The sequence below is a fragment of the Saccharothrix sp. CB00851 genome, assembly GCF_001905065.1.
Lineage (GTDB): Bacteria > Actinomycetota > Actinomycetes > Mycobacteriales > Pseudonocardiaceae > Actinosynnema.
Map to the genome: position 1 here is coordinate 67613 of NZ_LWLC01000064.1, position 196659 is coordinate 264271.

At 71.5% G+C, this 196659-nt stretch carries 173 protein-coding genes and 2 pseudogenes (1 of these 175 running past the window's edge); 84 read left to right on the forward strand and 91 right to left on the reverse strand.

Features of this window, described 5'->3' with window-relative positions:
• Together A6A25_RS38830 and A6A25_RS38835 are read right to left on the reverse strand one after the other, a co-directional pair.
• A protein-coding gene (locus A6A25_RS38830) for a pirin family protein (protein WP_073899072.1) crosses the window boundary here: on the reverse strand, positions 1-93 show its start. 879 nt of this gene lie to the left of the window's left edge; the window shows 93 of its 972 coding nt (coding positions 1-93); the start codon lies at positions 91-93; its stop codon lies beyond the left edge, outside the window.
• Between the two features lie 99 nt (positions 94-192).
• Positions 193-1026, reverse strand: a complete 834-nt coding sequence (locus A6A25_RS38835) for a peptidoglycan-binding domain-containing protein (RefSeq protein ID WP_380733532.1) — start codon at positions 1024-1026, stop codon at positions 193-195.
• 339 nt (positions 1027-1365) lie between these two features.
• On the opposite strand from A6A25_RS38835, the gene A6A25_RS38840 reads away from it, so the two are divergent.
• On the forward strand, positions 1366-1647 hold the full coding sequence (locus tag A6A25_RS38840) for a hypothetical protein (protein ID WP_143193699.1): 282 nt from the start codon (positions 1366-1368) through the stop codon (positions 1645-1647).
• Here the strand turns inward: A6A25_RS38840 and A6A25_RS38845 are convergent, their stop codons facing one another.
• From A6A25_RS38845 to A6A25_RS38870, 6 genes are all read right to left on the reverse strand, one after another.
• Positions 1648-2340, reverse strand: coding sequence for a dTMP kinase (locus A6A25_RS38845; RefSeq protein WP_073899076.1), 693 nt, complete (start codon positions 2338-2340; stop codon positions 1648-1650). It lies immediately after the preceding gene.
• Positions 2337-2972 (reverse strand): AIR synthase related protein, encoded by a 636-nt coding sequence (locus tag A6A25_RS38850; RefSeq protein WP_143193700.1) that lies wholly within the window; start codon positions 2970-2972, stop codon positions 2337-2339. Before A6A25_RS38850 ends, A6A25_RS38845 begins: the two co-directional genes overlap by 4 nt.
• Positions 2965-3687 (reverse strand): hypothetical protein, encoded by a 723-nt coding sequence (locus A6A25_RS38855; RefSeq protein ID WP_073899080.1) that lies wholly within the window; start codon positions 3685-3687, stop codon positions 2965-2967. The genes A6A25_RS38850 and A6A25_RS38855 overlap by 8 nt, the downstream gene beginning before the upstream one ends.
• A complete protein-coding gene (locus A6A25_RS38860) occupies positions 3684-5432 on the reverse strand; it encodes an asparagine synthetase B family protein (protein WP_073899082.1) in 1749 nt (582 codons plus the stop codon). The genes A6A25_RS38855 and A6A25_RS38860 overlap by 4 nt, the downstream gene beginning before the upstream one ends.
• Before the next feature lie 5 nt (positions 5433-5437).
• A complete protein-coding gene (locus A6A25_RS38865; protein WP_073899084.1) occupies positions 5438-5869 on the reverse strand; it encodes a hypothetical protein in 432 nt (143 codons plus the stop codon).
• A 206-nt stretch (positions 5870-6075) separates the two neighbouring features.
• Positions 6076-7086 (reverse strand): diiron oxygenase, encoded by a 1011-nt coding sequence (locus tag A6A25_RS38870; protein ID WP_073899086.1) that lies wholly within the window; start codon positions 7084-7086, stop codon positions 6076-6078.
• A gap of 243 nt (positions 7087-7329) precedes the next feature.
• Here A6A25_RS38870 and A6A25_RS38875 point away from each other — a divergent pair, with 243 nt between their 5' ends.
• Together A6A25_RS38875 and A6A25_RS38880 are read left to right on the forward strand one after the other, a co-directional pair.
• Positions 7330-8592 carry an MFS transporter gene (locus tag A6A25_RS38875; RefSeq protein ID WP_073899088.1) on the forward strand — a complete coding sequence of 421 codons (1263 nt, stop codon included), beginning with the start codon at positions 7330-7332 and terminating at the stop codon, positions 8590-8592.
• Between the two features lie 93 nt (positions 8593-8685).
• On the forward strand, positions 8686-8886 hold the full coding sequence (locus tag A6A25_RS38880) for an antitoxin (RefSeq protein ID WP_073899090.1): 201 nt from the start codon (positions 8686-8688) through the stop codon (positions 8884-8886).
• Positions 8887-8940: 54 nt separating this feature from the next.
• Here the strand turns inward: A6A25_RS38880 and A6A25_RS38885 are convergent, their stop codons facing one another.
• Together A6A25_RS38885 and A6A25_RS38890 are read right to left on the reverse strand one after the other, a co-directional pair.
• Positions 8941-9177 (reverse strand): hypothetical protein, encoded by a 237-nt coding sequence (locus A6A25_RS38885; RefSeq protein WP_073899092.1) that lies wholly within the window; start codon positions 9175-9177, stop codon positions 8941-8943.
• Positions 9178-9337: 160 nt separating this feature from the next.
• Entirely contained in the window at positions 9338-9724 is a 387-nt protein-coding gene (locus tag A6A25_RS38890) for an ATP-binding protein (protein WP_073899094.1), read from the reverse strand.
• 132 nt (positions 9725-9856) lie between these two features.
• On the opposite strand from A6A25_RS38890, the gene A6A25_RS38895 reads away from it, so the two are divergent.
• Positions 9857-10180 (forward strand): STAS domain-containing protein, encoded by a 324-nt coding sequence (locus tag A6A25_RS38895; RefSeq protein WP_073899096.1) that lies wholly within the window; start codon positions 9857-9859, stop codon positions 10178-10180.
• A 147-nt stretch (positions 10181-10327) separates the two neighbouring features.
• Positions 10328-10933, forward strand: coding sequence for an aminoglycoside phosphotransferase family protein (locus tag A6A25_RS38900; protein ID WP_274534391.1), 606 nt, complete (start codon positions 10328-10330; stop codon positions 10931-10933).
• Between the two features lie 194 nt (positions 10934-11127).
• On the opposite strand, the gene A6A25_RS38905 is transcribed toward A6A25_RS38900, so the two are convergent.
• Positions 11128-15588, reverse strand: coding sequence for a hybrid sensor histidine kinase/response regulator (locus A6A25_RS38905; protein WP_143193701.1), 4461 nt, complete (start codon positions 15586-15588; stop codon positions 11128-11130).
• 95 nt (positions 15589-15683) lie between these two features.
• On the opposite strand from A6A25_RS38905, the gene A6A25_RS38910 reads away from it, so the two are divergent.
• Positions 15684-17084 (forward strand): PP2C family protein-serine/threonine phosphatase, encoded by a 1401-nt coding sequence (locus A6A25_RS38910; RefSeq protein WP_073899100.1) that lies wholly within the window; start codon positions 15684-15686, stop codon positions 17082-17084.
• On the opposite strand, the gene A6A25_RS38915 is transcribed toward A6A25_RS38910, so the two are convergent.
• Positions 17081-17914 carry a septum formation family protein gene (locus A6A25_RS38915; RefSeq protein ID WP_158073900.1) on the reverse strand — a complete coding sequence of 278 codons (834 nt, stop codon included), beginning with the start codon at positions 17912-17914 and terminating at the stop codon, positions 17081-17083. The two genes, A6A25_RS38910 and A6A25_RS38915, sit on opposite strands and share 4 nt — an antisense overlap.
• A 103-nt stretch (positions 17915-18017) precedes the next feature.
• On the opposite strand from A6A25_RS38915, the gene A6A25_RS38920 reads away from it, so the two are divergent.
• Positions 18018-18698, forward strand: a complete 681-nt coding sequence (locus tag A6A25_RS38920) for a maleylpyruvate isomerase family mycothiol-dependent enzyme (protein ID WP_073899104.1) — start codon at positions 18018-18020, stop codon at positions 18696-18698.
• Here the strand turns inward: A6A25_RS38920 and A6A25_RS38925 are convergent.
• Positions 18680-19045, reverse strand: a complete 366-nt coding sequence (locus A6A25_RS38925; protein ID WP_073899106.1) for a hypothetical protein — start codon at positions 19043-19045, stop codon at positions 18680-18682. The two genes, A6A25_RS38920 and A6A25_RS38925, sit on opposite strands and share 19 nt — an antisense overlap.
• Before the next feature lie 325 nt (positions 19046-19370).
• Here A6A25_RS38925 and A6A25_RS38930 point away from each other — a divergent pair, with 325 nt between their 5' ends.
• Genes A6A25_RS38930 through pcaC form a run of 7 tightly spaced genes read left to right on the forward strand, consistent with a single transcriptional unit; the run spans position 19371 to position 24728 of the window.
• Positions 19371-20168, forward strand: coding sequence for a CoA transferase subunit A (locus A6A25_RS38930; protein ID WP_073899108.1), 798 nt, complete (start codon positions 19371-19373; stop codon positions 20166-20168).
• Between the two features lie 17 nt (positions 20169-20185).
• Entirely contained in the window at positions 20186-20908 is a 723-nt protein-coding gene (locus A6A25_RS38935) for a CoA-transferase subunit beta (protein WP_073899364.1), read from the forward strand.
• A gap of 37 nt (positions 20909-20945) precedes the next feature.
• On the forward strand, positions 20946-21653 hold the full coding sequence (pcaH, locus tag A6A25_RS38940) for a protocatechuate 3,4-dioxygenase subunit beta (RefSeq protein WP_073899110.1): 708 nt from the start codon (positions 20946-20948) through the stop codon (positions 21651-21653).
• Positions 21646-22269, forward strand: a complete 624-nt coding sequence (gene pcaG, locus A6A25_RS38945) for a protocatechuate 3,4-dioxygenase subunit alpha (RefSeq protein WP_073899112.1) — start codon at positions 21646-21648, stop codon at positions 22267-22269. The genes pcaH and pcaG overlap by 8 nt, the downstream gene beginning before the upstream one ends.
• Positions 22244-23617, forward strand: a complete 1374-nt coding sequence (pcaB, locus tag A6A25_RS38950) for a 3-carboxy-cis,cis-muconate cycloisomerase (protein ID WP_198933020.1) — start codon at positions 22244-22246, stop codon at positions 23615-23617. Before pcaG ends, pcaB begins: the two co-directional genes overlap by 26 nt.
• Entirely contained in the window at positions 23614-24363 is a 750-nt protein-coding gene (gene pcaD / locus A6A25_RS38955) for a 3-oxoadipate enol-lactonase (protein ID WP_073899114.1), read from the forward strand. Before pcaB ends, pcaD begins: the two co-directional genes overlap by 4 nt.
• Entirely contained in the window at positions 24360-24728 is a 369-nt protein-coding gene (gene pcaC / locus A6A25_RS38960; RefSeq protein ID WP_274534388.1) for a 4-carboxymuconolactone decarboxylase, read from the forward strand. The genes pcaD and pcaC overlap by 4 nt, the downstream gene beginning before the upstream one ends.
• Before the next feature lie 49 nt (positions 24729-24777).
• On the opposite strand, the gene A6A25_RS38965 is transcribed toward pcaC, so the two are convergent.
• Together A6A25_RS38965 and A6A25_RS38970 are read right to left on the reverse strand one after the other, a co-directional pair.
• Positions 24778-25404, reverse strand: a complete 627-nt coding sequence (locus A6A25_RS38965) for a 2'-5' RNA ligase family protein (RefSeq protein WP_073899116.1) — start codon at positions 25402-25404, stop codon at positions 24778-24780.
• Positions 25401-26654 carry a hypothetical protein gene (locus tag A6A25_RS38970; RefSeq protein ID WP_073899118.1) on the reverse strand — a complete coding sequence of 418 codons (1254 nt, stop codon included), beginning with the start codon at positions 26652-26654 and terminating at the stop codon, positions 25401-25403. Before A6A25_RS38970 ends, A6A25_RS38965 begins: the two co-directional genes overlap by 4 nt.
• A gap of 469 nt (positions 26655-27123) precedes the next feature.
• Here A6A25_RS38970 and A6A25_RS38975 point away from each other — a divergent pair, with 469 nt between their 5' ends.
• Both A6A25_RS38975 and A6A25_RS38980 read left to right on the forward strand, forming a co-directional pair.
• On the forward strand, positions 27124-27516 hold the full coding sequence (locus A6A25_RS38975; protein WP_073899120.1) for a hypothetical protein: 393 nt from the start codon (positions 27124-27126) through the stop codon (positions 27514-27516).
• A complete protein-coding gene (locus tag A6A25_RS38980) occupies positions 27513-27806 on the forward strand; it encodes a hypothetical protein (RefSeq protein WP_073899122.1) in 294 nt (97 codons plus the stop codon). The genes A6A25_RS38975 and A6A25_RS38980 overlap by 4 nt, the downstream gene beginning before the upstream one ends.
• A 51-nt stretch (positions 27807-27857) precedes the next feature.
• Here A6A25_RS38980 and A6A25_RS38985 read toward each other — a convergent pair whose 3' ends face one another.
• The 8 genes from A6A25_RS38985 to A6A25_RS39020 all read right to left on the reverse strand — a co-directional run bounded on the left by A6A25_RS38985 (position 27858) and on the right by A6A25_RS39020 (position 34408).
• Positions 27858-28556, reverse strand: coding sequence for a DUF3618 domain-containing protein (locus A6A25_RS38985; RefSeq protein ID WP_073899124.1), 699 nt, complete (start codon positions 28554-28556; stop codon positions 27858-27860).
• Positions 28532-29017 carry a phage holin family protein gene (locus A6A25_RS38990; protein ID WP_083669022.1) on the reverse strand — a complete coding sequence of 162 codons (486 nt, stop codon included), beginning with the start codon at positions 29015-29017 and terminating at the stop codon, positions 28532-28534. Before A6A25_RS38990 ends, A6A25_RS38985 begins: the two co-directional genes overlap by 25 nt.
• Positions 29004-29690 carry a hypothetical protein gene (locus A6A25_RS38995; protein WP_073899126.1) on the reverse strand — a complete coding sequence of 229 codons (687 nt, stop codon included), beginning with the start codon at positions 29688-29690 and terminating at the stop codon, positions 29004-29006. Before A6A25_RS38995 ends, A6A25_RS38990 begins: the two co-directional genes overlap by 14 nt.
• Before the next feature lie 191 nt (positions 29691-29881).
• The gene (locus A6A25_RS39000) at positions 29882-30256 is read right to left on the reverse strand and encodes an SSI family serine proteinase inhibitor (protein WP_073899128.1); all 375 of its coding nucleotides are present in this window, start codon (positions 30254-30256) and stop codon (positions 29882-29884) included.
• Positions 30257-30380: 124 nt separating this feature from the next.
• On the reverse strand, positions 30381-31109 hold the full coding sequence (locus tag A6A25_RS43690; protein ID WP_073899130.1) for an SDR family NAD(P)-dependent oxidoreductase: 729 nt from the start codon (positions 31107-31109) through the stop codon (positions 30381-30383).
• 48 nt (positions 31110-31157) lie between these two features.
• The gene (locus A6A25_RS42685) at positions 31158-32768 is read right to left on the reverse strand and encodes a vWA domain-containing protein (protein ID WP_241829154.1); all 1611 of its coding nucleotides are present in this window, start codon (positions 32766-32768) and stop codon (positions 31158-31160) included.
• Positions 32769-32776: 8 nt separating this feature from the next.
• The gene (locus tag A6A25_RS39015) at positions 32777-33838 is read right to left on the reverse strand and encodes an AAA family ATPase (RefSeq protein WP_073899134.1); all 1062 of its coding nucleotides are present in this window, start codon (positions 33836-33838) and stop codon (positions 32777-32779) included.
• A gap of 48 nt (positions 33839-33886) precedes the next feature.
• Positions 33887-34408 carry an MOSC domain-containing protein gene (locus tag A6A25_RS39020; RefSeq protein ID WP_241829155.1) on the reverse strand — a complete coding sequence of 174 codons (522 nt, stop codon included), beginning with the start codon at positions 34406-34408 and terminating at the stop codon, positions 33887-33889.
• A gap of 103 nt (positions 34409-34511) precedes the next feature.
• Here A6A25_RS39020 and A6A25_RS39025 point away from each other — a divergent pair, with 103 nt between their 5' ends.
• The 6 genes from A6A25_RS39025 (at position 34512) to A6A25_RS39045 (ending at position 38562) form a co-directional block, all read left to right on the forward strand.
• Positions 34512-34748: a hypothetical protein gene (locus tag A6A25_RS39025; RefSeq protein ID WP_073899136.1), complete on the forward strand. Its 237-nt coding sequence runs from the start codon at positions 34512-34514 to the stop codon at positions 34746-34748.
• A 180-nt stretch (positions 34749-34928) separates the two neighbouring features.
• On the forward strand, positions 34929-35915 hold the full coding sequence (locus tag A6A25_RS39030; protein WP_073899138.1) for a LacI family DNA-binding transcriptional regulator: 987 nt from the start codon (positions 34929-34931) through the stop codon (positions 35913-35915).
• 201 nt (positions 35916-36116) lie between these two features.
• Positions 36117-36266: a hypothetical protein gene (locus tag A6A25_RS45120; RefSeq protein ID WP_198933022.1), complete on the forward strand. Its 150-nt coding sequence runs from the start codon at positions 36117-36119 to the stop codon at positions 36264-36266.
• A gap of 67 nt (positions 36267-36333) precedes the next feature.
• Entirely contained in the window at positions 36334-36996 is a 663-nt protein-coding gene (locus A6A25_RS39035; protein ID WP_073899139.1) for a response regulator transcription factor, read from the forward strand.
• Complete coding sequence (locus tag A6A25_RS39040) at positions 36996-38114, forward strand: HAMP domain-containing protein (protein WP_073899141.1); 1119 nt, start codon at positions 36996-36998, stop codon at positions 38112-38114. The genes A6A25_RS39035 and A6A25_RS39040 overlap by 1 nt, the downstream gene beginning before the upstream one ends.
• A gap of 25 nt (positions 38115-38139) precedes the next feature.
• A complete protein-coding gene (locus A6A25_RS39045) occupies positions 38140-38562 on the forward strand; it encodes a hypothetical protein (RefSeq protein ID WP_073899143.1) in 423 nt (140 codons plus the stop codon).
• Between the two features lie 69 nt (positions 38563-38631).
• Here the strand turns inward: A6A25_RS39045 and A6A25_RS39050 are convergent, their stop codons facing one another.
• Together A6A25_RS39050 and A6A25_RS39055 are read right to left on the reverse strand one after the other, a co-directional pair.
• The gene (locus A6A25_RS39050) at positions 38632-40359 is read right to left on the reverse strand and encodes an ABC transporter ATP-binding protein (protein WP_143193702.1); all 1728 of its coding nucleotides are present in this window, start codon (positions 40357-40359) and stop codon (positions 38632-38634) included.
• Complete coding sequence (locus tag A6A25_RS39055) at positions 40356-41972, reverse strand: ABC transporter ATP-binding protein (protein WP_241829156.1); 1617 nt, start codon at positions 41970-41972, stop codon at positions 40356-40358. Before A6A25_RS39055 ends, A6A25_RS39050 begins: the two co-directional genes overlap by 4 nt.
• A gap of 198 nt (positions 41973-42170) precedes the next feature.
• On the opposite strand from A6A25_RS39055, the gene A6A25_RS39060 reads away from it, so the two are divergent.
• The 4 genes from A6A25_RS39060 to A6A25_RS39075 all read left to right on the forward strand — a co-directional run bounded on the left by A6A25_RS39060 (position 42171) and on the right by A6A25_RS39075 (position 58286).
• Positions 42171-43511 (forward strand): lysine N(6)-hydroxylase/L-ornithine N(5)-oxygenase family protein, encoded by a 1341-nt coding sequence (locus tag A6A25_RS39060; RefSeq protein WP_073899150.1) that lies wholly within the window; start codon positions 42171-42173, stop codon positions 43509-43511.
• Positions 43512-43591: 80 nt separating this feature from the next.
• Entirely contained in the window at positions 43592-44605 is a 1014-nt protein-coding gene (locus A6A25_RS39065; RefSeq protein WP_073899152.1) for an iron-siderophore ABC transporter substrate-binding protein, read from the forward strand.
• Positions 44606-44787: 182 nt separating this feature from the next.
• A complete protein-coding gene (locus A6A25_RS39070) occupies positions 44788-58095 on the forward strand; it encodes a non-ribosomal peptide synthetase (RefSeq protein ID WP_198933023.1) in 13308 nt (4435 codons plus the stop codon).
• Positions 58092-58286 carry an MbtH family protein gene (locus A6A25_RS39075; protein WP_073899154.1) on the forward strand — a complete coding sequence of 65 codons (195 nt, stop codon included), beginning with the start codon at positions 58092-58094 and terminating at the stop codon, positions 58284-58286. Before A6A25_RS39070 ends, A6A25_RS39075 begins: the two co-directional genes overlap by 4 nt.
• Before the next feature lie 4 nt (positions 58287-58290).
• On the opposite strand, the gene A6A25_RS39080 is transcribed toward A6A25_RS39075, so the two are convergent.
• Both A6A25_RS39080 and A6A25_RS39085 read right to left on the reverse strand, forming a co-directional pair.
• Positions 58291-59631, reverse strand: coding sequence for a hypothetical protein (locus A6A25_RS39080; RefSeq protein WP_143193703.1), 1341 nt, complete (start codon positions 59629-59631; stop codon positions 58291-58293).
• 241 nt (positions 59632-59872) lie between these two features.
• Positions 59873-63625 carry an NACHT domain-containing protein gene (locus A6A25_RS39085; protein WP_073899158.1) on the reverse strand — a complete coding sequence of 1251 codons (3753 nt, stop codon included), beginning with the start codon at positions 63623-63625 and terminating at the stop codon, positions 59873-59875.
• 121 nt (positions 63626-63746) lie between these two features.
• Here A6A25_RS39085 and A6A25_RS39090 point away from each other — a divergent pair, with 121 nt between their 5' ends.
• A complete protein-coding gene (locus A6A25_RS39090; protein ID WP_073899160.1) occupies positions 63747-63932 on the forward strand; it encodes a hypothetical protein in 186 nt (61 codons plus the stop codon).
• 116 nt (positions 63933-64048) lie between these two features.
• On the opposite strand, the gene A6A25_RS46130 is transcribed toward A6A25_RS39090, so the two are convergent.
• Positions 64049-65530: a hypothetical protein gene (locus A6A25_RS46130; protein WP_073899162.1), complete on the reverse strand. Its 1482-nt coding sequence runs from the start codon at positions 65528-65530 to the stop codon at positions 64049-64051.
• 76 nt (positions 65531-65606) lie between these two features.
• Positions 65607-66152: pseudogene (locus A6A25_RS47040) on the reverse strand (S8 family serine peptidase); the annotation flags it as partial.
• Between A6A25_RS47040 and A6A25_RS45125 the strand changes: the two are divergent.
• The gene (locus A6A25_RS45125; protein WP_198933038.1) at positions 66153-66311 is read left to right on the forward strand and encodes a hypothetical protein; all 159 of its coding nucleotides are present in this window, start codon (positions 66153-66155) and stop codon (positions 66309-66311) included.
• Between the two features lie 266 nt (positions 66312-66577).
• Complete coding sequence (locus A6A25_RS39105; protein ID WP_073899164.1) at positions 66578-69436, forward strand: ATP-binding cassette domain-containing protein; 2859 nt, start codon at positions 66578-66580, stop codon at positions 69434-69436.
• 47 nt (positions 69437-69483) lie between these two features.
• On the opposite strand, the gene A6A25_RS39110 is transcribed toward A6A25_RS39105, so the two are convergent.
• Positions 69484-70056, reverse strand: a complete 573-nt coding sequence (locus A6A25_RS39110) for a snapalysin family zinc-dependent metalloprotease (protein WP_073899166.1) — start codon at positions 70054-70056, stop codon at positions 69484-69486.
• A 263-nt stretch (positions 70057-70319) separates the two neighbouring features.
• Here A6A25_RS39110 and A6A25_RS39115 point away from each other — a divergent pair, with 263 nt between their 5' ends.
• From A6A25_RS39115 to A6A25_RS39125, 3 genes are all read left to right on the forward strand, one after another.
• On the forward strand, positions 70320-73400 hold the full coding sequence (locus A6A25_RS39115; protein WP_073899168.1) for a hypothetical protein: 3081 nt from the start codon (positions 70320-70322) through the stop codon (positions 73398-73400).
• A 105-nt stretch (positions 73401-73505) separates the two neighbouring features.
• The gene (locus A6A25_RS39120) at positions 73506-74087 is read left to right on the forward strand and encodes a PadR family transcriptional regulator (RefSeq protein ID WP_073899372.1); all 582 of its coding nucleotides are present in this window, start codon (positions 73506-73508) and stop codon (positions 74085-74087) included.
• Positions 74084-75259, forward strand: a complete 1176-nt coding sequence (locus A6A25_RS39125; RefSeq protein ID WP_073899170.1) for an FAD-dependent oxidoreductase — start codon at positions 74084-74086, stop codon at positions 75257-75259. The genes A6A25_RS39120 and A6A25_RS39125 overlap by 4 nt, the downstream gene beginning before the upstream one ends.
• On the opposite strand, the gene A6A25_RS39130 is transcribed toward A6A25_RS39125, so the two are convergent.
• From A6A25_RS39130 to A6A25_RS39150, 5 genes are all read right to left on the reverse strand, one after another.
• Entirely contained in the window at positions 75246-76214 is a 969-nt protein-coding gene (locus tag A6A25_RS39130) for an RNA polymerase sigma-70 factor (RefSeq protein WP_241829157.1), read from the reverse strand. The genes A6A25_RS39125 and A6A25_RS39130 overlap by 14 nt on opposite strands.
• Positions 76208-76960 carry an SDR family NAD(P)-dependent oxidoreductase gene (locus A6A25_RS39135; protein ID WP_143193717.1) on the reverse strand — a complete coding sequence of 251 codons (753 nt, stop codon included), beginning with the start codon at positions 76958-76960 and terminating at the stop codon, positions 76208-76210. Before A6A25_RS39135 ends, A6A25_RS39130 begins: the two co-directional genes overlap by 7 nt.
• 122 nt (positions 76961-77082) lie before the next feature.
• Positions 77083-77961, reverse strand: a complete 879-nt coding sequence (locus A6A25_RS39140; RefSeq protein ID WP_143193704.1) for a class I SAM-dependent methyltransferase — start codon at positions 77959-77961, stop codon at positions 77083-77085.
• Between the two features lie 37 nt (positions 77962-77998).
• On the reverse strand, positions 77999-79486 hold the full coding sequence (locus A6A25_RS39145) for a hypothetical protein (RefSeq protein ID WP_073899176.1): 1488 nt from the start codon (positions 79484-79486) through the stop codon (positions 77999-78001).
• Positions 79487-79593: 107 nt separating this feature from the next.
• Positions 79594-80499 carry an NADP-dependent oxidoreductase gene (locus A6A25_RS39150; RefSeq protein WP_073899376.1) on the reverse strand — a complete coding sequence of 302 codons (906 nt, stop codon included), beginning with the start codon at positions 80497-80499 and terminating at the stop codon, positions 79594-79596.
• Between the two features lie 70 nt (positions 80500-80569).
• Here A6A25_RS39150 and A6A25_RS39155 point away from each other — a divergent pair, with 70 nt between their 5' ends.
• A complete protein-coding gene (locus A6A25_RS39155) occupies positions 80570-81196 on the forward strand; it encodes a TetR/AcrR family transcriptional regulator (RefSeq protein ID WP_073899178.1) in 627 nt (208 codons plus the stop codon).
• 1066 nt (positions 81197-82262) lie between these two features.
• A complete protein-coding gene (locus tag A6A25_RS39165; RefSeq protein ID WP_073899180.1) occupies positions 82263-82445 on the forward strand; it encodes a hypothetical protein in 183 nt (60 codons plus the stop codon).
• Positions 82446-82487: 42 nt separating this feature from the next.
• On the opposite strand, the gene A6A25_RS39170 is transcribed toward A6A25_RS39165, so the two are convergent.
• Complete coding sequence (locus A6A25_RS39170; protein ID WP_073899182.1) at positions 82488-83516, reverse strand: helix-turn-helix transcriptional regulator; 1029 nt, start codon at positions 83514-83516, stop codon at positions 82488-82490.
• Between the two features lie 87 nt (positions 83517-83603).
• On the opposite strand from A6A25_RS39170, the gene A6A25_RS39175 reads away from it, so the two are divergent.
• The 6 genes from A6A25_RS39175 to A6A25_RS39200 all read left to right on the forward strand — a co-directional run bounded on the left by A6A25_RS39175 (position 83604) and on the right by A6A25_RS39200 (position 87841).
• Positions 83604-84056 (forward strand): cupin domain-containing protein, encoded by a 453-nt coding sequence (locus A6A25_RS39175; RefSeq protein WP_073899184.1) that lies wholly within the window; start codon positions 83604-83606, stop codon positions 84054-84056.
• On the forward strand, positions 84044-84457 hold the full coding sequence (locus A6A25_RS39180; RefSeq protein WP_241829159.1) for a DUF1304 domain-containing protein: 414 nt from the start codon (positions 84044-84046) through the stop codon (positions 84455-84457). The genes A6A25_RS39175 and A6A25_RS39180 overlap by 13 nt, the downstream gene beginning before the upstream one ends.
• A 17-nt stretch (positions 84458-84474) precedes the next feature.
• The gene (locus A6A25_RS39185; protein WP_073899380.1) at positions 84475-84918 is read left to right on the forward strand and encodes a GNAT family N-acetyltransferase; all 444 of its coding nucleotides are present in this window, start codon (positions 84475-84477) and stop codon (positions 84916-84918) included.
• A gap of 102 nt (positions 84919-85020) precedes the next feature.
• Positions 85021-86022 (forward strand): FecCD family ABC transporter permease, encoded by a 1002-nt coding sequence (locus tag A6A25_RS39190; protein WP_073899186.1) that lies wholly within the window; start codon positions 85021-85023, stop codon positions 86020-86022.
• Entirely contained in the window at positions 86019-87047 is a 1029-nt protein-coding gene (locus tag A6A25_RS39195) for a FecCD family ABC transporter permease (protein ID WP_073899188.1), read from the forward strand. The genes A6A25_RS39190 and A6A25_RS39195 overlap by 4 nt, the downstream gene beginning before the upstream one ends.
• Complete coding sequence (locus A6A25_RS39200; protein WP_083669048.1) at positions 87044-87841, forward strand: ABC transporter ATP-binding protein; 798 nt, start codon at positions 87044-87046, stop codon at positions 87839-87841. The genes A6A25_RS39195 and A6A25_RS39200 overlap by 4 nt, the downstream gene beginning before the upstream one ends.
• Positions 87842-87844: 3 nt before the next feature.
• Here the strand turns inward: A6A25_RS39200 and A6A25_RS46140 are convergent, their stop codons facing one another.
• From A6A25_RS46140 to A6A25_RS39215, 3 genes are all read right to left on the reverse strand, one after another.
• Positions 87845-88216, reverse strand: coding sequence for a hypothetical protein (locus A6A25_RS46140; protein ID WP_073899192.1), 372 nt, complete (start codon positions 88214-88216; stop codon positions 87845-87847).
• 76 nt (positions 88217-88292) lie between these two features.
• A complete protein-coding gene (locus tag A6A25_RS39210) occupies positions 88293-88568 on the reverse strand; it encodes a hypothetical protein (protein ID WP_083669024.1) in 276 nt (91 codons plus the stop codon).
• Positions 88565-89146, reverse strand: a complete 582-nt coding sequence (locus A6A25_RS39215) for a bifunctional DNA primase/polymerase (RefSeq protein WP_073899194.1) — start codon at positions 89144-89146, stop codon at positions 88565-88567. The genes A6A25_RS39210 and A6A25_RS39215 overlap by 4 nt, the downstream gene beginning before the upstream one ends.
• Before the next feature lie 162 nt (positions 89147-89308).
• Here A6A25_RS39215 and A6A25_RS39220 point away from each other — a divergent pair, with 162 nt between their 5' ends.
• Complete coding sequence (locus A6A25_RS39220; protein ID WP_073899196.1) at positions 89309-90565, forward strand: helix-turn-helix domain-containing protein; 1257 nt, start codon at positions 89309-89311, stop codon at positions 90563-90565.
• Here the strand turns inward: A6A25_RS39220 and A6A25_RS39225 are convergent.
• The 4 genes from A6A25_RS39225 to A6A25_RS46730 form a co-directional block, all read right to left on the reverse strand.
• Complete coding sequence (locus A6A25_RS39225; protein WP_241829160.1) at positions 90555-91262, reverse strand: peptidase E; 708 nt, start codon at positions 91260-91262, stop codon at positions 90555-90557. The two genes, A6A25_RS39220 and A6A25_RS39225, sit on opposite strands and share 11 nt — an antisense overlap.
• Positions 91263-91284: 22 nt before the next feature.
• The gene (locus A6A25_RS39230) at positions 91285-92112 is read right to left on the reverse strand and encodes an SDR family NAD(P)-dependent oxidoreductase (RefSeq protein WP_073899198.1); all 828 of its coding nucleotides are present in this window, start codon (positions 92110-92112) and stop codon (positions 91285-91287) included.
• Between the two features lie 2 nt (positions 92113-92114).
• On the reverse strand, positions 92115-92885 hold the full coding sequence (locus tag A6A25_RS39235) for a carbon-nitrogen hydrolase family protein (protein WP_198933025.1): 771 nt from the start codon (positions 92883-92885) through the stop codon (positions 92115-92117).
• 123 nt (positions 92886-93008) lie between these two features.
• Complete coding sequence (locus A6A25_RS46730) at positions 93009-93425, reverse strand: hypothetical protein (RefSeq protein WP_241829161.1); 417 nt, start codon at positions 93423-93425, stop codon at positions 93009-93011.
• Positions 93426-93462: 37 nt separating this feature from the next.
• On the opposite strand from A6A25_RS46730, the gene A6A25_RS39240 reads away from it, so the two are divergent.
• A complete protein-coding gene (locus A6A25_RS39240) occupies positions 93463-94677 on the forward strand; it encodes a hypothetical protein (protein WP_241829162.1) in 1215 nt (404 codons plus the stop codon).
• Between the two features lie 172 nt (positions 94678-94849).
• Here A6A25_RS39240 and A6A25_RS39245 read toward each other — a convergent pair whose 3' ends face one another.
• The 5 genes from A6A25_RS39245 to A6A25_RS39265 all read right to left on the reverse strand — a co-directional run bounded on the left by A6A25_RS39245 (position 94850) and on the right by A6A25_RS39265 (position 104558).
• Entirely contained in the window at positions 94850-96448 is a 1599-nt protein-coding gene (locus A6A25_RS39245) for a serine/threonine-protein kinase (protein ID WP_143193705.1), read from the reverse strand.
• Between the two features lie 36 nt (positions 96449-96484).
• Positions 96485-99625 carry a type I restriction endonuclease subunit R gene (locus A6A25_RS39250; protein WP_073899201.1) on the reverse strand — a complete coding sequence of 1047 codons (3141 nt, stop codon included), beginning with the start codon at positions 99623-99625 and terminating at the stop codon, positions 96485-96487.
• Complete coding sequence (locus A6A25_RS39255) at positions 99622-100857, reverse strand: restriction endonuclease subunit S (RefSeq protein WP_073899202.1); 1236 nt, start codon at positions 100855-100857, stop codon at positions 99622-99624. The genes A6A25_RS39250 and A6A25_RS39255 overlap by 4 nt, the downstream gene beginning before the upstream one ends.
• The gene (locus A6A25_RS39260) at positions 100854-102800 is read right to left on the reverse strand and encodes a type I restriction-modification system subunit M (RefSeq protein WP_073899203.1); all 1947 of its coding nucleotides are present in this window, start codon (positions 102798-102800) and stop codon (positions 100854-100856) included. The genes A6A25_RS39255 and A6A25_RS39260 overlap by 4 nt, the downstream gene beginning before the upstream one ends.
• A gap of 84 nt (positions 102801-102884) precedes the next feature.
• Positions 102885-104558, reverse strand: a complete 1674-nt coding sequence (locus tag A6A25_RS39265) for an N-6 DNA methylase (RefSeq protein ID WP_198933026.1) — start codon at positions 104556-104558, stop codon at positions 102885-102887.
• Positions 104559-104600: 42 nt separating this feature from the next.
• Between A6A25_RS39265 and A6A25_RS39270 the strand changes: the two genes are divergently transcribed.
• Positions 104601-106421, forward strand: a complete 1821-nt coding sequence (locus A6A25_RS39270) for a DUF6119 family protein (RefSeq protein WP_198933027.1) — start codon at positions 104601-104603, stop codon at positions 106419-106421.
• Positions 106422-106788: 367 nt separating this feature from the next.
• Here A6A25_RS39270 and A6A25_RS39275 read toward each other — a convergent pair whose 3' ends face one another.
• Entirely contained in the window at positions 106789-107811 is a 1023-nt protein-coding gene (locus A6A25_RS39275; protein ID WP_073899205.1) for an LLM class flavin-dependent oxidoreductase, read from the reverse strand.
• A gap of 61 nt (positions 107812-107872) precedes the next feature.
• On the opposite strand from A6A25_RS39275, the gene A6A25_RS39280 reads away from it, so the two are divergent.
• The 5 genes from A6A25_RS39280 to A6A25_RS39300 all read left to right on the forward strand — a co-directional run bounded on the left by A6A25_RS39280 (position 107873) and on the right by A6A25_RS39300 (position 113678).
• Positions 107873-108136, forward strand: coding sequence for a GNAT family N-acetyltransferase (locus A6A25_RS39280; RefSeq protein ID WP_073899207.1), 264 nt, complete (start codon positions 107873-107875; stop codon positions 108134-108136).
• Positions 108137-108417: 281 nt separating this feature from the next.
• Positions 108418-110190 (forward strand): polyprenol phosphomannose-dependent alpha 1,6 mannosyltransferase MptB, encoded by a 1773-nt coding sequence (gene mptB, locus A6A25_RS39285; RefSeq protein WP_073899209.1) that lies wholly within the window; start codon positions 108418-108420, stop codon positions 110188-110190.
• A complete protein-coding gene (locus A6A25_RS39290; protein ID WP_241829163.1) occupies positions 110183-111412 on the forward strand; it encodes a glycosyltransferase 87 family protein in 1230 nt (409 codons plus the stop codon). Before mptB ends, A6A25_RS39290 begins: the two co-directional genes overlap by 8 nt.
• Positions 111413-111431: 19 nt before the next feature.
• On the forward strand, positions 111432-112670 hold the full coding sequence (locus A6A25_RS39295; RefSeq protein ID WP_073899390.1) for a glycosyltransferase 87 family protein: 1239 nt from the start codon (positions 111432-111434) through the stop codon (positions 112668-112670).
• A 9-nt stretch (positions 112671-112679) separates the two neighbouring features.
• Entirely contained in the window at positions 112680-113678 is a 999-nt protein-coding gene (locus A6A25_RS39300) for an MBL fold metallo-hydrolase (RefSeq protein ID WP_073899213.1), read from the forward strand.
• Here the strand turns inward: A6A25_RS39300 and A6A25_RS39305 are convergent.
• From A6A25_RS39305 to A6A25_RS39320, 4 genes are read right to left on the reverse strand one after another with little or no spacing between them, the layout of a single operon-like run.
• Positions 113671-114426 carry an alpha/beta fold hydrolase gene (locus tag A6A25_RS39305; RefSeq protein WP_073899215.1) on the reverse strand — a complete coding sequence of 252 codons (756 nt, stop codon included), beginning with the start codon at positions 114424-114426 and terminating at the stop codon, positions 113671-113673. The genes A6A25_RS39300 and A6A25_RS39305 overlap by 8 nt on opposite strands.
• A gap of 10 nt (positions 114427-114436) precedes the next feature.
• A complete protein-coding gene (locus A6A25_RS39310; RefSeq protein WP_073899217.1) occupies positions 114437-114874 on the reverse strand; it encodes a response regulator in 438 nt (145 codons plus the stop codon).
• Positions 114871-116364 carry a sensor histidine kinase gene (locus A6A25_RS39315; protein ID WP_073899219.1) on the reverse strand — a complete coding sequence of 498 codons (1494 nt, stop codon included), beginning with the start codon at positions 116362-116364 and terminating at the stop codon, positions 114871-114873. Before A6A25_RS39315 ends, A6A25_RS39310 begins: the two co-directional genes overlap by 4 nt.
• Positions 116364-117554, reverse strand: a complete 1191-nt coding sequence (locus tag A6A25_RS39320; RefSeq protein ID WP_073899221.1) for a PP2C family protein-serine/threonine phosphatase — start codon at positions 117552-117554, stop codon at positions 116364-116366. The genes A6A25_RS39315 and A6A25_RS39320 overlap by 1 nt, the downstream gene beginning before the upstream one ends.
• Before the next feature lie 109 nt (positions 117555-117663).
• Between A6A25_RS39320 and A6A25_RS39325 the strand changes: the two genes are divergently transcribed.
• Positions 117664-118365, forward strand: coding sequence for a lysophospholipid acyltransferase family protein (locus A6A25_RS39325; protein ID WP_083669050.1), 702 nt, complete (start codon positions 117664-117666; stop codon positions 118363-118365).
• A 26-nt stretch (positions 118366-118391) separates the two neighbouring features.
• Here A6A25_RS39325 and A6A25_RS39330 read toward each other — a convergent pair whose 3' ends face one another.
• Complete coding sequence (locus tag A6A25_RS39330; RefSeq protein ID WP_073899223.1) at positions 118392-118871, reverse strand: YkvA family protein; 480 nt, start codon at positions 118869-118871, stop codon at positions 118392-118394.
• Between the two features lie 118 nt (positions 118872-118989).
• Between A6A25_RS39330 and A6A25_RS44460 the strand changes: the two genes are divergently transcribed.
• Genes A6A25_RS44460 through A6A25_RS39345 form a run of 3 tightly spaced genes read left to right on the forward strand, consistent with a single transcriptional unit; the run spans position 118990 to position 121295 of the window.
• Positions 118990-119625, forward strand: a complete 636-nt coding sequence (locus tag A6A25_RS44460) for a hypothetical protein (protein WP_158073902.1) — start codon at positions 118990-118992, stop codon at positions 119623-119625.
• The gene (locus tag A6A25_RS44465) at positions 119625-120995 is read left to right on the forward strand and encodes a S1 family peptidase (RefSeq protein WP_073899227.1); all 1371 of its coding nucleotides are present in this window, start codon (positions 119625-119627) and stop codon (positions 120993-120995) included. Before A6A25_RS44460 ends, A6A25_RS44465 begins: the two co-directional genes overlap by 1 nt.
• Positions 120996-121022: 27 nt before the next feature.
• Positions 121023-121295 (forward strand): pentapeptide repeat-containing protein, encoded by a 273-nt coding sequence (locus A6A25_RS39345; RefSeq protein ID WP_073899229.1) that lies wholly within the window; start codon positions 121023-121025, stop codon positions 121293-121295.
• Here the strand turns inward: A6A25_RS39345 and A6A25_RS39350 are convergent.
• From A6A25_RS39350 to A6A25_RS39380, 7 genes are all read right to left on the reverse strand, one after another.
• On the reverse strand, positions 121272-122117 hold the full coding sequence (locus tag A6A25_RS39350; RefSeq protein WP_241829164.1) for a hypothetical protein: 846 nt from the start codon (positions 122115-122117) through the stop codon (positions 121272-121274). The two genes, A6A25_RS39345 and A6A25_RS39350, sit on opposite strands and share 24 nt — an antisense overlap.
• Before the next feature lie 4 nt (positions 122118-122121).
• A complete protein-coding gene (locus tag A6A25_RS39355) occupies positions 122122-126531 on the reverse strand; it encodes a serine/threonine-protein kinase (RefSeq protein WP_073899231.1) in 4410 nt (1469 codons plus the stop codon).
• Positions 126532-126737: 206 nt separating this feature from the next.
• Positions 126738-127460, reverse strand: a complete 723-nt coding sequence (locus A6A25_RS39360; protein WP_198933028.1) for a D-Ala-D-Ala carboxypeptidase family metallohydrolase — start codon at positions 127458-127460, stop codon at positions 126738-126740.
• A 196-nt stretch (positions 127461-127656) separates the two neighbouring features.
• Complete coding sequence (locus A6A25_RS39365) at positions 127657-129357, reverse strand: FAD-dependent oxidoreductase (protein WP_073899233.1); 1701 nt, start codon at positions 129355-129357, stop codon at positions 127657-127659.
• Positions 129354-130193 carry a ferredoxin gene (locus A6A25_RS39370; RefSeq protein WP_143193708.1) on the reverse strand — a complete coding sequence of 280 codons (840 nt, stop codon included), beginning with the start codon at positions 130191-130193 and terminating at the stop codon, positions 129354-129356. The genes A6A25_RS39365 and A6A25_RS39370 overlap by 4 nt, the downstream gene beginning before the upstream one ends.
• Positions 130194-130360: 167 nt before the next feature.
• On the reverse strand, positions 130361-131113 hold the full coding sequence (locus A6A25_RS39375; RefSeq protein ID WP_073899235.1) for a DUF4142 domain-containing protein: 753 nt from the start codon (positions 131111-131113) through the stop codon (positions 130361-130363).
• Between the two features lie 12 nt (positions 131114-131125).
• Positions 131126-131710 carry a hypothetical protein gene (locus A6A25_RS39380; RefSeq protein WP_158073903.1) on the reverse strand — a complete coding sequence of 195 codons (585 nt, stop codon included), beginning with the start codon at positions 131708-131710 and terminating at the stop codon, positions 131126-131128.
• Positions 131711-131879: 169 nt separating this feature from the next.
• Between A6A25_RS39380 and A6A25_RS39385 the strand changes: the two genes are divergently transcribed.
• From A6A25_RS39385 to A6A25_RS39395, 3 genes are all read left to right on the forward strand, one after another.
• The gene (locus A6A25_RS39385; protein WP_083669030.1) at positions 131880-132443 is read left to right on the forward strand and encodes a sigma-70 family RNA polymerase sigma factor; all 564 of its coding nucleotides are present in this window, start codon (positions 131880-131882) and stop codon (positions 132441-132443) included.
• A gap of 4 nt (positions 132444-132447) precedes the next feature.
• On the forward strand, positions 132448-133179 hold the full coding sequence (locus tag A6A25_RS39390; RefSeq protein ID WP_073899239.1) for an anti-sigma factor family protein: 732 nt from the start codon (positions 132448-132450) through the stop codon (positions 133177-133179).
• A 160-nt stretch (positions 133180-133339) separates the two neighbouring features.
• Positions 133340-134248, forward strand: a complete 909-nt coding sequence (locus tag A6A25_RS39395; protein ID WP_073899399.1) for an NAD(P)-dependent oxidoreductase — start codon at positions 133340-133342, stop codon at positions 134246-134248.
• Here the strand turns inward: A6A25_RS39395 and A6A25_RS39400 are convergent.
• Positions 134201-134545, reverse strand: a complete 345-nt coding sequence (locus A6A25_RS39400; protein WP_073899241.1) for a DUF742 domain-containing protein — start codon at positions 134543-134545, stop codon at positions 134201-134203. The two genes, A6A25_RS39395 and A6A25_RS39400, sit on opposite strands and share 48 nt — an antisense overlap.
• Positions 134546-134944: 399 nt before the next feature.
• Here A6A25_RS39400 and A6A25_RS39405 point away from each other — a divergent pair, with 399 nt between their 5' ends.
• Positions 134945-135703, forward strand: a complete 759-nt coding sequence (locus A6A25_RS39405) for an ABC transporter ATP-binding protein (RefSeq protein WP_073899243.1) — start codon at positions 134945-134947, stop codon at positions 135701-135703.
• Positions 135703-138240, forward strand: a complete 2538-nt coding sequence (locus tag A6A25_RS39410; RefSeq protein ID WP_073899401.1) for an ABC transporter permease — start codon at positions 135703-135705, stop codon at positions 138238-138240. The genes A6A25_RS39405 and A6A25_RS39410 overlap by 1 nt, the downstream gene beginning before the upstream one ends.
• Before the next feature lie 143 nt (positions 138241-138383).
• Here A6A25_RS39410 and ispH read toward each other — a convergent pair whose 3' ends face one another.
• The 5 genes from ispH to bdeA all read right to left on the reverse strand — a co-directional run bounded on the left by ispH (position 138384) and on the right by bdeA (position 145491).
• The gene (gene ispH / locus A6A25_RS39415; RefSeq protein WP_083669031.1) at positions 138384-139388 is read right to left on the reverse strand and encodes a 4-hydroxy-3-methylbut-2-enyl diphosphate reductase; all 1005 of its coding nucleotides are present in this window, start codon (positions 139386-139388) and stop codon (positions 138384-138386) included.
• Positions 139389-140092: 704 nt separating this feature from the next.
• Positions 140093-141133, reverse strand: coding sequence for a family 2 encapsulin nanocompartment cargo protein polyprenyl transferase (locus tag A6A25_RS39425; protein ID WP_073899402.1), 1041 nt, complete (start codon positions 141131-141133; stop codon positions 140093-140095).
• A 212-nt stretch (positions 141134-141345) separates the two neighbouring features.
• A complete protein-coding gene (locus tag A6A25_RS39430) occupies positions 141346-142755 on the reverse strand; it encodes a family 2B encapsulin nanocompartment shell protein (protein ID WP_073899247.1) in 1410 nt (469 codons plus the stop codon).
• A gap of 31 nt (positions 142756-142786) precedes the next feature.
• On the reverse strand, positions 142787-144193 hold the full coding sequence (locus tag A6A25_RS39435) for a family 2B encapsulin nanocompartment shell protein (RefSeq protein WP_073899249.1): 1407 nt from the start codon (positions 144191-144193) through the stop codon (positions 142787-142789).
• A 431-nt stretch (positions 144194-144624) separates the two neighbouring features.
• Positions 144625-145491: a bis(hydroxyethyl) terephthalate hydrolase gene (gene bdeA, locus A6A25_RS39440; RefSeq protein ID WP_380733466.1), complete on the reverse strand. Its 867-nt coding sequence runs from the start codon at positions 145489-145491 to the stop codon at positions 144625-144627.
• Positions 145492-145660: 169 nt separating this feature from the next.
• Here bdeA and A6A25_RS39445 point away from each other — a divergent pair, with 169 nt between their 5' ends.
• The 4 genes from A6A25_RS39445 to A6A25_RS39460 all read left to right on the forward strand — a co-directional run bounded on the left by A6A25_RS39445 (position 145661) and on the right by A6A25_RS39460 (position 150567).
• The gene (locus A6A25_RS39445) at positions 145661-148153 is read left to right on the forward strand and encodes a helix-turn-helix transcriptional regulator (RefSeq protein ID WP_073899251.1); all 2493 of its coding nucleotides are present in this window, start codon (positions 145661-145663) and stop codon (positions 148151-148153) included.
• 13 nt (positions 148154-148166) lie between these two features.
• Positions 148167-148583, forward strand: a complete 417-nt coding sequence (locus A6A25_RS39450) for an acyl-CoA thioesterase (RefSeq protein ID WP_073899253.1) — start codon at positions 148167-148169, stop codon at positions 148581-148583.
• Complete coding sequence (locus A6A25_RS39455) at positions 148580-149680, forward strand: zinc-binding dehydrogenase (protein ID WP_073899255.1); 1101 nt, start codon at positions 148580-148582, stop codon at positions 149678-149680. Before A6A25_RS39450 ends, A6A25_RS39455 begins: the two co-directional genes overlap by 4 nt.
• Positions 149681-149766: 86 nt before the next feature.
• Entirely contained in the window at positions 149767-150567 is an 801-nt protein-coding gene (locus A6A25_RS39460; RefSeq protein ID WP_241829165.1) for a cyclase family protein, read from the forward strand.
• Here the strand turns inward: A6A25_RS39460 and A6A25_RS39465 are convergent.
• Together A6A25_RS39465 and A6A25_RS39470 are read right to left on the reverse strand one after the other, a co-directional pair.
• Complete coding sequence (locus A6A25_RS39465) at positions 150564-151229, reverse strand: response regulator transcription factor (RefSeq protein ID WP_073899259.1); 666 nt, start codon at positions 151227-151229, stop codon at positions 150564-150566. The two genes, A6A25_RS39460 and A6A25_RS39465, sit on opposite strands and share 4 nt — an antisense overlap.
• Positions 151226-152449, reverse strand: a complete 1224-nt coding sequence (locus A6A25_RS39470; protein WP_083669034.1) for a sensor histidine kinase — start codon at positions 152447-152449, stop codon at positions 151226-151228. Before A6A25_RS39470 ends, A6A25_RS39465 begins: the two co-directional genes overlap by 4 nt.
• 174 nt (positions 152450-152623) lie before the next feature.
• On the opposite strand from A6A25_RS39470, the gene A6A25_RS39475 reads away from it, so the two are divergent.
• Positions 152624-153763 carry a UDP-N-acetylglucosamine 2-epimerase gene (locus A6A25_RS39475; protein WP_083669035.1) on the forward strand — a complete coding sequence of 380 codons (1140 nt, stop codon included), beginning with the start codon at positions 152624-152626 and terminating at the stop codon, positions 153761-153763.
• Here the strand turns inward: A6A25_RS39475 and A6A25_RS39480 are convergent.
• The 3 genes and pseudogenes from A6A25_RS39480 to A6A25_RS39490 all read right to left on the reverse strand — a co-directional run bounded on the left by A6A25_RS39480 (position 153739) and on the right by A6A25_RS39490 (position 157766).
• Positions 153739-155085: a protein adenylyltransferase SelO family protein gene (locus A6A25_RS39480; protein WP_198933037.1), complete on the reverse strand. Its 1347-nt coding sequence runs from the start codon at positions 155083-155085 to the stop codon at positions 153739-153741. The two genes, A6A25_RS39475 and A6A25_RS39480, sit on opposite strands and share 25 nt — an antisense overlap.
• A gap of 256 nt (positions 155086-155341) precedes the next feature.
• Positions 155342-155761 (reverse strand): annotated as a pseudogene (locus A6A25_RS46735) (SMI1/KNR4 family protein); the annotation flags it as partial.
• An 88-nt stretch (positions 155762-155849) separates the two neighbouring features.
• Positions 155850-157766, reverse strand: coding sequence for a discoidin domain-containing protein (locus tag A6A25_RS39490; RefSeq protein WP_073899263.1), 1917 nt, complete (start codon positions 157764-157766; stop codon positions 155850-155852).
• 106 nt (positions 157767-157872) lie between these two features.
• On the opposite strand from A6A25_RS39490, the gene A6A25_RS39495 reads away from it, so the two are divergent.
• From A6A25_RS39495 to ppk2, 4 genes are all read left to right on the forward strand, one after another.
• Positions 157873-158868, forward strand: coding sequence for a LacI family DNA-binding transcriptional regulator (locus A6A25_RS39495; RefSeq protein ID WP_073899265.1), 996 nt, complete (start codon positions 157873-157875; stop codon positions 158866-158868).
• Between the two features lie 155 nt (positions 158869-159023).
• Positions 159024-159233, forward strand: a complete 210-nt coding sequence (locus A6A25_RS44470; protein WP_073899267.1) for a hypothetical protein — start codon at positions 159024-159026, stop codon at positions 159231-159233.
• A gap of 86 nt (positions 159234-159319) precedes the next feature.
• Complete coding sequence (locus tag A6A25_RS44475; protein WP_073899269.1) at positions 159320-159529, forward strand: DUF2795 domain-containing protein; 210 nt, start codon at positions 159320-159322, stop codon at positions 159527-159529.
• Positions 159530-159588: 59 nt separating this feature from the next.
• Positions 159589-160602, forward strand: coding sequence for a polyphosphate kinase 2 (gene ppk2, locus A6A25_RS39510; RefSeq protein WP_083669036.1), 1014 nt, complete (start codon positions 159589-159591; stop codon positions 160600-160602).
• Positions 160603-160629: 27 nt separating this feature from the next.
• Here ppk2 and A6A25_RS39515 read toward each other — a convergent pair whose 3' ends face one another.
• Positions 160630-161673, reverse strand: a complete 1044-nt coding sequence (locus A6A25_RS39515) for a methyltransferase (RefSeq protein WP_198933029.1) — start codon at positions 161671-161673, stop codon at positions 160630-160632.
• Between the two features lie 30 nt (positions 161674-161703).
• Positions 161704-162981 carry a serine/threonine-protein kinase gene (locus tag A6A25_RS39520; protein WP_073899271.1) on the reverse strand — a complete coding sequence of 426 codons (1278 nt, stop codon included), beginning with the start codon at positions 162979-162981 and terminating at the stop codon, positions 161704-161706.
• A gap of 324 nt (positions 162982-163305) precedes the next feature.
• On the opposite strand from A6A25_RS39520, the gene A6A25_RS39525 reads away from it, so the two are divergent.
• Both A6A25_RS39525 and A6A25_RS39530 read left to right on the forward strand, forming a co-directional pair.
• Complete coding sequence (locus A6A25_RS39525) at positions 163306-163506, forward strand: hypothetical protein (RefSeq protein ID WP_073899273.1); 201 nt, start codon at positions 163306-163308, stop codon at positions 163504-163506.
• 138 nt (positions 163507-163644) lie between these two features.
• Positions 163645-164286 (forward strand): hypothetical protein, encoded by a 642-nt coding sequence (locus tag A6A25_RS39530; RefSeq protein WP_073899275.1) that lies wholly within the window; start codon positions 163645-163647, stop codon positions 164284-164286.
• Positions 164287-164734: 448 nt separating this feature from the next.
• Here A6A25_RS39530 and A6A25_RS39535 read toward each other — a convergent pair whose 3' ends face one another.
• A complete protein-coding gene (locus A6A25_RS39535) occupies positions 164735-166252 on the reverse strand; it encodes a GGDEF domain-containing protein (RefSeq protein ID WP_073899277.1) in 1518 nt (505 codons plus the stop codon).
• Between the two features lie 59 nt (positions 166253-166311).
• On the opposite strand from A6A25_RS39535, the gene A6A25_RS39540 reads away from it, so the two are divergent.
• The 3 genes from A6A25_RS39540 (at position 166312) to A6A25_RS39550 (ending at position 168433) form a co-directional block, all read left to right on the forward strand.
• The gene (locus A6A25_RS39540; RefSeq protein WP_073899279.1) at positions 166312-166830 is read left to right on the forward strand and encodes a MarR family winged helix-turn-helix transcriptional regulator; all 519 of its coding nucleotides are present in this window, start codon (positions 166312-166314) and stop codon (positions 166828-166830) included.
• Between the two features lie 268 nt (positions 166831-167098).
• Positions 167099-167716, forward strand: coding sequence for a DUF4360 domain-containing protein (locus tag A6A25_RS39545; protein ID WP_073899281.1), 618 nt, complete (start codon positions 167099-167101; stop codon positions 167714-167716).
• Positions 167717-167827: 111 nt separating this feature from the next.
• On the forward strand, positions 167828-168433 hold the full coding sequence (locus A6A25_RS39550; RefSeq protein WP_380733505.1) for a DUF4360 domain-containing protein: 606 nt from the start codon (positions 167828-167830) through the stop codon (positions 168431-168433).
• 183 nt (positions 168434-168616) lie between these two features.
• On the opposite strand, the gene A6A25_RS39555 is transcribed toward A6A25_RS39550, so the two are convergent.
• The 6 genes from A6A25_RS39555 to A6A25_RS39580 form a co-directional block, all read right to left on the reverse strand.
• Positions 168617-170068, reverse strand: coding sequence for a glutamate synthase subunit beta (locus A6A25_RS39555; protein ID WP_073899285.1), 1452 nt, complete (start codon positions 170066-170068; stop codon positions 168617-168619).
• Positions 170061-174554 (reverse strand): glutamate synthase large subunit, encoded by a 4494-nt coding sequence (gene gltB, locus A6A25_RS39560; protein WP_073899287.1) that lies wholly within the window; start codon positions 174552-174554, stop codon positions 170061-170063. The genes A6A25_RS39555 and gltB overlap by 8 nt, the downstream gene beginning before the upstream one ends.
• Positions 174555-174938: 384 nt before the next feature.
• Positions 174939-175151 carry a hypothetical protein gene (locus A6A25_RS39565; protein ID WP_073899289.1) on the reverse strand — a complete coding sequence of 71 codons (213 nt, stop codon included), beginning with the start codon at positions 175149-175151 and terminating at the stop codon, positions 174939-174941.
• Positions 175152-175291: 140 nt separating this feature from the next.
• Positions 175292-175996 carry a VIT1/CCC1 transporter family protein gene (locus A6A25_RS39570; RefSeq protein ID WP_073899291.1) on the reverse strand — a complete coding sequence of 235 codons (705 nt, stop codon included), beginning with the start codon at positions 175994-175996 and terminating at the stop codon, positions 175292-175294.
• Between the two features lie 512 nt (positions 175997-176508).
• The gene (locus tag A6A25_RS39575; protein WP_073899293.1) at positions 176509-177051 is read right to left on the reverse strand and encodes a hypothetical protein; all 543 of its coding nucleotides are present in this window, start codon (positions 177049-177051) and stop codon (positions 176509-176511) included.
• Between the two features lie 34 nt (positions 177052-177085).
• Complete coding sequence (locus A6A25_RS39580; RefSeq protein WP_241829166.1) at positions 177086-177439, reverse strand: ArsR/SmtB family transcription factor; 354 nt, start codon at positions 177437-177439, stop codon at positions 177086-177088.
• Positions 177440-177520: 81 nt separating this feature from the next.
• Between A6A25_RS39580 and A6A25_RS39585 the strand changes: the two genes are divergently transcribed.
• Complete coding sequence (locus A6A25_RS39585; RefSeq protein WP_198933030.1) at positions 177521-177958, forward strand: SDR family NAD(P)-dependent oxidoreductase; 438 nt, start codon at positions 177521-177523, stop codon at positions 177956-177958.
• A gap of 153 nt (positions 177959-178111) precedes the next feature.
• Here A6A25_RS39585 and A6A25_RS39590 read toward each other — a convergent pair whose 3' ends face one another.
• A complete protein-coding gene (locus A6A25_RS39590) occupies positions 178112-178894 on the reverse strand; it encodes an SGNH/GDSL hydrolase family protein (protein ID WP_073899412.1) in 783 nt (260 codons plus the stop codon).
• A 138-nt stretch (positions 178895-179032) separates the two neighbouring features.
• Here A6A25_RS39590 and A6A25_RS39595 point away from each other — a divergent pair, with 138 nt between their 5' ends.
• From A6A25_RS39595 to A6A25_RS39610, 4 genes are all read left to right on the forward strand, one after another.
• Positions 179033-179590 carry a TetR/AcrR family transcriptional regulator gene (locus A6A25_RS39595; protein ID WP_073899414.1) on the forward strand — a complete coding sequence of 186 codons (558 nt, stop codon included), beginning with the start codon at positions 179033-179035 and terminating at the stop codon, positions 179588-179590.
• 36 nt (positions 179591-179626) lie between these two features.
• The gene (locus tag A6A25_RS39600) at positions 179627-180307 is read left to right on the forward strand and encodes a response regulator transcription factor (RefSeq protein ID WP_073899299.1); all 681 of its coding nucleotides are present in this window, start codon (positions 179627-179629) and stop codon (positions 180305-180307) included.
• On the forward strand, positions 180304-181584 hold the full coding sequence (locus A6A25_RS39605; protein WP_073899301.1) for a HAMP domain-containing sensor histidine kinase: 1281 nt from the start codon (positions 180304-180306) through the stop codon (positions 181582-181584). The genes A6A25_RS39600 and A6A25_RS39605 overlap by 4 nt, the downstream gene beginning before the upstream one ends.
• A gap of 250 nt (positions 181585-181834) precedes the next feature.
• The gene (locus A6A25_RS39610) at positions 181835-182536 is read left to right on the forward strand and encodes a CAP domain-containing protein (RefSeq protein WP_241829167.1); all 702 of its coding nucleotides are present in this window, start codon (positions 181835-181837) and stop codon (positions 182534-182536) included.
• Here A6A25_RS39610 and A6A25_RS39615 read toward each other — a convergent pair.
• Positions 182509-183009, reverse strand: a complete 501-nt coding sequence (locus A6A25_RS39615; RefSeq protein WP_073899416.1) for an Lrp/AsnC family transcriptional regulator — start codon at positions 183007-183009, stop codon at positions 182509-182511. The genes A6A25_RS39610 and A6A25_RS39615 overlap by 28 nt on opposite strands.
• Positions 183010-183140: 131 nt before the next feature.
• On the opposite strand from A6A25_RS39615, the gene pdhA reads away from it, so the two are divergent.
• The 7 genes from pdhA to A6A25_RS39650 are packed head-to-tail and all read left to right on the forward strand — an operon-like array spanning position 183141 to position 188409.
• On the forward strand, positions 183141-184214 hold the full coding sequence (gene pdhA, locus A6A25_RS39620; protein WP_073899305.1) for a pyruvate dehydrogenase (acetyl-transferring) E1 component subunit alpha: 1074 nt from the start codon (positions 183141-183143) through the stop codon (positions 184212-184214).
• Entirely contained in the window at positions 184211-185209 is a 999-nt protein-coding gene (locus tag A6A25_RS39625) for an alpha-ketoacid dehydrogenase subunit beta (protein ID WP_073899307.1), read from the forward strand. The genes pdhA and A6A25_RS39625 overlap by 4 nt, the downstream gene beginning before the upstream one ends.
• The gene (locus tag A6A25_RS39630) at positions 185202-186419 is read left to right on the forward strand and encodes a dihydrolipoamide acetyltransferase family protein (protein WP_073899309.1); all 1218 of its coding nucleotides are present in this window, start codon (positions 185202-185204) and stop codon (positions 186417-186419) included. Before A6A25_RS39625 ends, A6A25_RS39630 begins: the two co-directional genes overlap by 8 nt.
• 9 nt (positions 186420-186428) lie before the next feature.
• Positions 186429-186926, forward strand: coding sequence for an HIT family protein (locus A6A25_RS39635; protein WP_073899311.1), 498 nt, complete (start codon positions 186429-186431; stop codon positions 186924-186926).
• A 5-nt stretch (positions 186927-186931) separates the two neighbouring features.
• Positions 186932-187513, forward strand: coding sequence for a GNAT family N-acetyltransferase (locus A6A25_RS39640; protein WP_073899418.1), 582 nt, complete (start codon positions 186932-186934; stop codon positions 187511-187513).
• Positions 187514-187520: 7 nt separating this feature from the next.
• On the forward strand, positions 187521-187772 hold the full coding sequence (locus tag A6A25_RS39645) for a hypothetical protein (protein ID WP_073899313.1): 252 nt from the start codon (positions 187521-187523) through the stop codon (positions 187770-187772).
• Between the two features lie 10 nt (positions 187773-187782).
• On the forward strand, positions 187783-188409 hold the full coding sequence (locus A6A25_RS39650; protein WP_073899315.1) for a histone deacetylase: 627 nt from the start codon (positions 187783-187785) through the stop codon (positions 188407-188409).
• On the opposite strand, the gene A6A25_RS39655 is transcribed toward A6A25_RS39650, so the two are convergent.
• The 6 genes from A6A25_RS39655 to A6A25_RS39680 all read right to left on the reverse strand — a co-directional run bounded on the left by A6A25_RS39655 (position 188384) and on the right by A6A25_RS39680 (position 193847).
• On the reverse strand, positions 188384-189427 hold the full coding sequence (locus A6A25_RS39655) for a GDSL-type esterase/lipase family protein (protein WP_073899317.1): 1044 nt from the start codon (positions 189425-189427) through the stop codon (positions 188384-188386). The two genes, A6A25_RS39650 and A6A25_RS39655, sit on opposite strands and share 26 nt — an antisense overlap.
• A gap of 6 nt (positions 189428-189433) precedes the next feature.
• Positions 189434-190078: an ABC transporter ATP-binding protein gene (locus A6A25_RS39660; RefSeq protein ID WP_073899420.1), complete on the reverse strand. Its 645-nt coding sequence runs from the start codon at positions 190076-190078 to the stop codon at positions 189434-189436.
• A 50-nt stretch (positions 190079-190128) separates the two neighbouring features.
• Positions 190129-190794: an ABC transporter ATP-binding protein gene (locus A6A25_RS39665; RefSeq protein ID WP_083669041.1), complete on the reverse strand. Its 666-nt coding sequence runs from the start codon at positions 190792-190794 to the stop codon at positions 190129-190131.
• The gene (locus A6A25_RS39670; protein WP_073899319.1) at positions 190787-193249 is read right to left on the reverse strand and encodes a hypothetical protein; all 2463 of its coding nucleotides are present in this window, start codon (positions 193247-193249) and stop codon (positions 190787-190789) included. Before A6A25_RS39670 ends, A6A25_RS39665 begins: the two co-directional genes overlap by 8 nt.
• Positions 193250-193419: 170 nt before the next feature.
• Entirely contained in the window at positions 193420-193587 is a 168-nt protein-coding gene (locus A6A25_RS44480) for a hypothetical protein (protein ID WP_158073904.1), read from the reverse strand.
• A 71-nt stretch (positions 193588-193658) separates the two neighbouring features.
• The gene (locus tag A6A25_RS39680; protein WP_073899323.1) at positions 193659-193847 is read right to left on the reverse strand and encodes a DUF3072 domain-containing protein; all 189 of its coding nucleotides are present in this window, start codon (positions 193845-193847) and stop codon (positions 193659-193661) included.
• Between the two features lie 140 nt (positions 193848-193987).
• Between A6A25_RS39680 and A6A25_RS39685 the strand changes: the two genes are divergently transcribed.
• A complete protein-coding gene (locus A6A25_RS39685; RefSeq protein WP_073899325.1) occupies positions 193988-195499 on the forward strand; it encodes a chitinase in 1512 nt (503 codons plus the stop codon).
• Between the two features lie 45 nt (positions 195500-195544).
• Here A6A25_RS39685 and A6A25_RS46150 read toward each other — a convergent pair whose 3' ends face one another.
• Together A6A25_RS46150 and A6A25_RS39695 are read right to left on the reverse strand one after the other, a co-directional pair.
• Entirely contained in the window at positions 195545-195760 is a 216-nt protein-coding gene (locus tag A6A25_RS46150; RefSeq protein ID WP_073899333.1) for a hypothetical protein, read from the reverse strand.
• Entirely contained in the window at positions 195673-196431 is a 759-nt protein-coding gene (locus A6A25_RS39695) for a class I tRNA ligase family protein (protein ID WP_073899334.1), read from the reverse strand. Before A6A25_RS39695 ends, A6A25_RS46150 begins: the two co-directional genes overlap by 88 nt.
• Positions 196432-196659: the final 228 nt, after the last annotated feature.

The window sequence follows — 196659 nt, forward strand, 5'->3', positions numbered from 1 at the left end:
CGGGACGTCACGGGGTTCGAGCACCTCGACCGCGGCGGCGCCGGAGGTGCTCTCGCAGATCAGCTCGGACGGGTGGGTCTCCACGTTGCTCATCGCGACCCCAAGCGGACGACGGCCATCACCCCATCCTAGAGCCGCGACCGGCAGCCTCCGCCGCGTCGTCCGGCGCTCGGTGGGGCGCCTGTCCCGGCTCTAGAGCCGCGAGTACTCCTCCCAAGTCCGCTTGGGGGTCACGACCGGTCCGTCGTCCGGTCCCCGGTTGGCCAGGCCGTTGAAGCCGAGGTAGTAGTCGCCGGCCTGGTTGCGGGCGCCGGTGGACAGGTCCGGGTCGCCCAGGGCGATCGCGTGGATGTGGTAGTCGAAGCCCTGCGCCGGTGTGCGGATCCAGGCCGCGAACCCGACCTGGCGCAGTACCCGGGCCACGGTCGTGCGGGTGGTGGCGGTCATGCCCGACACCGAGATGTCCAGCGCTCCGCCACCGTCGTGGGTGCCCGCCGAGCCGGGCACGCCGCCGGGGTTGTACGAGCCCTGGGTGATGCCCAGCGACCGGCCCAGCAGCCGTTCCGCCTCGACCAGCATGGCCTTGGTCCGGGTGTTCATCAGGGCGCTGTGGTAGGTCACCCGGCTGCCCGCCGACACCACGCGGGTCACGGTGTAGGTCGTCTCGCCGAGCAGCCGCAACGACGTCGGCCCGGGCATGCCGGACGCGTCGAGCCCGGTGTAGCCGAGCGAGCGCTGGTAGGCCGCGTAGGCGTCGATCGTGCGGGTGCCGAAGTGACCGTCGACGTAGGTCGAGGCCAGGTGCCCCTTCGCGGCGAGCCGACGCTCCACCAGCCGCACGCTGTCGCCGCTGCCCGGCGTGATCGCCGAGTCGGCCCGGCGCGGGTCGATCTGCGCGGCCTTGAGCACGGCTTCCATGTCGACCACGGGCAGTGCCACGGCCTGTGGCGCGGCGGCGGCGGGAACGCCGAGGCCCGCCAACCCGATCAGCACACCGGCCACTGCGGCGACTCTGACGTTGACCACGTCCACCTCCGGTCGACACCCGACGAACCGGGCCAGTCAAGCGCGAACCGGTGGTTCTTGGCAACAGGTGTCTGTAGTTGGTTGAACATTTACAGAAGTGGTGTGCTTCGACCGGCGAAGGAGCGTGGAGTAGAGTCCCTCGGGTTGGGGCACGAGCTGTCGGCACTCGGTCGACGCGGTCCCCGGCCCAGTCCGGCCGCACTCCGGGGCCGGGGACGGGAGCACCGGCTTGTCGCCGGACCATCCGTTCACATCATCTACCCCCACGGCTCGCGGGCACGCCGGTCCGATCCACCCAGCGCGTGGTGCGGCCCTGCCGGCAGGGGAGGCGGGGTCGTCATGACGCAGACCAGACCTGGTCGATCACCGGGCGCCGCGGTGGGTTTCGCCGACGCGCGGGCTGCGGCCGACAGGGCCGAGACCATCCAGCGCCACCAGGCCGCGCGCACCGTCCTGGACAACTCGGTCGACGCGAACGACTGCGCCGAACTGCTGTCCATGCTGGGCCTGGCCGCCCCGCAGGAGGACGACGCGCCGGTGCGCACCGGCGACGAACGGGCGCGGGACCAGCGTGCCGACGATCACGCGTACCAGGACACCTCCTACCCGGCCCGTGAGTGATCACGCGTACCGGTGCAGGGCCTTCCGCAACGCGGTCCGCGCGTAGTCGGCGGTCTCCGGCACGGTCTCGCCCGCGGTGACGGTCAGGGTCGTCCAGCCCAGGCCGCGCGCCATCTCGCGCAGCACGGTCAACCCGCGGCCCTGGTAGTCGATGAAGCTGTCCCGGTCCAGGCCGCGGTAACCGGCGTGCAGGCCCAGTTCGGTGGGCCGGAAGTCGGCGCGGCGGTCGAACACGGCGGCCACGTCGGCGTCCAGCAGGATCACGCGGTCCGGCTCGCGCACGCCCGCGAACACCGTCTCCAGGTCGTCCCGCCGGAAACCCTGGCCGAGCAGCTTCGACCAGAACTTGTAGTACCAGCCGTCCACCACCACGTCGTGCCCGGAGTCCAGCACCGGTCCGATGACGCACGTCGAGTGCGCGGTGAACCAGGACGCCTGCAACGTCACCCAGAACGCCGGTTCCAGGTCACGCGAATCACCGCTGTGCCACAGCATCTGCGCCAGGTGCTCCATCAGCGTGGCCGCGAACGGCGACGTGCCCGACCTGGCCCGGCGCGACACGAACACCACGCCGGGCGGCTCACGCCCCTCACCCGCCAGCCACTGCTCGTAGGTCAGGTCGGCGACCCGGCCGGCGAGCGTCGTCTTGCCGACGCCGTCGATGCCCTCCAAGGCCACGAACCTGCCCGTCACGGCACCGCTTCCCGGTGCACCCGGTCCGACCGACCCACACCCCACGCCGAACCGGCCAGCTCCAACGGCCCGGTGCGCACGCTGCCCTCGGCCAGGCTCACCCCGTGCGCCTCCAGCCCGGTCCGCAGACCGTGCCGGATCCACGCCACGGCCTCCGGCGGCGCGTCTTCCGGCAGCGTCAGGTCCACGACGCACCCCGTCGGCCGCACGCCGGCCGCCACGACGTCCGCGCACACCACGTCCGCCCCGCGCCGCCCGTAGTCCTCGAACTCCTCCCGCGTGCGCGGCACCACGCCCTCCGGCGCCCTCGCCACCGCGAGCACGACCGCCGAACCGGCGACGTTCACCACCACGCGCCGCGCGTCGGCCTCCTCAGGCGGTGACTCGACCCGCTCCACCACCCCGGCGTCCACCATCTCCCGGAACGCGGTCGTCACCCGCTCGACCGGCACGCCGACCCGGTCGCACAGCCCGGTGAAGGTGCTGCGGCCGTCCAGCTCGGTCCACAGCCACGTCGACCCGGACGGCACGGTCACCGTGCCCGACGGGCTCTTGAGCGCGAGCTTCCCGGCCACCCGCCGCACCCGCACGTCGAGCCGCCGCCGCCACACCGAGGCCAGCACGTCAGGCATACAGATCGACCTCCGCCATCACGGCCCGGGTGTCGGTTACCGTCCGGTGCACCCAGCGCCGAGCACCCAGCGCGGGCAGGTCCGCCATGGTCTGCACCTCCCAGTACCGCTCGTAGTCCAGCTCGACGGGTTTCGCGTCGCGCAGCGCGCGGGCACGCCACTTCGGGTTCCGGCTGAAGCACCGCCTGCCCGCCAGCAGCCCGTCCACCGTCCGCAGGAACGACTCCTGCGCCGAGATCACCGCGCTGTCGACGTCACCGACCGCCAGCTGACCCAGGCAGTCCTCGGCGAACGAGTCGGCGTAGGTGAAGTGCTCCTGGATCGTCATGAACCGGTGCGCCGAGCGGTCCAGCCGCTCCTGCACCTCGCGCAACCTCGGCTCACCGGTCACCACCAGGGCGTGCGCGATGCGTTCCAGCAGCAGCCACTCGCGGATCGGCACCGAGTCGATGAAGTCGCCGCCCTTGGCCACGTCCCACGACACCTTGTCGAACAGCTTTTCCAGCTTGTCGTCGGAGATGGCGTGGATGTCGACCATCGGACGGTCCCCGGTCGCCTTCACCACGACCGTCGCGTCCCGTGGCGCGCCCAGCACGTAGGCGTCCACGTCGCTGCCCGGGTTGCTCCAGCCCCGCGCGATCGACCCGCCGATGAAGACGCAGTACCCGGCCAGCTCCTCCGCGCGGACGACGTCCGCCACCCACTCCCGGCTCACGACGCCGCCCCGACCAGGCTCGGCCGCAGCACCAGGTACCCGGTCTCCACGCACAGGTACAGGTACTCCGCCACCTCGTCCAACTCGATCCCGGCGACCTCGACCAGCTCCGCCACCGACCGCGTGCCGTCGACCGCGCGCAGGAACCGCACCCAGCCCGGCGCGAGCGCCTCGTCCACGGTGTGCGTCACCGCCAAGTCCTTGATCAGCAACCAGGTGCCGTCGGCCTCGTCGCGGGCGAACCGCGAGCCGGGCCCGAACGCGAGCACCGACGTCGGCCGGACCTCGACCCCGCCCAGCGCCTCGTCCACCGCGTCCCGGTCGGCGTCCACGGACTTCGCCGGCAACGTCACCCGCTCGGGCCGGAACGGCTCCCGCTCACCCCGCGCCAGCACGTCCAGCAGCCCCAGGTTCACCACCCGCAACGGGATCTGCGGGTGCAACGGCGACCGACCCGCCTTCAACGCGGCCACCGTGCGCCGCAACGCGTCACCCTCGACGTAGTCGGCCATCCTCGGCCCCGCCAACGCCTCCTCGACCAGCGCCATCCCGTTCCGGTTCAGCGCGTCCACCACGAGCCGGTGCGCGAAGTGGGCCGTGCGGCCGTTGAAGAACGGCTTCTTCTCCCGCCGGGTCACCGGGTCCGGCAGCACGTCCCGCACCGCGTCACGGGCCATCCGCTTGTCCCACAACAACTCCTCGCGCAGCGACAGCGGCACGCTGGTGGACAGGTCGACCAGCCTGCGGTCCAGGAACGGCACCCGCGCCTCGACCCCGCTGCCCGCCGCGTTGCGGTCCTCGTGCCAGCAGTTGTACTGCTGCACGTCACGCCACTTCCACTTCAGGAAGTCCGCGTAGGAGTCGACACCGCGCGGGTCGTCGGCCAACGCGGGCAGCGTGAGCAGCAGCGGCGCCTTCTGCGTCAACCACGGCGCGAACTCCGGCCGCACCACCCGGGCCACGGCGAGCCGGTCGATGTTCGCCTCGAACCGCCGCCAGCCGCCGCCCATCGACAACAGGTCCGAGTAGCCGCCGTTGAACTCGTCCGCGCCCGACCCGAGCAGGGTCGCCTTCATCCCCGGCCGCAGCTGCTTGGCCACCCGGTAGAGGCTGAACTTGTAGTACTGCTCCGGACCCGTCAGCGGCGTCTCCATCAGCCACAGCAGGTGCTTCCAGTCCGCCGGGGACGGCACGGCGTCGGACGGCAGCGCGGCGACCGTGTTCGGGATGCCCAGGAACTCGGCGACCTGCCGGGCGTGCCCGACGTCGCCGTTGAGGACGGTGGCCTGGGCGGCGACGGTGAACGTGTGCATCGGCTGGCCGAGCTTCGCCGCGATGGCCGCGATGGCGGCCGAGTCGACGCCACCGCTGAGGAACAGCCCCAGCTCCACCTCGGCCATCAACGAGTCCTCGACCGAGGACCACAGCAGCTCGCGGTACCGGGTGACGTACTCGGCGGCGCTCGGCGCGTCGGCGTCGGCCAGCGGGCCACCGGGCTGCCAGTAGCGGTGCACGTCCGTGCGACCGGTGGCCAGGTCGATCGTGACCACGGTGCCGCCGGCGACCTTGTGCACGCCGCGGAACCACGTGTTGACCGGGCCGGTGCTCATCGCGGAGAAGTTGCTCAGGCCCTGCTCGGCCAGGCCGCCGACCCAGTCGACCTCGCGCGGCACGTCCGGGTGGTCGAACAGCACCTTGATCTCGGAGCCGAACACCACGGTGTCACCCGCGAACGCGTAGAACATCGGCTTCAGGCGAACGGGTCCGTGGCCAGCACCAGCCGGTTGCGGCGCTTGTCGTGCAGCGCCAACGCGAAGATTCCGCGCACGCCGTCCACGAAGTCCAGCCCGTGCTCCTCGTACAGTCCGATCAGGACTTCGCAGTCGGACCTGGTGCGCGGCCGGAACCCGGACAGCGTCCGCTCCAGCTCCTCGTGGTTGTACACCTCGCCGTTGGCGATCAGCACGACCTGTTCGTCCGGGCTGCTCAGCGGCTGGTTGCCGCTGTCCACGCCGACCAGCGACAGCCGGGTGAACGCCAGGGACACCGTGTCGTCCAGGCGTAGGTTCACGTCGTCGGGGCCACGGTGCTCCACCGTGGCGAGCATGCGTTCCAGCAACGGCCGGGTCGTGCGCGGCAGGGTGGAACCACCCAGCGCGGCGACGCCACCCAGTCCACACATGGCGGAATCCTCTCCGGAGGGTGTCGGTGGGCGGCACCGGCGCGAGAGACCGGTGCCGCCCGATGGGTCACGCGACGACGGCGAAGAGCGCCTCGACGTCGACGACCTCCTCGGTCTTGGTCGGCTGCATGTGGTTCACCCCCTTCTCGGGTTCGGCTGCTCCCGGCCGTCGTGCACGCGGCCGGCGGTTCTCGGCCGCCCGTGGTTCAGGCGGCGTGCAGGCCCGCGTCCTCGAACGCGTGCCGCACGCGGGTGTCGGCCAGCGCTCCGGCGGCCTCGAACGCCCGCACGGCGGACTCCGCGACCCGTGCCCGCTGCGCCGCCACCCGGTCGTCACCCATGGTCTCGGCCACGACGAGCGCGGCGTCGTCCTCGGTCAGCCCGGCCTCGACCAGGTCCCGCACGACGGGGTTCAGGTCGGGGCGCAGGAAGATGTCGATCAGCGTCGGCACCAGCGCGCCCACCTCGACGCGCTCGTCGGTCGACAGCGCCGACCACACCTCGGCCAGCACGGCGGAGAAGTACCGGTGGTGCCTGGCCTCGTCCGACGCGTGGTCCCGCACCGCGTCCCGCAGGCCGGGCGGTGCCCCACGGGCCCGCGGCAACTGCGACAGCGTGCCGGTGATCAGCGTTTCGGAGACACCGACGAACACCAGCTCCAGCAACGCGGTCCGGCGCGGATCGGCCGCCGCGACCAACTCCGCGAACGCGACCGCGAAACCCGGCGGCTCACGGCGTTCCGGCACCCCCGACCGCGCCTCGGACTGCATCAGCAGGTCGGTCGCCACCAGGGCGTGGTAGGCCTCGTCGGTGTAGACGCGCATCGCGTCCAGCCGCATCGGCGGCGGCAGGTCCAGCCCGTACCCGTGCGACGCGAGCGCCAGGACCACCGGGTTGACGTACTTCGTCTCCAACTCGACGGTGAAGCGCAGGTACCGGTGCAAGTGTCGCAATTGGACGGTCGTGAAGTCGTCCGGCGGCAACGCCCGCACCAGCGGGTGCTCGGCCACCGCGATCAGTTCGCTCGGGAAGTACTGCCCTTCCCCGGTCGCGACGAACCGGCGCGGCGTGCGGCGCGCGGAAGCCCGGTCATCCCACCGGTCGAACGGGGATCGGTAGTCCGCGGCGGCTTCTCCGTCGTCGCGCCGCAGCAACTCGGCCAGCGGGCACGTGCTCAACGCCGTGCAGCCGAGGAACATGCCGACCGAGCCGCACATGTCAGGTTCTCGGCGCGGCGGAGGCGGTGATGTGACGGGAAGTCCTCAAAGCACTGTTCATGCGATCCCCCTGTCGGCGAGGCGTCCCCAAGCGCCCGCCGGCTCACGGTGCCACACGAACCCGTCCCGGGCGACGACTTCGGTCGACTGCGTTGGGGCACTTCGGTATTCCACACCGCGTGTCACGGATTGATTCGCAATGCATTGAAGATTCCGCCGCCGTAGGGTCTATGGTCCGACGGTATGCGCGTGCACGAGCCGGAGGGGAAGCGGGAGGCGTCCCGCCGGTTCTGGCGTTGGTGGAGCGCGCTGACCGTCAGCTCGGCGGGTGACGCGGTCACCACCGTCGCGTTGCCGGTCGTCGCGGTCACCGCGCTGGGCGCGTCCACGTTCGAGGTGAGCCTCGTCGTGGCGGCCCGGTTCGCCGCGTGGGCGTTGATCGGCCTGCCCGCCGGTGTGGTGGTCGAGCGCTTCCCGTTGCGGCAGACGCAGATCGTGATGGACCTGGTCCGGGCGGCGGTGCTGGCGTCCGTCCCGATCGCCGCCCTGTTGGACGTGCTGACGTTGACGCACGTGGTGCTGGTGTCGGCCGCGGTCGGGTTCGCGGGCGTGTTCTTCGACATCGCCAACGCGTCGTTCCTGCCGTCGATCGTGCCCGAAGCCGAGCTGACCGCCCGCAACAGCGTCACGTCCAGCTCGATCGCGGCGACGCAGCTCGGCGGGCCGGCCGCGGGTGGACTCCTGATCCAGGCCGTCGGCGCGGTGACCGCCGTCGTGGTCGACGTCGTCAGCTACCTGGTCTCGGCGATCCTGCTGACCGGCCTGCCCTCACCGCCGCCGCGGCCACGTCCGGACGACGGCCGCGGCTCGCTCTGGCGGATGATCGCCGTCGGCCTGCGTTACGTGGCGGGTCATCCGGTGATGCGGCCCTCGGTCCTCGCCGCCACGATCGTCAACCTCGGCGCGGGCGGCATCCTCGCGCTCACCGCGCCGTACCTGGTGAACACGCTGGGGTTCGGTCCCGAGTGGGTCGGCTTCGCCCTCGCCGCCGAGGGCGCGGGCAGCCTGGCCGGTGCGGCGCTGGCCCCCGTGACGGCCCGGTGGTGGGGCAGCGCGCGGACCACGGTGATCGTCGCCCTGTTCGGTGCGGTGACCGTGCTGCTGATGCCGTTGGCGGCCGGTGGTTGGCGGGTGGCGCTGTTCCTCGTGGGTAACGGGCTGTTCGCGGGAGCCGTGGTGCTGCTGAGCGTGCTGTGGCGGACGCACCGCCAGACCGTGACGCCGCCCGACCTCCTGCCGCGCGTGCTCGCGACTGTCCGTTTTGTCTCGTGGAGTGCGTTTCCGGTCGGTTCCCTGGCCGCCGGCGGCGTGGCGACCCTGGTCGGCAACCACACCGCGCTGTGGCTGTCGTGCGCCGTGGTGTGCGTGATGCCGGTGGTCCTCATCTCGAGCCGGGTCAGGGGCCTGCGCGACCTCGTTGACGATCGACCTAACTCGTCCGGGTGAGTTGTCGGCCGGCACGCATCAAGCGCGCCGCGCCACGGGTAGCCCACTCCTTGGAGTGTCCACGGGGGACACCCGGAGGAGGTTCGAGCGCAGATGGGCATTGGCGACAAGTTCGACGAGCTGAAGGACAAGGCCAAGGACGCTCTCGGCCAGCACGGCGACAAGGCGGACCAGGGCATCGACAGGGCCGGCCAGTTCGCCGACGAGCGGACCGGTGGTCAGCACTCCGAGCACATCCAGACCGGGACGGACAAGGCCAAGGAGGGTCTGGACCGATTCCGCGAAGGGCAGTAGAGCGCCACAGCGACCAAGGGCCGCCCTCCGACGAGGGCGGCCCTTCCGCGCGTGCTACGACCTGCCCAGGCGCGACGCGAGCAGCTCCTTGCCCTGCTCGGCGCCCTTGCGGCTCTCGCCCTGCGCGCGGCGGAAGAAGTCCGCCAGCTCGCGGTCGCCCGCCCGTTCGGCGTCGGCGATGTAGGCCTCCAGCCGCAGCGCGTTGCTCAGGCACGCTTCGACGAACCAGATGATGTTGTAGTCCTTGTCCTGCGTTCCGGTCACCTGACCGGTTTCCGTCGTGGTGGACACATGACCTCCTCGTTAGTCGGCGCTCCCGGGATACCCGTTTTGCCCCGCCTGAACGCAAGTGCCGTACCGCTACGGATCGAATCCCGGATTGTTCCCGACCGGCCGTCACCCGAAAGTGGAACGGCGCGCCTCGGCCGGTCCCTGCCCGGTCGGGGCGCGCTCAGCTGTCGAGCTCGGCCCACACGACCTTGCCGTCGGCGGTCGGGTCGGAGCCCCAGGCCCGGCTCAGGGCCGCCACGATGATCAACCCGCGCCCCCGTGCCGAATCGACCTGCACCGGTCTGGGCTGGGGTGGCGTGGACGACTGGTCGGCCACCTCGATCCGCAGGCCGGACTCCGTCCGCGAGACGGTCAGCCCCACCGGGCCGGTCGCGTGGTCCACGGCGTTGGACACCAGTTCGGTCACCACCAGGGCGGCGTCGTCGGCGGCGTCGGCCGACAGGCCCCACGCCTCCGCCGCGTCCGCCACCACCTGTCGGGCACGCGCCGATGAGCCCGCTGAGGCGGGCAGCGTCACGGCCACCGGCGCCGCTGGCTCGTTGCGCACATCCGCTCCCGTTGATCGGCCGTTACCGCATCGTCGCACATCCTCCGGTCGTGGCACCGAGCGGCGTCCGGCGGAACCTCGAGGTGACTCGGTCTCGGCATCCGGGCCGTCCGGTGGCTAGGCTCGGGCCTCATGGAGTTGCAGGTGCGCAGTGAGGTCCGGGGCGACTGGACGGTCGTCGCGGTGTCGGGCGAGCTGGACGCGGACACCGTCCCCGTGCTGTCCGACCGCCTCGAAGAGAGCGTGGGCGCCCACGTGGTGGTGGACCTGAGCGGTGTGCCGTTCATGGACACCACGGGCCTGTCCCTGATGCTCGACTGGCACCGCAGACTGGACGGCGAGGGTGGGCAGTTCCGGATGGCGTCCATGCAGCCGTCCGTGCACAAGCTGTTCCGGCTGACCGAGTTGACCGAGGTCATGCACATCCACGACACCGTCGAGTCCGCCACGACGTGATCCCGGAGACCTTCCGCAACTCACCCATACCGCGTGACCCGGGCTGGCTGGCCACCCTGCCCGCCGCCATCGAGCACCAGTTGGCAACCTGGCACCTCCGCCCGGACGGCCCGGCGACGCACGGCTCGCACGCCCTGGTGATCCCACCTGGTCGATGCCGACCCCGCCGCCGGCGCCATGCTGCTCGAACGCCTGGACATGCACCACAGCGCCCTCGACCTGCCGTCGGAAGAAGCCATGGCGGTACTGGGCGTGATGGCCCGACGACTGGCCGTACCCGCCCCACCGACCGCCCGTTCCACGGCCGACCTCGCCCGCGCCCGGGCGGCCACCCTGGAAGCCGACTGGCTACACCAAGCCCACCCCTTCGACCGCGTCTTCCTCCGTGCGGGGGAGGAGGCCGTGGAGACCTTGGTCACCACCACGTCCACGCTCGCCGTCAACGGCGACCTGCACTCGGCCCAGGTGCTGCGCGGCCACCGCGAACCCTGGCTGACCGTCGACCCGATCCTGCTGCGCGGCGACATCGCCTACGACCTGGCCAGAACCCTCTGGACCAGACTCGACGAAATGCGAACCCCCACCGCCATCGCGGCCCACCTGGCCATCTTCGCCGAATCCTCGACCATCCCCCTCACCCACGCCCGCGACTGGGCCGTCTTCCGCGCCGTCGACTACTGGCTGTGGGGCCTGGCCGCCGGCCTGACCGAAGACCCCCTCCGCTGCCACCGCCTGATCACCGCCCTGACCTGAAGGCAGAACTCGGCAGACCTGAACGCAGAACTCAGGCGCCCTGAACGTTGAACTCACCTATCCCCAACGTAGGACTCTCGCGCCCCGAACGTTGGACTCTCGCGCCCCGAACGTTGGACTCTCGCGTTCTGAGCGTTCAACTCGGGGGTCCTGGACGTAGGACACGCGCGACGTGAATGTAGGACACGCGGGGTTTAGTCCTGTTCGACGCCCAGGTAGAAGGCGATCAGGCGGAGCAGGTGCTCGGTGTCCACCGGCTTGGTCACGTAATCCGTCGCCCCCGAAGCCAGCGACTTCTCCCGATCACCCTTCATCGCCTTCGCCGTCACCGCGATCACCGGCAAGTCCGCATAACGCGACATAGCCCGAATCGCCGCCATGGTCGCGTTGCCGTCCAGCTCCGGCATCATGATGTCCATCAACACCAGCGTCACGTCGTCGTACTGCTCCAACGCCCGCACACCGGTGATCCCGTTGTCCGCGTAGATCACCTGCAGCCCGTGCAGCTCCAACACGCTGGTCAACGCGAACACGTTGCGCAGGTCGTCGTCGACGATCAGCACCTTCTCGCCGTGGAACCGCATCGGCGCCGGCGGCAGGTCGGACGGCGCCACCACCGACTGCGCCGACTCGTCCGACAGCGCCGACTCGTCCGACAGCGTCAGCAGCTCGGGCACGGCCTCCGGCTCCACCACGACCGGCGGGACGAGTCCTTGCTCGCCCAGCGGCAGGTACAGCGTGAACGTCGAACCGATGCCCGGCTCGGAACGCACGTCCAACCGGCCGTCCAGCAACGCCGCCAGCTCACGGCTGATCGACAGCCCCAGCCCCGTCCCGCCGTACTTCCGCGACGTCGTGCCGTCCGCCTGCTGGAACGCCTCGAAGATCACCGACAGCTTGTCGGACGGGATGCCGATCCCGGTGTCCTGCACGTCGAACGCGACCGAGCCCTCGACCACCCGGATCCGCAGCTTGATCTCGCCGTCGTGGGTGAACTTGACCGCGTTCGACAGCAGGTTGCGCAGGATCTGCTGCAACCGGTGCTCGTCGGTGTGCAGGGTGGACGGCACGTCCGGCTCCACCACGACCTCGAACGCCAGCCCCTTCTCCGCGGCCAGCGGCGTGGTCATCGCCTCCACGTACGCGACCACGTCCGACACGTGCACCGGGTCCGTCTGCACCTGCATGTGCCCGGCCTCGACCTTCGTCAGGTCCAGGATGTCGTCGATCAGCTGCAGCAGGTCCGTGCCCGACGAGTGGATCGTCTTGGCGAACTCCACCTGCTTCGGGTTGAGGTTGCCGTCCAGGTTGTCGGCCAGCAGCTTCGCCAGGATCAGCAGGCTGTTCAACGGCGTGCGCAGCTCGTGCGACATGTTCGCCATGAACTCCGACTTGTACTTCGACGCCGACGACAGCTGCCGCGCCCGTGCCTCCAGCTCCACCGAACCGGCCCGCAGCTCCTCGGTCAGCCGCTGCGACTCCACCAGCAGGCTGTCCGTCCGCGCGTTGGCCAGCATCGTGTTCAGGTTGACGCCGATGTTCTCCTTCAGCTGGTCCAGCAGGTCCAGGTGCACCTCGGTGAACTCGCCGAACGACCCCAGCTCGATCACGCCGAGGATCTCGCCCTGGAAGACGATCGGCAGGATCACCAGGTTCGCGGGCGGCGCCGACCCGAGCCCCGAGCCGATCTCGATGTACCCCGGCGGCACGTCGGTGACCAGCAGCGTCTTCTTCTCCACCGCGACCTGCCCGATCAACGACTCGCCGCGCATGAACCGGGTGGGCCGCCCGCCGCGCGGCGCGTACCCGTAGGACGCGGTCAGGTCCAGGGCGTTGGACTCGGGGTCCACCAGGAAGAACGCGCCGTGCTGCGCCGACACCAGCGGCGTCAGCTCGCTGATCACCAGCGACGCCATGGCGTTGAGGTCGCGGTGCCCCTGCATCTGGCCGGACAGCCTGGCCAGGTTCGTCTTCAACCAGTCCTGCTCCTGGTTGGCGCGGGTGGACGCCCTCAGGTTGCCGATCATCCGGTTGATGTTGTCCTTGAGCTCGGCGACCTCGCCGGACGCCTCCACGGTGATCTGCCGGGTCAGGTCGCCCGCCGTCACCGCCGTCGCCACCACGGCGATCGCGCGCACCTGCCGGGTCAGGTTCCCGGCCAGCTCGTTCACGTTCTCGGTCAGCCGCTTCCAGGTGCCCGAGACGCCTTCCACCTCGGCCTGGCCGCCGAGCTTGCCCTCGGTGCCGACCTCCCGCGCGACGCGCGTGACCTCCTGGGCGAAGGACGACAGCTGGTCGACCATCGTGTTGATCGTGGTCTTCAGCTCCAGGATCTCGCCGCGCGCGTCGACGTCGATCTTCTTCGACAGGTCGCCCAAAGCCACCGCCGTGGTCACCTGGGCGATGTTGCGGACCTGCGACGTGAGGTTGTTCGCCATGAAGTTGACGTTCTCGGTGAGGTCCTTCCAGGTGCCCGCCACGTTCGGCACGCGGGCCTGACCACCGAGGATGCCCTCCGTGCCGACCTCGCGGGACACGCGGGTGACCTCGTCGGCGAACGCGCGCAGCGTGTCCACCATGCCGTTGATGGTGTCGGCCAGCGCCGCGACCTCGCCCTTGGCCTCGACCGCGATCTTCTTGGACAGGTCACCGCCCGCGACCGCCGTCGCCACCGCCGCGATCGACCTGACCTGCGTGGACAGGTTGTCGGCCATCACGTTGACGTTGTCCGTGAGGTCCTTCCACGTCCCGGCCACCCCGGGCACGCGCGCCTGACCACCCAGCCGCCCGTCGGTGCCGACCTCGCGCGCCACGCGCGTCACTTCGTCGGCGAACGAGGACAGCTGGTCGACCATCGTGTTGATGGTCGACTTCAGCTCCAGGATCTCCCCGCGTGCGTCGACCGTGATCTTCTGCGACAGGTCACCACCCGCCACCGCCGTCGTGACCTGCGCGATCGACCGCACCTGGGCCGTCAGGTTGTTGGCCATGAAGTTGACGGAATCAGTCAAATCCCGCCAAGTCCCCGCCACCCCCGGCACTTGCGCCTGACCACCCAGCCGCCCGTCGGTGCCGACCTCGCGCGCCACGCGCGTGACTTCGTCGGCGAACGAGGACAGCTGGTCGACCATCGTGTTGATGGTGTCCTTCAACTCCAGGATCTCGCCCCGCGCGTTCACCGTGATCTTCTGCGACAGGTCGCCCCGCGCCACCGCCGTCGCCACCTGCGCGATGTTGCGGACCTGGGACGTGAGGTTGCCTGCCATGAAGTTCACCGAGTCGGTCAGGTCCCGCCAGGTCCCCGCCACCCCCGGCACCTGGGCCTGACCACCCAACCGTCCATCGCTGCCCACCTCGCGCGCCACCCGCGTGACCTCGGCCGCGAACGACGACAGCTGGTCGACCATCGTGTTGATCGTCGTCTTGAGCTGGAGGATCTCGCCCCGCGCGTCCACGTCGATCTTCTGCGACAGGTCGCCTTGGGCCACCGCCGTCGTGACCTGCGCGATGTTGCGGACCTGGGACGTGAGGTTGCCTGCCATGAAGTTCACCGAGTCGGTCAGGTCGCGCCAGGTGCCGGCGACGCCCGGTACCTGCGCCTGCCCGCCCAATCGCCCGTCGGTGCCGACCTCGCGCGCCACGCGCGTGACCTCGTCGGCGAACGAGGACAGCTGGTCGACCATCGTGTTGATGGTCGACTTCAGCTCCAGGATCTCGCCCCGCGCGTCGACCGTGATCTTCTGCGACAGGTCGCCCTGGGCCACCGCCGTCGCCACCTGCGCGATGTTGCGGACCTGCGAGGTCAGGTTGTTCGCCATGAAGTTGACGTTGTCGGTCAGGTCGCGCCACGTCCCGGCCACCCCGGGCACCTGCGCCTGACCACCCAGCCGCCCGTCCGTACCCACCTCGCGCGCCACGCGCGTGACTTCGTCGGCGAACGAGGACAGCTGGTCGACCATCGTGTTGACGGTGTCCTTCAGCTCCAACATCTCGCCCGCCACCGTCACGGTGATCTTCTGCGACAGGTCGCCCTGGGCCACCGCCGTCGCCACCTGCGCGATGTCACGCACCTGCTTGGTCAGGTTGTCGGACATGAAGTTGACCGAGTCGGTCAGGTCCTTCCACGTGCCGGCCACCCCGGGCACGACCGCCGTGCCGCCCAGCCGGCCGTCCGTGCCGATCTCGCGCGCCACCCGGGTGACCTCGCCCGCGAACGTGCGCAGCGTCGCCGTCATCGAGTTGAAGCTCTCGACCAGCGTGGCGACCTCACCGCGCCCGTCGACCACGATCTCCTGCGACAGGTCACCCTCGGCGACCGCGGCGAGCACGCGGCTCAGCTCGGCGGTCGGCCGGGTCAGGTCCTCGATCAGCCCGTTCACCGCGTCCGCGGCCGTCGCCCAGCCACCGGTGGCGGTGCTCGGTGCCAGCCGCTCGCCCAGCCTGCCCTCCTGGCCGACCGACTGGCGCACCCGCACCAGCTCGCCGACCAGCCACTGGTTGCGCTCCGCGATCTCGTTGAACGCCTCGGCCAACTCGGCGGCCACGCCTTCGCGGGGAACGACGAGGCGACGGCGGAAGTTGCCGTCCTTCATCTCCCGCATCGCGGTCAGCAGTCGGGCCAGGGTCACGTCCGTGTCGTCCTGGGCGGTCGTCACACGAGCCTCCGATGTCAGCGGAACTGCGCCAAGCCTGCCACTGTTGGAGGCAACTTGTCCGATAGGTTGGGTCGACCCGACACACAGGAGCCGTGATGGCCCAGGGCTACCGGCAAGGCGCCGACACGGGCCTCGACCTCGACGCGTGGCGTCGCGTGGTCGACGGCTTCCACGAGGCCGTCGTCGTGCTGGACCCGGAAGGTGTCGTCCGGTTGGTCAACTCTCTCGCATCCGTGCTGTTCCCGCGGGCGCGGACGGGTTCCGCGCTGCCGGACGACGACGGCCGCGGCGCCCGTCGGCAGGACCTCGGCGGCGGGTGGGTCGCCTGGTTCCGGGGCGTGGACGACTACCTCGACGAGGCCGCGCACCGCCTGGGGTCGATCACGGAACGTGCGGAGGTCCTACGCGCCGTGGTCGAGTTGGCGCCCGCCGAGCACACCGTCGTCGTGCTGCCGGGCATCCGGGGCCGGCTGGAGTGGTGGCGGCGCACCCCGGCCGGCGACGTCGCTGTGGCGCGCACCACACGTCAGGTCGCGGGCACCGCGCCCGGCTTCACCGCCGTGCTGGAACGGCTGGTCGAACACGCCGTGCTCACCGAGCTGGGAGACGGCCCGTGGGGCGCGTCCGGCGTGGGCGTGGCCGTGCCGCTGACCGAGGGCGGCGCGCTGGTGTGCTTCGGCAGCACGTGGCACGTCGACCTGCTCAAGCGGTACGCGGCACGGGCCGCGGCGGCGGTCGAGGTGAGCACCCGGTTCGGCGAGCAGCAGGTGACCGTGGAGGCGCTGCGGGCCAACCTGCTGCCCACCCCGCTGCCCGAGGTGCCGGGGGTGCGCCTGGCCGGCGTCTACGAGCCCGCGCACCGGCGGGTGCTGGTGGGCGGCGACTTCTACGACGTGCACCCGCGTGAGGACGGCAGCGCGGCGTTCGTGCTCGGCGACGTGGCGGGCAACGGGCTGGAAGCGGCGGCGCACAGCGGCCGGGTGCGGCAGAGCCTGCACACCCTGCTCGTGGTCGAGCAGCGGCCCGCGCAGTTGTTGCACCTGCTCAACGCCGCCCTGCGGGCCGCGGGCAGCCGGCTGTTCACCACGCTCGTGGTCGGCACGATGATGCCCGTGCAGGCCGGTGGGCTGCGGTTGACCCTGGCCGCCGGCGGCCACCCCGCACCGCTGGTGCTGCGTGCCGACGGGCGGGTGGACGAGGTGGCCGTGCACGGCGGGATCGTCGGCGTGCTGCCGGAGGTGCGGTTCAACCAGACGACCGTCGCGCTCGCGCCGGGTGAGACGTTGCTGCTCTACAGCGACGGGCTGACCGAGGCGCGCAAGCACGACGACCGGCAAGAGCTGTTCGGCGACGTGCGGCTGAAGGCGGCGCTGGCCGACTGCACCGGGCTGTCGGCCGACGCGGTGTCCGACCACCTGCGGCGCGTGGTGTTCGACTGGCTGGGTTCGGCGGAGCACGACGACCTGACCCTCTTGGTGCTCCAAGCGGCGCCTTAGCGACTTCCGAGGGTGCCGGTCACCGGTTCGGTGGTGATGGCGTAGCAGACCGCCTTGGTGGCCCCGGAGGACCAGTACTCCCGCGCCGGCATCAGCGACCTCGCCGTGACACCGGGCCGCGACCCGCCCAGGTACTCCTCGACCGCACGGACGCAGCGGTCGAGGGATCGGTCCATCATCGTCCCGTAGTCGGGTGCGGGGTCGGTGTGGGAGCCCAGTTCGACCACCCCGGGCACGGCTTCGCTGCGGTGCGGCTGGTCGCAGGGCACGACCCGGGTCGGCTCGTCCAGCGGCTCGCCCGCGTAGCACCGGCGCAGCTCGCCGAGACCGTCCGCCAGCGCGCCCCGCACGCTCCCGGTCCGGCGCGCCGCCTTGTTGTCCGGCCCGCGTTCCAGCAGTGCGCACGCGAACCACCGCTCGCCGGCGGTCCACTGCTCCCGCGTCGGCCACAGGACCCGGTGTTCCAGGCGGGTGGCCTCGGCGTCCGGACCGCCCAGGTACGTGCCCATCGCGTCACGGCAGGTCGGCGAGACCGTGGTGGGCACGGGCGGGAAGTCCGCCGGGAACCCGGGCGGCAGGTGGTCGGCCAGCACCACCTCGGCCTCGTGGGCGTGCTCGCAGCCGACCGGCTGGAAGGCGTTGTCCACGATGGCCAGGCAGTCGCCCGCCGCGTAGGTGCCCACCCGCGGCGGCGGTGGCTCGGTGGAGGTCGTGGTGACCACCGACGACAACGCTCTCGGCGTGCCGGGGACGACGGTGCTGCCGCAAGCGCTCAGCAGCACGAGCGCGAGCACCCCGGCCACGCCGCGACACCACAGGGAATCCGCCACCGGGCCAACGTAAAGTCCCGTGGCCGGCACTGGTGGCGCGTTGGCAGCAACCTGCCCGCGGTCCGCACCACCGGACGTCTGCCGATCCCTAGGATCAGGTGACGTGAAGCCACCTCTGGACGCGGTCGCGCACGCCCACCGCCGGTTGCTCGACGTGATCGCCGACCTGACCGACGACCAGGTCACGGAGCCGTCGCTGCTGCCGGGGTGGACGCGGGGGCACGTGCTGGCACACCTCGCCGACGCGGCCCGTGCCCGCAGTCGGGTGGTTGAGCACGCGTCACGGGGCGTGCGGGTCGAGATGTGGGGGCCCGGTGAGCGGGACGCGATCATCGAGGCCACCGCGTCTCGCGACGCGGACGGGCACCGGGCCGCGACCGCCGAGCACAACGAGCGCCTGGAACGGGCGTGGGCGGGGATCCGGGACTGGTCGGAGCCCGTCGGCGCGCCCGATCCCGTGGCGCCGGTGTTCACCCGGTGGCGCGAGGTCTGGATCCACCTGCTCGACCTGGACCTCGGCGTCCGGCCGGGGGAGTGGAGCGCGGAGTTCGCGGTCCACACCATCGGCGTGCTGCGGCCGCGGTTGCCCGACGGCGTCGCGCTGCGGGCGACGGACGTGCCGCGGACGTGGGGCACGGGCACGGAGGTGGTCGGCGGGGTGCGCGACCTCGCCGCCTGGCTCGTCGGGCGGGTGCCCGACGAACCTCCCACCTCCGCCGTGCCGCTGCCCGAACTGGGGCCGTGGCCGTCGTACCCGGCGAGCCGTCAGGACTTGGTGGGCTGATCCAGCGACAGCGGCACCCAGTGCAGGGCATCGCGCCAGTCCTCGCGGCCGAACGCCCAGTCCGCGAGCACCGCCGCGATCGGTCCGACGCCGATCACGTCGGGCTGGCGGGGTACCTGTGCCTGGAACTGGCGTTCCCCGTCGCGGTACTCCACGAGGTGGCTGAGGTCGTCGTTCAGGTGTACCCGCATGAAGTGCTGCCCGGCGGGCTCCAGGTCGAGCCGCTCCACGACCAGGTCTCGGTGGGTCAGGTCCAGGTTGGTGAGCAGGTCGTGCAGGGCTGTCTCGGACGGGCCGTCCCACGACTTGCCCGACCACTCGATCACGCGTACCACCGGCGTCGTCACAGTGCGCAACTTACTCACCACCCCAGGACCGCGCGCAAGGCCAGTCCTGTTCCGACGATCGGCACGAGGGCCGCGGTGATGGTGGCAGCGCGGTGAAGCGGTCGCGCAGCCGAAGTCCCCGCAACCGAAGTCCCCGCAACCGAAGTCCCGCAACCGAAGTCCCGCAACCGAAGTCCCGCAACCGAAGTCCCCGCGGTCGAACACCGAAGGCAGGGGTTCACGGCTTCCGGTGAGTGGAAGATCCCGTTGACCCCCTCCGGACGGCCTACCTAGCGTTCGCCGCACGTCAGAGCCGGTTCACGGCCGGTCGGAACGGGAGGTCGGATTGGCTGCCATCGCACCCCTCGCGGAGGCTGTCGCGGAGGTCGTGCGCGACGGTGACACCGTGGCCTTCGAGGGGTTCACGCACCTGATCCCGTTCGCCGCGGGGCACGAGGTGATCCGGCAGGGCAGGCGGGACCTGACCCTGGTCCGGATGACGCCCGACGTGCTGTACGACCAGCTCATCGGCGCGGGCTGCGCGCGCAAGCTGGTGTTCTCGTGGGGCGGCAACCCCGGTGTCGGCTCGCTGCACCGGTTCCGCGACGCCGTGCAGAACAGCTGGCCGCGGCCGCTGGAGCTGGAGGAGCACAGCCACGCGGGCATGGCCAACCGGTACGTCGCGGCGGCGTCCGGGCTGCCGTTCGCCGTGCTGCGCGGCTACACCGGCACCGACCTGCCCGCCCAGACGGCCAACATCGCGGCGGTGACGTGCCCGTTCACCGGCGAGGTGCTGACCGCCGTGGCCGCGCTGCGGCTGGACGCCGCCGTCGTGCACGCCCAGCGCGCCGACCGGCACGGCAACGTGCAGCTGTGGGGGATCACGGGCGTGCAGAAGGAGGCGGTGCTGGCCGCGACCCGCTCGCTGGTCACCGTCGAGGAGGTCGTGGACGAGCTGGAGCCGCGGCCGGGCGCGGTGGTGTTGCCGTCCTGGGTGGTCGACTACGTCGCCGAGGTGCCGGGCGGGGCGCACCCGTCCTACGCGCACGACTACTCGGTGCGCGACAACGACTTCTACGTCGCGTGGGACGCGATCAGCCGGGACCGGGACAAGTTCACCCAGTGGTTGGAGAGCGTGGCGTGAACTACACGTCCGACGAGATGATGACGGTCGCGGCGGCACGGGCGTTGCGCGACGGCGCGGTGTGCTTCGTCGGCATCGGGCTGCCCAGCACCGCGGCCAACCTCGCCCGCCGCACGCACGCGCCCGACCTCGTGCTGGTCTACGAGTCCGGCACGATCGGCGCGAAACCGGACCGGCTGCCGCTGTCGATCGGCGACGGCGTGCTGGCCGACACGGCGGTCAGCGTGGTGGGCGTGCCGGAGATCTTCAACTACTGGTTGCAGCCCGGCCGGATCGATGTCGGCTTCCTCGGGGCGGCCCAGCTGGACCGGTTCGGCAACATCAACACCACCGTGATCGGCGGCGACTACCGCAACCCCGGCGTGCGGCTGCCCGGTGCGGGCGGCGCGCCCGAGATCGCCGCGTCGTGCCGCGAGGTGGTCGTGGTGGTGCGGCAGACCAGGCGGGCGTTCGTGGAGCGGGTCGACTTCGTCACCTCGTTCGGCTTCGGGTCCGGGCCGGGTGAGCGGGAGGAGCTGGGGCTGACCGGCGCCGGGCCGCGGTTGGTGATCACCGACCTGGGCGTGCTGCGGCCCGACCCGGACACCCGTGAGCTGGTGCTGACCGCGTTGCACCCCGGCGTGGACCTGGCGACCGCGCGCGAGCGCACCGGCTGGGATCTGAAGGTCGCCGACGACCTGGGCCGCGGCGAGCCGCCGACCGAGCGCGAACTCGCCGTCCTGCGCGAGCTGACCCGCTAGCCACTTCCGACTCGGCACGACGAACAGGAGACCTCCGGTGCCGACCTACCGTTCCGACACGCAGTCGCACCCGCCCGTGAGCTTCCCCGAGTACCGGTCCAACGTGCTTCGGGCGCCGCACCGGCCGTTCGTGCTGCTCCCGCAGCGGCTGGGCGAGATCACCGGGCCGCTGCTCGGCGAGGGCCGCGTCGGTCCGCACGACAGCGACCTCACCCTCGGCCACGACGGCGAGCCGCAGGGCCAGCGGATCATCGTGTCCGGGCGCGTGGTCGACGGCGACGGACGCCCGGTCGCGGGCGCCCTGCTGGAGGTGTGGCAGGCCAACGCGGGCGGCCGGTACCGGCACGACGCCGACCGCCACCCCGCGCCGCTGGACCCCAACTTCACCGGCGTGGGCCGCACCATCACCGATGCCGAGGGCCGCTACTCGTTCACCACGATCCACCCCGGCGCGTACCCGTGGCGCAACCACGACAACGCCTGGCGGCCCGCGCACATCCACTTCTCGCTGTTCGGCACCGCGTTCACCCAGCGGTTGATCACCCAGATGTACTTCCCGGGCGACCCGCTGTTCGATCAGGACCCGATCTTCAACTCGGTCCGCGACCCGAAGGCCCGCGCGGCGATGGTGGCCCGGTTCGACCTGGGCACGACCGTGCCCGAGTGGGCGTTGGGCTACCAGTGGGACATCGTGCTGCGGGGCAAGAACCCCACGCCGCTGGAAAAGGAGGACGACGATGAGTGAACTCCCGACGACGGGTGAGCTCCAGACGACGCCGTCGCAGACAGTCGGTCCCTTCTTCTCGTTCGGGATCGTGTGGGAAGACGGGCCGTTCGTGGTGCCCGAGGGCACGCCCGGCGCGTTCCGGATCGGCGGCACGGTGTACGACGGCGCGGGCGTGCCGGTGCCCGACGCGGTGATCGAGACGTGGCAGGCCGACCCCGAAGGCCGGTTCGACCACCCCGACGACCCGCGCGGTGCGGTGCGGTGGAAGGATTTCCGCGGCTTCGGCCGCAGCGCCACGGACCCCGAGGGCCGGTACTCGCTGCTGACCGTCAAGCCCGGTCCGCTGCCCGCGGTCGGAGGCCGTGGGGCTGGGGACGGCGGCGGGGACAGCGCGAACAGCGGGAACGGCACGGAGGCACCCCACCTGAACGTGTCGGTGTTCTGCCGGGGCATGCTGGTGCGGCTGGTCACCCGGATCTACTTCCCCGACGAGGAGGCCAACGCCGAGGACCCGGTGCTCACCTCGATCGACCCGGCCAGGCGCGCCACGCTCATCGCCCGGAGCGAGCCGCCGGGCTACCGCTTCGACATCCACCTGCAAGGGGAGCATGAAACCGTCTTCTTCGACCTCTGAGCACGGCGGCCGGTCCGGCGCGCCGCGCTCGCTGTGGGGCACGCTGTTCACAGACCCGGACGTGGACGACGAGACGTGCGACCGGGCGTGGCTGCGGGCCATGCTGGACTTCGAGCGCGCCCTGGCGATCGTGCAGGCGAGGGCGGGCCTGGTGTCCGAGGAGGCCGCCCGGATGGTGGTCACGGCCATCGACGTCGGCAACTACGACCCGGTGGTCCTCGGTGAAGGCGCGCTCACCTCGGGCACACCGGTCGTGCCGCTGGTCCGGGCGATCGGGGCCCACGTCACCGCCGAGGGACGCGCGGCCGTGCACAACGGCGCCACCAGCCAGGACGTGCTGGACACGGCGTTGTCGCTGGTCGCGTTCCGCGCGCTCGGGCCGATCCTGGCCGGGCTGCGCGGCGTGGCCGACGAGTGCGAACGGCTCGCCGAGCGGCACCGGGACACGCTGATCGCCGGCCGCACGCTGACCCAGCACGCGCTGCCGACGACGTTCGGGCTCAAGTGCGCGGGCTGGCTGGTCGCGGTGGACGAGGCCGAGGACGCGCTGACCCGCGTGCGCACCCAGCGGCTGGCGGTGCAGTTCGGCGGTGCGGCGGGCACGCAGGCCGCGGTGCGCTCGGGCGGTGACCTGACCGGGCAGCTGGCCGCCCAGCTCGGCCTGGTCGCGCCGCTGATCCCGTGGCACACGAACCGGACGCGGGTGGCCGAGTTGGCGAGCGCGCTCGGTGAGGTGTCCGGGGTGCTGGCCAAGATCGCGCAGGACGTGGTGCTGCTCGCGCAGACCGAGGTCGCCGAGGTGGCCGAGGGTGACGGCGGCACGTCGTCGGCGATGCCGCACAAGCACAACCCGGTGCGCGCGGTGCTGGTGACCGCGGGTACCCGCCGCGTGCCGGGGCTGGTGGCCACGGTGCTGTCGGCGATGGCGCAGGAGCACGAACGCGCGGCGGGCGGGTGGCACAGCGAGTGGCAGACCGTCACCGAGCTGTTGCGGCTGGTGGGCGGTGCCGTGCGCGGTACCCGTGAGCTGCTGTCGCGGCTGCGCGTCGACCCCGAGCGGATGCGGCGCAACCTGGACCTGACCGGTGGGCTGCTGATGGCCGAGAACGTGGCCGTGCGGCTGGCGGACCGGATCGGCCGGGCCGAGGCGCAGGACCTGGTGGCCGAGGTGTGCCGGACCGCGGTGGCGGCCGGGCAGCCGCTGCGCGAGGCGCTGCTGGCCGACCTGCGGATCGGGTTGTCGGACAAGGAGATAGACGACGCGCTCGACCCGGCCGGGTACACCGGCAGCGCGGGCGAGTTCACCGACCGCGCCCTCGCGGCGCACCGGGGGAGGGGCCGGCCGTGAAGCCGCACTACGAGTTGAGCGGGCCGCCGGACGCGCCGGTCGTCGTCCTGGGCAACTCGCTCGGCACCACGACCGCGTTGTGGGACCGGCAGTTGCCCGTGCTGCACCGGCGGTTCCGGGTGTTGCGCTACGACCACCGGGGTCACGGCGGCAGTGCCGCGGTCCCCGGTCCGTACCGGATCGACGACCTCGCCGACGACGTGCTGGAGCTGCTGGACGCGTTGGGCCTGGCCCGCGTGTCGTACTGCGGTGTGTCGATGGGCGGCATGGTCGGCATGTGGCTGGCCGGGCACGCGCCCGAGCGGATCGAGCGGCTGGTGCTGTGCTGCACGTCGGCCGGTTTCCCGACCGCGCAACCGTGGCTGGACCGTGCGGCGACCGTGCGTTCGTCCGGCACCGGGTCTCTTGGGTCCGCCGCCGTCGACCGCTGGTTCACCCCGGCGTTCCGCTCGCGTTCGCCCGAGGTGGTGGCCGCGTTCGAGGCTGGTCTGTCCTCAGTGGACGATGAGGGGTACGCCGGGTGCTGCGAGGCGTTGGCGGCGATGGACCTGCGGTCCGTGCTGCCGGTGATCGAGGCGCCGACGGCGGTCATCGCGGGCGCGTCCGACGAGGCCACGCCGCCGGAGTGCGGTCGGTTCATCGCCGACTCGATCCCCGGTGCCGCGTTCCACCTCGTGCCGGGGGCGCACTTGGCGAACGTGGAGGCGGCCGACGAGGTGTCGGCGATCCTGGAGGGGCACCTGTGAGCTCCTCCTTCGAGAACGGGATGCGCGTGCGGCGGGAGGTGCTGGGCGACGAGCACGTCGACCGCGCGGTCGCCGACACCGACGCGTTCACCGCCGACTTCCAGGACTTCATCACCCGGTACGCGTGGGGCGAGGTGTGGAACCGGCCAGGGCTCGACCGGCGGGTGCGGTCCTGCATCACGCTGGCGATGCTGGCCGCTCTCGGGCAGGAGCACGAGTTGGCGATGCACGTGCGCGCGGCGCTGCGCAACGGCGTGACGGCGGACGAGATCAAGGAAGTGCTGCTGCAGGTGGGAATCTACGCGGGCCTGCCCGCCGCGAACCGCGCTTTCGCCGTGGCCCAACCGATCCTGGCCTCGGGCTGACCACTGCGGTGGCGTCGGCCGGTCATGGTTCGTGCCTCGGCGCGGAGTCTCACCCGCCGAACGTCACGAGGGCGACGTCGGTCCACTCGTACGCCTTGTTGTCCCGGTGCAAGTCGATCAGGGACACGGACGACACCACCACCTCCGCTGTGTGCCCGCCGTTGGCCTTCAGCACCTCGGCGATCGGTTCGGCGGGACCGGCGGCGTTGGAGTAGCCGAGGGTGACATGAGCCCGGAATCCGCCTTCCGGTTCCGGCACGTTGTCCCGTCCCCACACGTCCCCGATCGCGGCGCGGATCGCCAGCCGGAGCTCCGCCAACGGCTCGAGCGGCCGGGCGGGCATCTGAACGGTTTCCCGGTCGACGTGGGCGGGGCCGATGGTGACGGTGAACGGCTCCAGCCCGGAGCAGCGCTTCGCCGCCGCCGCGACGATGCGGTCCACATCGTGTCGGTCGATCTCGTCGGTGAAGCCGATGCCCTGCAACGTCAGGTGCAGCCACCGTGCCGGCACCGGGTCGAGTTGGGGTAGCTCGGTGAGCGCGGGTGCGTAGTCGGCGACGAGCCGTGGCGCGCCGGGCTGGTCGGCCAACGTGATGTGCCAAGTGTAGAACGACCGGCCTGCCCGCCAACCCGGCCGCCACCACCAGTGGTCGCGCATCGGTTCCAGCTCGCTCAAGCGGTCAACTCCCTCGTCACGACGTCCCTGCGGAAGTCGGCAACGGCACGGTGGATTCGTCGCGCCACCGGATCAGCAGTGCCGCCTGTCCGTGCCGCCAGCACACCGACCTCGGTCACGCGGTGCACCAGCGGCCGAACGCGGTGAGGGGCGGGTGTGTCCAGCACGGACCGCAGCGCGTCCTCGGCCGTACCCAGGTCCCCGAGTACCAGGTGTGCCTTGACCTGCTGGAGGCGTGTCATGCGCTCGGATCCTCGGTTCCGGCGTTCCTCAGGTGTGGCCTCGAATTCCGCCACGGCCCGGTCGGCGAACGTCAGCGCGTCGTCGGCGCGGCCCAGTGCCAGCTCGGTGTCCGACCACAGCGACCCCGCGCGGTCGACCGAGCACGTGAGCGGTCCGCCCAACTCGTCCTCGGCGCGCGCGTCGATGTCCGCGACCCGCTGCGCGCGGCGCAGCGCGTCGTCGGCGCGCGCGGCGTCGCCCGCCCGCGCCAGGTCGAGCGCGAGAGCGCTGGACAGGAACAGCTTCGCCGTCCCCGTGCCGGTGTAGTTCAGACCATCGGCCGCGTACTGCGCGGCTGCGATGTAGTCGGCCCGCCAGAACGAGGCGGTGTGCTGGGTGGCGCGCACCCACGCGCGTAGGGGGTTGTGATCGGCCCGGTCGGCGCACATCCACGCCGCGCGGGCGTGGTCTTCGGCGGCGTCGGCGCGGCCCAGGTCCACCGATATCCACGACAGCACGGTCAGCGACCACCCTGCGGCAGCGTACAACTCACGTGTGTGCCGGGGATTCTGGTGCCCGGTCAGCAGCGTGAACGTTCGATCCCGCAACGCCTTGGTACGGGCGAACAACGGCAAGGTCGGCACCTTCAGGTAGGAGCGGGAGATCCGCCGGACCTCGCCGTGCACCTGGTCGATGGTCAGGTCGCCGACATTCGTCGACTCCGCCCACGCCAGGAAGCGGGAAGACTCGTCTGCCGCACTCATCAGCAACTCCTCCACAGTGCTCGTCGCCGGCCCGGGCCGGGGATCCGAGGTGACGACGGCGGGGGACAGGTGCGGGGAGAAGCCGAGGTCGGCGTCCGCCGCGACTCCCAGGACCGCGCGCAGTGCCGCCCGGTAGTGCTCGGAGGGGCGGCCCACGACGCCGCGTTCCAGTTTGGCGATGTAGTGAGCGTCCAGGGCCACGGTCTTGCCGGCCGTCTCGTGCAGCCACGCGACGGCGGCCTCGGCCAGTTCGCGTCGGGACATGTGCGCACCAGCGACTTGGCGGGATGCGGTGGCTTCGCGTGCCGCGCGGAGCAGGCGGTTGGGCTCGGGCACGACGAGAGCGTAGCCAAGCTGATCCGGTGCGTCATCGCCCCGCGCGCCCCGATCCTCCCTGGGCTGCCCCGGTATCCGGCCTCCCCGCACTGGACTTGGAGGCTGGACCGTCGGGTGCATGTCCAGCGAAAGCCTCCTCCGTCGTGGAACTCCACCCGAACGGGTGAACCGCTTCACTCGGACTCAGGAGATTTGCCACAGAGGAGTTTGGTCAGTGTCCAGTAGCACACCGATCGTCCCGTCATCCGCGAGTTCGTCCGCCGCCTTGCGCTATGCCCGGTTGGGCTGGCCCGTCGTTCCCGGAGCCATCTGGCACCGCGGGCACTTCGCCGATCCGGCTGACGAGCGACAGGTCGTCAGCCCTCTCCTCGTCCCGGTCGAACGAGCGACCACCCGCGTGGAGGAGGTGCGCGCGTTGTGGTCCGTCCCCGGCTTGCATCTGCCCAACGTGCTCACCGTGACGGGGTCCCGCCTTGGTGCCTTCATGGTGTTCGACTCGCTGGCGGAGGCGATCGCCCGGCATCCCGCGTTCGCCGCGCGCCGGACGCCGGTTCTCGCCGTCCAGGGGATGCCGTTCGCCTATTTCCTCGTCCGACCTCCGGTCCCGTCCGTGTTGCTAAGTGGTCAAGCGCGTGTGCTCGACGCGGGAACACCTGTGCCCCTGCCACCGAGCGCCCTCGGGGAGACGGCGGTGATGTGGCTGATCACCCCGGACGAAGCCGGCAACGCCCTGATGTCCGCCGACGAGTTGGCCGACCTCATCGGGACCTTGGAAGGAGTGAGCGCGTGAGTGACTTGGCCGATGAGGCGTTGACCGCCTTGTTGCACGAGGTGGCTTGGGAGGCGGTGCCGCGACGGTTCGCTGTGGTCGAGGAGCACGGCGAGGAGGGAGACGTCCGCGTAGCCGGGTATGGGCTTGCCTATGCCGACCGTGTCGACGTCGATGCGGTGGAGGGTGGTTTCCGGCTCAGGTCCGGAAGTGCGGAGAGTGCGCGGGTGTTGTTCGAGATCAGTTCGCGGTCGGCCGGGGTGCGGCGGGTGCACCTGGTGTGGCTGGATCAGGTGGGGGGACGGGCGTGAGTGCGGGCAGCGCCGACACACCAGGTGCCGGCGCTGCCCGCACGTGGGGCGTTACTGGTTGCGGACTTCGGATTTCACGTGTTGGCCCGATTCGCGGGCGTGTTGGCCCACTTCCTGGGCGGAGCCCTTGGCCTGTTCCACGGTGGTCTGCTTGGCCTCCTGGGCGACCTGCTTGACCTGCTCCGCGGCCTCGCCCATGACGGTGCCCGCGTCGTCCTTCAGCTTCTGCGCGGACTCGGTGAGGGCCTCCTTGACCGGTTCCATGGCGCCGCCGGCGCGTTCGCTGAGCTGCCGCACGGCGTCCTGCTCGGCCCGGGTCGCCGGGATGAGGGTCGCGACCAGCGCACCCGCGCCGAACGCGATCAGCCCCGCCGCCAACGGGTTGCCGCGCGCCTGTTGTCGTGCCTGCTCAGGCGCTTGCTGAACGGCGTGCGCGGCCTCTTGGGCCTTCTCGCTGACCACCGACGCGGTCTGCTGGGCCTTGTCGCCGACGGTGGAAGCGGCGCCGTGCGCCTTCTCGCCCACGGTGGACGCCATGCCCGCCGTGCGGTCCTGCACCGTCGAGGCGGCCTCCGGAACCGTGCCCATGACTCGCTCCTTCAACGTGCTCATCCGGTGCCGGACCCGGTCCACCCGGCGTTGTGCGATGTTGCGCGGCCTGGTGTGGTCGACGATCCGGTTGGCGTCCGCCACCAGTTCCGCGCGCGTGCGGTCGATGTCGTGCCTTATTTGGTCGGGTGACGGGCCCATTCCGCGTCCTCCTTCAACGTCTCGATGGTGCGCTCCGGCTTGGGGTTCACCTTGCGCAGCCGCGACCGGCCGGCGGAGAACAGGGCGAAGCCGACGATGGCCCACAGCACGGCGACGACGAGCGTCGCCCAGCCCAGCCCCATGAACGTGGCCAGCGCGAACACCAGCGCCAGGCTCAGCAGCACCGCCGTCATGTACCCGGCGAACCCGGCCACGCCCAGCATCCCGGCCGCCTTGCCCGCCTTGGACGCCTCCTCGCGGATCTCGGCCTTGGCGAGCTCGAGTTCCTGGCGCATCAGCCGCGACAGGTCCTCGGTCAGCTCACCGACGAGCTGACCGAGCGAGGCCTGGTCGTCGGCCGGCACGGCACCACCCGACACGCCACCGCCCGGCACGGCTCCGGTCGGCACCCGGCTCTCCGGCACGTGCGCCCCCGTCGTCCGGGTCTCAGCGCTGGACATACGGCGCCCCCTCCGACTGGTACGGGGTGCGCGGCGACGGCGTCGGGTGCTCCGACGGGACCTGCGGCGCCACCGTGCCGTACGCGGGCTGCGCCATCGGCGTGGGCGACGGCGTCGGCACCGCGGACGGCGTGGTCACCGGCGTCGTCGGCACCTGGTCGGTGTAGCCGCGTTGCGGCTGGACCTGGCGCGGCTGGTCGGACCCGCTCATGCTCTTCGCGGCACGGGCGACCAGGAAACCGGCCACCGCCGCGCCGATCAGGAACGTCCCCGGCTTGCGCCGGGCGAAGTCCTGCGCCGAGTCGAGCAGCCCGCGCGCACCGCGTTCGTCGAGGTAGCGCGCCGCCTGCCGACCGGCGTCGGAGACCTGGCGCAACGCGCCCGCGGTCAGCGAATCGGGGCCCGAACCGTCGGCCATCGTGCCCAGCTCGTCGGCGATCCGGTCGATCTGCCGCGACACCTTCCGCGCCTGTTCCTCGGCCTCGGACGCGACCCGTTCACGCATGTCGTGCACCACGTGCTTGGCCTGGCCCGTCGCCTCGTGGGCCACCTGTCCGACCTGCTCACGTGCGGTCGAACGCACCTCTCCGGCGGCCTGCCTGGCGTGCTGCGCCACGGCGGTGCCCTCCTGTCCGGCGGTCTCGCGGACCGCACCCACCTGGTTCTCGTCCACGACGGACTCCTCACGGTCGACGTGCTCTCGCCTACCGACCTACCCCCGTGGCGCGCGGTTAACCTCCTTCGCAACAGCAACCATCTCCGTGCACGGTCGTGTACGGACGGTGTCGCCGGATAATCGGAGAAATGTGCGACGACCCCGCGGCCGGGATCGGCCACGGGGTCGTCAGTCGTGGTGGGAAACGGTCAGAACGAGAAAACGGCGCCGGTCTCCTGCTCCATCACGCACCGGTTCGGGAATTCCTCGACGTAACGCACCGGTTCACCGCGCCACGAGCCGAATGCGACCGCGGTCACCGGTCGGTAGTCGAAGGTGCACACCTGCGGCTCGGTGCCGGGCAGCTGCGTGAAATCACCGTCGGCCGCCTCGATCTCGCCGCACGCCAGCTGCGCCGCCTGGTGGTCTCCCGCCGCCGGGTCGCAGGTCAGCCGGGTGGTCTGGACCCCGGATTCCTCCTGGTGAACCGCCAGCACGAGATCGGTCTCCGGCGGCGCGGCGGACGCCGTGCCGGCGGCGATCAGCGGAGCGGCCAACAGGCCCGATGCGAACAAGGACGCCATGAGGGTTCGTGTTCGTCGCATGGCCCCGGGGTGACCTGATCGGGTGGTCGGTATTCGGCCGGATTCCCATCTCACCGGGATGTCGTAATCTGTGAATTAACATTTCCAAATCGCTCGGAATTGCTCACCAAGTGGGTCGCGCGGAGATCCCGCCGTCCACCACCAGGTCGTTTCCGGTGATCCACGAGGCCATCGGCGAGGCCAGGAAAACGCAGGCGTCACCAACGTCCTCGGGTCGACCGAGCCGTCTCAGCGGGGCGGCCGCCGTCCACCGGTCGACCCCCTCGGGCCAGTCGTCGGTCAGCCCGGGGCGGTCGACGAGGCCGGGCGAGACGGTGTTGACCCGGATGCCCCGCGGCCCGTACTCCAGCGCGGCCGACCGCGCGTGCATGATCAGGGCGGCCTTGGACGCGCTGTAGTCCGCGTGACCGGCGGCCGGGTGTGTGCCCTCGATCGAGGCGATGTGGGTGACCGACCCACCTGCCGGCAGCACGTCTGCCGCGGCCTGGGTGCAGGAGAACGCGCTGGTCAGGTTGACGTCCACCACCTCGCGCCACTGCGCGGCCGTCATCCCGGCGAGGGCCCGCACCGGCTGCACGCCCGCGTTGTTCACCACGGCGTCCAACCGCCCGGCCCACTCGGCCGCGTCGATGACCAGCCGGTGGCACTCGTCCTCGTCGGACAGGTCGGCGCGCAACGCGATCGCCCGGCCACCGCCCGCCGTGATCCCGGCGACCAGGTCCGTCACGTCGGTGCGTCGACTGTGGACGGCCACGGCGGCACCGGCCTGGGCGAACCTCGTCGCGATCCCGCGTCCGACGAGCCCACCGGCACCGGTGACCAGAGCGACCATACCTGCGAGGAGTGTTGTCACAGGTGCGGAGAGTAGCGCTTCCGCCGGTCAGCTCATCCGGAACACGGGTCCACGGGGCCGGAACGGCAGGCGGGCGCCTTTCGGGACCAGGAACGCGTGCTCGCGGCGCACCCGGACGTAGTCGCACTGCCCGTCGGTGATGACCAGGACCGGGCCGTCGGCGGGGAAGTCGTCGGCACGTTCCAGCAGGTCCACGCCCGGTTGCAGGACCGTGCCGCCCCGACCGCGCACCCGCACCCGGCCGGCGATGTCCTCCACCCGCACGTACCCCGCGTCGTAGGCCACCGCGTCGCAGAACACCACCCGTGCCGCCGGGACGTCACGGGACAGGGCGTACGACGCGATGGCGCCCAACGCCTTGCCGAGCAGCTTCGGGTCCATCGAACCCGAGGTGTCCAGCACCACGCCGAACGTCGCCCGCCGCTCGACCTCCTCCGGCCGCACCCACCCCGGGCGCGGGATGTGCGGGGTGGCGGACTGGCGGCGGGACGCGCGGGCGTACGTGCGACGGCGTTCGACCGACGGCACGTGCTCCTCGAACCACCGCGCCAGCCGGGCGTCCCAGTCCAACGGCGGCTGTTCCAGCGCGCGGATCTCCTCCACCAGGCCCGTGGGCAGCAGGCCGCGCTCGGTGGTGTGGTAGCTCAGGCCGGTCAGCAGGGCGCGGCGGTAGAAGTCGTCCAGGTCGGCGGTGTGCCGCGGCACGCGCGCGGGATCGCCGAGCAGGTCCGAGCCGCGACCGCGCAACGTGGCGAGCTTGCGGTAGCGGCGCAGGTCGGTGGTGATCCGGTCGTAGACGGACTCCACCGACAGCCCGGCCAGGTCCGGGTCGTGCAGGACGCCGTCCGGTGCGACACCCACGCCCATCTCCACCAGCCAGCCGTTGACCACGAAGTCCGCGGCGACGTTCCACAGGTACGGGTCGCGGCCGTCGGTGCGGTCGGCGTGGCGCAGCGCGGCGTGCAGCATCTCGTGCGCCAGCACGAACCGCCACTCCGCCGGGGTCAGGCGCACGAGCGGGTTGACGTAGATCTCGCCCAGCGACGCGTCGACCGCGGCGATGGAGATGTCCCAGCCCCGCGCCAGGTCGGCGTCCGCGACCACCTTCATGCCCGACGCCAACGCGCCCAGCAGCGGGTAGGACGACACGAACCAGCTCAACGCCAAGTCCCACACCGAACGCGTCGGCCGCCGGTCCGCGAGGTGTCGGCGCGCGCCACCGGCCACGTCCACCGCCGCCACGGCCGCGCCGGACAGCCCCGCGGCGAACAAGTCCGTCCACTGTGGAGGATTCGGTCCGGGTGGGGTCACGTCGAGGCAGCCGAGTTCGTCCCACGAGTCCGGCCGCCTGCCGACCTTGACCGCGGCCTGGAACTCCACCACCTCGCGGCACTCCACCACGGCGAAACCCAGGTGCAGCAGGCAGTGCGCGAACACCCACGCCCACTCGTCGGTCTCGGCGACGCGGGTCCGGTGCGCCCGCAGCCGACCGGAGGTCTCCACCGAGGCCCACGGCCGGTCACCGGTGCGGAGCAGAGAAGTCCTGGTGGTCATCGGGGCGAACAGCGGGTGCTGCCGGACGAGCTGCCACGCGTCCGCGAACGCCTGCGCGCCGGGGTCGACGCGGGTCCGCTTCACGCGGGGCCTCACGCCCGTGCCGCGACCAGGCGCGGTAGGTCCCGGGTCACCTCGACCAGGAACCACGCGGGCAGCACGGGGTTGCCGTGCTCGTCGGCGGCGATCACCATCTGCGCGATCTCCAGCGACAGCTCGGCCAGCTCCACCAGCAGCGCCTTGCCCCGGTGCGCCAACACCTTGCCGGCGGCCGGCGCGTGCGCCTTGTCGGCGGGCAGCTCCTTCACCAGCCGCGCCCGCAACGCCTCGGCCAGGAAGTACAGCAGGTCCCGGTCCTCCGGCGCGTGCGGCCACCGGGCGTCACCGCGCAGCACCGCCTCCAGCCCGTACGCGTGCCGCACGGTCTTGACGTACGCCTTGAACATCGACGCGTGCGACGACGTGAGCGTGCCGAACGCCAGCACGGCCAGCACGTCGTCGGTGATGTCGTCGCCGTACGAGTGCAGCGCGTCGGACAGCATGTGCCAGCCGCGCGGAGTGGAGAACGGCTCCTCCACCTTCGGCGGCGCGCTCCACAGGTGATCGGGCCGCTGGGTCAGGTAGTCCAGCACCCACGGGTGGATGCCGGCGCCCGCCGCCCACGCCAGCCAGTCCTTCGGCGACGCCGTGAGGTGGACGTGCACCATGCGGTTCACCAGCGCGGAGGCCATCGGGCGGGCCAGGGCGTTGTCGGTGGCACGGTTGCCCGCGCCGATCACCACCGAGCCCTCGGGCAGCTCGTAGGTGCCGATGCGGCGGTCCAGGATCAGCGAGTAGAACGCCTTCTGCACCTCGGGGGAGGAGGCGTTCAGCTCGTCCAGGAACAGGCAGTACGGCTCGTCGCGGGCGATCGACTCGGGCGGCGCGAACCGCGACCGGCCGTCGACCAGCTCGGGCACGCCGATCAGGTCCTCGGGCGCGAGCTGGGTGCCGAGCAGCGTCACGCACTCCAGGCCGAGGGAGTCGGCGAACTCGCGCACCAGCGACGACTTGCCGATGCCCGGCGCGCCCCACAGGAACACCGGGCGCACGACAGCGACGTGCAGCAGCACCTCGGGGAGCTGCACGGGGGTCACGGCCACAGCGCTTCGCACGCCGGAGATGATTCGGGTTCCGGCGCGCGGAGTCGATCTGTTTTCGCCTTACACGGGTGCCAAGGGGGTGTGGGGTTCGGCGGGCAGTTCGACGCGGATCTCGTCGCCGGGCCGGACTTCGCCGCCCACCAGCACGATCGACATGATGCCCGCCTTGCGGACGACGTTGCCGTGCTCGTCGCGACCGACGACCTCTTTGAGCAGACCTTCCCGGAACGCGTCGATCTGCGGGCACGGGTTGCGCAGCCCGGTCACCTCGACCACGGCGTGGGGGCCCAGGTGCAGGCGGGTGCCGGTCGGGAGCGCGAGCAGGTCGACACCGCGCGTGGTGACGTTCTCGCCGAGTTGGCCGGGCGCGACCCGGAAGCCGGAGGCGTTCAGCTCGTCGTGCAGCTCGGCGTGCATGAGGTGCACCTGGCGCAGGTTCGGCTGGGTGGGGTCGCGCTTGACGCGTGACCGGTGCTTGACCGTGACGCCTTGGTGCACGTCGCCCTCGACGCCGAGCCCGGCGAGGAGGGTGATCGAGTCCCGGTTGGGCTTGGTGAACGTGTACTCCCTGCTCCGGCTCACGGCCGCGATCATCCCCATGGGACCGACCCTACCGAAGTAAGACTTTCGGCCGCCGCGGCGATATGAGCAGTGCACACCTTACTGGGGACGACGGTGAAAGATCATGGATGACGAGTTGAACCACCGGGCACGGGCACTGCTGCGCGCGATCGCGGCGGGGCGGGCCGAGGTGACGCGGAGCAGCGAGCCGGACCTGAAGGTCGACGGGCTGCTGTGCAGTGACCAGGTCGCGGCGCGGGAGCTGGCGCACGCGGGGTTGCTCCGTCCGGCGCAACGCGACGGCTCCGGGGTGTGGGTGCCCGCCGAGCTGACGCCCGCGGGGCGTGCGGTGCTCGCCTGAAGTCGAGTCCCGCACGTGACGCCTGAACGGACGCGTCCTGACCGGTGGCACCGGGGCGGACCGGGCCGTTGCTGCTCGATCCGCTCTTGACGCTGCGTGTGCGTGAGGGTTGACTGCGTGTCCGTAACCGGTTTCGGTACCGGTTCCGGGTCGCCGTCGACCGCTGTTGAGGAGTGGACCGTGCGTGTCACGATTGCCGAAGTCGCCCAACGCGCCCAGGTGAGCAAGGCGACCGTGTCCCGGGTCCTCAACGGCAAACCGGACGTCGACGCGGCGACCGCGGCGCGGGTGCGGCAGGTGATCGCGGACGTCGGGTACGTGCCCAGTGCCCGCGCGGTGGGGCTCGCCCGCGGTCGGGCGCGGACCGTGGGGATGCTGGTGCCCTCGTTGACCTGGCCGTGGACCGGCGAGGTGGTGCAGGGCGCGGTGGACGAGCTGGAGGCCGAGGGCTACGGCCTGCTGCTCTACACGGTCAACCGGGGCGCGGAGTCGTTGGCGCAGTTCGCCAGCCACGTGTCGGCGAAGGCGTTCGACGGGCTGCTGGTGATAGAGCCACCGGACACGTTGAGCTACATCGAGACGCTGCACGACCAGGGGCTGCCGGTCGTGATGATCGACGACCGGGGCAGCCGGCCCGGGTTCCCGTCGGTGTGCACGACGAACCGCGAGGGCGCGCAGGCGGCGGCGCAGCACTTGGTGGCGGCCGGGCGCACCGGGTTCGCGGTGGTGACCGGGCCGGGGAGCTTCGGGTGCGTGCGGGAGCGGCTGGACGGGTTCCTCGACGCGCTCGGGGACGCGAGGGTGCACGTGGATCCGCGCCTGGTCGTGGAGGGTGATTTCGGGACCGATCGCGGCGCGGTGGCGACGGAGAAGCTGTTGGCCACCGGCCTGCGCTTCGACGCGGTGTTCGCGCACAACGACCTGTCCGCGCTGGGCGTGATCCGGGCGCTGGGCGCGACCGGGCGCAAGGTGCCCGACGACGTCGCGGTGGTCGGGTTCGACGACATACCCATCGCCGCGCACGCGGAGTTGACGACCGTGCGCCAGCCGATGCGGGAGATGGGCGAGGCCGCCGCACGGCTGCTGCTGTCCCGGCTGGAAGGCGCGGCGCCGACGCGTGAGCCGGTGGTGCTGCCCACGACGTTCGTCGCCCGCCGTTCGGGCTGATCGTTCCCCGGCGCCGCCGAACGCCGCGCCGGGCCTCAGCCCGGATGTCGGTGCCGCGCGTTCCCCAGCGGAGCCACGTCCACGACAGGACGTCCTGGCGATCCGGGCGTCGGAGTTCGACCGCGAGCACGCTTAACGACGGACCGTCGCGGGTATCTCCCCGGTGATCGTTCGGGGGACGAGACCACGTTGGGAGTCGACATGCCTTGGGTCGAGAGACATCGCCGCCGCTTGCCGCGCAGCTGGTTCCGCACCACCACGGTGGAGCGGCACTACCGCAGGTCGCCCGCCACCATCCCGACCGTGATCGCGGTGGTCCTCGCGATCATCCTGCTGATCGTCCTGTTCTGACCCCGGTGTTTATGTCCTGTTGATGTCGACCGGTGTTCACTGGTCCCTCCGGGCAGGGAGGGCGTCGGTGAGGGTGCTGGTGGTCGAGGACGACCGGTTGTTGGCCGAGACCGTGGCCCGCGGGTTGCGGCAGTCGGCGGCTCTGGCGGTCGACGTCGTGCTGGACGGCGACGCGGCGTTGGAGCGGGTCGCGATGACCCGGTACGACGTGGTGGTGCTGGACCGGGACCTGCCCGACGTGCACGGTGACGACGTGTGCCGGGCCGTCGTGCGGCGATGGCAGGGCGCGGTGCGGGTGTTGATGATGACCGGCGCGGTGGACGTGCTGTCGCGGGTGGCGGGGTTGAACCTCGGCGCGGACGACTACCTGCCCAAGCCGTTCGCGTTCGAGGAACTCGTCGCCCGGGTGCTGGCGCTGCTGCGCCGGACCGGACCGGCGAGCCCGCCGGTGCTGCGCCGGGCGGGCGTTGAACTCGACCCGGCCAGGTTCGAGGTGAGCCGGGACGGCGTGCCGATCCGCTTGTCGCCCAAGGAGTTCGCCGTGCTGCGCGTGCTTCTGGCCGCGGACGGTGCCGTGGTCGGCGCCGAGGAGCTGCTGGAACGGGCGTGGGACGAGCTGACCGACCCGTTCACCAACAGCATGCGCACGACGGTCGCCTCGCTGCGCCGCAAGCTCGGCCCCGTCCCGGTGATCGAGACGGTGGTCGGCGTCGGCTACCGGATCTCGTGATGCGCGCACCGGAACTGCCCGCGCGGGTGCGGCTGACCGTGTTCTACGGCGCGCTGTTCCTGGCGTCGGGAGCGGTGTTGATCGGTCTGATCCTGGCCATGGTGTTCGCGCCCTCGCCGTCGACGAGGGCGTCCGCCGGCGAGGGGAAGTGGCTGGTGCAGACGCGGGTCGCGGACCAGGCGGCCCCGGACGCCAAGCAGCGCGCCCGCGACGAGCTGCGCACCCGTCTGCTGGCCGCGTCCGGGCTCGCGCTCGGGGCGATGACGGTCGTCGCCCTCGGCTCCGGCTGGGTGATGGCGGGTCGGGTGCTGCGGCCGATCCGCGCGGTGTCCTCCGCCGCGCGCCGGCTGTCGGAGCGGGACCTGCACGAGCGCATCCCCGTGACCGGGCCGGACGACGAGCTCAAGGAGCTGGCGGAGACGTTCAACGAGATGATCGCCCGGTTGGAGCGGGCGTTCACGGCACAGCGGCTGTTCGCCGCCAACGCCTCGCACGAGCTGCGGGGCCCGATGGCGACCCAGCGCATCCTGGTCGACGTGGCGCTGACGGCGCCGCGGGCCGGCGCGGACGTGGTCGAGCTGGCCACGAACCTGCGCGAGGTGCTGGCCCGGCAGGAGCGGTTGGTCGACGGCCTGTTCGAGCTGGCGTCGAGCAGGCACGGGCCGCAGCGGCGCGAACGGGTCGCGCTCGACGCGGTGGTCGAGGAGGTGGTGGGGCGGTGGCGTGCGCCTGCGGCCGACGCCGGGGTCGACCTGGTCGCCGAGAGGGCGCCGACGAGCGTCGTGGGTGATCGGGTGCTGGTCGAGGTGATGGTGGACAACCTGGTGCGCAACGCGGTCGGGCACAACCACCGCGGCGGCCTGGTCCGGGTGCGGACCGCGGCCGGGGCCGTGCGCGTCGAGAACACCGGCCCGGTGCTGTCCGCCGAGAGGGTGACCGAGCTGACCGAGCCGTTCCGGAGGGGCGGGCGTGACCGCACCGGGACGGGCGCGGGCGCGGGTCTAGGACTGACCATTGTGGACACGATCATGGCCGTGCACGGGGGTTCGCTGCGGCTGCGGGCGCGCGAGGGCGGAGGACTCGTTGCCACGGCGGCGTTTTCGTTGAAGTCCTGTTGATCTCGGTGTCGCTAGCGTCTTCGCCATGGACAACAACAAGATCAGACGCATCATCGTCGCCACCGCGTCCGCCGCCCTCCTCACCGCCGGCCTGGGTTTCGCCACACCGGCGAGTGCCGTCGTCGGGGAGACCGCGGTCTTCGGGGAAACCGCCACCGAGGAAGCCGAGGAGGGCAAGGGCTACCCGGGCGCTCAGCATGGCGTGGTCACCGCGCCCGTCGTCACCGACGGCAAGGAGGGCGACGTGGTCACGGTGTTCAAGGTGACCGACGAGACCCGCACCGTGCCGTGGGCCGCGACCTCGGCCACGGTGGTGCTCAAGCGCGGCGCCCGGGTGCCGGCGTCGGAGATCGCCCAAGGCGACCGCGTCACCGCCATCAACACCCCCGGCGGCAAGGCGGGCGCCGCGGCCTCGGCGCGGCGGGTGATCATCCACGACGGCGAGTGAACCGTGCCGGGTGGTGCAGGGGGTTCGCGCCTCCCGCACCACCCGGCCGCCGCACCGTCCGGGGAGAGGCTAGGACCGGGTGCCCGACCAGGCCGCCCACAGCTCGGCGTACCGGCCGCCGGCGGCCAGCAGCTCGTCGTGCGTGCCGCTCTCCACCACCCGGCCCGCGTCCAGCACGACCACGCGGTCCGCGGTCACGGCCTGGGTGAGCCGGTGCGCCACCACCAGGCCGGTCCGCCCGTCCAACGCCCGCGCCGCCGCTTTTTCCAGCTCACGCGCACCCGCGCTGCCCGCGTCCGCGGTCGCCTCGTCCAGGATCGCCACCGGCGGGTCGGCCAGCACGAGCCTGGCCAGCGCCAGCTGCTGCGCCTGCGCCACGGTCAGCCGGTGACCGCCCTCGCCGACCACGGTGTCGAGCCCGGACGGCAACGCCGAAGCCCAACCCAGCGCGCCCACCCGCTCCAACGCCGCCGTGAGCTGCTCGTCGGTGGCGTCGGGGCGGGCCAGCCGCAGGTCGTCGGCCAGCGGACCGGCGAAGACGTGCACCTCCTGCGTGATCAGCGCGACCGACCGCACCGCCGCCCCCAGCTCCACCCCGCCGAGGCTGATGCACCCACTGGTCGGCTCGTGCACGCCCGCGATCAGCTTCGCCAATGTCGTCTTGCCCGCGCCGGACGCGCCGACCAGCGCCACCCGCTCACCGGCGCCCAGCTCCAGGTCGACGTCCCGCAGCACGGGGTGACCGTCCACATAGGAGTACGACACCCCGGCGAGCTTGATCGTCGTGTCGACCGGTCGCACCCGGCCCTCCAGCACGGGCATCGGCTCGTCGGCCACGCCGACCAGCCGCGACAGCGACGCGGTGGCGGCCTGGGCGTCGTCGGCCAGCGCCAGGGCGGCGTTGATCGGGTTGAACAGGCTGTGGAAGTACAGCGCCGCGGCGGTCGCCGTGCCCACCGACGCGGCGCCCCCGCCGACCAGCCAGAACCCGGTCACCAGCACACCGGCCAGGCCGATGAACTCGGCCGCGTTCAGCCGACCGTAGAACCGGGTCAGCAACCGGATCCCGCGCAACGCCAGGTCCACCGCCTCCCGCGACCGCGACCGCACCCGTGACACGTGCGACGACGCCAGCCCGAACGTCCGCACGGTCGCCGCGCCGCCGATCGAGTCCAGCAACTGCTGCTGCTGGACGCCGACGGCCACCCGCTGCGCCGCGTACAGCTTCACCGCCCGCCCGCCGTACCACCGCACGGTGTGCACGTGGATCGGCAGCGCCAACACGACCGGGATCAGGAACCGCCAGTCGAGCACGGCGATGCCGACCACGGTCAACCCGATCGTCAACGCCGAACGCGCCATCACCGGCAGCGCGTTGCGCACCGCGTCGGCGATCACCTGCACGTCCCGCGTCACCCGCGAGGTCAGGTCGCCCGCACCGGCTTCCTCCACCCGCTCCAACGGCAGGTGCAGCGCCCGTTCCACGAACTTCTCGCGCAGGTCGGCGAGCATCCCCTCGCCCAGCCGGGCCACCAGGGACGTGCCGAACGACGTGGAGACGCCCTGGGCGACCGCGACCAGCACCAGCACCACGACGAGCCACGTGATGGCGGACGACCCGGTGCCGACCACGTCCACGATCCGGCCGAGCACGGGCGCGGTGAGCAACCCGACCGCCGTGCCCGCCAGGAGCACCAGGAACGCACCCCACGCCAACGCGCGGCGCGGTCGCACCAACTCGCCGACCGCCGCCCAGGTCCGGGCGCCGGACGCGGTCGCCAGCAACTCGCGCATCAGCTCAACACCACCAGTCGGTAGTCGTCGTCGGCCACCAGGTCCGCGTGCGCGCCCACCGCGACCACGGCACCGGAAGCCAGGAACACCACGCGGTCCGCCGCGGCCAGCAGCGCCGGGCTCGTCGCCACCACGATCGTGGTCAGCCCGGCCCTCACCCGCTTGATCCCGGCGGCCAGCGACACCTCCGTCACCGCGTCCACCGCGGTCGTCGGGTCGTGCACCACCAGCACCGGGGGAGCCGCGGCCAGGGCACGCGCCAGCGCCACCCGCTGCCGCTGACCGCCCGACAGCGACCGGCCCCGGGCCGAGATCACCGTGTCCAGCCCATCGGGGAGCGCCCGTGCCACGTCGTGCACCCGAGCCGCGTCCATCGCCTCGTCGACCCGGTCACCACCGGCCTCGACGTTCTCCCGCACCGATCCCTCGAACAGGTCCGCGTCGTGCGCCGCCACCAGCACCGCCGACCGCAGCGCCGCACTCTCCACAGTGGACAGCGGCACGCCGTCCAGCGCCACCGTGCCCTCCTCCGGGTCGACCTCGCGCGCCAGCACGGCCAGCAACGACACCGCGTCCGCCGGATCGCGCGCCACCACGCCGAGCAGCTCACCGGGCTCCGCCGTCAACGACACACCCCGCAACGACCCCGACACCACGCCGTCCAGCTCGACCCGCCCGGCCACCGAAGGCGGCAAAGGCGACGAACCGGGCGGCACGACCGGGGGCGCGGCCAGCACCTCGGCCACCCGCGCGGCCGAGGCCCGGCCCTGCGCCAGCAGCCCGTTGACCCAGGAGAAGATCGACAGCGGCCACAGCAGGAACTGCGCCAACCCGACCGCGGCCACCAGCTCGCCGACCGTGATCGTGCCCGACGCGGCCAGGTGACCGCCGACCAGTGCCACGATCGCCAGGAACACCCCGGTCGTGGCCAGCATCGAGCCGTCCAGCCAGGCCCGTGACCGGGCGGCCCGGATCGCGGCCTCCATGGACGACCGGCTGGTCACCCGGTACCGCTGGGACGCGGTCGCTTCCGCGCCGATGCCCTTCAACGCCCGCAGCCCGGCGACCAGGTCGGCCGCCACCCCGGACGCGAGCGCGGCCCGGTCCTGTTCGGCGTCACTGCGCCGTTCGAGTGGTTTGCCGAGCACGTGCGCCAGGCCGAGCAACACCGGCGCGGCCACCAGCACCAGCAGCCCGAGCACCCACGACACGCGCAGCAGCGCCACCGCGCCCACGAGCACGCCGACCACCGCGGAGAACGCGATCGGCAGCGCCAGGTTCACCTGTCCGACCCGTTGCGCGTCGCTGGTCGCGATGTTCGCCAGCTCTCCGGACAGCCTCCCGTGCGCGGCGCCGCCGTCCGCCGACAGCACCCGCGCGGCCAGCCGCGACCGCACCTCGTGCGCGGCCTGGTGCGACGCCTTCTCCCCGCTGCGCAAGGAGAAGCGGAAGCTCAGCGACAGCGCCACGAACACCGCGGCCAGCACACCGATCCACAGCGCCAGCCGCCCGCTCGCGCCGGTGCGCACGGCCTCGTCGATCACCACGCCGATCAGCAGCGGCACGGCGGCCTCGCCGGTCTGGTGTGCCGCGCCGAGCGCCGAGGCGACGGTCACGGATCTCCACTGCCCGGCCACTGCCCCCTTGAGGACATCCGCCTTGTGGACGGTCTTCACCCCGGTGCCCGCCTTCCGCTGAGTGCTAGGTGAGGCTACCCTAATCAGCAGAGAGGCCTGGATCACTCCCGCGAAGGATCAACTTAGGTTAGGCTAACCAAAGTTCGATCACCCTGTACTCGCACCGATGGGACAGCCATGCCACAGCCACCGGTCTTCGACGTCCTCGGCGTCGGCTTCGGGCCGTCCAACCTGGCCCTCGCGATCGCCGTCACCGAGTACAACGCCGCCGCGCGACCCGAAGACGTGGTGACCGCCCACTTCCTGGAACGGCAGCCGCGGTTCGGCTGGCACCGCGGGATGCTGATCGAGGACGCCACCATGCAGGTGTCCTTCCTCAAGGACCTGGTGACGCTGCGGAACCCGAACAGCACCTTCACCTTCCTGAGCTACCTGCACAACAAGGGCAGGCTGGTCGACTTCATCAACCACAAGAACCTGTTCCCGCTGCGGGTCGAGTTCCACGACTACTTCGAGTGGGCCGCGGGCCGGGTGGACGACCTGGTGTCCTACGACCACGACGTGGTGGACGTCCGCCCGGTGACCGAGGACGGCGTGATCACGCACTTCGACGTCGTCTCGCGCACGTCGGCCGGCGAGGTGGAGGTGCGCCGCGCCCGCAACCTGGTGCTGGCCACCGGCCTGCGCCCGGCGCTGCCCGAGGGCGTCCGGCCGTCCGACCGGGTCTGGCACAACCGCGACTTCCTGCACCGGGTCGACTCGCTGACCGACCCCCGCCGGCTCGTCGTGGTCGGCGCCGGGCAGAGCGGCGCGGAGGTCACCGCGTTCCTGCACGAGCGGTTCCCGTCCGCCGAAGTCTGTGCGGTGTTCGCCCGCTACGGCTACAGCCCCGCCGACGACAGCTCGTTCGCGAACCGGATCTTCGACCCCGCCGCCGTGGACGACTACTTCGCCGCGCCCGAGCAGGTCAAGCGCAAGCTCATGGACTACCACGGCAACACCAACTACGCGGTGGTCGACAACGAGCTGATCGCCGAGCTGTACCGGCGGGTGTACCGGGAGAAGGTGGTGGGGCGGCAGCGGTTGCGGCTGCTCAACCTGTCCCGGGTAGCCGAGCTGGACGACCGCGCGGACGGCGTGGCGGTCACCGTCGAGTCGCTGGGCACCGGCGCGCGCGAGGTGCTCGACGCCGACGCGATCGTCTACGCCACCGGTTACCGCGAGGCCGACCCGACCGCGCTGCTGGGCGAGCTGGCCGGGCACTGCGCCCGGGACGCGCACGGCAGGCTCAGCGTCGGCCGCGACTACCGCCTGGACACCGACGACGACCTGCCGGCCGGCCTCTACCTCCAGGGCGGCACCGAGCACACGCACGGCATCTCGTCGTCGTTGCTGTCCAACACCTCCGTGCGGGTGGGGGAGATCCTCCGGTCCGTGCTCGGCCGCCGGACCCCGGCGGTGCCCTCCGGGGTGCCCTCGCAGCCCGAATACGCGATCAGCGTCTCACGGGTGAGCTGACACGCCCCACCGTTTGTTAGGTTGCGCAAACCTAACCTGGTATCACGGCGCGCCGCCGCGCCTGCCGAAAGGGAACCCTGATGTCCACGAAGTTCAAGCTGGTCGCGGCCGTCTCGGCCGCAATGCTGGCGCTGGCCGCCTGCGGGGGCGGCGGCGACGCCGGCACCGGCGGGACGAGCCCGACCAACGCCGCCGCCTCCACCGGCGCGTTCCCCGTCTCGGTCGAGCACAAGTACGGCACCACCGAGATCAAGGCCGAGCCGAAGAAGGTCGTCACGCTCGGCCTGTCCGACCAGGAGCCCGTGCTGGCCCTGGGCGTCAAGCCGGTCGGCGTCGTGGACTGGTTCAAGGAGCGTCCGTTCGGCAACTGGCCGTGGACCAAGGAACTCTGGGGCAGCACCCAGCCGGAGATCGTCGGTGAGCGCGACGAGTACAACCTGGAGAAGGTCGCCGCGCTCAAGCCCGACCTGATCCTCGCGGTCTACTCCGGCATGAAGCAGGAGCAGTACGACACGCTGTCCAAGATCGCGCCCGTGGTCGCGCAGCCCAAGGCGTTCCCCGACTACGCGGCGCCGTGGCAGGACCAGACCCTGCACATCGGCAAGGCGCTGGGCAAGGAGAAGGAAGCCAAGGCCCTGATCGACGGCGTGGCGAAGAAGTTCGGCGAGGCCAAGGCCGCGCACCCCGAGTGGGCGGGCAAGACGATGGTGGTGGCCGACAGCTTCAAGCCCGGCCAGTACTCCGCGTTCGCGCCGACCGACCCGAAGGCCACCTTCATGAAGGAGCTGGGCTTCACCCTCGTGGACGAGATCGGCAAGCTCGCGGGCCAGATGAACGTGGCGGAGTTCAGCGAGGAGCGGTTCGACCTGCTCGACGCCGACCGCCTGGTGTGGCTGATGTTCGACAAGGGCGCGTGGGACCGGGTCAAGTCCGTGCCCGCCTACCAGCGGCTCAAGGTCGTCAGCGAGAAGCGCGACCTGTTCCTGACCTACATGGACCCGCCGATCGGCGCCGCCATGTCGTTCAACACCGTGCTGAGCGTGCCCTACGGCATCGAGCAGGTCGTGCCGCTGCTCGAAGCGATCAAGAACTAGTCGGTGGATGAGTGCGGGTGGGGGTGCCGTCGGGCCTCGCCCGCGAGGTCGCGTCGGTCGTTCGCGCCTCATTTGCCGGCGATCACGCTTTTCGATCGTCGGCAAATCAGGCGCGAACGACCGCCTTCCAGGCGACCTCGCCCGCCGTCTGCGGAGCAGCGGCAATTCGACACAGGAAGGTTGTGACCACTGTGCTGCCCTTGACCAGCGCGCAGACGGGTGTCTGGTTGGCACAGCAGCTGGAGCCCGACAACCCCGTCTACAACGTGGCCTGGTACCTGGAGCTGCGCGGCCCGGTCGACCACGACCGGCTGGAAGCGGCCATCCGGCAGACCCTCGGTGAGACGGGCGCGCTGCACGTCCGCTTCACCGAGGACGGCCAGGTCCCGGTCCCGCCGACCACCGACGTCACGCTGCTGTCGTTCGACTCGCTCGGCGACGCGCGGGCGTGGATGGACGACGATCTGGCGCAGCTGACCGACATCGCGCACGGCCCGCTGTTCCACCACGCGCTGCTGCGCATCGCCGACGACCACGTGATCTGGTACCAGCGCTTCCACCACCTCGCGCTGGACGCCATGGGCCTCCTGCTGATCACCCGGCGCGCGAGCGAGCTCTACGCGGCCCCCGACGAGCCGCGTCCCAAGCCGGTGCAGGCGCTGGTCGACGCCGACCGCGCCTACCGCGAGTCCACCGCGCGCGAGGCGGACCGCGCGTTCTGGCACGCGAAGATGGCCGACCACCCCGAGCCGGTGCGGCTCGTGCCGCGGGCGACCGGGCAGGTGCGCGAGGTCGTCCGCCGCACCGTCGAGCTGCCGAACGCGTTGTCGTCACGGCAGGCCATCGCCGCCGTCGCCGCCTACACCCACCGCGTGACCGGCGCGTCCGACCTGGTGCTGGCCCTGCCGATGACCGGTCGCCGGGACGCGGTCAGCCGCGTCACGCCCGGCATGGCGTCCACCGTGCTGCCGCTGCGCGTCACCGTCCGGCCGGACAGCACCCTCACCGGCCTGGTCGCCGACGTCGACCGCGAGATCCGCGAAGTCCTCCCGCACAGCGTCTACCGCGGCGAGGACCTGGCCCGCGAACTCGGCCTGCGCGACGGCATCCCCGAGCTGGTCGGACCCACCGTGAACTACCTCGGGTTCACCGCGGAGGACGCGTTCGGCGGCCTGGACGCGACGCTCCACATGCTGTCGCTGGGCCCGGTCAACGACCTCACCACGTCGTTCCTGCCACGCGACGGTCGGCTGGTCGTCACGTTCGAGGCGAACGCCGCCGTGTGCACGCCCGGGGAACTGGCCGACCACCAGCGCCGGTTCCTGCGCGTGCTCGACGCCGACCCGGACCAGCCGGTGGCGTTGATCGACCTCGTGGACGACGACGAGCGGGCGGTCCTGCTGGAGTTCGGCACGTCACCGCGCGAGGTGGACGAGGTGACGTGGCCGGGTGCGTTCGAGCGCCAGGCCGCGCTGCGCCCGGACGCCGTGGCGGTGGTGTGCGAGGACGAGTCGCTGACCTACGCCGAGCTGAACGCCGCCGCGAACCGGCTGGCGCGGGCGCTCATCGCGTCCGGTGTGGGTGCCGAGGACGTCGTCGGCGTGGCCCTGCCGCGGTCGGTGGAGCTGGTCGTGACGCTGCTCGCGGTGATGAAGGCGGGCGCGGCCTACCTGCCGCTGGACCTCGACCACCCGCGTGACCGGGTCGACTACATGGTCGCCGACGCGGGCGCCCGGCTGGTGATCACCCCCGGGACCCGGTTCGACCTGCCCGACGACGGTTCCGACCTGGGCCTGGACATCGCGCTGGACCAGGCCGCGTACGTGATCTACACGTCCGGTTCGACCGGGCGGCCCAAGGGTGTCGTGGTGACGCACGAGGGCATCGGCAGCCTGATCGCCACGGCGCTGGACCGGATCGGGATCACACCGGACAGCCGCGTCGTGCAGTTCGCGTCGGTCGGGTTCGACGTGGCCGTGTGGGACCTGTGCATGTCGCTGGGCGTCGGCGGGCGTGCGGTCGTCGTGCCGTCGCACCGGCGGGTCGCGGGTGAGGAGCTGACCTCCTACATCGCCGCGCACCAGGCCACGCACATGATCCTGCCGCCGTCGCTGGTGGCCGCGCTGCCGCCGGAGTGCGAGCTGCCCGAGGGCGCGGTGCTGATCGTGGGCACGGAGACCGTGCCGACCGAGCTGATCGCCCGGTGGGCCCGGCGGTTGCGCGTCGTCGCCGCGTACGGCCTGACCGAGGCGACGGTGAACTCGACCTTGTGGCCCGCCCAGCCGGACTGGACGGGGCCGGTGCCGATCGGCGTGCCCGACCCGAACACCCGCTGCTACGTCCTCGACTCGGCGTTGCGGCCGGTGCCGGTGGGCGTCGAGGGTGAGCTGTACGTCGGTGGGCGCGGGCTCGCGCGCGGGTACCAGGGGCAGTCGGCGTTGACGGCGTCGCGGTTCGTCGCCGACCCGTTCGGCGCGCCTGGTTCGCGCATGTACCGCACGGGCGACCGGGCGCGGTGGCGTGCCGACGGGAACATCGACTTCCTGGGCCGGTCCGACGGCCAGGTGAAGATCCGGGGGTTCCGGATCGAGCCGGGCGAGGTCGAGAGCGTGCTCATGGCGCACTCCGGCATCGCGCAGGCCGCCGTGCTGGTGCGGGAGGACCACCGGCGGGTGAAGCGGCTCGTCGCGTACGTGGTCGGGTCGGCTTCGCCCGTGGACGCGCGGGAGCACGTCGCCGCCGTGCTGCCGGAGTACATGGTGCCGTCCGTCGTGGTGCCGCTGGCCGGGCCGTTGCCGTTGACGCCGAACGGCAAGCTGGACCGGGCGGCGCTGCCGGAGCCGGACTGGACCGCGCTGGGTGGCGACGCGCCGGCCACGAACCCGGTCGAGCAGGCGTTGGTGGACCTGGTGTCGGAGGTGCTGGGGCTGACGCCCGGTATCCACGACAACTTCTTCGAGCTGAGCGGCGACAGCATCGTCACGATGCAGCTGGTGTCGCGGGCCCGTGCGGCGGGTCTGGAGTTCACGCCGCGCGAGGTGTTCGAGCACCGGACCGTGGCGGGGCTGGCTCGGATCGCCCGCGCGGTCGGTGCCTCCGACGTCGAGCTGGACGCGTTCTCGTCGGACGTGCTGCCGGTGTCGCCGTTGCAGGAAGGCTTCTTCTTCCACGCGCAGTACGACGCGGACGACTCCTACGTGGTGCAGGAAGTGCTGAGCCTGGACGTCGACCGCGAGGCGGTGCAGGGACTGCTGGACCGGCACCCGTTGCTGCGCGCGGGTTTCCGCCAGACCGACCGCGGGCGCGTGGAGCAGGTGATCGCGGAGGCGCTGACCCTGCCGTGGCACGAGTACCCGGCCACGGACGACATCGAGGCCGTGCTCGCCGCCGAACGCGCCGAACCGTTCGACCTGGCCCACCCACCCTTGATGCGCGCCGCCCGCCACGCCGACCGCTTGGTGCTGACCCTGCACCACATCCTGCTGGACGGCTGGTCGGTCGGCCTGCTGCGGCGCGAGTTGGTGGGCGGCCGGGTGGAGCCGGTGGACCACCGGCGCTACTTCGCGTGGCTGGCGAGCCGCGACCGTGACGCGGCCCGAACCGCCTGGCGCGCCGTCCTGTCCGATGTGGACGAGCCGACCAAGCTCTCCCGCTTGTCCACAACCCGACCCGCCACAACCGAAATTGTCGGTGCCGGCCGGCAGAATCAAAGCAGGGGTCCCCTGGGAGGGGACGCCCGCGAAGCAGCGCCGTTGGCGGGGTTCGAGGTTTCGCCGCGGCACGGGCAGCACAGGGTGCGGTTGTCCGCGGAAGCCAGTGCGGCACTGGTCGGTGAGGCGCGCAGGCGTGGGCTCACGCTCAGCACCGTCCTGCACGGTGCCTGGGGGCTGTTGCTCGGCGGCCTCACCGGGCGGGCCGATGTCGTCTACGGCACCACCGTGGCGGGTCGCCCGGCCGAAGTGCCCGGTATCGAGAACGCGGTCGGCCTGTTCATCAACACGGTCCCCGTCCGGCAGCGCTGGCGGGGCGCGGACAGCCTGGCGACGGTCTTCCAGCACCTCCAGAGCGAACAAGCGCGCCTGCTGGACCACCAGTACCTCGGGTTGGCCGAGATCCAGCGCGTCACCGGGCACGGCGAGCTGTTCGACACCCTGGTCGTGGTCGAGAACTTCCCCGACGTGGTCGACGACGTCGAGATCCGCGACCAGGTCCACTACCCCCTCGCCCTCGTCGCGCTGCCCGGCGACCGCATCGAACTGCGCCTCAAGCACCGCCTCGCCGACGCCGAAGTCCCCGCGATCGCCGAACGGCTCGTCCGCCTGCTCTCCGCGTTCGCCACCACCCCCGACCGACCGGTCGCGAGCCTCGACCTCGTCTCCGACACCGAAGTCCGGTGGCTCGCCGAGCTGAACGCGACCGGAGCCGACGTCGAAGAAGGCACGCTCGTCAGCCGGATCGCCGCCCGGACCGCCCGCACCCCGGACTCCACCGCGGTCGTCTACGACGACGTCACCCTCACCTACGCCGAACTCGACCGCCGCGCCACCGCCCTCGCGCACAAGCTGCGCGGCCACGAGGTCGTCGCCGTCGCGGTCCCGAGGTCCGCCGAACTGATGGTCGCCCTGCTCGGCGTCCTCAAAGCCGGTGCCGCCTACCTGCCGCTGGACCTCGACTACCCGGCCGACCGCATCGACTTCATGCTGGCCGACTCCGGCGCCACCACCGTGGTCCGGCCCGAGGACTGCCTCGACACCGAAGCCCCCGAAGGCGACCTGCCCGCCCCGCACCCGGACCAGCCCGCCTACCTCATCTACACCTCCGGCTCGACCGGCCGCCCCAAGGGCGTCGTCGTCACGCACCGCGCGATCGTCAACCGCCTGGCGTGGATGCAGCACGAGTACCGCCTCACCGCCGACGACCGCGTGCTCCAGAAGACCCCGTCCAGCTTCGACGTCTCGGTCTGGGAGTTCTTCTGGGCGCTGTGCGAGGGCGCGGCCGTGGTGCTCGCCAAGCCGGACGGCCACCGCGACCCGGCCTACCTCGCCGACCTGATCCGCCGCGAACGCGTCACCACCCTGCACTTCGTGCCGTCGATGCTGGCCGCCTTCCCGACCGTCCCCGAAGTGCACGAGGACGCGTCGTGGTCGGCGAGCCTGCGCCGCGTGTTCAGCAGCGGCGAGGCGTTGACCGGTGACGTGGCCGCGCGGTGGCGCGAGCTGACCGGCGTGCCGCTGCACAACCTCTACGGCCCCACCGAGGCCGCCGTCGACGTCACCTACTTCGAGTACGACGGCGCACCGGACCCGGCCGTGCCGATCGGCCGCCCCGTCTGGAACACGCAGCTCCACGTGCTCGACCCGTTCCTGCGGCCCGTCCCGACCGACGTGCCCGGCGAGCTGTACCTGGCGGGCGTCCAGCTCGCCCTCGGCTACCACGGCCGGCCCGCGCTGACGGCCGAACGCTTCGTCGCCAACCCGTTCGGCGCACCCGGCGAACGCATGTACCGCACGGGCGACCTGGTGGTCCGCCGCCCCGACGGGGTGCTCGTCTACCTCGGCCGCACCGACCGCCAGGTCAAGGTGCGCGGCAACCGGGTCGAGCTGGGCGAGGTCGAGTCCGCGCTGGCCAAGCTGCCCGGCGTGGCCCGAGCCGCGGTGATCGCGCGGGACAACCAGCTGCTGGCCTACGTCACACCGGCCGACGTCGACCTCGACGCCGTGCGCGCCGGGATCGCCGAAGCCCTGCCCGCCGCGATGGTCCCGCACGCGATCGTGGCCCTGGCGGACTTCCCGCTCACCCCCAGCGGCAAGCTCGACCAGAACGCGCTGCCGTCACCGACGGTCACCAGGACCGGGAGCCGAGCGCCGGCCACCGACCGGGAACGCCTGCTGTGCGAGGTGTTCGCCGACGTCCTCGGCCTGGACGGGCTCGGCGTGGACGACGACTTCTTCACCCTCGGCGGCGACAGCATCACGTCCATCGCGGTCTCCACCCGGGCCCGCAAGCTCGGCATCGGGATCAGCCCCCGTGACGTGTTCGAACACCGCACGGTCGCCGCCCTCGCCGCCGTGGAGACCACGGCGGGCACCGCCGACGACGCACCCCTGCTCGTGCTGACCGACGACCAACGCGCGGCCCTGCCCGACGCGGAGGACGTGTGGCCGCTCTCGCCGTTGCAGGAAGGCCTGTACTTCCACGCCAGCTACGACACCGGCGCGCTCGACGTCTACCTCTCCCAGGAGACGATGGACTTCGCGGGACGGCTGGACGTCGACCGGCTGCGCCGCGCCGGTGCCGCACTGCTGGACCGCAACCCGAGCCTGCGCGCCGGGTTCACCAGCGACGGCGTGCCGTCACCGGTGCAGTTCATCGCGCCCGGCCTGGAGATCCCGCTGCGCGTGGTCGACGCCGAGGACGCCGACGTGCCGGCGCTGCTGGCCGCCGACCGGCGCGAGCGGTTCGACCTGGCCGCGCCGCCGCTGTGCCGGTTCCTGGTGCTGCGGCTGCCCGCCGGCCGCGACCGGCTCGTCATCACCCACCACCTGATCCTGTGGGACGGCTGGTCGGCGTGGCTGTTCCTGGAGCAGCTGCTGGAGCTGTACCGGGACCTCGACGCCGAACTGCCGCCGCCCGGCTCCTACCGCGACTACCTGGCGTGGCTGGCCCGGCAGGACCACGACGCCGCACTGCGCGCGTGGCGCACGGCGTTGTCCGGCCTGCGCGAGCCGACCCTGGTCGCGCCCGTGGACCGGTCCCGCGAGCCCGTCATCCCGGCCGAGTTCCACCAGGAGCTGACCGAGGAGCTGACCGACCGCATCCGGGCGCGGGCCCGGCAGCACGGCCTGACCGCCAACGCCGTGTTCAACACCGCGTGGGCGATGGTGCTGGCGAGCCAGGTCGGCCGCGACGACGTCGTGTTCGGCACCGCCGTCGCGGGCCGCCCGGTCGAGGTCGACGGTGTCGAGCACGTCATCGGCATGTTCCTCAACACCATCCCGACCCGCGTCGCGATCAACCCCCGCGAGACCGTGCTGGAACTGCTGCGGCGCGTCCAGGCCGAGCGGACCGCGCTCATGTCCTACGAGCACGTCGGCCTGGGCGAGATCCAGCAGGAGGCCGGGCACCGCCAGCTGTTCGACACGCTGTTCGTGCTGCGCACCGGTGACGGCGACGACCGCCAAGACGAGTTGGCGTCCCGGCACGGCGTGCTCGACGTGTCCAACGTGGACGGGACGCACTTCCCGCTGACGCTCATCATCACGCCCGGCACCCGCACGCGCGTCACCCTGGCGTCCCGGCCGGACATCTTCGCCGCCGAGGCGGTGCAGGCGCTGCTCACCCGGTACACGACCGTGCTGGAACGCCTGGTCGACACCCCGGACGCGCTGGTCGGCACGCTCGACGTGCTGCCCGACCACGAACGGCGCGCGGTGGCCGCCGAGTGGGACGCCAGCGCCAACCCGATGGTCTCCGAGACGATCGCCGACCTGCTCGCCGCCCAGGCCCGCCGCTCACCGGACGCCACCGCGCTCGTGTTCGGCGACCAGCGGCTCACCTACGCCGAGCTGCAGGGCCGGATCGACGCGCTGGCCCGGCTGCTGATCGGCCGGGGCGCGGGGCCGGAACGGGTGGTCGCGCTGGCGTTGCCGCGCACGATCGAGATGGTGGTGGCGCTGTTCGCGGTGCTGCGCACCGGCGCCGCCTACCTGCCGCTGGACCTCGACCACCCGGCCGACCGGCTGCTGCTGATGATCGAGGACACCGAGCCGCTGTGCGTGCTGTCCACCACGGTGGTCGGGCTGGTGCCGGACGCCTTGTGCGTGGACGAACTCGACTTCAGCGGCGTGCCGGACACCGTCGAGTGGCCGAGGTTCTCGCTGGACCACCCGGCGTACGTGATCTACACGTCCGGCTCGACCGGCCGCCCGAAGGGCGTCGTCACGCCGTACCGCGGCCTGACGAACATGCAGCTCAACCACCAGGAGGCGATCTTCGCGCCCGCCATCGCGGCGGCCGGAGGACGTCGGCTGCGGATCGCGCACACCGTGTCGTTCGCGTTCGACATGTCGTGGGAAGAGCTGTTGTGGCTGGTCGAGGGCCACGAGGTGCACGTGTGCGACGAGGAGCTGCGGCGGGACGCGGCGGCCCTGGTCGCGTACTGCGACGAGCACCTGATCGACGTGGTCAACGTGACCCCGACGTACGCGCAGCTGCTGATCGAAGAGGGGCTGCTGGAAGGTCACGTCCCCGCGCTGGTGCTGCTCGGCGGCGAGGCCGTGCCGGAATCGGTGTGGCAGCGGCTGCGCGAGACGCCCGGCACGTACGGCTACAACCTGTACGGGCCGACCGAGTACACGATCAACACGCTCGGCGCGTCCACGGAGGACAGTGCGACGGCGACCGTGGGCAAGGCGATCTGGAACACGCGGGCGTACGTGCTGGACGCGCACCTGCGGCCGGTGCCGCCCGGCTCGCCCGGTGAGCTGTACATCGCCGGTGTCGGCCTGGCCCGGGGCTACCACGACCGGTTCGGCCTGACCGCCGAGCGGTTCGTCGCCGACCCGTACGGCCCGCCCGGCACCCGCATGTACCGCACGGGTGACCTCGTGCGCGCACGCCGGGACGGCAACCTGGACTTCCTCGGCCGCACCGATGACCAGGTCAAGATCCGCGGCTACCGGGTCGAGCTGGGCGAGGTCGAATCCGCGCTGGCCGCGCAGCCCGGCGTGACGCACGCGGCGGTGGTCGTGGACGCCGGTCCCGGTGGCGTGAAGCGGCTCGTTGGTTATGTGGTTTCTTCGGTGGAAACCGCAACCTTGCGAGAAAATCTGAAGCGCAGCCTTCCGGATTACATGGTCCCGGCCGCGATCATGCCGGTGGACGCGTTGCCGCTCACCGTGAACGGCAAGCTCGACGTCCGGGCACTGCCGAAGCCGGTGGTCACGGGCGGGGCGTCCGCGCGCGCCGCGGGCAACCGCGCGGAGGAAGTGCTGTGCGGGCTGTTCGCCGACGTGCTGGGCGTGCCGTCGGTCGGCGTGGACGACAACTTCTTCGACCTCGGCGGCCACTCCCTGCTCGCCACGCGGTTGATCAGCCGGGCCCGGTCGGCGCTGGGCGTGGAGCTCGCGATCCGCGACCTGTTCGACACGCCCACGGTCGCCGAACTGGCCCGGCGCGCCGGCGGTGGAGCGGTCCGACCGCCGCTGGTGCCCGTCGAACGGCCCGCCGAGCTGCCGCTGTCGTCGGCGCAGCAGCGGCTGTGGCTGATCCAGCAGCTGGAAGGCACGTCCGCCGCCTACAACTTCCCGCTGGTGTTCACGCTGCACGGCGCGCTGGACGTGGCCGCGTTCACCTCCGCCGTCGGTGACGTGGTCGACCGGCACGAGGCAGCGCGGACGGTGTTCGGCGAGCACGAGGGCACGCCGTTCCAGCGCGTGCTGCACGACGTCACACCGGTCGTGGTCGTGCGTGAGGCGGGGGAGGAGGACGTCCCCGGCATCGTGCGCGACGAGGTCGAGCGGCCGTTCGACCTGCGCACCGAGCTGCCGTTGCGGGTGACCGTCGCGTCCCTGAACCCTGAAAAGCACCTGATCGTCATCCTGCTGCACCACATCACCACCGACGAGTGGTCCGACCGGCCGTTCCTGCGCGACCTGGCGACGGCCTACCGGGCGCGGCGGTCCGGTGAAGCGCCGCGGTGGGCGCCGTTGCCCGTGCAGTACGCGGACTACACGGTGTGGCAGCGGGACGTGCTGGACGTCGTCGGCGAGGAGCAGCTGGACTTCTGGGCGCGGGCGCTGGCCGGTGCGCCGGAGGAACTGGAGCTCCCGGTGGACCGGCCGCGCCCGGGACGGCCGACGTTCCGCGGTGCCGACCTGGAAGTGGTGTTCCCGGCGGAGCTGACCGACGGTCTGCGGACGCTGGCGCAGTCGTCCGGCGCGTCGATGTTCATGGTGTTGCAGGCCGCGGTGGCGGCGCTGCTCGGCCGGTTGGGCGCGGGCGACGACATCCCGCTGGGCGCGCCGATCGCGGGGCGCACCGACGAGGCGTTGGACGAGCTGGTCGGCTTCTTCGTCAACACGCTCGTGCTGCGCGCCGACCTGTCCGGTGACCCGTGCTTCACCGAGCTGGTGGCGCGGGTGAAGGAGACGTCGCTGGCCGCGTTCTCGCACCAGGACGTGCCGTTCGAGGCCGTGGTGGACCGGATCAACCCGACCCGTTCGGCGGCGCGCAACCCGTTGTTCCAGGTCATGGTCGGCTACCACAGCCGCGGTGGAGACGCGGGCGAGTTCGACGGGCTGCCGGTGACGTGGGTCGGCCACGAGACCACGACGGCGAAGTTCGACCTGGTGTTCAGCTTCACCGAGGTGGTCGACGGTCCGGTGGTGTGCCGGCTGGAGTACGCGACGGACCTGTTCGACCGGGTGACCGTCGAACGCCTCGGCGCCCGGCTGGTCACGCTGGTCGGCGCCGTGCTGGCCGAGCCGACCGCGCCGGTGAGCGCGGTGGACCTGCTCGCGCCCGACGAGCGCCGGCGCGTGGTGGACGAGTTCAACCGGACCGCGCGGGAGGTGCCGGAGGAGACGTTCACGACGATGTTCGCCCGGTGCGTGGCGGAGCAGCCGAACGCCGTCGCCGTGGTCGACCGCACCCGTTCGGTCGGCTACGCCTGGCTGGACGCCCGGTCCAACCGGATCGCCCGGCTCCTCGCCGCACGCGGCGTCGGCCACGAGTCGGTCGTGGGCATCGCGGTGCCCAAGTCGGCGGACATGGTCGCCACCGTGCTGGGCGTGCTCAAGCTCGGTGCCGCCTACCTGCCGCTGGACCTCTCGCACCCGGCCGACCGGATCGCGTACATGATCGAGGACTCGGCGGCGTCGGTCGTCGTGACCACGTCCGACGCGCCGGTGCCCGTGCCCGCGGTGCTGCTGGACGCCCCGGAGGTGGTCGCGGAACTGGCCGCGGTGGACGACTCGGCCGTGACCGGCGGACCGCTGTCGCTGGACTCGGCGATGTACGTGATCTACACGTCCGGGTCGACCGGTCGGCCCAAGGGGGTGGTGGTGCCGCACGAGGGCATCGCGAGCCTCGCCGCGACCGCGATCGACCGGATGGGGCTGACGGCCGAGAGCCGGGTGCTGCAGTTCACGTCCGTCGGCTTCGACGTGGCGGTGTTCGAGCTGACCATGGCGCTGTGCGTCGGCGGGCGGCTGGTGTTCGCGCCGGACGAGGTGCGGGTCGCCGGCCCCGAGTTGACCGACTTCCTGCGCGACCGGCGGATCACGCACATGATCCTGCCGCCGTCGCTGGTGTCCGCGCTGCCCGCCGACTGCGAGCTGCCCGAGGGCTCCACCATCCTGGTCGGCACGGAGACCGTGCCGCCGGACGTGATCGGCCGCTGGGCCGGTCGCCTCAACCTGCTCGCCGCGTACGGCCTCACCGAGGCCACGGTGAACTCCACGCTGTGGAAGGCCGTGCCGGAGTGGGACTCGGCCGTGCCGATCGGCATCCCCGACCCCAACACCACCGTGTACGTGCTGGACGACCGGCTGCGCCCGGTGCCGCCCGGTGTGGTCGGCGAGCTGTACGTGTCCGGTCGCGGCCTGGCCCGCGGGTACCTCGGGCAGGCCGCGCTGACCGCGTCTCGTTTCGTCGCGTCGCCGTTCGGGCCGCCGGGAGCCCGCATGTACCGCACGGGTGACCGGGCGCGCTGGCGTGCCGACGGCAACCTGGACTTCCTCGGGCGCGTCGACACCCAGGTCAAGATCCGGGGCTTCCGGATCGAGCTGGGCGAGATCGAAGCCGCCCTGGCCCGGCACCCGGCCGTGGCGCAGGCGGCCGTGCTCGCCGACCGCACGGGTGACGTGACCAGGCTCGTCGGGTACGTGGTCGGCTCGACGGAGGACGACCTGCGGGCGTTCGTCGCCGAACGGCTGCCCGAGTACATGGTCCCGGCCACGGTGCTCTTCCTGGACGGCCCGCTGCCGCTCACCCCGAACGGCAAGCTCGACCGCCGTGCCCTGCCGCGGCCCGACTGGACCGCGCTGACCGGCGACGACCGGCCCGTGACGCCGGAGCAGAAGGCGATCGCGGAGCTGTTCGCCGAAATCCTTGGTGTGTCGCCGGGCATCCACGACAACTTCTTCGGCCTGGGTGGCCACTCGATGGCGTCCATGCGGCTGGTCGGCAAGGTCCGGTCGGTGTTCGGGGTCGACATCGCGTTGCGCGACGTGTTCGACTCGCCGACCGTCGCCGGGCTGGCCGGTCGGCTGAGCGGCGCCACCTCGGCCCGGCCGCGGCTGCGCCGGTTCGACCGGCCGGTGGACCTGCCGTTGGCGCCCGTGCAGCGCGGTCCGGCCGGGTGGGACCACGCGCTGGCGTTGCGCGCTCGCGACCCGTTCGACGTGCCCGCTCTCGTCGCCGCCTACGCCGACGTCGCGGACCGGCACGAACCGCTGCGCACCGCGCTGGACGGCGACCGGCAGCGTGCTGTGCCCGTGCCGCCGCTGGAGGTCGCGCAGGTGCCGTCGTTGGACGAGGCGTTGCCCGCGTTCGCGGCCGCGCCGGTGGAGCCCAGCCACCCGCCGGTGCGCGCCCGGCTGGTCGTGGACGCGTCCGGCGCGCAGGCGCTGCTGGTGACCATGAGCTACCTGGCGGTGGACGAGTGGTCGGTCGTGCCGCTGTTCCGCGACCTCCAGCACGCCTATGCGGCACGGCGGGCCGGTGACGCTCCACTGTGGACCGAACTGCCGGTGACCTACGCCGACTACACGTTGTGGTCGCTGGAAGTCGTGGAATCGGTGGGGGAGGAGCAGCACGCGTTCTGGCGCGACACGCTGCGCGACCTGCCCGTGCTGGAGTTGCCCTACCGGGGCGAACGGCGTCCGGGGCGTCACCCGGCCGAGGTGATCCCGTTCACGCTGCCCGCCCCGCTGCACGCGGCGATCGACCGACTGGCCGCCCGCACCGGCACCAGCATGTTCATGGCGGTGCAGGCCGCCGTCGCCGCCGCGTTGACCCCGTACGGCACGGACCTGCCGATCGGGACGATGGTGGCCGGTCGGACCGAGGAGGCGCTGGCCGACCTGGTCGGCTGCTTCTTCAACCGCGTCGTGCTGCGGACCGACACCGCCGGCGACCCCAGCTACACCGAGCTGCTGGCCCGCGTCCGCGCCACCGACCTGGCCGCGTTCGAGCACGCGGACGTCCCGGTGCCCGCCGAACCGCAGGTCATGATCGTCCACCACGAGAAGGCGGTCCTGTCGACCCTGGAAGGCGGCACGGGCACGCTCGAAGCCGTCCCCACCGGCACCACACCGGCCGAGCTGACCGTCAGCTTCTACGAATCGCAGGACGACGGCCCCGTGCCGTGCTTCCTCGTCTACGCGACCGACCTGTTCACCCCGCCCACCGCCCACCACCTGGCCGACCGCGTGCTGCACCACCTGCACCACGCGACGACCGACCCCGACCGGAGGATCGAGCCATGACCAACCCGTTCGAAGACCCCGAAGGCCGTTTCCACGTCCTGGTCAACGACGAGGGCCAGCACTCGCTGTGGCCGTCGTTCGCCGACATCCCGGCCGGCTGGACGTCCACCTTCGGCCCCGACACCCGTGACGCGTGCGTCGCCTACGTGGAGGAGCACTGGACCGACCTGCGTCCGCTGAGCCTGCGCTGACCACTCACCGCTCCAGCAGGGTGCACAGCAGCCGACGGGCGTCGTCGCGGAACACCTCGCTCCACCGGGCGAGGTTCCGCGCGGCGCGCACCCTGACGTGCTGGGGCAGGCGTTCGTCGAACGCCACCTCACGTACCGCGATCACGGCGGGTTCGCGCTGCTCGCGGTGGTTGGCGACGAGCGCTTCGGCGCTGCGCAGCCGTGCCACCGGTGGGAGGCCGCGATCGCGCGTCATCGCGCGCAGCGGGTTCGTGGCCTCCAGCGGTGCGATGGCGGCGACCGCCTCCACCGCGAGCAGCCGGTGCAGCGGGTTCTCCGTGGCGCACAGCTCGCGGAGGATCGCCAGCGCCTCCGGCCGCCTGCTGGGTGCCGCCTGCGAGAGGATGCCGGCCGCGCGGACCCGGCACGTCGACGGCAGTGCGTCGTCCACGGCCATCCCGTGGGCGATCTCGGCGGAGTGGGCGCGACCAGGTGCGCCGAACCGGGCGAGGTCCGCCGCCGCCGCGCACCGCAACGCCGGCCGTTGCGCGGTGTCGGCCGCGATCGCCCGCAACCACGCGGCTCCCTTGGCGCGGTCCTCCGGGCGGTAGTCGACCAACATCCTGGCCGCGAGCCACCGGATGGTGGACGACGTGCGCTCGTCGTCGCGCACGGCTCGGATGCCGTCCAACCCTTGGACGTTCCGGAGCCGGAACAACGCATCGATCCGCCGCCACGACGGCGTCCGCTCGTCGGACGCGATCCGACGCAGGAAGTCCAGCACTTCGGCCGGTGGAACCTGCAAGAGATCCTTGATCAGCCCCACGGCCCGGACCCTGGCGCGCAGGGGTTCTGCCTCGTCCCCGACAACACCGAGGGCACTGGCCACCACTTCACGTCGGTGCGGCGTGCCGCAGGTGGCCAGCGCGCGCCAGGCGCGGAACCGGGTGGCGCGCTTCGAAGCCAACTCGGTCAGTGCGTCGACCGCTTCCCGCCCCACCTGGGGTGATGCACCGGCCAACGCGACTGCCGCCGCGACCCGCTCGGTGGGAGTCGACTCGACCGCGGTCAACACCTCACGCGATTCCTTGACCATCACATCGGTCAGTGAGGGACTCGTGTGACGCGTGAGGCGGACTGCGGGCGGTGTCGTGCGATCCGTGACGAGTTCCTCGAAGAGGGCATCTCTGGTCCGGTCCGCGACCCGCTCGAGGGCATTTCGCCGGATGGTCGTAGGTGCGCTCGGATGGTGGACGACCGCGAGGTTGAGCTTGTCGATCTCGCCTTGGCGTAGGGCGTTCAGCTCGCCGAGCCGCTTGACCAGCCCAACCTGCTCCTCCAACGTGACCATTGAGTGGATGAGCATCCGCTTCAAGGTCGCAACACAGCTCGCCCAGTGGGACCGATCGAGCTGGGCCAGGTTGCGGGCGGCTCGGCCACGTTCGTCGACAGAGGCGTCCTTGTCGCTCACCGCCGACTCGAGGTAGACGATGGCCTCTGTTGGGTTTGGCTCGAACCGTGCCAAGGCCGTGAAGGCATCGCCGCGCTTGTCCGCAGGAAGGTGGGCGTCGTCCGCCAACTCTCGTAGTGCACGGAGCGCCTCCGGGTCAGGCTGCCCGTGGAGGTCCGTGACCAACTCGGCGTATGCCGCGCTTTGCGGCGCAGTCGGTATCCCGACTCAACTGTCCGGCTGCGTGTGACGTGACGTCGCCGCCCAGACGCGCCAGTTGGAGCAGCGAGTGCTTCCCGAACCAGGTGCGGGTGTGAGGGGTGGTGTCGGCGACGAAGTCGACTGCTTCTTCTACGCAGTGGGAATCGAGGCCGGCCAACAAGATGGCAGCTCTGATGCGAGTGTTCGGTTCGACCACCTGGTCCACCATGACGGCACGCACCAGCGATGCCGTCGACTCGTCGTGGTGACCGAGTTCGACCATTGCCCTCACCGCCGCGATGACGACCTCGGCGTCCTCGGTCGTACCGGTCACCCGCCGGATGTGATCCGCCAATCGAGCTCGCACCCGGGGGGCGGTTTCCGTGAAATAGCTCGCCGTCGACCAAAACCTGTCCGCCGTCCGTAGGTCGATGGTGAGCGCCAACAAGGGCTGGTGGAACCGGCGGTGCAGTCCCACGAGCTTCGCGCACGCATGCTGCCTGTTGGTCATCGACAGCCTCGTGTCGGCGATGACTCGCAACAGCTCGGCGGCAGCCCGGTCGACGTTCTCCGCGCTGATGTTCGGCTGATCGGAGAACGTTATCCGGTAGGCATCTTCGGTCGTTGTAGGTGTGAGCAGCCTGAGCTGTGCTGCTGCGGCGGCTTCCTCGTGCCGGGTGTCGAGGGACGCGAGCATCCGCCAAGCCCTGGAGGCGTCGTAGGGCCGCAGATTCTGCGTGAGGACGTCGAGCAGGTTCGCCACCACCTCGCCGTGGAATTCCGGTCCGAGGCGGCTCAACTCGCTCGCCGCGTCGTACCGCAGGGCCGGGTCGGTGTCCGGATCGGCGAGATCACGGCGTAATCGGCTGATCGCGGCAGTCCGGTGAGGTTCACCGAACTCGGCCAGCCTGCCAAGAGCACCTTCGCGCTCGTAGCCGGTCACCAACGGGTCGTCGGCGATGCGCAGCAAGTGCCGTGCCGCCTCGTCGTGGTAGACCGGGCCGAGGTCGGCAAGGCTTCGAGCGGCCCAGTAGGCCGCGTTCTCGTCCGCCTGGTGATCCTCGAGTGTCCGGCGCAGATGCACGGCGGCTTCATCCGGGCCGCACGCGCCCAGATCGATCAACGCGGTGAAGACGCTGCGACGGTCGGCGTGCGTCAGGTGATGCTCCATCGACATCGCACGCAGGAGTTCCGCGGCGGTGGTGCGGTGCTCCGGGCCCAGTTCGGCGAGTGTCTGCGCCGCGGCGATACGTCGGAAGCGATAGAGCCGCCGTTGTCCGACCTGGTCCACGAGAGCGGCCGCGGCTTGCTCCAGGTGTTGGGCTCCCAGCGAGGCGAGGGCGATGGCGGCGTCCCTGCGTCCCGTCATCGAGTCGACCGGATCCCGCAACACCGCCAAGAACACCTCGGCGCACCTGGCGTGGAACTCGACGCCGATCTCCACCAGCCCGGTCGCGATCTCCACCAGGTCGCCGTTCGGCATGAGGGGATCGTCGAGGAAGTCCAGCAGGGCCTTCGTGGCGGCGTCGCGCCCTTCGGGGCTCAGGCTCGCGAGGACGACCGCGGCCGTGCGGCAGTCGGACATCTCGACATCGGGATCGGCCAGGACGGCGCGCAAGCCGCGCTCGGCCGCGTCACGTTCGGACGGCCCGCACTGCGACAGCGCCTCGGCCGAGGCGAGGCGATCGGTCACCGCGACACCGGTGTCGTCGGCGACCGCGCAGAGCAGGGTGACCGCTTCCGGTGCGTGGACCGTGCGGAGTCGGGTGGCCAGGGCGGTCGCCGCCTCGATCCGGGACCGCCACGGCGCGCGGTCGTCGCGCATCAGGTCGAGCAGCCACGAAACGAGCGTCGGGTGGTGGGCGGCCCGGCTCACGTGGCGCAGCACCTCCGCGCCCAGGTACTCCGCAGTCATCGCCCACGCACGGGTCGTGGCCAGGAAGTCGTCGACGACCTCGGTGCCCGCCGGGAGGTGCTGGGCGAGGAGCTTCGCCGCCAGGACGTGGTGGCTCGCGCCGCCCGCGTGCAGCCACCGCACCACGTGGTCGGCCTGGTCGCGGTGCAGGTGGGTGTAGTGCAGCAGCACGGCCCGTGCGTGCCGGCCTTGATCACCCTGCAAGGCGTTGTGCAGCAGGGACTTGAAGTCGTGGTGGTCGGCGGCGAAGCGGGCGGGCAGCTCGCGGGCGCCGGCTGTGGCGGCCAGGTGCTCGGCGAAGCTGTGGTGCAGGAAGCGGAGGTCGTCACCGCGCTGGACCAGCGGGCCGACCGCGGTGAGGAAGGTGGTCAGCTCTTCGGTCCACCCGACCCGCACGGGTAGGCGTTCGGAGACCCACGCGCGAGCAGCGGCCACGAGCGAGGTGTCGGTCCGGAGGCGGACGCGGCCCAGGTGCTGGAGCAGGTCGTCCCGCAGCCCGTCGAACGGGCCGGGCGCGGTCGGGTGGGCGGTGAGCAGGTAGCCCAGGTACGCCTCGTAGAGCTCGTACTGGTTGTCCGGCAGCGGTCGGTCGCCGAACTGCTCGAAGATGATCGCCGCGATGGTCGCGAGCAGGGGAACGCGGACGAGTTCGTCCAGGTGCACGGCCTGGAGCTGCCGGATGAACCGATCGGCATCGCCCGTGCCACCGTCGAACCAGTTGTCCGCGAAGCGGCGCAGCGCCTCCTCGTCGAACGGCTGCAACTCGTACCGGGCGGCCGACGCGCGTTGGAGCGGGGCGAGGATCGAGCCCTCGATCGGCCTGGTGGTCACCACGACGCGGTACGGCGAGCCCGGCGCCGCGCACTGCTCCAGCACGTGCAGCAGGCGGCTCTGGTCGGCGGGGTCGGCGACCTCGTCCAAGCCGTCGATCAGCAGGAGCCACCGGCAGTTGGCCACCCGCCGCGCCACCTGCGCGGGACTGACCTCGGACCACAGCAGCGAGCCGTAGTCGGCGCCGATGCTGTCCACCAGTGCCTTGGGGAACGGCAGGTCGAGACGGGTGGCGAGCTCCCGGGCCGTGAGCCGCAGGGGCACCACCGGTTCGGCCAGCGGCGCGGGGGTGTCGCCGCCGGACCACCGGGCGGCGATCTCACCTGCCAGGCGCAGCGAAAGGGTCGACTTGCCCTGCCCCGGGCCGCCGGTGACCAGCACGTGCTCGTCGTCGTCCAATGCCTGTTGCACCGTGCGGGCCGGCGGCCGGACGGCCAGCCGCGGTTTGGGGGCGGCCCGTTCCCGGAGCAGGCCGCGCTCGTCCAGTTCCGGTTCCGTGCGGTGCTGTTCGTCATGTGCTTCCTCGGTGCCGGAGCCGAGTTCCTGGCGGACGTACACCGTGTCCAGTGACGGCTTGCGCGCGCCGGGCAACTGGTACGGAAGCTCGCGGGCCGCGACCTCCTGCGCACGCAGCAGCGACCGCACCTCGACGGGCAGGACGGGCAACGACGACCAGTCGTCGGGGACCTCCTGCCGGCTCGACCGCTCGGCCCTGCGCCGTTGCTCACGTCCCTCCCACGCGGCCTTCCACAGCTGCACAGCGCGTTCGTGTTCCATGGCCAGCGCGGTGATGAGCGCGTCCAAGACCTGTCGGCTCGGCAGGTAGCGGCCCCCGCACACCTCGGAGACCTTGGAACGGGACAGGCCGACGCGCTGCGCGACCCAGTCCTGGGTGACGCGGGCAGCGGCGCGGTGCCGCTCCACCTCGGCGGCGAAGGCTCGTTCCTGCGCAGACGGCTGCACTCGTCACTCCTCGGCGTGTCCCCTGCGACGTCCCGGAAAGGTCCCTCTGCTACCGGGACGTCCACCGGCCGTCCCACGCTAGCGGCAACGGAGATCACCGGACGGGTGGAAAGGGGACGACATGACGAACGAGCTGTCGATCACCGCAATCATGTGGTTCACCGTGTGCGCTGTCCTGTCAGCGCAGGCAGTCCTGCTCGTCATGCTGTGCCGCGCCCTCCGCACGGCCCCGCCACCGGTCACCGTCAACGTTGTGGCCGGGAGCGCGGAAGACATCGTGCAGGCGGGCAGCATCGGAACGGGGTAGCCACGCCGACACCGTTGCCACCGCGTCCACGTCACCCGAACGGGCGGTGGCTGGTGGGTTCCGGGTCACCCGTGACGGGGTCCGGCGGTGTCGACCCCGTCACGGGCGCAGCACCGTCAGGTGATCCGGTAGGCGTGGATCACCGTCTGGCGGGTCGTGTTGCCCTTGCTGTCGGTCGCGCTCACCCGGAAGGACGCCCACGTGCCGGCCGGACCCGAGCGGACCAGGGCGGTGTGGTGCACGACCGGGACCTTGGTCCACGTGGTGCCGTCGTCGAACGACACCTCGACCTCGACCCGACCCACCCGACCGTTGTCCGCACCCTGCTGCTGTTCCACCACCAGCGGTACGGGGAGGACGCGGCCGGCGGGGGCCGCGCCGTTGTCGTCCAGTTCGGGCGTGAACCGGACGACGGTCAGCGGCAGCGGTCGGGCTTGGTCGGTGGTGTCCGAGCGGAACGTCCAGGTGCCGCTCACCGACGTGCTGAACGGTGACACGTCGGCGGAGCGGACGCCCTCCACCTCCAGCCGGTACTCGGCCGGGCCCGCGGGCACGGTGAACCTGCCGACACCGGCCATCGCGGTCTCACCGACCGGCACACCGTCGCGGAACAACGCCGTGCGCGCCTTCTCGACCACCGAGTCGCCCAGGTTGCCCGCGCGGTCCCCGAACAGCCACAGGTCGGCGGTGATCTCGTCACCCCGCCGGTACAGCGACGTCGGCCCGGACAGCCCGAACACCGGCTGGTTGAACGACTCCGAGTACCGCCGACCGGCCCGGTACGCCTCCGGCGACGCCGACTGCAGGACCGCCTCGCTGCCCCGCGCCCCGTCCTGGAGAAACAGCCAGTCCCACCGCACGCCCCCGGTCGTCACGTAGTCGATCGTGGTACCGCCCGCGGGCACGGGCAGCATTTCGGCGATGCCGCTCAGCCCCGAGGGCAGGACCGGGATCCCGGTGTGCACGTACTGCTTCCCCGGCAGACCCGCCCCGAACTTCGTCCGCACCTCGGCCAGCTCACCCCGACCGGGAGCGCGGACGAGACCGGTGGGCGCCCGCCCCTGCTCCAACCAAGCCAACCGGTACGTCACCGGCATCGAGCCGACCGGCGTGCCCCGGAACTCGGCACCGGTCAGCACGGCCACCTCGTCGGCGGGCAGCTCCGGACCCACGTGGCCGAGCGCCATCCCCGGCGGGAAGCCGGTCGGGTAGACGCCGCCCACGGCGTCGGACACGCCCTCGTACACCCGGTTGACCACGACGGCCGCCAACCCGGCGGTGGCGTCTGCTTCCGGCGGCGTGATCCGCACCGGTCTCGCCGTGCGGGCGTCGAACGTGACCGTGGTGTCGCCCCGGACCGCCAAGCCGGGCTGGACCAGGACGGTGTTCTCGCCACCCGTCGGGAACATGTCGGTCAGCGCGTAGTAGTCGCCCTTCGGCAGCCGCACGGTCACCGTGCCGTCGGCGTCGGTGAGGTACCTGGACCGGGAGTTGGAGAGCCCGAACACGAGCGTGAGGAAATCGCCCTCGGGCTTGCCCGCCCGGTCGACGTGCTCGAACGTGACGTCGTAGCTCTCGACCTCGCGGTTCAGGCCCACCGGCCACGATCGCCGACTCGGAGCACCCGTCGCTCGCGCCGCAGACCTTGGCGTCGAGCAGCCGCGCGTCCGGTGCGACCCCGCGGTACGGCGTGCCGTGGCCGGCGATGGTCGCGGCGACGTGCGTGCCGTGGCCGATCAGGTCGGTGGCGTCCGGGTCGGCGGTGAAGTTGCGCTCGGCGATCTCCCGACCGGCCAGGTCCGGGTGGTCGCCGTCCACCCCGGTGTCGACCACGGCGACCGTCACCCCGGCACCGGTGTACCCGGCGGCCCAGGCGGTGGGCGCGCCGATCTGGGCGGTGCTGCGGTCCAGGGTCGGCCGGCGCACGCCGTCCAGCCACACCTTGGCCACGCCGGGATCGGCCAGCAGCGCCGACCAGCCCGCCGACGCGGTCGCCTTGGGCGTCACGGCGGCGACGGCCCGCACGGTCGGCAGGTCACGGGTGACGTGCAAGGTCGACACCTCGGGAGCCCGGTCGCCGGCGCGGGTGACGATGAGCGGCACGCTGTCGCGGCGGGCGTCGTCGTAACCGGCCTCGACCAGGCCCGTGACGTCGAACAGCCGCCCGTCCAGCCTGCCTCCGGCGAGGGCGCGGGCCGCGTCGCGCGGGACGACGTGCACGTGGCCGTCGCGCCGGAACGTCTGGAAGGTGACGCCCTCGCGCCCGGTGCCGGGGACGACCGAGGCGAGCCGGTCGCCGGCGATCACGACCCGGTCACCGGTGATCAGCGTGACCTCGTGCCGCCGGGTGTCGTGGTCCGCGCCACCGGCGGCCGGTGAGGCGGGTGACGCGGTGGCGGCGGGTAACGCGGTGGCCGTGGCGGCGAGGAGCACCACCACCGCCGCTATCCGTGATCGGTGTCTTGACACGAATACCTCCCGAATCGTTCGACGTGGAAAAGTCCGGCGTTCCCATACCGTTCGACGTGGAATTCGGCTTTTCCCGGATCGAGGTGTCGAACGCTAGGTGCAGGTGATTGTTCAGTGTCAGGATCCGTGCGTTGAACGGTGTTGTGTGGACAATGGCCCGGTCGAAGGGGGCAACGGTGCCGCGACGGGAAACACCACTGGCGTCCGACGAGACCGCGGTGCTGCGCTTCGCGGCCGGGCTGCGCCGATTGCGCGAGAAAGCGGGCCGACCGACCTACCGCGAATTGGGCAAACGGGCGAACTACTCGGCCGCGGCGCTGTCCGCGGCCACCGCCGGGCGCAAGCTGCCCAGCCTGGCGGTGACGTTGGCGTTCGTCCGCGCGTGCGGCGGCGACGTCGAGGAATGGCGTGCCCGGTGGTCCGAGATCGCCGTCGACGACATTCCGGAACCGAGACCGGGCGAAAGTCCCTATGTCGGGCTCGCCGGTTTCCGGACCTCCGACGCCGATCGGTTCTTCGGTCGCGAGGCGCTCACCGGGACCCTGGTCGACCTCGTTCGGCGGCGCCGGTTCACCGGTCTGTTCGGCGCGTCCGGCTCGGGCAAGTCGTCGCTGTTGCGGGCCGGGCTGGTGGCGCGCAGCGAGGACCCGGTCGTCATCATCACGCCCGGCCGCGACCCGCTGGAGGAGTGCGCGGTCGCGCTCGCCGGGCTGACCGACGAGTCGCCGGTGGCGGTGCGGGCCGACCTCGCGCAGTCGCACCGGAACCTGCACCTGTGGATCCGCCGCGCCATGGCCGACCGGGACCTCCTGCTGGTGGTGGACCAGTTCGAGGAGGTCTTCACCCAGTGCTCCGCGGCCGACCGGGAGTGGCTGGTGCGTGCGCTGGTGTTCGCCGCGGACGCCGACAACAGCCGCGTGCGGGTCGTGATCGGTGTCCGCGCCGACTTCTACGGCCACTGCGGCGGGCACCCGGAGCTGACCGCCGCGCTGCACGGCGGCCAGGTGCTGGTCGGCGCGATGACGGCCGACGAGCTGCGGCGGGCGATCACCGAACCCGCCGCCCGCGCGGGCGCCACCGTCGAGACCGCGCTGGTGGTCAGGCTGGTCGCCGACGTGACCGGTCGGGCCTCGGCGCTGCCGCTGGTGTCGCACGCGCTGGTCGAGACGTGGCGGCGTCGTCGCGGGATGACCCTGTCGCTGGCCGGGTACGAGCAGGCGGGCGGGGTGGAGCACGCCATCGCCCGCACCGCCGAGGAGGTGTTCGGCGGTCTGTCACCGGAAGGGCAGCGGGACGCCCGGTCGGTGCTGCTGCGGCTCATCGCGCTCGGCGAGGGCACCGAGGACACCCGGCGGCGGGTGCGCCGCCACGAACTGGACGTGGACCAGGCGCTGCTGGACCGGCTGGCCCAGGCACGGCTGATCACGCTGGACGACGACGCCGTGGAACTCACCCACGAGGCGGTGATCCAGGCCTGGCCGCGGTTGCGGGACTGGCTCGCGAGCGACCGGGAAGCCCTGCGACGGCACCGTGAGCTGGCCGACGCCACGGACACGTGGGAAGCGCACGACCGCGACCCCGACGCGCTGTACCGGGGTGCCCGGCTGGAACAGGCCCGCGGCCTGGACGAGCGGCTCACCGGCCGGGAACGCGCGTTCCTCGAAGCGTCGATCGCGGCCGAGGACTCCCGGCGTGCCGCGCAACGGCGCCGCACCCGCAGGCTCAAGCAGTACGTCGCGCTCCTGGTGGCCCTCGTGGTGGTGCTGGCGGGCACCGCGGCCTACGCCGGGGTCGCGGAGAACCGGGCGGCCGTCCAGCGCAACGGCGCGCTGTCGATGCGTGCCGCCGATGCCGCGCTGCGCCTGCTCCCGGACCGGCCCGCCGACGCCCTCCGGCTCGCGCTCGCCGCCTACCGGGTCTCGCCCACCGCCGAAGCGCTCAACGCGGTGCGGGTCGCGTGGGCCGCGACGAGCGCCGCGCCGCTGGCCACCCGACCGCTGTGGGACCGGTTGACGCCGGCGCCGGAAGGCGACATCGCGGTCTCCACGGCAGCCGACGCGCGGTCCGGCACGGTGTGGCGGATCGAGGGCGGCAAGGCCAGGCACCTGGCCGAGGTGCCCGCGTCGGGCCGGATCGGCAGGATCAGCCGCGACGGCAGGGTGTTCCTGCTGGAGGACGACCAGGGCTTCACCGGCCTGTGGCACCTCGCCGAACCCGACCAGCCGCGCCTGGTCGGCCGGCTCCGGCACGTGGACGTGCAGACGATGAGCCGCGACGGCACGGTGCTGGCGGGCGTCGGCAGGCGCGAGGTGCCGCAGCGCTTCGACGACCCCGGCAACGCGGTGCCCGACACCGGGGCGGCGACGCTGTGGCGGTGGGACGGCACTGGGCCGGTCACCGAGATCCCGTTGCCGGGCAAGCGGGCGGAGAGCGTCGAGCTGCGCGGCGACGCCCGGGTGGTGGTGACGGTCGGCTACGGCTCGGACTACGTGGAGCGGCACGTGGTGCTGTGGCACCTCGACCCGACCGGTCGGGCGACACCGGCCGGACCCCTGCTGATCGTGGAGGGCAAGGCGCACGCGGTGTTCAGCCCGGGCGGGAGGTTCCTCGCCGTGGTGAACGAGACCACCAAGGAGGTCGAGGTGTTCGACGTGACCGACCCGTCGGCGCCCCGGCACTGGGCGCTGCTGACGGACCTGGCGCTGTCCACGCCGGTGGTGGAGTTCGCCGCGGACGACCGCGCGCTGGTGATCGGCGGCCGGCCGGGCGTCGTGCAGGTGTGGGACATCGGCACCGCGGGCGATCCGCGGCCGGTGGCGTCGGTCGAGGGCCTGCCCGTCGCCGCGGACCACACCCGCTACCGGCCCGACGCCCGTGAGCTGACCCTCGCCGACCCCGCGGGCAGCCAGTGGCGGCTCGACCTCGACGACGAACGCCTGCTGCGCGACGTCTGCGCGTGGCCGTGGGCGAACGACGACTCGGTCGCCTGGGCCCGGTACTTCCCGGGCGTCGGCGAGCAGCGCCTGTGCCCGTGACCGAACCCCGCGAGACGCCGCTCGCGGGGCTCGGCCACGGTCGCCGATCAGTACACGAAGCACTCCGTGCTGCTGCCCGTGAAGCCCGCCGCGCGCACGTCAGCCCCGGCGAGCCAACCGGCGAACCGGCGCTCCACCTCGGCGCGCTCGGCGGCGTTCGGCAGGTCGTTGCGGCACGAGATCGGCGCGCTGGAACCGGACATCAGGTCGGCGCACAGGCCGGTCCGCCGGTCCGGCAGGCCGAGGATGTGCCCGATCTCGTGGGTCGAGATCCGGGGCCGGTAGTAGCCCTGCTGCACGGCCTGGCGTCCCATGTAGACGGTGCCGTTGCCGAGCGAGCTCACGTAGGCCCTGGGCCAGCCGTTGTCCGCCAGGATGCGGATGTTGACGCCGGAGGTGGAGGTCCGGCGGGCCAGCTTGACGTTGGACACCGAGTTGTTCCAGTTCGTCGCGGCGCGGTCCCAGTCCGCCACGAACTCCTGGGCCTGGCTCACGTCGTAGTACAGCGTGCGCACCAGGGCCTGCGGCTGCGCCGACGCGCTGGGTGCGGCCACCGCGACCAGCGGCAGCAGCAGGCCGAGCACGCCGACGAGGACGCCGACTGCCTTTCGTACGAGCATGGTGGTCTCCTTGGGTACAGGGAAGCGGGAGCCGCGTGACAGGGGAGGCTCCGCCTCACCCAACGAACCAGCCGTAGCCGGTTGTCACCAGCGCCATACGTAGGGTTGTCGGGGCGGGCCGCGGTGCCACATTGCGCCGAACAGTCGCCGCGACGGGCACCGCGTCACCAGTAGCCTCGGCCCACATTCACCGCCGAACCCTGCCCCCACGTCCGGGGGGACGTAGCGACACCGGCAGGGTGGCGACGAGGGGGGAACGGGTCATGTCCGTTGACGATGCCGCGCGCCCACGCGCGGTCCGCGAACGCGCGCTGAGAACCGTGGTGGCGGCCGTGCTGGTCGCTGCCACCGCGTTGGGCGGCACGCCCGCGTTGGCGCAGGAGACCACCGCCGAACCACCACCGGAGACCACCACCACCGCACCTGCCGACGTCACGCCGTCGGACACCCCGGTCGAGACGACGACCACCACCACGAGTCCCGAAACCCAGCCCGTGAGCCCGCCGACGGCCGACCGGCCCGCCGCCCCGACCGGGGAACACCGCGCAGCCGGAGCCGAGCCCGAAGCCGAGTCCGCGGCAGAGGCCGATCTGAGGATCACCGCGTCGTTCGACCGCGCCGAGTACCCGCCGGAGACCGACCTCCCGATCAGGGTCACCGTCGACAACGTCGGCGACGACGTCGCCACCGAGGTGGAGTTCGTCGTCTTCGACGGCAACGTGTGGCTCAGGGACGGCTGGGACCAGATCTCGGGCCGCTTCACGCTGGTCCCCGGCGAGCGGATGGTGGTCGACCTGGTGGCACGGCCGCTGGACCACCTCGCCGACCACGCGCAGTTCACCATCCGGGTGTTCCGGGCGGAGGGCACGATCCCCGACCCGACGCCGGCCGACAACCAGGCCACCGCGCGGGCGGTCGTCGCGCAGAAGCGGGGCGCGGTGTCCGCCGTCGTCTACACCGACGGGAACGGCAACGGTCGTGCCGACGCCGGTGAAGGCGTGCCGGGCCTGCACTTCTCCGCCTACGGTGGCGCGCCGGTCACCTCGCTGACCGCGGTGACCGACGGGGGAGGTCGCCTCGCCTTCACCGACGTGCCGACCGGCCGGTACCGGCTGTACCTGCCGGACGACGACGTCGTGGTCAAGCCGGGTTTCGGCGAGTTCACCGTCGAGGAGGGCGCCACCGCGGACCTGGCGATCCCCACCGCCACACCGGTGTCCGACGTGCTCACCGCCCGCCTCGAACTGGACCGGGACACCTACGGGCGCGACTACCAGGTCAACGTCAGGATCACCCTGGCCAACTCCGGGACCGTGCCGCTGACCGGCGTGGTCGCGGTCTGCAACCACGCGGGTGAGCCCCACGTCCTCGACGGCACCGGTCCCGGCTGGGCGCCGCTCGCGGTCGGCGGCCCCGGCACCACCGTCGGCGCGGGCGAGACGAAAGTCCTGGTCGTGACCGACGTCGTGCCGCAGCGCGCCTACGAACGCGGCTTCCTCTTCGCCGAGTGCAACTTCGGCAACCACGGCACGCACGAGGACGGCTACGTCGGCTCGTCCGACTCGGCGCGCGTCGTCGGCGCCCGCGGTGACGCCACCGGCCTGCTGCGCTACTACTCCGGTCAGGGACCGGAGACCCCGCTCGCCGGGGTCCGGCTGCTCGCGCTCGACCGGTTCGGCGTCCCGGTCGCCGAGGCGGTGTCCGGCGACGACGGCGAGTGGCGGTTCGTCAACCTGCCGGTGGGCGACTACGACGTGCTGGTGCTCGGCCCGTACCGCGATCGCTACGGCAGCGACACCTACACCATCGGGGTCGACGCGGGCGGGACGTCGCGCTCCATCTTCTCGGTGGTGGACGGCCCGGTCGTGGTGCCGCCGCGGCTCGCACCGAACGTGAAGGTGACCGCGTCGTTCGGCAAGCCGTCCTACGACATCAACGAGCAGGTGACGGCGACGGTGAAGGTGGTCAACGCCGGCACCGCGAGGACGTTCGCGCGGTTCGTGCCCGAGTCGTCGGCGGACGGGTTCCACTACGACCACGACCAGTGGGGCGACCTGCGGCCGTGGCTGGGCGCGTACCTCGAACCCGGTGACGAGCGCACCGTCACCCTGGTCGGCGACGTGGCCTTCGTGCGGGAAGGGGTGGCGTGGCTGAAGGGCCGGATCGAGGCCACCGACGAAGCCGACCCCGCCGACAACGTGCTCGGCTTGAGCGTCCCGGTGACCCACCGGACCGGCGACGTGGTGGCCGTCGTCTACGGCGACCGCGACCTCGACGGCGTGTTCGACCAGGGCGAGGCGTTGCCGGGCGTGGACATCACCTTCGAGGGCGGTCGGCCGCGGAAGTGGGTCGCGGGGGAGACCGGCGCCGACGGCACGTACCGGTTGGACGACGCGCCCGCGGGCACCTACGTGGTGATCACCACGGACGAGCACACCGGGTGGGTGAGCCAGGGACAGTCCGAACTGGTCGTCACGGGCGATCAGGAGACCACCGCGTACTTCCGCATGGAACGCCCGTTGTCGGACCGGCTGCACGCGACCCTGGCGTTCGACCGCGACACCTACGGTGTGGGTGACCCGGTGGACATCACGATCACGCTGGCCAACTCGGGTGACGCCCCGATCCTGGCCAGGGCGTTCTGCGGCAGCGCCGAACTGCCCGCGCCCGACTACGGCGCCGCGTGGGGCCCGTTCGCCCCGGACGGCAGCGGCGTCGTGGTCGCGCCCGGCGGGACCCGGGCGTTCACCGTCCGGGAGACCGTGCCCGGGTGGGCGGGCGACTACGGCTTGTTCGGCGCCTGGTGCGACTTCGGCCCGGAGCACGCCAACGGCCTCGCGCACGGCTCCGACCTGGCGCGCGTGCCGGGAGCGGTGTGGACGGTGTCCGGTCGGGCGCTCAACGGCACCGGTCCCGAACCGCGCGGCATCCCGGGCGTGAAGCTGGTGCTGCTCGACTTCATCACCGGGCAACCGGTGGCGCGCACGGTGACCGGCGCCGACGGCGGGTTCACCTTCACCGATCTCCCGGTCGGGTACTACACGCCGGTGCTGGTCGGGCCGTGGAAATTCAACACGAACTGGGGTCCGTACGCGTATTTCAAGGTGGTCCGCGGTGGGGCGGACGTGGTCGACATCCACTTCGACCCCGGTCCCGAGGTGCCCGACCCGGACGTGCCGCCGACCGGTGAGCCCATCCCGGGTCAGCCGGCGGCGGGGGGTGGCCCGAGTGGCGGCGGCCTGGCCGACACGGGCGCGAGCGTGCTCTGGTTGAGCCTGCTGGGTCTGCTCGCCGTGGCGCTCGGTGCGGGCACCCGGACCGCGGGACGCCGCCGGACCGCGTGACGACAGGAAGGCCCGGGGTTCCGCCTCGGGCCTTCTTCGCGCTCACGCGAATAGTTGACTCTGACTAGCTGCTCGTGGATAGTCAGAGTTGACTAGGAGGTGGCGGTGAGATCCAAGCGGAAGGTCGGCAACCTGCTCGGGTTGGCGGTGCTCGGCTACCTCGTCCGGGAGCCCATGCACCCCTACGAGCTGAGCCGGCTCATGCGTGCGCACGGGGACGACCGCAGCATCAAGTTCACCCACGGCTCGCTCTACATGGTGTTCGGGCAGCTCGCCAAGGCCGGGTTCATCGTCGAGCAGGGGACGTCCCGCGAGGGCCAGCGGCCGGAGCGGACCGTCTACGCGTTGACCGACGCCGGGCGGGCGGAGCTCAAGGACTGGATGCGCGAGCTGGTCGCCGAACCCGCGCACGAGTACCCGCGGTTCGTCGCGGCCCTGTCCATGATCGCCGCACTGCACCCCGACGAGGTCGTCACGCTCCTGCGCGACCGGCTGGACGGGCTGCGCCGGCAGGTGGAGGAGGCCGAGGCGGTCATCGCGGGCGCCGACGCGCACCCGCTGTTCCTGGTCGAGGAGGAGTACCGGATCGCCCTGCTGAACGCCGAGGTGGCGTTCGTCCGGCGCTTCCTGGAGCGCATCGAGGACTGGCGCCCGCTGTGGGCGGGCTTCCACGAGGGGGAACGATGAGAGCGACCGTGATCGGCGGCGGCATCGGCGGTCCGGTGGCCGCCATGGCGCTGCGCAAGGCCGGGATCGAGGCGACCGTGCACGAGCGGTACGACCGCACGGCCGACGGCTCCGGCGGTGCGCTGAGCATCGCGCCCAACGGGTTGCAGGCGTTGGAGGTCGTGGGGCTGGCCGACGCGGTGCGCGCGATCGGCACGCCGATGACCGCGATGGAGCTGCAGAGCTGGACCGGCAAGACGCTCGGCCGGTTCGGCAGCGAGCCGCCGCAGCTGCTGGTGTGGCGTTCGGACCTGTACCGCGTGCTGCGCGAGGAAGCCGTCCGGCGCGGCATCACCGTCGAGCACGGCAAGGAACTCGTCGCCGCCGTCGACCACGGCCCGCACGTCACCGCGCGCTTCGCCGACGGGTCCGAAGTGGACTCCGACCTGCTCGTCGGCGCGGACGGCATCCGGTCGACCGTGCGCCGGATCATCGACCCGGACGCGCCGGGCCCCCGGTACGCCGGTCTGCTCGGCTTCGGCGCCCGGCTGGCGCGCACCGGTGCGCCGCCGACCGGCGGCGCGATGCGGCTCGTCTTCGGTGAGCGCGCGTTCTTCGGCTACCAGGTCCACGACGACGGCTCGGGCGGCTGGTTCGCCAACCTGCCCCGCAGGACACCGCTGAGCACGACCGAAGCCCGTGCCACCGCCCCGTCCCGCTGGCTCGCCGTGCTGGGCGAGGCCTTCGCCGCCGACCGCACGCCCGCCGCGATGATGATCGCCGCCACCGACCCGGCCGACCTCGTGGTCACGGGCGCTCTGGAAGACGTGCCGAGCGTGCCGAAGTGGAGCCGCGGCCGGCTGGTGCTGGTCGGCGACGCCGCGCACGCCACGTCGCCGAGTTCGGGCCAAGGTGCCTCGCTCGCGTTCGAGAGCGCCGTCCAACTGGCCCGCTGCCTGCGCGATCTACCGCACGACCGGGCGTTGCGGACCTACGAGGCGCTGCGCCGAGACCGGGTCGAACGGATCATCGCGCAAGCCGCGAGGACCAACCGCGACAAAGCCGCCGGTCCCATCGGCCGCCTGCTGCGCGACACCCTGCTCCCCCTGGCGTTCAAGTTCACCGACCCGACGAAGTTCACCTGGCAGTTCGACCACCGGATCGAGTGGGACGACACCCTCACCCGCGCGTAGTGCCGCGGGTGACCTGATCGGTGCGTGGAGGGGTGGCTTCGGCCGCGAACCGGGTCGTCTCCCGCAGGACCGCCCAGGCGTCCGCCACCGGGCCCACGTGACCGAGCTTGTCGGGGTTGATCACGGTGCGGATCGTCTGCACCTGCCCGTCGACGATGTCCAGCGACCAGGTGCCCACGACCTTGCCGTCGCGGTCGCGCAGCACCGCGCCCGGCTCGCCGTTCACCGGGCGCGGTTCCACCAGGCCGCCGACGCGGAGGAACGGTGGCACGAGGGCGGCGAGCAGTCGGGCCACGTTCTCCGCGCCGGCGAAGTGGGTGGACCACTGCGGGGCCTTGCCGCCGCCGTCGCCGACCAGCCGCACGTCGGCGGCGAGCAGTGCGCGCAACCCGTCGACCTCGCCCTCCCGGAAGGCGTCGAAGAACCGCTCGGCGAGCTCCTCCCGCGCCCGCCTGTCGGCCTCGAACCGGGGCCGGCCGGCGTCCATGTGCCTGCGTGCCCGGACCGCGAGCTGGCGGCACGCCGCCTCCGAACGACCCACGGCCGCCGCGACCTCGCCGAACCCGAACCCGAACACCTCGCGCAGCACGAAGACCGCGCGTTCGAGCGGCGACAACCGTTCCAGCAGCAGGAGAGCCGCCATCGACAGCGAGTCGGCCAGCTCCGCCGACCGCTCCGGGTCCGAGTACGGGTCGGCGAGCAGCGGCTCGGGGAACCACGGCCCGACGTACTCCTCGCGCCGGACGCGGGCCGAGCGCAGCACGTCGATCGAGATCCGGGTGACCACGGCGGACAGGAACGACTTGGTCGACGTCGGCTCGGCCGGCGAGGTGTCGTACCGCAGCCAGGTCTCCTGCACCGCGTCCTCGGCCTCACCGACGCTGCCGAGGATGCGGTAGGCGATCGAGAACAGCAGCGGCCGCAGCCCTTCGAACTCCTCGGCCCGGGTCACCACGGCAGCGCGCCTTCCGCGGCGAAGAACCCGCCGGTCGCCCCGTCCGCGCCGAGCGTGGCCACGCTCACCACGACCGCGGCACCCTGCGCGACGGTGAGGAACCCGGTGTGGTTGTTGCTGTCGGTGTCGACGTAGCCGGGTGCGACCGCGTTGACCAGGATGCCGTCCCCGCGCAGCTCGTTGGCGTACTGCACGGTCAGCGCGTTCAACGCGGTCTTGGCCGGTGAGTACGCCGCCGACGGCAGCAGCCCGGCGAACGGCCCGTCCGGGGCGCCGATCAGCGTCAGCGACCCGGCGTGGCTGCTGACGTTGACGACGCGCCCCGCCGGTGACCGCCGCAGCAACGGCAACACCGCGTTGGTCACCGCGATCACGCCGAAGACGTTGGTCTCGAACACCCGGCGGACCATGTCCAGGTCGACCGCGCTCGGCACCTGGTCGTGGGCGTCCGCCGGCGAGACCTGCCCGGAGCCCGTGATGCCCGCGTTGTTGACCAGCACGTCCAGGTGGCCGAAGCGGTCCTCGACCAGCCGCGCGACCTCCCGGGCGGTGGCCTGGTCGGTGACGTCCAGGGTGACCGCGTGCACGTCACCGCCCAGCGCCCGCAACGCGGCGGCCGCCTCCTCACCGCGCCGCGGGTCCCGGGCGCCGACCAGGACCGTCATGCCCAGCGCGGCGAGCTGTTCGGCGACGCCACGCCCGATGCCCTTGTTCGCCCCGGTGACCAGCGCGACCTGCTTGCCCATGACCTTGTTCCCCACTGTCGGACGAGTCCTGACGGACACGAGACGAGACAGCCCCGGTCTGCTGTGACACGTGGGTGGCAAGACGTCGGGCGGACGCGTTCAGCGCCGCCGTGGCCCGGTGCTCATCGTGGCGGCGTCGCGGCTGTGGGAGACCCGGAAGCGGTGAGCAGGAACGCGGTTGACCACCAGTAGTCGTGCAGCCGGGTGACCCGGACCTCGGTGAACCCGGCCCGCTCCACCTGCTCCGCCCACCGCGCGGCGGGCTGCTCCCACGTCGCCCGGGTCGCGCCCGGCACCAGCTGCCCGGTCAGCACCGGCATCAGGAACCCCTGCGCCACGAGTTCCCGGTCCGCGTCGTACTCGGCCAGCCCGCGCTCGTAGGCCTCGGCCAGGAACCGGCGGTGCTCCGGGCTCGCGTGCGGCAGGTCCGGCACGTCGAACTCGACCACGGCGAGCACGCCCACGTGCCCCGCCAGGTCGGCCAGCACCCGGTCGCGCACCTCGTGCGGCAGCGTGTGCAGGGCGAACGTCGACTGGGCCACGTCGAACACCGCGCCCGCGGGCAGTCCCGCCGCGAACGGCTCCACCCGCGTGTGCCGGGCGTCGACGTCGTACCCGGCCAGGGCGCGCACCGCCGCGTCGAGCAGCGCGGTGGACGGCTCGACCAGCGTCACGGAAGCAGGCGCGTGCTCGGAGGCCAGCGCGGGCCGCAGCGCCCGCCCGTCACCGCAGCCGATGTCCAGCAGGCTCGCCGGCCGCGCCTCGGCGTAGACCCGCCCCAACGCCTCCGTGACCGCCCGGTAGAGCCCCACGTTGCCGCCGCCGTCGATGAACGCCTCGAACGCGGCGGGCTGGTCGTACACCGACCCGTCCCGCGCCGCCGCCAAGTGCTCGGCCAGCGCCGCCGCCAACGGCGTGCGCCCGTCCCGGACCGCGTCCCTGGCCCGGCCGATGTCGCCGTCCGCCAACGCCCGCAGAGCTTCGTCGATGTGGTTCGTCACCAGACGAGAATGCCAAACCCGGGACCCGCCGACGGCGTCACAGCGGGCTGCGCATCACGATCAGGTCGCCGTGGCCGCCGTACCCCAGCACGGGTTCGGCGTACTGCGTGCCGTCGAACGTGATCAGCCACCACTCGCGGCCGACCGGCAGCAGCATCGGGTGCGGGATGTTCGTGCCGTAGGGCGCGTCGAGCGTGCCGAGCTTGCGCATCGCCAGGTCGTACACCGGGTAGTTGCGCGCGTTGCCGTCGCTGGCGAACAGGTACCACTCGCGGCCGACCCGCTGCAGGATCGTGCCCTCGGTCTGGTCCACCGCGGTGTCCGCGCCGACCAGCCGGGTCTGCGTGTAGTCCGCGCCGGGTGCCGCGACGGCGAGCGCCGGGTGGAAGACGAACGCGGGCTGCTGCGCCTCGCTCTCCACGAACGCGAGGTGCCAGCGGTCGTCGACCCGGGTCAGCGCCGGGTCCCAGGAGCTGACGGCGGTCGGCAGCGGCAGCCGTTCGGTGCGCAGGACGTGCACGCCCCGCAGCACGTTCGCGGTGGTCGTGGTGTGCCGGATGTGCACGCCCCGGAACGCGAAGTCGCCCCACGAGCTCATCAGCACGATGAACCGGCCGGTGCGGTCGTCGTACACGACCTGCCCGGCGTGGTCGCCCAGCACCACGCCGTCGCGCTCGAAGAACAGCACGGCGACCTGCTCCAGCTCGGACGGGTCGGCCAGGTCGATCGTCCACACCGCCCAGTGCGCCTGTTGGAAGAAGCCCAGCCCGGCGTTGGTCATGGTCAGGTACAGCTTGCCGTCGCGGATGAACGGCCTGCCGTCGGCGTGCTGCACGACGTGCGGGTCCCGGACACCGGCCTGGCCGAAGTAGCCCGCTTGGACGCGACCGAGCCGCACGTCGCCGCCACGCCCGCCGTAGGCGTAGTCGAGGCCGCCCAGCACTGCGGGGACCCGCAGGTCGACGAGCGCGCGCACGCCGTCCCGCTCGGTCAGCACCGGCTGCCAGCCCGTGCCCGTGCCGGTGGTGTCGACCAGGACCGTGACCGCGTTCTCGTTGACCACCACGGCGAACCGGAACGCGCCGGTCACACGCACGTCGGCGGACTTGACCACGGTGGTCGCGCCGCCGGTGGTCACCTCGATCGTGGCCCGGCCGGCGGTCGCGTCGAGCGTGCCGAGCACGGACGTGGCGCCGCCCGCCAGGCCCGCCACCACCACGCCCTCGGCGCGCTGCACCTCGACCAGCACCGATCCGAACGGCGCACGGGGCCGGACACCGGTGCGGACGAGCGTGCCGGAGGTGGTCGACGGCGGGGTGATCGCGCTGTCGTACTGCACGAACCGAGGCGCGACCAGGTCGAACGGACGGTGCTTGTGCGTCACCGCGAAGTGCAGGTCGAACGGAGTCGTGGACGGTTGACCCATCGCGGGCACGTTACCGAACAGCGCCGAGAGCGCCCCGACCGCACCCGCCGCCCCGGCGTGGCGCAGCAGCGTGCGTCGATCCATGTCCCGTGCCGCCATCGGACCTCCTCGGACTCCTGCCGGTACTTGTCAACCATGTGTTACAGGCAGGTGTGACCAAGTGTCCAGGGGTGGTTCGGGTGTCAGGCGGTGCCGGTGCGGCGGGCTCAGGCGAGCAGGACCAGCTTGCCCCGCACGTGGCCCGCCGCGCTGACGCGGTGCGCCTCGGCGGCCTCGACCAGCGGGAACGTCTGGCCGACGACGGTGGTGAGCTCACCCTTCGCCGCGAGTTCCGCCAGGTCGGCCAGCCGTCGCGCGGACCGCTGCTGCGGACCTCCGGTGAACACCACGCCCAGCTCGGCGGCGGCGTTGTCGGCGATCGTCACGATGCGGTCCGTGCCGCCGCGCAGCTCGATCGACGCCGGGAGCGCGCCCTTGCCCGCCACGTCGAACACCGCGTCGACCCCCTCAGGCGCCAGCGCCCGCACCCGTTCCACCAAGCCCTCGCCGTACGTCGTGGGCGTGGCGCCGAGCGCGGCGACGTGCTCCTGGTTGGCCGGTCCCGCGGTGCCGATGACCCGCAGTCCCGCCGCCACGCCCAGTTGCACGGCCATCGTGCCCACACCGCCCGCCGCGCCGTGGACGAGCAGCGTCTCGTCCGGCCGCACGCCGAGCAGGCCGAACACGCGGTCGGTGGTCTCGACGGCCACCGGCAGCGTCACGGCGTGCTCCCACGACAGCCCGGCCGGCTTGGGCGCGACCGCGGTGGCCGGCGCGTACTCGGCGTACGCGCCGGTGTCCGACCAGCCCACCACCTCGTCGCCGACGGACCAGCCGGTCACGTCGGGGCCGAGCGCGTCGACCACGCCCGCGACCTCCGACCCCAGGACCGTCGGCAGCGGCGTGCGGAAGACGGCTTCCATGGCGCCCGAACGCACCTTCGCGTCGAACGGGTTCACCCCGACCGCCCGCACCCGCAGCCGCACCTGGCCCGGACCGGGCTCGGGCCGGTCGACCTCGGCCGGTCGCAGCTCCTCCGGCCCGCCGAACCGGCTCAGCACCACGGCTTTCATCACGACGTCCATTCTGCGCGTCCCCTTCTCCCCGGGTCGGACCAGGCCGACCGGACTACAGTCCGCCTCGATGACGGACAGCGGCGGTGCGCACGGGGAACTGGCCCGGTTGCGGGCGTCCCCGCCCGGGGAGCGGGCGGACGCGGCGCGCAACCGCGCCAAGATCCTCGACGTCGCGGCGCGGCTGTTCGCCCGGCACGGCGTCGCCGAGGTGTCGATGGACCGGATCGCCGCCGAGGCCGAGGTCGGTAAGGGCACGTTGTTCCGCCGGTTCGGCGACAAGGCGGGCCTGGCCTCGGCCCTGCTCGGCGCGCGGGAGGAGGAGCTGCAGGGCGCGATCCTGGCCGGACCGCCGCCGTTGGGGCCGGAGGCGCCGCCGGGGGAGCGGCTGATCGCCTTCACGACGGCCTACGCGCGGTTCCTGGAGGCGAACCTCGACCTGGTGCGGCTGTCGGAGACGGCGAGCCCCGGTGCCCGTTACCGGACCGGCGCGTACCGGTTCTGGCACCTGCACGTGCGCATCCTGCTGGCCGAGGCGCGGCCGGACCTCGACGCCGACTACTTCGCGCACGCGCTGCTCGCCCCGCTGGGCGCCGACCTGCGGCACGCGACCAAGGACGCGTTCTCCGCCGACCGCGTCGCCACCGACGTCGCCGCCCTGGCCTCGCTGGTGCTCACGGGCCAGATCGTGACGTGAGCCTCGGGTTTACTGAGTTCCGGCCCGATGTGGTGGCGGCCGACGTCGAGCAGCGGCGCAAGCAGGCGCACGAGGATGCGGCGAGCGCGGCCCAGAGCTTCTGAGCTCGAAGCTCGAAGCTTGAAGCTCGAAGCTCGAAAGGCTTTCAAGAGATCAAAAGCGTCCTCGCCGGACGGGCAGATCAGCAGGATGACATCCCCCGGTTCCGTCTCCGTCTTGTTCCGTTGGGAACTGCTGTCCCAGCGTGGTCCCGGACTCCGTGTCATCCCACCGACCTCCCTCCGGGTTACCACACGTGTCAAGGGCGGCGCGAGGTCCCAGTGAAGTGGCAGGCAAAGGTGGACGCGCCGCCCTTGACACGTGCGGTAAGGCTGCGCCAGGTCGGCGGGATGACACGAAGCCCTCCTACTGGGGAGAAGGACGTGCCCGTTGCACAGCGCGCGGGTGTCGCCGACGAGCGCGGGGACGAACGGCGCCGGGGCGGGTGCGTCCGCTCTTCACAAAGTAGGGGTTCGTGTCATCCCGCCGACCTGGCGTAGCCCTACCGCACGTGTCAAGGGGGCCTCGTGCAAGCGCTGCCCGACACTCCAACTTAGAGGCCCCCTTGACACGTGTGGTAGCCCGGAGGGAGGTCGGTGGGATGACACGCACCCCGGGACCACGCTGGGTCAGAAGTTCCCAACGCAACCAGACCTCGAACGGGACAGGGGGATGTCATCCTGCTGATCTGCCCGTCCGGCGAGGACGCTTTTGATCTCTTGAAAGCTTTTCAAGCCCTTGACCCGAAATCCGCGCACGGGTCGCCCACGGTCACCGGCACGGTCTCGGCGTGATCACCGGCACGGGGGTTCGTCGCCGGCGCGACGTGATCAGTCGGCGGCGAGCACCTTGGCCACCAGGCCCGGGAACCGGGTGTCCAGTTCGTCCAGCCGCAGCGTGTTCATCCGCTGCCGCCCCTCGTCCCACTGCCGGATGATCCCCGCCTGGCGCAGCGACCGGAAGTGGTGGCTCAGCGTACCGGGACCGGTACACGTGGGGCTCGGACGAGCACATCCCGCCGAGCGCGGTGCCGCCGCAGGACCGCGCGGTCACGAAGGCGTTCCGGGTGACGTTCGGCGGGCGGCACGACGGGCGCAGCTTCGCCGAGACCGACACGCCTGTGGGCAAGCCGATGGACTTCGGCGTCTACAGCCACTACGTCACCGGGCAGCTCACCCTCACCGAGGGGAGCACGACCCGCAGGTCGTGACCAGGGCCGGGTCCTCCGCGGCCGTCGTGCCGCGGGGGACGGTCACCGGGTGTCGTGCCCCTCGGGCAGCAGCTTGGCGACCAGCTCGCCCCGGCTGCGCACCTCGACCTTGCCGAACACCGACTTCAGGTGGTCCTGCACGGTGTGCGCGGAGATGGCGAGCCGGGCCGCGATGTCCGAAGTGGACCGTCCGGCGATGACCTCGTGGCACACCTCGCGCTCCCGGGCGGTGAGGCCGTAGGCGGCGAACAGCAGGCCGAGCAGGTCACCGCCGGACGCCCGTTCGACGGTCACCACCGTCTCGTGGTCGTCCTCCCCGATCAACCGGCCGGCCTGCAACAGCTCCCAGCCGCCGGACGCGTCGCGCACGCGGGCCCGGAACGTGCCGCACGCGGACGCCCGCGCGCCGGTCACCACGGCCCGCACCATCACCGCGAACCGGCCGGGCGCGATCGCGTCCAGCTCCTCCCGCCAGGCCCGGGCGGCGGCCGTGGCCGCCCGCGGCGCGCCGTCCGCACCGACCACCACGATCGCCAGGTCACCGCCCGCCCGGTGGTTGCCGCACCGCACCGCCACCCGCGTCGCGGCGGCCAGCGCGGGCGCGACGGAGGCGACGAACTCGGCCTCGCGGTCGGTGAACTCGCCGTGCCGCACGAGTCCCGCGGCGGCCCAGCACGTGCCGTCCACCCGGAACACCGCGCGCAGCTCGTGGTGCAGGCCGAGCGGTCGCCACACCTCGTTGAGCCAGCCTCCGCGCGCGTGCGGCCCGTCCGACAGCCGCGCGACCGGCTCCGGGCGGCGGGCCAGCTCGGCGAACGTGTTCGGCTCGGCGGCGCCGTACTCGCAGGTCGCCAGCACCGGCTCGTACTCGGCCGGGACGCGGTTCGGGCCGCTGGTCATCGTGCTGATCACGGCGGTGTCCGGGTCGAGCGACGCCCAGCACGTCAGGTCGGTCGGCACGACCCGCTCGACCACGTCGATCGCGGCCCGGTGCAGCTCGGCGACCCCGAGTCCCGCCGTCGCCAGCACCGCGATCTCCCGCCGCGCGCCGATCGCCCGACCTTCCCACATGCTCGGAGTATGCGCCCGTGCCGGCCGTGCCTCCATCCCACATTTCCGGGATGGAGGCAGGACTCGGGCCGCTCCTAGCGTCGAACCATGAAGACGTACCTGAGCACCGCCGGCGAGGGTTTCGAGCTGAACTCGCCGGACGCGAGGATCACCGTCAAGGTGGACGCCGCGCACACCGACGGCGCCTACGAGCTGTTCGAGGTGGACGCGCCGCGCGGACCCACCGTGCCGCCGCACGGCACGCCGTGGGCGACGGCCTACTACATGCTGCACGGCCGGATGGCGGTGCTGGTGGACGGCGAGGTCTACGACGTGGCGCCGGGCACGTCGATCACCATCCCGCCGGGCGCGCGGCACACGTTCACCGTGCACTCGCCGTCGGCGCGGTTCCTGGCGATCGGCCTGACCGACGCGATGGGCCGGTTCTTCCGCGACGTCGACCGGGCCGTGCCCGCCGGCACGCCGTCGGACGCGGCGGCGCCGTTGCTGCGCGACGTCGTCGGGCGGCACGGGATCACGCTGGGGGAGTGGCCGTCGTGAACGCCGTCGCGCAGGTCGCCGCGTCCGTGGCCGCCCTGATCCACATCGTCGTGTTCGTGTGGGAGACGCTGCTGTTCGAGCGGCCGGGCGTGCACTGGGGCGTGTTCAAGGTGCGGACCGAGGACGTCGAACCGGTCCGGCTGTGGTCGTTCAACGTGGGCCTGTACAACCTGTTCCTGGGTTCCGGGACGGTCATCGGCCTGATCGCGCTGAACACCGGCGACGACGCCGTGGGCCGCGCGCTGGTGTTCTACACGTGCGGGTTCATGGTCCTGGCCGGCATCGGCCTCGGCATCTCCGACCGGCTCGCGCTGAGCCGCCCCAAGGGCACCGGGGTCGGCGGCACGATCGCCCAGATCACACCGGCCCTCGTCGCGATCATCGCGCTCGCCCCGGCGTGACCGGGCACGATGACGGCGTGGACCTGGACATCCGCGCCGCCACCGCCGCCGACGACCCGGAACGGCTCTTCGACCTGCTGTGGGAGTTGGCCCCGGACGACGACCGCCCGCCACCGCCGCGACTGGCCGCCGCGTGGCGGGAGATCGTCGCGCAGCCGGGACGACGCGTGTTCCTGGCCGAGCGCGGGCCCGACCTGATCGGTGCGGTGGACACCGTCGTGGTGCCCAACCTGACCCGCGGCGCGCGGCCGTTCATGCTGGTGGAGAACGTGGTCGTGGCGGCGGCGCACCGGCGCGGGGGAGTGGCGTCGGCGTTGTTCGACACCGCTTTGGCGTGGGCCCGCGAGCGGGGCTGCTACAAGGTCCAGCTGCTGTCCAACAGCCGCCGTGACGACGCCCACCACTTCTACGAGAAGCACGGCTTCGCCGCCACGGCCAAGGGCTACCGCCGGTACCTCTGAGCCGCCGTACCGCACCGCCGACCCCGCGTCACCGTGACGAACCGGGCGATCGATTCACGCCGTGCGTCGGTTAGCCTTACCTAAACTTCCGGGGAGGTGCGGGTGTCGCGCGAAGCGGTGCGAGGGGTCGGCCTGCTCGTGTCGATCGGCGTGCTGGGCCTGATCGTGCTGGCCAGCCTGTGGATCGGCACCAAGAGCATCCCGTTCGCCGACACCTTCTCGCTGCTCCTCGCCGACGACGGCACCGGCGACGCGGCCATCGTGCGCGACGTCCGCGTGCCCCGGGCCGTGCTCGGCCTGCTGGTCGGCGCGGCGCTCGGCCTGTCCGGCGCGGTGATGCAGGGGTTGACCCGCAACCCGCTCGCCGACCCCGGCCTGCTCGGCGTGAACATGGGCGCGGCGGCGGCGATCGTGTCCGCCATCGCGTTCTTCGGCATCACCAGCCCCACCGGGTACGTCTGGTTCGCGCTGGCCGGCGCGGCGGGCACGGCGACCGTCGTCTACGTCCTCGGTGCGGCCGGTCGGGGCGCGGCCACCCCCGACCGGCTCGTGCTCAGCGGCGCGGCGCTCACCGCCGTGCTCTACGCGTACGTCTCGGCGATCCTGCTGCTGTTCACGCACACGTTCGACTCGTTCCGGTTCTGGAACGTCGGTTCGCTCGCGGGCCGCGACTTCGAGCTGATCGGCCAGGTCTCGCCGTTCGTGCTGCCCGGCATCCTGATCGCGTTCCTGCTCGCCCGCAACCTCAACGTGCTGGCGCTGGGCGACCACACCGGCAAGGCGCTGGGCGCGAACGTCCACCGCACCCGCGCGTTCGGCGTCCTGGCCGTCACGCTCATGGCGGGCGCCGCGACCGCCGCCGCCGGGCCGATCGCGTTCGTCGGCCTGACCGTGCCGCACGTGGCCCGCATGATCGGCGGCAGCGACCAGCGCTGGGTGCTGGCGTACTCCGCGGTGCTCTCGCCGATCCTGCTGCTCGGCTCGGACGTGGTCGGCCGGGTGGTCATCGCACCGCAGGAGATGGAGGTCGGCATCATCACCGCGTTCATCGGCGCACCGGTGTTCATCGCGCTGTGCCGACGCAGGAAGCCGGCCACGCTGTGAGAACCCTCCGCACCCCCGTCGTCTCGCTGCGGATCAGCGAACGCGCCCTGTTCGTGAGCACCGCCATCGCCGCGCTCACGGTGGTCGCCGCGGTCGCCACCATGGTCACCGGCGACTTCCCGCTCACCGTCGGCGAGGTGCTGGCCACGTTCGTCGGGCAGGGCGACGGCTACGCCGACTTCGTCGTCTTCACGCTCCGCCTGCCGCGCCTGATCACCGGCCTGCTGGTCGGCGCGGCGCTCGCGCTCAGCGGCGCGATCCTGCAGAGCCTGTCCCGCAACCCGCTGGCCAGCCCGGACATCATCGGCTTCACCCAGGGCGCGGCCACCGGCGCGATCGCGGTCCTCGTGCTGGCCCAGGGCAGCATGACGGCCACCGCGCTCGGCGCGACCGCCTCGGGCCTGCTCACGTCCACCGCCGTGTACCTGTTGGCGCTCAAGCAGGGCGTGCAGGGGTTCCGGCTGGTGCTCATCGGCATCGGCGTGAGCGCGATGATGCTCGCGGTCAACTCCTACCTGATCACCCGGGCCACGCTGGAGAGCGCGCTGGCCGCGCAGGCGTGGCTGGTCGGCGGCCTGAACAACCGGGGCTGGGACGAGGCGCAGGTGGTCGCCGTCGTGCTCGCCGTGCTGCTGCCGTGCGCGTTGGTGCTCGGGCGGCGGCTGGCGTTGTTGGAGATGGGCGACAGCGCGGCGACCGGCTTGGGCGTGAACGCCGAGCGCACCCGCCTGGCGCTGCTCGCGGTGAGCGTGGGCCTGGCCGCCGTCGCCACCGCCGCCGCCGGGCCGATCAGCTTCGTGGCGCTGGCCGCGCCGCAGGTCGCCCGCCGGCTCACCGGCGCGGCCGGCCCCGGTCTGGCCGCGGCGGCGCTCATGGGCGGTCTGCTGCTGGTCGTCAGCGACTTCGCGGTGCAACGGCTGTTCCCGACGACGCAGCTGCCGGTCGGCATCGCCACCGGCGCGATCGGCGGGCTCTACCTGGTGTGGCTGCTGGCCCACGAGTGGCGGAAGGGGAGCACGACGTGACGAGGCTCCGAGGGTCGGACCTGACGCTGTCCTACGACGAGCGCGTGGTGGTGTCGGGGTTGGACGTCGAGATCCCGGACGGCTCGTTCACCGTCATCGTGGGCCCCAACGCCTGCGGCAAGTCGACCGTGCTGAAGGCGTTGGCGCGCATGCTCAAACCGCGCACCGGCACCGTGTACCTCGACGGTGAGGCGATCTCGACGTACCGCTCCAAGGAGGTCGCCCGCCGGCTCGGGCTGCTACCGCAGACCTCCATCGCGCCCGGCGGCATCACGGTCGGCGAGCTCGTGGCCCGCGGCCGGTACCCGCACCAGCGGCTGCTGCGGCAGTGGTCGGTCGAGGACGAGGAGGCGACCGCCGCCGCGATGCGGCTGACCGGCGTGCATGACCTGGCCGACCGGCTGGTCGACGAGCTGTCCGGCGGGCAGCGGCAACGCGTGTGGCTGGCCATGGTGCTGGCCCAGCAGACGTCGATCCTGCTGCTGGACGAGCCGACCACGTTCCTCGACATCGCGCACCAGGTCGAGGTGCTGGACCTGTGCGCCGACCTGCACGAGGACGGCAACCACACGCTGGTCGCCGTCCTGCACGACCTCAACCAGGCGTGCCGCTACGCCACCCACCTGATCGCGATGAAACCCGGTGTCGGCGTGGTGGCCCAGGGCAAGCCGGCCGACATCGTGACCGCGGAGCTGGTGGAGGACGTGTTCGGCCTGCCGTGCCGGGTGATCGCCGACCCGGAGACGGAGACGCCCCTGGTCGTGCCGCTGCGCCGGCAGCGCGTCAACGCGTAGGGGTCACCCCGGCACCGGGTACGCGCCGGCGGCGATGTCCTCGAGCAGCGTCGGACCCGTCGGCGTCCAGTCGAGCAGCGCGCGGGTGCGGGCGTTCGACGCGGTGATGTCCATCCCGAAGAAGCGCCCCAGCCAGCCGAAGTGCTCGTCGGCGTGCTCGCCGCCGCCGGCCTGCTGGAAGACCGCCGCGACCACTCCGCGCGCCGGTCCCGGATCATCGAGGCCAACCCCGGCCTGCGAGAACGCGAACTGCTCAAGCTCGCGGCCCTGACCGACACCACGGCGCAAGCCCTGCGAACCCGGGGCACCGACCACCTGACCGCAGCCCTCGCCGCCCACAGCGCGGTGACGGTGTTCCAAGTCGCCTTCGCCCACTGGGTGACCGCCGAGAACCCACCCACCCTCACCGCCTGCATCACGGACACGGCGGCGGCGCTGCGCGCTCTTCAGCTCACTCCGGCAACCACACCAAGTGCACCCGACGCACGGCGCGGTGTCCGCTGCTGATCTCGAAAAGCGTTCGGGCGTTCTCGGCGCTCTGGGCGGTCAGGTGGAAGTCGCCTTCCACCGAGTTGACCTCGGCGTGGTCCTCGAAAGCCAGTCCGTAGCCCGCGACGCGCGGGTCTTCGCCGACGCCGTGCTCCTCGACGAGGGCGAACATTCGCGGTGCTTCCTCCAGTGCCACCTCCTGCAACAAGGCAGCGAAGACGCCGTTCAAGTCGATCACGCGATCCTCCGTTCCAGGAGGTGGATCAGGTCGGCCAGTTCATCTCCGGTCGCGATGTCGTCCCGTGCCTCCGCGGGCGTGATCAACCAGATCACCGCCGTCCGTCCGAGGGCGCTCGGCGGCAGGGGTATCGGTGTCCTGTCCGGCAGCACCCGCGCCTCGTCACTGAGCACGAACTCCGGAACCGGCGGTCGTACCAGGAAGTAGGCCAACGGCATCCCCTGAACGGCGAGCACCGGAGTCCGTCGGGCGGTGAACCAGGGGTCCTTCCCGATGGCCTCGGCCAGCGAGTCGAACACCGCGAAGGCGCCCAGCCTGTCGCCCGTCACGGTGAACACGTTGGGTGCGTGCAGCCCAGGAGTGGACCACCACTGCCGAACCAACTCGGTACCACTGGTCGACGCCTCGACGGGCTGCAGGAGAGGGCTGGTGACGGGCCGTTCATCGACGGGATCGGCGAAGCGCCCGCCGTGCCAGACGGCTCCGGGTACGACCGGCCAGCCGAGCGCGGCGTAGTCCAGCGCGGCTTGCAGGTTGTCTCGACGCGCCGGTGACCCCGGCGCAATGCTGCTTTCCATGTGTTCCCTCACCGAAGGGGCAGACGATGTGTGCCACGCCAGTGCGTGGACGCCTTGGACTCGAAGTGTCGTGTGATTCACTTTCCGTGTTCGAGTCGATGCGGTGGGTTGTCAAGGACTGTCAAGGAGCCGGATGTGCCTGGCGACGCTGCGGTGGGAGCAGTGCTGCGACAGCTGCGGATGGCGCGGAAGTTGACTCTTGCCGCAGTGGCACGGCAAGTAGGTTGCGCCGAGTCGCTGATTTCGTACGTGGAGAGCGGTCGTCGTCGGCTGCATCCCTGGTTGGCCGAGAAACTCGACGCCGTCTACCTGACCGGCGGTGCGGTGAGCGCTCTGCTCCACGCCAAGCATGACGGTGCGGTTGACGGGTACCCGACGAATGATGTGCTGGTGGTCCAGCTGTCGCAGGGAGGTGCGTCAGTGCCGGTCTCGCGTCGTGAAATCCTTGCCGGGCTCGGCATCGGAGCGCTTGGGGGCCTGCTCAACGAACGCCTGGACCGACTCGTTGCGACAGTTGATCCAGTCGAGGATTCGCTGCGATCATTCGAACGGGCTTTCGCCGGTTTCCAAGCCGCCGCTCGAATGCTGCCTCCCACCCGCCTGCTGGACCCGATGATCGGTCACGTAGTACTGATGGACGTTCTGCGGCGCCGAGCGACAGGTAGGGAGCGAAAGCAACTCACGGTGATCCAGTCCCGCTTCGCCGAGTCGTTGAGTTGGCTGGGTGAGGAAGCCGGCGACCCCATCAGTGCCTCGTACTGGACTGATCGAGCCGCCCAGTGGGCGACCAGTGTCAACTGGACCGCGATGGTGGCTTACACCTTCGTCCGCCGCTCGATGATGGCGATCAGCCTCGCCGGTGACGGCTTCAGGGCAGTGGACAACGCCGGTCAAGTGCTGGAGATGCACGGAGCACCGCTGCGGGTAAAAGGTCTGGCCGCCAAGCAGGCGGCCTTCGGACACGCGCTGATCGGGGATGCGGAGGCGAGCGCTCGGGCGCTTGACGAGGCCATGCGGCTACTCGATTCCGGCGCTCGTGACGACGAAATCGCTCTTGGCCAGCGGAGTGTGGTGAGTGACGACCTGTACCTCATCTTCCGCGTCACGTGCGACATCTACCTCGGTCGTGGCGATCGGGTGGTTCCGCTGCTGGAGTCGAGGCTCCCCGGTCTGGAGGAGGTGTCCGCCCGCACCGCGACGATCACCAGGGCGAAACTCGCTCGGGCATACGCCAATATCGGTCAACCACAGGAAGCCGCCGTGGTCGCGTGGCAGGCGCTGGACGCGATGAAGGCGATCGGGTCCGCGTCCGCACATGGTGAACTGCGTCGAACCGTGCCGCTGCTGCGCCGGTGGGAGAAGAGAAGTGAAGTGCGAGACGTCCTCCACCGATTGCGCTCCACGCCTGCTACCGCTTGAGTCGCAGCACGTCGATCGGTTCTTCCCGTACCGTGCCGTCGGATCGGCGCTCGACCCGGTAGGCGTTCGCCTGCCGCCTATCGGCGATCGCCGTCGGCGGCTTGGTGTCCTCGTAGTGCAAACCGGCGCCGGCATCCGTGGCATAGCCGTCGGGTAGGTCACCATCGGCGATGAGCCGGTGGAACAGTTCACGGCGTTCGGCGTAGTGCACCGCGTTCGAGTACGGCAGGAAACCGAGCCCGTCCGCAACCCCGCGGACCTCGCCGTAGGAATCCGTCGTGCCACCCAGGTGCCAGCACAACGACCCAGCCGACTCGCCGCCGAGCACGACGCCGCTCTGCCAACAGTCCCGGAGGACGCGGTCGAGTCCGTGGACCCGCCACACCGCCAGCAAGTTGACCAAGCTGCCGCGGTCGACCCAGATGACGTCCTGGCCGCGCAGGTGCTCTTCCACATCCGGCACGTTCGGCTTGTCGAACAGGGTCAAGTGCGACACCTCGACGGGCGATCCGTCGAACGCGGCGTGGAACCGCTGGATGGTCGAGCGCTGATCCCCGCCCGCGGTGGCCAGCAAGCACAGGCGCGGGGTGTCGGTGGTGCCGGAGAGGTCGAAGGCGTACGTGAAGACGGGGCCCGGCTCCCATGGTTCACGAGCGCGGTTGAAGCCCATGCTGGTGGCGAGGATGTGGCCGGTCACGGAGGTTGACCTTAGGGGCGACTCAGACCTGCCACCGGGCGCGACCCGGGGGTTCGGCGGTCAGGTCGGACTCGAAGGCGGCGGCGATGGAGTCGACGTCCCAGGACTCCCGGGTCAGGACCGGCTGCTTCACGGCGTACTGGGAGATCACGTGCAGCTTGTCCGGCAGGAAGCGGATCAGTTGGCTGGTCACGTCCTTGGCCCGGTCGCTGAGCAGGTAGGTCACCAGCGGTGCCATCTTGGCCGGGGTCTGGTCGGGTGAGCTGATCTGCCGGGCACGGGGGTCGAGGTCCATCATCGGGGTCCACGCGAGTGGTGCGATGGCGTTGACGCGGACGTTGCGGGCGGCCAGTGAGCCGGCCCACGACAAGGTCAGCGAGGCGACCGCGCCCTTCGACGCCGAGTAGGCCGCCGCACCGGCACGGCCCAGCATGGCGCCCGACACGACGTTCACGATCGAGCCGCCCCGCATCACCTTCGCCGCCGCCGTGCCGCAGTACATCGTGCCCAGCACGTTCACCTCGACCACCGACCGCAGCACGTCCGGCTCGTCGTCCCACGGCTCGGCGAAGTGCGTGACGCCCGCGTTGTTCACCAGGCCGTCCACCTGCCCGAACGCCGACGCGCACAGCTCGACCAGCGCGGACGCCACCGAAGGGTCGGTCACCGACCCGGTGTGCGCCACGGCCTTACCGCCCGCGGCCACGATCGAGGCGGCGACCTCGTCGGCGCCCGCGACGTCGTTCACCACGACCCGCGCGCCCGCGGCCGCCGCGTGCCGCGCGTACGCCTCACCCAGCCCGCGACCCGCACCGGTCACGATCACGGCCTTGCCGTCCAGCACGCCCACGCTTACCCCCGATACCCCGCCGCGAGGTCGTCCGCACGCAACCGCTCCAGGTCGGCGCGCGCCAACCGGGCCGTCACCACCCGCGGTCCCGTGCCCGCCTGCACCATCCGTCGCCCGTCCGGGTGCCACACCCCGCTGCCCCCGCACGAACGCCAGCCCGGGCCCGCCCCGGCCAGGTTCGCCACCAGCGCGTACATCCGGTGGTCCATCGCACGGGCCGCGGGGTGCACGTCGAGCCGACGTTCCTGCCCCTCGGTGTACAGCGCCGACACCGCGTAGATGTCCGCGCCACGCCGTGCCACCTCCACCGCGTGCTCCGGCGCCGCCGCGTCGTAGCAGACGGCCGGCGCGACCCGCCACCCGGCGACGTCCAGCGGCGGCCCGAACCCGCCCGGCTCGAACAGTTCCCGCTCGGCCCGGCTCAGGTACTGCTTGCCGACCACCTCGACCCCGCCGTCCGGCGACAACGCCACCGACGCCAGCAGCCGGCGGCCGTCCGGACCCAGCCACGCCGCGCCGACCACCGCCGTCACCCCGTGCGCCCGGCTCGCCTCGCGGACGACGTCCAGCCGGGGGTCGTCGGAGCCGACCCAGCACGCCGGCTCGGCCAAGCGGCCCAGGTCGTAGCCGGACAACGACAGCAGGGGGAACAGCAGCAGCCGTGCGCCCGCCGCCTCCGCCACCGCCGCGGCCGCACGGCGCGCGTTCTCCGCGACGTCACCGGGCACGGGCGCGTGCTGCGCGACGGCGACCACCAACTCGTCGGATTCCACGCGACCGATCATTTCACGCCATCAGGTGACTCGGAGCGGTGACCGTGAAACGCACCACGGAAATGTGGTAAACATAAAGGTTGATTTCGCCGGGAATGGCGGAGTGGAGATAATCCCAGTATATCACAGGGGGCAAGCGTGGCGACTAGGGAATTGTCCGCCGAACGAGAGCGGATCGCCTTCCTGCACGATCGGCTGGAGCGGGAACGGGCCGCCGCCCGGGCCGAGCTCGACGCCGTGCTCAAGGACGGCCACGAGCAGCGCTGGCACCGCGAAGTCGCCGCGCGCACGCTGTCCGAGCAGGTCAGCCGCCTGAACGTGGCGGACGGGAACCTGTGCTTCGGCCGCATCGACACCGCCGACGACCGCGTCTACGTCGGCCGGATCGGCTTGTTCGACACCGAGCGCGACTACGAGCCGCTGTTGACCGACTGGCGCGCACCGGCCGCCCGCCCGTTCTACACCGCGACCGCCGCGAACCCCGAGGGAGTCACCCTCCGCCGCCATTTCCGGATTAAGGGGCGGCAAGCGCGAGGACACCCCGGAGCTGCAAGCCCTCAAAGGCGGCCTCTCGGCGGTGGACCTGCTGGTGGAGGCCATCGCCGACCGGCAGGAAGTGCCCGCCGACCCCATCCCGGTCGAACTGGAGGACGTCACCGTCGAGCTGACCGCCGAGATCGCCGCGCGGGCCAGGGCACGGGCGCGTGACGCCGGGCTCAAGCACAACGAGGCCCGGCCGGTGTTCCGCCGGGCCCTGGTGGACGCCCTGGTCGCACCCGCGCTCGACCTCATCGGCGAGGACTGGCCGGAACTGGCGGCCGACGTGCGCCGCGAGCTCACCGGCCACCCCGACGTGCGGCGTGCGGTCGACCGGCTGTGGCCGCTCCTCACCCCGCAGCGGCTCCTGGCCGACCTCTACGCCGGCCGCTGCTTCGGCCTCGGCCACCCGGAACTGCACCGCGACGACCCGCGCGCGTGGACGGTGTCCGACGTGCCGCTGCTGGACGAGGCCGCCGAACTGCTCGGCTCCGACGGCCGGGCCGAACGGCGCGCGGCGGAGGAGGAGCGCAGGCAGGCCGTCGAGTACGCGCAGGGCGTGCTACACGTGATCGACAGCGACGCCGAGATGTACGAGGAAGACCTGCGCGCCGTGGACCTGGTGAACGCCGAGTGGCTGGCCGACCGCCACACCACCGCCGACCACCGCGTCACGGCCGAACGCGCCGCCGCCGACCGCGAGTGGACCTACGGCCACATCGTGGTGGACGAGGCGCAGGAACTGTCCGAAATGGACTGGCGAGTGCTGGCCAGGCGCGGGCCCAACCGGTCCATGACCATCGTCGGCGACCTGGCCCAACGCCAGTCCGCGGCGGGCGCCCGCGACTGGTCACGCGTCCTGGCCCCACTCGCCCGTGACCGCTGGCAGTACCGCAGGCTCACGGTCAACTACCGCACACCGGCCGAGATCATGGCCTACGCCGCCGACACGCTGGCCGAGGTCGACCCCACCGCCGTGCCGCCGACCTCCGTGCGGCACGGCGAACCACCGCTCGAAGTCACCGCCGCCGATCCGGAGTCGTTCCGCCCGGCCACCGGCACGTTCGCCGTGATCACCCCGACCGGCCCGCTCACACCTCGGGCGACCAAGGGCCTGGAGTTCGACACGGTCGTCGTGGTCGACCCGGAGCGCATGGCACCGGCCGAGCGCTACGTCGCCCTGACCCGGGCCACCCAACGGATGATCGTCGTGCGCACGTCACCCCCTCGGGCCGAAACCGGCCGGAGTTCGTAATGCCGGCTGAGCCTGCGGCGCGGCATCCGTTGCACGAACACCTCCGTGCCGGTCACACCTGCGGGCAGTTGATTGGGCTCACGGCAAGAACCCGTCGCCTGTGGCACCTGGCGTTCTTGGGTCGCGGCCCTTCGTCGACGGCGGGACCGGCTGACGACGCGCTCGCCCGCCATCACCGTGAGCGCGGGTCTTCATCGACGGCCCACTTCAACCGGCTGATCTGCTTGTCAAGGCTGCGGACCCGGGTGGAATCGAGGCCGAACGCGTCGATCACGGGGAGGCGGACGGACTCCAGTTCCTCCAGGGCCTCTTCGTGGCGGCCATCGGTGGCGAGCATGTGCGCGATGACGAAGCGTGAATCGAGGACCTTCTCCGCCGTGTCTCCGTCGCCGGACACGTCCGCATTCTGGACGTAGAACCGCAACTGGGGCAGGGCCTTGTGCGGCTTGCCGATCTCGGCGTACGCGTGACCGGCGTGGTACGCCGCGTCGAGGACCGCCGGGTCGCTGGGTTTCCTGAAGCCGCGGTACTCGCGTCCGACCTCCTCGAACAGAGGAGCGGCTCGACTGTAGTGCCCGGCGAAGAATGTCGTGGCTGCGAGGATCTCCCGCAGCCGCAGTGCCAACGGCCGGTCGGCGGCAGAGCGCTCCAGGGCGTCGTCCAGGAGGCTGATCGCCTGTGACGGCCGGTTGTGCTTTACCAACACCTCGACGTTGGCGTTCAGCTGGGCGAACTCCGCATCGGTGAGAGGACGGCGATTGCCGGCGGCACTGCGCTTGCCGGCGGGGGCCAGCAGCGGACGGCGGAACGGGCGCGTCGGATCGCGATCTCCGCCGGTGTCGTGGTCGCGGACGTCGGTGGCGTAGGGCACGAGGACCTCGTACACCGCCGTCGCGGTGGGACGTGCCGACGCGTCCTTCGCCAGCATGGACGTCACCAAGTCGTCGATCATGTTCGGAACGGCGGCTCGGCGAGCCCTCACGGACGGTGCCGGTGCGTGCAGGTGGCGCAGGCGCAGTGGTAGGTCGGTGGAACCGTGAAACGGCACGTCACCGGTGAGCATCTCGAACAGCAGGCACCCGAGCGAGTAGATGTCGGATGCGGAGGTCACCGCGTGTCCGAGGTTCTGCTCCGGCGACATGTACGGCGGAGTACCGACGGTGCGGTCCACCTGTGTCAACCTCGGCAACGCGCCCGCGCCGCGCAGGATCGCGATGCCGAAGTCCAGGACTTTCACCAAGCCGCCGTCGATCAGCATCACGTTGCCGGGCTTGATGTCCCGGTGGACGATGTCGAACCGGTGCACGTCCGCCAACACGGCAGCGACCTGCGCCCCGATCGCAGAGGCCCACGCCACGCTCGGCGGCTCCGTGCCGAAATCGGTGTGGTCGAGCGTCGCTTCCAGCGTCGAGCCGCGTAGCAGCTGCATGACCAGCCACAACTGGGTGCTGCCGTCCGGCATTTCGTCGACGCCCGTGTCGTAGACGGCTGGTGTGCCGGGGTGTTCGAGCTGTGCGGTCGTGCGGATCTCGCGCAGGAACCGCTTGCGGTCGCGGTCCAGGGCGTCCAAGATCTCGGCCGCCTCCGGGCTGTCAGGCGCTGTCGGGACGGGTCCAGGGGGCCGCAGCAGCTTGATCGCCACCCGCCGATCCAGGCGTTCGTCGTAACCGTGGAAGACCTCGCTCATGCCACCCCGGCCGAGCAGACCGTCTATCCGGTAGCGCCCGGCCAGTAATCGCTTCTCGACCGACCGCGCCGCCTTGTCCGTCACGCTTCACCTTTCAAGGGGTCCGGTTCCGCACCCGCGTCACTCCACGACCGGACGTCCGGTCTCCCTGTTCATCTCGGCGCGCAACAGCGCCAGCGCCTCGTCGCGTGCAGGCTCTGTGATGATCCGGTAGGCGCGTTTGCGGGCCGCTTCCTTGATCGCCTTGCGGAACTCGTTGTTGTCGAAGTAGAGCTTCATAAAATCGGTGTTGCGCTCGGCGTTCTCGGCCACGATGTCGTCCAGTCGGTCATCCGCGACCTGCCCGAATCGTGCCTCGTCGTTCATCAGCGCGATCTGCTGCATGTTGGTGTCCTCGACCAAGCCGACGACCTGCTGGTAGACCAAGATCTCGTCGGTGGCCCCGAGCCCGAGCCCGAACCGGTCGTTGAGTTCCGCGATCACCTCGGACAACGGCTTCACGTCGGGCTCCTTGAAGCCGCCACCGTCAGCGGCGTGCCCTCGGACATCGCGATCGCCTACCTCCACCAGCGATATGTTGTGCCGACCGGTGTACTCCAGCCGGAAGTGGCTGAGATCCGCGTCGCCGATGTCCACCGACGTAGACGGTCTACCGGGTAGACGTAGCAGCAGTACCCGGCCGTACTGGTACAGACGCTCCAGGTCGGAGTCGTCCCAGTTCACGATCTGCGCGATCAGACTGTAGGCGCGTACGTAGCTCTGCAACGCGCCCCTGAAGCCTTCCCGCTCGTCGTCGGTCTCCAGCGCCCCGAACCGGTCGATCGCCGGCTTGAGGTACTCGTGCAGTTCGGCGTGCAGTTTGCGTTCGGCGGCCTCCGGTAGGCGTCCGGGAGCTGCCGAGGCGAGTACCCGGACGAACGCCTCCATCTCGGACGCGACCAGGATCGCGTACTCCATCACCTGGTGCTGGCGGGTGTAGAGGAGGTTCGGGTCGGTCGGCTCGGTGATCGTCGTCTCGAACCAGTCCTCGAATGCCGCTTGAATGGTGGGTGCGTCGTTCACGAAATCGAGGATGCGGACGTCGTCCTGCGACTTCAGCGGGTGGATGCGATTGAGCCGGGACAGGGTCTGCACGGCCGCGACGCCGGTCAGCTGCTTGTCAACGTACATTCCGCACAACAGCGGCTGGTCGAACCCCGTCTGGTACTTCTCGGCGACCACCAACAACCGGTACTCGTCCTGGTTGCGCGCCGGAGCCTGCGGGTCGTCGGCCTTGGTGTAGCCGAACCGGTCGGGAAGCTGATTCTCCGGGAAGCCGTTGAGCTGCGCCTCGGTGAACTCGACGCCGGTGTCCTCGTCCTTGAGCTGCCCGGAGAAAGCGACGAGTGTCCCACAATCGGTGAAGCCACATCGCTCCACGTGGTTGCGGATCGCCTGGTAAAGGTCCAGCGCGTGCTGCCGGCTTCCAGTGACTACCATCGCTTTGGCGCGGCCGCCGAGCCGACCGGCGATGTTGTCGCGGAAGTCCTCCACGATCAGCTTCGCTTTCTGCTCCAATGACTTCGGGTGCAGCTCGGCGAACCGGACCAGCTTGGCCTTGGCCTTCTTGCTGTCCACCTCTGGATTCGCCAAGGCGGACTCGGCCTGTTCCACGGCGGCGTTGCGTAGGCGCCACTTGGTGTCGTATGTGATGTAGTTGGCGAGCACATCGAGGATGTAGCCCTCCTCGATTGCCTGCCGCATGGAGTAGACGTGGAACGGGACGTGCATGCCCCGCTCGCCGGTGCGCGGGTTCACCCGACCCGGGTCGAAGGTTCCGAACAGTTTCAGCGTCGACGATTTCGGCGTGGCGGTGAACGCGAAGTAGGACAGGTTCGGCTGCTTGCCCCGGACCCGGGTCAGGTACTCGGTCTCGCTCTCGTCCTCCAGGCGCACGGCGTTCGCTCCCAGCGCCTGCTTGAGCTTGATCGCCGATTCGCCGCCCTGTGACGAGTGCGCCTCGTCGATGATCACCGCGTAGCGCTTGCCCGCCAGACCGAGGTCGGCGATCTTGCTCAGCACGAACGGGTACATCTGGAGGGTGCTGATCACGATCTTCGACGTCGAGTCGTCCAGCGCCGCCGCCAGCTGTGTCGAGTCCACCTCGATCCTCTTGACGACACCCGGGGTGTGGTCGAACTGGAAGATCGTCCTCTGGAGCTGACGGTCCAGCACCACACGGTCGGTGATCACGACCGTCTTGTGGAACACCGGATGGTTGCTGTCGTCGAACAGGTTCGACAGGCGGTGCGACAGCCACGAGATCGTGTTCGACTTACCGGATCCTGCCGAGTGCTGGATCAGGTAGTTGTGCCCGGCGCCGTTGGTCCGCGCGTGGTCGACCATCTTCCGCACCGCGTCCCACTGGTGGTAGCGCGGGAAGATTCGAGGCGCGGTGTGCGGGCTGAGCTTGGCGCCCTTCCGATCGGGAGCCTTGATGTGCATGAACCGCTGGAGGATCTCCAGCCAGTTGTCCCGGTGCCAGATCTGCTCCCACAAGTACGCCACGCTGTAGGAGCCAGGCTCCGCCGATGGGTTGCCGGAGCCACCTGCGACACCAGGGCCGTTCGAGCCGATGTTGAACGGCAGGAACTCCGTGTCCGGTCCGTGCAGGCGGGTGGCGATGAACGCCCGGTCCGGGTCGACCGCGAAGTGCACCAGGGTGCGCTTGGCGAAAAACAGCTCGTTCGGGTCACGGCGGCGGTACTGGGCGATGGCGTGGTCGGCGTTCTGGCCCGTGTTCGGGTTCTTCAGCTCGACCGTGGCCACCGGGAGACCGTTGACGAACAATGCCACGTCCACGGACAACGCCGGATGGCGCGCGCTGTAGCGGAGCTGGCGCGAGACGGTGAGCCCGTTGGCCCGGTACTCCTTCAACGCATCCGCGGCGAGGGTGTGACCGGGCTGGAAGTAGGCCAGGTCGATCTGGATGCCGCGGTCACGGACACCCTGGCGCAGCACGTCCAGCACGCCGCGGGCATCGATTTCGGCAGCGACCCGGTCGGCGAACTGGCGTTCTGCGGTGAAGTGATCGCCGCCATAAAGCTCGACCAGCCGGTCCCAGCGCTTCTGCTGCGACGCGCCGACGAACCGCAGCATCTCGCTGGTGTCGAGGCCCAACTCGGGTCGGAACGTGTGCTCGGACCGCGACCAGCCGTGCGCGAGCAACTGCGCCTCGACGTGGGACTCGAACGCGTACTCGGTGTGCGCTCCGGGACTCATACCCCGACACCTTCTGTCGACACCCCGCGCGCGGTCGTGACGTCGATCTGCCCGGCTACCGCAGCGGTGATCAACGCCTGTCGACGTTCTTTCAGCAGGTGGATCTGGCGAGTGATCGCATCTCGAATTGCTTCAGTGCTGTTCATGGCATCTGTGATGCTGTGGGAGATTCTTTCCTGGGTGGCGAGGTCGGTGTGTGGAAGTTGAAGTTCACCGATGTTGCCGAGTCCCAAGCCGGTCTTGGTGCCGCCGTAGCTCTTGCTGGTCAGTTGAAGGCTTATTGCGGGCGACTTTATTGCGTAGGCAAGCCAGGTCGGGTCGCAGGCAGACTTGATTGGCCGCACCAGCGCGATGTGCTGACTTACGTTCCCGTCGACGGTTGAGCTGTCGACGACCGCAACGGACCCGATGTCGGCCGTGATGCTGATCAGCACGTCGCCCAGCTTCGTCCTGGTGCGCTCACGCTCGTGGCCGCTCGGTGGTTCGATGCGAACCAGGTCCGCGTGGTCCAGCTGTATCCCGCGCCGAGGAATGTTTGTGATGCGAATAAAGGGGACGCCCTTGTCTCCGGTCAAGTCGCCCCAGCCTCGAGGTCCGCTCGTGATTCGGCTCACCAGGTGCTTGAGTCGAATTTGTTTGGCGTTCGTCCCGCTGTAGTGGCTTTCCAGTAGTGCAGACTGCCGAGCGTCCAGCAGGTCGATCTGGTGGTGTCGTGCATCGAGAATGTGGTCAAGTTTTCCCGTCTCGACGTCAAGATAGCCGGCGATTCGGCGCTGCTCGGCGAGTGGTGGATGTGGAATGGGTAGGTTTCCGACCTGTTCCGCGTTGAGGTTCGCCTGTGTGTTGCTTCTCGCTTGCTCGGCGAGGCGCGGCTGCAGGGCATTCAATGAGTACCGCAGGAATCGGACGTCGGCGGTGGCGCTCGGGGTGATCCCCAATATGGCCTGGTTCCATGCGGCTGGAAGTCCCAGTTGCGCCGTGTGTCCCAGGCTGGCGTACATGCTGAAAAGGATGATCCCCGGGCTGCCCACCTTGAGGCGCGCCGAACGCAGACCTTCTTCTGATACGTGCCGATTCGTCGCGGTGACGAGATCGGTCGTTGACATGTCGCCAATTGTGACCCAAGCGTGGCCGCTCTTGCTGTCCGCCCAGTGGGCCGGCTCGTGCACGGAAGGAGTTCCGCCGGCGGTCAGGGTTGCGATCCGCTTGAGCGGAATGCTTTTCCAGGTCATTTCGTCGCCTCGCCGAGGAGCTTCTGGATCTGCGTCTCGAGTTCCCGTAGTTCGGCGTCGATTTCCGCTAGTGGTCGCGGCGGGGTGTAGACGTAGAAGTGGCGGGTGAAGGGAATTTCGTAGCCGATCTTCGTCTTGCCGTAGTCGATCCAGGCGTCCGGGACGTGTGGCACGACCTCGCGGGCGAAGTACTCGTCGATGTCCTCGTCCAGCGGGACGTTCTCGAAGTCGCGCAAGTCGGGATCGGGCAGCACGTCGCCCAGGTCGTCCTTCTGGACCTCGCCGTTTGGATCGGCGACCGAGACCGCTCCCCAGAACGCCTTGTGCTGCGTCACCGTGCTCGGCCAGGCCGCACCGGCCGCGACCACGGATTCGTGCAGGGCGTTGGCGGCCTCCTTCTTGGTCCACCAGACCGTTCCGATCAGACGGCGCACCGCCTCCGCCAAAGCGTCGCGGCCGTCCCACTTGGCCAAACCCTTGGCGTCGTTGAGGGCGGCCAGCGTGTCCTCGGTGATCTCGAACCTCAGCTTGAGCGGGCGCTCCACCGTGATCCGGTGATAGCCGAAGTCGCGTGTCCGGAAGACCTTCACCTTGTCGCGGTACGGATGCTCGTTGTTCACCGCGCCGTCGAGGGTGTCCATGTACAGCTCGGTGATGTGCTTGAGCTGGGCTTCGCCGATCTGCTTGCGCTTGTCGCCGAGCGACTTGCGCATCTTCTCCCACTGGTCGCGGGCGTCGAGCAGGATCACCTTGTCGCGCACCGCTGCGGCCTTGCGGTTCGACAGGATCCAGAAGTAGGTCGAGATGCCGGTGTTGTAGAACAGTTGGTCCGGCAGGGCGACGATGCCTTCCAGGAGGTCGTTCTCCAGGATCCACTGCCGGATCTTCGACTCGCCGGACTCCGCGGCGCCGGTGAACAAGGGGGAGCCGTTGAAGACGATCGCCAGCCGGCAGCCCCTCCCCTCCACCGGCTCCATCTTGGAGATCATGTGCTGGAGGAACAGGAACGAACCGTCGTTGATCCTCGGCAAACCGGCGCCGAACCGTCCGGCATGGCCGAGTTCGGCTTCGTCTTCGACCGCGTCCCTGACCTTCTTCCACTCCACGCCGAACGGCGGGTTGGCCAGCATGTAGTCGAACTTGCGGTCGGTGTAGCCGTCGTCGCTGAACGAGTTGCCGAAGTGGATGCTGCCGTCGTGGTCGCTCATGAGCATGTCCGCCTTGCAGACCGCCCATGATTCGGCGTTCAACTCCTGGCCGTACAGGTACACCTTGGCGTCGGGACTGTAGGACTTGATGAACTCGTCGGCTGCCGTGAGCATGCCCCCGGTGCCGCAGGCGGGGTCGAGGATGTTGATCACCGGCGCCCCGCCGGCGAGAACGTCCGCGTCCGGGCCGATCAGCAGGTTGACCATGAGCTTGATGACCTCGCGCGGCGTGAAGTGTTCACCGGCGGTCTCGTTGGAGTCTTCGGCGAACTTCCGGATCAGGTGCTCGAAGACGTAGCCCATGTCGTGGTTGCCCAGCTTGTCCAGGTCCCGCATCGCGGCGAACTTGCCGACGACCTGGTACAGGATCTTGGAGTTCGCCAGCCTGGTGATCTGGTTGTCCAAGTCGAAGCGGCCCAGGATCTCGCGGACGTTCGCGGAGAAGCCGTTGATGTAGTCGCGCAGGTTCTTCGCCACGTTCGTCGCGTCGGAGGCGATCGTGGCGAAGTCCTGGTCGGAGGTGTTGTAGAACGGGAGCTTCGCGGCGCGCTCCAACAGGAGTTGCTTGTTCTGGATGTCCAGCTCCGAGTCCCGCTTCCGCACGGCCTCGCGGGTCGGCTCCATCACCGCGTCGAGGCGGCGCAGCACGGTGAACGGCAGGATCACCTGGCCGTACTCGTGGCGTTTGTAGTCGCCGCGCAGCAGATCGGCCACCGACCAGATATCGGCTGCCATCTTCTCGTGCGTCGGTCCAGAGGTCACGACTCGTCGTCTCGCTTTCGGGTTACTGCGGGATGTATCGGTGGTGAGAGCTGCGGGTTATCGCGGGTCCGGGGCCAGCGCACCGGTGGTGAGACCGTGGACGGTGTGGGTGATGACGTTCGCGCTCACCCTGGCCAGGCCGTTCAGCGTCTCTTCGAGTTCGCCGAGCCGCCGGAAGGCGTCACCGTATCGACGTTGATCGGCTCGCGTCATGATGGGTACGCGGCAGCGGCGCAGGTCCTCGCGGCTGAGCGCGCCGAGGGTGTTCGCCACCGGCAACGCGGCGGCGTCGGCGCGCAGGAACGTCGCGATGAAGTGCGCGTCGAGTCGGCTCGGGTCGAGTTCGAGTACCTGCGCCACGCCGGAATCGTCGGCCGCGGTGCCGGTCGCGACGACCGGTGGCCTGCCGAGGGTGCGCAGGAGCACGTCACCCTTGCGCGGCGGGGTGTCACGGGAACGGATTCTCAGTGCGCCTTCCCATTCCAGCTGGCCGAGCGTCACCGTGGCGTGCGTCGAGGGCCGGGCGGCGGTGAAGCGGGGGAGTCCCCGTCCGATCTGCCGGTAGAGGGTCCGAAGCCGGTCGGTCACACGGTCGAGATCGTCGGCCGTGACGTCCACACGGGGTCTGAGGTAGCGGGAGGGCAGGAGGTCGACGTCACCGGCGAGCAGTTCGGCGTGCGGCACCGACCGGCACACGGGATCGTCGGTCTTGTCGAAGAGCTCCCTCCAGGCGGCGTGGTCCTGGGGGATGTCGGCGGTGGTGCCCACTCCGGACAGATCGACCATGCGGACGGGCGGCGAGGGCACTCGTGGTCGTTCAAGGACCCAGAGGTACACGTCGCTGTCCGACTCCGAGCCCATACCAGCGGGCAGTGCGATGACGTCGCGCAGCACCCCGGACTCGATCAACGCCTTACGCACGTGGCGCCCGGACGGCTGGACGCACGTCCTTGGGGATACCGCGACGACCGCCACGCCGCGTAGGCCCAAGCAGGCGTAGCAGTGCTGTACCCAGGCCAACTCGCCGTCACGTGCATCGGGTACGCCGAACCTCCAGCGCCGGTCGCCGGCCAGTTCCTCGGCCGGCCAGCGTGACAGGTCCAATGGCGGCTCGCAGACGACGGCCGCCGCCGAGCCCCGATGCTCGCCCACCTTGTCATCGAGCAGCGAATCTCCCATGTGGATCTCGTACGGCGGGTCATGGGGATGTGCGCGCACGTTCGCCGCGGCGGTGGTGGCGGCCTCCGGCCGGAGCTCCTGACCGACGAGCTTGACCTGGTCGCCGAACCGGTCGGCGACGGCCAGCAGCAGGGTGCCCTCACCGCAGGCCGGGTCGAGCACGGCGGGGAGGTCGGAGTCGACGGTGTCGAGGTCGTCGGGGAGCAGTGAAACCATCACGCGTGCCAGCAGCTGCCCTGCGGACAGGTCATGGGCGGCCGGCTCCGACAGATCCGCAGTGGCGACGCGGGCCGATTCTGACGACACCGCGCCGTCCAAGGCCTGGGTACCGGTGTCGGTGCGCCCGGCCGTCGCCAGCTGGTCGGCCTTGCCGGATGCGACCAGCCAGGCTTCCACCTCCTTGCGGGAGAACAGCGTGCTGCCGTCGCCTTCCTTGACCGGCTTCGGGAAGGTGGGGTAGCGCCTGCGCCAGTTCGACACCGCCGCGCGACCGACATTGGCCAGCCGTGCGATGGCCGCAGCCGTCATCACGTCGGGTTCCGCAGCATTCACGGACCGACCGTACAAGGTCACCTACTCTGTTCACAAGTTCATGTGAACACTGGTGAGCATGTTCACCGGACATGTTGTGAACACACTTGCAGAGTGTCAACACTCCCCGCTACGGTTCCGGGGTCGGCGCGACCGCATGCCCGGCACCCAAGTCCCACTTCGAGAAGGACGACCGTGACGAACCCGGACTTCCCCGCTCTGGCCGTCGACGTACCCGTGAAGACGCCCGGCACCCATATGACGCCGCTTTACCGCCTGTGCTTCGACGGTCCCATCGAGGACGTTGACCTGCGGTCGTTCGTCGAGCCCTACTACCTGCGCAGTGACCGGTTCACGGTGGACGAGGTCGACCACGGCCGCCTGAAGGGTCTGGTCGTCACGGGTTCGACCGGACCCGTGCCCGCGCCGTGGTGCGATCTCCTGACCGCCTTGGTCGGGCGCCTCGTCGTCCAGACGAAGCAGAACGCTCTCGCCCTGCTCTTGGTTCGTACCGACAAGGCCGTGTACGCAGCCACGTACGGCATGGGTCGCGTGATCCTCGCTCCGGGCGTGATCGACCCAGGGTTCGGCATCGAGTTCGCGGTCCGCTGCCTGGACCACGACCGGGTCACCAGGGTGCGCCGCCACCTGATGGACGCGCGGGGACGTACCGACGAGAACTCCGCCAGCGCCGGTGAGCACATCCGAGGGTTCGGCATCGAGCAGTTCGGCGAGATCGTCAGCCAGATCTCCGGAAAGATCACCGACATCCCGTTGACCTACACCAAAGACCGCAAGCGCCCTGCGCAGATCACCGGTAACGACCGCACGCTCAAGGTGCGACTCGGAACCACGCCGGAATCGCTCATGGCCGATCTGATGCTGATCGAAGAGGTGTGCGCGCGGTCGAACCCGCTGCCCGAGTTCGAGTTCATCGCCAACGTGCGTCCGATCGACCCGAAGTCGTCGCGCGCGCGGCGTCTGGACCGGCGTTTCGACGCGATGCTCGGCGAGGCGGACACCGACCGCGTCGCCTTGGCCGTGCCCACCGAATGCCGGGAGCGGTACGAGTTCGCCGAGACCTTCAAGGTGACTCTCGCGGGCTGTTCCCGATGGCCCGCTGAGCTGGATGTCGACGAACTGGTCGCGGGAGTCCGTCACTTGCCGTCCGGGGAAAGGCTGGAGGCACTGCGCAAGGGCCGAGTCCAGATGTTCGGCGATACCGCCGGTGAGGACCCCCTCAGCCGCAAGGTTCACGCCGACCACTGGCTCACCGCGGAGGTGTCCGACGGCGCTGACCACTGGTTCTACTGGCAGGGCCGGTGGTACGAGATCGGCGGGAACTACGCGACCGTCATCGACCAGCGGATCGCCGACCTCCTCACGCTGCCGGCCAGCGTCACCCTCCCGCCGTGGCCGGCCGGTGCGGGGCACGACGAGGGTTGGTACAACAAGGAAGTCGCAGCCCAGGACGGGTACGTGCTCCTCGACAAGGACACCGTGCGCACCAAGCGATTCCGCGGCGGCGGCCTTGAGATCGCCGATGTCCTCGGACCGGACGGTCAGCTCGTGTGCATCAAGAAGGCGGACAAGACGGCCGCGCTCAACCACCTCTTCGCGCAAGGGCGGGTAGCCGTCGAGACCCTCCGCTACGACGCCGCGGCCCGGCGGAAGTTCCTCGACAAGGTCGACGCGCTCGCGCCTGGGCACCCGGTCGACTCGTCGTTCCGGTCGCCGACCCTCGTCTACGGGATCATGCTCAAGGACGGGACGACGCTGACGCCCGAGACGCTCTTCTCCTTCGCCAAGGTGTCCCTGTTGCACGCGGCGACGTCGCTCCAGGGTATGGGTGTACGTCTCGAGATCGCTTCGATCAGCCGGTGACCGTTCTCTCCTCGGCGGTGTTCGGCGCAGACCAGATGTCGCGTCGCAGTGGAACGACGACCGACTCCGGCGGTGCCCGACCGTCGGAGTGGTCTCCCGGGCGCGTCTTTCACCTGTTCGGCGGGGGCTCGTCGGGCGCGGGCTTGGTGGGCGACGGTGGTTCCGGCGTGGGCGGGATCGGGGGTTCGGTCGCGGGTGACGGCTCGTGCGGCGGCTGGGGTACCGGGTCGGGTACGGGCACGGGGCGCGGTTCGGGCGGTTGAGGCTGGACCATGGCTGACCTCCTTGCCCACCGGACTACCCAAAACCCGCGTGTCCTACGTTCAGAACACGCGTGTCCTACGTTCAGGACACCCGAGTTCAACGCTCAGGACGCACGCGGCGGGTCGGTGAGTCGGGACGGGGCGGGGGTCAGGTTCGGCAGGACTTCCCGGCCGAACAGGCGGATCGCGTCGAGCACGGCCTGGTGCGGCAGACCCCCTATGTCCACCATGACCAGTTGCGCGTCCAGGCCCAGCAGCTCGGTCAGCCGGTTCAGGCGGTCGGTCACCTCCGCCGGGTCGCCGCACACCGCCGCACCCTCCATCAGCAGGTCCACGTCCACGTCACCGTCACCGCGCCACGGGTCGGCGAACTCCGCGTACGCGGCCAGGTGAGGTCGCCACGTGGCACGGGCCGAGGCCGCCGTCGGTGCGACGTACACGTGACTCGGCAACGCCACCCGCCCGCCACCGCCCATCGCCGCCCGGTAGCGCTCCACCACCGGCCGGTGCGTCCGCGGGTCCCGCAACGTGCTGGGCAGCATCAACGGCAGCCCCAGCTCCACCGCCAGGTCCGCCGACACCGCCGACCCGCTGCCGATCCACACCAACGGCCGGGGTTGCTGCACCGGGCGCGGCGTCGTCGTGACGTCCACCAGCGGACTGCGGTACCGGCCCTCCCACGTGACGTGCTTCTCCTCCAACAGCCGCAGCAGCAGCCGCAGGTTCTCGTCGAACCGCGCCCGCACGTCGTCCTGCACCCCGAACGCCACGTCCGTGCGCTGCGACACACCCCGCGCCACGATCAGCTCCGCCCGACCCCGCGACAGCACGTCCAACGTGGCCAGGTTCTCCGCCACCCGCACCGGGTCGTGGTGCGCGAGCAGCGTCACCCCGGTGGACAGCCGCAACGTCGACGTGCGGTCGGCGATCGTGGCCAGCAACAACTCGGGCGCGGAAACGATGTACCGGGTGAAGTGGTGCTCGCCGATCGCCACCCCGGTGAAGCCCGCCTCCTCCGCCACGACCGCCTGCTCCACCATCGCACCCAGCCGGTCGCACTCCGAGACCGCCCGACCGGTGTACGGGTTGGGCAGGTGATCGCCCAGGATCAGCAGATACACGTCCATCCGCCAATCTTGCACGCCGCGACTACCGTGGCACCCGCCAAAGCCGAGCGGAGGAGCACCCGTGACCGCAGTGTCCGTGTCCGACAACCCCGAGCAGTCCCGCTACGAGGTTCGCCTGGACGGTGAGCTGGGCGGCTTCGCCGAGTACACCGCGGCGGACGGCGTGGTCACGTTCACCCACACCGAGGTCGTCGTCGAGGGCAAGGGCCTGGGCAGCGAGTTGGTCCGGTACGCGCTGCGGGACGTGCGCGCCAAGGGCCTGACCGTGGTGGCCCAGTGCCCGTTCGTGCGCGGTTACTTGGAAAAGCACCCGGAACTGGCGTGACGGCACACCGGGACCGGACGTATCCGCCCGAACCGACTTGGGTACCCTGTTGACCAGCGCATACCACGTCGAGGTTGCTTCTCAGTGGGAATCATCACATTGAGCGGTAACAAGACGGCCAAGTAGTCCGCTTTTGGTCAACAGTGGTAGCTGATCGTGTCAAAATTATCGACCGTGGCCTCCCTCGTCCTTGATCCCCGCCATGATGGTGACGTCGTCGGCACGCGCGACCGATCGCCGGCAAGAGGACCGAACACGAGACCGACGGAGTGGGCCTGGCTGTGACCGCTGAGGTGAGCGAGACCGGCGCGCGCGCGGGCGGCCCGGCTCGCAGGGCAGGCACGTGGGCGGCAGTCGTCCGGCAGGTACCCGCGCGGTTGTTGCGGCTGGGCGCGCTCGGCGGGCTGCTGATCGCGGTCGGCGGCGTCGGCGCGGGCGCGGTGCTGCGGCGCGACCCGCTGCTGACCGGCACGATCCTCAACGCGGTCCGGTACGGCCACGGCCGCGACCTCGCCACCGCCGTGGTGTTCGCCGGCGTGGCGCTGATGGTCTACTCGTGGGTCCGGCTCGGGCGGATGGTCCGCGCCGGCCAGGTGGACGGGCGCGGTGTGGTGCTGGCCGCCGCCGCGTGGACCGCGCCGCTGCTCATCGGCCCGTCGCTGTACAGCCGGGACGTCTACAGCTACCTCGCCCAGGGCGCCGTCGCGCTGCACGGGTTCGACCCGTACACGAACGGCGCGTCGGTGCTGCCCCTGTCGCTGGGCGGCAACGTGGCGTCCCTGTGGCAGAACACGCCGTCGCCGTACGGGCCGCTGTTCCTCCTGGTGGCCAAGGGTGTCGTGGCGATCACCGGGGACAACGTCATCGTCGGCGCGGTCCTCATGCGGCTCGCCGTGCTCACCGGCCTGGGGCTGCTCGCCTGGGCGATGCCCGGACTGGTCCGCCACCTCGGCGGGCGCACGTCGGTGGCGCTGTGGCTGACCGTGGCGAACCCGTTCGTGATCGCCGTCGGCATCGGCGGCGCGCACAACGACATCCTGATGGTCGGCCTGATGGCGGTCGGCGTGCTGATGGTGCTGGACCGCAAGCACGTGCGCGGGATCGCGGTGATCGCCCTGGCGACCGCGGTCAAGGCCACCGCGGTCCTGGTGGTCCCGTTCCTGGTCTGGGTGTGGGTCGCGCGGCTGTCCGGCCCGGCCCGGCAGCGGTTCTTCCAGGCGTGCCTGGTGGGCGGCATCACGTTCGCCGGTGTCTTCGCGCTGTCCACGATCATCGCCGGGGTCGACCTCGGCTGGATCAACGTGCTGCAGAGCCAGACCCCGCTGCTGACCTGGATGTCGCTGCCCTGCGCCGTCGCCGAACTGCTGTACCACTCGGTCGGCCGGCACTTCCCGGGCGCCGAGTACGAGGGCTTCCTCGACTTCTTCCGGTCCGCCGGCATGTACGTGCTGGCCGCCGTGCTGGTCCGCCAGTGGTGGCTCGCCCGCGCCGGTGGTGTGGAGGCCGTGCGGCGGGCCGCGATCGCCCTGCTCGCCGCGTCCGTGCTCGCGCCGTCCGTGCTCCCGTGGTACTTCACCTGGACCTTGGCGCTCGCCGCCGCCTTCGCCTGGAAGGACCGGTGGCTCGCCGTCGCGGCCGGTTTCTCGGTCTGGATGGTCCTCATCACGCTCCCCGACGGCACGATCGTCGCCCGGTGGCACTACGGTTCGGCGAACCCGGTCGTCTGGTGGTCCTACCTGGCCGTTACCGTGCTCATCGGCGTGTGGGTCGGCCGGGCACTGCTCGAACGGCCGTCCGTGTGGTCGCTGCTGGCGGAACTGCGGGCGCGGTCGAGCGACCCCGGCCGGTCGGGTGAACCGGGCCGGTCGGCGAAGGTCGCCGAAGTCGTCGAGGTCATCGACATCGCGGACGTGGTCGAGCAGGCGGTGACCGACGCCAGGCGGACGTCGCCGCCGGAGGTCCACGACCCCGGGCACGACGAAGACGCCGCGGACGACGACGTGGGTGTCGAGCCGGACACGGCCGGGAAGAAGCGCGGGAGCACGGGTGGTTGAGCAGCGGGTGTTGAGGTTCGCGCCGCTGGTGTTGTGCTTGTCGCTGGGCTGGTACTTCTGGCGCCTGGGCGCGCCGACCGGCTGGGGCATGATCGACCTCAAGGTCTACTGGAGCCTGGCGCCGAACCTGCTGACCGATCAGCTCTACACGATCGACATGCCGTTCACGGCGGACTTCCCGCTGCCGTTCACCTACCCGCCGTTCGCGGCCGTGGTGTTCCTGCCGCTGTCCTGGCTGCCGTGGGTGGCCGCGCGGATCCTGTGGCAGGTGCTGTCCCTGGTCTGCCTGTGGTGGCTGGTCCGGACGGCGTTGACGCTGGTCGCCGCCAAGTCGGGGCAGCGGTTCGACGCCACCTGGTCGCGCCGGGCGTTGTTGTGGACGGCGTTGGCGCTGTGGTGCGAACCGGTGCGCAAGACCCTCGACTTCGGCCAGATCAACCTGGTGCTGATCGCCGGCACGTTCGCCGCCGTGGTCGCCACCCGGCAGCTGGTGGCGGGCTTCGGCGTCGGTGTCGCCGCGGGCCTGAAGCTGACCCCGGCGATCTCGGTGCTGTACTTCCTGGTGACGCGCCGGTTCAAGGCCGCGGTGTGGACGGCGGTCGGCTTCGCGTTCACCGTGGCCGTCGGCTTCGTCGCCTCCGCCTCCGACTCGTGGCGCTACTGGTTCGAGCTGCTCGGCGCGGCCGACCGGGTCGGCCCGGTCGGGTCGGCGATCAACCAGTCGTTGCGCGGCGCGTTGTCGCGGACCCTCGGCTACGACGTCGGCATGAGCTGGCCGTGGCTGCTCGCGGTGGTGGTGTCCGCCCTGCTGGCCGGGTTCGCGCTGCGCGCGTCGGTGCGGGCGGGTGACGCGCTGGCGACCGTGGTGGCCGTGCAGGTGTTCGGCTTGCTGCTGTCGCCGATCTCGTGGAGCCACCACTGGGTGTGGGTGATCCCGCTGGTGCTGTGGGCCGTGTACGGCGCCCGCCGCGCGTGGCCCGTCCTGGCGGTCGCCGCCGCGTGGGTCGTGGTGACCGGCGCGGACCTGATCACCTACCTGATCGACCAGCAGCCGACCATCTGGGAGATCCCCCGGCCGTGGCCGCTGGCCGCGCTGGGCTGGTGCTACCCGCTGCTCGGCCTGCTCACCCTCGCGGTGATGCCGATGGCACTGCGCGCCGAGCGCACCGAGCCGGTCGGCACGCCGCCCACGACGTCGAAGGTCGAACCCAGTGTCCCGTGATCCGTCCCCCGCTGTGCGCGTGCTCGTGAACGCGGAGCGGTGGCTGCTGGCCGTCGCGCCGGTGCTGCTGGTGGTGTCCGCCCTCGGCCGCACCTGGACCATCGTCACCGGGTTCGGCAACGAGACGATCGACCTGTACGTGTACTGGGCGCTGGCGCCGCACGTGCTCTCCGGCGACCTGTACGAGGTCACCTCGCCGAACTCGCCGCCCGACTTCCCGCTGCCGTTCACCTACCCGCCGTTCGGCGCGCTGGTGTTCCTGCCGATGACGTGGCTGCCGTGGGTCGCCGCGCAGTGGGCGCTGCGGCTGCTGTCCGCGCTGTGCGTGTACTGGATGGTGCGCGTGGCCCTGCGCCTGGTGGCGGGGGAGGGCTGGACGGCGGACGCGGCGCTGTGGCGGCGTCGGGCGCTGCTGTGGACCGCCGTGCTGCTGTGGCTGCAACCGGTGGTGCACACGTTCGACTTCGGGCAGGTCAACCTGCTGCTGGCGGCGGTGGTGCTGGGCGCGATGACGGCCCGGGACTCGCGGCTCGCGGGCACCGGGATCGGCTTGGCGGCGGGCGTGAAGCTGGTGCCGGCCATCTCCGGGCTGTACTTCCTGGCCACCCGCAGGTTCGCGGCGGCGGTGTGGTCGGTCGTCGCGTTCGCGGTGAGCGTCGGCCTCGGCTTCCTGGTGAACCCGGCGCAGGCCAGGCACTACTGGTTCGAGCTGCTCGGTGCGGCGGACCGGGTGGGTCCGATCGGCACCGCGCACAACCAGTCGCTGCGGGGCGCGTTGTCGCGGAGCCTCGGCTACGACGTCGAGATGACGTGGCCGTGGGTGGTCGCGGTGGTGATCTCGCTGGTGCTGGCCGGGTTCGCGCTGCGCGCGGCGGTGCGGGCGGGTGACGTGCTGATCGGCGTGCTGGTCGTGCAGGTCCTCGGGCTGCTGCTCTCGCCGATCTCGTGGGACCACCACTGGGTGTGGATCGGACCGCTGCTGATCTGGCTCGTGCACACCAGGGTCGTGCCGTGGGTGCGGGGCGTGCTGCTGGTGCTGTGGTGCCCGGTGATGTTCTGGGACCTGATCGCCTTCCAGCTCGACCGGCAGCCCACGATCTGGACGATCCCGCGTCCCGGCTGGCTGTCTGCCGTCGGCTGGGCCTACCCGGCGTTGGCGCTGCTCACGCTCGCCGTGATCCCGTTCCTGCTGACCGCCGCACGGCGTGATCGGGCCGAGTCGCCACTGGCCGACCACCTCGAGGTTACCGGCAAGTAGTATCCGGGGATGGAGTGGACCGAACCCGGAGTCTTCGAGGTCGCGCCCGGTGTCCACCGGATACCGCTGCCCCTGCCCAACGATGGGCTGCACACCGTCAACGTGTACGCGCTCGAGGACGGCGACGGCCTCGTGCTGATCGACTCCGGCTGGGCGCTCGAAGCGGGCGAGACGGCCCTGGAGACGGCGCTGGGCGCGCTCGGCCACGGGTTCGAGGACGTCCGCCGCTTCCTGGTCACCCACGTCCACCGCGACCACTACACGATGGCCGTGGCGCTGCGCCGCCGGTTCGGCACGAAGATCGCGCTGGGCGCGGGGGAGCAGCCGTCGCTGGCCAAGATCGTCGCACGGCGCCGGGACGGCTTCCGCGACCTGGCCACCTGGGGCGCGCCGCACTTGGCCGAGCGGTGGCGGGCCGTGGTCGAGTCGGTAGGCGAGGCCGAGCTGCGCGACTACGAGGAGCCCGACGAGTGGCTCCACGAGTCCGACCTGGCCCTGGAGAAGCGGGTCCTGCGCGTGCTGCCGACCCCCGGCCATACGCGCGGTCACGTGGTGTTCCTGGACGTCGAGTCGTCACTGCTGTTCTCCGGCGACCACGTGCTGCCGCACATCACGCCGTCGATCGGCTTCGAACCCGCCCGGCCCGCGCTGCCGCTCGGCGACTACCTCGACTCGCTGCGCCTCGTCCGGAGCCACCCGGACCTGCGGCTGCTGCCCGCCCACGGCCCCGTCACCGAGTCCAGCCACGCCAGGGTGGACGAACTGCTCGCCCACCACGAAGACCGCCTGGCGGCCACGCTGGACGCCGTGCGCGCGGGCACCGGAACCGCCTTCGAGACCGCCCGCAAGCTCGGCTGGACCCGGCGGCACCGCGACTTCGCCGACCTGGACCTGTTCAACCAGGTGCTGGCCACCGGCGAGACGGCCGCGCACCTCGACGTGCTGGTCCACCGCGGCCTGCTCACCGCCGAGGTGGACGACGGCGAGGTGCGCTACTCGGTCAGCTGAAGTGCCCGGCCAGGGCCTTGGCCAGCACGTCCGGCGCCACGCCGTGCCAGTCGCCGACCAACGTCCGGCGTGAGGCGTTCGGCAGGCGCTCGGCCACGCCGTCCGCCCAGCCGCGCAGCCGCTCGTCGCTGCCGCTGCTGTCCAGCACCAGCGTCGGCGCGGTGACCGAGGCCAGGTCCGGGACGGTGCCGGTGATGGTCAGGTCGTAGGCGGTGGTGTGGGCCATTGCCTCCAGCGCGGGCCAGCCCGGCGACTGCCGCATCCCGGCGGTGAACTCCTCGGGGATGCCGCACGCCTCCTGGAACCGGGCCACCGCGTCACCACGTCGACCGGCCGCGACCAGGGCGTTGATCTCGTCCCGCACGTCCGGCCCGGTCGGCTCCTCGAACGACAGCGGCGGTTCCAGCAGCGCCAGCGCCGTGATCGGCAAGCCGGTCGCCGCCGCGTGCAGCGCCAGCACCGCGCCCGACGAGAAGCCGTGGACGTACGCCGACCCGCCCGCCGCGTCGATGACGGCCGCCAGGTCCTCCACCTCGCGCTCGATCGCGTAAGGCTCGCGGTCCGCGCTCTCGCCGCGGCCCCGCCGGTCGTAGGTGTAGGCCGTGAACCCGGTCAACGCCTCGGCGACGGCGGGCATCGGACCGCCGCCCCGGAAGCAGCACGCCGCGTCCACCAGCACCACCGCCGGACCCTCACCGACCCGCGAGAACCCGATCGTCGTGCCGTCCTTCGAGGTCACCGTGCCCATGGGCGAGACCCTAGCGGGGCAGCTTCACCACGGTCACGAAGAAGTCGTCGATCTGCCGCACGACCTCGATGAACCGGTCGAAGTCGACCGGCTTGGTGACGTAGGCGTTGGCGTGCAGGTTGTAGCTGCGCAGGATGTCCTCCTCCGCCTCCGACGTGGTCAGCACCACCACCGGGATGGGCCGCAGCGTCTCGTCCGCCTTGATCTCAGCCAGCACCTCCCGGCCGTCCATCTTCGGCAGGTTCAGGTCCAGCAGGATCAGGCCGGGCCGCGGCGCGTCCTCGTACTGGCCCTGGCGGCGCAGGAACTCCAGCGCCTCGACGCCGTCGCGCACCACGTGCAGCTGGTTGCGGATCTTGTGGTGCTCGAACGCCTCCTGCGTCATCAGCGCGTCGCCGGGGTCGTCTTCCACCAATAGGACGTCGATCACGTTCAGCGGATTGCTCATTGCTCGTCGTCCTCTACAGCCGGCAGCGTGAACTTGAAGGTGGTACCGGTGCCGTTCTCGCTGGTGTCCAGCCAGATCGTGCCACCGTGGTACTCGATGATCTTCCGGCACATGGCCAACCCGATGCCGGTGCCGGGGTAGTCGTCCTTGTGGTGCAGGCGCTGGAAGATCACGAAGATTCGTTCAGCGTACTCGGTGTCGATGCCGATGCCGTTGTCGCTCACCGTGAAGGTCCAGAACTCGCCCGTCCGCTCCACGTCCACGCGCACGTGCGGCGGCTCCTCGCCGTGGAACTTCAGCGCGTTGCTGATCAGGTTGCCGAACACGCCACCCAGCAGCGACTCCTCGCCGCGCACCGTGGGCAGGTCGGCGACCTCGACGGTCGCGTGCGTCCGCTCGATGACCTCGGAGTAGTTGTCCAGCACCCCGGCGACCACATCGTCGCAGTCCACCAGGGTCTGCTCCCGCGTGATGCGGCCCACCCGCGAGAACGCCAGCAGGTCGTTGATCAGCACCTGCATCCGCTTCGCGCCGTCGACGGCGAACTTCAGGTACTGCTCGCCGCGCTCGTCGAGCTGACCGGAGTAGCGCCGCTCCAGCAGCTGGCAGAAGCTCGCCACCTTCCGCAGCGGTTCCTGCAGGTCGTGCGAGGCGACGTAGGCGAACTGCTCCAGCTCGGAGTTCGACCGCCGCAGGTCCTCCAAGTCGGAGAGGATGCGCACGCGCATGGCCTCGACGTCCTCGCCGAGCATCACCGTCTCGCGCGGCCCGCCCGCCTCGACCTCGTGCGCGAAGTCGCCCGACGACACCTGCCGCACGTCCGCGGCCAGCCCGCTCAGCGGCGCGATCACGATCCGGTACAGCATCACCGCCACCCCGGCGATGATCAGCACCAGCAGCAGGCCAAGGCCGCCGAGCAGCCACAGCTGCCTGCCCGCCACCCGGTCCAGCTCGCGCCGCGCGTCACCGGCCGCCTGCTCCAGCTTGTCGCCCAGCGCGTCGTCGGCGACCCGGACCCGGTCGAACAGCTCCTTGCCGCGCTCGGCGTCGGCCAGCGTCGACTGCGGCACCCCGGACTCCCGCACCCGCTGGATCAGCGGCTCGGCGTAGCCCTGCCGCCAGTCGGCCGCCAGCCGGTCCAGCTCGTCCAGGTCGCGCACCAGGTCCGGGCGCACCGAGGTGAGCAGGTCGCGGACGGAGTCGACGGTCCGGTGCTCGACCTCCTGCCCGTCGGTGTAGGGGGTGAGGAACTCCTCGTTCGCGGTGAGCACGTACCCGCGCACACCGCTCTCCTGGTCGATCAGCGCGGTGTCCACGTCCCGCACCAGGTCGACGGCGGGCTGGATCTGGTCCAGCAGCAGCTTGCGGGCATCGGTCAGGCCCGCCATGGACACGCCCAGGCCGCCGACGGCGCCCGCGCACACGATGATCAGGACCGTCACCGCCGCGATCAGCAGCCTGCTCGCCGGCCAGCGGGTGCGGTAGTCCATCAGGCGCGGTCCGAGATCAGCAGCACGGCCATGTCGTCGTCCAGCTCCCCGCCGTTGAGTTCCTTCACCTGGTTGATCAGGTCGGTGAGCAGCGTCTTCGGCGCGCGGGCCCAGTCCGGGCGGGTCCTGGTGATCCCGCTGATCAGGTCGATCAGCCGCTCCGAGCCCAACCGCTCGGTGTCGCCGTGGACGCGGCCCTCGACCAGGCCGTCCGTGTAGAGCAGCATCGACCATCCCGGCGGCAGCGGCACGTCGAGGCCGCTCCACGTGCTGTCCGGCAGCACGCCCAGGGGCAGCCCGGCCCGGTCGCGGGGCAGCTCCACCACGCGGTCGCCGACCAGCAGCATCGGCTCCGGGTGCCCGGCCAGGTAGAGCCGCGCCCACCGGCGGTCCGGCGAGATCGTCACCATGCACGCGGTGGTGAACAGGCCGGGCTGGTGGCGTTCGTGCTCCAGGATCTGGTGCAACGTGCGCAGCACCCGGGACGGCTCCTGGTCGGCCAGCACCAGCGCCCGCCACGCGATGCGCAGCAGCACGCCGATCGCGGCCTCGTCCGGGCCGTGCCCGCACACGTCGCCGATCAGCAGCTGGAGCGTGCCGTCGGCGGTGCGCACCACGTCGTAGAAGTCGCCGCCGAGCTGCATCCGGCTACCACCGGGTCGGTAGCTGACCTCCCAGCCGAGGTCCTCGCCGTGCATGATCGGGGACGGCAGCAGGCCGCGTTCCAGGCGGGTCTTCTCCGCCGCCAGCAGCTGCTCGTCGCGCAGCTGGCGCTGGGTCTCCTCGACCCGCTTGCGGCCGACCGCGTACCGGATGCTGCGGGCCAGGCCCACACCGTCCACCTGGCCCTTGACCAGGTAGTCCTCCGCGCCCTGGGCCACCGCCTGGGTGCCCTGGTGCTCGTCGTTGAGACCGGTGAGCACGATGATCGCCACCGGCGCCGGGTTGGCGAGCAGCCTGGTCAGGCCGTCGAGCCCGGTCGTGTCGGGCAGGCCGAGGTCGAGCAGCACGCAGTCGGCCTTCGACAGCAGGCCCTCGGCCTCCCGCAGGGTCCGCGCCCGGTGCAGGGCGACGTCCGCCTCGACCTCTTCCAGCAGGGCCTCGACCAGCACGGCGTCCCCCTCGTCGTCCTCGACGAGGAGCACGTTGATCCGGTTCACCGCGGTCCGCGATGTGGGGAGCCCTGCCACGGAGGAGGAGATTAGTCGAACTCGATCAGACCTGGGTGACGGCGTGCGGTGGGGCGCGGTGACGGCGCCCGGGGCCATGACCGAAGATCCTCGCGTGACGTTCTCCCAGATGGTCGCGCTCACGACGCGCCTGCCCCGGCGGGGCCGCGGTTTCTGGTACTCGGTGGCGATCGACCTGCTGTGGCCGCTGGTGGTGCTGTTCGTCCGGATGCGGATGGCGGGTCGGACGAACATCCCGCGCGAGGGCGCGGTGCTGCTGGCGTCCAACCACCTGTCCTTCGCCGACCCGGTGACGCTGACCGCGTTCGCCCTCGCGTCCGGCCGGGTGCCCCGGTACCTGGCCAAGGCGAGCCTGTGGAAGGCGCCGGTGATCGGCTGGGTGATGTCGTCGGGCCGGCACATCCCGGTCGACCGGAGCAGCGTGCGCGGCGGCGTGGCGCTGGACAGCGCGAGCACGGCGTTGGCGGCGGGGGAGTGCGTGATCGTCTACCCCGAGGGGACGTTCACCAACGACCCGGACGGCTGGCCCATGCGCGGCAAGAACGGGGTGGCCCGGCTGGCGCTGACCACCCGCACGCCCGTGGTGCCGGTGGCCCAGTGGGGTACCCGCGAGCTGCTGCCGCCGGGGAAGTTCGTGCCGCGGCCGTGGCGGAAGGTGTCCGTGGTGGCGGGCGCGGAGGTGGACCTGTCCGACCTGTACGGGCTGGAGCCGACCAAGGCCGTGCTGGACGAGGCGACCGCGCGGATCATGGGCGCGGTGACCACGCTGCTCACCGGCGTGCGCGACCTGCCACCTCCCGGGAGCCGCTGACGGTTCGCGTTGCCAGGGCCGCGGCCCTAGGGCTCGGGGTGGCGCTGTTCCGACGGCTTGCGCGCCTTGCCCGAGCGCTCCCGCTCCCACCGCAGGTACTGGCCGGTGACCGTGGACACGCTGGTGAGCAGCCACACCGCCACGCCCGCGTCGTCGGTCACACCGATCAGCGGCAGCAGTTCGGGCAGCAGGTCGACCGGGGAGACCAGGTAGACCGCGGCGAACGCCCACGTGGCCAGCGTGCTCGTCGGCAGGCCGTAGGCCTTGCGCTCGCGCAGCAGCCGGGGCAGCGCCTTGGCGCGGTCGACGACGTTGCCGACCGGGCGCGGCTCGCCGTTGCGCTCCCACCGGCGGCGCCGCCGCACGACCCACAGCGCGCCGGCCGCCACGCCCAGCACGACCAGCCCGGAGCCGACGACGACCGGGGGCAGGCCGATCAGCTCGTCGTCACGCAGGAGCAGCGTGCTCAGCCCGAGCAGGGTGAGGACCACGCTGAAGAAGATCACAGGACCATGGTAGTGGCGGTGGGGCGGGCGCGCGGGTGGAGCGGACGCCGGGTCACGCGCCGGAAACTTCCGGGTCGGGCGCGCCCGGCGCGGGTGGGTCGATCAATACGATGGCCCGGTGAGCGATTCCCCTCGGTTACCGGCGAGATCGGTCGTCGTGGTGCTGTTCGTCGTCGCCGGGTGCGCGCTGCTCGCGGGCGGGGGTCTGGCCGCCGCGGTCCTGGCCGACGACGGGCCGACGCCGGTGGCGTCGAGGAGCGGTCAGCCCTCTCCCACCGCCCGGCCGGAGACGACGCGCGAGGTCGGGCGGCCGCTGTGCGTGGTCGGTTCCTGGGTCGTGGTGGAGGAGGTGTCGAACATCAAGTTCTACACCGACGAGGCCGCCCTGCCGATGACCAGCGCCGGCACGACCTACGAGTTCCGACCGGACGGCACCGGGACCGCGCGGCTGGACGGCGTGGTGTGGCGTGGCACGTTCCGGGGCAACGAGCTGCGAGTGGTGGGTCGGGGCGGCTACGAGTTCACCTGGTCCGCCACCGACAAGGCGATCACCTACCACGCGCGCACCCGCTCGGACGCCACCTGGACGTTCCACGACCAGCGCGGCGAGCTCAGCACCCAGCCGGTGGCGGCGAACCCGGCGCAGAACGAGGTCGACGACCTCACCTGCCAGGCCACGACGTTGGTCGAGAGCAACTCGGGCGGGTACCGCGCGGCGATGTCGCGCACGGCCTCGTTCGGGGTGTACGGCTGATGCGCGCGTTGTTCGCCGCGGCGGCGTTGTTGCTGCTCACGGCCGCGCCCGCCGGTGCGGCCCAGCCGTCCAGCCCCGAGGAGCTGGCCGCCGCCATCGCCCGGCCGGCGATCGTGCTCATCACCGTGGAGTGGCACGGCTGGGTGCGGGACAAGCGCACCGGCGAGGTGTTCGGCGGTGCGAAGGGCTACGTCGTGAAGGCGACGTGCAGCGGCGCGGTGATCCGGCCGGACGGGCACGTGGCCACCGCGAGCCACTGCGTCCACACCGGACCGCAGGGCGGCGCGGGCGCGTTGTTCGACGCGGCGATCGAGGAGCTGGCGGCGGCGGGCCGGATCGTCGACCGGGCCAAGGCCAAGGCGCAGCTGGCCGAGCACGCGGTCGCCGAAGGGGCGAACCCGGACCGCCCGGTCGACCGCGCGATCCAGGTGGAGCGGATGGAGGCCACCGGCGACGGTCCGATCCGCGACATCGCGCCGGCCACCGTGGTGGACCTCGTCGCGCCGACCGACGGTGACGTGGCGGTGCTGAAGGTGCCGCGCGACGACCTGCCGTCGTTGGAGATCAGGGCCGACCAGACGCCGGTCGGCACGCCCATCCTGGCCATCGGCTACCCCGGTTCGGCGGGCGCGGCGGTCGACCCGAGCCTGGAGCCGAGCAACAAGAACGGCCAGGTGTCGGCGCGCCGGACGCAGAACGACCGGCCGTTCTACGAGTTCAGCGCCGCCGCCACGCACGGGATGAGCGGCGGGCCGCTGGTCGACATGGAGGGCCGGGTCGTCGGCGTGGTCAGCCAGGGTTCGCCGGGGGAGACGCAGTCGTTCAACTTCGCCGCCGCGTCCTCGACGCTGCTGGACGTGCTGGCCGGCAAGGACGTCAAGGCGGAACCCGGCGAGCACGACCGCGACTACCGGGCCGCGCTGGACAGCTACTTCGCCGACGACTTCGACGGCGCGGTGGAGGGGTTCGACGACGTGCTGGCGGCCTCGCCCGGTCACCTGCAGGCGAGCGAGTACCGACGGCTCGCGGTCGACCGGGGCGGGTCGGCCGGTGGCGGCACGACGCCGCTGATCGTGCTCGCGGTGCTGTGCGGTGGTGTCGGCGTGGCCACGGCGACGGCGGGCACGGCGATCGCCTTGACCCGCAGGCGCGCGCTCGTGCCCGCGGGGACCGTGCCGGTGTCCGATGTGGACACCCCGCCGTTCGGCTTCCCGGCACCGGTCGAGCGGGCCGCCGCCACGGCCCAGCAGGACGCCCCCACCGTCAAGGTCGAGCAGGACGCACCCACAGCCAAGGTCGAGGACACACCCACGGTCAAGGTCGAGCGGGAGGACGACACCCCACCTCGCCGAGACCCGACCGCCGACTGACCCGTCCGGCGTGGTCGCGGTTCGGCCGTGCGGCACGATCATGGGCAGTCACCGACCCCGGAGGAGGGCAGCCGATGCGCGTCCGAGGCGCCGCCACCCGACGCAAGCCGGGCGAAGGTCCTGGGCGGCGAGATCGACTTCGGGCACGTGACGTTCACCGGCGGCCGGATCGACTTCGGCGGTGCGACGTTCTCCGGTGGCAAGGTCGACTTCAAGCACGCGGAGGTGTCCGGCGGTGTGGTGAGGGTCGGCGCCGCGGCCACCGACCGGGTCCGGCTACAGGTGTCCAGCCCGGCCTGACCCGGCGCCGCCGCCGTCAGGCGGGTTGCGGTTCTTGGCGGCCCGGGTCACCTCGGCCAGGTCCGCGGCGGTGACCAGGCGGACCTCGGCGGCACGGCGGGCCACCGCGAAGCGCACGTTCTGCAGCCGTCCCTCGTGCGGTGCCAGGAACGGGTCGTCCGCCGCGCCGAACGCGATCGCCGAGATCGCCCGGATCGCGTCGTCCACCCGCTGCGGCCGGTGCAGGTTCCAGGCGTAGCCGTGCCACTCGCGGACCCGGTCGAAGATCTCCCGGTTCGACGGCGGCCGGGGGTAGTCGTCGGCGCCGGCCAGCCACGGCTCGCACAACGCCAGCGCGACGAACCAGTCCCGCCCGCCGCGCACCAGTCCCGGACCGGTCCGCGTGTCGCCGCCCGCCGACCCGAACGGCACGTCCGGCGTCACCGGCGAGTGCTCCACGTCGATGGTGATCAGCAGGTCGGCGAACCCGTCCCCGGCGCCGCGCCTGCCCAGCAGCAGCACCAACTGGTTCTCGCCGGCGTCCAGCAGCGCCGACGCCGACCGGGTCAGGATCACCCGCCGCGCACCGCCGGGCGCGTCGAACAGGCTCGACAGCTGCGCCTCGCCCGCGCCCAGCCACTTCAGCGACACCACGTCCGCGCCCACCGCCAACTCGCCGACGAGCCGTGACACGTGCGGAGCGCAGTCCGGCAGCGCCACCACCACCCGACCCGGCCGCGCCGGACCCACCACGTCGTGCGGCGCACGTCCGAACAGCAGCGACTCACCCGGCCCCAGCACCACCGACGCCAGGCCCGCGCCACGCACCACCACCCTGGGCACGGCGCTACTCCGGGCAGCCGGGCGGGTCGCCCCGGTCCGGCCCCAGCGCACGCCACTCCTCGGCCAGCGACCCCCGGTCGAGCCACCCGCACAGCACCTCGACCGCGCGGTCCGGCACGAGGTTCCAGACCCGGGTCGTGCCGTCCGCGCTCGCCGACGCGATCCGCTCACCGGTCTGGTCGAACGCCACGTCGTTCAGCTCGGCGTCGTGCCGGTCCAGCCGCGCCAGCTGCCGGGCACCGTCGACCTCCCACAGCCGCACCACGGTGTCCTGGCTCGCGGTGGCCAGGGTCCGGCCGTCCGGGCTCCACGCCACCCGGCGCACCGGCGCGTCGTTGCCGGTGAGCGTGCCGATCTCGACGCCGTCCTTGATCCGCCACAGCTTCACCAGCCGGTCACCGCCTCCCGTGGCCAGCACCGCGCCGTCCGGGCTGAACTCGGCGTCGATCGCGACGCTGTCGTGGCCGGGCAGGATCGTCCACTCGGCGCCGGGGTCCACCAGATCCCACAGCCCGATCTTGCCCGCCGCCAGGGTGACCGCGAGGGTGCGGCCGTCCGGGCTGAACGAGATCGCCGTCGGGTAGTTCGGCTCCACCCGGTTGACCTGCGTGTTGCGCGGCTCCTCGTTCGTCGCCCGGCGGACGGTGACCTCCAGGTCGGCGACGTCGAGCAGCAGCACCTCGTCGCGGTCGTGGCCCGAACCGGTGGGCGTGCGGCCGGCCACCGCGATCGTCCTGCCGTCCGGGCTGAACCGCACCGCGGTGAACTCCGTGCCGGGCCGGGAGAACCGGCGCGCCTCGGCGCCCGTGTCCGCCTTCCACACCACGACCAGGCCGTCCTCGCCCACGGTGACCAGCTCGGTCCCGTCCGGGCTGAACGCCACGTCGTAGACGTCGTCGGTGTGGCCCGCCATCTCCCGCACCACCTTCGCGGTCCCGGGGTCCCACAGCCGCACCACCCCGTTGCCGCTCGTCGTGGCCAGCAGCGTCCCGCCGGGCTGGAACGCCGTGCCCAGCACGACCGAGTCGCGCTTGCCCAGCGTCGACCGCAGGTACGACCACACCGCGATCACGCCGGTGGAGTCGGAGCTGAGCAGCGTGCGGCCGTCGGCGGGCATCGCCAGGCCGAACGTGGTCACCGAGCCCGACGCGTACAGCGACAGCAGCTCACCGGTTTCACCGTCCCACGTGTAGACGTTCGCACCCACCGCGCCCGCGACCACGCCCGCGCCGGACGGCGTGAACGCGACCGAGCTCAGTCCCACCTCGGGCGCGCTCAGCACCTTGCGCGTGGTCCACGTGGCGGTGTCCCACAACCGGACCGTCGAGTCCATGCCCGCGCTCGCCAGCAGCCCGCCGCCCGGCGCGAACGCCAGCGAGTTCACCTCGGCGGTGTGCCCGGTCAGGTTCGCGACCACGGCGCCGTCGGACGCCCGGTGCACGGCGACGTCGTTGCCGTTGGTCAGCGCGACCAGCCCGGGATCGGGCAGGAACGCCATCCGGATCGACGGCGCCGCCGCGAACACCGCCCGTTCGGTGAAACCCTTCGTCTCCCACACCACCACTCCGCGGTCGGTGTAGGCGACGAGCGTGCCGCCGTCCGGCGAGAGCACCGTGTCGACCGCCCGGCCCGGCACGGTGAACAGCCGCTTGCGCGCGGGCACGTCCCACAGCTCGACCTTCGTGGTGTCCGGGTCGGCCGCGGCGAGCAGCCTGCCGTCGGAGCTCATCGACACCGTGCGGTACCAGCCGCCCTGGTCGTCCAGCACGGCCAGCTCACGCCGCGAGGGCACGTCCCACAGCCGCAGCGTGCCGTCCCGGCCGCCGGACGCGGCGACCGTGCCGTCGTCGCTCACCGCGAGCGAGTTGATCGCGCCCGCGTGACCCGTCATGCGGCCGCGGTACGCGTCGGTGCCCGCGGCCAGCAGCGCGCTGCGACCCTCGACGGTCGGGCTCGCCCGCCACGCGCCGAACGCGGCCAGCGCCGCCCGCCGCGGGTCCACCGACCGGGCCAACGCCGCTTCCGCCGCCAGTTGGCGCGACAGGTTCTGCTGCTTGCCGACGTCCGCCCGGTCGCGTTCGGCCCGCGCCGACTGCTGCAGCCGCGTCGCCACCACGACCGCCACCGACGCGACCACCAGCAGCAGGCTCAACGCCACCACCAGGCCGCGCAACCGGTTCGTGCGCTTGCGCGCCGCCACCTGGCCCGCGTGCTCGGCGGCCGTCGACCGGGCCAGGAACTCCTGCTCCACCGGCTGCAACCGCACCCGGTCGCGCGCCGAGTCCAGCCACGCGGTCAGCGCCGTCAACCGCACGCCCCGGTACAGGTCGTCGTCGTGCTGCCCGGACTCGGCCCACGCCCGGACCGAGTCGGTGAACCGGCGGTGCTGCACCAGCCCGGCCCGGTCCTCCTCGATCCAGTCGCGCAGGCGCGGCCACGCGGTGAACAGCGCTTCGTGGCTCAGCCGCGCGCCCGAGCCGTCCACGGTCACCAGCCGTGCCGCGATCAGCCGGTCCAGCACGTGCCGCTGCGGCGCGAACTCGGCCGGGTCGACCCGCCGCCGCACCACCGCGCCGTCGTCGAGCACCGCCACCAGCCGCAGCAGGGTCGACCGCAACGCGTGCCGCCCGGCCGGGTCCAGCGCCGAGTAGATCTCCTCGGCGGTGCGCGACACCGCGCCGTCGATGCCGCCCGCCCGGCGGTAGGCGGCCAGCGTCAGCACCGGGCCGTCGCGGTGCAGCCACGTCTCGCGCAGCGCGTGCGCCAACCGGGGCAGCGCGCCGGGGTCGTAGCCGATCTCGCCGCGCACACCCAGGTCGGCGATCATCCGCTCCGCGAGGCCCGGTTCCACATCGACGCCGAAGTCCTTGGCCGGGCTGACGATCGCCTGCCGCAGCCCGGTCGCGTCCAGCGGTCCCAGCAGCACGGGCGCGGCCAGCGCGGGCCGCAGCGGCGCCAGCTCGATGCACCGGTCCACCAAGTCCGCCCGGACGGCCAGCACCACCATCGCGGGCCGTGCGGCGGTCAACGCGGTGGTGAACGCCAACCGGTCCGCCTCCGGCGCGTTGAACACCTCCTCGAACTGGTCGACCACGATCACCGGCCGCGTGGTGCCCGCGCACGCCTCGCCGAACCGCAGCGGCGACTCCCAGACCAACCGCGCCCACTCCGCCGCGCCCATCGGCGTGTGCGCGGCCATCGCGGCGGCCAGGTTGCCGACCGGGTCCACGCCGGGCGTCAGCACGACCTGCGGCCACGTCTCGTCGGCCTCACCGGCCAGCGCGGGCAGCAGACCGGCCTTCAGCACGGACGACTTGCCCGCGCCGGACGCGCCGACCAGCACCACCGGCTCACCGCCGCGCACCTGCTCGGCCAACCGGACCAGCAGCTCCGTGACGACATCCGCGCGACCGTGGAAGAGATCGGCGTCGTCCCGCTCGAACCCGCTCAGGCCCGGGTACGGCGTGGCGGACGCGTGCGGGCGGGAGGTGCGCGGCCGGTTGGCGGAACGCAGGATCGCGCGCACCAGGCGACCCTGGTCGTCACCCGGAGCCGGTGACGTCGGCCGCGCGGCGAGTGCGGTGTCACCGGCGAACGCGGCCTCCCTCGCCGCCGTGATCAGCGCCGCCGCCGACTCGAACCGCCGCGCCGGGTCCTTGGCCAGGCCGCGCAAGACCACGGCGTCCAGCGCGGGCGTGACGGTCGGGCTGAACACCGAGGGCGCGGGCGGTGGCTGCAGGAGGTGGGCGGCGACCTTCGCCGCCGGGTCGGTCGCCGCGTGCGGCAGGCGACCGGTCAGGCACTCGAACAGCACGCACGCCAACGAGTACTGGTCCGCGCGCCCGTCGACCGCGCCGCCGGACAGCCGTTCCGGTGCCAGGTAGTCCCACGAGCCGACCAGGTCGCCGGACCGGGTCAGCGCGGTGGCCTCGGGCGAGGTCTCCCGGGCGATGCCGAAGTCGGCCAGGTAGGCGTGGTCGTCGGCGGTGACCAGGATGTTGGACGGCTTCACGTCCCGGTGGACCAGGCCGCGCTCGTGGGCGGCGTCCAGCGCGGCGGCGACCTGCGCGAGGATCCCGAACGCCCGCACCGGGTCCACTTCGCCGGCGCCCAGCGCGCGGCGCAGGTCCGTGCCCTCGACCAGCATCATGTCGAGGAAGAGGTGGCCGTCGACCTCACCGAAGTCGTTGACCGGGACGACGTTCGGGTGGCGCAGCGCGGCGGCGATGCGCGACTCGCGCTGGAACCGGGCGCGGTACTCGTGGTCGGTGGCGGAGGCGGAGAGGCGCTTCAGCGCGACGACCCGGTCGTTGACCGTGTCGTAGGCGCGGTGCACCACGCCCATGCCGCCTTGTCCGAGCAGTTCCCGGATCTCGTACCGGCCGAACTCCGCTAAGCCGGACCGCGCCCCCATTGCGCCCCCTCACCTCGCCCGCCCGAAACCTTAACGCCGGTGGGCGCGCCGAAGGCCGCGGGTGGGCTGTGGCAGCCCACGCGCGGCCTTCGGTTCCTTCAGCCGATCCCGCCGTGAAGGGGTAGTTCCTGCGGGACCCGCGCCGACGGCGCCGCGGGGAGAGGGGTGGACCCGCGGACTGCCGGATGACTGCCCTGGCGGACCGGTCAGATGCCGCAGGACGGCGCCGACCAGAAGCGGCTGCTCCGGTGGTCGACGTGGGTGTGGTCGTTGTGACCCGGGTAGCCCGGGCCGAGGATGCCGTTGAAGCCGTGGTTGCGGGCCTGCTGCGCCATGCGGCACAACGTGTGCGAACCGGCGCCCAGGTCGACCCCGTCGCCGTACAGGTGCCGAGAGTCGGACGCGCCGCCGACCGCGTTGTTGCACGCGATGCTGCGGAAGCCGCTGGTGACCCGGATCGGCTGGTCACCCAGCGCGTGCCGCATCGCCTGCAGCTTCCACATCGACACCAGCGCGTTGAACCGCGCTGTCGCCGCCGAGACCTTGCCACCCGACCAGTCGGAGTTGCAGTTGTTCAACTCCGCGTAGGAGAAGTTGATGGGCGTGCAGTCGTCGTCCTGGAGCGCGTAGAGCTTCGAGTACGTGGCGGGACCCGCGACCCCGTCCGCCGCCAGGCCGTAAGCCTGCTGGAAGCGCACGAGAGCGGACCGCGTCGCGGGCCCGAAGGAGCCGTCGAGGCCGAGCACGGCGCCGTAGCCGGGGTAGCCGGCCAGTCGGATCTGCAACTGCCGCACGTCCGTGCCGGACGCGCCTTGGGACAGGGTTCGGTTCCACGTGTAGCAGCCGTCGGCTTGCGCCGTGCCGCCACCGGCGACGAGGACGACGGCGACGAGCGCCAGTGACGCCAGGTATGAGACTAGTCGGAGCACAGGGACCTCCAGACCGGGTTGGGGACGTGGCTGGAGCCTGTCGGAGAGGTAAACTTGCGTCAATCTGTCCCGGTTGTCTGAATATTTCACACCACACGAACAGTTTGTGAACGGCTGGGCGTCGAGCGCTGCCTGTACCTCACCACGACGTGCCCAGGTCGGCGCGTGCGCGCCTTCGGGGCCGCGAAGCCGCGTCTCAACGGGGTCTGGCCCTCGGTCCGGTGCGTGCCAACGACCGGCCTTGTCCACGTGACCGCACGACCGGTGCGTGCGACGGCGGTAAGGGCAGTGGTTGGGACTCCTGCTGTTGACGCGGCACGCTGGGCAGTTCGACGGGATCCGAGAACTGCGTGCGGGCGGGGCCGGGCTCGGAGCGCACGGACCCGTTCCGGGTCGCCGCCTCCCGCAGCAGCGCGTTCTCCAGTCGCAACGCCTCGGACCGCACGGCCTGGAACCGCTGGGACTGCTCGGACCGCGTCGGTGCGGATCGGTTGCGCGGCGCCTCGAACCGCACGGACTCCTGCGGCCGACCCGGTGCCGCCGCGACCGGTGCGGGTGCCACGGGTGCGACCGATGCCCCGGTGACCGGTGCGGGTGCCACGGGTGCGACCGATGCCCCCGTGACCGGTGCCGGTGCCACCGATCGCGGGGCGTCCTGAGCCGCGGTCGGCTGTGGCACGTGCTGCGGCGGTCGGCGTCGTGGGCCGCTCGCGGTCACCCGGTTCTGCCGCCACAGCTCCGTCGACAGCTTGATCATCGCGGTCGGCGCGTCCAGCCCGACCATCCCGACCAACCGCCCGTCGCTGATGAACCCGGTGATGGTCCGGTGGTCCTTCTGCGAGCCGGCCAACGTCGTCGTGTCCTTGCCCGTCGCGGGCAGGCCGGACCCCTGGATGCGCATCCCGTACTGCTCGGTCCAGAACCTCGGCACTGGAGTGAACGGCCGCGAGTCCTCCCTGCCCGCCAACAGGTTCTCCGCGGCCGCCCGCCCCATTTCCACCGCGTTGAGCCAGTGCTCCACCCGACGCGGTTGCCCTCCGAACCGGAGGTTCGGCCACCGCGCGACATCACCCGCGGCCACGATGTCGGACCCGCCGACCACGTGGCACGTGGGGTCGCACAGCACGCCGTCCTCCAGCACCAGCCCCGACCCGCGCAGCCAGGCGACCGACGGCGAGGCGCCCACCGCGATCACCACGACCGCGGCGAAGAACACCTGCCCGTCGGAGAGGTGGATCGCCACCCCGCCCGCCTGCCGCACCCAGTGCCGGATCTTCACGCCCATCGCCATCCGGACACCGCGCACCCGGTGCGCCTCGGTGACCGTGTCGGCGATGTTCTTGCCGACCGCGCTGCCCAGCAACGCCGACGACCGGCTCACGATGGCCACGTCACGACCCATCGTCTTCACCGACGCGGCCATCTCGCAGCCGATGAGCCCGCCGCCGACGACCACGACCAGGCCCTGCGTGGAATTGATCGCCCGTTTGATCGCGATCGCGTCGTCCACGGTCCGCAGCACGTGGATGCGCGGGTCCTGGCGCGGCGCGCCCGCGAGGTGGCGCGGTTCGACACCGGTCGCGATGATCAACCCGTCGTAGCGCAGCTCCTCGCCACCGGGCAGGCCCACCACGTGCCGGTCCGGCTCCAGGTGGGTCGCCGCCGTGCCGAGCCGCCACACCGCGTCCAATTCACGGCTGATGGTCAGCCGCAGGTCCGACGCGACCAGCTCGCCGTTGACGGCCTCCTTCGACAGCGCAGGCCGGTGGTAGGGCAGGTGCCGCTCCGCGCCCACGATGACGATCTCGCCGCGGAAACCCAGCTCCCGCAACCGTTCACCCGCGCGCAGACCGGCCAGCCCGCCGCCCGCGATGACCACGCGTTCCTCGTTCTTCACCGGACACGCTCCCGCAGCTCGATCGCGCGCATCGGGCACGCCCGCGCGGCGGCCCGTGCCTGGGCGAACTGCTCGGGCGGCGGCCTGCGCTCGTACCGCAGGCGCTCGTCGTCGACCAGCTGGAACAGCCCCGGCGCCTCGGCCTGGCAGATGCCGTAGCGGTGGCAGCGCTCGTTGTCGACGCTGATGTCCAACGCGCTGCCGCCCGCGCCGTCGGGCTCGGGCTCGAACCCGGGCTCCGGTTCCAGCATGCCCAGCTTCACCAGCCAGTCCGGCGGCAGGAAGCGGGCGATGGCGATGGTCGCCGTGGGCACCAGGATCGTCAGGCCCGCCAACCACAGCACGGCCAGGGTGCCGTTCGCGATGGCGCCGAACCACGAGTGCACCACGGTGACGGTGACCGCGACGTAGGCCAGCTGGTGCAGCCGCAGCCACTTGCGGTAGTAGACCTTCTTGCGCAGACCCGCGGTGATCGCGATGGTCAGCATGATCTCCAGGCCGAGGATCCCCAGGGCGTGCCGGAACAGGCCACCGTCGTAGAACGGGACCAGGAGCTTCAAGTACGAGAAAGCGCCGAGCTGCAACAGGGTGAACGCGAACGCGTGCAGCGACCCGAACGTCAGGGCCATCGTCGCCAGCACCATGTGGCTGTTGCGCAACCCCTGTCTGCCGGAGATCTTGTTGGCCCAGCCCGTGGCGATCAGCACGCCCCAGCACAGGGTGGCGCACATCGTCGCGTAGGCCAGGCGCGCCGAGATCTGCGCCACGTGGCGCACTCCGGCGTCGTGGTCGCCGCCGATCGCCTGGGCGATCAGCAGCGGAACCTGGGTGAGCACTGGTCTTTACCTCCGAGATGGCGGGAGAGAACTCGCAGGCGGTGGGAGGGTGTCGACCCGCCCGGCGGGCCGCGCAGGAGTGGTCACGACCTGCCGGACGGGTGCGAGGGTGTGGAAGTTCCCGTGATGGGAGACGCTGTGGTTTCGGCTCCGTCCACCACCTCCTTTCACTTGACGTCGGCACGGGGCCGCAGCAGGCGCAGGATCGCGATCGTCACCACCGCGCCCACCAGGCACATGAGGAGAACGGCGAGAGGGCTCGGGCCGCCGGAAGGTGTCTGCGCCGAGGCGCGCACCGGGTCGCTGCTGACCGCCGCCGCGGGCGCCACACCGGCGCGCACCGGCTTGGCCAAGCCCATGTCGGTGACCATGTTGGTGCTCTCCAACAAGGTCATGTGCTTGAGCACGATCTGGTTGCACACCTGGGCGAACTGCCGGATCGCCTCGTTGCGGGTGGTGGCCCGGACGGTGGCGATGGCCGGGAAGATCGAGCCGTGCGCGGCGCGCAGCCGGTTGGCGAACGAGTCGTCGAACGCCGCACCGGTGCGCGCCCGCATCTCCGCCATCCACGACTGCTGGTCGGCGTTGGCCTCGTCCGGCAGCGCCACACCCATCTGGGACGCCAGCCGCACCACCCGTTCGTCGAGGAACGTGTGGTCACTGGCCAGCTGCGAGCCGACCTCCTTGACCCGGGTGCTGGCCGCACGGGTCTGCGCCTCCTCGCCCATGGGCATCTCCCACAGGCCCGCCAGTCGCACCTTGACCAGCAGGTCCTTGTCCTGCGCGGTGATCGGGCCCAGCGGCGTCTGCTCCACCGGCCCCGCACCGGGCGGGTCGTCGGCGTGCGCGACACCGGGCAGCGCGGGCAGCACCAGCAGGCTCAGCGCGAGCACAGCGGCCGTGAAACGCTTGGCTGACATGGGTTTCTCGTCCTAGTAGCCGTCGCCGGTGGACGGTTGGCCGGGCGCCGCGCCGTCGTTCGCCTGCGCCTTCTTGCCCTCGGGCGTCACCGCGAACCACGTGCCGCCCTTGCCCTGGCCGGTGAGGTCGCCGGCTTTCTTGTCGCCCGCGTACCGGTACAGCGGCCAACCGGCCAGCGTGACCTGCTTCCTGCCGTCCGCGCGGGCCACCGAGCCCACGAGCGTCGGGTCCACACCGGAGGTCATGGTGTGGTCGCTCACCAGCACCGGCGGCCACGTCTTCAGGCACTCGCCGTCGCAAGTGGACTTCGGCGGCCTCGCGGTGTCCTTGTCGTAGCGGTACAGCGCGAAACCGCCCGCGTCCGCCACGAACCAGCCGACCTGCCTCGACTCGGTGGCCGAGAGCATCTGGTGCGGCTCCTTGCCGAATTCCGGCGGTTGTTGGAGAGTCGTCGAACCGGAACCGGAACCGGCGCCGTTCGCCGGGTCCTGGCTCGCAGCGTTGTCGATCCCGACCGCGCCACAGGCGCTGACCAGCACCAACGCCGCTGCGGCCGAAACCGGTAGCAACGCCCTCCGGGTACGTCGACTGCGCATCATCGGGTCCTTTCTCCTGCCGGCGGGTCCGCCGAAAGGACTAGCGGACGGTCCGTGCCTTTGAAGCGGATACGGGGGAGTACGGACACGATGCGGTGACGGTTCACGAACGAATCAACGACTTTTTTTGCGGTCAAACCCTCGACGCGGCAGCCCCCGGCGCGCTTGGATGCTCGGCGTGGCGCGGCACAGACGCAGCACTTCCCCCCATAGAGATCACACCTGGCCGGACGTGAGCCTGGAAGACGAGCTGATCCGCAGGCTCTACCAGGAGTTCGGCAGTGCGCTGCTCGGGCATGCCATGCGGCTGACGGGCAGCGACCGGCAGTGGGCAGAGGACATCGTCCAGGAGACGCTCGTGCGGGCGTGGCGCAACGCCGAGAAGCTGGAGCGGGACCCCGTCCTGCTGCGCTCCTGGCTGTTCACCGTGGCCCGGCGGCTGGTCATCGACGACCGTCGCAAGCGGAGCGTCCGACCGCAGGAGTCGGAGTTGACGCCGTCCGACGAGGCCCCGCAGCGGGACGAAGCGGACCGCACGCTGGCGGCCATAGTCGTAGCCGAAGCGATGAACGGACTGACGGAGGAACACCGGGAGGCTATTCTCGAGACGTACTTGAGGGATCGGACCGTCGGGGAGGCCGCGGCGGTGCTCGGGGTACCGCCCGGCACGGTGAAGTCCAGGGTGTACTACGCGCTCCGCGCCCTGCGGCGTGCGTTGCAGGATCGGGGCTGACCAGGTGACTTCGCAGCCGAACCACGTCGACGTGGCGGCGTACGTCCTCGGTGTCCTCGATGAGGACGAGGTCGACGCGTTCGAGAACCACCTCGCCCAGTGCCGTCGATGTGCGCTCGACCTGCGGGATTTCGCCCAACTGCCCGACCTGCTCGACGAGGCCGACGCCAACGGCATGCTGCGCGCCAACGCGGGGGAGCGGCCCGACGGCCGTTCGGTGCGCGCGATGCTCGACTCGGTCTCGGAATCCAGGGCGCGCAAGCGCCGCGACGTCGCACTGCTGGCCGCCGCCGCCGCGACGTTGCTCGTCGTGCTGACCGCGGTCGTGTCGGTGAACGTCGCCGCACCGTCCGACCCGGTCGCCGCCTCGACCACGCAGTCGGTGCCGGAGCAGTCCAACGTGGCGAAGGGTGCGCCGGATGCGTCGGGCACTCTCAGCCGCACCGATCCCGTGACCGGCGTGTCCGCCCGGCTCGCGGCCAGCCCCGAGCCGTGGGGTACGTCGTTGCAGGTCGAGGTGAAGGGTGTCAAGGGGCCTGCCCGGTGCGAGTTGGTGGCGAAGTCGCGCACGGGTGAGGCGATGGTCATCGGCTCGTGGCTGGTCACCTCTCCCGGTCCGGCCAAGGACCCGGTGACGTTGCAGGCCTCGGTGGGGTTGCGCTGGCACGACATCACGGAGTTCGTCGTGCGCGACACCGAGGAAGGCGCCACCCTGCTCCGTCTCCCCACCTCCTGACCCCGCGCGTGTCCTACGTTCAGAACGGGCGTGTCCTACGTTCGGAACGCCTGAGTTGAACGCTCGCGACGCGGGACGGCCACCGGTCGAGACAGCGGTAGCGACACGGCGTTGAATTGCGGGGGAGGCGGTGTTGTGCCGTCGTGTGGAGGAGGTCGCGGTGAAGGTCGGATTCGTCGGGCTCGGGATCATGGGGCAGCCGATGGCGCTCAACCTGGCCCGGTCCGGTCGGTCGCTCGTGGTGTGGAATCGGTCGCCGCACCGGGTGGAGCCGTTGCGGGAGGCGGGGGCGGAGGTTGCCGCGTCACCGGCTGAGGTCTTCGTCGCTGCTGAGGTCGTGATTCTCATGCTTGCCAACGAGGGCGCGATCGACGCGGTCCTCGATCGCGGCACGGACCGCTTCGCGGAGCACGTCGGAGGTCGCACGGTCGTGCACATGGGCACGACTCCGCCGGGCTACTCGCGCGATCTCGGGGCCGACATCCGGGCCGCGGGCGGCAAGTACGTCGAGGCGCCCGTCTCCGGCTCGCGCGGGCCGGCCGAGGCCGGTGAGCTGGTCGGCATGCTGGCGGGTGACCCCGAGGACGTGGCACGGGTGCGCGAGGTGATCGCGCCGATGTGCGCCGACGTCGTGGTCTGCGGCCAGGTGCCCGAGGCCCTGCTGATGAAGCTGGCCGTCAACCTGTTCCTGATCACCATGACCACCGGCCTCGCGGAGGCGTTCCACTTCGCCGAACGCCACGACCTGGATCTCGGCACGCTCGTCGAAGTCCTCGACAAGGGCCCGATGTCGAGCAAGGTCTCCCGCGCCAAGACCGCGAAGCTCCTGACCGACGACTTCGACGCCCAAGCCGCGGCCCTCGACGTGCTCAGGAACAACCAGCTGATCGCCGAGGCCGCCCGTGCCGCCGGGGTCGCCTCACCGCTGCTGGACGCCTGCCTGGCCCTGTTCACCCGCACGGTGGAACTGGGGCACGGCAAGGAGGACATGGCCGCGGTCGTGCACGCCTTGCGGGAGCGCTCAGATTCGGCGCAGCCCCATCAGGACGCGTTCCATCAGCTCCAGTGACGGACGGCCCTTCTCGTCGATCGCGCGATCCTCGTGCACGTTGATCAGGCTCAGGTCGGACATGTCGGCCAACAAAACGCGCACGACGCCGAGCGGCAACCGCAGCGTGGCCGCGACTTCCGCGACGGAATGCGGATTCCGGCACAGGTCGCTGATGATGCGGTGTTCCGCGGTCGACGTGAGGGCGTCTCTCGCCGCCTTTTCGTTCGTCGTCACGATGGTCTCGATGGCCAACGTGGTCGCGGAGCGCGTACGCCCGCCGGTTCTGGTGTAGGGGCGCACCCGAAGGGTCGACACACCAGCTCCTCAAGTTGATCTTGGTCACGCGTGGTCAGGGTCGCTGACGCCGGTAGACCCTACGAGTGATCAGCGCCTCTGTCTCGATTTTCCCGCCATGTGGGAGAGTTGGCGTGTCGCCGCGACGGTCCGTGCCCGGTCGCTTCCAGCCGGTGTTCGCGCTGTGCGCAACCATCGGATGATCGGTCCGATTCACCTCCCGTTCGCTCTCCGTTCGGCTGCCGATCGCCGGGATCGCGCAAGGATTCCCGATTATGTCGGGGTTTTCGGCTCGATCTCAGGGAATTACCCCGAGCGTGAATCCGGGGTGATTCCCGACGCGCCGGCGGCCACCCTTCCGCCACATTTACCCGGTGGGGACGGCGAGGGCCGTCCGGGGTGAAGAGGGGTTGAGGACCGGTGACGGGCAACGTGGGGGCCGCCGCGCGAGCGGTGGACGTGTGGAAGTCCTACGGCACGGGGGAAGCGGCGGTCACGGCGCTGGCGGGGGTGAGCGTCGAGTTCGACCGCGGCCGGTTCACCGCGATCATGGGACCGTCGGGTTCGGGCAAGTCGACGCTCATGCACTGCCTGGCGGGCCTGGACACGATCGACTCCGGCGACGTCTGGATCGGCGCGACCTTGGTCAACGGCCTGCGCGACAAGGGCTTGACCGAGCTGCGGCGCAGCCAGGTCGGCTTCATCTTCCAGCAGTTCAACCTGCTGCCGACGCTCACCGCCGAGGAGAACATCACGCTGCCGCTGGCCATCGGCGGGCAGAAGGTCGACCGGGCCTGGTTCGACGCCGTGATCGACACTGTCGGCCTGCGCGACCGGCTCACGCACCGGCCGACGCAGCTGTCCGGCGGCCAGCAGCAACGCGTGGCCTGCGCCCGTGCCCTGGTGGCGCGGCCGGAAGTGGTGTTCGCCGACGAACCGACCGGAAACCTCGACTCCCGGTCCGGCGCGGAGGTGCTCGGGTTCCTCCAGCGCTCCGCCCGTGACTTCGACCAGACCGTCGTCATGGTCACCCACGACCCCAACGCCGCCTCGTACGCGGACCGGGTCATCTTCCTGGCCGACGGCCGGATCGTGCGCGAACTGCACCACCCGACCGCGGCGGACGTGCTCGACACGATGAAGTCCCTCGACGGTGACGACCGGCTGGTCGTGGCGTGATGCTGAAGGCGACGCTCAAGAGCGTGCTGGCGCGCAAGCTGCGGCTCGTCCTGTCGGGCCTGGCCGTCGTGCTCGGCGTGATGTTCGTGTCGGGCTCGTTCGTGCTGACCGACACGTTGGACCGCTCCTTCAAGGACCTGTTCGCCACCGTCTACTCCGAGGTGGACGTCCAGGTCGCGGTGAAGACCAAGGTCGACGCGGGCGACCCCGAGGCCGCGCTCGCCGGCACCCTCACCGCGGCCGATGTCAAGGCCGTCGAGTCGGTCGACGGCGTGCGCACGGCGGTCGGCGACGTCATGGGGTCGGCCCGGCCCATCGGCGAGAACGGCAAGGTGCTCACCACCTCCGGCGCACCGCGGCTCGGCACGGCCTGGCGTGACGGTGGCCAGGAGGAACTGCGCGAAGGCCGTGCCCCGCAACGCGACGACGAGGTGGCGATCAGCGCCTACCTCGCCGAGACCGGCGGGTTCACGGTCGGCGAGCAGGTCTCCGTGCTCACGCTGGAACCGAAGCGGACGTTCACCGTGGCCGGGATCTTCGGCTACCCCGGCGACCGCGACTCCCTCGGCGGCGAGCTGACCACCGCGTTCACCGAACCCGTCGCCCAGCAGCTCCTGCTCGGCGCGCCCGGCGCGTACAGCGGCATCACGGTCCGCGCCGACGAGGACGTGACCCAGGCCGTGCTGCGCGACCGCGTGCAGGCCGCGCTCGGTGACGACTACCAGGTGAAGACCGGAGAACAGCTGGCCAAGGAGTCCGCCGACGAGATCGGCGAAGGCCTGGCGTTCTTCAACTACGTGCTGCTCGGCTTCGCGGGCATCGCCCTGTTCGTCGGCATCTTCATCATCCTCAACACGTTCTCCATCATCGTCGCGCAACGCACCCGTGAACTCGCGCTGCTGCGGGCGATGGGCGCCAGCCGCAAGCAGATGATCGCCTCCGTCGTGGTCGAGGCGGTGGTCATCGGCGTGATCGCCTCGGTGGTCGGGTTGGGTGCCGGTATCGGCGTCGGCGCGCTGCTAGCCACGCTGTTCAGCACGTTCGGCGGCGGCAGCATGCAGCTCGCCGGCATCGCCGTGCCCACGTCGGCGATCGTCTCGTCGTTCGCGGTCGGGATCGTGGTCACCGTGCTGGCGGCGTTGCTGCCCGCCGTGCGCGCTTCCCGCATCCCGCCGGTCGCGGCACTGCGCGAAGCCGCCACGCCGGACCGGCCGTTGACCCGGTTGACCGTCGCCGGTGCCGCGCTGTCACTGCTCGGCGGTGGCGCGCTCGGCCTCGGGTTCGTCGACGGCACGCTGTGGCTGATCATGACCGGGCTGCTGGTGTCGTTCGTCGGCGTCGCGCTGCTGACGCCGTTGATCAGCCGGCCCGTGGTGTCGCTGATCGGCAAGCTGCTCGCGTGGTCGATGCCCGGCACGCTCGGCCGCCGCAACTCCGCCCGCAACCCGCGCCGCACCGCCATCACCGCCGCCGCGCTGATGGTCGGGATCGCGCTGATCACCGGCGTGAGCGTGGTGCTCACCTCGGCCACCACCAGCATCACCAAGGTCGCCGACACGCAGATCAAGGCCGACCTGATCATCTCCGGCGAGTCGACCAACGGCCAGGCGAGCGGTGCGTTCGCGGGTGACCGGATGGACCGGGTGCTCGCCACACCCGGCGTCGAATCCGGGTTCGGCTGGTACAACGACGCCGTGCTGCTCGACGGGCAGCAGAAGTTCGGCATGGTCGTGACCGACGTGCCCGCGATGGAGCGCATCTTCGGGCTGGACGCGGCCGGTGGCACGATCGCCGACCTGCGCGAGGGTGAGATCGGGCTGGACCAGGTCGCCGCCACCGCGCTGAACCTCCGGCAGGGCGGCACGGTGGCCGTGCAGACGACGAAGGGCGAGCAGCGCACCTACACCGTCGCGTTCGTGCTGGCCAAGAGCCGGGTCGTCAACGACGCTGTGTTCCTGCCCCGGTCCGTGGTGGACGAGTTGGCGGTGGCGAAGATCAGCAGCGCGTTCGTGAAGGCCGACACCGGGGTGGACGTGGGTTCGTTGCGGCGGAGCATCGAGCCGCTGTTCGCCGACAACCCCGAGGTCTCGGTCCAGGACCTCAGCTCGTACGCGCGGCAGCAGGCGGCGCAGCTGGACACGGTGTTGCTGATGATCCAGATCCTGCTCGCGCTGGCGATTCTGATCGCGGTGCTGGGTGTGATCAACACGCTGGCGCTGTCGGTGATCGAGCGGACGCGTGAGCTGGGGCTGCTGCGGGCGATCGGCATGCGCCGTGCCCAGGTGATGCGGATGATCACCGTGGAGTCGGTGGTGATCTCGGTGTTCGGCGCGCTGCTCGGCCTGGTGGTCGGCACGGCACTCGGCGTGGCGGCGGTCCAGGCGCTGGAGGACGTCGGCATCACCGACCTCGGCATCCCGTGGGCGCAACTGGGCAGCTACCTCCTCGTCGCCGCCGGCGTCGGCGTGGTGGCCGCGATCCTGCCCGCGATCCGCGCCGCCCGGTTGAACGTCCTGCAGGCCGTCTCGTACGAGTGACCCGCACAGTGCCCGGCCGGCCCTCTCGGGGACCCGGCCGGGCCCTGCCGCTTGCTTCACGTCCGGCCGGGCCCTGGCGCTTGCCTCGCGTCCGGCCGGGCACTGGCGCTTGCCTCGCGTCCGGCCGGGCCCTGCCGCCTGCTTCACGTCCGGCCGGGTTCCGCTGGGTCTTTCACCCAATCGGGCGTTCGGGGGTCTGGCAGCGGCTGGTCGGCTGCCTGCCCTTGTCGCCGCACCGCCGCCGGCAGCGTGAACTGGATCGTCTCCCGCGCGGTCTCCCGCACCTGCACGTCCCACGCGCCCAGCGCCTCGATCACCTCGTCCACCAACCGCGGCGGCGCCGAGGCGCCCGCGCTCACCCCGACCACCCGTGCGTCGGCCAGCCACTCCATCCGGATGTCCGACACGTCGTCGATCAGGTGCGCGGGCGTCCCCATCCGGCGGGCGGTCTCCACCAACCGCACCGAGTTCGACGAGTTCCGCGAACCCACCACCAGCACCACGTCCGAGTCACGCGCGACCTCACGCACCGCCTCCTGCCGGTTCGTGGTGGCGTAGCAGATGTCCGCCGACGAAGGCCCTCTCAACGCCGGGAACTTCGCCCGCAACGCGGCCAGCACATCCTCCGTCTCCTCCACCGCGAGCGTCGTCTGGGTCAGGTACGAGACCCGCGCCGGGTCCGGCACCTCCAACGCCTCCACGTCCGCGACGCTCTGCACCAGCACCGTCTGCGCGGGCGCCTCGCCCAACGTGCCCTCGACCTCCTCGTGCCCGGCGTGCCCGATGAGCACCACCGTGTCACCACGCGCGGCGTACCGCTTCGCCTCCGCGTGCACCTTCGTCACCAACGGGCACGTCGCGTCGATCACCTCCAACCCTCGCCGCGCCGCCTCCTCCCGCACCGCTGGCGACACGCCGTGCGCCGAGAACACCACGGTCGCCCCGTCCGGCACGGCATCCAGCTCGTCCACGAACACCGCGCCACGCGCCTCCAGCTCGGCCACGACGTGCGTGTTGTGCACGATCTGCTTGCGCACGTGGATCGGCCCACCGCGCTGGTCCAGGAGTCGGGCGACGATGTCGATGGCACGTTCGACCCCGGCGCAGAACGACCGGGGTGACGCCAGCAGGACAACGGGAAGGGCCACGGCACGGCTCCTCGTCAGGTCGGGTGTCTCGTCAGGTCCGGGCGTGGGATCCGGTCGGGTCGGGTCGGACCGGCTGTCGCGTCGTCGGACCGGATGTCTCGTCAGGGTCGGACGGGTCGACTCCAGTCAAGTCCGGGGCTTGGCGTGGTGCCCAGTCCCGGTCCCGATCTCGGTGCGGGTTCCGGTCCCGATGACTGTCCCGGTCTCGATCTCGGGCCCGGCGCGGGTTGGTGCGGGTTCGGGGTCGAGTTCGGTGTCCCGTCAGGCCGGGCGGGTGTGGCGTTCGGCGTCGCGGGGTGCGGTGCCCGATGTCGCGAGTGGGGTGCTCGAGTCCGTGGGCGTGGTGCTCGAGGGTCGTGGGTTGTGGTGCTGGGTATGGCCGGTGTGCTGTGGCGCCAGGTCGGGGTGGGCCGGGTCGGGGTGGGCCGGGTCGGGGTGGGCCGGGTCGGGGGAGAGGCCGGGTCGGGGTGGGGCCGGGTCGGGGTCGGGGCGGTCAGGTGGGGCGGTGCGGGCTTCGGGCGGGTGCGGGGCGGGTGGTTGGCGCGCGGGGTGGGCGGTTGGTTGGCGGCCTCGTTGTTTCAACCGACGTTTCAGGGTGGGGATAACGGTGTTTTCTTTGGTAGTCGGGTTCAGATTCACTCGTTGGTGAAGGGCCTTGGTGAGGTAAGTGCAGGTCAGGAGGTTGTGGTGGTTGGGGTGATCGGTCAGTGATCGCGGTGAGTGGCCAGGCGGGCGACGGCGTCCAGTTCCAGGGCGGCGCGGTCGGACGGGCCGGCGGCGCGCAGGTGTTCCCGCGCACGGACGAGCAGGTCGTCGGCCCTGGCCTGGCTCCACGACCGGGCGCCCGAGGTCTCGATCAGGTCCGCGGCACGGGCCAGGTCGGTCGGGGTGAGTGGCTGTTCGGCGTGGTAGAGGGAGTCCAGTTCGCGGGCGGCCGGGGTGTTGGAGGTCAGGGCGGCCACCACGGGCAGGGACTTCTTGCGGTTCTGCAGGTCCGAGTACACCGGCTTGCCCGTCACCTCGGGGTCGCCCCAGATGCCGAGCAGGTCGTCCACGAACTGGAACGCCAACCCGACCCGCTCCCCGAACGACCGCAGGTGCTCGACCTGATCCGGCCGCCCGCCGCCGAACAACGCCCCCACCGCGCAAGCCGCGCCCAGCAGCGCACCGGTCTTGCACTCGGCCATCCGCACGCACTCCGCCAACCGCACGTCGGTGCGCTCCTCGAACGACAAGTCCGCGCTCTGCCCCTCCAGCAACCGCTGCACCGCCGCCGACAGCACCCGGATCGTCTGTTGCGCGTTCGGGTGACCGCTGCCGGCCAGCACGTCCAACGCCAACGTCAGTAACGCGTCACCGGCCAGGATCGCCGGGTTCACCCCGAACACGTGCCACGCCGTCGGCCGGTGCCGGCGAGTCGTGTCGCCGTCCATCACGTCGTCGTGCAGCAACGAGAAGTTGTGCACCAACTCCACCGCCACCGCGGCCGGCAGGCCCGCGTCCGCCGCCCCGCCCACCGCCTGCGCGCCCAGCAGCGCCAACGCCGGCCGGATCGCCTTGCCCGCGTCCGCGCCCGTCGGCCTGCCGTGCTCGTCCCACCACCCGAAGTGGTAACCGGCGATCACCCGCATCGAGTCGGGCAACCGGTCCACCGCCGTCCGCAACGCCGGATCGACCCCGGCACGGCTCCAGTCCAGCACCTCGCGCGCGGACCGGTGATCGAGGCTCACGTCGAGGTCGGTCATCGCCACAACTCCTGTGTCATCGCCACAACTCCTGTTCGGGGGGAGGGAAGCGCCGTGCGGCGGCGGGCACGGGCGGCTGCGGGTGCGTGCCGAGCCCAGGGGCACGGGTACGCGCAAGGGCGGTGCGGCAGCCGGGTGTGGTGGCCCGGCTGCCCGGTGCGACGGTGAGTCCAAGGTCGGCTCAGACCCGGCACGGCCGAGTCAGGACCAGCTCAGGACCGGCCGATCTCCACGTGTTCCAGCACCCCGAGCGCGTCGGGCACCATCACGGCCACCGAGTAGTAGGCGCTGACCAGGTAGGACACGATCGCCTTGTCGTTGATGCCCATGAACCGCACGTTCAGGCTCGGCTGCACCTCGTCCGGGATGCCCGGCTGGTGCAGCCCGATCACGCCGTTGTCCTGCTCACCGACCCGCATGGCCAGGATCGAGGTGGTGTGCTGCGGCGTGATCGGGATCTTGTCCGACGGCAGCAGCGGCACGCCGCGCCAGGTCACGACCTGCGTGCCGTCCACGTTGGCGGTGCCCGGGTACAGGCCCCGCTTGCTCGCCTCCCGGCCGAACGCGGCGATCGTGCGCGGGTGGGCCAGCATGAACGCCGTCTTGCGCCGCCGGGACAGCAGCTCGTCCAGGTCGTCCGGCGTCGGCGGGCCGGTGCGGGTGTGGATGCGCTGCTTGAGGTCGGCGTTGTGCAGCAGCCCGATGCGGCGGTTGTTGATCATCTCGTACTCCTGCCGCTCGCGCAGGGCCTCGATGGTCAGCCGCAACTGCTGCTCGGTCTGGTTCATCGGGTTGTTGTAGAGGTCGGAGACGCGGCTGTGCACCCGCAGCACGGTCTGCGCGACTTCCAGCTCGTACTCGCGCGGGGACAGCTCGTAGTCGACGAAGGTCGCCGGCAGGTCGGGCTCGCCCTCGTGCCCGGAGGCGATCTCGATCTCCGCCTCGCCGTGCTTGTTCTGCGGCTTGCCCGCGTGGCGCGCGAACGCGTCGATGTGCGCCCGCAGCGCCTCCGCCTGGTCACCGAGCTCCCGCACCGACCGCCACGGCAGCGCCAGCACGACCACCGGCGTGATCGCCTTGACGGTGTAGTCCCATGCCAGTTCGTTGCCGTACAGCACCTCGTCGCCGAAGCGGTCGCCGTCGGCCAGCGTGTCGAGCACGGTCTGGTCGCCGTACTTGCCCTGCCCGATCTTGTTCACCTTGCCGTGCGCGACGAGGAAGACCTCCTCGGCCGGGTCGCCCGAGGAGACCAGCACGTCGCCGGGCTGGAACTCGCGCTGCCGGAACCGGTCGGCCAACGCGACCAGCACGTCGTCCTCCGGGAAGTCGCGCAGGACGGGCAGTTCCCGCAGCTCCTGCGGGATGACCCGGATGTCGGCGCCGGTGCTGGTGAAGCTCACCCGCCCGTCACCGAGCGCGTAGGTGAGGCGGCGGTTGACCCGGTACGTGCCTGCCTGGGTGGTCACCCACGGCAGCTTGCGCAGCAGCCACCTCGGCGAGATGCCCTGCATCTGCGGGGTGGACTTGGTGGTGCTCGCCAGGTTCCGCGCGGCCGCGGTGCTCAGGCTGTGCCGCTGCTGCTCGACCTCTTCGGGGGCGAGGCCGGGGTCTGTCACGGTCACTTCAGCTGCCCAATCTGGTCGGGGGGACTAGTCAGTCTTCGCGGCCGAGTTCCACGTGTTCGAGCACGCCGACGGCGTCCGGCACGAGGATCGCGGTCGAGTAGTAGGCGCTGACGAGGTAGGAGATGATCGCCTTCTCGTTGATGCCCATGAACCGCACGTTGAGCCCCGGCTGGTACTCGTCGGGCAGGCCCGTCTGGTGCAGGCCGATGACGCCCTGGTTGTGCTCGCCGGCGCGCAGCAGCATGATCGAGCTGGTGCGGGTCTTGGTGACCGGGATCTTGTTGCACGGCAGCACGGGCACACCGCGCCACGCGGGCACGTGGTGGCCGTTGAGGTCGATGGTCGACGGGTAGATGCCCCGCTTGCTGCACTCGCGGCCGAACGCGGCGATGACCCGCGGGTGCGCCAGGAACGCCGTGGGCTCCTTCCACACCGTGGCCAGCAGGTCGTCCATGTCGTCGGGGGTCGGCGGACCGGTGCGGGTGTGGATGCGCTGCTTGAGGTCGGCGCTGTTGAGCAGGCCGAAGTCGCGGTTGTTGACCATCTCGTGCTCCTGGCGCTCGCGCAGCGCCTCGATGGTCAGCCGCAACTGCTGCTCGACCTGGTCCATCGGCTGGTTGTAGAGGTCCGCGACGCGGCTGTGCACCCGCAGCACGGTCTGCGCGACGCTCAACTCCAGCTCGCGCGGCGCGATCTCGTAGTCGACGAACGTGCCGGGCAGGTCGGGTTCGCCCTCGTGGCCGGAGGCGATGTCGATCTCCGCCTCGCCGTAGGCGTTGGACTTGCCGCCGCCCGCCGCGAACATCCGCTGGATGTGCGCGCGCAGGCCGCCCGCCTCGCCGTTGAGCTGCTCGAACACGTCCCACGGCAGCACCAGCAGGATCACCGGCGTGACGGCCTTGACGGTGAACTCCCACTCGCCCTGCGGGCCCGCGAGGACGTCGCCGCCGAAGTGCTCGCCGTCGGCCAGCGTGCCGAGCACGGTCTGGGAGCCGTACTCGCCCTGGCCGATCCGGTTCACCTTGCCGTGCGCGATCAGGTAGACCGCGTCCTGCGGGCGGCCCTCCTCCACGATCACCGCGCCGGGCTCGAACTCGCGCTGCTCGAACCGGTCGGCCAGCGCGTTGAGCGCCTCGACGTCCTCGAAACCGCGCAGCAGCGCCAGTTCGGTCAGTTCCTCCGGGATGACCCGGACGTCCGCGCCGATGTTGGTGAAGGTCAGCCGCCCGTCGCCGACTTCGTAGCTGAGCCTGCGGTTGACCCGGAAGGCGCCGCCCTTCGCCTCCACCCAGGGCAGGATCTTGAGCAGCCACCGCGAGGTGATGCCCTGCATCTGGGGAACGGACTTGGTCGTGGTCGCCAGGTTCCGGGCTGCCGCCGTGCTCAGGCTCAACCGAGTCTGCTCGGTCTCCAAGTCCGAATCGGTCACAGTCACCGCTCACACCGCCAATCGGATTCGCTCATTGGTCCGGAATGACGGTAGTGAGCCTGAATACGCCACGGGAATCGGCCGATGTGACGACACCCCTGAGGGTCAATCGGCCCTGACGTGCGTACTCACCGTGGACCTCGTCCACCTCGCAAGTAATTAACGGGTGATCTTCGCGCGCGGTGGTGGAGTCATTCGCCCTTGGCGGGAATGGCTGGATCATTTGCGGTACAAGATTTCACCGGAACGTGTCGTTGACCATGATGTCCGCAAACGCTCTGTAACCAAATCGCACAAATGCGGAGAAAAGTTCACGCGTAGGTGGGCACGAAAAACGCGGTGCCGGCTCACTACCGGCACCGCGTGGTCAACTCGTGGAACGGACGTGGCGCCGCGAGTGTCGCGACGCCACGTCCGGGTCTGGCGCGATCAGCCGATCAGACCCCGTGCGGGCAGGTGTCCCGGTAGTCCGAGATCAGCGAGCTGTTCGCCGGGGACGGGCACAGGAACTGCTCGTAGCGGGTGTCGTTGTCGATGAACCGCTTGAGCCACGCGATGCTGTACTTCGCGATCGTCGTGTTCGAGCTGTTGGGCGCGAAGTGGCTGGCGCCGTTCAGCTCCAGGTACGCCTTGTCCAGGGTGGACGGCAGCGAGTTGTAGAACGGGATGGAGTGCGACGACACGGACGCGACCGAGTCGTTCTCGGCGCCGACCACCAGGGTCGGCACCCGCACACTGCCCCAGGTCTTGTCGGTGTGCCACCCGGTCAGCGGGATCGCCGCCTGGAGCGCGGGCCGCTGCTCGGCGGCGCGCAAGGTCCCGCCGCCGCCCATCGAGTGACCCATGACGCCGAGTCGCGACGCGTCGATCCGGCTGCGGACGGAGCTGCGCTGGGTCAGGTAGTCCAGCGCGGACAGCAGCTGGCTCGCCCGGCTGTCGGGCTGGTCGTAGCGGCTGTTGGTGTCGATGGTGAACACCACGAAGCCCTGCGACGCGATGCGCGGGCCCAGCCACGCCATGCTGGACTGGCTCGCGGTGTAGCCGGGGGAGACGGCGATCGCTCCGAAGGTGCCCTCGGCGGTGCTGGTCGGGTAGTAGATCGTGCCACCGCCGAAGCCGGTGACCGACAAGGAGGACACCGTGGTGGACGAGGTGGCGAACGGGCCCCGGGACGCCTCGATGCTGGAGTTGGTCGGTGCGGGACCGCGCCGGAACTCCTCCTCGGCGCCGGTGGCGGGCGTCACGCCGACCAGGGACAGGGCCAGCGCGGGGATCAGCGCGGGGATCAGTTTGCGGAGTTGCACGTCGGTGTACACCTCGCTTGGCAGGGAACTACGGACAGCGATGACCTTGCGTCACGACGTGACCGGTCCGCATCGGTGCAACCACCGGTCCGGGCCGAAAACTAACACTGGTAGATAATTTTTCGCCGATCTCTTCCGCTCGCCGTGGGCCTCCCGCCAGACTGGCCACATGCTGCGCGGACGTGACCGGCAGCGCGTCGCCGTCGACGCGTTGCTCGCCCGCGCCCAGGCCGGTCACGGCGGGGCGCTGGTGCTGCGCGGCGGCCCCGGGTCGGGCAAGACCGCGATGCTCGCCGCCGCACGGGAGACCACCTCCCCGAGCGACCGCCGGGTGCTGCTGTGCGTGGACGACGCCCACCTGCTGGAGGACACCGACTGGCTGGTGGACCTCGCCGCGCGCGCCGTCGACGAGCCGGTGGCCGTGCTGATCGCCACCGAGGGCGAGCCGCTGGGGCTGCCGTGGGTGCGGCTGGACCCGCTCGACCACGCCGACAGCCTGCGCGTGCTGCGCGACCTGCGGCCCGGCCTCGCGTCCGGGCTCGCGGACGACGTCGCCGACCTGGCCAGGGGCAACCCGCTCGCGCTCACCGAACTGGCCCGCGCGCTGACCTCCGAGCAGCTCGGCGGCACCGCGCCCGCGCCGGACGCGCTGCCCGAGGACAGCTCGCTGCGGGCCCGGTTCAGCGCCCGCTTCCACGCCCTGTCACCGCAGGCCCGGTTCGCGGTGGCGTTGAGCGTGGTGGACGAGGAGGTCGACGCCGACGACCTGGCCCGGATGCCCGACCTCGACCTCGCCGCGGTGGAGGAAGCCGCCGCCCTGCTCGACGGCGGCCCGCTGGTCCGCTCCACGCTGCGCACCGGGATCCCGCTGGCCCTGCGCTACGCCGCGCACGCCGCACTGGCCGAGAACCTGCCGCGCGGCCCGCGCCGCACCTGGCACGAGGCCGCCCGCGTGCCAGGTGTGCGCGACGCGTTCGCCGAACGGCTGGTCGACTCCGCGAGCCGGGCCCGCCGCTGCGGCGACTACCCGGCCGCCGCCCGTGACCACGACCGCGCCGCCGCGCTCACCGCCGACCCCGACGCCCGAGCACGCCACCTGATCGCCGCCGCCACCGACCACTGGGCCTACGGCGCGCCCCGCCGGGCCCATGTCGCGCTGCGCACCGCCGCCCGGCTCACCGACAGCGACGAGCTGCGGGCCCGCACCGAGCTGCTGCGCGGCGGCATCGACCTGGGACACGGCCTGCCGGACGTCGCGGTGCGCCGGCTGCTGCACGCGGCGGGTGAGCTCGTCGGCACGCACCGGTCGCTGGCCATCACCGCGCTCGGCTTCGCCGGTGAGGCGGCCAGCATCGCGGGTGACCACGCCCGGTACGCCGAGACCGCCGCGTTCGCCGCACGCCTGCGCCGACCCGACGAGCCGGACGACACCCGGATCACCCTGGACCACCTCACGGGCATGGCCGCCACGTTCGCCGGTCGGCACGAGGAAGCCGTGCCCGTGCTGCGGTCGGTGATCGAGCTGGCCGAACGGGTGCCGCACCCGCAGGCCAAGATCTGGGGCGGCCAGGCCGCCTACACCCTGGGTGACGCGTCCCGGGCGCACGAGCTGGCCACCAGCGCGGTCACCGCGGCGCACGAGCACGGCCTGACCGCCCTGGTGCCGTGGGCGCTGGTCTACCGGGCGCTGTCGGCGCTGCTACTGGACCAGCACTCGGCGGCGCTGTCGGCCGCGTTCGAGGGTGTGCACGCGGCCACCGCCATCGGCCAGCACAACGCCGTGGTCGACCACCTCACGATCCTCGCCCTGGTCGCGGCCCTGCGCGGCGACACCGACACCGCGATGCACCGCATCGACGCCGCCGCCGAGCAGATCGCCGAACGCGGGCTCGGCCGCTCCGGCACGTTCGGCGCGTGGGCGTTCGCCTGCGTGGACCTCGCGCTGGACCGCCCGGCCGACGCGCTGGACCGGCTGCGGCTGATGGCCGCCGGGTCGGGTGGCGTGCACACCGGCATCAAGGTGCTGGCCGCGCCGCACGTCGTGGAGGCCGCCGTCGGCTGCGGCCGGCCGTCCACCGGCGACCGGGCGTTGCGCCGGTACGAGAAGTGGGCGGGCACCACCGGCAGCGCGGCCAGGCTGGCGCTGTCGCACCGCTGCCGCGGCCTGCTCGCCGACGGCCCGCCCGCCGACGAGCACTTCCGCGAGGCGATCCGGCTGCACCGGGCCAGCGGCACCGCCATGGAACTGGCCAAGACCGAGCTGTTCTACGGCCACCGGCTGCGCCGCGACCGCAAGCCCCGCGCCGCGCGCGACCTGCTGCGCGAGGCGATGCACATCTTCCAGCGCTACGACGCCGACCGCTGGGTCGCGCGCGCCCGCGCCGAGCTGCGCGCGGCCGGTGAGGCGGTCGGCCCGACCCAGGCCGACCGGACCGCCGACCGCGCCGCCAACCGGGCCGCGGGCCGCTCCGACGCCGACCCCACCGCGGGCCTGACCCCGCAGCAGGCGCAGATCGCCCGCCTGGTCGCCGAGGGCGCGACCAACCGGGAGGTCGCCGCGCGGCTGTTCCTGAGCCACCGCACCGTCGAGCACCACCTGCGCAACATCTTCGCCAGGCTCGAGGTGCGGTCCCGGGTCGAGCTGACCCGGATGCTCGACTGACTCAGGAGGACAGGTGCGCGAGCAGTACCGGCACTGGCAGCGGATACCCACCCGGTGGCACGACAACGACGTGTACGGACACGTGAACAACGTCGTGCACTACGCGTTCATGGACACGGTGATCAACACGTGGTTGATCACCGAGGGCGGGTTGGACATCCACCACGGGCAGGCCATCGGGCTGTGCGTGGAATCCCACTGCAACTACCGCGCGTCCATCGCGTTCCCCGAGGCCGTCGACGCCGGGCTGCGGATCGGTCACCTCGGCCGCTCCAGCGTCCGCTACGAGGTCGGCTTCTACCCGGAAGGACGGGACGACGTGGTCGCCGAAGGGCACTTCGTGCACGTGTTCACCGACCGCGAGACCCGCAAGCCGGTGGCGATCCCGGCCGGTCTGCGCGCCGCGATGGAAGGGCTGGTGGTCGCGTGAGGACCAGGGGAGCGGTGCTGACCGGGGTCGGCGGTCCGCTGGAGGTGCTCGACCTGGAGCTGGACCCGCCGGGCGCCGGTGAGCTGCTGGTCAAGGTGCACGCCACCGGGCTGTGCCACTCCGACCTGTCGGTGATCGACGGCTCCCGGATCCGGCCGCTGCCCATGCTGCTCGGCCACGAGGCCGCGGGCGAGGTGGTCGAGACCGGGCCGGGTGCGTCCGACTTCGCCGTGGGCGACCGGGTGGTGCTGTCGTTCGTGCCCGCCTGCGGCTCGTGCCGCCGGTGCGTCTCGGGGCGGCAGGCGCTGTGCGAACCGGGTGCCGCGGCCAACCGCGAGGGCACGCTGCTCGGCGGCGAACGGCGGCTGCGCCTGCCCGACGGCACGCGCCCGCACCACCACCTGGGCGTGTCCGGGTTCGCCGAGTACGCCGTGGTGTCGGAGAAGTCGGCCACGCTCGTGCCCGCCGACCTGCCGTTCGAGATCGCCGCCCTGTTCGGCTGCGCGGTGCTCACCGGCGCGGGCGCGGCGTTCTACAGCGCGGCCGTCACGCCGGGGGACCGGGTCGCGGTGTTCGGGCTCGGCGGCGTCGGGCTGGCCGCGCTGCTCGCCGCACGGGCGGCCGGGGCGTCGCAGATCATCGCGGTGGACGTGGTGGCGCACAAGCGGGAGTTGGCGCGCACGCTCGGCGCGACCCACGACGTGGCCGGCGGTCCGGACGCGGTGGAGGAAGTGCGCTCGTTGACCGGCGGTGGCGCGGACAAGGTCATCGACACCACCGGTGTCGCGGCGGTGTTGGAGCAGGCGTACGCGGCCACCGGCGCGGGCGGCACCACGGTGACCGTCGGCCTGCCGCACCCCGACCGCACGATCACGCTGCCCGCGCTGAGCCTGGTGGCCGAGGAGCGGACGCTGAAGGGCAGCTACCTCGGCTCGTGCGTACCACGACGGGACGTGCCGCGGTTCGTGGACCTCTACCGCGCCGGGCAGCTGCCCGTGCAGGAACTGCTGTCCGGACGCCTCACGCTGGACGAGATCAACACCGGCTTCACCCGTTTGGCGTCAGGAGAAGCCGTCCGGCAGGTCGTCGTCTTGTGATCACCCAGCCGGTACCGTTGCCCGGATCGGGTGACGGCTAGGCAGAGGAGTGGTCGGCGGTGCGCAGACGGTCGATGCTCGCGGGTGTGGCGACAGCAGTGGGCGGCGTGATCGCGGGCAGCGGGTCGGCGGGTGCTTCGGGGCGTTCGGGCCAGTTGGGCCTGGCCGACTACCGGTTGGTGAACCTGGCGCACGTCAACGACCCGGACCGGACCAACGTCTACCCGGGCGACCCGGCGTTCACCCTGACCACCGTGACCACGGTGCCGGAGCACGGGTTCTACCTGCAGTACGTGCAGCAGGGCGAGCACACCGGCACGCACTGGGGCGCGCCGGCGCACTTCAACGACGACCAGCCCCACGCCGACGAGCTCGACGCCGAGGACCTGTTCCTGCCCGCCGTGAAGGTCGACGTGCGGGAACAGGCCGCGCGCAGCGCCGACTACGAGGTGAGCGTCGCCGACCTGCAGCGGTGGGAGAGGCGGCACGGCCGCATCCCGAACGAGGCCGCGGTCGTGCTGTGGACCGGGTGGGAGGAGCGCTGGGGCACCGAGGCGTTCTTCAACTTCGACGCCGCGGGGCAGATGCACCAGCCCGGGTTCTCGCTGGAGGCCGTGCAGTGGCTGGTCGACACCGGCCGCCTCGGCCGTCGCGGCGCGCTGGGCACGGACACGTTCAGCCCGGAGTCCTCGCTCGACACCGAGTATCGGGTGTCCAAGCTGCTCTACCGGGAACACCGGATCAGCCTGGAGATCCTGGCGAACCTGGCGTCGCTGCCCGAGCAGGGCGCGCACATCCTGGTCGGCGGCACGGTCAACCGGCGCGGCTCCGGCTCGCCCGCGAGCATCTACGCCTTCGTGCCCAAGACCGGACCCGGCCGCTCCTAGCCGTCCGGGGTCAGCCGCAGTTGGCTGGCCAGCAGCGCGGCCTGGACGCGGTTGTCCAACTGGAGCTTCGACAGCGTGCGGGAGACGTAGGTCTTCACCGTCGACACGCTCATGAAGAGGCGTTCGGCGATCTCGGCGTTGTTCAGGCCCAGACCCACCTGGCCGAGCACCTCGCGTTCCCGCTCGCTGAGCAGGTCGAGCCGTTCGGCGGCGTCGGGGAACGCGGTCGACCCGACGGCCGAGCGGCCCGCGAGGCGCCGCAGGAGGCGCCTGCTCAGCTCGGTGTTCACCACCGAGGCGCCGCCGTTGACCGCCCGGACCGCGGTGAGCAGGTCCTTCGGCGAGAGCTGCTTGAGCAGGAAACCGTCCGCGCCCGCGGTGAGCGCGTCGATCATGAGCTGGTCGTCGTCGAACGTGGTCAGGGCCAGCACCAGCGGCGGGTCGGCGCCCTTCTTCAGCTGCGCGGTGGCGGTCACCCCGTCCACCCGGGGCATCCGCAGGTCCATCAGCACCACGTCGGGCCGGTGCTCGCGGCAGGCCGCGACCGCCTCGGCGCCGTCACCGGCCTCGCCGACCACCTCGACGTCGTCCGCGGACTCCAGGATCGCCCTCGTCCCGGCGCGGATCAGGGCCTGGTCGTCGACGACGAGCACCCTGATCATGGCGCCGATCGTCCCACGGGCGCACCGGTGTCGCGACCGCGCGGCAGCTCGGCGCGCAGCACGAACCGGGTGCCGTCCGCCGAGGGCCCGGCGGTGACGCTACCGCCCGCCAGGGCCGCCTCCTCCACCAGCAGCCGCAGGCCGCGGCCGGTGCCGGGCAGGGTGGGCCGGTCCTCCGAGGCGGGCGGGCTGGACACGGTCAGCCGCACCCGGTCGTCCTCGAGCGCGAGGCGGAGGTCGGCCCGCGGCACCCCGGCGTGCCGCAGCACGTTGGTCAGCGACTCCCGGATGATGCGGTAGCACAGGTCCTCGGTGGTCGGGTCGCCCACGCCGGCGGTCCCGTCGACCGCGTAGTCCACCTCGACGCCCAACGAGCGGTAGTCACGCACCAGGTCCTCGACGTCATCGATGCCGAACTCCGCGACGGCGCCGTCGCCCTCGGCCGCCGGCGCGGACAGCACGTCGATCACCTCGCCGAGTTGCGCGATCGCCCGACGGCCGACGTCCGCGATCAGCTCGCAGCGCCGCGTGATCGACTCGGTGGCCGCGGGGTCGACGCTGATCGCGCCCGCCGTGGTCACCATCACGCTGACGTGGTGCCCGACGCCGTCGTGCATCATCGACGCCAACCGGGCCCGTTCGGTCAGGCTCCGCTCCCGCGACGTGCTCTCCCGGAGCCGTCGCTCGCGTTCCGCCGACTGCGCGGCGTGCCGCTCGCGGTCGGCGTACGCCTCCTCCAGGCTGTTCTTCGCCAGGCCCATCACGAACGGCGCGACGGCGGCGAGCGACCAGTAGACCAGCCCGTTGACCCCGTGCGCGGGCAGCGCGGTCTCGAACTCGAACAGGCGGCCGGCGTCGACCGGCTCGAACAGCGCGTGGTGCAGCGGCCAGAGCAGCACCACGGCCACGTTGACGGCGGCGGGTGGCCAGCGCCGCCGCCTGGTCACCGAGAAGGTCATCACGTAGATGGGGTACGGCAGGTCCGTCACCAGGAACGCCGCGCACGCGACCACCGTGGCCGCCCAGTCGTGGTCCCTCCGCCACAGCGCGACCACCGCCGCGCACACCACCGAGATCGCGGCGAAGGCGAGCGGCGTCGGCGTGGGCGCCGAGCGGTGCAGGCCGGTCAGCAACCCCACCGCGGCCGGACCCGCGATCACCAGCGCCGCCATCGCGTCACGGGCCCGTCGTGAGCGGAACTGCCGCTGCCAGCGTTGCATCACTCACAGCATGCAAGCAGCTCGGCCGCGCGTCGGCGACCGGACGGCGCGTCGACCACACCGTCAACCCGGGTCTACAAGGCGCCGCGAGCCGTCACCGCGGGACGACACGGGCAGCCCGTCGACCGGGGTCTCCTGGACACCGACGAACCGAACGGTCCCCACGGAGGAACGATGACCGCGACACTGCAGCGCCCGACCGACCGCACCACCCTCCTGCCCCCGCTCGCCGCAGCACCCCGAACGGGTGGCGTCGCGGCGGTCCTGGGCGCCCGCGAGGAGGTCTTCACGCTGGCGCCCGTGCTCAGCGAGCTGGGCGAGGCGGCCAGGGTGGTCCGGATCGGCCGTGAGCTGCCCGGGACACCGGCCGACACCCTGCACAGCGAGGCCCGCAGCTGCCGCATCGCGGTGGCGCTGGAACGGCTGCAGCAGGCGTTCACCGCCGACCGCCCGGACGCCGTGCTCGTCGCGGGCGCGACCGACACCGCGCTCGCCGCCGCGCTGGCCGCCGACTCGCGGGGCATCCCGCTGGTGCGGCTGGGTGCGGGCCTGCGCAGCCGTGAGCTCGACCGCCCCGAGGAGCACAACCGGGTGATCCTCGACCGGGCCGGTGACGTGCTGTGCGCGCCCACCCCGGGCAACGTCGCCAACCTGGAGGCCGAAGGGCTCGGCGGGCGCGACGTGCGGCTGACCGGCAACACCACGGTCGAGGCCGTGCACCACCGGCTGATGGCCGAACGGGACCGGGCGGCCGTGCTGCGCAAGTGGGGACTGCGGCCGGACCGGTACGTGGTGGCCACCCTCGGCCGGGCCGAGAACACCGACGACGAGGAAGCGCTGTTCGCCGTCACCAACCAGCTCGCCGGCGTGGTGGACGCCGGCTACCCGGTGGTGGTGCCCGCGGACCCGCGCACGAGGGCGGCGATGGACCGCGTCGGCGTGGGGACGTCCGGGATGGACCTGCGCGTGGTCGACCGGCTCTGGCACTCCGAGTTCCTGGCGCTGGCCCGGCACGCCGCGCTGCTCGTCACCGATTCCGGCACCGTCCAGGAGGAGGCGACGGTGCTGAAGCGACCGGTCCTGGTCGTCCGGCGGTCGACCGAGCGGCCGGAGGTGCTGCGCGACTTCGCCACGCTGGTCGCGCCGCACGACGACATCACCGGTATCGCGCTGGGGTGGCTGACCGACGGCGACGAGCGGCGGGCCCGGCTCGCCGACCTGCCGTCCCCGTTCGGCGACCGGCGCAGCGGCAGGCGCATCGCGGCCGCCGTGCGCGGACTCGTGCCGGGTCAGGTACCGCAGAAGGTCTGGTAGGAGGCGGCGAAGTGGTCCGGTGCCGGTTCCGCGTATGGGTCGAGGCCGGGGCGCTCGTCGAACGGGGCACTCACCGCGTCGAGGAGCCGTTCGAGCGGGCCCAGGTCGCCGTCGGTGGCGGCGGCGAGGGCTTCTTCCACCAGGTGGTTGCGGGGGATGTAGGCGGGGTTGACCCGGCTCATCGCGTCGGCGTCGGGGGAGAGCGCGCGCCAGCGGGCCAGCCAGGCGTCGATCGCGGCGAGGTCGAGGAACAGTTCGCGGGCGGGCTCGGTGTCGCCGCGGGCCGCCGCACTCAGGCGGCGGTAGAACGACGTGTGGTCGACGCGGTTGTCCCGGAGCAGGGTGAGCAGGTCGTCCACCAGCGGCGCCGGTGCGTCGGTGACGCCGAGCTTGGCGGCCATGCCGGTCGACCAGACGTCGTTGTACTGCCGGCGGAACGTGCCCAGCGCCTCGACCGCGAGCGCGACGGCCCGCTCCTCGTCCTCGGCGAACAGGGGCAGCAGGGCCTCGGCGAGCCGCGCCAGGTTCCACTCGGCCACCCGCGGCTGGTTGCCGTAGGCGTACCGCCCGGCGTGGTCGATCGAGCTGTAGACGGTGGCCGGGTCGAACGCCTCCAGGAACGCGCACGGGCCGTAGTCGATGGTCTCACCGGAGATCGTCATGTTGTCGGTGTTCATCACCCCGTGGATGAAGCCGACGAGCATCCACCGCGCGACCAGCTCCGCCTGAGCGGTGACCACGGCCTCGAACAGCGCCAGGTAGCGGTTCTCGGCGCCCGCGGCGTCGGGGTGGTGCCGGGCGATCGCGTGATCGGCCACCCGGCGCAGGAGGTCGACGTCACCGGTCGCGCGGGCGTACTGGAAGCTGCCGACGCGCAGGTGGCTGGCGGCCACCCGGGCGAGCACGGCTCCCGGCAGCACGGTCTCCCGGCGCACCGGCCGCCCGGTCGCGACCACGGCCAGCGCACGGGTGGTGGGGATGCCGAGGGCGTGCATCGCCTCGCTGACCACGTACTCGCGCAGCATCGGGCCCACCGCCGCCAACCCGTCGCCGCCGCGGGCGAACGGCGTGCGCCCGGAGCCCTTGAGGTGCAGGTCGCGCGGGCCGCCGTCGGAGTGGACGACCTCGCCGAGCAGCAGCGCGCGACCGTCACCGAGCCGGGGCGCGTAGTGGCCGAACTGGTGCCCGGCGTAGGCCTGCGCCACCGGCGTGACGCCCTCGGGGACGTGCTCGCCGACGAGCAGCCGCAGGCCCTCCGCGCCGCGCAGCCAGGCGGCGTCCAAGCCGAGTTCGCCGGCCAGCCGTTCGTTGAGCGCGAGCAGGCGCGGCGCCGGAGCCGGCTCGGCCGGCCAGCTCGGGCAGCGCCCGCGCGAAGTGGTCGCTCAGGGTGACGGTTGCCGGTGGGGTGCTCACCCGGTCCACGGTACGTCGTCCGGCCCACCGGGCGGGCTCGCCGTCACGGGTCCCGGTCGAAGGGCTCGAACACCGGTCCTCCGCGGCCAGGTCCCAGCCGAGGATGTTGCGCTCGCTGCGGCTGGTCGCGAGTTCGAGCATCACGGCCGTCATCGACCGCTTGGTCCTCGTCCAGGAGTTGCTCCTGTTCAAGTACACGACGTGCCACCGGTCGGGGTCGGCGACCCACGGCAGCCAGCACAGCGCCCCGCCCGCGACGTCGTCGGCGAACGGGATGACACCGCGCGGCTCCGGGAACGGCGCGTAGGAGTCGTCGTACTCCTGGAGTTCCTCCACCACGGTCAGCATCCGGTCGAGCTCGTCCTCGAACCGCGCCAGCGACCGCTGGTCCTGGACCGGGTTGTGGAACCTGACCACGTCCCGGAACAGCCCGGACGGGAACCGGGTCATGAACTCCTTGTAGTCGGCGGGGAAGCGGAAGCCCTCCCGACCCTCGACCGCGGCCCAGTCGAGCTCCGGGGTCACCCGGTCCCACCACTCGAGCGCCGCCGCGGTGCGGCCCACCACATTGTCCGGGTCCGTCATCGCACATCCCCCCTGGACGATCACCCGGACGTTAACACCGCCGGCCCGACCGGGGGTCACGCGGCGCGCGACCCCCGACCGGGGCGGATCAGCGGTACAGGCGGAGGTCGGCGACGCTCCACCAGTTGCCGGCCGCCGCGGTGGTGCTCACCCGCAGGTGACGGGCCCGCGTGCGCGGCAGGTCGACGGTGGTCAACTGGCCGGCGCCCGCGCCCGAGGCGACGGTCCGCCAGTCGGCGCCGTCGTCGCTGACCGACAGCCGCCAGGCGCGCGCGTAGTCGCCGAGGTTGCCGCCGCTGTCGATCGCCACCCGCCGGAACGCCGTGGCGCGGCCGAGGTCGACCTGGAGGTGCTGGTCGGGTTCCTGGGCCTGGCCGCTGCTCCACCGGGTGGAGGCGTCACCGTCCACGGCGGCGGCCGCGTTCTCGCCGGTCGGCGTGGTGGTGGCGGTGGCACCGGTCAGGGACACCGGGTCGAGCTTGTCTTCCAGCGCCTTGCCGCGCGGCCAGGTGAACGTGGCCAGGGCGCCGCCGGGCAGCGTGTACTCGAAGGTCCGCTCGCCGACGTTCACCGCGAACGTGCGCGGGTCGTCGTTCTGGTTGTGCACCACCAGTGCCGTGGAGCCGTCCGGGTTGCGGAACGCGACGTCCATGATCTGGCCGTTCCAGCCGGTGGTGCCGAACGACGTGCTCGCGACGCGCCGCGCGCCCGGCTTCACGAACTTCGCCAGGTGCCCGATCGTGTAGTACTCGGCGTCGGTCGACACGGTCCCGTCCGGGTGCACGGTGACCAGGCCGGTGCACGTGCCGCAGCCGCCGTTGTGCGGGCCGCCGGTGCTGTCCAGCGCGATGTTCCAGTTCACCACCGACTTGGCGTGGTTGCGGGTGGTGCCGATGACGACGTTGCGGGCGTGCCACTTGAGCGTCTCGCGGAACACCTGCGCGGGAGGGTCGTCCGGGCCGTGCGAGCCGGAGCACTCGGTGAACCAGATGCCCTTGTCGGGGTGCGCGTCGTGCAACGCGGTCTGCGCCGCCGGGTCACCCGAGTAGCAGTGGTACGCGGTGCCCGCGACCCACCGCGCGGCCGGGCTCTCCAGGATTCGGAACGGGTAGTCGGTCTCCGGGTCCTCGCCGGGCGGCGTGGTGGCGACGTCGTTGGGGTGGGTGCTCCAGTTGTGGTCGTAGGCGAGGATCTTCGTGCGCGGGCTCGCCTTGCGCAGCAACGGTCCCAACGCCTCGATGACCTTGATCTGCTGCGCCACCGGCATGTCCGTGCCCGGGTAGGCGTCGGGCGCGCGGTTCTGCGGCTCGTTCTGCAACGACAGGAAGTCCACCGGCACGCCCGCGGCGGCGTAGGCCCGCACGAACTTCACCAGGTACCGCGCGTAGGCGTCGTAGATCGCCGGGTCGTCCTTCAACCGGCCGCCCACCAGCGAGTCGGTGGTCTTCATCCACGCGGGCGGGCCCCACGGCGTGCCCATGACCTTCAACGCCGGGTTGAGCTGCTTCGCCCGGCGCAGCAGCGGCAGGATCTCGGCTTCATCGTGGGCGATGCTGAAGTGGCGCAACGGGAAGTCGGTCTGACCGGGCGGCACGTCGTCGTAGGTGTAGTGCTCGGCCTCGGCGGTGAAGTCGGAGGAGCCGATCGGCTGGCGCAGGAAGCTCACGCCGATGCCGCGCACCGGGTCGAACAGCTTGCGCATCGTCTCCTCGCGCAGCGCCGGGGAGAGCCGGTGCAGCACGTCGGCCGACGAGTCGGTGATCGACGCGCCGAAGCCGTCGACCTCCTGGTAGGCCACGTCGGGGTCGACCACGATGGTCTGGTGCGGCGACGTCCCGGTCCGGAACGCCACCGGCGGGCGTTCGGCCAGCACCTCGCTCCGGTCCACCGCGGTGACCCACACCCGGGCCGAAATCGTGTCGTGGCCCGCCGCCTGGACGGCGCCGGTCAGGCTCACCGGGAGCACCAAGGCCGCGGTCAGGGCGATCGCCCGGGATCTCTTCATCGCTCTCCTTCGAGCGCAGATGTAACAAGAGCGGAAAATGTGTTTCGTGATGGAACACCTGACGTGCCGAACGAGTCAAGGTGCAAGACGGGGTTAAGCTGCCGGGGTGAACAGGCGTGCACGGGTGCGCGAGATCGCCGCCGAGGCGGGCGTCTCGATCGCCACCGTCTCCCGGGTGCTCAACGACCACGTCAACGTGGCACCGCGCACGCGTGAACTCGTGCTCCAGGCGATGGCGCGCAGCCGGTCCGACGCGCCCGAGGGTCGAGGCCGCCGCACGGTCCACGTCCGCTGCCCCTACCTGCTGACCGACTACTTCGGCCTGATCGTCTCCTCGATCGCGGAGACGCTGCGGCTGCACGGCGTCCGGATGGTCCTGGACGCGGGCGTGACCTCGCAGCACGCCGACGTGCTCACCGCGCTGCCCGACGAGCCGGACGTCGACGCCGCGATCCTGATCCTGCCGCCGGAGGACGGTGACCGGCTCGTCGCGCTGGCCCGGCGCGGCCTCCCGTTCGTCGTGGTCGACCCGCGCACCGCGCCGCCACCGGACGTCGCGTCGGTGTCCGCGGCCCACCTCGCGGGCGCCCGCGCGCTCACCGCGCACCTGGTCGAGCTGGGTCACCGCGACATCGGTGTGATCGCCGGGCCCGTGGAGTGGCTGGCGGGCGACGCCCGCACGGCGGGCCACCACGCCGCGCTGGCCCAGGCGGGTGTCCTGCCCGCACGCCACCGCGTCCACCACGTCGAGCCGACCACGGCCGAGGGGCTGCGCGCGGCCGGCGAGCTGCTGGACGAGCCGGACCGGCCGACCGCGATCGTCTGCTTCAACGACAAGCTCGCCGTGGGCGCGCTCCAAGCCGCCCACGAGCGCGGCCTGCGGGTGCCGGAGGACCTCTCCGTGGCCGGTTTCGACGACATCGACCTGAGCCGGGCGACCCGCCCCGCGTTGACGACGGTCCGCCAGCCGTTGCAGGAGATGGGCCGGATCGCGGTCACCCAGCTCATGCGGGTACTGGACGGTCACCGGCCCGAGGCGCTGCACCTGGAGCTGTCCACGACGCTGGTCGTGCGCGAGTCGACGGGCCCGGTGCCCGGGTAGCCTCTGGGTTACCGCATTTGTTTCATTTTGTTCCACGCGTCCGGGACCGCGGGATACGGGGGCGGTGGGGCGGGCGGGATGCGAGGATCGGGGCGTGGTTTTCGGCATCGGCGTGCGGGCGGCTGCGCCGGGCCTACCACTTCGACGGCGCCGGCGTGCCGCTGTTCGAGGGCGAGGTGACAGCCGACGAGACCGCGCTGGGCATCGGCACCCGGCCCGAGTCGCCGGACGACGAGGCGTGGTGGGACACCGTGCCCGGCGAGGGCGACGTGCTGGCCCTGGCCCGCCGGTGGAGCGTGGACCCGACGACGATCGAGGGCGTGGCGACCGACGGTCACGGCATCACCGGCCGACTGCGCCACTAGAAGTTCGGCCTCCACATCGGACGGTGGCATGCGTCGCCCCCGTGCCGGGTAACCGGTGGGCACGGCCCGTGCGTGGAGGGAGTGCCATGAGCGACACGACGACGGTGGGCAGGCTGCGCACCGCGCTGGGGGACGTCCGCTACCCGGCGGACAAGGGTCAGTTGGTCGACCACGCGTCGCGCAACAACGCCGACGAGGACACCGTGCACGCGTTGCACTCGGTCCCGGACGGCGTCTACACCTCGTTCGACGAGGTGGTCGAGTCGGCGGCGCTCGACCCGGGTCGCGAGGCGTGACCACCGGATAAGTCCTGAGTGGACTCCCGAGCTGTGGCGGCACCACCAGCGCGACGGTCATGTTTGGCCGGCCGGCCGTCGGGTACGTCGAGCCCGTGGACAGCGTGCTCGACTTCGCCGACCTGTTCCCCGGGCTGCGGGTGGACGACCTCGTGGTGGATTACGAGGACGGGGACGACCCCGTGCTGCGGCACCCCGACGGCACGGAGATCGACACCTGGCGGGAGAACTACCCGTACCCGACGCGGCTCACGCGCGAGGAGTACGAGCTGTCGAAGCGGCTGCTGCAGATCGAGCTGCTCAAGCTGCAGTACTGGATCAAGGACACCGGCGGGCGGATGGTCGTGGTGTTCGAGGGACGTGACGCGGCGGGCAAGGGCGGCACGATCAAGCGGTTCACCGAGCACCTCAACCCGCGCGGGGCGCGGGTGGTGGCGTTGAGCAAGCCGACCGATCGCGAGCAGGGCGAGTGGTACTTCCAGCGCTACGTCAACCACCTGCCGACCGCGGGCGAGATCGTGCTGTTCGACCGGTCCTGGTACAACCGCGCCGGCGTCGAACGGGTCATGGGCTACTGCACCGACGAGCAGTACGAGCGGTTCATGCGGCAGGCGCCGACGTTCGAGCGGATGCTGGTGGACGACGGGATCGTGCTGGTCAAGCTGTGGTTCTCGGTGTCACGGGCCGAGCAGCGGACCCGGTTCCTGATCCGGCAGGTCGACCCGGTGCGGCAGTGGAAGCTCAGCCCGAACGACATCAAGTCGCTGGACCGGTGGGACGCCTACACCGAGGCGAAGGTGGCGATGTTCCGCGCCACCGACACCGAGGCCGCGCCGTGGACCGTGGTGAAGAGCAACGACAAGAAGCGGGCCCGGATCGAGGCCATGCGCAGCGTGCTGGCGCGCGTCGACTACGCGGACAAGGACCCCGAGGTGGTCGCCGACCCCGACCCGCGCGTGGTGGGCCCGGCGGCCACGCTGCTGGAGGAGGGGGAGGACGAGACGACGCTCAGCCCGACGCCCCTCGCCCCGGCCGAAGACGGCGACCACGGACCGGGCAGGCACCCCTCCTGAGGCCACCCGCCTCGACGTCCGCCGGGGTCAGGAGGCGGGGACGCCTTCCACGACCGACAACCGCGTGCCGGTCGGGATCACCCTGGTCAGGCGCCACCCGGCGCGGTCGAACAGGGCCTCGAACTCGGCGCGCGTGCGTTCCCGTCCGGTCAGCGAGCTCATCATGAGCAGGTCTATGACCTTGCCGGGTTCGGGGTCGTTGCCCGGCGGGATCACCGCGTCGACGACCAGGACGCGTCCCTGGTCGTACACGGCCTCCCGGCAGTTGCGGAGGATGCGCACGCACCGCTCGTCGTCCCAGTCGTGCAGGATCCGCTTGATCAGGTAGACGTCGCCGGGCGGTGCCTCGGCGAAGAAGTCGCCGGTGGCCAGGGTCCAGCGGTCGTCCGCGCCGAGTTCGGCGAGCCGGTGCTCCCGCAGCACGTGCGACTGCTCGAAGAGCACGCCGTGCGACCCGGGGTTGTCGCGCAGCACCGACAGCAGCAGGCCGCCGTGACCGCCACCGACGTCCACGACCACGGCCTCCGGCGGGAAGTCGCAGGCCCGCGCGATGACCGGGTTCTCCGGGTCGGACATCGCCGCCATGCCGACGTGGAAGACGGCCGCGGTGTCGGCGTCACGGGCGAAGTGATCGAAGAACGGCATCCCGAACAGCCGCTCGAACGGTGACGTCCCGGTCCGCACGGCCTCCTCCAGTTCACCGGCGGTCCGCCAGAAGGTCCGGTCGGTGAGCATCAGGATCGCCGAGCGGAACGATCCCGGCACGTCGGTGCGCAGCAACTCGGCCGCGGGGGTGAGCGCGAACCGGCCGCCGTCGTCCTCGGTGAAGATCCCGCGGGTGGCCAGCAGTCGCAACGTCCGGTAGAGGTTGAGCGGGTCGGCGCCGACGTCCTCGGCCAGTTCGGCGACGGGCCGCGGTCCCGTGCCCAGGTGGTCGGCCACGCCCAGCGCCGCGGCGGCGCGCAACGCGGCCGGGAACAGGTAGGCCATCGCGTGGTCCATCAGGGCGAAGCGGGGATCGGCTTCCGCCGGCCGTTCGGTCGGAACGGGGGAGTTCTCCACAGTCGACACGGTCCGCACACTAGCGATAACGGACAGTTATCACCAGTCTCCGGTCGTGTCCTCGGTCGGCTGGGCCGACGGTTCGGGTTCTTCCGTGGGTTCCGGGACGTCCGACGTCGGGGTGGGCGGGATCGAGGTCGGCTGCTGGGTCGTGGTGACGACGGGCTCGGTGGTCACCGGCTCCGGTTCCGCGGCGGGAGGTTCGGTCGCGGTCGGCTCCGGGGCCGCCTCCGACGTGGTGGGCTGCGGTGTGTTCGGCGTGGTGGTCGTGCCGGTGGCTTGCGGCGTGCGGATGAAGCGGGGCTCGGCAGGTGCGTCCGACGACACCGTTGCGGGGGCTGGGGCTGCCTGTTCGGTCGAGGTTTCGAGTGGCGCGGAGGTGGCCGGTGGCTCGCCGGAGGTCGCGGCCATCGTGATCGCGAACGCGCCGACCAGCGCGCCCGCCGATGCGACGAGCGCTCGCCACGACGGGCGTGACGCGGCACGCGGCAGCTCCTCGGTGTCCGCCTCGGTGACCGGGGCGGGTGGCGGGGGCGCCGCGCCCAGCAGGACCTGGGCGCAGTCGTGTGCGGTGGGGCGGTCCTCGGGGGCGGAGGACGTCATGCGTGCCAACAGTTGTCGGACGTCGGCGGGCAGGTCGTCGGGGACGGCGGGCGGGCGGTGCAAGCGGGCGACCGCCGCCTCCACCTCGCTGCCGCTGTACTCGCGCCGCCCGGTCAGGCACTCCAGCAGGACCAGGCCCAGGGCGTAGACGTCGGTCGGGTGGCCGATCTCCTGGCCGAGCACCTGTTCCGGTGCCAGGTAGGCGGCGGTGCCGACCAGCTCGTTGGTGCGGGTCAGCCGCGTCGCGCCGGTCAGGTGGGCCAGCCCGAAATCGGCCAGGTAGGCGTCGTCCTCGTGGTCCAGCAGGATGTTCGCCGGTTTCACGTCGCGGTGCACGAGGTCGTGGGCGTGCACGTGCGCCAACGCGGCGGCCAGCCGTGCGCCGAGGCGCCGCGCCTCATCCAGCGGCAGCGGTCCGAGGAGCAGGCGGTCGTGCAGGGTGCGGCCCTCGATCAACCGCAGCACGACGAACGGCGTGGGTCCGGTGGTGTCGGCGTCGTAGACGGACACGAGCGCGGGGTGGGAGAGGCCGGCCAGGACGTGGACCTCGTTGTCGAACCGCCGGGCGCCCGCCGGGTCGAAGCCGGGCTGGAACAGCTTGATCGCGACGTGCCGCCGCAGCACGGTGTCCCACCCGCGGTGCACCTCGGCCATGCCGCCGATCCCGATCGGTTCGAGGAGTTGGTAGCGGCCGGCGAGCACGTTGTCGCTCACCGAGGGGTCGCCTACCGAGGGTGACACCGTCATACCTCCGGTCGCGTGAACAGGACACTTCCTAATGCCCGGATGCGACCGACGGCAAACAGGTGAGCCGACCTCGGTTCGGTGTCGCCGGCATCACCGGTCGGTGATCCCGGGCGACGGCGCCGATGCGGAAACGCTGTCGTGGCCCGATGATCCTCGCCTCCGCTGCGGTCATGGCGAGAGCGCTCGGCGTCGTCCTGTTGTCGGCACTGCTCGTCGCGTGCAGCACCGCGATGGCCGACAACGCCGTGCCGGTGCCGAACCCGACGTTCCCCCGCGCCCACCGCCGAGCGGTTGCTCCGGGACCCGGGTTCGGTCGACCCGTGCTGGCAGGTCGAGCCGGCGGACGTGGCGGCGTTCGGCGAGGCGACGATCGCGCCGGTCGAGTCCGCCGATCTCGTGGTGCTCAACGTCAGCGTGAACGACAATTCGTCCGACGACGTCGATGCGGTGCGGGTCGTCGCGGCCGAGGTGTGGGCCGGCCTGCCGCGCTGACCCCGCCGGTCGCCTCGGCGAAACGTGCTGCGACATTCGACGGATCGAGTGAAAGTCGTTCGCTTGACGCCCCGCTGCGCGGCCGCGTGTACTGGGTCGAACGGACCGACCGGCGAGCCAACCGAGGAGGGGTCCGTCATGTCCACTCGGTACACCCTGAACGTGTGCAACGACTCCACGCTGTTCCAGGACTTCTGCGTGTACCAGCAGACGGTGGACCTCGGCGTGCCCGGCGCCCTGTCCCTCGCCTGGCTGACCGCGCCCGCGCGGCCGAACACGACGGTCACGTTCGAGTGGGACCTCGACTACTGCTTCGTCTGGTCGGCCACGGGTTCGCTGCTGCCGGGCGTGCGGTTCGAGGCGCTGGAGACCTGGGCCGCGGACCCGGGCGACCTGAGCGGGGACCAGGTCCTGTTCGACTACGTCGACGGCGCCTACCGGTTCGTGGCGGGCAAGGTCACCGGTGACCCGGAGCTGGGCAGCCTCTACCTCGGCGTGTCGCCGTCGGTGCCCGCCGATGCCGCCGCGGTCGGGATCGGCTTGTCCCACGCGGGCGTCTTCGCGGCGGCCGCGGTGCCTGACGAGACCCTGGTCTTCACACCCAAGCCGAACTACTGGCTGACCGCGGGCGCCTATGCCGCCGGCGAGGTGCTCGACGGGGAGGAGATCAGCGACGCCGTGCAGCTGCAGTACGACGGCGGCTTCACCCTGACCGCCGTGCTCAACCCCGACAACACGTGGACGGTCAACACTGCCAGCCCAACCGCCGCCTCCACCTGACCGCCCGCCCCACCTCGCCCCCGCCCCGCCCCGTCCCGCCCAACGCAACCGCCCGCCCCATATTGCAACCGTGCGGTTCGTGTTGCCGCCACCCGCCCGGATCTGCAGGCGCGCATCGCAAGCGCCCGGGATGAACTGCAACCGCCCGCGCCTTATTGCAACCGCCCGCGCCAACTGCAACCGCCCGCTCTGACCTGCCCCGGCCCGCACCGCACGGCCCCGGTCCGCACTGCACGGCCCGGTCCGCACTGCACGGCTCCGGTCCGCACCGCACGACCTCGGCCCGCACTGCACGGCCCCGGTCCGCATCGCACGGCCGTGGCCCGCATCGCCTTGGCCTTGCCGTGCCACATCACTGGGTGCCCGGTCGTTGCGCTGCCCCAGCCCGCACCGCCGTCCCGCCGTCGGCCCGGCACCGGCGTCCGGCCCCGCCACACCCCTCGCAATTTCACCCCTGCGAGTGAATGACCAGCCCCCGTCCGCCGTCGCGTTTGGCTTCGTACATGGCCTTGTCGGCCCGGCTGAGCACGGTCGCGGCGGTGGTTTCCGGGTCTTGGTCGGCGCAGATCACGACGCCGACCGAGGCGCTGATCTCCTCACCGAGCACGTCGAGGATGCGGAACGCCACCTTCTCCGGCTCCTCCAACCCCTCCACCAGAACCCCGAACTCGTCACCGCCGAGCCGGGCCACCACGTCGGTGTCGCGGACGCATCGCAGCAGTCGCTGCGCCACCTGTTCGAGGAGCGCGTCACCGTGCGCGTGACCGGACACGTCGTTGACCGCCTTGAAGTCGTCCAAGTCCACGAACAACAACCCGAACGGCGTGCCGTCGCGCTGGTGGCAGTCCATCGCCTCGTCCAACCTGCGCTCGAACAACGCCCGGTTGGCCAAGCCGGTCAACGGGTCGTGGTGGGCCTGGTGCGTCAGAGTGCGTTCCGACTCACGCAGCAGCAGCACGAGCTTCGTGTTGTCCACAAGGGTCACCAGCTGCCGCAGGATCACCGCCACGAACACGGTGAAGCCGCACCCGATCTCCACCCCGTCCAGCGGACCGATCTCGCCGATGATCGTGCGCCGCAGCACCAGCACGCTGCTGATCAGTAACGGCACGTAGGGCATGAGCAGGTAGGCCCACTGCCACGGCCGCCGGTTGCGGCTCGGGCCGGTCGACGGCGACGGCAGCGGTGCCAGTGCGGCCAACCCGATCAACGCCGGCCCGATCACGAACCCGGCGTTGGCCAGCGGCGGCACCTCGGGCGCTTGGACGCTGACCAGGTAGGCGAACGCGAGGTCGGACACCGCCAGTCCCACCAGGCCGAGCCCGAGCAGCCGCAGCTGCGGTCGCAGCACGACCTTGCGGTCCGCGCTCAGCACCACCACGATCACCAGCAGCACCAGGTCCGTCACCGGGTAGGCGATGGCCACCAGGAACGCCGCCGAACTCGGGTTGCCCGACGCGACCAGCCCGCCCAGCGACGTGGTCCAGGTGAGCGCGAACAGCGACCCGACCACGATCAGGCCGTCCAGCAGCAGCACCAGCCTGGCGCTGACCGAACGCCGGTCCAGCAGCGCGTCGGGTGTGTCGGACCGCCGGAAGTTGCCGATGACCAGCAGCGCGACGAACGCGAACGGCACGATGCTCAGGTAGCCGGCGTCCGCCGGGGACGGTGACGGCACGGCCCGCCGCTCGACCAGCTGGTACCACGTCCACAGCACTTGACCGGTGGACCAGCCCGCCATGCCGAACCCGGTCGCGAGCCGCCACCGGCGGTCCGGTCCGGTCGCCCGGCGCGCCGTCCACCAGCAGCAACCGGTGGCGAACAGGCCCGTGGCGAGCTGGGCGAGGTCGTCGAGGGCCACCGCGGCATCGCCCTTGACGATGTCGAAACTCGCCGCCACGGAGGCGGCGGTGGCGAGCGCCAGCACGACCGCGGCCGTGATGGCGAACCGCCTCGTCCCGATCACGTCGGTCAGTGTGCCGCATTCAGGTCCCGTCGGCCGGGTTGCCCTGCGAGGATCAGCGCGTGGCAGAGCAGGAGGTTCCCGTCGCCGGCGACGTGGCGACGGAGCAGGAGTACGAGCGGTTCGCCCGGCACCGGATCGCCGAGTTCGGCGGGGACGCGGACGCGTTCGGCCTGTCGTACAACGTGCTGCACCTGGCGTACATGATGATCACCGACTACGAGGCGCTGGTGCACCGCGAGCAGGGCTGGACGATGCCCGGGTTCCGGTTGATGTTCAAGCTGTGGATCCTGGGGCCGACCCAGCCCGCGCGGCTGGCCGAGCTGTCCGGCACGACCAGGTCGGCGATGTCGAACCTGATCAACACGCTGGAACGGGCCGGGCTGGTGGAGCGGACCAGGGACGGCCAGGACCGGCGCGTGGTGTTCGTGGCGCTCACCGAGGAAGGCCGGGCGTCGGTCGCCCGCGTCTTCCCGCGCCAGAACGGGCGGGAGGCGCGCTGGTTCGAGGTGCTGGACTCGGACGAGCGCGCGCAGATGGTGCAATTGATCCGGCGGGTGGTGGCGGCCCGCCCGAAGTAGCCGGTCGAGACGCGGTATTTCGCAATCTGGTCGCGATTTCAACGAAATCGTGTGGATTGTCCACGTCTTTCCGCGGTAGCCGGTGAACCTGGTGCGCAGACTATGCCCGGTCGACTGGAAAAGTAGTGCGCCTTTTCTCGAGGGAAACATTTGTCCCACTCTCTGGGAGCGGTTCCACTCTAATGGAGGAACGGACGGTCGGCGGCATTGCGCTACGGTCCTGTAACCGCCGTCACACCGCACGTTAACCGCACGAGAAAGGCCATTCATGCTGACCTTAGTGGCCGCGGCTGCATTGACCATGTCCGCGCTCCTGCCCTCCGGTGAAACGACGGTCGACACCGCGCCCGATTACGTCACGGTCCAGGTGAAGACCGTGAACGGGTCCGGCTGCCCGGCCGGTACCGCGGCGGTCGCCGCGTCGCCCGACCGCACCGCGTTCACCGTGACCTACAGCCAGTTCCTCGCCCAGGCCGGTGCCGGTGCGGACCCGACGGACTTCCGGAAGAACTGCCAGCTCGCCCTGGAGCTGTCCTACCCGCAGGGCTTCACCTACGGCATCGCCCAGGCCGACTACCGCGGGTTCGCGCACCTCCAGCGCGGCGCCGTGGGCCTGGAGCAGGGCAGCTACTACGTCCAGGGCACCTCGCCGACCGCCCGCAAGAGCCATTCCTACACCGGCCCCTTCAGTGACAACTGGCAGGCCACCGACACCACGGAATGGGACGCCATCGTCTACGCGCCGTGCGGCGAACAGCGGATGTTCAACATCAACACCGAACTCCGGGTCACCGCGGGCACGTCCACCGGCACCAGTTTCATGGTGATGGACTCGACCGACAGCAACGTGAGCACCACCTACCACTTCTCGTGGAAGAGGTGCTAGCCGGGCCCGCCTAGGGGTCGGGAAATTCGCGACTTGCGTCAATTCGCCGCCGATCGTGCTCAATGACGAGTCGGAAGGTGCTGCATGTTCAATTTCGTGGCGGCCGTCACCATGGCGGCGGCGGTGATCATTCCTCCCGGCGGGGCGCCGAACACCACCCCGCCACCGGATCACATGACCATCGACGTGGTGACCGTCAACGGCTCCGGATGCCCGGCCGGTACCGCGGCCGTGGCGGTCTCACCGGACAACAAGGCGTTCACCGTCACCTACAGCCAGTTCATGGCGCAGGTGGGCGTCGGCGCACTGCCCACCGATTTCCGGAAGAACTGCCAGCTCAACCTGAGGCTGAACATCCCACAGGGGTTCACCTACGGCATCGCGCAAACCGACTACCGCGGTTTCGCCCACCTCGAGCAAGGCGCGAGCGGTCTGGAACGGGCCAACTACTACTTCCAGGGCATGTCGCCGACGGCGTACCGCAGCCACAGCTACGCGGGACCGTTCAGCGACGACTGGCAGGCCACCGACACCACCGAGCTCGCCGCGATCGTGTACCACCCGTGCGGTGAGCAACGGCTGTTCAACATCAACACGGAGCTGCGGGTGAGTGCCGGCAGTTCGGACACCACCAAGACGACCAGCTTCATGTCCATGGACTCCACGGACGGCTCCGTCGAGACGACGTACCACTTCGCCTGGAAGACCTGCCCGTGAACGGACCGGCTCGGTGAGCGGTGGATCCCCGCCCACCGAGACCGGCCCGCCTGAGCGCGTGCGCGAAGCGCTCGACCGGTTGGCGCACGCACCGGATTGACCGACCCGGGTGGCCGGACCACGCTGTCCGGCCACCCGGGAAGGGCGTCCCCGGCCGCACCACGCTGTGCGGCCGGGGACGAGTCACACGAGCGGCCGGTCGGTGGGCTCGATCGGCCGGGGCAGCACGGCGCGGCCCGTCAGGTAGGCGTCCACCCCGGCGGCCGCCGAGCGGCCCTCGGCGATGGCCCACACGATCAGCGACTGGCCGCGGCCCATGTCACCGGCCACGAACACGCCGTCGACCGAGGTGGCGAACCGCTCGTCGCGGGCCACGTTGCCGCGCGGGTCGAGGTCCACGCCCAGCTCGGTGAGCAGGCCGTCCTTCTCCGGGCCGACGAAGCCCATGGCCAACGTCACCAGCTGCGCCGGGATCTCCCGCTCGCTGCCCGGCACCGGCTCGAACCGGCCACCGGACGCCTCGACCTCGACCAGCTTCAACGCCCGAACGGCACCGGCGTCGTCGCCCAGGAACTCCACCGTGGACACCGAGTACAGTCGCTCGCCGCCCTCCTCGTGCGCCGACGTGACCCGGTACAGCATCGGGTAGGTCGGCCACGGGTGGGCCTCGGCGCGCTTCTCCGGCGGCCGGGGCATGATCTCCAGCTGCGTCACCGACAACGCGCCCTGCCGGTGGGCCGTGCCCACGCAGTCCGCGCCGGTGTCGCCGCCGCCGATGACGACGACGTGCTTGCCCTCGGCGGTGATCGGCGGCACGTCCAGCTCACCGCGCGCCACCTTGTTCGCCCACGGCAGGTACTCCATCGCCTGGTGCACCCCGGACAGCTCACGGCCCGGCACGGGCAGGTCCCGCCACGCGGTCGCGCCACCGGCCAGCACCACCGCGTCGTAGGACTCCCGCAGCTCGGCGCCCGTGACGTCCACGCCGACGTCCACGTTCGTCTCGAACCGCGTGCCCTCGGCGCGCATCTGGTCCAGCCGGCGGTCCAGCCGCCACTTCTCCATCTTGAACTCGGGGATGCCGTAGCGCAGCAGCCCGCCGATGGCGTCGGCCCGTTCCAGCACCGTCACGTCGTGCCCGGCGCGGGTCAGCTGTTGCGCGGCGGCCAGGCCCGCGGGCCCGGAACCGACCACGGCCACCTTGCGGCCGGTGCGCGTCACGGGCAGCTGGGGCGTCACCCAGCCCTCGTCCCACGCCCGGTCGATGATGGAGATCTCGACCCGCTTGATGGTGACGGGATCGCCGTTGATCCCCACCACGCACGCGGCTTCGCACGGCGCCGGGCACAACGTCCCGGTGAACTCCGGGAAGTTGTTCGTGGCGTGCAGCCGTTCCGACGCGAGTCGCCAGTCGTCCTTCCACACCAGGTTGTTCCAGTCGGGGATCAGGTTCCCGAGCGGACAGCCCTGGTGGCAGAACGGGATGCCGCAGTCCATGCACCGACCGGCCTGCTTCTCCAGCTTGGGTCGCTCGAACTCCTCGTAGACCTCGCGCCAGTCGCGCAGGCGCAGGAACACGGGACGGCTGCGCGGGGTCTCACGCTCGGTGGTGAGGAACCCACGAGGGTCAGCCATGAGACGCCTCCATGATCGCTTCGTTGACGTCCCGGCCCTCCAGCTCGGCCCGGGCCTGTGCCGCCAGCACCCGCTTGTAGTCCTTCGGCATGACCTTGGTGAACCGGTCCACCGCGAGGTCCCAGTCGGCCAGCAGCGCGTGCGCCACCGCCGAGTCGGTCTCCAGGTAGTGCTTCTCGACCGCGCCGCGCAGGAACTCGCGGTCGGCCTCGTCCAGCGGGTCCAGGTCCACCATCTCCGGGTTCACCCGCTGCACCGCCGCGTCCAGCACGTAGGCGATGCCGCCGGACATGCCCGCGGCGAAGTTGCGCCCGGTCGCGCCGAGCACGACCACCCGGCCGCCGGTCATGTACTCGCAGCCGTGGTCGCCCACGCCCTCGACCACGGCCAGCGCGCCCGAGTTGCGCACGCAGAACCGCTCGCCGACCTTGCCGCGCAGGAAGATCTCGCCGCCGGTCGCGCCGTAGCCGATCACGTTGCCCGCGATGATGTGCTGCTCGGCGGTGAACTGCGCATCGGGCACCGGCCGGACGACGACCCGCCCGCCCGACAGGCCCTTGGCCACGTAGTCGTTCGCGTCACCGACGAGCCGCAACGTGATGCCGCGCGGCACGAACGCGCCGAACGACTGCCCGGCCGTGCCGGCGAACGTGATGTCGATCGTGTCGTCCGGGAGGCCCTCGCCGCCCCACCGCTTGGTCACCTCGGAGCCGAGCATGGTGCCGACGGTGCGGTTGACGTTGCGCACCGGCAGTTCCAGCCGGACCCGGTCACCGGAGGCGATCGCGCCTTCCGCGAGCTGGATCAGCGTGTTGTCCAACGCCTTGTCCAGCCCGTGGTCCTGCGCCACGACCTGGTGCCGTGCCGCACCCTCGGGCAGCGCGGGCACGTGGAAGATCGGCGACAGGTCGAGCCCGGCCGCCTTCCAGTGGTCCACCGCGGCCCGCGTGTCCAGCAGGTCCGCGTGCCCGACGGCCTCGGCCAGGGTGCGGAAACCGAGCTGCGCCAGCAGCTCCCGCACCTCCTGCGCGACGAACTCGAAGAAGTTCACCACGTACTCGGCCTTGCCCGCGAACTTCGCCCGCAGCACCGGGTTCTGCGTGGCCACGCCGACCGGGCACGTGTCCAGGTGGCAGACCCGCATCATGATGCAGCCCGACACCACCATGGGCGCGGTGGCGAAGCCGAACTCCTCCGCGCCGAGCAGCGCCGCGATCACCACGTCCCGCCCGGTCTTGAGCTGGCCGTCGGCCTGCACCACGATCCGGTCGCGCAACCGGTTGGCCAGCAGCGTCTGCTGCGTCTCGGCCAGGCCCAGCTCCCACGGACCGCCCGCGTGCTTGATGGACGACAGGGGAGAGGCGCCGGTGCCGCCGTCGTGGCCGGAGATCAGCACGACGTCCGCGTGCGCCTTGGACACGCCCGCCGCGACCGTGCCGACGCCGACCTCGGAGACGAGCTTCACGTGGATGCGCGCCGCCGGGTTGGCGTTCTTCAGGTCGTGGATCAGCTGGGCCAGGTCCTCGATCGAGTAGATGTCGTGGTGCGGTGGCGGCGAGATCAGGCCGACACCGGGCGTGGAGTGCCGCGTCTTGGCGACCCACGGGTACACCTTCGCGCCCGGCAGCTGGCCGCCCTCGCCGGGCTTCGCGCCCTGCGCCATCTTGATCTGGATGTCGTCGGCGTTGACCAGGTACTCGCTCGTCACGCCGAACCGGCCCGACGCCACCTGCTTGATGGCGCTGCGCCGGGAGTCGCCGTTGGCGTCCGGGGTGAACCGCTCGGCGTCCTCGCCGCCCTCACCGGTGTTGGAGCGCGCGCCCAACCGGTTCATCGCGATCGCCAGGACCTCGTGCATCTCCTGCGAGATGGAGCCGTAGGACATGGCGCCGGTGGCGAACCGCTTCACGATCGACGAGACCGGCTCGACCTCGTCGATCGGCACGGGCTCGCGCACGCCCTCCTTGAACGCGAACAGCCCGCGCAGCGTCAGCAGCCGCTTGGACTGCTCGTCCACCGCCCGCGTGTACTCCTTGAAGATGTCGTAGCGCCCGGTGCGGGTGGAGTGCTGGAGCTTGAACACCGTCTGCGGGTTGAACAGGTGCGCCTCGCCCTCGCGGCGCCACTGGTAGTCGCCGCCGACCTCCAGCTCGCGGTGGTGCGCCCGGACGCCGTCGGCCGGGAACGCCATCCGGTGCCGCCGCGCCACTTCCTCGGCGATGACGTCGAACCCGACGCCGCCCAGCCGCGAGGTGGTGCCGGTGAAGCAGGTGTCCACGACCTCGTCGCCGAGGCCGATCGCCTCGAAGATCTGCGCGCCGGTGTAGGACGCCACGGTCGAGACGCCCATCTTGGACATGGTCTTGCGCACGCCCTTGCCCAGCGCCTTGATCAGGTTGCGGGTGGCGTCGCCCGGCTCGACGTCCGGCAGCTCCTCCACCGACGCCATCGCCAGGTAGGGGTTCACCGCCTTCGCGCCGTAGCCGATGAGCAGGGCGATGTGGTGCACCTCGCGGGCGTCACCCGCCTCCACGATCAGGTCAACCTGGGTGCGGGTCTTCTCGCGCACCAGGTGGTGGTGCACCGCGCCGGTCAGCAGCAGCGACGGGATCGGCGCGTGCGCCTGGTCGACGCCCCGGTCCGACAGCACGACGAGCCGTGCGCCGTCCTTGATCGCCTGGGACACCTCGGCGCGGATCTCGTCCAGCCGCCGCACCAGCGCCTCGCCGCCACCGGCCACCTCGTACAGGCCGCGCACGGTGAACGTGCGGAACTCCGGCAGCGTGCCGTCGTCGTCCACGTGCACGAGCTTGGCCAGCTCGTCGTTGTCCAGCACCGGGAACGGCAGCGAGATCCGGCGGCACGACGTGGCGTCGGCGGACAGCAGGTTCGGCTCCGCGCCCAGCGTGGCGTGCAGCGAGGTGACCAGCTCTTCGCGGATCGCGTCCAGCGGCGGGTTGGTCACCTGGGCGAACAGCTGGCTGAAGTAGTCGAACAGCTGCCGCGGCCGGTCCGACAGCGGCGCGAACGGGGCGTCGTTGCCCATCGAGCCGATCGGCTCGGCGCCGGTGCGGGCCATCGGGCCCAGCAGCAGCGCCATCTCCTCCTCGGTGTAGCCGAACGCCTGCTGACGGCGCACCAGGGACGAGTGCGTCGGCACCTCGCGCTCACGCGCCGGGAGGTCGGACAGGTGCAGGATGCCCTCGGCGACCCACTCCTGGTACGGGTGCTCGGCCGCGAGCTGGCCCTTGATCTCCTCGTCGTCGATGATCCGCCCCTCGGCGGTGTCGACCAGGAACATCCGGCCCGGCTCAAGCCTGCCCTTGCGCACGATCGTGGCCGGGTCGAACTCCAGCACGCCCGCCTCGCTGCCGAGCACGACCAGGCCGTCCTCGGTGACCCAGTACCGGGCCGGGCGCAGGCCGTTGCGGTCCAGCACCGCGCCGATCAGCGTGCCGTCGGTGAACGCCACCAGCGCCGGGCCGTCCCACGGCTCCATGAGCGTGGAGTGGAACTCGTAGAACGCGCGCCGCTGCGGGTCCATCTCGGCGTGGTTCTCCCACGCCTCGGGGATCATCATCAGCACCGCGTGCGGCAGACTGCGCCCGCCCAGGTGCAGCAGCTCCAGCACCTCGTCGAACGTCGCCGAGTCGCTCGCGCCCCGCGTGATGACCGGGAACACCCGGGACAGGTCGCCGGGGATCAGGTCGGTGGCGAGCACCGACTCGCGCGCGTCCATCCAGTTCCGGTTGCCGCGCAGCGTGTTGATCTCGCCGTTGTGCGCCACGTACCGGTACGGGTGGGCCAGCGGCCACGACGGGAACGTGTTGGTGGAGAACCGGGAGTGCACCAGGCCGATCGAGCTGGTGACCCGCTCGTCGGTCAGGTCGGGGAAGAACTTCTCCACCTGCGGCTCGGTGAGCATGCCCTTGTAGACGATGGTCCGCCCGGACAGGCTCGGGAAGTACACGTCCGTCGCGTGCTCGACGCGCTTGCGCACCACGAACGCCAGCCGCTCCAGTTCCAGGCCTTCCGCTCCGCTGAGGAAGAGCTGGCTGAACGCGGGCATGGTCGTCTTCGCGGTCGGGCCGACGTGGTCGGCGTCCACCGGCAGTTCGCGCCACCCGAGGACCGTCGCGCCCTCTTCGGCGGCGATGCGCTCGATCTCGGTCTTGACCTCGTCGTGGCCCTCCCGGGGGAGGAACGCGGTGCCGACCGCGTAGCCGCCGGGCTCGGGCAGCGGGAAGCCGACGACCTCGCGGTAGAACGCGTCCGGCACCTGGATCAGGATGCCCGCACCGTCACCGGTTTCGGGCTCCGCGCCGCGGGCACCCCGGTGTTCGAGGTTGCGCAGCGCGACCAGGGCCTGGTTCACGATCGCGTGGTTTCTACGCCCGGCCAGGTCGGCGACGAACGCGACGCCACAGGCGTCGTGCTCGTACTGCGGGTCGTAGAGGCCGCCTTGCGGCTGGTGGTGGTGGGTCACAACGGGCCCTCCCGTGGCGTCGTCCGGGCATACGGAGACGGCCGAACGCCCGCGCGCGGCTTTACGCGGACAGCTTCGGCCTGGGGTACTGGCTGTGGATCCACGCCCGAGAGATCTTCGGCGTGGGGACCGCACTCCGTTGTGCGGGAGAACTGCACTTCCTTGTGCGCGCGCTTGGCGGCCGGATGGGGCCGCTGGGACGCGCTGGGCGGTGCACCGGGGTTGCCGGGGTCTTGTGACGATAGTGTGAATTCGCGGTTATGGCTCTAGTCCGACAGGGCGTCGTGGTGAATCACACCCTCACTTGACGCCGTTGAGATCAACGCGGTACACCCGGTCGGACTAGAGTTTCGCTCACTTTCGTGATTTCAGTGCTGAGTAAAGTCAGCTCTGTGCTCTCCTGGACTCGCGCGCGCAGCCCACCGCGACGACGAGGCACAGCGTCGCGACGGCACCCTGCCACCACGCCGCCTCGCTCACGGCGAGGATCACGTTGACGCCCGAGACCAGCGCGAACAGCGCCGCCAGCAGGGCCCAGAGGCGGCGTTCGGCCTTCGCGCCGCGCAGGAGGAGCAGCGATGTCGGTGGGTGGGTCACGGCGGGCACCTCCAGTCCGGGCCTGTCGCGCTCGGCGGCGACAAGTCGGCTGCGGGTACCCGCACTTTGCGTATCTCACACCTTCGGGTGGCGACTTTCTTCGATCGGCCCCGGAGGGCGTGCGCGCTGCGTGATCACGGTCAGCCGACCGTTACGCCGAACAGGAGACCGACGTAGTACGTGACGATCATCGTGACCGACCCGACGATCACGTTGCGGCGCACCGCGCGGCCCACCCGGCTCGACCCGAGGCGGGCGCTGACCACGCCGGTGAGCACCAGGCCGACGATCACGGACGCCGCGCACGCCCACACCCGCCAGCCGGTCGGCGGCAGCACGATCGCGACCAGCGGGATCACCGCGCCCACCGCGAACGCCGCCAGCGACGCCCACGCGGCCTGCCACGGGCTGGTCAGGTTGTCCGGGTCGATCTGCAGCTCGGCCTCGGCGTGGGCGCGCAGGGCGTCCCGCTCGGTCAGCTCGCGCGCGACCTGTGCGGCCAGGTCCTCGGACAGGCCCTTGTCCCGGTAGATGTCGGCGAGCTCGCGTTCCTCTTCCTCGGGCATGTCGCGCAGCTCGCGCTCTTCGAGCCTCAGCGCGGCCTTCTCGGTGTCCCGCTGGGTGCTGACCGACACGTACTCGCCGCCCGCCATCGACAGCGAGCCCGCGACGAGCCCGGCCAGGCCCGCCGCCAGGATCGTGGTGCGGTCGGTCGTGGCGCCCGCGACGCCGACCACGAGACCGGCGGTGGACACGATGCCGTCGTTGGCGCCCAGGACACCGGCGCGCAGCCGATTCAGCCTGCCGGAGAGGTCGTCGCGGTGCGGTTCGCCGGAGTGCGTCATGACCGTGATGGAACCACCACCCGGCTAACGGGTGGTGCTCCAGCCGCGATCGGGTGACGGGGTGGACAACGGGCGGACGCCGGGGCGTGAGGTCCGTGTGATCCACTGCCGGGTGACGAATCAGGGGGAGCGGTGGTCAGCAGACGCGCGGTGTTGCTCGGTGTGGGTGCGGTCGCCGGGTTGGGCGCGTCCACGTTGCCGCCCCGTGCCGCCGGGCGGCGGATCGAGCGGTGCGCCGAGTGGGGTGCTTGGCCGTCGGTCGGGGGTGGGGTCGGCGGCTCGGGGGTTGGGTCCGGCTCGATTTGACATGGGGCCCCTTACGGATACTCCAGGCAGGCCAAAGCCGGGCAGGCCTGGCGGATAAAGCGCCCGCCAAGCCTGCCCGGCTTCGACCAGCCTAAAGCACCCGAACCCCATGTAAAATCGGGCCGTTTGCGGTCGGGTGGCGGGTCCGTCGTGGGTGCGAAGGTTGCGGGTTTTGCGGTCGGGCGGCGGGTTGTTGGCTTCGTGGGTCAGCCGGCTTCGACGATTCGCCACTGGGGGCCGCCGACCCAGGTGGCTTCGAGGCGGGAGCGGTGGCCGGGGCTGGTGAACTCGACCACGACGGCGTCCGCGGGCTGTTCCACGGTGGCGGAGAAGCCTTGGCGCGGGGTGGCGGAGATGGGTTCCATGTTCCTGGCGGAGAAGCTGATCGCGGCGACGCCGCCGTGCAGGGTGAAACTGCGCAGGTAGACCGGTTCGCCGTTGTGCTCGGTCCAGGTGCCGTTCTCCGACGGCAGGGGTTGGGCGGTCGTGGTGGTGGTTGGTGGGACCCTGGTGGTGGTGGGGGCGATCGTCGCGACTACTGCGGCCGTGGTGGTCGTGGTGGTGGGTGCGGCGGTGGTGGTCGTGGTGGTGGTTCTGGCGATCGCCGACGACTGGGTGGGGCCGGCGACGACGAGCGGCCGTTCGGGTGCGCCCGCGTCCAGCACGAACCGGATGCCGAGCCAGGACAACACCACCGCGACCGCGGTCGACGCCGACCACGCGGCGAGGTACTGCAGGCCCCTGGTCACCCGGACATCCTGCCGGCGCCGTGGACGCCGGTGTTCAGCACTCGGTCTTGCCCGGCGTGCTGACGTGGTTGCCGATGTCGTCCCGTGCGGCGGCGGCGAGGACCGTGTCGAGCAGGCCGGGGAAGCGGGTGTCGACGTCGTCGCGGCGCAGGCGGAGGTAGCAGCGGGTGCCCTCGGTGCGCCGCCAGGTCAGGCCGGCGCTGTTGAGCACCTTGAGGTGGTGGCTGAGCGTGGACTTGGCGACGGGGACGGCGAAGTCGCCGAAGTTGTGCTCCCGGCCGTCGGCGAGCAGGCGGACCAGGCCGACGCGCAGGGGGTCGCTGAGCGCCGCGAGGACGTCGGTCAGGGTCAGCTGATCGACGTCCGGGGTGGGGTCGGCGTGGCGCACGGTCACCAGTCTATTCGTTCGAGGTTTTGCGAACATCGAACTGGCGGGGGTAGGTTGTTCGTTTCACCGAACATCGAATACGTGGAGGGCTTCCAGCGGCTGTTCGACGTGAACGTGCGGGCGCCGTTCTTCCTGACCGCGGCCCTGTTGCCGGGCATGGCGGCGCGCGGCCGGGGCAGCGTGGTCAACGTGTCGACGTCGGCGACGACGTTCGCCATCGGCGGCGGTGCGGCCTACGCGGCGACCAAGGCGGCCCTGGAGTCCCTGACCCGGACGTGGGCCGTGGAGTTCCGCGGCACCGGCGTGCGGGTCAACGCGATCGCGCCGGGCGCCACGGTGACCGAGGGGACGCAGGCCCTCGCGCCCGACGTCGTCGACGAAGTCGGCCGCACGTCGCCGCTCGGCCGCACCGCTTCGGCGCGCGAGATCGCCGAGGCCATCGTCTTCCTCGCCTCACCGCGCGCGAGCTACGTCCACGGCGAACTCCTCTTCGCCGACGGCGGCCGAACCATCGGCTGACCCACCCGCGCGTGTCCTACGTTCGGAACGCGCGTGTCCTACGTTCGCGTACCCCGAGTTGAACGCTCAGGACGGCGAGCCGTGTTCTGAGTGTTCAACTCGGGTGTTCTGAACGTAGGACACGCGTGACGCGAACGTAGGACGCGCGGGGGGTCAGGTGGTGGCGGAGTTCAGCAGGGGGAGGTAGCCCTGGGCGTAGCCCGTGGCGTTGGGGTGGAACGACTCCGCGAGGCGGAACAGGGAGAACGAGTTAAGCCACGGCGAACGGCCGCACGCGCCGTGGCCCGCGAAGTGGGCGCGGGCGTCGACGTAGCGGACGCCGGCGGCCGCGGCGCGGGCGGAGATCACGGCGTGCAGCTCGTCGGCGCCCCGGTTGAGCGCCGCACGCTTGGTCGCGCTCATGCACGTGCCGTTCGGCTCGACCAGGTGCGGGTAGCCCAGCACGACGACCGTCGCGTTCGGCGCGCGGTTGCGGATCGTGGCGTAGGTGGCGTCGAGCCGCCCCGGCAACGTGGTGCGCGCGGCCGTGATGCCCGAGTTCACCGCGTTGACGCAGCTGGTGTCGCTGCCGGTGACGCAGGTGATCATGGTGTTGGCGAACCCGACGTCGTTGCCGCCGATGGTGATCGAGACCAGGTCGGTGCCCGCGTCGAGCGAGGCGAACTGGTCGGTCATGCTCTGCGTGGTGGCACCACCGCAGGCGGCGTACTTGAACGACGACACCTCGTGCGTGTCCGCCCAAAGCTGGGCGTACCCGCGGGGACTGCGGAAGCACGAGCCGCTCACGTACGGCGGCGCGCCCGTGCCGGAGGAGTAGGAGTCGCCGAGGGCGACGTAGTCGACCGCGGCGGCGGCCCGCGCCGGGGTCGAGGTGAGCATGACGGCCAGGGCGGCGGGCAGCACCGCGCACACGACCCGGAGAAGACGTCCGCGCACGTCCGGTCCTTCCTCGAAGTAGATCACCTGCGTGAAGGCGGCAGGTCGCCGACGTTACGAAGGCGTTCCGAGGGATCACAGCCGGTGCTATTCTCATTACCTGCGAGTAACCTGGACTGCTTCGCCGGGGTGGCCGCCATGACCGTTCCGCGCCGCAGCGACGCCCTGAGGAACCGGGCGTCGATCCTCCGCGCCGCCGAGGAGTTGGTGGCCCGCGGCACGACGCCGTCACCGGCGCGGATCGCCCGCCTGACGGGCCTGGGCCAGGCGACGGTCTACCGGCACTTCCCCGACCGCCGCGCGCTGCTGCTCACGTTGGCGCGCAAGCACTTGGGCCTGCTGGCGGACGCCGCCGAGGCCAGCGCCGACGACCCGGCCGCGTTCCGCGCGCTGCTCCACGCGGTGATGGCCTACCAGGTGTCGATGCGCCCGCTGGTGGACGAGCTGCGCCGGTTCCCCGAGTCCGACCAGCGCGGTCACGCGCGCCGGCTGCTGGACGCGTTGCGGGGCCCGTTCGACCGCTCCCAGGCGGCCGGCTACCTCCGCCACGACGTCGTGCTCAACGACGTGCTGGTCGTGCTGACGATGCTGCAGGCCGCCGTCGACCGGTCACCCGACCCGCGGCGCGCGATCCCCGTGCTGCTGGACGGCCTGTTCCTGCCGGAGCGGGACCAGGCGGTGACGGGGGAGCGGTAGGCCCACCCGTCACCCGATGGCGTTACGGTGCGCGCCATGGTCTCGGTGCTGCTCGTCGAGGACGATCCGGTGGTGCGGTCGGCGGTGAGCCGGGCGCTGACCGGGCTCGGGCACGCGGTGCTGCCCGTCGGCACGGCGTTGGAGGCGTTGCGGGAGATCACCGCCGGCGCGTTCGACCTCGTGGTGCTCGACCTCGGCCTGCCCGACATGGACGGCGCGGACGCCCTGCGCATGATGCGCGGCGTGTGCGACGTGCCGGTCATCGTCGCCACGGCCCGCGACGACGAGGCCGAGATCGTCCGGCTGCTCAACGCGGGCGCTGACGACTACCTGGTCAAGCCGTTCTCCAGCGAACACCTCGCGGCACGCCTGTCCGCCGTCCTGCGCCGGGCCCGCAAGGACGCCGCGCCCGCCACGTTCCGGATCGGCCGCCTCACCGTCGACCCCGACCGGCGCGAGGCCCGCCTCGACGGCCGCGAGCTCAACCTCACCCGCAAGGAGTTCGACCTGCTCGCCTACCTCGCCGCCCGCGAGGGCAAGGTGGTGCCGCGCGCCGAGCTGCTGGCCAACCTGTGGAACCTGCCCGGCAGGCACGACGACCAGACGCTGGACGTGCACCTGTCCTGGCTGCGCCGCAAGCTCGGCGAACGCGCCGCCCAACCCCGCTACCTGCACACCGTGCGCGGTGTCGGGTTCAAGCTCACGGCGGCCGAGTGAGGAGGTCGCTCGCGCTGGTCTCGCTGGCCGTCACCTCGATGGTCGCGCTGGCGTTCCTCATCCCGCTCGCCCTGGTGGTGCGCCAGCTCGCCGAGGACCGCGCGCTGGCCGACGCCGAACGCCTCGCCGGCGCGCTCACCCCCGTGCTGGTGATCACCTCCGACCCGGCGTCGGTGAGCCAGGCCCTGACCAGCACCGCGGGCCGCGTCGCGGTGCACCTGGCGAGCGGCGAGGTGGTCGGCGTGCCGGTGGCGACCGACGAGCAGCTGCGGACGGCCCGGGAACTGGGCCGCGCGTCCACCGAGGAGATCCCGGCCGGTGTCGTGCACCTGCAGCCCGTGCTGCTGGCCGAGGGCCGGGTCGCCGTGGTGGAGGCGTTCGTGCCGCGCGCCGAGCTGTCCCGCAACGTCGAGAAGGCCTGGCTCGCGCTCAGCGGTGTCGCCGTCGTGCTGGTGCTCGGTTCCGTGCTGGTCGCGGACCGCCTCGGCGCCCGGGTCGTGAAAGCCTCCGCCGCCCTCGCCGACGGCGCCCGGAAAATGGGCCAGGGCGATCTCACCACCCGGGTCACGCCGAGCGGACCGCCGGAATTGCTCGACGCGGGTACCGCGTTCAACCGGATGGCCGATCGGATCGGCCAACTGGTCGCGAACGAACGCGAAATCCTGGCCGACCTGTCCCACCGGCTGCGCACCCCGCTCACCGCGTTGCGGCTCGATTCGGAAACGCTCGGCCAGGACCCCAACGCCAACCGCGTCCGGCAGGCCGTGCACGCGCTCGAACGCGAGGTGAACGAACTCATCCGGGCCGCCCGCCGCGAGCTGGACGACCCCGACGGCGGCCGGTGCGACGCCGCGCAGGTCGTGCACGACCGGCTGGTGTTCTGGTCCGCCCTCGCCGACGACCAGCAGCGGCTGTGGAACCTGCGCGGCACCGAGCGCCGCGCCCTCGTGCCGCTCACCCGCAGCGACCTCGCCGCCGCGATGGACGCCGTGCTGGGCAACGTCTTCCGGCACACCCCCGAGGGCGTCGGGTTCGTCGTCGCGCTGTTCCACCAGCCCGAGCGCGTGGTCATCGTGATCGAGGACGCCGGGCCGGGCATCGACGACCTGGAGGCGGCGGTGCGGCGGGGCAGCAGCGGCGCGGGCTCGACCGGCCTCGGCCTGGACATCGCCCGCCGGGCCGCGGAGTCCACCGGCGGCTCGCTCGTGGTCGACCGAGGGCCGTTGGGCGGCACGCGGGTCCAGCTCCGGCTGGGCCGCGCGGAAGAGCCAGTCTGACCCGGGCTCCCTTTTCCGCACCTGATGCGACCTTTAAATGTTCCTTAAATAAATAGTTGTTGACAGTTCCGCGGTGGTGGATAAAGTAATCCTGGAATCGGGGTCGGCCAGCGCTCTCCCCCTTGCCCGGCCCACCCGATTCTCCCTTCGGTGCGGCGACCGCGTGCGCTTACCCTGCGAAGAAGCGCACCAGCGGTCGCCGCGCCCGAAATGCCGCCGAATGCAGATCGAGGTTTTTCGCGTGTCGCGCATGAGCAGTGTGCTGCCGGTCGCCGTCGTCCTCGCCGGGCTGGTCCTGGCCGGTTGTGAGCACCCGGACGGGATGGCCTTGATCGCGGCCAGCGCCACCGCCACGCTGCGCACCACGCCCGAGCCGACCACTGCCGAGCCGACCACCGCGCCCCCGTCGTCGGCGCCCGGCACCTCCTCGACCGCCTCCGGCGCCACGACGACCGAACCGCCGGCCACCACCACGACGGCGATCACCACGACGACCACCACCGAACCGCCGAAGCAGACCCGGGTGCGGGCCGTGCCGCCCGCGCCGCCCGCCACGCCGACCAAGACCGAGGTCGAACTGGCCGAGGAGAAGGTGGTCGAGCTGACCAACGGCGAACGCGCCGCGCACGGCTGCCCCGCGCTGGCCGCCGACGACCGGCTGGCCGCCGCCGCCCGCGCCCACAGCGCCGACATGGCCGCTCAGAACTACTTCGACCACGTCTCGAAGGACGGCCGCAGCTTCGTCGACCGGGTCAAGGCCGCGGGCTACCCCGCGCCCGGCGCGGAGAACATCGCCGCCGGCCAGCGCACCGCCGAGGCCGTGGTCAAGGGCTGGATGGACTCGCCGGGCCACCGCGCCAACATCCTCAACTGCAAGCTCAAGGCGTTGGGCGTCGGCATGGCCCGCGGCGGTTCCTACGGCACCTACTGGACCCAGCTTTTCGGCTGGTGACCGTCGCGGTCGTGCCCGCCGGCGGGCAGCTCGTCCAGGATCAGCACGGTGTGGCTCGACGTCACGTCCGGCATCGTCTGCAACCGGGACAGCACCAGGTCGCGCAGGCTGTGCGCGTCCGGCGCCCGCACCAGCAGCACCAGGTCGTAGTCACCGGACACCAGCGCGCCGTGCCACACCTCCGGGATCTCCATCACCCGCTGCCGCACCGCCTTCCACGAGTGCTGGCTGATCTTGAGGTAGACGTAGGCGGAGATGCCGAAGCCGTAGCGCTCCGGGTCGACCACCGCCGAGTACCCGGTGATCACGCCGTCGCGGTGCAGCCGCTCCACGCGTGAGTACGCGCTCGCCCGCGAGATGTGCAGCTTCTCCGCCAGCGACCGCATCGACATCCGACCGTCCGCGCGCAACTCCTCCACGATGCGCCGGTCGAGCGCGTCCAGCGGTGCCGAATGTCCAGCCCGAGGCGTCATGTGGCCGACCATAACCCCTCTGCGCGGCCATTCATCCGGATTGACGGCCCAGATCTGGAACTTTGGCCGCTGTGAGCTGGACCATGCCCTCCATCTCGCCCCTTGAGACGCCGAGACACCCGGAGGAGCCCATGGCCCGCACCCGCGCGCCCGAGCGGACGTTGCTGCCCGGCGACGAACCGCTGTCGCTGTTGCGCAAGGACGGCACGCCGGTGGACGACTCGCCGCTGTCCATGCCCGACGACGACGTGCTGGTCGAGCTGCACCGCCGGATGGTCGTCGGCCGCCGCTTCGACACCCAGGCCACCGCGCTGACCAAGCAGGGCAGGCTCGCGGTCTACCCGTCCTCACGCGGCCAGGAGGCGTGCGAGGTCGGCTCGGTGCTCGCGCTACGGCCCACCGACTGGCTGTTCCCGACCTACCGCGACTCCGTCGCCCTGGTCACCCGGGGCGTCGACCCGGCCGAGACGCTGACCCTGCTGCAAGGCGGCTGGCACCTCGGCTACGACCCGTACGAGCACCGCGTCGGCCCGCAGTGCACGCCGTTGGCCACCAACACACTGCACGCCGTCGGCTTCGCGCACGCGGCCCGGCTCAAGGGCGAGGACACCGCGGCGCTGGTCCTGCTCGGTGACGGCGCCACGTCCGAGGGCGACACGCACGAGGCGCTGAACTTCGCCGGTGTGTGGAAGGCGCCGGTGGTGTTCCTGGTGCAGAACAACGGTTACGCGATCAGCGTGCCCATGTCCAAGCAGAACGCCGCGCCGTCGTTGGCGCACAAGGGCATCGGGTACGGCGTGCCGTCCGTGTTGGTGGACGGCAACGACGTGGCCGCCGTGTACGCGGTGGTGCGCGAGGCGCTGGAGTCGGGCGGGCCGACGTTGATCGAGGCGCTGACCTACCGCATCGAGGCGCACACCAACGCCGACGACGCCACCCGCTACCGCACGTCAGACGAGGTCGCGGCGTGGCTGGACCGCGACCCGGTGGACCGGTTGGAGGCCTACCTGACGGCACGGGGCCTGCTGGACAACGCGCGGCGTGCGGCGGTGGCGGCCGAGGCGGAGGAGTTCGCGGCGTCCGTGCGGGCGAAGCTGAACGTCGACGTCGTGCCGTCACCCGACGACCTGTTCGAGCACGTCTACGCGACCACGCCCCGCCACCTGCGCGAGCAGGCCGCGGCGCTGCGGGAGGAACTGGCATGACGACGCAGGTCTCCATGGCCGGCGCGCTGAACCGGGCGTTGGGCGACGCGTTGGCCGACGACCCGACCGTGCTGGTGTTCGGCGAGGACGTCGGCCCGCTCGGCGGCGTGTTCCGGGTGACCGACGGGCTGGCCGAGCGGTTCGGCGAGCAGCGCGTGTTCGACACGCCGCTGGCCGAGTCCGGCATCGTCGGCACCGCCATCGGCATGGCGATGAACGGCCTGCGGCCCGTGGTGGAGATGCAGTTCGACGCGTTCGCCTACCCGGCGTTCGAGCAGATCACCAGCCACCTGGCCAAGCTGCGCAACCGCACCCGCGGCCGGGTGGAGCTGCCGGTGGTGATCCGGGTGCCCTACGGCGGCGGCATCGGCGGCGTCGAGCACCACTGCGACTCGTCCGAGGCCTACTACACGCACACACCGGGGTTGCGGGTCGTCACGCCGGGCACGCCCGATGACGCCTACCGGTTGCTGCGCGACTCGATCGCGTCACCGGACCCGGTGATCTTCCTGGAGCCGAAGCGGCGGTACTGGGCCAAGGGCGCGCTCTCGGAGGACCCGATCGGGTTCGACCGGGCGCTCGTGCGGCGGACCGGGCGTGACGTCACGCTGATCGCGTACGGGCCGATGGTGGCGACGGCGCTGGAGACGGCCGAGGCCGCCGCGGAGGAGGGCTGGGACGTCGAGGTCGTGGACCTGCGGTCGTTGTCGCCGTTCGACGACGAGACGGTGTGCGCTTCGGTGCGCAAGACCGGGCGCGCGGTGGTCGTGCACGAGGCGTCCGGGTTCGGCGGGTACGGCGCGGAGGTGGTGGCGCGGGTGACCGAGCGCTGCTTCCACCACCTGCACGCGCCGGTGCTGCGGGTGACCGGGTTCGACATCCCCTACCCGCCGCCGAAGCTGGAGGAGCACCACCTGCCGAGCGTGGACCGCATCCTGGACGCCATCGCCCGGCTGCAGTGGGACGACGAGGTCGTGGGGAGCTACCGTGCCTGACTTCCGGCTGCCCGACCTGGGCGAGGGGTTGACCGAGGGCGAGATCGTCGGCTGGCTGGTGTCGGTCGGCGACGAGGTGTCGATCGACCAGCCCGTGGTCGAGGTGGAGACGGCGAAGGCCGTGGTCGAGGTGCCGTGCCCGTACGAGGGCGTGGTGAGCGCGCGGTTCGGCGAGCCGGGGGAGAAGCTGGCCGTCGGCTCCGTGCTGCTGACGATCGGCGAGCCCGAGCAGTCGGGCAGCGGCAACGTCCTGATCGGCTACGGCACCTCCGAGACCCCGCGCCGCCGCCGACGCCGAGAGTCCAACGCTCAGCACGCGAGTGTCCTACGTTCAGAACACCCGAATTCAACGCTCAGCACACCGGAACCGGTTGCGACGACGACCGCACCCGCCGTGATCTCGCCGCTGGTGCGACAACTGGCCCGGGAGAACGGCCTCGCGCTCGACCGGATCGAGGGCACCGGACCCGGCGGCGTCATCCGGCGCGCCGACGTGGAACGCGAACTGGCCGCCCGCGCCACGCCCCCGCCGACCGAAGCCGCCGGGCGTCGCATCCCGCTGCGCGGCCTGCGCGGCGCGGTCGCCGAGAAGCTCGCCACCTCACGCCGGGAGATCCCCGAGGCGACCGTCTGGGTCGACGTCGACGCCACCGACTTCCTCGCCGCACGGGCCGCGCTGCCGACCGTGTCGCTGCTCGCGCTGCTGGCCCGCTTCACCGTGCTGGGCCTGAAGAAGTTCCCCGAGCTGAACTCCCGGGTCGAGGGTGACGAGGTCGTCGTCCTCGACCAGGTGCACCTCGGCTTCGCCGCCCAGACCGAACGCGGCCTGGTGGTGCCGGTCGTGCGGGACGCCCAGTCCCTCACCACCACCGAACTCGCCGCCGCCATCGCCACCCACACCGCGTCGGCCCGGGAAGGCAAGCTCACGCCCACCGCGATGACCGGCGGCACGTTCACGGTGAACAACTACGGCGTGTTCGGCGTGGACGGCTCGGCCGCCATCATCAACCACCCGGAGGCCGCGATCCTGGGCCTGGGCCGCATCATCGACCGGCCGTGGGCGGTGGACGGGCAGCTCGCCGTGCGCAAGGTCGCCCAGCTGACGCTCGCCTTCGACCACCGGGTGTGCGACGGCGGCACGGCGGGCGGTTTCCTGCGCTTCGTCGCCGACTGCGTGGAATCACCGATCAAGGCTCTCGCTGATCTATAGGTTGGTGACGTGACCCGTGCGGTTTGGGACGAGGAGTCGTACCTTGACTTGGTCCGCCGAGCGTGCTTCATCTGCGAGATGCTCGCCGGGAACCCCGACTACCCGCACCACGTCGCCCACCGCGACGAGCGGGCCGTGGTGTTCCTCAGCAGGTTCCCGTTCATGTGGGGTCACCTCCTGGTCGCGCCCGTCGAGCACCGCGAGCACGTCATCGGCGACTTCCCGCTGGACGACTACCTGGCCCTCCAGCGGGTCGTGCACGCCGCCGGGACGGCGCTGACCGCCGCCGTTCCGACCGAACGGCTGTACCTGCTCAGCTTTGGCAGCCAACAGGGCAACCGGCACACGCACTGGCACCTCGCGCCGCTGCCGCCCGGCGTGCCGTACGAGCATCAGCAGTTCGCCGCGTTCTCGGCTGCGCTTGGCCCCTACGACTTCCCGGAACGCGACCTCGCGCACCTGGCCGCGGAACTCGGGCGACGGCTCCGTGAGATTTTCGTAGATTGACCGGCGTGACCAAGCCCGACTACCCCATCCGGACCCGGCGGCTGACCCTGCGGCCGTTCACCCTCGACGACTTCGCCGCGCTGCACTCGTGGCAGTCGCGCCCGGACGTCGTCCGCTACCTCTACGGCGAAGCCCGCACGCCCGAGGAGACCACCGACAGCCTGGCCCTCAAGGCGTCGGTGACGTGGCCGGAGAAGGAGGGCGACCACCTGGCGCTCGCCGTGGAGAAGGACGGTGTGGTCACCGGCGAAGCCGTGCTCAAGTGGCTCAGCGAGGCACACCGGCAGGGCGAGGTCGGCTACATCTTCCACCCCGACCACCACGGCCACGGCTACGCCACCGAAGCCGCCGCCGCCATGCTCGACCTCGGCTTCACGCACCTGGGCCTGCACCGGATCGTCGCGTCCTGTGACGCGTTCAACGAGCCGTCGTGGCGGGTGATGGAACGGCTCGGCATGCGTCGCGAAGCCCACTTCCGCCACAACGAGGTCTTCAAGGGCGACTGGGGCGAGGAGTTGATCTACGCGATCCTGGAGGACGAGTGGCACCGGATGGCGGACAGCCGGTGGCGGGGTGACGGCGCATGATGGCCGGATGCGGACGTTCACCGAGGACAGCGGCGCCTACGAGGCCTGGCTGGCGCTCAACCAGGACCAGTACGTCATCAACGCCGAGCGCAGCCTGAACCCGAACAACCTCATGCTGCACCGCGCCTCCTGCCACACGATCAACGGCACACCGGCCCGCGGCACCACGTGGGTCGGCAGCTACGTGAAGCTCGTCGGCACCCGCGCCGAACTGGAGGACGAGCACCCGACCGCCCGCGCCTGCCGCCGCTGCCTGTGACCTCGCCGTCATGTCGCGCCGGCTGGTCTGGTACGTCAGCTACGGGTCGAACATGCACGCCGAGCGGTTCGCCTGCTACCTCGCCGGTGGCACGCCGGTCGGCGCCACGCGCGGCTACCCGGGCTGCCGGGACACCAGCCCACCGGTGGCGACCAGGCCGGTGGAAGTGCCCGGCGGGATCTACTTCGCCACCGAGTCGCCCGTCTGGCTCGGCGGGCGCGCGTTCTACGACCCCGACCTGCCCGGCACCGCCGCCGCCCGCGCCTACCTGGTCACCACGGCGCAGTTCGCCGACGTCGCCGCCCAGGAGATGTACCGCGAACCGGGCACCGACCTCGACCTGACCGTGGTGATGGCCGACGGCAGGCACGCCCTCGGTCCCGGCCGCTACGAAACGCTGCTCCACCTCGGCGAGCACGACGGCCACCCCGCGCTGACGTTCACCGCACCGTGGAGCGCGGCCGACGTCGAGCACACCAAACCCTCGGCCAACTACCTGACCATGCTCGCGACCGGCCTCGCCGAGGCGCACGGCTGGACCGCCGGCCGGATCGCCGCCTACCTCGCCCGCCGCACCCCGTTCTGGACCGCGGCCGACATCGCGGCGTTGATCAGTCCTTCGCCGTCACCGCGGTGAGGTTGCCGTCCTCGCCGGCGACGCACGACGCCTCCCGCGCCGTCGTGGCCAGGAACTCCGACATGCACCGGCCGAACTGCTCGTAGCCCCGGTCGTTGGGGTGGAACGACTCCTGCAACGCGTGCCGCGCCCGCGCCTCGTCCCGCAGGCCGTCGAAGTCGATCGTGAGCCGGGTGAACCACTCCTGCTCCATCCGGTCGCCACCCATGCACGCCTCGCGCTTCTCACCCGCCTTCGACAGGTCGAGGAACCGTGCCTCCGCCGCCTTCGCCGCCGTCCGCAAACCCTCCGACAGCTGCTCGACCGCCTCGTCCCGCACCCACTCCAGGTCACCCGTGCGCAGCGGGCACCCGGCCAGGTTCTGCAGGTCGAACGGCAGACCGGGCGCGACCGGCGCGGCGTAGGACTGCAGCACCAACGTGTACGAGCGGGGCGTGTAGCCCTCGTCCTGCAACACCCGGCGGACGTCGCGCAGCGCGCGCTCCACCTTCGGCGTCATCCGCTCGACCCGGGCCTTCCACTCGTCGGCCATGGCCTTCGCGCAGTCCGTTCGACGTTCGATCCACGCCCGCAGGCACGCCCCGAGCACGTCGGCGAACCTCGGGTCGTCGTTCGCGCCGACCGCCACCACGACCACCGACACCCGGTACTCGCGCGCGATCGCGGCCAACTGCCTGGCCTGCGAGCCTTCGGTGTTGCGCACCTGGTCGGTGATGCCGACCTGCTCGGCGTTCGCACCGGAACAGGCCAGGTTGAACACCCGGTCCACGCCCTCGACGCGCGTGTGGTGCACCGACGCCTTCGTCGACCGGTGGCACCAGTTGCCGTTCTCGCCGTTCGTGCCCGGCTCGTAGGACCCGGCGCCCTCACCGGCCATGGTGCTGTCGCCGAGCGCCACGACGGCCCGCGGCGCGTCCCGCTTCGGCCCCGGCAGCGGGGGATACGGCGAGTCGCTGACCAGCAGCAACAGGGCGAGCAACGGGAAGACCAGGGCAACGGACACGGATCGGCGCGACATCGACGCCTATCCTACGGAGATCCGCCCGCCGCTGAGCACCAGCGTGCGGTCCGCCGCCCGGTGCACCTCGTCGTGGTGCGTGGCGACCAGCACCGCCGCACCGGCGTCGGCCGCCCGCCGCAGCACCCGCACCGCCGTGGGCGCGCTGCGCTGGTCGAGGTGCGCGGTCGGCTCGTCGGCCAGCAGCACCTTCGACCCGCCGACCACGGCCCGGGCCAGCGCGGCCCGCTGCTGCTGCCCGAACGACACCTCGGCCGGGTACCGGTGCGCCAAGTCGCCGATGCCCAGTTCCTCCAGCAGCTCGGTCACCCGGTCGAGGGAACCGCCGGTGCGGGCGAGCCGGATCGGCAGCGCCACGTTCTCCGCCAGGGTCAACTCACCGGCCAGGCCCAACGCCTGCGGCAGCAACGCGCACACCCGCCACGAAGGCGGCGACGTCAGCACCTCGCCCGCCATCTCCACCACGCCCGTGTCCGCCTGGTCGAACCCCGCCAGCACGGCCAGCAGCGCGCTCTTGCCCGACCCGGACGGCCCGGACAACGTCACCAGCTCACCCGCCGCCACCTCCAGGTCGACCCCGCGCAGCACGTGCACCGGCCCGCTCGCGTGCCGGAACGTCCGCTCGATCCCCTTCGCCCGCAACGCCGTCATGCCCTCGACGCCGGTCACGCCGTCGAGGTCCGTCCTGCCGTCAACGTCCGTCATGCCGCCAACGCCCCGTTCCGCAGGTCGAACCTCGTGTCCGCCAACGCGATCAGCCTCGGGTCGTGCGAGGCCACCACGACCGGCACGCCCCGCCGCGCCAGGTCGGCCAACGTCTCCAGCACCAGGTCCGCCGACGACGTGTCCAGCTGCGAAGTGGGCTCGTCCGCCAGCACGACCGTCGCCTCGCGCGCCAACGCACACCCGAACGACAGCCGCTGCTGCTGCCCACCCGACATCGCCGACACCTTCCAGCCGGCCGTGCCCGGCAGCCCCAACCGCGCCAGCAGCTCGTCCACCCGCGCGACCCGACCCGCCGCCTGCGCCGCCGCACGCAGGTTGTCGCCCACGTCCAGGTGTCCGATCAGGTTGTCCGCCGGGTTCTGCAGCACCAGCGCGACGTCGCGCCGCCGCAGCTTGCGCCGCGCCGCGGACGACAACCGCGCCGTGCCCATCCCGCGCAGCTCCACCCCGCCGCGCGTGGGCCGTTCGACCAGGCTCAACACCCGCAGCAACGTCGACTTGCCCGACCCCGACGGCCCGGCCAGCACCGTCAACCCCGTCGCGGGCACGTCCAGCGACACGTCCGACACCGCGGTCACCGCACCGGCGGGCGTGCGGTAGTCCACGCCCACCTCGCGCAGCCGCAACACGTACTCAGCCACGGATCAGCTCTCCGATCTTCGCCGAACGCACCGCGCGCACCGCGATCCACGCCGCCACCAGCACCACCAACACACCGCCCACCACCGTCGTCACCAGCAGCGGCAGGACGTCGGGCACCTGCGGTCCCGGGGTGAGCCGTGGCGCGGGATCCAGCTTCGGCACGGTGAAGCCGCTGCTCACCGCGCTGGCCGCCAAGCCGACCAGCACCGCCGCGCCCGCCACGGCACCCAGTTCCAGCAGGTGGCTGCGCAGCATCGCGGCCGGTCGCAGGCCCATCCGGGTGCTGAACGCGCCGGACAGCGCGTTCTGCCGCCGCCGCACCTCGACCGCCAGCAGCAGCGCGATCGACGCCACCACCGTCAACACCGCGCCCAGCGCCGTGACGAACCCGAACGTCCACTGGATCGTCAGGAACGGCAGGCCGCGCACGGCCTTGCTCTTCTCACCGAGGTTGCGCGACAACTTCACGCCGTCGGCCGACAGCGCCGCGGTCACCTCGGCCAACGGCCTGCTCGACCACACGTACCAGGAGCCGACGTCGTCGCGATCCCCGATCCGGTCGAGCGGCACCACCCAGCCGGACGTGCCGAGCTTCGGGAACATCGGCGTCCAGGCGTCCGGCTTGACCGGTGGCAACCCCGGGAGCTGGACCTCGCGGCGCGGCACGTCGCCCACCCGCAGCGGCTCGTCCAGCAGCGCCGGGTCGATCCCGAACGGGAACGCGCCGTCGCGGAACGTCCTCGGGTCGACCACCAGCGCCGTGCGGTCGTACTGCTTGACGAAACCCACGATGGTGGAGTTCCCGCGCAACGCCGCCGGCAGCTCGGTGACCTCCGACGGGATCTGGGCGTAGCTGTTCGCCCCGGTGTACATGCCGGACTTCACCTCCAACGCGGTCTCCTGCGACCCGGCGATGGCGGTGCCGACCGCCATGGTGCCGACCGCCAGCACACCGACCAGCAGCACACCGGTCACCGGACCGGCGCCCGCCGCGAGCCGCCGGATCGCCAGCTGCGCGGCCGGTGCCGACCACAGCCTCACCCGGTGCGACCCGGCCAGCGCCCACCGCGCCAGGCGTGCCGTCACCAGCGCCGCGGTGAGCACCACCAGCAGCGGGAACGCCAGCGCGGCGGCGTCGATGCGCGGCAGCTCGCCGACCTGCGTCGTGGTGGCCAGGCCGCTGCGCTGCACCCGGCCCCACGCCCACACCGCCAGCCCGGCGGTGGCCAGCTCCCACGGCAGGGCGGTGAGCACCTTGCGCAGCCGGTTGCCGCGGCCCGACACCTGGAACATCCGGTGGGTGCGCAACGCGCCGGTGGCGAGCGTGACCACGAGGCTGGACACCACGACGACCACCACGGCCAACGCCGCCGTCGTGCCGGTGCCCGTCGGCAGCACCTCCGAAGGGGCGTACACGGGCAGCAGCAGCTGGGCCGTCCCGAACCCGAGCGCGCCGCCGACCACCAGCGGCAGACCCAGCTCCAGCACGCCCCGGCCGCCGAGCGCGAACGGCCCGGCGCCGCGCACCCACAGCAGCCGCAGCTCCGACTGGCGGCGCTGGGCCCACTGGACGGTCACCGTGGCGACGCCCGCCAAGCCGATGAGCAGGCTCACCAGGGTCAGGCCGAGGACGGCGGAGCGCACGTTCACCACGGTCCGCTTGGCGTTCTCCACGGGCAGGACCAGCGGCGAGACCACGCGGTCGAAGTCACCCGTGATCGGGGCGACGCGCTGGGTGCCCTCCGAGAGCAGGGCGGCGGCCTCGTCCACCGTGCGCGGCACGTCGGCCGGGAAGCGCACGGTCAGGTCGGTCATGCCGGCGATCTCGGGCGGCAGCGCGGCGAACGACTCGGCGCTGGGCAGCCACACCACGCCGGTCGCCAGCTCGTCGCGGTCGAGCACGTTGGGCACGACGAAGTGGCGTTCGGAGCACCACCACTCGGGCAGCGGGTCGATCTGGTCGGCGTAGATCGCGGTCACCGGGGGCAGCCGACCGCCCATCCCGCGCCCGCCCAGCTCCACGCCGACGGTGTCGGCGATGCTCTTCGGCACCCACAGGCCGTCCTTGGCGCCGCCTTCGAGGACTTGGAGGTGGTCGGTCGCGCCGGGCCGGTAGCCGAACTTGGCCACGGTCCGCGGGCCGCCGAAGTCGACGCGCTGCTCGCGGACGTAGGCGCCGATCAGCGGCTCCTTGTCCGGCACCGCCTCCTCGACCGCCTTGACCTTGTCCGCGACGTCCCCGTGCGGGATGCCACTGGCCTCCAGCGACGGGTGCAACGCCTCCCCGCACAGCTGGTCCTGCTGGTAGTCGACCGCGGCGCTGCCTGAGGCGGCCGAGTGCAGCACGGCGGCGGCCACCACGAAGCTCAACAACAGCGCGGTCACCACGCTGACCAGCAACGTCAGCGGACTCGACAGGGCCGCGCGCGGTGCGGCTCGCCACGGGATCTGCACCTGCGCACGGTAACCGGCGATCTCTCCGGACAGGAGACTTTTCGTGAACGGCGTTCATCCTCCGGACAACGTCCGGACAACGTCCGGACAACGTCCGGACAACGTCCGGACAACGTGTCCTGTTGTCCGGAGTGGGCGCCCCGAAGCCGGACACGCGGAGGCGCACGCGGTCAGTTGTCGTCCTCCTGCTCGCCGTCCTGCTCGTCCTGCTGCTCGACGCCCGGCTGGTTGTCGTTCTCGCCGTCGCCCTCGTTCTCGCACCCGGCACCGAGGGTGAGGAACAACGCCGCACCGCTGACCAGCACGGCGAGTGACTTCTTCAGCACGTTCGGTTCCATGCTGTCCCGGTACCCCGAACGGGCCGGTGTCAACCGGAGCGGCGCGTCGGCGACGGCGTGCCGCACTCGCGTCAGCGGCCCCGGCCCGTCTTCTCCTGCAGTCGGTCGATCAGTTGCGAGGCCTCGACCTTGGTCAGCTGCTCCGGCACCTCCTCGCCCGCCTCCTGGGCCAACGTGCGCAGGTAGGACTCCTGCGGCCCGGTCATCGGCTCGTCGCCGGTCGTCCAGTCCTGGGGGTCCTTCTCCGGATTGCGGTCCACGTGCCTCTCCTTCCTTCGAACGCCGGTTCGAAATACCCGCTGGGCCGTTCGGTCAACCACCCGCGACGCGGCCTTGACAGACCGACGGTGGTCTAGTCCAATTTCCCCACCTGGAGGCCGCCACCGCTGGGAGGAGACGTATGTCGCGAAGAGTCCTGTTCGCCAGGGTGGCCGCGGTGGGGGCGTTGGTGGTCGCCGCGGCGGCGGTCGGCTTCGCGCCCGCGTACGCCGCGTCGGTCACCGCCACGTTCACCAAGACCTCGAGCTGGGAGACCGGCTACACCGCCCAGTTCTCGATCAAGAACGAGACCAGCGCGACCCTCTCCGGGTGGAAGGTCGAGTTCGACCTGCCCGCCGGGACCACGGTCGGCGCCTACTGGGACGCGTTGCAGACCAACTCGTCCGGGCACTACACGTTCACCCACCGCGAGTACAACGGCAGCGTCGCCCCCGGCGCCACGGTGACGTTCGGCTTCAACGCCGCGGGCACCGCGAGCCCGGCCAACTGCAAGATCAACGGTGCGTCGTGCGCCGGTTCACCGACCACCACGACCACTACTACTACGACCACCACCACCACGACTACTACTGGGCCGACGACCACCACCACCACCACGACCACCACGCCACCGGTCACCGGCCTGCCGAAGCGGGTCCTGGTCGGCTACCTGCACGCGAGCTTCGCCAACGGCTCCGGGTACATCCGGATGAAGGACGTCTCCGACGACTGGGACATCATCAACCTGTCGTTCGCCGAACCGACCTCCGCCACCTCCGGCGACCTCCGCTTCGCCCAGTGCCCCGTCGCCGAGTGCCCCAACGTCGAGTCCGAGGCCGAGTTCATCGCGGGCATCCGGGACAAGCAGGCCAAGGGCAAGAAGGTGCTGATCTCCATCGGCGGCGCGAACGGCCAGGTGCAGCTGTCCACCACGGCCGCCCGCGACGCGTTCGTCCGCTCCGCGTCGGCGATCATCGACAAGTACGGCCTGGACGGACTGGACGTCGACTTCGAGGGCCACTCGCTGTCCCTCGACGCGGGCGACACCGACTTCCGCGCGCCGACCTCGCCGGTGATCGTCAACCTCATCCAGGCGTTGAAGACGCTGAAAGCCCGCTACGGCGCGAAGTTCGTGCTCACCATGGCGCCGGAGACGTTCTTCGTGCAGGTCGGCTACCAGCACTACGGCGGTGGCAGCGGCGCCGACCCGCGGGCCGGCGCGTACCTGCCGGTGATCCACGCGCTGCGCGACGACCTCACGCTGCTGCACGTCCAGCACTACAACTCCGGGCCGATCATGGGCCTGGACAACCAGTACCACTTCATGGGCGGCCACGACTTCCACGTCTCCATGGCGGACATGGTGCTGGCCGGGTTCCCCGTGCGCGGTGACGCGACGAAGGTGTTCCCGGGCCTGCGGCAGGACCAAGTGGCCATCGGCCTGCCCGCGAGCATCAACGCGGGCAACGGTTTCACGTCCGTGGCCGAGGTGCACAAGTCGCTGGACTGCCTGATGAAGGGCGCGAACTGCGGCACGTACAAGCCGAAGGCCGTCTACCCGAACCTGCGCGGCCTGATGACGTGGTCGGTCAACTGGGACCGCTACAACGGCTTCGAGTTCTCCCGCTCGCACCGCGCCTACCTGCCCAGGTAGGCGCTCACCGCGGACCCGCCGGGGCACCACCCGGCGGGTCCGCGGTCACAGCCTCGGGAACAGTGGTTGTGGTCGGGAGAGTTGGCCGGTCAGCGTCACGCACTGCGCGGAGATCTTCGTGGCCAACGTCGGCAGGAACGGGGTCGGCTCGGTGGACAGGACGCGGCACGCGGTCAGCAGGGCGGTGATGGCCGAGTCGAGCCGCCGGCCCGCCGTGACGTCACCGCCGCGTTCGGCGCGGGCCAGGTCCCACGGGCGCACCCGTTCCACGTAGCGGTTGGCCTCCTCCACGATCCGCCACACCGCCGCCGTCGCCCGCCGGAAGTCGAAGTCGGCGATGGCGGCGTGCACCAGGTCCGGCGCGTTCCGGCACGCCCGCACCAGCGGCCCGGCTCGATCCGCACCGTGCCGTCCGTGATCAGGTCGCGGAGCCGGTCGGTGTAGCGGGAGAGGCGGAAGAACCAGTTCTCCTCGGACACCTGCTGCGGCTCGACGTCGTGCTCGGGGCACCTGCCGCCCACCAGCTCGGCCGGTGTGTAGAACTGCTCGCAGCCGACGCAGTACAGGCCCTCGTAGTGCTTGCGGTAGAAGTCGTGCGCGCACGCCCGCCAGAGCCGTTCGACACCGGCGCGGTGCCTGGTGTCACGGCTCGTGCGGAGGAAATCGGTGAACGACAACGCCAGCGGTTCGCGCAAGCCCGCGAACGCCGCCGCGTTGCGGTCGACCAGCTCGTCGGTCGACAGGCCTTCCGCCCGGGCCGCCAGCACGTTCTTCAGCGAGTTGTCGTCGGTCCCGGTCAGGAACCGCACCCGGTCGCCGTGCTGCCGGTGGTGCCGGGCCAGCACGTCGGCCTGCACGAACTCCAGCGCGTGCCCCAGGTGCGGGCGCGCGTTGACGTACGGGATGGTGGTGGTCACGTAGTAGTGCGACATCGGAACCTCCTGGTGCGAGGGCTCCGGCCGGCCGAGACCCCCTGGGACGGGGGCCTCGGACTCGTCATCCGTGCAGCGTCGTTCGCCCCGCGTGGCGGGGCGCCATGAGCGGCGAGGACGAGGACATGGCGGTGACGCTAGCAGCGCCACCGCCCGTCCCGCGCCTGGTTTTCGCGGCTTCTAGGGCGTGTCTCCAAATCTTCGGCCTGGTAGTAGGTCATGATTGGC

Bases quoted from the DNA above. Each gene is read 5' to 3' on its own strand.
- A6A25_RS38840 (WP_143193699.1), top strand. From the start codon at position 1,366: ATGACGCAGACCAGACCTGGTCGATCACCGGGCGCCGCGGTGGGTTTC.
- A6A25_RS38850 (WP_143193700.1), bottom strand. From the start codon at position 2,972: ATGCCTGACGTGCTGGCCTCGGTGTGGCGGCGGCGGCTCGACGTGCGG.
- A6A25_RS38860 (WP_073899082.1), bottom strand. From the start codon at position 5,432: ATGTTCTACGCGTTCGCGGGTGACACCGTGGTGTTCGGCTCCGAGATC.
- A6A25_RS38865 (WP_073899084.1), bottom strand. From the start codon at position 5,869: ATGTGTGGACTGGGTGGCGTCGCCGCGCTGGGTGGTTCCACCCTGCCG.
- A6A25_RS38870 (WP_073899086.1), bottom strand. From the start codon at position 7,086: ATGTGCGGCTCGGTCGGCATGTTCCTCGGCTGCACGGCGTTGAGCACG.
- A6A25_RS38875 (WP_073899088.1), top strand. From the start codon at position 7,330: ATGCGCGTGCACGAGCCGGAGGGGAAGCGGGAGGCGTCCCGCCGGTTC.
- A6A25_RS38880 (WP_073899090.1), top strand. From the start codon at position 8,686: ATGGGCATTGGCGACAAGTTCGACGAGCTGAAGGACAAGGCCAAGGAC.
- A6A25_RS38895 (WP_073899096.1), top strand. From the start codon at position 9,857: ATGGAGTTGCAGGTGCGCAGTGAGGTCCGGGGCGACTGGACGGTCGTC.
- A6A25_RS38910 (WP_073899100.1), top strand. From the start codon at position 15,684: ATGGCCCAGGGCTACCGGCAAGGCGCCGACACGGGCCTCGACCTCGAC.
- A6A25_RS38935 (WP_073899364.1), top strand. From the start codon at position 20,186: ATGATGACGGTCGCGGCGGCACGGGCGTTGCGCGACGGCGCGGTGTGC.
- pcaG (WP_073899112.1), top strand. From the start codon at position 21,646: ATGAGTGAACTCCCGACGACGGGTGAGCTCCAGACGACGCCGTCGCAG.
- pcaB (WP_198933020.1), top strand. From the start codon at position 22,244: ATGAAACCGTCTTCTTCGACCTCTGAGCACGGCGGCCGGTCCGGCGCG.
- A6A25_RS38970 (WP_073899118.1), bottom strand. From the start codon at position 26,654: ATGTCCCGACGCGAACTGGCCGAGGCCGCCGTCGCGTGGCTGCACGAG.
- A6A25_RS38985 (WP_073899124.1), bottom strand. From the start codon at position 28,556: ATGGGCCCGTCACCCGACCAAATAAGGCACGACATCGACCGCACGCGC.
- A6A25_RS38990 (WP_083669022.1), bottom strand. From the start codon at position 29,017: ATGTCCAGCGCTGAGACCCGGACGACGGGGGCGCACGTGCCGGAGAGC.
- A6A25_RS39000 (WP_073899128.1), bottom strand. From the start codon at position 30,256: ATGGCGTCCTTGTTCGCATCGGGCCTGTTGGCCGCTCCGCTGATCGCC.
- A6A25_RS43690 (WP_073899130.1), bottom strand. From the start codon at position 31,109: ATGGTCGCTCTGGTCACCGGTGCCGGTGGGCTCGTCGGACGCGGGATC.
- A6A25_RS39025 (WP_073899136.1), top strand. From the start codon at position 34,512: ATGGATGACGAGTTGAACCACCGGGCACGGGCACTGCTGCGCGCGATC.
- A6A25_RS45120 (WP_198933022.1), top strand. From the start codon at position 36,117: ATGCCTTGGGTCGAGAGACATCGCCGCCGCTTGCCGCGCAGCTGGTTC.
- A6A25_RS39040 (WP_073899141.1), top strand. From the start codon at position 36,996: ATGCGCGCACCGGAACTGCCCGCGCGGGTGCGGCTGACCGTGTTCTAC.
- A6A25_RS39045 (WP_073899143.1), top strand. From the start codon at position 38,140: ATGGACAACAACAAGATCAGACGCATCATCGTCGCCACCGCGTCCGCC.
- A6A25_RS39060 (WP_073899150.1), top strand. From the start codon at position 42,171: ATGCCACAGCCACCGGTCTTCGACGTCCTCGGCGTCGGCTTCGGGCCG.
- A6A25_RS39065 (WP_073899152.1), top strand. From the start codon at position 43,592: ATGTCCACGAAGTTCAAGCTGGTCGCGGCCGTCTCGGCCGCAATGCTG.
- A6A25_RS39075 (WP_073899154.1), top strand. From the start codon at position 58,092: ATGACCAACCCGTTCGAAGACCCCGAAGGCCGTTTCCACGTCCTGGTC.
- A6A25_RS39080 (WP_143193703.1), bottom strand. From the start codon at position 59,631: ATGCTCATCCACTCAATGGTCACGTTGGAGGAGCAGGTTGGGCTGGTC.
- A6A25_RS39090 (WP_073899160.1), top strand. From the start codon at position 63,747: ATGACGAACGAGCTGTCGATCACCGCAATCATGTGGTTCACCGTGTGC.
- A6A25_RS39110 (WP_073899166.1), bottom strand. From the start codon at position 70,056: ATGCTCGTACGAAAGGCAGTCGGCGTCCTCGTCGGCGTGCTCGGCCTG.
- A6A25_RS39115 (WP_073899168.1), top strand. From the start codon at position 70,320: ATGTCCGTTGACGATGCCGCGCGCCCACGCGCGGTCCGCGAACGCGCG.
- A6A25_RS39125 (WP_073899170.1), top strand. From the start codon at position 74,084: ATGAGAGCGACCGTGATCGGCGGCGGCATCGGCGGTCCGGTGGCCGCC.
- A6A25_RS39135 (WP_143193717.1), bottom strand. From the start codon at position 76,960: ATGGGCAAGCAGGTCGCGCTGGTCACCGGGGCGAACAAGGGCATCGGG.
- A6A25_RS39145 (WP_073899176.1), bottom strand. From the start codon at position 79,486: ATGGCGGCACGGGACATGGATCGACGCACGCTGCTGCGCCACGCCGGG.
- A6A25_RS39150 (WP_073899376.1), bottom strand. From the start codon at position 80,499: ATGAAAGCCGTGGTGCTGAGCCGGTTCGGCGGGCCGGAGGAGCTGCGA.
- A6A25_RS39155 (WP_073899178.1), top strand. From the start codon at position 80,570: ATGACGGACAGCGGCGGTGCGCACGGGGAACTGGCCCGGTTGCGGGCG.
- A6A25_RS39170 (WP_073899182.1), bottom strand. From the start codon at position 83,516: ATGTGGGAAGGTCGGGCGATCGGCGCGCGGCGGGAGATCGCGGTGCTG.
- A6A25_RS39175 (WP_073899184.1), top strand. From the start codon at position 83,604: ATGAAGACGTACCTGAGCACCGCCGGCGAGGGTTTCGAGCTGAACTCG.
- A6A25_RS39215 (WP_073899194.1), bottom strand. From the start codon at position 89,146: ATGGAAAGCAGCATTGCGCCGGGGTCACCGGCGCGTCGAGACAACCTG.
- A6A25_RS39250 (WP_073899201.1), bottom strand. From the start codon at position 99,625: ATGAGTCCCGGAGCGCACACCGAGTACGCGTTCGAGTCCCACGTCGAG.
- A6A25_RS39255 (WP_073899202.1), bottom strand. From the start codon at position 100,857: ATGACCTGGAAAAGCATTCCGCTCAAGCGGATCGCAACCCTGACCGCC.
- A6A25_RS39260 (WP_073899203.1), bottom strand. From the start codon at position 102,800: ATGGCAGCCGATATCTGGTCGGTGGCCGATCTGCTGCGCGGCGACTAC.
- A6A25_RS39275 (WP_073899205.1), bottom strand. From the start codon at position 107,811: ATGGACGTGTATCTGCTGATCCTGGGCGATCACCTGCCCAACCCGTAC.
- A6A25_RS39300 (WP_073899213.1), top strand. From the start codon at position 112,680: ATGGAGTGGACCGAACCCGGAGTCTTCGAGGTCGCGCCCGGTGTCCAC.
- A6A25_RS39305 (WP_073899215.1), bottom strand. From the start codon at position 114,426: ATGGGCACGGTGACCTCGAAGGACGGCACGACGATCGGGTTCTCGCGG.
- A6A25_RS39310 (WP_073899217.1), bottom strand. From the start codon at position 114,874: ATGAGCAATCCGCTGAACGTGATCGACGTCCTATTGGTGGAAGACGAC.
- A6A25_RS39315 (WP_073899219.1), bottom strand. From the start codon at position 116,364: ATGGACTACCGCACCCGCTGGCCGGCGAGCAGGCTGCTGATCGCGGCG.
- A6A25_RS39325 (WP_083669050.1), top strand. From the start codon at position 117,664: ATGGTCGCGCTCACGACGCGCCTGCCCCGGCGGGGCCGCGGTTTCTGG.
- A6A25_RS44465 (WP_073899227.1), top strand. From the start codon at position 119,625: ATGCGCGCGTTGTTCGCCGCGGCGGCGTTGTTGCTGCTCACGGCCGCG.
- A6A25_RS39355 (WP_073899231.1), bottom strand. From the start codon at position 126,531: ATGGGGGCGCGGTCCGGCTTAGCGGAGTTCGGCCGGTACGAGATCCGG.
- A6A25_RS39375 (WP_073899235.1), bottom strand. From the start codon at position 131,113: ATGTCAGCCAAGCGTTTCACGGCCGCTGTGCTCGCGCTGAGCCTGCTG.
- A6A25_RS39380 (WP_158073903.1), bottom strand. From the start codon at position 131,710: ATGCGCAGTCGACGTACCCGGAGGGCGTTGCTACCGGTTTCGGCCGCA.
- A6A25_RS39385 (WP_083669030.1), top strand. From the start codon at position 131,880: ATGCTCGGCGTGGCGCGGCACAGACGCAGCACTTCCCCCCATAGAGAT.
- A6A25_RS39410 (WP_073899401.1), top strand. From the start codon at position 135,703: ATGCTGAAGGCGACGCTCAAGAGCGTGCTGGCGCGCAAGCTGCGGCTC.
- A6A25_RS39425 (WP_073899402.1), bottom strand. From the start codon at position 141,133: ATGACCGACCTCGACGTGAGCCTCGATCACCGGTCCGCGCGCGAGGTG.
- A6A25_RS39445 (WP_073899251.1), top strand. From the start codon at position 145,661: ATGCTGCGCGGACGTGACCGGCAGCGCGTCGCCGTCGACGCGTTGCTC.
- A6A25_RS39465 (WP_073899259.1), bottom strand. From the start codon at position 151,229: ATGATCAGGGTGCTCGTCGTCGACGACCAGGCCCTGATCCGCGCCGGG.
- A6A25_RS39470 (WP_083669034.1), bottom strand. From the start codon at position 152,449: ATGCAACGCTGGCAGCGGCAGTTCCGCTCACGACGGGCCCGTGACGCG.
- A6A25_RS39475 (WP_083669035.1), top strand. From the start codon at position 152,624: ATGACCGCGACACTGCAGCGCCCGACCGACCGCACCACCCTCCTGCCC.
- A6A25_RS39490 (WP_073899263.1), bottom strand. From the start codon at position 157,766: ATGAAGAGATCCCGGGCGATCGCCCTGACCGCGGCCTTGGTGCTCCCG.
- A6A25_RS44475 (WP_073899269.1), top strand. From the start codon at position 159,320: ATGAGCGACACGACGACGGTGGGCAGGCTGCGCACCGCGCTGGGGGAC.
- ppk2 (WP_083669036.1), top strand. From the start codon at position 159,589: ATGTTTGGCCGGCCGGCCGTCGGGTACGTCGAGCCCGTGGACAGCGTG.
- A6A25_RS39530 (WP_073899275.1), top strand. From the start codon at position 163,645: ATGTCCACTCGGTACACCCTGAACGTGTGCAACGACTCCACGCTGTTC.
- A6A25_RS39545 (WP_073899281.1), top strand. From the start codon at position 167,099: ATGCTGACCTTAGTGGCCGCGGCTGCATTGACCATGTCCGCGCTCCTG.
- A6A25_RS39550 (WP_380733505.1), top strand. From the start codon at position 167,828: ATGGCGGCGGCGGTGATCATTCCTCCCGGCGGGGCGCCGAACACCACC.
- A6A25_RS39555 (WP_073899285.1), bottom strand. From the start codon at position 170,068: ATGGCTGACCCTCGTGGGTTCCTCACCACCGAGCGTGAGACCCCGCGC.
- A6A25_RS39570 (WP_073899291.1), bottom strand. From the start codon at position 175,996: ATGACGCACTCCGGCGAACCGCACCGCGACGACCTCTCCGGCAGGCTG.
- A6A25_RS39595 (WP_073899414.1), top strand. From the start codon at position 179,033: ATGACCGTTCCGCGCCGCAGCGACGCCCTGAGGAACCGGGCGTCGATC.
- A6A25_RS39600 (WP_073899299.1), top strand. From the start codon at position 179,627: ATGGTCTCGGTGCTGCTCGTCGAGGACGATCCGGTGGTGCGGTCGGCG.
- A6A25_RS39610 (WP_241829167.1), top strand. From the start codon at position 181,835: ATGAGCAGTGTGCTGCCGGTCGCCGTCGTCCTCGCCGGGCTGGTCCTG.
- A6A25_RS39615 (WP_073899416.1), bottom strand. From the start codon at position 183,009: ATGACGCCTCGGGCTGGACATTCGGCACCGCTGGACGCGCTCGACCGG.
- pdhA (WP_073899305.1), top strand. From the start codon at position 183,141: ATGGCCCGCACCCGCGCGCCCGAGCGGACGTTGCTGCCCGGCGACGAA.
- A6A25_RS39625 (WP_073899307.1), top strand. From the start codon at position 184,211: ATGACGACGCAGGTCTCCATGGCCGGCGCGCTGAACCGGGCGTTGGGC.
- A6A25_RS39645 (WP_073899313.1), top strand. From the start codon at position 187,521: ATGCGGACGTTCACCGAGGACAGCGGCGCCTACGAGGCCTGGCTGGCG.
- A6A25_RS39650 (WP_073899315.1), top strand. From the start codon at position 187,783: ATGTCGCGCCGGCTGGTCTGGTACGTCAGCTACGGGTCGAACATGCAC.
- A6A25_RS39655 (WP_073899317.1), bottom strand. From the start codon at position 189,427: ATGTCGCGCCGATCCGTGTCCGTTGCCCTGGTCTTCCCGTTGCTCGCC.
- A6A25_RS39660 (WP_073899420.1), bottom strand. From the start codon at position 190,078: ATGACGGCGTTGCGGGCGAAGGGGATCGAGCGGACGTTCCGGCACGCG.
- A6A25_RS44480 (WP_158073904.1), bottom strand. From the start codon at position 193,587: ATGGAACCGAACGTGCTGAAGAAGTCACTCGCCGTGCTGGTCAGCGGT.
- A6A25_RS39685 (WP_073899325.1), top strand. From the start codon at position 193,988: ATGTCGCGAAGAGTCCTGTTCGCCAGGGTGGCCGCGGTGGGGGCGTTG.
- A6A25_RS39695 (WP_073899334.1), bottom strand. From the start codon at position 196,431: ATGTCGCACTACTACGTGACCACCACCATCCCGTACGTCAACGCGCGC.